The sequence below is a fragment of the Micromonospora sp. DT201 genome (assembly GCF_049841575.1).
Lineage (GTDB): Bacteria > Actinomycetota > Actinomycetes > Mycobacteriales > Micromonosporaceae > Micromonospora.
Genome location: NZ_JBNCKP010000004.1, coordinates 288649 through 482055, shown reverse-complemented (window position 1 = coordinate 482055; position 193407 = coordinate 288649). Strand labels below are relative to the sequence as shown.

The window sequence follows — 193407 nt, the reverse complement described above, 5'->3', positions numbered from 1 at the left end:
GACCCGGGGACCGGGGTCATTCCGGGCTGGCCCATCCGCTGGCACCCTCGTGGAGGCGGTAGCCGGGTGGTCGTTCGTGGGGACTGCAACGACCGGGCGGGGGCCGGCATTCCAACCCCGGGTCGCGGGGTGGCCGCGCCGTGGTCCTGCGATCGTCAGGGTATGTAACGACCCCGACCCGGCCTTGATTCCGGGCGACGGATGCCGCCGCTCACAGGTCAGAGCACCCCAGACCGGAGAAGTCACCCACGGATGCGGCAGGGCCAGGCCCGACTACCCCAGTCCGGACAAATCACTCATGCATGGCCAGATTAGACCTCACCTCGGCCGCCCCGGGCGGTGATCCACTCCATATCGCCGATGTTGGGGCATCCGGGGTGCGGGTTACCCCCATGTCGGCGATGTCGTGTCGATCATGATTCTGACGACCGTGTCGGGACTCCACATATTTGGGCAAATGCGACTTGGCTCCGTACCGGACGCTTTCACGGCCCGGGCCCCCAGCCCACGGTGCACCCACGCTGGTCGGCGCGGCACTGACACGGCCGGCGCCCTTGCACTCGGCGGGCGCCCGTGTCCGGGCTCGACTACGACATCCCCCCTTGAAGGGTGACCTGTCGCAGCTGAGACTTTGTGAGCGGCTACGGGAGGTCCCGGAGGGACATGGGTGCGGAGAGCCGCCAGCACGCGCTGGCGCCCGTCGGAGTGTTCCGACGGGCGCCAGCTTCAGGTGCGATCCGGGCACTGCCCAGTGGTGTGCGGGTTAGTGCGCAGCCCCGCCGAGGCGCTGGCGGCGACGCCAGGCCAGGGTCAGCAGCAGCATCACCGCTCCGGCACCGACCAGGCCACCGCCGAGCTTCATGGGTGTGCCGAGGCTGTCACCGGTGACGGGCAGCGGCTGCTTCTTGTGCAGCACCCGCAGCTCCGTGGAGGCCGTACGGTCGGACTCCCGGCCCGTGGCGGTGAAGGTCAGCTGACCCGTCACCGACGGCTTGTAGCTCTTGGTGAAGCGACCCTGGCCGTCGGTGTACGCCGTGAAGTTCAGCGGCGCGCTCGCCTGGTAGGCCACCGGGGCCATGGCCACGGTGCTGCCATCGCTGCGGCGAGCCGGAGCCTGACCGCCGGCCGGAGCAGCGAACGGGGCCACCGTCACCGCGATGTCGACAGTCTCGTTCGGGCCGAAACCGACACCGGTCAGGATGACGGTCTCACCGATGTAGATCGTCGGCCGGTTGACGGTGAGCGACGGGCCGACCGGCGTGTACGGCGGCGGCTGAGGCGGGTCGGTGGTCGCGCTGGGCGCCGGCTGCGGCTGTGCCGCCCCCGCTGCCGTCGGCACGGCCACCACGGCCAGGCCGACCGTGAGCGCCATGATGATGCGGGAAAGCCGCATGATTGGTTCCCTCCTACTGGTCACAGCTTGGTGCGGAATGAACTTGGGTGGTCCAGGGGTTGGCGGTGGGGGTCAGCCACAGCTCGGCCTGCCCGACGCCGGTCTTGGCCGTCAACACGGTTGCCTCCAGCACCTTCTCGGCGCCGGGGCCGACGTCGACGCTGGTGGTCGCCACCTGACGGCGACGTTCGGTGCCGCTGCCAAGCGCCGTCTCGACCCCGTCGATCCGGGCCTCGACCACCGCGCCACCAGCCGGGCTGAAGATCGACACCAAGGTGCGAGCGGTGTACGGGTCGCCAGCCAGACCGAGGCCGAGAACGGATTCGCTAAGTCCGGACTTCGGCGCCATCGAGCGCAGAGTCACCCGCAGCCGGAGCTCGCGGCGGCCGTCAGGCCGGCATTCGCCGACTGTCAGGTTCGCCGTCGGCCGCAGGTAGTAGCCGAGCTTCGCGCCGCTGCCGTCGTTGAAGAACACGCCGACCGTTGGCACGGTGTCCTGTTCCGGAAGTGACCCGGCCATCCGACTTTCGCCGAATGTCCGCTGTTCCTCAGGTCGGGCACTCCAGAACAATATCCGGCGTTCAGTGATAGCACGGTCAAATGCGGACAACAACACACGCGGGTTGACATTCTTCTTGAAGAAGGCGTCGAACACCGAAGCGGCCGACGACGCGAAGAACTCGTCCTGCTGCTTGACGTTCAGCCGCTGGTAGCTGTCGTTGAGCAGGGTCTGCACGACCTTTTCGCTGGCAAGCGGGACACCGCCGGGCACCAGCACCGGGCCCGTCGCCTTGAGCAGGTAGGACAGCACCACCGGGTCGACGGCAAGCACTCCGTCGACAGTGGTGCCCGTTGAGCGGCGGAACATCTCGCGGTAGAGCGCTGCGGCGGACGGGAAGTGCGGCGACAGATTGACGTCGGCGGGATAGATGCCGGGCAGGTCGGTCCAGAGCGCCCGGATCTCGTTGGGCACCTTCAGCGCCGGGGTGAACCGGCCGAGCGAGGCACTGCTGCCCTGCTTGCCCATCTTCACCGCGCCGTTCTCAGCCTCCAACATGGCGTACGCACCGAACATGCCTCCGGTGGCGCGCAGCTCGGCGAGGTTCTGTGAGACCAGCAGGTACCTTCGCGGTCCGTTCACGCCGAGCAGTGGCGGCAGCAGGCGAGCTCCCTGGTCGGCGGCCGCAGTCAGGCTGGCCAATCGGTCGATCTCGGCGCGCAGGTCGGTCAACGCCTGCCGGATCTGGCTGACCAGGCTGTCGGCCGGCACCGCTGCCAGGTCTCGGCGCGTACGCTGCACCGACTCGTCCACCCGGGTCAGCTCGGCGGAGACAGCGGTGAGCCGAGCGAGATCCACCCGGCCGCCGGCCGGCACCAGGCTGGTCAGATCCGTCCGAAGCAGAGTCGGGAACGCCTGCCGGGCCAGCTCGTCGATGGCGACAGAGATCCGCCGGACTGCGTCGAGATCGTCGCCGGCGAGCGGCGTACGCCGACCGAGCCCCCAGGTTGGATCGGCGGTTGCCGCCCGGGCCGCCCCGGACTGCTCCTGTAGTGCGGCGAGCGTCCGCAGGGCACGGTCGGTGTCCCCACCGACCACCTGGGCGCTCAACTCCCGGGCCAGGCCGGCGGCGTTGAGCAGGTGAGCACGGGCCTGCCAGCCGCGGAAGCCGATCCACCCGCCGGTCGCCAGCAGCAGCGAGCCGACCACCAGGGCGCCGAGGAGTGCCCGTCGCAATCGGGCACGCCGTCTGCGCCGGGACCGGCTCCGTCGCCGGGTCGGCCGTTCGCTCTCCGTCACACCACACTCCCGTTCGCGGAGCCAGACAGAAGGTCGATTCCCTGACGTTCTTAGCACGTCTCGGGGAACTTCATACCGTTATTGCGCTTGTCGTCCTTTAAGCGAGTTTCCTTCGCGGCTCGGCGGTGGGTTCTTCGACACGCCCCGCCGCCTCATGCAGCAGCCGCTCGATCCGGTCCACCCCGGCGGGGAGCGACATCTCCCGCAGGTACGCCGCCCGCCCTCGGCGGCCCATTTCGGTGCGTGCCGGCGGAGGAATGGTGGCGGCCAACCAGAACCGATCGGCCAGCGCCGCCCAGTCCTCAGGTGGACAGGACAGCCCCGCCCTGGCCCGTTCGACCAGCTCAGCCGTGTCCCCGCCGGCCGACGCGACCACCGGTGCGGCACAGGAGAGAGCGGCCTGGAGTTTGCCGGGCACCATGCCGCGCAGCTCCGGAAGATCGCGCAACATGATCAGCTGATAGTCGGCGGCGGCGTACAACTCGGGCATGTCGACCGGCGACCGTCGCTCCACGAAGCGAACGTTGTCCGCACCCAACTCGGCGGCAAGCCCTCGGACCCGCCGCTCGGCCGCGCCCGAACCGACCAGGACCAGATCCATCGTCCGATCCAGCGCCGCCGCCGCACGGACCGCGGTTTCCAACCCTTGCCGTGAGCCGATGGTGCCGGCGTGCATCACCACGCACCGACCATCGCGGCGGACCAACTGGCGGGCGGCCGCACCGGGCGTCGCCGGGTAGAAGATCCGCTCGTCGGTCCAGTTCAGCACCAGCCGAACCCGGGCCGGTTCGGCGCCGGCGGCGACAACCAGATCCCGCATCGACGGCGCGGCGACGGCGATCCGCGCGGCAGCCCGGTAGATCCGGGTCATCGCGCTGCCCATCCGCGCCACCCAGCGGCCCTCGGCCGCCTCGTCGGTGCCGTCGCGGGTCCAGACGTCCTGGACGTGCAGCACCGCCGGCACCTGCCCGAGCAGCCGGAGCACCCCGGCGGCGGCGAACGTCGTGGCTGGGAGTTGAAAGACGTACAGCGCGTCCACGCCGCTGAAAAACCGGCGCGCGGTGAGCGTCGCGCTGCCGGCGAACGAGAGGTAGCTGGCCATCCGGGCTCCGGTGGACGTGGCACCCGCGGGATAGCGCGGCACCCGTCGGACGGTCAGCCGTTCGCTGTGCGTCTCGTGGTGCCAACGCTGCCGCCAGCCGGGATAGACGTGCCCGCCGGGGTAGTCCGGAAAACCGGTGAGCACCCGAACCTCGTGCCCCCGCGCGGCCAACTCCTCGGCGAGGCTGCCGGGGATGAACGCAGGCTCGGGCGGAAAGTGGTAGGACAGGATGCCGATCTTCACTGGTACGCCCCCATCCACTGCGGATCGGCGTCGGCCGGCGCGGCACCCTGACCGACGGGTGGACGGCCCGCGTACGATGCCGACAACCCCTCCCTGCGCGGCCGCTGGCGCCGACGCACCGTCCTCGCGGTGCTGCGGTCACCCGCGTCCGCACCGATGAGAGGGGCACCGATGGCTGATCGCGTGTTGTTCGTCTGCCACGCCAACCTGTGCCGGTCAGCGATGGCCGAGCATCTGGCCCGGCGGCTGCTGGCCGACCGGCCCGTCACCGTGGCCAGCGCCGGCACCGACGCGATCGACGGGCTGGCCATGCATCCGTACGCGATGGAGGTCGTGGCCGAGAGCGGCGCGGACGCGGCGGCGTTCCGGACGCGAGGGTTGCGGCCGGAGTACCTGGTGGATGCGACGCTGGTGCTGACCGCGACAAGGCGCCAGCGCTCGATCTGCACCGCGCTGGCCCCGAGTGCCCTGCACCGGACGTTCACCCTGCACCAGTTCGGCCGGCTGGCCGCGGCGGCCGAGGTGCCCGCCGAGTCGGCCGACGACCCGTTGCGGGCGGCGATCGCCGCCGCCGCCCAGGCCCGGGGACGGCTGCAACCCGCCGCCCCGGACGAGGACGACCTTCGGGACCCGATCGGCGGCACGGCCGCCGACTTCCGACGCTGCGCCGAGGAGATCGAACGGTCGCTGCGACCCCTCGCCGCACTCATCGGGGCAGCCGGGTGAGTTCCTGGGTGTGGTCGGCGACGCCGTTGACCCCGGTGGTGGTCCCGCTGTGCCGGCCGGCCGTCGCCCGTTCGGTCGGCGCCGACCCCTTGGAAATCGAGGTGACCACCCGGTAGGCCTCGTACTGATACGCCTCGGCCTTGGCCACCTTGGCCATGTTGAGCACGCAGCCGAGGAGCCGAACGGACACCGAGTGCAGCGAGCGGGCCGCCGCGGCCACCTGACTCCGCGAGGTACGGCCCTGCTGGGTCACCAGCAACGCACCGTCGGCCTGCACGGCCACGACCACGCCGTCGGTCACCGCGAGCAGCGGTGCGGTGTCGATGATCACGATGTCCGCCGACTCCCGCAGCGCCAGCAGCAGGTCCGACATCGCCTTGGAACCGAGCAGCTCGCTCGGGTTCGGCGGGGCGGAACCGCTCGGTAGCACCAGCATCGACTTGTCGCCCCAGCGCTGCACGACGTCGCCGACCTTCACGTCGCCGACGAGCACGTCGGTGAGGCCGACTCCGGCGTCCAGGCCCAGGTACTCGTCGACCTTCGGGCGGCGCAGGTCCGCATCGACGAGCAGCACACGCCAACCCGCCTCGGCCAGCGCGATGGCCAGGTTGCAGGAGAGCGTGGTCTTGCCCTCGCCCTGCAGGGCGCTGGTCACGGCGATGACCCGGGCCGGCTCGTGGACATCCACGAAACGCAGGTTGGTACGCAGTTTGCGGACCGCCTCGGCGCGCGCCGAGGTCGCGGCGTCGCCGATGATGAGCGGCTTGGCGCGGGCGCTGCTCTCGAACGGGATCTCGCCGAGGAGCGGGCTGCCGGTGGCTCGTTGCAGGCCGGCGGCATCACGCAGCCGGACGTCGGCGACGCCGCGCAGGATCGCCAGCCCGACGCCGAGCACCAGGCCGATCATGCCGCCGAGGGTGAGGTTGCGCGCCGGCTGCGGCGAGACCGGGTTGGCGCTGACCCGTGGACCGCTGACGATCTCGATCTTGAGTGGGGCCTTGCCCTCCGGTGTCGTCTCGACCTTCTCTACCAGTTCGACGAACTTCGTGGCGAGACTTTCCGTCACCCGCAACGCCCGGGTCTGGTCAGTGTCGTTGATCGACGCGCGCAGCAGGACGGTGCCGGTCTCGGTGGAGGTGCTGACCCGGCTTCGCACCTCGTCCGCGGTGAGGCCGACCGGCGTGTCGGCCACCACGCTCTGCGCCAGCCGGTCGCTGGTGAGCAGGTCGGCGTACGACTTGACGCGCTGTTGGAGGAAGAGCCCGCCCTGGTAGGCGTCGCTGACGCCCGAGTTGGGGGTGGTGACGAAGAAGGTCACCGAGGCGACGTACCGGGGTTTGGCCCTTACGGTCAGGAACGCCGAGACGCCCAGGAGCACCATGACCGTGACCAGCACGACCCACCAGTGCCGACGCACATGGCGCAGATGGCGGAGCAGTTCCATCAGGAGCGCCTCCGCGTCGGTCCGGTTACGCCAAAAAACTTCACGAAAACCCCCAAGGTCGTCTGTCAACTCGTGAAACCATTAAAGCGGTTCATACGGCTTATGTCCGGAGTTAGGTACTTTCTGCCTCCGACACATGCGCCCGCATAACCAACCGGACAAACGGGCATTCGGCAGCGGCGACGCCCGGGAAAAGTCGGCGGCCGACCAACTCCGCGGTCGCGGCCGCACACGAACCCGGATAGGGTCGGCAACGGTGTGCCGGGAAGTCTGGTCGGCGAGTCGATTCCTGCCGTCCTGATTCCCGAGGTGAACCCCGCAAATGACCTCCCCCCCATCCGAGCGGCGACCGACGGCTCGGCTGTTCTCGCGATCGACCTGGCCCGAGGCCCGGCACCTGGCCGATGTGCTGCGAACCGAGACGGTCGGGGGCGCATTGCTGCTGTTCGGTGCCGTGCTGGCGCTGATCTGGGCCAATTCGCCCTGGTCCGACTCGTACACCCGGCTTGGCACCTGGGTGCCCTGGCCCGGTGGCGCGCCCTGGCACCTCGACCTGGACGTGGCCACCTGGGCGGCGGACGGCCTCCTGGCCATCTTCTTCTTCGTGGTGGGCCTGGAGCTCAAGCGGGAGTTCGTCGCCGGTGAGCTACGCGACCCGCGCAGGGCGGTGCTGCCCGTGGTGGCCGCCCTCGGCGGCATGCTGCTGCCGGCGCTGATCTACGCGGCGGTCGTCCTGAGCGCCGGCGGGGCGGGTCTGCGCGGCTGGGCCATTCCGACCGCCACCGACATCGCCTTCGCGCTCGCCGTGCTCGCCCTGGTCAGCTCACACCTACCCCAGGGCCTACGCGCGTTCCTGCTCACCCTCGCCGTGGTCGACGACCTGTTCGCCATCACCATCATCGCGGTCTTCTACACCGCCGACTTCCAACCCGTTGCGCTGATCGCGGCGCTGGCGCCGATCGGGCTCTTCGCGTTGCTCGTGCAGCGCGGCCGTACCTGGTGGTGGGCACTGATCCCACTCGCGATCGCCGCCTGGGCACTCGTGCACGCCTCGGGTGTGCACGCCACCGTCGCCGGTGTCCTGCTCGGCTTCACGGTCCCGGTGCTGGCCCGCCGACGGGCGGTGGGTGGCGGCCAAGCGGCCACCAGCGGTACGGGAGCGGACGAGGGCGGGCTCGCCGCGCGCCTGGAGCACCGTTGGCGGCCGGTGTCGGCAGGTATCGCGGTGCCGATCTTCGCTCTGTTCGCCGCCGGGGTCACCCTGCGCGGCACCGACCTGGGTGGCCTGCTGACCGACCCGGTGGTGATCGCCATCGTCGCCGGACTGGTGCTCGGCAAGAGCCTCGGTATCTTCGGCTCGACGTACCTGCTGGCCCGCTTCACCCGCGCCGAGTTGGACGACGACATCACCTGGTCGGACCTGCGGGGGATCGCCCTGCTGGCCGGCGTCGGATTCACCGTGTCGCTGCTCATCGGCGACCTGGCCTTCGGCACCGGCAGCACGGCCGACGATCGGGTCAAGGTTGCTGTGCTGCTCGGGTCGCTGATCTCCGCCGGGCTGGCCGCCACGGTGCTCGTCCGCCGCAACGCCGCGTACCGCCAGGTGGCGGAGCGGGAGCGGCTGGACGTCGACGGCGACGGCGTACCCGACGTCTACCAGCGGCCAGCCGACCGCTGAACACACGGGCCGGCGCACGGCTGGGCCGCGCGGCCCAGGTGGCGGTCCCCGTCGTGGCGCCCGGCTCCGCTCAGTGGCGGCGCTCGGCGGGCGGCAGGTCCTCGGTCTCCTCCACCAACGCCTCGGACGCCGGTGCGGTGAGGTCGTCGCCCGGCACCGCCACCGCCTCGGCACGATCCTGCTCGTCGGGTTTTCCACGGGGCGGCGGTTCGGGGGCGGTGGGGTCGCCGGCAAAGCCGTACTCGTTCGGTTCGTCGTGCCGGCTCATGTGGTTATCCTCCCGCTTTCCCCGGTTTCGCCTCTTACCGCCAACGGTAGGGGGTGATCCTCTGCGGCGCAGGGCGCTGGGGATTGTCGCCGCGACCACGACGGCGGGACGCTCAGTGCCGCTCCGAGCAGTTGCCGCAGGGCGATGATCGCCACCGCGCCGGCCAGGCCGTTCCAGCCCGGATCGCCGGCGAGCCGGAGCAGGCCGGCCGCGGTCAACAGGTCCAGCAGCAGCCGGATGGCCGTCCGGAGCGCCGCGGTGGTGAGCGCGGTGACCACACCGGTGACCAGGGCCAGGGCGGTGACCGCCGTGACCAGGGCGGCCATCACGTCCCACGCCTCCCCTCGGCCACCTGCCGCTGCTCCTGACGAATCTCCCGGCCCAGGAAGTAGTTCAACGCCGTCCGGATCGTGGCGATCGCGGCCAGTTGGCCGATCTGGTTGAACGACGGGGACACCGCGGTTCGCAACACGTCGGCCGCCAACTGGAATTCGAGACCGAGAGTCAGGAATCGGCCCAGCGAGAGCCGGATCGGGGTGAAAACTGCGGCGGTGCGGTGTCGTAGCCCTTCGACCACGAACCGCACCGCCGCCCAGACCGCGCCAACGAAGATCACCAGAGCGCCGGCCACCTCCACCACGGCAACCAGCACCTGGTCGCCGTGGCGCAACAGCTCGGCCGGCTCCACTCCGGGCCGTTACCCGCCCTCGGAGCAGCTAGTCGGCACTCAGGTCAGCTCGTTCACCGCCTCCAGGATCAGCCAGAGACCGGAGATGGCGAACAGGATCGCGGCCCCGTACTTGATGGCCTTCTCCGGCAGCCGGCGCCCCAGCATCCGGCCGACCAGGATGGCCAACGCGTCGGCGGCCACCATGCCGATGGTGGAGCCGAGCCAGGTGCCGAACCAGCCGTACTTGGTGGCGAGCGTGATCGTGGCGAGCATCGTCTTGTCGCCCAACTCGGCCAGGAAGAACGCCACCGACACCGCCACGATCGCGGTCTTGCTGGTCCTCTCCGCCTTGCGCTTCTCCTCCTCGGTGAGCTTGTCCCCGCGCAGGGTCCACGCACCGAAACCGAGGAACGCCACGCCGGCGACCAGGGAGATCCATTCGGTGGGCAGCACCGCACCGAGACCCACGCCGATGGCGACCGACGCCAGGTGCACCACCGCCGTGGCGACGGTGATGCCGATCAGCACCGGGATCGGCTTGAACCGCGTGGCGAAGGTCAACGCCATCAACTGGGACTTGTCCCCCAGCTCGGCGACGAAGATGACGCCGAAGCTGACGACCAGCGCGGCGAAAAATCCCTCCATGACATCCTTCCCGTTCAACGCCGGGAGGAGGAACAGGGGCGCCCTCGACCCGGCTGCAACAGCCTGAGTCGAAGGTCTCGCCCGCCCCGGAAACCGGGGCCGCGTGGCCGGGTGCAGAACGCACCAGTATGTCGACCACGACATTGGGGGCTACTCCCCTTCGCGCGACCAGCCTAACCGATCACCGCCGGCCCGGTCGGGGGTGGGTGGAAAGGCTCACCGTGCCCGGGCCAGAGTGACCCCGAAAAGCCCGTCCACGTCGGTCCAGAACTCCGTCGTGCCGAAGCCGGCCGTGGTCAGCTCCGCGGCGATCCGATCCGGGTGGAACTTCGCCGAGACCTCGGTACGAAGCTCCTCCCCCTCGGCGAAGTCGACGGTCACGCCCAGCACCCGCACCCGCACGCGCATCTGCCGGGTCGCCCGTAACCGCATCTCGATCCACTCCTGGGCCGGGTCCCAGACAGCGACGTGCTCGAACGCCCCCGCGTCGAAGTCGGCGCCCAACTCCCGATTGACCACGTGCAACACATTGCGGTTGAACTCGGCGGTGACCCCGGCCGCATCGTCGTACGCCGGCACGATCACCGACGGGTCCTTTACCAGGTCGGTGCCGAGCAGCAGCCAGTCGCCAACCTCCAGCGCACCGCGCATCGCCGTCAGGAACTCGGCCCGCTCGGCGGGCAGCAGGTTGCCGATGGTGCCACCGAGGAACACCACGAGCCGGCGGCCCCCGGTGGGCAGCCGGTCCAGTTGCCGGGTGAAGTCACCCACGATGCCCCGGACCCGCAGGCTCGGATAATCGGCGGCGATCTGGGCGGTGGACCCCAGCAGCGCGCTGACCGACACGTCGAGCGGGACGAACGTGCCCAGACCGCCCCGCCGGGCGAAGGCGTCCAATAGCAGCCGAGTCTTGTCCGACGAGCCGGAGCCCAACTCGATCACGGTCTTGGCCTCGGTCAGCGCCGCGATGTCCCGAGCGTGCTCGGCCAACACAGCCCGCTCGGCCCGGGTCGGGTAGTACTCCGGAAGTCGGGTGATCTCCTCGAACAGCTCGCTACCCCGGGCGTCGTAGAACCACTTCGGCGGCAGCCACTTCTGCCCGGCGCTCAGCCCAGCCCGGACGTCGTCGCGCAGGCCGCGCTCCAGGTCGCTCTCGTCGAGGTAGATCTCCAGCGGTTCCGCCGTCATCGGTTCGCCTCTCTACTCGATCAACCGTTGCGTACCCGACCGGTGCGGCTCACCGGATCGGCAGTGGACGTACCCGAACCTCACCCGCGGCGGCGACGACGAGGTGCCCCTCCGGCACCGACCGCCACCCGGGATCGTCGTCGTGTGGCTCCGAGGCGATCAGCACCGCACCCGGTGTCTCGCGTACCGCCAATGCGTGCCCGGCCACGCTGGCCACCGCCCGGCGCCCGTCGGTGATCAGCAGGTTGAGCCGAGACCCAGGGGCGGCCGCGGCGACGTCGACCACCGTCCGCCCGACCGCCTCGGCCGGGTCCTCGCCAGCGCGCAGCCGATGCCGAACCAGTGCCCAGAGCAACGCCGAGTCAGTGGCGGCGTCCAAGGTCAGCAGATCCCGCACCGGCAGGCCGGCGGCGAGTGGCACCACCGCGTCCGGCCAGCCACGGACCACACCGTTGTGGCTGAACAGCCACCGCCCCTCGGCGAACGGCGCGGCGGCGCCGTCGAGCACCGCCATCCCGACGGTGGCCGAGCGCACCGCCGCGAGCAGCGCGCCGGTGCGGGTCACCGCCGCGAGCTCAGCGATGGTCGGATCGCTCCAGATCGGCTGCGCCCGCCGGTAGCGCACCGGCTCACCCTCGCCCGGATACCAACCAACCCCGAACCCGTCGGCGTTGATCGTGCCGCCGCCGCGCATGTCGCGGGGAGCCCAGGACTGCCGCACCAGCGAGTGCGCAGGGTCGAACAGAACCTCGGCCAGGGTGACCGGCGGGCCCAGGTAGGCCAGGTGGCGACACATCAGCGCACCTCGCCCGCCGGGCCGTCGGCCGCGCGGTGGCTCACCGGTACGACTCCTCCGGTCCGGCGTCGCGGGCGCAGCGGAAACCGCTGAAGATCTGCCGGCGAATCGGATAGTCCCAATTGCGGAAGGTGCCCCGGCAGGCCGAACGGTCGGTGCCGAACGAGCCACCGCGCAGCACCCGGTAGTCGTCGCCGAAGAAGACCGCCGAGTATTCGCGGTAGGGAAACGCGGTGAAACCGGGATGCCCCTTGAACGTCGTCGACGTCCACTCCCACACGTCACCGATGAGCTGGTGCACACCCAACGGCGAAACACCAGCTGGGTACGCGCCCACCGGCGCCGGCCGCAGATGGCGTTGATCGAGGTTGGCGTGGGCCTCGGTCGGCTCGCCATCCCCCCAGGGGTAACGGCGGGACCGCCCCGTCACCGGGTCCCAACGGGCCGCCTTCTCCCACTCCGCCTCGGTCGGCAGCCGCTTGCCGGCCCACGCCGCGTACGCCTGCGCCTCGTACCAGCACACGTGCACCACCGGCTCGTCGGCGCGGACCCGGCTCCACGTGCCGAAGCGCCGGTACGACCATTCGTCGCCGTCGCGGCGCCAGTGCAGCGGCGCGCTGAGCTGCTCCCGAAGCCGATGTGCCCAACCGGCCGGACTCCACCAGCGCTGATCGGTGTAGCCGCCGTCGCCAATGAAGGCTGCGTACTGCCCATTGGTGACCGGGGCGGCGTCGATGACGTACGCCGGCAGGTCGACGCGGTGCGCGGGGCGTTCGTTGTCCAGAGCCCACGGGTCGGTGTCGGTGCCCATCATGAAATCGCCGGCCGGCACCAGCACCTCCCCGCCGACCCGGGCGGAGGGCTCAGGCGGCGGCGGGGCGTGCAGCACCGCCGACCCCGAGCGCAGCTGGTGGGTGGCGAGCATGGTCTCGTCGTGCTGCTGCTCGTGCTGCACGATCATGCCGAAGGCGAACCCATCGGCGACCAGCGGCCGCTCGGTGAAAGCCACCGCGTCGAGCAGGTCGTGCACCTTGTCCCGAACGGTGCCCAGGTAGGCGCGCGCCTCGGCGGGCGGCAGCAGCGGCAACGTCGGGCGATCCCGTCGCGGCTGCTTGAACGCGTCGTAAAGCTCGTCGATGTCGCACCGAATCGGCTCGCGGCCCCCGACGTCGCGGACCAGCCAGAGCTCCTCCTGGTTGCCCACATGGGCGAGGTCCCAGACCAGCGGCGACATCAGCGGTGAATGTTGGCGCATCAGGTCGGCGTCGTCGACCACCTCGGTCAGCAGCATCGTGCGGGAGCGGGCCCGAGCCAACTCCCCCGCGATCCGCGCACGCAACTGCTCCCCGTCGGCGTGTCCCGTCGTGCTCACGGTCACTGATTCGCCCTCCGATCGCGACTGCGGGGCTCGCAACCCCGGCTCACTCCTCGCGCTCACTGATTCGCCCTCCGATCGCGACTGCGGGGCTCGCAACCCCGGCTCACTCCTCGCGCTCACCGTCACCGCCTCTCTGCGGCGGTCAGCCGCCGTCGTATACCCCGCTGGATCTCGTCGTGGATGCTGGCCGGCAGGTCCAACCGGGGCAGCGTGGCCAGGGCCAGGTCGAGCAGCGCCGCCGCGGCGCCAGCCAGCGCCCGGTCGGCCAGGCCATGCCGGGCTGCGGCCGACCAGCGGTGCGCCACCGGCGCGGCGATCGCGTACGCCCCGCGCACCGTTACCGGATCAGTGAAGAGGGCGGTCAGCACCGCCAGCGGGAGCCGCCAGTCCCGGTCGGGTTGGGCGTCCAGGTAGCGCAACTCCAGGTAGCCGCGCGGCCGCACGGGGGGAAAGAGGGTGCTGACGTGGTAGTCGAGGTCATCGGTCGTCGGCGGGTGGGGCAGCGCACCGTCGAGCCAGTCGGCGAACGTCACGCCGACGGGCGGGGCCCAGTCGGGGCCCTGCCGTCGCAGGCAGAGCAGCGGTGCGGCGAGCACGTACCGGATCCAGGTGTCGGTCGGGTCCTCGTCGACACAGCCGGGCGTCCAGACCGGGCGGGTGCGGGCCGGGTCGATGGCCAGCCAGGCGGCCATCCGCGCGGAGGCCCACCCGGTGCGCCGTCCGGCGTGCCGGCTGGCCGAGGCGAACACCGCGAGCAGCGGGGGGCCGACCGCGTGGGCGGCTGCCCAGCGTGCCGCGACCTGGTCCGGCTCACCGGCGTCGAGGCAGACCTGCAGGCCGGCGGTGCTGTACATCATCGTGCGGCCCGCCGGACCGTGTCGGTCGAAGGAACCGCGCATGGCCTGGTAACGGGGAGTTTCCAGCACCGGGCGGGGCCGTCGGTGTGGGTCGATTCCGCTGCGGCCGAGGATCAACCCGGCGGCGGCCAGCAGGTCGGTGACCTGGGCGATATCTGCCTCGGTGGCCTGAATCAGCACGGTGACCGAGGGACGGGGCGGGGTGGAGATCTCCAACTGGCCACCCGGCTCCAGGGTGACCATGCCGCCGTGTCGCAGCGGCTCAGCCGGGCTTGTGGCATCCAGCGTGGTGGGGCTGTGCCGCCCCAGCGCCGCCCGCAGCCGCGTCAGGTCGACGGGACGGGCAGGATCGGCGGCGTCGTGCACTGTCCATTCCAGTTCGACGCCGGTGAGTGCCGGTGGGCCGGTCTTGAAGCAGATCCGGGCGAGGTGCCGCCCTGCGGCTGCGGACTCATGCAGGATGGCGCTGCGGTCCAACTCGGGCGACGTCACCAACGGTCGGGCCCCCTCTCCGTGTGCCGGCTGCGGGACACGGTGCCACCGTAAACTCACCCACCGACACCGTCGGGGGGCGTGCGCGGCGCCACCAAGCTCTGTCTAACAGACGAACTTTCCCCCACAGGGCGGAACGAACCGCCCCAGTCGTCGACCGCTTACTCGCGGGTGGGGTGGCCCGTCGGCGGGGGTGGTGGCTCGGGCTTAGCCGCATCGGACGGCCTGACCTCGGGCACCAGCCGCTGGCAGTACGCCTCGACCTCTTCGGCGCCGCCGGCGGCGATCACCAGCCTCTCGAAGGCCGGCGTCCGCAACGCCGTCTCCCGTTGTTCGGGTTTCTTGGCCTGCCAGGCGCGACACAATCCGTGCAGTTGGCCCTCGGGCGGGGTGTGTGCCGGCGGGGTTCCAGGAGGCGGCATGCCAGGAGACGGTGGGCCAGGAGACAGTGGGCCATGCGACGGCGTGCCGGGCGACGGCGTGCCATGGGACTCCGACCGTCTGGGCTCGCCGGACGTGGGCGCCCTCTCGTCGGGGGTCGGTGACGTGCCCGACGGCGCCGGTGGGACCGGGTCCGGCGCCCAGTCCCGGGTGGTGACCGCGGCGAAGGCCGCGCCCGCCGTGGCGGTGGCGGCCACCGCGCCGATCCAGGCGACCGCGCCAGTGGTCAGGCGGCGACGGCCCTGCCGGTGTGGCGCGGACGACGCCGGGTTGGCCCGGGCGGCCCGGAACGCGGCCAGCGCGGCCTCCTCGCCGGCCAACTCTCCGGGCCGGATCGGGCCGGCGGCTGCGGCGAGCAACCCGGCCACCGGCTCGGCTGAGGGCATGGTCGGGGAAGGCACACGGACCTGGGGTGACGTCGCGTCCCCTTCGACAGGCGCGGTGCGGTGCGCCTGATCCGACGCCGTGTCCAGGTTGGCGCGGGCCGAGTCGAGCAGCCGTTCGGTCTCGGCATGGTCGGCCCGCCGGAACGGGTTCATCCAGAATCCCCTCACGTCAGCCGTCCGCCGGCTCAGCGCGCGATGCCCGCAGGGATGCGCCGCTGCCCGGGCGCGGCGGCGGCACGCCCTCGCCCCCGATGGACGGCTCGGCCGGGGTCTGCCGCTCCAGCAGGGCTGCGAGCCGTCGCAAACCCCGGTGGGTGGCGGTCCGAACGGCACCGGCCCGACGGCCCAGCACCCGACCGGCGGATTCCGCGTCCAAACCGATCACGGCCCTCAGCAGGACTGCCTCGGCCTCGCGGGGAGGCAGGGTGGCGATCAGTGCCAGGGCGGTCTCGGTGCCGATCGTCTCGCTGGCGCCCTCGGCCGTGTCCGCGTCGCTGGCCAGGTCGACGAGCGCCTGCACCGGGACGGGCAGGGACGGTCGGCGGCGCAGCCGACGCAGGTGATCCATCGCCCGGTTGCGGGCGATCGTGACAATCCAGGCGCGGAACTCGCCACCGGTGAAGCTGGGCAGGTCACGGGAGATCTGCAGCCAGGCCTCGGAGGCGACGTCCTCGGCGTCCGCGCCGACAAGTGCGGTCAGATACCGCAGCAGGCCCGGCTGGAGGCTGCGGTACAGGAAGCGGAACGCGTCCTCGTCGCCCGCCTGTGCTGCGCTGACCGCCTCCGACAGCTCGCCGGTCATCCGCGATGCCCAGCGCACGCCGGCCCGATCGGCCGCGCTGAGGCAGACCACACGGTACGAGTCGTCCGTCCGATCAGCACCCGCACCGCCCTCCGCCGATCCGATCCTGCCCGCGACCGAGGTCGTCAGGTCGCGATGCCTGGTGGGTCAACGCCAGGGTGGTCGGCTCGGCGCGCACTGCCGGCCGAGGTCGCCGGGCGGCACCGAGCCGGACTAACGCTAGGACCGACCCAACGGCGCGACAAGTCGGCGCGTTGTCACGGAAGAGTGACGATTCTCAACCCTGCGGGACGGCATGTTGTCGTCACGGCCCGTAATCAGGGGGCGGAATCCGCACCCGAAAGCGCTCTATTGCCGCGCCGCCGACCGCCCGTACGTCGAAATATGTCGGATTTCCTCACAGCACGTCGTCACGCCGTCACAAAAAAGCTGCGTCCACACAGGTCAGGCTGGATGAACGGTCCGTATCACTCGTTCGGCCGACCGGGCGTGACGCGCCGACTCGCACCGCTCTGGGTACGGTATTGCCGTGTTGTCATCGGAGGTCGTGCTCAGCGGTCGCTACCGCTTGGACGAACGTGTCGCCACCGGCGGTATGGGCGACGTCTGGCGTGCCTCGGACCTGATCCTCGGCCGGCAGGTCGCGGTCAAGGTCCTGCTGCCAGCACTGGTCTCCGACCCCGACTTCATCGCCCGGTTCCGGGCCGAGGCCCGGATCATGGCGGCGCTGCGGCACCCCGGCATCGTGCAGGTCTTCGACTGCGGAGCGGACGACCTGCCCGACGGCGGTCGGGCGGACTACCTGGTCATGGAGTTCGTCGACGGCGAGCCGTTGTCCAAGAGGATCGAGGCGGCCGGCCGACTCGACGTGGCCGAGACGATGTCGATCGTGGCCCAGGCGGCCGCGGCACTGAACGCGGCGCACCGCGGCGGCATCGTGCACCGCGACGTCAAGCCCAGCAACCTGCTGGTGCACGAGGACGGCACGGTTGTCCTGGTCGACTTCGGCGTGGCGCGTTCCACCGACATCACCAGCATCACCAGCACCAACGCGGTGCCCGGGACCGCCCTCTACATGGCACCCGAGCAGGCCGCCGGCCGGCCGGTCAGCGGTGCCACCGACATCTACGCGCTGGGCGCGGTCACCTACTGCTGTCTCACGGGTAGCCCGCCGTTCACCGGCGACAACCCGCTCCAGGTTGCCGTCCGGCACCTCGACGACGAACCGCCGGAGTTGCCGCACGAGATCCCGGAGGCGGTCCGTGCCCTGGTGTCCCGGGCCTTGGCGAAGGATCCGCTGGATCGGTTCACCAGCGGAGCGGCGATGGCCGAGGCCGCTCGGACCGCGGTCACCGGCGGCGAGCCCCCGACAGCGATGGCAGTGGCCGTCTCGCTGCGTGACGCCGGGCCGGCCACCGGCACCGACGTGCCGACCGGCGCGGCGGTCGCGAGTGAGGCCCGGGCCGGGCGTCGGCGGCGGCGTGGGCCGCTGGTTGGCGCGGGGGTGGCCGTGCTGGTGGCGCTGGTCGGGCTCGGCGCGGCGCTGGGCGCGGGGCGCGATGCCGGCGACGATCCGGCGGTCAAACTGCCGACGACCTCGCCGACGGTGGCGCCGACCGGCCCGCTGGACCTGCCGGCGGCGAACGAGCAGCCCACCAGCGCCGAGACGGGCCGGCCTGACCGGTCGCCCCCTCCCGGCAACTCCCCGTCGGCCCCGGTCTCCACCACGGCGAGCCCGAAGCCCAGCCAGACAAGCAGCCCGCCGACGCCGACACCGACGCCGACGGTGAGCACTCCGCCGACCACTGCCCCGACGGATGATCCGACCACCCCGCCACCCTCGACCACGCCGACCACGCCGGAGACCACGCCGTCCGATCCGGTCGAACCGGAGGCCGGCTGAGCGCGACGGCTGCACCCGCTGGTAGTCCCACCAGCACCGATATCCCCAAAACGGACTTGTGGCACCGAAAGCGCCTCTAGGCTCTCAGCAGGCTATATCTACCATCTGCTGCGGGAGCCTGGGTGAGCGCTGAGAAGCTGGTCGTGATCGGTCAGGGGTACGTCGGACTGCCGCTGGCAATGCGCGCCGTCGAGGCAGGGCTGGACGTCGTCGGCCTCGACGTGGACGCCGATCGGGTGAAGCGTCTCGCCTCCGGCGAGTCGTTCGTCGAGGACATCAGGACCGACCGCCTGGGCCGGGCGTTGGGAAGCGGTCGGTACAACCCCAGCACGGAGTACACCGATGCCGAAGGCTTCGACATCTGCGTCATCACCGTCCCGACCCCGCTGCGCGACGGCACCCCCGACCTGAGCTTCGTCGAGCAGGCCGGCGTCGGAATCGGCCCATACGTACGCCCGGGCTGCACGGTGATCCTGGAATCGACCACGTACCCCGGCACCACCGAGGAGTTGCTGCGCCCTCTGTTGGAGTCGGCGAGCGGGCTGCGCAGTCCCGGCGACTTCCATCTCGGCTACAGCCCGGAGCGGATCGACCCGGGCAACCCGACGTGGCGGCTGGAGAACACCCCGAAGGTGGTCTCCGGCGTGGACCCGGCGTCGCTGGTCAAGGTCGACGAGTTCTACAGGCGCCTCGTGGAGCGCACCGTGCCGGTGGACTCCACCCGCGTCGCCGAGCTGACCAAGCTGATCGAAAACACCTTCCGCCAGGTCAACATCGCGCTGATCAACGAGCTGACGATGCTCTCGCACCACCTCGACATCGACGTCTGGCAGGCGATCGACGCCGCCGAGACCAAGCCGTTCGGTTTTCTGCCGTTCCGGCCCGGGCCCGGCGTTGGCGGGCACTGTCTGCCGATCGACCCGTGCTACCTGTCGTGGCAGGTCAAGCGCCGTCTCGGTCGGCAGTTCCGCTTCATCGAGCTGGCCAACGACATCAACCACGAGATGCCCGAGCACGTCACGCAGCGGATCATGGCGGGGCTGAACCGGAACGGCCGCGCGGTCAGTGGTGCCCGGCTGCTGCTGCTCGGGCTGGCGTACAAGAAGAACACCGGCGACATGCGGGACTCCCCCGCGGTCGACGTGGCCCGCCGGTTGCAGGCCCTCGGCGCGGAGGTCCACGCGGTCGAGCCGTTCGCCGAGGCGCACCAGATCCCGGCCGGGGTCACCGTGGTCGGGCTCAGCGAGCAGGAGGTGCGGGCGGCGGACGCGGTGGTGGTGGTCACCGACCACGACAGCTTCGACTACGACCTCGTGGTTCAGCACGCCCAGTACGTCTTCGACACCCGCAACCGGTGCGTCGGTCCAGTGGTCGAACGCCTGTAGACCCGGCACCGCTGGCCGGTCCCGCCGCCGGGGAAGACGGCGGGGCCGGCCGGCGGATGTCCGTCCGTTCGCCTGGGCGGCGGCACGACGGGTCACTGGTCGGCGAGCGCCTCGACGACCGGGCGGGACAGTGCCCGGCGGGCCGGCAGTACCGAGGCCAGCAGGGCGGCCAGCACCGCGACGCCGAGGACCAGCCCGAGCTGGCCGAGCGGCAGCACCACGTGGAAGTTGTCGTCGAAGCGGGCCAGCAGAGCCATCGCGGAGGCGCTGACGCCGGTGCCCAGCCCGACCCCGAGCACCGCACCGACTAGCGCCATCAGCCCCGCCTCCACGGCGAGCACCGCCCGCATCCGCGCTCGGGTGAGCCCGACCGCCCGCAGTACGGCGTTCTCTCTGGTGCGCTCGACCACCGACAGGCTCAGCGTGTTCGCGACGCCGACCAGGGCGATCACCACGGCGAGGCCGAGCAGCGCGGTGACGAGGGCGAGCACCATGTCCACCGTGCCGGTGAGCATCTTCTTGTACGCGCCCTGGTCCATCAGGTTCACGGTCGGGTAGCTGCCCAGCACCGCCTCGATCGCGTCCCGAGCGCGCTCGGCGCTCACCCCGGTGGCGGGGTTGATCTCGGCCAGGAAGCCTCGCTGACCGGGAAAGAGCGCGGTGAAGTCCGCGTCGGCCATGTCGATGACGTGGCCGGCGGGCGCACCGTTGCCGGGCGTGTCGTCGGTGACGACGGCGGCCACCCGGAACGACCGGCCCCCGACGGTCACCGAGGAGCCGACCTGCCAGCCGCGTGCCTGCGCCAACTCCCGGTGCACCAGCACCTGCCCCGGCCCGACCTGATCGGCGGCGCCGGCCAGCACCCCGCTCAACGTCCGGCCGACCAACGCCGGGTCGGCGGCGCGGATCTCGATGTCGGCGGCGACCGTGCTGCGCTGCTCGTGCACCACACCCAACTCGGGGCGGGCGGCCAGCTCACCGACGAGCGCGGCAGGCAGCTCCTGACCGATTCCGACGACCACGAAGTCCGTCCCGATCTGGGCATCCACGCTGTGTTCGATGCCGACCTTGGTGCTGCGGCCGCCGACCATGAAAGCCGACACGAGTCCGATCCCGATCACCAGGGCGGTGGCGGTCGAGGCGACCCGCTGCGGATTGCGGACCGCGTTGGCCACCGCCAGCGCACCGATCGTCGGAAGCAACCGACGTGCCGGCCAACCGAACACCCGGGCCAGCGCCGGGACGAGCACCGGCCCGAACAGCACGATCCCGAAGAAGGTCAGCACCCCGCCGAGGGCCACCAGCAGCAGCTGACCGGCGCTGGCGGCGCCAACCAGCGCGGCGACACCGACGGCCAGCACCACCGCGCCGAAGGTCAGCCGAACCCGACCAGCACCCTGGCTCTGCTGCACCGCGGCGTCGGTGAGGGCGGCCACCGGAGCGACCCGTGTCCCCCGCCAGGCCGGGAGCAGGGCGGCGCATACGGTGAGCGCGGTGCCCAGCAGCAGGCCGGTCAGCACTGTCGAACCGGTCACGGTCAGGCCGCCGCTGACCGGTACGTCCAGTCGGGACATCAACAGTCGCATCCCGCCGGCGAGGGCCACCCCGAGCAGCACGCCGAGCGCGGAGGCGACCAGCCCCAGCACCGCCGACTCCAGCAGAGCGGCCCGGAAGACCTGCCCCCGGGTGGCGCCGATCAGGCGCAGGAGCGCGGTCCGCCGGGTGCGCTGTGCCAGCACGATCGCGAAGGTGTTGGCGATCACGAAGCCGGCCACCACCACGGCCACCCCCACGAAGATCAACAGCAGCATCCGGAACTGGGCCACGTTGCGGACCGCGTCCTCCACGGCCTCGTCGAGGATCTGCTGGCGACCCTTCACGGTGAATTTGCCACCAGCCACGGCGCGTAGCTCATCGGCCAGCGCCGTGACGGAGGCCCCCGGTCGGGCCGCCACCATGATGCGGCCATAGCCCCGCTCGCCGGTGAGGGCCAACGCGTCCGGTCCGACCAGGCCGACGAACGGGCCGCCGACGTCGCGGACGGTGCCAGCCACGTCGACGGTGCCGACCAGGGTGTACGAGCGGGCCGCGCCGCCGGTGCTGCCGACGCGGACCGGAGCGCCGAGCGTGAAACCCTCCTCGGCCACCGTCGGCGCGTCGAGCACCACCTCCCCGGCACGGTCGGGCAACCGGCCGGCGACCACGTCGTACGAGCGCAGAGCGTCCTCGGTGGGGATCGCGACGAGCATGGTGTAGCCCAGCACCGGGCGACCGTCGGTGCCGAGGAGCCCCGCGGTGTTGGTCAGCTCCCCGGCTGCGGCGGCCACCCCGTCGACCGCGCGCACCCGGTCGATCAGGTTCGGGGGCAACAACTCACGGCCGGTCGAGTAGACACCCAGGTCGGTGTGCCGGTCGAAGGTGCCGGCCCGCTCGTACGCCCCGGCGCTCATCCCGTCGACGAAGATCATGGTGCCGGCGACGAACGCGACACCGAGCACGACGGCCAGCGCGGACAGCAGCATGCGCAGCGCTTCGGCGCGCAACGAGCGCAGGGTCAGGCGGATCAATGCGGGGCTCCCGGTGCAGGTGGCGGATCGAACCCCTCCGACGCTATGGCCGGAGTTGGTCGGTCGATCTCCACCTGAGCGCTCGACCTGTGTGCGCCCCGAGTCGCGGTGCCCCCGCCGACCGCTACGCCCCAGGTCGTACGCGGACTCATCCGCCGGGTGTCACCAGCCCACTTTCGTACGCCAGGACCACCGCTTGGACGCGGTCGCGCAGCTGGAGCTTCGCCAGGATCCGCCCGACGTGGGTCTTCACCGTCGCCTCGGCCACATGCACCTGGGCGGCGATCTCCGCGTTGGACAGCCCCTGTGCGACCAACAGCAGCACCTCGTGTTCCCGTTCGGTGAGTTGGGTGAGGCGAGGGTCTGCGATCGGGACGGCGAGTTGCCCGGCGAACCGGTCCAGCAGCCGCCGGGTGATCGACGGGGCCACGACCGAGTCGCCCTGGGCCACCACCCGGATCGCGGCGAGCAACTCCTCCGGCGGGACGTTCTTGAGCAGGAACCCACTCGCCCCGGCCTGCAGGGCCGCGAACGCGTCGGCCTCGGTGTCGAACGTGGTCAGCACCAGCACCCGGGGCGTGCCCGTGGGCCGGTCGGCGCAGAGCCGGCGGGTCGCCTCCACCCCGTCCATGGTCGGCATCCGAATGTCCATCACGACCACGTCGGCCTCGGTGCGGGCGAGCACCCGCAGGGCGTCCGCGCCGTCGATCGCCTCCCCAACCACCTCCAGGTCGGGCTGGGAGTCCAGCACCATCCGAAACCCGGCGCGCACCAGCGCCTGGTCGTCCACGATCACCACCCGGACCGTCATGCCGCGATCACCTCCGTAGCCGGGTCCGACGGTAGCGGCAGCCGGACCTCGACCTGCCAGCCCCCGGCCGGCCGAGGCCCGGCGGTGAGGCTGCCGTCGTACACCGTCACCCGCTCCCGCATGCCGAGCAGACCGTGACCGCCAGACGGTGCCGGGCTGACCAGCGGGCGGCCCCGACCGTCGTCGCGGACCCGGACCACGATGGCCTCGGCGGTGTACGCCAGGACGACCTCGACGACGGCGTCGACGCCGGCGTGCTTGAGCGCGTTGGTCAGCGCCTCCTGCACCACCCGGTAGACGGTCAACTCCAACCCTGGGGGCAGGGTCGGCGGTTCACCGGTGACGGCGCTGCGGACGCACAGCCCGGCGTCGGCGAACCGGGACAGAAGATCGGGCAACTCGGCCAGGGCCAGCCGTCGGTGCTCCGGGTCGGCGGCCACCGCGAGCCCGTCCCCGCCGGACGGCCCGGCGTCGCGCAGGACGCCGACCAGCCGACGCATCTCCTCCAGTGCGGCCCGGCCGGTGTCCGCGACCACCTTCACGGCGGTACGCGCCTGGGCGGGGTCACGGTCGAGCATGAACCGGGCGCCGTCGGCCTGGACGATCATCACCGCCATGCTGTGGGCGACCACGTCGTGCAGCTCACGAGCGATCCGGGTGCGTTCCTCGGCGACCGCCGCCCGGGACTCGGCTTCCCGCTCGCGTTCCAGGGTCGTTGCCCGTTCCTCCAGGCTGAGCACGTAGAGCCGCCGGGTCCGCACGTTCAGCGCGACCAGCCACACCGCGCCGGTGACCAGCGCGTACCACAGCGCGCTCACCCACCAGAAGATGACGCCCGGGGTCTGCACGGCGGCGAGCACCACGCCCACGGCGGCGACCGCGCCGGCGAGCACCCCAACGCGCAGCCGCTCGCCATACTTCACCACGCTGTAGAGCGCGATCAGGACGGCGACGTCGAAGGGCAGTGGACCCCACTGGGCGATCACCTGCACCAGGCTGAGCGCCGCGACCGCCACGGTCACCGCACCCGGGTGTGCGCGGCGGAACAGCAGCGCCCCGGCCATCCCCACAGCGACCAGCGCGGCCGCCCAGCCGCCCGCCAGGTTGGCCGAGCCAGCCAGGCCGATGAGGGCCACCACGGCGGAGACGGCCACGTCGAAGGCGACGGCGCGCAGCGGGCGACCGAACATCGTGCGTCTCACGGTCACCCAGCGTACGTGCCGCAGGGCGCGCTCAGCGGGCGAGGACCTCGCGCATTCGCTCGATCTCGACGGTCTGCTCGGTGGCGACCGAGGTGGCGAATTCGTTGAGCGTCAGGTCGGAACCGACCGTGATTAGGTTGGTGGCCAGTTCGATGGCGCCCTCGTGGTGTGCGGTCATCATCTGGACGAAGAGCCGGTCGAAGTCCGCGCCACGGGTTGCGGCGAGCTGCCGCATCGCCTCGGGTGACTGCATGCCGCGCATGGTGCCGTGATCGTGTCCCTGGACCTCGGCCGGGAGGCCGCGGGTCTGCAACCAACCACGCATCATGCCCATCTCCGGCCCCTGGCTGGCCCGGATGCGCTCGGCGAGGGCGCGGATGTCGGGGTCGACGGCACGGTCTCCTGCGAGCTCCGCCATCGCGAGGGCCTGCGCGTGGTGCGGGATCATCATCCGGACGAACCAGACGTCCATCGAGTTGTGCGGGGCGGGGCCTGCGTCGCGGACCTCGTGGGCCGCGCGGGTGGCCGCCGACTCACCCGGGCGGCCAGGCGCGATGACGGTCAGGTCGGTGGGTACGGGGCTGGCCGTCGGCGTCACGGCGGGCAGGGTGGTGGCGGGCGCGGAGACCGACTGCGCGGCGCCTGTCGTGGCGTCGACGCCGGCGCGGCTCACGATGAAAGCGACAAGCGGAAGCACGAGCGCCAGTGTGACGATCGCCAGGGTGCGTGCGCGCCGGTTGGTCATGGGCCACTCCCTGAGGTCGAGGTCACCGCGATGCTATCCATTGACGAACGCACTTTGGTGTGACCCGGGTCACATCGACGACCTTCGTCGGAAGGTAAGGTGTCGACCATCATCTTCCCCTTGCGAAGGGCCTCGCCGATGATCAGACTCCACAAGCCACGGTTACGACAACTCCGCACCGTGGCGCTCGCCACGACCGGCCTCCTCGTCGCCAGCGCGCTCGTCGCCCCGGCGAGCAACGCCCAGGTGGTGCCGCAGGCGGCTCCCGCCGCCAACACGATCCCCGGTGTCGACGAGATCGTGAGCAGCCCCAACCTGCGCCAGATCGCCAACGTTCCCAAGGTCGCGCCACTGGACGCGATCAACAGTGACATCGCCTTCCAGGGCAAGTACGCGTTCGCCGGCAACTACAACGGCTTCGTCATCTACGACATCTCGCGGCCCAGCGCGCCGACGGTCAAGGCCCGGGTGCTCTGCCCGGGGTCGCAGAACGACATCTCCGTCCACGGCGACCTGCTGTTCCTCTCCACCGACTCGTCCCGCAGCGACGACTCCTGCAACAGCACCGCGCAGGGCGCGGACGTGAAGGGGTCCTGGGAGGGCATCAAGGTCTTCGACATCAAGGACAAGGCCAACCCGCGGTACATCAAGTCCGTCGAGACGGCCTGCGGCTCGCACACCCACACCCTGGTGCCGGGCAAGGACCGCAAGGCCGTCTACCTGTACGTCTCGTCGTACAGCCCGCGGGCCGAATTCCCGGACTGCCAGCCGCCGCACGACTCCATCTCGATCATCAAGGTGCCGCTGAAGAAGCCGACCGACGCGGCCGTGGTCGCGACGCCCAACCTCTTCCCGGATGGCGGCTTCCCCGGCAGCACGACGGGCTCGGCGACCACCGGATGTCACGACATCACCGCCTACCCGTCGAAGGACCTGGCCGCTGGCGCCTGCATGGGTGACGGCGTCCTGCTCGACATCAAGAACCGGGAGGCGCCCCGGGTCATCAACCGAATCCGGGACGAGGTCAACTTCGCGTTCTGGCACTCGGCCACCTTCAACAACTCCGGCACCAAGGTGATCTTCACCGACGAGCTGGGTGGTGGCGGGGCGGCGACCTGCAACGAGGCCATCGGACCCAACCGGGGCGCGGACGCCATCTACGACATCAGCGGCCGCGGTGATGCCCGGAAGATGACCTTCCGCAGCTACTACAAGATCCCCCGGATGAACGCCGACACCGAGAACTGCGTGGCGCACAACGGCTCGCTGGTCCCGGTGCTCGGTCGGGACATCATGGTCCAGGCGTGGTATCAGGGCGGCATCTCGGTCTGGGACTTCACCGACTCGGCCCACCCGAAGGAGATCGCCTTCTGGGAGCGCGGCCCGCTCTCGACCGACTCGCTCGTCGGCGGCGGCACCTGGTCCGCGTATTACTACAACGGCCACATCTACTCCAACGACATGGTGAAGGGCCTGGACGTCCTGGAGCTGAACGACTGGCGGACCTGGACGGCCAAGCTGACCCGTTACAACGAACTGAACGTGCAGACCCAACCCAGCTACCTGGGCTGGTAGGCACCACGCACCACGCACCACGCCAGGCCCGGTCCCCGCTCTCCGGGGGCCGGGCCTGGCCACGTCCGAGCGGGCGGCTTTCGTGCCCGCTCGCACGCTCGGCCCGCCCCCCGGGACAACCCTGAGCGTGTCCTTTGCTCTGCTTCCCCCCAGGCAACACCCAACGTCCGGATAGCGGACACCTGGTGTTGCCTGGGGTGAAGCAGAGCAAAGGGGCTGAACAAGAGGTGCGCCGGGACTACTTCGTGCGGTCCGCCGGCCGTTCGGGGGCGGCCCCGGTGGGGTCGGTCACGAGGTCGGGGGCTGGCGGTCGGCCGGTCGGACGCTATGCGAACGTGGTCAGACGTGAGGTCTCCCGCCGGCGCGCCGCCCGCCCCGCCCGAGCCGACCGTGCGCTGGCGCCCCCACCCGCTCGACCTGGTGGCGGTCGCCCTCGCGGTGGTCGGCGCGGGCTGCGCGCTGAGCGGGCTGCTGTCCCGTGCGGAGACCACCGCCACCCTGCACCGGATCCTGCCGCTGCTGCTCTTCCTCGGCACCGTGATCGTGCTCGCCGAACTGACCGCCGTGGCCGGCGTCTTCGACGTCCTGGCCAGCCGGCTGGCCATCGCCTCCCGGGGCAGGTGGGTGGCACTGTTCCTGCTCTGCGGCGGCCTCGCCACACTGACCACGCTGGTGCTCAACCTCGACACCACCGCCGTGCTGCTCACCCCGGTGCTGCTCGCGTTGGCCCGCACCCTGCGCGTCCCGGCTGCCCCGCTCGCGGTCACCACGGTCTGGTTGGCGAACACCGCCAGCCTGCTGCTGCCAGTGTCGAACCTGACCAACCTGCTGGCCGCCGACCGGGTCGGGCTGACACCGCTGGCCTACGCCGAGCGGATGGCGCTGCCGCAGATCGCCGCGGTGGCGGTCACCATGGCACTGCTCTGGTACGCGTGGTGGCGACGGGACCGGCCGGCCGGCGGGCGCTTCGTCCCGCCGGCCCAGCACGTGCCGGCCGACCCGGTGCTGCACCGCGCCGCGCTCGCCGGCTGCCTGCTCTTCGTCGCCGGCATCCTCGCCGGAGTGGAGATCGGCCTTGCCTCCACCGCCGCGCTCGTGCTGGTGCTGATCGGCTTCGTCGTCCGCTCCCCCGCCACGCTGCGTCCGGCGTTGGTGCCACTGCGGCTGCTGCTCTTCGTCACCGGCCTGTTCCTTGTGGTGCAGACCCTCGGTCAGCACGGGCTGGACGACCTGGTCGGCAACCTCCTCGGCGCCGACGGCGGGGCAGGCGGTGCGATCCGCGCCGGCGGGACCGGGGCACTGCTGGCCAACGCGGTGAACAACCTGCCGGCCTACCTGGCCAGCGAGTCGGTGCTGCCGGCCGGCGACGTGACCCGCCTGCTGGCTGTGCTGATCGGCACCAACGTCGGCCCGCTGGCCGCACCCTGGGCGTCGCTGGCCACCCTGCTGTGGTTCGAACGGTGCCGGGCGGCCGGGGTGACCGTGCCGTTCACCCGGTTCGTGCTGACCAGCACCCTGCTCGCGGTCACCGGCACGCTCGCCGCGGTCGGCGCGCTGCTGCTGGTGAGCTGACCGGAGCAGTTTCGGCCGCCGAGCCAGCCCGGCCCTGAGGGTGTCGACCGCGCGGTCCTGGCCAGCAGGCTCCTGACCTGCCGAAATGTGGTATACCAGAAATCGCCAAATGTCCATATATGCGAGCTGATCTCGGATTCATCCCCCACCCCAGAGGCAGGCTGGATGTCACTGTCGTACCGTCACCGCGCACGTGTGGGACCGGCACTCGCCCCCGTCGGGGCCCTACCGTGACCGTCTCCCCCGGCCTCGCCGTGCGCTGCCTCGCCCTCGACGCCCTGGCCGCGTCCACCAGCGACGTCCTACGCCGACACGGCGTCGAGAGCATGCTGCTCAAGGGCGCCGGCCTGGCCCGCCGGCTCGGCACCGATCGGCTCTACGCCGACGTGGACCTGCTCGTCGCACCGGACACCGTCACTGCCGCGCAGGACGCTCTCCACGCCGCCGGTTACCGACCGAAGCTGCCTCCGGACCTGCACGACATCGCGGCCACCTGGCACGAGCAGCCCTGGCGCGCCCCCGGGCCACTGCCGCTGACCATGGAGTTGCACCGCGGCTTCGCCGGGGTCGGCGACTACGAGGAGCTGTGGCGGTCGCTGCGCGCCGCGGCGGACCACTTCGACCTGGCTGGTGGGCGTGTCCTCGTGCCGGACGAGGCCGGCACCGCCCTGATCGCTGCCCTGCATGCCGCCAGTCCGGCCGGTTTCGGCAAGCCAGCTCGGGACCTGGCCAACGCGTTGGCGGCGTTTCCCCCGGGCACCTGGGAGGCAGCCGGCCGGCTCGCCGCGCGGTGCGACGCGGTGCCGGCGTTCACCGTCGGGCTCGGGGTGCTGCCCGCCGGCGTGGCGGTCGCGGCCCGGCTCGGATTGTCGTCCACGCGCGGCCCGTCGTCGGCATGGCTCGCCGCCCGCCTGGCCAGTCCCACCGCCGTCGGTCTGGCGCACCTGGCGGACGTGTCCGGGCCAGGGCAACGCCTGCGCGTTCTGTCCCGGCTGGTGCTGCCGTTACCGGTACACCTGCGGGAGTTCGACGCACGGGCGCACCGCGGCCGGCTGGGCCTGCTGTGGGCGTACGCCCGGCGCATCGGCCGACACGTCCGGTTGCTGCCCCGGGTGCTGCGGGAGCTGCGGACCGCGCGGCAGCGGCAGCATGGCTGACCCGGTACGCGCGCTGCGCGCTCTGGCCCGAGTCATCCGCCGGCACGGGCCGCTCGGCTTGGCCGTGGTGGCGTGGACGCTGCTGGCCTGCCGGCGGGTGCGCCGCCAGCTCGCCCGGGGTGGGCTCGACGCGGTACGCCTGCCCGCGCCGCCGCCCGGCGGCACCGACACTCTGGTCCGGCGCGCGCTGGGCCGGGGCGGCGGCAACTGCCTGGAGAGCGCGCTGGTGCTGCAGCGCTGGTTCGCCCGGCGGCGGGTGGCGCGGACCGTGGTGATCGGGGTCAGTGCGCCGGGGGCCGGGTTCCACGCCCATGCCTGGCTCGACGGCGACCCGGACCCGCACCAGCACGAGTTGGCGGAGATCCTGCGCCACCCCGTCCCGAACTCCTGGCTGCTCTGACCACCCGCAGGCGTAACCGAACTGCCCTCTGGGCGGTTCTCGACGTCGTGCGACGTTTCGGCCTTCAAAGACATCTAAAGCACCGGATGACCGTTTATGCTGGTAAAACACCGAACGACTAGGGAGAACCCATGACATCGAACCGCGAGCCGGACACAGCCCAGACCGCCGCTGCGGACTACCGGCCGCCGACCATCCAGCGCCTGGGCACCCTCGCCGAGTTGACCAAGGGCGGCACCGTAGGTCCCGACGACGGCCTGGGTGGCGGCGGCGACGGTTCACTCTGATCCGTCGACGCCCGACATCGTGGGAGGACCGCCGATGCTCACGGTCCGCCGGGCACAGCGTCGGTTCGGGCGCCGGGTGATCTTCAGTGACCTGGACCTCGACGTCCCGGTCGGTGCCCGAGTGTTCCTGGGCGGCAGCAACGGCTCCGGTAAGACCACGCTGCTGCGGTGCCTGTCCGGCACGCTGGCCCTCAGCGCCGGACAGGCCACCGTCGGCGGCCACCCGGTCGGCTCACTGCCCGCCCGAGGCCTGACCGGCGTCTGCCTCGCCCCGGAGCAGGGCCTGTACGAGAAACTGTCGGCGCGGGAGAACGTGGCCCTCGTCGCCCGACTCCGGCTGCCACGGCAGGCCGTCCGCCCGGCCGTCGCCCGGGTCGAAGCCGAGTTGGACCTGACCGGCTACGCCACCGTCCCCATCGAACGATGTTCGGCGGGAATGCGGGCCCGGGTCAGCATCGCGCGGGCCCTCGTCGCCGAACCGGCGCTGCTGCTGCTCGACGAACCGGGCCGGTCCCTCGACGAGAGGTCCCGGCTCCTGCTGTGGCAGGCACTCGATCGGCGTCCCGAGCTGACCTGCGTGATCGCGTCGCACCTCGCCGACGACCGCAGCCGGTGCCAGTCCGTGCTGACCCTCGCGACCACGCAATGACGACACCGACCACAGCGGCCACGCCGTGACGGCGACCACCGTCCCATCAGTCGGTCGTCGGGCCGCTGGCGCCAGTCCAGTCGGGATGGTCCTCGCCCTGGTCCGCCGCGATCTCGGCGATCCACGGCAGTTCCGGCTGCCGCTGCTGTTGGACCTCGCTTTCGGGGTGGTGAACCTGGTCGTCTTCCTGTTCATCTCCCGGGCGCTGACCCCGTCCTCCGGCACCGACCTCACCCACTCGCCGAGCTACTTCGACTTCGTGGCGGTCGGCATCACCTTCCTGCTCGTCCTGCAGGCCGCCACCACGCAACTGACCAGCCGGGTGATCCGGGAACAGCGCAGCGGGACGCTGGAGTTGTTGGCCGCCCAACCCGTGCCGGTCACCGCGCTGACCATCGGGACCGCCGGCTACCCGTTCCTGTTCGCCCTGCTGCGCTCCTGCGTCTACCTGGCGATCCTCGGCACCGTGCTCGGCCTGCGCACCGATCGGGCCGACTGGTGGGGGGTCGCGGTGATGCTGGTCGCCGGCACCGCGTCGTTGCTGGGCATCGGCATCGCGCTGGCGGCGTTCACTGTCGCTGTCGGCCATGGCGACGCCGCCGCCCGACTCTTCGTCGTCGGGCTCACCTTCGTGTCCGGCACGTACTTCCCGGTCTCCGGGCTCCCCGGCCCGCTGCCGGAGCTGACCGCGGTGCTGCCCAGCCGGATCGCCCTGGACGGCCTACGGGCCGCGCTGGCCGGCGGCGACTGGGCCGGGTCGGCCGGCACGCTGCTCGGTGCCACCGCGTTACTGCTGCCGGTGTCGAGTTGGGCCTTCGCGCGGGCGCTGCGGTTCGCCGCCGGTCGCGGCACCCTGAAACGCGATTGAGGTACGACATGCTCCGTCCGACCCCGTTCGACCTTGCCACCGGCACGCTGCTCGGTATCGCTCCACCGCCGCCGCGTCGGCCCGTGCCGGCCGGTATACCGGACCCGCTGGGCGCGCTCGACGCCGCCGTGCTGGCCGGCTTGTCCCGGCCGCCGTGCGTGGTCAGCTTCTCGGGCGGGTTGGACTCGTCGTTGATTCTGGCGGTGGCCGTCCGGGCAGCCCGCCGGGAAGGGCTGCCGGACCCGGTCCCGGTCACCTGGCGGTTCACCGGGGCCCCACGCGCCGACGAGTCGGACTGGCAGGAACGGGTGATCCGGGCTCTGGGGATCGGTGGATCGTGGCAGATCCTGCGGGCCGACGACGACCTGGACCTGGTCGGGCCGGTGGCCCGCCGGCTGCTGCACCGCCACGGGGTGGTCCATCCGGTCAACCTGCACCTGCACCTGCCCATCGCCGAGCTGGCCGCCGGCGGGTCACTGCTCACCGGCGCCGGCGGCGACCAGATCCTGGCCGGGTGGCGTCGCCCGCCGGCTGCCTCGTTGCGCGACCGCCTGTGGTGGCTGCGGCACGCCGCGCGTACCCGTCAAGGGCCTGCGGCGATGTTTCCCTGGCTGCGCCCGGCGGTGGCCCGGGAGGCGCGCCGGGCGGTCCGCGCAGAGCTTCGGGCCGAGCCGCGCCAGCTGCGGCACCGGATGGCCTGGCACACGCGGCGTCGGGACGTGCGGATGACCTGTTCGGCGCTGGCCGCGCTGGCCGCCGAGCACCAGGCCACCGCGATTCAGCCGCTGCTCGACGAGGGATTTCTGGCCGCGCTGGCGCTGCTGGCCGGCGACCGCCGAAACATCGGCCGGGACCAGCTGCTCACGGAGATCGTCCGGGGAGCCCTGCCGGCCGAGGTCACCGCGCCACGCCGCAAGGCCCGTTTTCTCGAGGTGTTCTTCCGGACGCCGACCCGGGAGTTCGTCCGCTCCTGGGACGGCTCCGGCGCCGACCCGCAGCTGGTGGACCCGGACGGTCTGCGCCGGCTCTGGTCGCACTGGCCGATCCCCGGCGGCACCGCGAGCCTGGTCCAACAGCTCTGGCTGGCCGCCAACCCGGCCGGGCCGACCGGCACCGCCGGCCGACCGGAGCGTTCCGACATCGACGTGGAGGTCAAGTCGTGACACCGCATGAGGACGTACACCGGGTCGACCCGGACCGGGTGGCCTGGCGGGTGGCCGGCGACGAGGTGGTCGTCCTGGACACCGCCAACTCGGTCTACTTCGGGCTGGATTCGGCGGGCGCGCTGCTCTGGCAACGACTGGTGGCGGGTGCCACCAGCACCGAGTTGGTCACCGCGCTGGAGGAGACCGCCGCGGTGGACCGGGAACGGGCCCGAGCCGACGTGGCGGCCTTCCTGAAGGATCTACGCGGGCACGGGCTGCTGCTTCAACGGCCCTGACCGGAGCCCACGGCCCTGCTCGCGGCGATGGTGTCCGCGAGCAGTCGGTGGGTGTCGTCGAGCGCAGCCCAGTCGCGCGGCCGGGTCAGGTCCCACGCCGGCAGGGCGGCGATCGACAGCAGCGCCGTCGGGTCGGAGCGCAGCTGACCGAAGGACCGTTGCCCGGCGAGCCGGGCCAGCAGGGTGGTGCCGGGCAGCCGGGTCAGGGTGACCGCGTCGCCCCAGCGCAGGAAGAGCCAGCCGCCCAGTGGGACGTGGGGCTGGATCGGGGGCAGCCCGACGCGCAGCCGGTCGCCGGACCGGACCGGCCAGGTGGGCAGCGCCGCGCCCGGAACGGGCTGCCGCAGGTCGACGCAGCGGGGGCCGGCGAACGCTTCGGTGCCGTCGACGACCAGGATGTCGTCGGTCAGGATCGGCACGCCCCGGGCGGCCAGGGCGGCGAGCAAGCTGCTCTTGCCAGCGGTACGCGGGCCGAGCACCGCCCAGGCCCGCCCGGCGAGCACGAAGGCTCCGCTGTGGAAGGTTTCCCGGCCGACCCACCGGTTGACTGTCGTCGCCACCGGAGCGAGGTACGGGTGGGCCAGCACGTCCGGGGTAAGCGCGGGGCCGTAGAAGGTGGCAGTGCCCGCCAGCCGGTCGAGGGCGAGGGTCCGCCCGTCGGCGAGGACCCGGGTGCCCTGTCGGTTGTCGAGCGGCACCGGCGGCGGTGGCGGTGCGTCGAGTTGGCGGACCTGCACGGTGGGCCACCCGAGAGCGGCGCCCTCGGCCGGCAGCAACTCGGACACCTTGTCCAGCCCGTGCACCCGCAGCCCGTAGACACCTCGTCCGGGTGTCGACATGTTCTCCCCGCTCATCGACTGCTCAACGATCATGGACAGCGCACGGTGCGGGTGGCGCTCGTGGTGACGCGCCACCCGCACCCTCAAGCGACGAGCGTCAGCGGAACGTGCCGCTGTCGACTGTCAACTTCTGCGACTCCTTAAGCCGCTTGGCGTCTGCCGCGCGCTGCTTGGTCGCCTTGGTGCCCTTCGCCGACGCCGCGACGGTGGGGACCACTCCTCCGCCGATCGCGTCCACGTCGTACGCCACCCACCACGATCCGGGTGTGTCGACCGCGAAGCTCAACGCGATGTTGATCGACGCACCCGGCGCCAGGCCACCCAGGTCGATGGGGATCGTCAGGGTGGTGCCCAGCCCTCCACCCGGCGGGCTGGTAGCCGGCGAATCCATGGCCAGATTGCGCACCAGCAACGTTCGACCATCACTGATGGTGATCGAGGTGGTCGCGTTGGGCGGGTTGATCAACCGCAGGTTGGAGTGCACCGCCGGCGACGGTCCACCGGGGTACGGCGCACCGTTCTCCGCGCTCACTGAGGTGATCCGAATCCGCGCCTGGGTGATCGGTGCGGACGACCTGTTGGTCAGCGTCCGCCGGATCACCAGGCTGTTCGGGGTGCGGACCCGGTTGGGCACGTCCGACACGGCCACGTTCGGGTCGAACAGTGTCGACTGCACCGCGGCGTTCTGCTGGTAGGTGCCGAGGGTGTTCTGCGGGGACGGACTGCCGAGTGTGGACGGAACCCCGTTGATCGGGCCGAGCACGGTGGCGACCAGCCGGAAGTCGGCGACGTTGTTGGCGGTGTCCTTCAGGTTGCCGGCGATTCTGAGCCGGTTCCAGGCGTGGTGGACGAACGGCGGGCTGGTGAAGGCGGGCAGTGGTGGGCCTTCGGAGAAGCCCGGTGTCGATCCCGCCCGGTCGGTGACCGTGTTCGCCGCGTCCGGTGCGACCACCCGGAACCCGCCCTGGCCGAGGCTGGGGACGATGAGGTCGGGTTGGATGTTGTACAGGGAGTAGTTGGCTGCCGCGATCAGGTAGCCCCGTCGGGGCGGCAGCGGCCGCGCCGAGCCCGGAATGGTGATGGACAACCCACCCGGCGCCTCGACCTTGAAGCCGGCAATCGGCAGGTTGATCGCACTGCTGTTGACGATCGAGACGAACTGGTCGGTGAGACCGTTGATGCCGGACTGCGCGAACTGGTCGATGGCCACCTGACGGGGCACTGCCGAGACCTCGATGACGACCTCGTTGGACACCGCCTCGCCCAACGGGCCGGACCCGTCGTACTGCGCCCGGAACTGGTTGTGGCCGAAGGCCGGTACGTAGATCTGGAAACTGGCCACGTTGAGGGTCAGCGGGAAGGTGCCGAGCGGGGTCTCCACCCCGTTGGGCAACTCGTCGATGAGGGTGACGCTGCCCTCGGCGACGCCCGGGCCGACGATGACCTGGAATTGCACCGCGGCGCCGAAGGGGGCGGCGTTCGTGGACGCGGTCAGGGTGGCCACGCTCTCGGGCTGGATCAGGATCCGGATCGCCCGGGTGGCACTCTGGCCGTTGGCGTCGGTCACCTTGACCGTGGACGGGAACGGGCCGACCTGAGTCGGCCGGCCGGACACCAGGCCGGTAGCCGGATCGAGGGTGAGCCCGGGCGGCATTGCGCCGGAAGCCAGGCTCCAGACGAACGGTGCAGTACCACCGACCACGTTGAGCTGCTCGGCGTAGGGCGCGTCCACCTCACCCAGCGGCGGCGGGGGGAAGGTCAGTGTCGGCGCCTGGTTGACGACGAGCACGATCAGGCGTGTGCCGGTCTGTCCGTTGGCGTCGTTGACGCGGATCACCACCGGGTAATCCCCGGGGGTGGTCGGTACGCCCGAGATGCCGTTGGTGAGCGGGTTGAGCAGCATCCCCGGTGGCAGGCTGCCCGAGGCGATCGACCAGACGAACGGCGGCACACCGTGGGTGATGTTCAGGGTGGCCACGTAGGCGATGCCGACGGTCGCCTCGGTCGGGTGCTCGAACAGCAGCGTCGGCGACACGTTCGCGATCACCAGATCGGACAGGGGCGACTCAGGGCCGGTGCCCTCGGCGGTGCGGGCGGCCACCGTGAACCGGTAGGCGGTGGTGGGGATCAGCCCGGTGACGGTGTTGGTGGTGGACGCTCCGAAGGTCTGTGCGGGGTGACGCACGCCGCCGACCCAGGGAGTGACGATGTAGTTGGTGATCGGTGAGCCGCCGTTGGGGCCGGGGGTCCAACTCAGCAGGACGGTGGCCGTGTCGGCGGTGACCGCGATGATGGTGGGTGCGCTCGGCAGAGCCATGATCTTGGCGCCTGCGGAGGGCTTGCTGGCCGGACCGGTGCCCTCGGAGTTCTTCGCGGCAACCGTAAAGGTGTAGGTGCCCTTGGCGGTCAGACCCTCGATCTTCTGGGTGGTCTTCGACTCGTCGAAGGTGACAGTCTTCGCCTTCTTACCGTTGCGGTAGGCGGTGACCAGGTAGCCGGTGAGGGCGGCGCCGTGGTCAGCCGGCGCCTTCCACTTCACTGTCGCCGTGCCGGCACGCCAGGACGCGGTCGGCTTGGCCGGTGCGGCCGGTGGCTGAGCCGGGGCGGCCGCCTGGGCGACGCGCTCCATCGTGACGGCCGGCGCTGTCACCGGCGCGATCGCGGGTGTGGGGGCACGACTCGGGGCGCGAGCCGAGGCCGCCGTGGGCGCGACCAGCAGGCTCATGATCAGCGCCAGGATTGCGGCGCATGCCGTGACGGCCCGTGGTCGGGCACGGAGCACTGGGGACATGAATGTTTTCTCCCTCTTCCGGGGATGAGGACCACAGCGGATGGAGGAAGGAGACGGGCGACCGGCTGATGAGTCCTCGGCGGCCACGCGCCTGATGCCCCCGGCCGCAGGGCGACTGGCGGAAATCCGACCGCCGCTCACGGAATGGCTTTCACGTATTGAGCGACGATTCTCTATCTACATTTACCAGTTATCCCAGGTCAACGGGCATATGGGGAGGTGGGAATTTCTTCCCGTGGGCGGCGGCTGTCCGGAACCCGACTGCGGCCGAGCGACGGTCAGCGGCGGGCGGGGCGCGGGCCGACCAGCCGGCGGACCACCGGCGCGGCATTCCACTTTGCCGCACCGACCAGGTCGCGGGCGTGCTCCAGGATGGTGTAGTCAGGCCGGTCCATCCCGTCGGCGATGGCCCGGTCCAGGTCGTTGCCACACCGGCTCAGCACGGTGTCGAAGTCCCGGCGCACCGGCTCCTGCAGGTCGTAGCCGAACGAGCGGTGCAGCCGCGCGAACAGCGGCTTGTACAGCCGGACCCGCTCGTGCAACCCCGACGAGTACGACATCGGGTGCTTCGGGCGGCGCAGGATGTAGTCGGGCAGCACATCGGCGAAAGCCCGCCGGACGATCCACTTCTCCTGCCCGTGGCGCACCTTCAGGTCCAGCGGCAGCCGCATCGCCAGCTCCACCACGCTCAGGTCGAGGAAGGGCACTCGGGCCTCCACCCCGTACGCCATTGCGGCCCGGTCGACCCGCTGCAACTCCGTACGGCACAGGTTGCGGATCCGGTGCAGGAACAGTCGGCGGGCCGCAGCCGGGGCGACCTGGCGATACATGGGGTACCCGCCGAACAGTTCGTCCGAGCCGTCGCCGGTCAGCACCACCTTGATGCCGAGGTCACGCAGTCGCCGGAAGATCGGCACCGAGACGACCGCGTTGATGATGTCGCCGTACTCGGTCAGCTCGGAGATCCGGATGGCCTCGCGCACGTCGGCGAGCCGGATGTCGCGCGGGCGCAGCTCGACCACGACGTGCGGCACGTCGAGGTCGGCGGCGAGCCGCCGGGCGTACGCGACGTCGGGGCTGTCCGCGGCACCGACCGTCACCGCGACGCAGTCCGGGTGGATGTCGCGGACCTGCCGCAGGGTCACCGAGCTGTCCAGCCCACCGGAGAGCACCACCCCGACGGTCAGGTCGGTCTCCACCCGCATCCGGATGGCGTCGCTCAACGCGGCACGGACGAGCAGGGCGGCCTCGTCCGGGTCGTCGATGACCGGCAGGCCCTCGCCGATGGTGAGCAGGTCGACGTACGGGCGCAGGCGCACGTGCCCGTCCGTCTCCGCCCAGCCGTGGTGCCCGGGTGGGACCTCGGCGATCGGGGCGCCGTGCCCGACGAGCGCCTTGACCTCGGAGGCGAGCTGCAGGCAGCCGGGCCGACGGGACCAGTAGAGCGGCTTGACCCCGAGGGGGTCGCGAGCCAGGTACGCGCGGCCGGTGGCCCGCTCGACGACTGCGAACGCGTACTCACCGCGGAGCCGGGTCACCGCGGCCTCGCCCCACTGCTGGAACGCGGCGAGCAGCACCTCGGTGTCGCTCTCGGTGCGAAACGCCTGACCCAGGCGGGTCAGTTGCGCCCGCAGCTCGCGGTAGTTGAAGATCTCGCCGTTGAAGCAGAGCAGCCAGCGCTCGTCGGTCGAGGTCCACGGCTGCACCGCCCGATCCCGGTCGACGACCCGTAGCCGGCGGGTGCCGGCGAGCAGCCCGCTCTCGGATCGGGTTTCGGTGACCTCACCGCGAGGGGCCAGAACGGCGAGCATCCGCCGGAAGGTCGCCGGGTCGGCCTCGGGGCCGATGCTCAACGCGATGCCGCACACCGACTCAGACCCCCATCTCGGCCTCGTACGCCCGGCGTAGGCGACGCCGGGCGGTGGGCGCGAGGCACAGGTGCCAGGCCTGCCCCTCGTCGATCACGTTGATGTCGCCGGTCTCCTGCCGGGCCAGCAACAGCTCCGCCAGCGCCTCCCGCGCGCCGAAACGCTCGAACCAGCTCAGCTCGACGTCGACGGAGTAGCCGAGGCAGTGCCCGCTGGGCAGCATCGCGGCGTAGCCCAAACGGCGCAGCCGGTACTGGTGTTCGGTACTGCGGACCAGGCTGGTCACCCACAGCGGCGGGGTGTTCGGTGGCGCGGCGGCGGCGAACTCCCGCGCGAGGTCGTTGAGCAGCGCCACCACCTCCCGGCGCGCACGACGGAACAGCAGCCCGGCGGTCTGCGGGGTAGCGTCTGGCCGCAGCCGACGTCGGAGCCCGCGGGCGGCGCGGCCCAGCATGGTGGCGGGCTGCTCCTGGTAGCGGAAACGCAACAGGTCGCGGCGGCGCAACCACTCCAGATCGACGAGGTCGGCGCTGCCGTTGACCTGGTCGTCGGTGACGAACGTCGGAGCGTCCTGCCACCACAGCACGTCGATGCGGGAGAGCAGGTAGATCCGCACCAGCGCGGTGAGGTCACGCGCTGAGGTGCGCTCGTTCGGTTGGTAGCGGGCCATCTCCAGCAGCAGCGTCTCGCGCGCCCCGATCAGCCCTTGCGGGGTGGCGTCGAGGACGGCGGCGAGCGCTGGCTCCCGCAGCCGCTCGTCGATGAGCACCTGGCGGGCCCGGGTGCTGGCCGCGTCGGCCAGGGCGCCGACCTCGACCAGCAACTCCGCGACGGCAGCCCGGTAGGCGGCCAGGTCGGGCTCGGCGGCGGACAGCCGGCGGGGGGCGGTGCCGGAGGGCCGGCGGCGGGCCGGCGCGGTGGGCGAGGCGGGTTGCTGTCCCGGGCTACGACTGGGCACTCGCATGACGGGGGTCCCTTCTCCGGTCGCGGCACTGGGTGTTCGCCCTAAAACACACCGTAATCAGCCGGAGGGGAACGGACCGAACAATCCTCCGATTCACCCCGAAGGGAGCCGGACCTCAGGTTTCCGCGCCGCCCGCCGGCACCAGCCCCTGCACCTCGGCGTACGACGGCAGCCCGTCCAGCACAGCGGGCCGGGGCCCGTCCGGCACAGCGAGCCCGCCGGCGCGTACGTCGTCGGCGACCGCGACCACGGCGGCCAGCGCGGCCCGGAACAGCAGGGAGCCGGTGCTGACCCGGGCCACCCCGGCGCGGCCCAGGTCGTCCAACCCTGGACCACCCGGCTGGTACAGCGCGTTCAGCGGAGCGTCGATCTCTCGGGTGAGCACGCGCAGCGTCGCCAGGTCGACGGTGCCGGGCACGAAGATCCCGTCGGCGCCGGCCGCCTGGTAGGCACGGGCACGGGCGAGGGTCTGCGGCATCGGGTCGTCCACCCCGAGCCACCAGGTGTCGGTGCGGGCGTTGACGAACAGGTCCGGCACCGCCGCCTTCACCGCGGCGACCTTGTCGGCGGTGTCCTCGAGGTCGGAGAGGGTGCCGTCGGCGCGCCCGTCCTCCAGGTTGACCCCGACCACACCAAGCCCGGCCAGCTCCGCCACGTATTCCGCCACGGCCGCCGGATCAGCGCTGAAGCCGGCTTCGACGTCCACGCTGAGCAGCACCGGCAGCGTGCGGAGCCGGCGCGCCAGGGCCAGGGTCTCGGCGGCGGTGGCCCCGGTGCCGTCGGGTCGACCGGCGGCTGCGGCGACCCCGAGGCTGGTGGTGCCGATCGCCCGGTGGCCGCGCGCGGCGAGCGCCGCCGCCGAGGCGTAATCCCAGGCGTTGGGCAGCAGCAGCGGTCGGTTGCTGTGGTGCAGGGCGCGAAACTCCACGCAACTGGTGGTCATCGGACGCTCACCTCCAGGTTCGTCGGAACACGCAGGGTCGGGTGCGGCTCGTGGCACAGCGGGGCCCGAGTGCGGTGGCAGCGTTCGCGCAGCACGTCGAGCACCCCGGTGGCGAGGGCAAGGGCGTGCCGGTCGCCGGGGCAGCCGCGCTCCCCCGCCCCGAAGGTCAGCAGACCAGCACCCGGTCGACCGGGCCGGAACGCCGCCGGCTCGGCGAACACCTGCGGGTCACGGTTGGCCGCGTCGAAGCGCAGGAGCACCGGGCTGCTCGCCGGCAGTTCCCGCCCACCCAGTCGCACCGCGGTTGCGGTGACCCTCCGGGTCGCCCGTACCGGCGGATCGAGCCGCAGCACCTCGGCCAACATCTCCGCCGTCCCCGCCCCACCTGGCGGGTCGCCCCCAGGTAGGCGGCCATGCGGAGGCAGCAGATGGTGCGCGGCGGCACCGATCAGGCCGGCGGTCGCGTCGCATGCCTGGACCAGCAGTCCGATCAGGTTCGCGCGTACCTCCGGTGCGTCCGGCGGCGCCACCGCCAGCAGCGTCGCCACCGCCCGGTCGGCCTGCCGGGTCAGGGCCAGGTCAACCCCCGGGTGGTACGCCGCAGCGACGACCGCGACCGCCGTCCCGGCGGCTGCCGGGTCGGCGAAACCGAGGCGCCCGGCCAGCACCCGCAGCGGCACCAGCCGGGCTACGTCACGCATCACGTCGAGGCGGCCACCGGCCTGGTCCAGAACGGCGACGGTCGACCGGGCCGCCTCGTCTCGCAGCTCGTCCGGGTCCAGCGCGCCCAACGCGTCAACCACGATCGCCCGGCGCTCGCCGTGCCGTTGCGGCGTGCTGAACCGGCTGACCGAGGCCCGCAGCCAGGCGAGCGTGCCGTACGGACCGCTCTCGACCGCCGGCACCTCGAACGCCGGATGGGTCAGCGCCGCCCGTACGTCGGCGTGCCGCGTCACCCACCAACCGCGCCCCGCTTCGAACGAGGGTGGGCCGCACGCCGGTGTTCCCGCAGGGGGCGCAATGTCAGGCCAGGTCTCAGTCACCGCCCGACCGTAGAACCCGAACCCTTCGCCCCCCACCGAACAATCCCGCCCCACCTCGCCAAGATCGCGCTCGATCCTGGATCGCAACACTGTTGCGTTCAGCGCGGGGGTCGGTGTGGCGATCCTGCGGCCAACGCGGCGGGTGATGACCCGTGTGCATGTGTGCGCGTGTGCGTGTGTGCGTCGCTGGCGGGGTGGCAGGGGTGCTTGGGTTTCCCTTTGCTCTGCTTCAACGGAGGCAACACTTACGCGGCAGAAGTGTTGCCTCCGTTGAAGCAGAGCAAAGGGGGCGAGGCGTGGGTGGTGCCCCCTCGTCGGGCATCGAAGGCTGCACCGCGCGCCACGATCGGCGCCTGGCCGGGCGCTGAGACGAGGTCTTCACGGGTTGCTACGCCGACCCGGGCCTTAAACACGCAACGGTGTTGTCCTGGATCGGGGTCAGGCTCGCCCGCTGGCGGGTGCCGGGGGCGGGCTGGGCGCGAGGGTCTGTTCGGAGACGTCCAGGGTTTCGGCGAGGGCGGCACGGCCGGTCGAGGTGAGTCGGACCGCGCGACCCGTGCCCGGCGTGATCCAGCCCAGGTCGGTGAAGCGGCGGCACAGCGCCGCGCCGAGCGCTCCAGCCAGGTGCGGCCGGCGCTCGGTCCAATCCAGGCAGTCACGGACCACCGGGCGTCGAGCGGTGCGCAGCACGTGCACCGGTACGCCCAATTCGGCGGCCCACGCCCACCCCTCGGACGTCAGCGTCAAGCCGCCGGACCGGTCCAGCCGTCCATCGGCCAGCAGCGCGTCGTACACCAGCACGCCCAACCGCCCGGCCAGGTGGTCGTAGCAGGTCCGGGCGTACGCCAGGGCGGTGCTCGCGTTGGCCGCGCGCAGCGACCCGGCCGGCGCGGGTGGAGCCGGGGCGTGCCCGGCCAGGTCCTCGATCAGCTGGGCCACCGACGGCCCGGCCAGCCGTAGGTAGCGGTGGCGGCCCTGCCGCTCCTCGACCAGCAGGCCGCCCCGGACCAGCCGGGTGAGGTGGTCGCTCGCCGTCGACGGCGCGACGCCGGCACGCCGGGCCAGTTCGCCAGCGGTCCAGGCTCGGCCGTCGAGCAGCGCGACGCAGATGCCGGCTCGGGTGCCGTCGGCCAGCAGTGCCGCCAACTCAGCAATGCCTCGGCCCTCGGTGCCACCACTCATGGCCCCATCATCGCCCCGACGCCCGGCGCACCGACCATCCGGGCCAGGTGCGAGGCCGATGGGCGGGACCCACCACGTCGGACGCGTCTGCGTCCGGTGACGCCCTTGCCCACTGCCTTACGCTGAAGGGGCCACGGCGCCGCCACGGCAAGTCGAGGCCTTAGCGCTCGCACCCTGGGCGGATAGAAGTAGCCGCATGATCTGGACGAGGTTCAGAAGCGACCGCACCCCTCGCCGACTCCGTGCCGTGTCCAACCTGCAGTTTCCTGCCAGCGTGCGTGAGCATCTACGAAATCAGCATCCCCAGCTCAACGACGACGACATCGTTCTCGTCGAAAACGCGACCCGGCAGTGGTTCCGGCTCGTCGCCCGCCACACCAGTGCGAAACTGTCGATGCCGTCGGTGGTCGTGGACGATCTGTGGCAGGCACTGACCCTGCACACGCAGGACTACGCCGCTTTCTGCGACGCCGCGTTCGGGCGCCGCGTGCAGCACGAGCCGAGGTCTGCGACGAACGGCGCCACGACCACCGCCATTCGCAGCTCCCAACTGCTCGCCACGCTGGGCTATGGCCGCCGGGACGAGGGTGGTGGCCCGACCGACCTTCCCCTGCTGTTCCGGGTGGACCAGGAGCTCCGCATCCGAGATGGCAACCGCTACCTGGCCGACTGCGGAGGCCGGGGCGAGTGCTTCCCGGTCCCCGGCCGGGTCTGCCTGCAACATCTCGCAGGGCCGGGTAAGCGATCCAAGCCGCGCGGCATTCGCGGCGATCTGCCCTTCAATGACGGCCGATACGGTTACGCCGGTGGTGCGGGCGGCACCGGCGGCGGCGAGTTTGGTGGCGGAGGCGAGGGCGGCGGTGGCGACGGCGGTGGCGGAGGCGGCAGCAACTGAGGCCCCGACGACGCCGCGGCGGCGCTAGCGGAGCCGACCGAGCCGGCTCACCGTCCGGTCCGTGCCGTCGTAGCTGCGGGCGGCGGCGAAATCACCTGTCGGGCGCTGCCCACCGGCGACGGCACGGGCCATCCGCAGATCCGCGTCGCGGAACCGCAGCGCCAGACTCAGGTGCGGCACCCACGCCCCCGGGGCGTGCCAGGGACGGTGCCCGTCGGCGTCGGCGAGAACGTCCCAGACGGCGGCGTGCAACGAGGTCAGTGCCGGCGTTGGTCGTACGAGCCAGACCAACGGGGCGCTGCCGTCGAGGACGACAACGCGATCGAGTGTGACCGGCAACGGCAGCGCGGCGTCGAACAGCTCGGCCAGGCGGTGCTCGGCCCCGGGCGGAAAATCGTCCACCGCGGCGAGGGTGAGATGCGGCCGGTTGGTCGGATGGATGTTGCGGGCCAAGCTGGGCAGCCCAGCGGCCGCCAACCGGCCCCAGACCGCCCGGACCGCGGTTTCCAACCCAGGCGAGCAGACCAGTTCCACCGTACGCACGGGCCCACGCTAGCCGGGCGGTCCGTGTCATCTCGACAGATCGGGACCGGGCGCGCTCGTCTCGGGGGGCTGGTCGAGCACCTGCACCGGGCGTTCGAAGAATGTCTCGAGCACCACGGTGGTCTGGGTGCTGGTGACTCCGTCGATCTCGAAGATCTTGCGCAGCACCGCCTGCAGGTCCTCGGTGGTCGCCGTGCGGATCTTCACCAGTAGCGAGGACACGCCGGCGACGATGTGTGCTTCCTGGATGCCGGGTATTGCCGCGAGCGCCTCGCGGGTGTCGCCCATCCGCCGCCTGGGACGGCGTGCACTGCTTCGACCCCGACGGCACCCTCATCGGCAAGCTCCTGCTGCCCGAATCGGTCGCCAACCTCACCTTTGGCGGGCCGAAACGCAACCACCTGTTCATCACCGCCGGCGGTTCGGTGTACACGCTGCGAGTCACTTTCAACGGCGCCCGCTACCCGCAGGCCACCAGTGGCCAGGAGAGATGAGGGAGAGAATCCGTCTCAGAGCCAGCCGTTGTCCCGGGCGGTGCGTACCGCTTCGGCCCGGTCGGCCGCGCCGAGCTTCTGCACGGCGGCGGAGAGGTGGTTGCGCACGGTGCCGGTGGACAGGTGCACCCGACGGGCGATCACCGCGACCGGGGCACCGACCTCGGCCAGCCGTAGCGTCTCCAACTCCCGAGGGGTCAGTGGGCACGGGGGCAGGGTCAGCGCGTCAGCGGCCAGCGACGGGTCGACGTAGCGGCCTCCGGCGTGCACCCGGCGGATCACGTCCGCGAGCGCACTCCCCGGCGAACCCTTGGGCAGGAACCCTCGGGCGCCAGCGGTCAGTGCCTGGCGCAGGTGCCCGGGGCGGCCGTGCCCGGTCAGCACGACCACCGCGCATTCCGGTCGGGCCCGGGTCAGCTCAGCGGCCACCCCGATGCCGTCCAAGCCGGGCATCTCCAGGTCCACCACGGCCACGTCCGGGCGGTGCGCCAGTGCCGCGGTGACCGCCGAGGGCCCGTCGGCGGCCTGGGCCACCACGTCGATGTCGGGTTCGAGGCCGAGCAGTGCGGCGACGGCGACCCGGATCAGGTCCTCGTCGTCGGCGAGCAGGACGCGGATCACGACGGCACCGGCACGGTGGCCTCGAGGGTGAACACGGTGTCCTCCCGGCGTACCCGCAACTCGCCCCCGGCTGCGGCGAGCCGGTCGGCCAACCCGCGCAGGCCGTGGCTGTGCGCGTCCGGGGCACGGTCGTCGGCCCCGTCGTTGGCCACTGTCATCCTGGCCACGTCGTCCTCCCGTTCGATGCGGATCCGGCACCAGTCGGCCCGGCTGTGTCGCAGCACGTTGGTGCCCGCCTCGCGCAGCACCGCCGCCAGTTCGGTGGCGACGGGCTGCGGCAGGTCCGGTGGCGGCGGCAGGACCGTGCACCGTACCCCGCAGGAGCGCAGCACCCCCACCACCGCGGCGAGCTGTTCGTCGAGGTCGACGGCCCGGTAGCCGTGCACGGTCTCCCGTACCTCGATCAGCGCGGACGCGGCCAGCCGTTGCACCTCGGCGGCCTCCCGAGCGGTCCGTTCCGGGTCGACCGGGGCGAGCCGGGCGGCAAGTTCGGCCTTCAACGCGATCACCGTGAGGCTGTGCCCCAGCACGTCGTGCACGTCACGGGCGAAGCGCAGCCGTTCCTCGACGGCGGCCAGCCGGGCCTGAGCGGCCTGACCCTGCCGGGCGTCTACCAGGAGCCCCCAGAACCAGACCTGGAACCCGTTCACGGCGGCGACGGCCACCCCGATCCCACCAGTGACGGCGACGTGGCGCGGGACGGAACCGCCGGTCCACCAGGCGACCGCCACCGCCACCACCAGGACACCGGCCGCCAACGCCAACGCAGCCCGCAGCCGCACCAGCAGCAGCGGCGCCATGCCGATCAGTGCCGCACCGAGCCAGGCCCAGGTCGGCCACCTGCCAGCCGCCACCGGAGCCACCAGCGGAACGGTCAGCACCGCCGCTCCGGCGAGGCCCAGCTGAGCGCGCCGCCGCCAGCGCGGGTCGAGCCACGGCGTCACGGCCGCGTACAGCACAACCGTCTGGGCGATCGTGAACGCGAGGATGCCGACCGCGCCGAGCGCCACCCGGCCCGGATCGGGCTCACGGGTCAGGCCGAGCGCCGGTAGCAGGACGCTCGCCCAGACGCCGGTGGCCAGCGAAAAGAGCGTTGCCTGCCGAGCCCGGTGCAGCCGGCGGTCCGCCCGCGGAGTCACCGCCTCGCTCGCCACGCACCGATCCTAGGGCTGCCCGGCACCCGGCCCACCGTCGCCAACCATCACGGTTTGACCGTGCGACCCGCACGGTTTTCCCGTGACGAACGGGTCTGCCCGCCGCGCCGGGGACACCGGCAGGGTCGAGGCATGGAGAAGACACGGATGTACGCGGACAACATCGCTGCCGTACCGCCGCCCGGGCCGCTGCCGACCGACCAGCCGGCACCCTCGGGCGCGGCGTTCCCCAACCCCGCGCGCCCCGACACGGGCCCCTCGGACGCGGCACCGACCGGCGGCACGCGGCGGCTGCTGCGGCACCTCGGCGAGATGGCGCTGGCGATGGTCGCCGGGATGCTGCTGCTCGGAGGGCTGTGGGACGCGGCCGGTGCCGCGTTGGGGCTGGCCGGGCCACTGAGCCGGCCGGACGTTGCCGCGCTGGTGATGGCCACGAACATGACCATCGGAATGACAGTGTGGATGCGCTACCGGGCACATCACTGGCGTGGGGTCGGTGCGATGGCCGCCGCGATGTACGTCCCGTTCCTGTTGCTGCTCGTACCGTTGTGGGCCGGGCTGCTGGACGCGGACGCGCTGCTGCTCGGCGGTCATCTGCTGATGGTTCCCGCGATGGTGCTGGTGGCGGTGCGCCACCGGCACGACCCGCCGGTGGCGGTACGCCGGCACCCGGCCGTGGTGGCGCTCGCGCACCGCTGGCCGACCGGGCTGGCGGTGCTGATGACCGTGGAGCTGTGGGTAGATCCGAGAGTGTTCAGCCCGTGGACGATGCTGGTGCTGCCCGGCGGCTATCTGGTGATCGGCATGGCCCGCCGTACGCTGCGTCGGCGGAGGGTGCTCGCCACCCAGCTCGGCGGGCTCGCCGTCTGGGTCGCCCTGACGTTGGTCGCGGTCACGGTCGGCGGGCGGGCCGCCGCCTGGTTGGTGGCGCTCGGTTGGCTGGCGCATGCCGGATGGGACCTGATGGACCACCGCACCGCCAAGGTGGTGCCGCGCGGCTACGCCGAGTGGTGCGCAGTGTTCGACGCGGCGCTGGCCGGCACGATGATCCTTGCCATCCTGACCACCGACGCCTGACCGAACCACCCGTCGGCCCCAGGTCGACATGATCTGCACAAGTTCCGGGAAACTGCTGCCTCAGGCGTCGCGGAGGCACCACTTTCCCTGAAGTTGTGCAGATCATGAGCCGGCACGCAAAGGCTCCTGCACCCGTGCGCGGGTGCGCGTGACGGTTCTTGTGCCGGTCGGCGCAGCGGCCCGGACGGCGTAATGAAAGGCTTGGCACATGAGTTCCGCACCTGCACAGCACGACGCACCGACCGACGCACCGACCGACGCCGCCCCCGCCGACGCCAATGAGGTGTACGCCTTCACCGAGCTCGGGCTGCGTCCCGAGTTGCTGGGCGCGCTGTCCGCCCTCGGCTACGAGGAGCCGACCCCCATCCAGCGGGAGGCGATTCCACCACTGTTGGAGGGTCGGGACCTGCTGGGTCAGGCGGCCACCGGCACCGGCAAGACGGCGGCGTTCGCGCTGCCGCTGCTGAACCTCATGACGGCACACCGCAAGGGCGGCGACCCGGTGGCGCTGGTGCTGGTGCCGACGCGGGAGCTGGCGGTGCAGGTCTCCGAGGCGTTCCACCGCTACGGCAAGGACCTGGGCGCGCGGGTGCTGCCGATCTACGGTGGCCAGCCGATCGGGCGGCAGCTGCGGGCACTGGACTCGGGCGTCGACGTGGTGGTGGCCACCCCCGGGCGGGCCCTCGACCACATCGCCCGGGGCACCCTGCGCCTCGGCGGGCTGGCGACGGTGGTGCTCGACGAGGCCGACGAGATGCTCGACATGGGCTTCGCCGAGGACATCGAGGCGATCCTGGAGCACGCTCCGGCAGAGCGTCAGACGGTGCTCTTCTCGGCCACCATGCCGTCTCGGATCGACGGGATGGCCCGGCAGCACCTGCGGGAGCCGGTCCGGATCGAGATCGGCCGGGAGCAGCCGGTCGCCGGTGAGGCACCCCGGGTGCGGCAGAGCGCCTACATCGTGACCCGGGCGCACAAACCGGCCGCGCTGGGTCGGGTGTTGGACGTGGAGTCGCCCACGGCGGCGATCGTGTTCTGCCGCAGCCGGGAGGAGGTCGACCGGCTGACCGAGACGATGAACGGTCGGGGTTACCGCTCCGAGGCGCTGCACGGCGGTATGAGCCAGGAGCAGCGCGACCGGGTGATGAGCCGACTCCGGGCGGGCACCGCCGATCTGCTGGTGGCCACGGATGTGGCGGCGCGTGGTCTGGACGTCGAGCAGCTCACCCACGTCGTCAACTACGACGTTCCGTCGGCCCCGGAGTCGTACGTGCACCGGATCGGCCGGGTGGGCCGGGCCGGGCGTGAGGGCGTGGCGATCACCCTCGCCGAGCCGCGTGAGCACCGGATGCTCAAGACCATCGAACGGGTGACCGGCCAGCGGATCACCATCGACAAGATCCCCACCGTGGCCGACATGCGTACCCGCCGGCTGGAGCTGACCCAGGCGGCGCTGCGGGAGAGCCTGCTGGAGGACGACCTCGACCCGTTCCGGGTGATCGTGGAGACGCTGACCGACGAGTTCGACCTGATGGAGGTCGCCCTCGCCGCCGTGAAGCTGGCCCACGAGGTGACGTCGCCGGGCTCCGACGACGAGGAGGAGATCCCGCAGGTGCCGGTGCGCGGGCCCCGCGAGGGTCGACCGGAGAGCGGCGGCCGGGGCGGCGACCGGCGTGGCGGGGGCCGGCCGCGTTCGGGCGGCGGCAACACCGTCCAGGTCTTCGTCGGCCTGGGCCGGCGTGCGGGGGTGCGCCCGCAGGACCTGGTCGGCGCGATCACCGGGGAGACCGGGATCCGCGGCCGAGACATCGGCTCGATCGAGATCGCTGACCGGTTCTCGCTGGTGGAGGTGCCGCAGGGGGTGGCCGACGAGGTGATCTCCGGGTTGCGCCAGAGCACGATCAAGGGCCGCAAGGCCACCGTGCGTCGGGACCGCGGGGGCGACGAGCGCTGAGCACGCTGCCGGCGACCGCCGTGGTACGACGGTCGCCGGCGTGTCAGTTCAGAAGGAGTACGGGCCGAAGCGGCCCCACGCGACCACGGCGGCGAGGACGAGCAGCACCGCGCAGAAGATCGCGCCCTGGATCTCCACCCGCCGAGCGGCCTCCGTGTCCCGCTTCTTCAGGTCGCGCAGGTGCACCAGGATGGCACCGATCATGACGATGACCAGCCCGACCGCGGCGAGGGGGGTCAGCACGGTGGCGATGCCGGTGAGCGGAGGCAGCACCAGCCCGATGGCGGCCAGCAACTCGACGGCGCCGAGCGCCTTGACCTGGGTCGGCGGAACCGGGTCCACCCAGGCCATCCGGTCGCGCAGCTTCTCCTTGGGCTGGGTCAGTTTGGTGACGCCGGCGCCGGCGAAGGCGACGGCGAGCAGGATCTGCATGATCCAGAGCACCAGGTTCACGGTTGTTCCTCCAGGGGCCGCCTCACGGCGGAGAGGTAGTTGAGGGTTCAAGCGAGACAGTAGACCTCTGTCCGCGTACCCGAAGGACCCCCGCCGTCTTCAAAGACGGCGGGGGTCCTGCGTGCTCAGAGCGTCAGACCGTGAAGAGCGCCGGCCCGTCCAGCGCCTCGACCTCGGCTGGCCGCAACGCCAGGGCGAGCACGTCGGCCACGTCGGCCAGGGTGTGCACGGTCAGCGCCTCGCGCACCTCGGTCGGCAGGTCGTCCAGGTCGGGCTCGTTACGCGCCGGGATGATCACCTCAGTGAGACCGGCCCGGTGCGCGGCGAGCAGCTTCTGCTTCACCCCGCCGATCGGCAGCACCCGACCGGAGAGCGTCACCTCGCCGGTCATCCCGAACTCGGGGCGGACCGGTCGGCCGGTGACCAGCGACGCCAGGGCCGTGACCATGGTGATGCCGGCGCTCGGGCCGTCCTTGGGCACCGCGCCCGCCGGGACGTGCAGGTGGATCCGCCGTCCGGCCAGGGCGTTCGGGTCGATGCCGAGCCGACGCCCGTTGGAGCGCAGGTAGGAGAGCGCGATGTGCGCCGACTCCTTCATCACGTCACCGAGTTGACCGGTCAGGGTCAGCCCCGGCTCACCCTCCATGCTTGTCGCTTCGATGAAGAGCACATCCCCACCGGCGCCCGTGACGGCGAGGCCGGTCGCCACGCCAGGCACCGCGGTGCGCTCGGCCGATTCCGGAGTGAACTTCGGCCGTCCGAGGTAGCCCGTGAGGTTGTCGGTGTCGACGCGTACCGGGGTCGGATCGGTCGCCAGCGTCACCGCCACCTTGCGCAGGATCTTGGCCAGGGCACGCTCGAGCTGCCGGACTCCAGCCTCCCGGGTGTACTCCCCCGCGATCAGCGCGAGAGCCTCGTCGGCGACGCTGACCTCCTCGACGGTCAGACCGGCCCGCTCCCGCTGCCGAGGCAGCAGGTGGTCGCGGGCGATGGCGACCTTCTCGTCCTCGGTGTAGCCGTCCAGGGTGACCAGCTCCATCCGGTCCAGCAGCGGGCCGGGGATGGACTCCACCACGTTGGCGGTGGCCAGGAACAGCACGTCGGACAGGTCGAGGTCGACCTCCAGGTAGTGATCCCGGAAGGTGTGGTTCTGGGCCGGGTCGAGCACCTCCAGCAGGGCGGCGGCGGGGTCGCCGGCGTAGCCGGCGGAGACCTTGTCCACCTCGTCGAGGAGCACGACCGGGTTCATCGAGCCGGCCTCGCGCAGCGCGCGGACGATCCGGCCGGGCAGCGCGCCCACGTAGGTGCGCCGGTGACCGCGGATCTCCGCCTCGTCGCGGACGCCACCGAGCGACACCCGGACGAAGTTGCGCCCGAGCGCCCGCGCCACGGACTCGCCGAGGCTGGTCTTGCCCACTCCGGGAGGACCGGCGAGGGCGAGGACCGCGCCGGAGCCGCGACCGCCGACCACACCAAGGTTGCGCTCGGCCCGCCGGTTGCGCACGGCCAGGTACTCCAGGATGCGGTCCTTCACGTCGGCCAACCCGGCGTGATCGGCGTCGAGCACCGCCCGGGCCACGGCCAGGTCGGTGTTGTCCTGGGTACGCGTGCCCCACGGCATTTCCAGCACGGTGTCCAGCCAGGTGCGGATCCAGCCCGCCTCCGGGGAGGCGTCACTGGCCCGCTCCAGCTTGCCGACCTCGCGCATGGCCGCCTCGCGGACCTTGTCAGGAAGCTCGGCGGCCTCGACGCGGGACCGGTAGTCGGCCGAGCCGTCCGGCTCGTCCTCGCCCAGTTCCTTACGGATCGCGGCGAGCTGCTGGCGCAGCAGGAACTCCCGCTGTGACTTCTCCAGCCCCTCGCGGACGTCACTGTTGATCTGCTCGGTGACCTCCTGCTCGGCCAGGTAGTCCTTCACCCAGCCGACCAGCAACTCCAACCGGGCGGTGACGTCCGGCGCGGCGAGCAGTTCGGTCTTCTGGTCCAGTGTCAGCCAGGGCGCGTAGCCGGCCGAGTCGGCCAGCTCGGACAGGTCGGTCATCCGCTCCACCGCGTCGATGACCTGCCAGGCACCCCGCTGCTGCAGCACGGAGGTCACCAGGGCGCGGTACTCGCGGGCGAGTTCGCGGGCGCGGCCGGCGGGAGCGGGTTCGTCGAGTTCGGTCGCCTCGACCCAGAGTGCGGCGCCCGGGCCGGGCACGCCGGAGCCGATCCGGGCCCGGGACAGGCCACGGATGACGGCGGCGGGCTCACCCTCGGGCAGCCGGCCGACCTTCTCGATGGTGGCGACGACGCCGACCGGGCCGTACTCGCCGTCGATACGCGGCACGGCCAGCAGCTTGCGGTCACCGGTCGCCCGCGCCGCGTCGATCGCGGCCTGGGTGGTCGGGTCGAGGGTCACCGGGATGACCATGCCGGGCAGCAGCACGGCGTCGGTCAGGGGAAGTACCGGAAGAGTTGCCATCGAACACCTGCTATCGCGTTGAGTTGAGCGTGTCTGGCTCAAGTAACAAAGCGTTCCCCTTGTTCCGATCTGTGACTCAGGTCACTGCCCATCCCCTCTTCGCCCGCGGCCTGGAGCTGCTCCTCCCGATCGCCACCGAAGGCCGTCGGCTGCTCCGGGCGGTGGCCACCGGCCGCACGACCGTCGACATCGCCGAAGAACTGCACGTCCCGGAGTTGACGGTGAAACGGATGACCGCCGCGTTGCTGCGCGGACTGCGCGTGTTCAACCGGGCGGAGGCGGCCGCCGTCGCCGGTCACGCCGGTCTCCTCGGTGATTGAAGCCCCGCCATCGCACCGATTCGCGGTTTTGCTTCGTAACGGAATCGCGACGCGCCGAATGAATGGGACGCATATTGTTGCGGATTACCGGGTTGATAGGTCAGACTTTGGGCACATCCCGCCGCACACAGGGAGTAATCGGCAATGGCGAGAAAAGTAATCACGGTCCTGACCGACGACCTCGACGGCGGCAAGGCCGACCGGACGGTCGAGTTCAGTCTCGATGGCGTGGCCTACACGATCGACGTCTCGGACGAAAATGCCGGCGTCCTGCGCAAGGCACTGGATCCGTACATCAATGCGGGTCGGCGGATCGGGCGCGGCCCGGTGGACAGCACCCGATCAGTCCGGCGGCCGGGGCGACCCACCGGCGCCGGAATGGATCGGGAGCAGAACCGGGCCATCCGGGAATGGGCCATCAAGAACGGCTTCAAGATTTCCGAGCGGGGCCGGATCCCGGTTGAGGTCGTTGAGGCGTACAAGACGCGCTGACACCCGAGTTGACGACGGGGTCACGCCGGAAACGGCGTGACCCCGTCGGTTTGTCCGGGCACGAAACGATGCGGCGGCCGGTCACCCAGGGGATGTCGCCCCGGGTGGCCGGCCGCCACTTGTCGAGTCGTATCAGTTGACGTCGATACGTACCGAGTCGAACGCGGGAGTCTGGTTGGCCCGCTCCATCATCGGCAAGCGGTGCGAGCCGTCACCGGCCCAGACGGAGCACTGCGCGGTACCCGCCTCCGGCAGGCCTGGAATCTGAATCGTCACCTCGTCAGGCTGGGCACCACCGCGGCCGTCCTCGGTCGCGACGAAGAACGCGGGCACCTCCTGCGGCTCCGGCGGGGTGGTCAGGCTGTCCAACATCCGGCAGGCGGTGTGGAAGTGCCCCCGGACCAGGCCCTGGGCGTTGAGCAGCGAGCTCTCCACGTAGTAGCCACCCTGGCCGGCGGCCAGGAAGCGGTCCCGGACCAGGTTGCGGGTGCTGACCCGCAACGTGAACGCCTGGTTGCGGCCGACCTGGTCGGGGAACTGGGTGATCAGCAGGGACGGGTTGTTGGCGGCGGCGCCGACTTCACCGAACTCGGTGCTCACGCAGCGGTTGCCGATCTGGAAACCGTCGTGCGGCTGGAGTCGACTCTCGTCGCAGTCGTTGGCGAGCACGCCGAGTCCGGCACCGGGGGCGTTGCCACCATTGTTGCCACCGTTGTTGTTGCCACCGCCGTTGTTGCCACCGGTGTTGCCGCCACCGTTGTTGCCGCCACCGTTGTTGCCACCGTTGTTGCCGCCCGTGTTGCCGGTCGGCTGCACCTGGCAATCGGCGAGTTGCGCGAGACCCTGCGGCCGCGGCCCGACCCGGTCGATCGCGCTCGTGATCCGGTCCAGCACCGCGCGCCGCTTATCCCTCAACGGCTGCAGGATCGCGCTACGAATGAACGCCTCACCCTTGTTGCCCTCGGCCGCCAGCCGGCGGTCCGCCTCGGCGATCTGCGACTGCAACTGGGCGAGATTGCGATCCACCTCGGCCCGCGCCCGGGCCGGCACCTGCGGCAGCTTGGCCGTCACGTCCGGGCAGGCAATGGCCGTGCCGGTCCCCACTGTGCCGTCCTTGCCGTCCTCGCACTCGGGGATCGTTTGCTGTCCGTCACCCCAGTGATTGCGCACCCACCGACCGTTCTGCCAGGTCCGGCTGGTCGAGCTGCCAGTCGGCGCGGTCGAGCCCGGGCTCGGTTCCACGCACTGCCCAGCAGCCGGACGTGGCTTATTTGTCCGCCGGTCCTGGGCCGACGAAATCTGGGTCACGGCGACGACTCCGCCGAAGACCACGAGCGTGCCGACAACGGCCAGCAGACGCTTGCTCCGCGCGTTGCCGGATGACCGGCGCGCCCGTGTGGACCTGCGCATCGAATTGCTCTCCTTCTCGATCCGGTAGTGGATTCCTGCCCTCGGCGGACCGACGTCTGTGAGATGGCACGCCACGGCGGCAACCACCGTGACCTACCCGGTAATGCGTCGATGGCCGACGATGCCCTTTCCGCACCGTCTCCCGCGTCCGGTCGACGCGGATGGGGAGATCCTGTTCATTCGCGCAGGAGTACGGGACGGCGACCGGGAAGGTTCAACCGGCGCACAGGAAATTGCCGCGACCCGACACGGAGCCGGTGCGGAGCAGGAGTCAGCAGGTGAAACTGGTGCCAGTCAGTCGGCGCAGAGGTGGTCGAAGGCGAATCCGCCCACCAGTTCGTGACGGCGCCGACTCAGCGCGACGATCTGCGCGGTCAACTCGGTGCGCGGCAGCAGGTCCGTGAACGCGTTCGCACGCAGCCGCTCCCCCACGGCGACCGTGGCGAGATCCTCGGCCAGTCGGGCCGCGTCGATGCCACACGAAAAGCGGTGCTCGGTCACGGAGACCCGCTCGACGAGGCACGCGTCGGGGCGAACCTGCACCCAACTCCACCCCTGCGCCGGCCCGTCCGACCAGCGCACATGCAGCCCGCGCACGATCGGGTCGGCCACCCGCCCGGCCACGTACGCCTCGACCGTCGCCGCCCGGGTCAGCGCGCCGAGGTCGTTGACCGGCCCGGTGCGGCCGTCCGGCAGCCGGCCGAGGATGTCCCGGAAGCCCACCGGGTCCGGTTCGTCACCGGCGGCGGTCATCCCGGCACCGCCTGCGGCGTAGGCGCGCGCGTCGATGACGTACTCCACGAGGCGTCGGCCGTGCTCGGCCGCCCGCAGCGTCGGCGATCCGATCCGCAGCACGGGCAGCCCGACGGCTGCGCTCACCGCGTCCTTCAGTCGCTCGTCGCGCTGCTCTGTCGAGCCGGCGGACGCGACCGGGCCGATCTCCACGGCGACGATCGCCCGGCCGGTGTCGGCGGCGCAGACCACGAAGTCGAAGCTGGCGCGGCTGGCGGAACTCCACTGGCTGCCGGTGACACCGGGCGGGCGACCCTGCACCAGATCACTGAGCCGGCGCGCTGGATAGACCCGGTGGCCGGCGCGGCTGAGCGTCGTGTCGCGTCCGCCGTCGGCGGGCACCGCCCGCAGCCAGCCGCGGTCGTCGCTGCCGATGCTCGTCATCTGCCTGATCCATCCGCCGGTCGGTCGAGCCGGGCCGAGTCTAGGTGGTCGATCATGGCCCACCGACTTAGGATGTGACCGGGATCACAGCCGTGCGACGTTCCAGTCATGGCTCCCGGGTGTATCCAGCGACCGCCGGTACCGAACCGGCGGGAGGTGACCATGTCGCGACAGCAGTTCGGCTTCCTCGCCGGTTTCCTCGCCGTGGCGGTCTGGGCGCTCGCCAGCGCCGGCGTGGCCGCCCTCGCCGTGCTCGCCGGCCTGCTCGGCTGGCTGGTGGTCCGGGTTCTCGACGGCGACCTCGCGGTGACCGGCCTCGGCGACCGCCACGCCGAAAATCGGCGACGCCGATGACCAGCCGCCCGGCCGCGCAGACGAGCCCCAACACCGACCCGGCCACCGGGTCGGAACGCCACCCGGCCGACGCCGCGGACGTCGCGCGGATCGCGGTCCAGGCGGCCGGCCTGGTACCGGGCGTGTCCGTCGTCCGTCCGGCGGCGGTCCGCCTGGGCGACCGGTCCGTCGGACTCGACCTGCACCTGATCACCTGGTACGGGCACAGCGTGCCAACCATCGCCGAGACGGTCCGGGCGGTGGTCGCCGACCGGGTGGCCGCCACCACCGGGCTCAGCGTGGCGGTGGTGACTGTCACCGTGGACGATCTACTCGTCCCCGGTGTCGACGTCTCCGCAGCCCCGGCGGCCGTCCTGCCGGAGGACGACTGAGATGCGCAGCGTCAACCGGGTCGCCTCGCTGCTGCTGGCCACCGCACTGCTCGTCGGCGGAGCACTGACGGCCGTCCAGGCACTGTTGCTCGCCCTGCACCGCCCGGCACCCCTCGACACCACCGGCTGGTTCGACGCTCTGAGCGGCACCCGGTGGCGCGAACCGAGTGTCCGGGCGGTGGCCGGCGGGGCCGTCCTGCTGGGCCTGGCCATCCTGGTCGCCCAGTTGCGCCCCTGGACGCCGGTGCGGTTGCGCACCGACGAACGCGACGGCTGGTACCTGCACCGGCGCTGCGTGGAGCAACGTCTGGCCGACGCCGCCAGCGCCGTGCCGGGCGTACGCCGCGCCCGGGTCCGGGTCCGGCGACGCGGCGGCCAGTGGCGCCCCCAGGTACGCGCGACCGGCGACCCGGCAGCCCGGGCGGAGATCGAGTACGCGGTGCACCAGGAGTTGCACCGGCTCACCGCGCTACGCCCCGGCCGGATCGACGTCCGACTACATCCGCAAAGGCGGCCGGCATGACCAACGCCGGGCACCGCCTACTGTGGACCATCATCGCGCTGCTGCTGGTGGCGGGCGGCGCAGCGGCGTTGGCGGCCGGCTTCGGCACCCTACCCGGCACCGATCCCGGCGCGGTGCTGCTCAACGCCGGGCTGCTGGACCGGTGGCGGATGGCCGCGCCGTGGAGCACGCTGGCCGCAGCGGTCACCGGGGCGCTCGTCGCCCTGGCCGGGCAGCGCCTACTCGCCCGGGAGCTACAGCGACCCGCTGGCACGCTGCGCGGCACCCTGAGCCACCCTGGGCGCCGACCGGGCCGCACCCGGCTGGCCGCCGACGTCCTCGCCGACGCGCTGGAACGCGACCTGACCGGCAACCCCGGTGTACGCCGCGCCCGCGTGGTGCTCACCGGAGAGCCGCCACACCCCGATGTGTGGATCCGGGTGGACCTGACGGCCGACGCGCCGGCCGCGGGCGTACGCGAGCACGTCCGCGCGGCGGTCCGCCGATTCGCGGCGACGACGGACTGCCAGCCGGCGCACCTCGACGTCACCGCCCGCATCGAGCCGGCCCGCCCCTGATTGCTCAGCTGCTGGTTCGAGGATGACGGGCGGCGAGGATGCTGGCACCGATGGAGACCGCCAGGGTCGACACCACCACCGCGAGGGTCAGCCAGACCGGCAGCTTGCCCACCGGTGTCTCGGCCAGGATGAGCTTCAACCCCGCGAAGGCCAGCAGCAACGCCAGTCCGTACCGCAGGTAACCGAAGTGTCGCAGCAGGCCGGCGAGGCAGAAGTAGAGGCTGCGCAGCCCCAGTACGGCGAACGCGGTGGCCGACCAGACCAGGAACGTGTTGTCGGTGATGGCGAGGATCGCCGCCACCGAGTCGATGGCGAAGACCACGTCGGTGGCCTCGATGGCGACGAGCGCCACCAGCAGCAGCGTCGCCACACGCCGGCCTTCCACCCGGGCAGTGAACCGGTCGCGGTGGTAGCGGGGGTCGGTGGGCACCAGTCGACGGAACAGCCGGACCACCACGTTGCGTTCCGGATCGACGTCCGGCTCCCCGCGTACGGCCAGGCGCCAGCCCGTCCAGATCAGGAAGGCGCCGAGCACGAACCCGGCCCAGGCGAGCCGATGCAGCAGCTCGGCGCCGGCAAAGATGAACAGCAGGCGGAAGAGCAGCGCCCCCACGACACCCCAGAACAACACCTTGTGCTGGTAGCCCGGCGGCACCTGAAAGTAGCCAAAGAGCAGGGCGAAGACGAACACGTTGTCCACCGAGAGCGCCTTCTCCAGCAGGTAGCCGGAGAAGTACGCGATAGCCGGGTCGCCACCGAGGCTCCACCACACGACCAACCCGAACAGCAGCCCCGCACCGATCCAGACGGCGCTCCACAACAGCGCCTCGCGCAGCTCGATGACGTGGTTGTCCCGGTGCAGGAGCACATCCACGGCGAGCAGCACCGCGATCACCGCGCCGACGGCAGCCCAGGCCCACAGCGGGACCGTGACCGTCGCCTCAGCCACCGACGCCCTCCGCATCGACCACGGTGCGCCGCCCGCTACCCCGCTGGTCGGCCGTTTCCGAGCCTAGGCGAACGGCCGACCCGACGTCGTCGGTCCAGCGAAGTCACCCACCCGCCAGTGCAGCCGCGTGCAGGCGTCGCTGTACGCGCGCGCGGCCTCCCGCCTCGCCGATCTTGCGGTTTCTGCCCCGACGAAAGGTGCAATCTTCCGCAGATCGGCGACCCAAAGTGCAAGATCGGCGAGTTGGGTGGCGGTGCGGGTGGCGGGTCCGCCGCACATCGGTGAGGTGCGATCCGGCAGGATCGACGGTGACCGGACACATCAGCCAACACGGCAGGAGATCCCCGCATGAACCAGGCAGCAGGCGCCCGATCGGGCAAGCCCGAGGTGGGTCCGATCGAGGGTGCACCGCCGGCCGACCTCGTGATCGAGGACGTCACCGTGGGAGATGGCCCGCAGGCCGAGCCGGGCCAGTTGGCCAGCGTGCACTACGTCGGCGTATCCCACTCCACCGGAGGCGAGTTCGACTCGTCCTGGAACCGAGGCGAGGCGTTCGAGTTCGCGCTCGGCGGCGGTCAGGTCATCGCCGGCTGGGACCAGGGCGTCGTCGGCATGCGCGTCGGCGGCCGCCGCCGCCTCACCATCCCGCCGCACCTCGGGTACGGCGACCGCGGCGCGGCCGGCGTCATCAAGCCGGGCGAGACCCTGATCTTCATCGTCGACCTGCTCGGCGTGCGCTGACCGATTCTCGGGGGGTCGCCGGCCCACGCCGGCGGCCCCGCACCGCACCCGAGTAGGCGAGTCCAGTTTGGCCTCAGCAGGCCTCGGGCCGGTGCCGTTCGACCTCATTCGCGCGGGTGCCGTTCGGCCTCAGCGGGGCTCGGGCGTGCCGTTCGGCCTCAGCAGGGCTCACGCTGGGGCCGGTTAGCCACAGCGGGCTTAGGCGAGTGCCGGTTAGCCACAGCGGGCTCAGGCGGGTGCCCGGTCGAACGGGCTCTGGGGCCAGGTCAGGCAGCCAACTGCAGGTGCGCTGTCGCGGTCACCGGGCGACGCGCGGCCTCGACCACCTGGGTCGGCTGCAGAATAGGCATCACCCGGTGCAGCCCGGTAGCACGCAGCACCCGCGCCACCACCGGGCTCGGGTCGACCAGGACGAGTTCGCCGCCGCGGGCCCGGACGCGCAGATGCGCGGCGAGCAACGCACGGACACCGGCGGCGGAGAGCAGCCGCAGCTCGGACAGATCCAGTTGGAGCACCGGACGAGCCGGCGCGGACCACAACGCGGACCGGAACGCGCCCACAGTGGCGATGTCGACCTCGCCGGTCACCCGCACGAGGACCACCTGATCACCCACGCTGACCTGCACGCCGAGCCGGTCGCTGTGCTCTCCCATGCCCAGAAATCTAGCCGCCACCACCGACAGTTTCGCCCCTCGGCGGAGTGATTCCGGGTACGCCCAGGGTCATACCCCGAGGTACCCCTCATCCCCCTCGGGGCGCAGGCCAGGGGCGGAGGCCAGGGGCGGCGGCCAGGGGCGGCGGCCAGGGGCGGCGGCCGGAGGCGGAGGCCGGGGGCTGGAAGCCGGAGGCGGAGGCCAGGGGCTGGAAGCCGAGGGCGGAGGCCGAGGGCTGAAAGCCAGGGGCGGAGGCCAGGGGTGGCGGCCCGGGCTGGAAGCCAGCGGTGGTGGCCGCGGCGACGCCTGCTCGGACGGTGATCCACTCCAGATCGCCGATGTTGGGGTATCCAGGCCAACGGAACACCCCAATGTCGGCGACCTGGAGTGGATCATGGATTTTGGCGCGCCGCCAGAACGACGATTCGGAAACGGCCCGCCCCGGCGGTGGAGAATAGGCCGATGCTGATCCCTCGGCCCCGGCCGCCCCGGCTGATCCGTCCCGTCCGCGAGCCGGCAACCGTCCCTCCCCCGCTGGCCGGGGCGTGGGCGCCCACCGACTGCCGGCTCGACCGAGTCGAGTTGCTACCCCTCCCCGAGGGTGCCGTTGGGCCCGAGGACGTGCTGGTCGACGGCACCGGCCGGGTGATCAGTGGTGACGAGGACGGCCGGCTCTGGTGGTGGCCGGTCGACGCGCCGGCCGGCACCCGACCCCGGTTGCTGGGCGAGACCGGGGGCCGGCCGCTCGGCATCGAGTTGGACCCGTCCGGTGAGGCGCTGATCGTGTGCGACGCGTACCGCGGGTTGCTGCGGGTCACGCCCGACGGCGCGGTACGCGAACTGACCGGGACGGCACCCCCGGTCCACCTGGCCAACAACGCGACGGTGGGCCGGGACGGCACCATCTATTTCACCGACAGCTCCGACCGGTTCCCCGTCTCGCACTGGAAGCGGGACCTGCTGGAGCACCGCCCCAACGGTCGGGTGCTGGCCCATTATCCGAGCAGCGGCCGCACCGAGGTGGTGGCCGAGGGGTTCTACTTTCCCAACGGCATCGCGCTGACCCCGGACGAGTCGGCGCTGATGTTGGTGGAGACCACCACCCACCGCCTGCTCCGCGTCGAGCTGAGCGGTGGCGTCCGGGTTCTCGCCGACCTGCCCGCGTACCCGGACAATCTCGCCGCCGTGGGCGACGGCACGTACTGGATCGCCCTGCCCAGCCCACGGGTGCCGATCGCGGAGCGGCTGCTGCCGCACCCTCGCCTGCGCCAGATCGCCGCGTTGCTGCCCGACGCGATGCAGCCGCAGCCACGCCGTTACGGGCTTGTCGCGCTGGTCGACGGCACGGGCGCGGTCCGCCGTACGCTGCACGGCCCGAGCGGGCATTACTGGATGATCACCGGGGTACGCCAGCACGGCGATCAACTCTGGCTGAGCAGCCTGATCGGGCGCGGAGTGGCACGCGTACCGCTGGACTGAACGCCCGGTGCCACGGGCGTCGAACCGATCGGTGGCAGCTCAGCCGGGCGGCGCTCGGCGTGTCGAGTCGCCCAGCTGCCAGCGATCGGTTCGGTGCTAGCCAGGAGCCGGCCCGCCGCGGTGGCGGGCCGGCTCCGAAGGCCAGACTCAGCGGCCGCTGACCGAGGGCGCCGGGGCGGGCGACCCACCGGCCACCGCACCCGGGTGCGCCGGGGCGACCGGGGCGGGCTTGAGCCCGGGTGGCACCGGCAGGGCGCTGCCCCGGGCGAACTCGTCCCAGCTCACGTTCCACGCGGTCCAGCCGTTGCCCGGCTGCAACTCCACCTCGGTGCCCTTGACGGTGATCAGGTCACCGACCTGCGTCACCCCCATCAACCAGTCTGCGGCGGTGGCGGAGACGTTCGCGCAGCCGTGCGAGACGTTGGTGTTGCCCTGGTCTCCCTCCGACCAGGGGGCGGAATGGATGAACTCGCCACCCCAGGTGTAGCGCTGGGCGTCGTCGACGTCGACCACGTAGCCACCGTTCGGCTCACCCCGGGTGTCGAAGGTGGTCCGCTCGTGCTTCTCCATGATCACCATCTTGCCGCTGGAGCTCGGCGTGCTCGGCTTGCCCAGGCTGACCGGGATCCGGCGGATCTGCTTGCCGTCACGCAGCACCGTCATCTGCTTGGTGGCGTTGTCGATCTCCAGCGAGAGCTGACGTCCGATCTTGGAGGTCGCGGTCCGCTCGGCGTCGCCGACCCGATCCTTACCGATCGGCAGACCCTCCAGGCCGGCCCGGACGCTGATCGTGGTCCCCGGCTTCCAGAAATCGGGTGCCCGGTAATAGACCTGACTGCCATCCTCGATCCACGACCAGGTGCCCGGCTGCGGCGGATTCGTCTTCACGAACAACCGCCGCTGGACATCCGCTCTGGCCTCTTTCGGAATTGCCGGGTCGAACGCCACGGTTACCGGCATCGCCGTGCCGTACGTCCGATTACCGACGAAATAGAGGGTGCTGGTGATCTGCGGTTTGGTCGATTTGGCCATCGTGGTGAACGTGGTGGTGCGAGTAGTGGTGGCACCCGAGTCACCGGTCGCGGTCACCTCGGCGGTGTACGTCCGTCGCGGTTGCAGCGGCACGGTCGGCACCCAACCCGAGCCGTCCTCACGCGGCTCGGCGTTGACCTGCTTGCCCTTGTCGTCGGTGAGGCGTACACCGATAACTCGTCCACCCTTGACCACAGTGCCCACCTCGGCGCTGACCGGGACGTCCCGGGCCTTGTCCCCCGGCGTCACGGCGAGCTCCGGGCTGGCGACGTGGTCCTTGGCCGGACCAGCCGCCGACTCCCGGTCGGCGGTGCACCCACCCAGGACGAGTGGTGCGGCTGCGATGGTTACCGCCAACAGCGTCAATCGCCGCCTAGACGTCATGTTCAGTCCCCCCGTTTTCGACTTCCCTCTGCCACATTCTCGCCTCTTCGACAGGTGCGTCCACGGCATTCGGAAATAATCGGCGGCGCATTTACCGACGCATTTTCCGGCAATGTTCCGCTTGGCGGAACAGGGGTTGAAGCGACCTCTCTCACGTCCTCTGCTCCGCTTCGGCGGACGCGACACCGCCTGTCCAGATACCGGCTGTCTGGTGGTGCCTGAGCCGAAGCAGGGCAAAGGAGGCGTACCGGGGGTCGTCTCGGCGAAGGGCGCACCCGGCCCGCCGAGCGCGGAGGTAGTAGGTCGCGCCGGGCGGCGGCGCACGCCGGGGGCTGGCTTTTGTCGACTGGAGCGAAACTTCTGCCGAACATGACGAAGCTTTGCCTTCATCCAAGGGCACGGGTAAGGTCACGATCTAGATAGAGGGTTGCCCATTCGTCGATCAGCTGCCGCCGCCCCTGCCGGGTCGCCGCGTTCCGCTCCCGAGGGGGCAGAGCCGCACCCGAGCGCCGTCCTCACCGTCCAGCCGGAGCCCGCCTCCGGCCGGTTCGGCGCGCCCGGGCGACGGCAGCCAGGTCGACCTCCGCCGACGGCGTACCTGCCGTCAGGAAGGGACCACCACCATGGATCAACAGATAAACCGACCGGAGCCGACACTGGCGTCCGAGCCGGTCAGCCGGCGCGGAGTGCTGCGCGCCGCGACCGTCTCCGCCGCCGCCGTCGGCGCCGCCGGCCTGCTCGCGAGCCCGGCCACCGCCGCGCCTGCCGGGCAGTCCCACCCAAGGCGCCGGGTGCCGGTCGACCGGATCAGCATCCAGCTCTACACGCTGCGCGATCAGCTCACCGCCGACCTGCCCGGCACTCTGGACGCGCTGCGCCGGATCGGCTACCGGCGCGTGGAGCACGCCGGTTTCGTCGGACGCACCGCCGCGCAGTTCCGGGCCGCGCTCGACGAGGCCGGGCTGCGCTCCACCTCCGGGCACACCGGCATCCCGCAGCCCTTCGACGACGCCACCTGGGAGCGCGCCCTCGCCGACGCGAACGTCCTGGGCAGCAAGAAGATCGTCCACCCGTACTTCGGTCGGGACGCCAACGGCCAGGCGATCCGGGACCCCGCCGTCTACCGCGCCCTGGCCCGGGACCTGAACCGCGCCGGTCGGCTCGCCGAGCGTGCGGGGCTCGACTTCGGCTACCACAACCACCAGCTCGAGTTCACGCCGCTGACCGGCGGGTCGACCGGGTTCGACATCCTCACCACGCAGACCGACCCCCGGCTCGTCCACTTCGAGCTCGACCTCTACTGGACCTGGCGGGGCGCACACGACCCGATCGACGTGATCCAGGCCAACCGCGGCCGGATCCGCCAGGTGCACGTCAAGGACCTCGACGTCGAGGGGGGTTTCGCCGACCTCGGGGACGGTCTCATCGACTTCGGTCGGATCTTCGCCCACGAGCGGGAGGCCGGCATCGAGGAGTACATCGTGGAGCGCGACGACGCGGGCACCTCGCCACGCTCCCCCGCCGACGCCCTGGACACCGCCCGGGTCGGCTTCGACCTTCTCGCTTCACTCCGGTACTGAAAACCACCTCGGGGGACGACCTGATGAAAAGGACCGCATTCGTGTCCGCCCTGCTGCTGGTGACGGCCGGTCTGGCCGTACCACCGTCGGCAGCGGCCGCAGCGCCGGCCGCGCCGCCGGACAGCAGCTTCCAGAAAGTGACACTGAACGACTTCCCGGGCGAGCCGATGAGCCTCGCCGTCCTGCCCGACCTGCGGGTGCTGCACACCTCCCGCACCGGCGAGGTCCGCATCCACGACCCGCGCACCGGGCTGAACACCCTCGCCGCCGACATCCCCGTGTACGAGCACGACGAGGAAGGGTTGCAGGGGGTCGCGATCGACCCGGACTTCGCCCAGAACAAGTGGGTCTACCTCTACTACTCGCCGCCGATGGACACGCCGGTGGACGACCCGGCGACCCCCGGCGTCAACGAGGGGGACGCGCCGGAGACCGGCACCGAGGCGGACTGGCAGCGGTTCAAGGGCGCGCTGCGGCTGTCCCGGTTCAAGCTGGACGGGATGAAGCTCAACCTCGCCAGCGAGCAGCAGATCATCGACGTGCCGACCGACCGGGGCATCTGCTGCCACGTCGGCGGCCAGATCGACTTCGACAGCGTGGGCAACCTGTACCTGTCGACCGGTGACGACACCAACCCGTTCGCCTCCGACGGCTACATCCCGATCGACGAGCGGGCCGACCGCCACCCGGCGTTCGACGCCCAGCGCAGCGCGGCCAACACCAACGACCTGCGCGGCAAGCTGCTGCGCATCAAGGTGAAAGCCGGTGGCGGTTACACGGTGCCGGCCGGCAACCTGTTCAAGCCGGGCACGGCGCAGACCCGCCCGGAGATCTACGCGATGGGGCTGCGCAACGCGTTCCGGTTCGCCGTCGACCGGCGCACCGACAACGTGTACGTGGGCGACTACTCCCCGGACGCCTCCAACCCGAACCCGGAGCGCGGCCCGGCCGGGCACGGCCGGTGGATGCTCGTCGACAAGCCGGCGAACTACGGCTGGCCGTACTGCGTGACACCGACGATCGCCTACCGCGACTACGACTTCGCCACCGGCGAGTCGGGGCCGAAGTTCAACTGCAAGCGCCCGGTCAACGACTCACCGCACAACACCGGTAAGCGCGTGCTGCCGCCGGTCGAGCAGCCGCAGGTCTGGTACGCGGCCGCCCCTTCGGCCGAGTTCCCGCAGCTGGGCACCGGCGGCATCGCTCCGATGGGCGGCCCGGCGTACGACTACGACGGGACCAGCACGTCGCGTACCCGCTGGCCGGCGTACTACGACGGGGTGCCGCTGTTCTACGAGTGGACCCGGGACTACATCAAGGAGTTCCGCCTCGACTCCGACGGCGACGTGACGGACATCCGTCCGGTGGCGCCGTCGCTGGTGGTGGACAACCCGATGGACATGGAGTTCGGCCCGGACGGCGCGCTCTACGTACTGGAGTACGGTGACGGCTACTTCGCCCAGAACCCGGATGCTCAGCTGTCCCGGATCGACTTCGTCCGGGGCAACCGGACGCCGATCCCGAAGATCAGCGGTACGCCGACCGTTGGGCAGGCCCCGCTGACCGTCGCGTTCTCCAGCGCCGGCACCACCGACCCGGACGGTGACAAGCTCAGCTACGCGTGGGACTTCAACGCGGACGGTTCGGTGGACAGCACCGCTCCGAACGCGACCTGGACGTTCCCGGAGAACGGCTCGTACACGCCGACGCTGAAGGTGACCGACCGCACCGGACGGTCCGCCTCGGCATCCCTGCCGCTGGTGGTCGGGCCGACCGCGCCGGTGGTCGAGTTCGTCACCCCGGAGGCCGGGCAGCCGTTCCAGTTCGGGCAGACCGTCGCGTACGAGGTGAAGGTCACCGACGACCTGCCGGTGGACTGCTCCAAGGTGAAGGTCACCTACGTGCTCGGGCACGACGAGCACGGGCACCCTCTCTCCACCTCGACGGGTTGCTCCGGGACCATTCCCACCTTCCTCGACGGTGGGCACAGCGGTGCGGACAACCTGACCGCCGTGTTCGTCGCGGAGTACACCGACGCGGGCACACCCGCGCAGTCGGGCTCGGCCACGGTCGTGCTGGACCCGACCCCGGTGGCCGGCCTGGCCGGCTGACCACCTCACGATGACAGCGGCGGCGGCCGGGCCACTCCGGTCGCCGCCGCTCGTCGTCCAGTCGCTGTGGGGCGCCGGCCGCCGCTCAGCTCCAGTCGCTGTCGACGTGGTTGTCACGCCAGCGTCCGCCCACCGGCGGGGTGTCCAGCCGCATCCCGTCGTCGACGTTGCCGGCGAGGTCGTTGTCCTCGACCCGGCAGTCCACACAACTGCCCCGCTCGGTGACCCACAGCCCATGCGTCTGAGCCTGGTCCTCGTGGCTGTCCCAGATCCGATTGCCCCGGATGGTGGCCGAGTCGAACGGCGCGTCGATGGTGATACCGGCCCGCCGCTGCGGTGCGGCAGACAGCTCGTATCCGCACCCCGGTGGCGGGACGTCCCCGCTCCACGCGCTCAACGCGTCCGGGCGGACCGGGGCGAGGGTGAGTTCGTCGCCGGTGTTCGAGGCCACCATGGCAACAGCTCGCCCGACCCGCAGGACCTTGCCCCGGTGCCCGTCGTGCGGCCAGTTGGCCGACCGGTCCACCAGGCACCGCTCGCCGTAGTGGACGGCATCACCGGCACCGCCGGCGCCCTGGGCGCACTGCCGCCCGTTGTTGCGGATCCGGTTGTTGAGCAGCACCGCGTCGGTCATCTGGTGATCGATCCGGACCGCGTCGAGCCCGTTGGCCCAGAACTCGTTGCTCTCGATCACGATGTCGCGGATCGAGCCCTGGTAGCCGCGCCCGAGGTCGAGCGCGTGATAGCCGTACCGGCCGTTGCCGCTGATCCGGTTGCCCCGGACGGTGTACGGGCCGGGGCTGTTGCCGATGCGGACGCCGTCGCGCATGTTGCCGTCGATGACACAGTCGGTGAGCAGCCCTCCCCGGCCGGCCACGGACGAGGTGCCCTGCGCCGACACGTCGAAGCCGGTCTCCAGGTTGCCGCTCATCGTGCAGGCGGAGACGATCAGACCGTCGGCACCCCAGTCGGAGATGCCGAACCGGTTGCCCTCACTGTGGCAGCCGACGATGCGGAAGCCGCGCGGCTGTTGCCAGTAGCTCTTCTGCAACTCAAGGAAGATCCCGTTGGTGCCGTTGGCCAGGGCGGTGCAGTTGGCGATGGTCAGCCGCTCCACCGTGCCCCAGCCGCCGATGCCGACCCCGATGCCGGCGCCGCCGATCTGCTCGCCGTTGTCCAGTCGGCCGCAGCCGACCACCACCACCCCGTCGATGAGCGAGTCCTGGAGGAAGTCGCAGCCCAGCCCGGTGGCCGCGGTGTGGTGGATGTAGAGGTTGCGGAACACGCCCCGCACGACGTACTGGAGGCCGAGCCCCTTGGCCAGGTAGTTGTACTCGGCCATCGCCACACCCGAGCCGTCGATCTGGAAGTCGGAGAAGGTGCAGTCGGCGATGTGCCGGTCCCGGTCGGCACCGTGCTGCACGGTCGTCCAGAAGGCCAACGGTGTCGGGTCGGCCCGGTTGCCCTCGTTGCTGAGCATGAACCGGGTCGCCGCCGGGCCGGCCCCGATCAGTGACACACCGCTGCGCCACACCGTGCCCGCGTCGCGGATCGAGTAGATGCCCGGCGGGCAGTAGATGACCCGGGCCCGCCCGTCTGCGGCGTAGCCGGCGCCGAGCCGGTCCACGAGGGCGGCCAGCGCCGGCTGGTCGTTCGTCGCGCCGTCGCCGGTCAGCCCGTATTCCAGGGCGTCGCAGTAGAGGGGCGCGCCGGCCGAGGCGGGCCGTCGTACCCGGACCGAGTTGAGCAGCATCTCGTTCGCCACGGGCCGGCTCCCTTCGACGCGTCTGGTGCGCTCCGGCGCGGCCGACTTCCCGATGACGCCGCCGGGAAACCCCGGCACCGGTCACCCCGCCGGGAAACCCCGGCACCGGTCACCCCGCCGGGAAACCGGCCCGACGACGCCGCCGGGAAACCCCGGACGTGCGCCGGCCCCGGCGCCGCACAGGCGACGCCGGGGCCGGGGGTACGCCGTCAGACGGCGGCGATCAGCAGCGCGGGGCGCTCCACGCAGTCGGCGACGTGCCGCAGGAAGCCGCCGGCCACTCCACCGTCGCAGACCCGGTGGTCGAAGGTGAGGCTGAGCTGGGTCACCTTGCGGACGGCGAGTTGCCCGTCGACCACCCACGGCTTGTCCACGATCCGCCCGATCCCGAGCAGAGCCGCCTCGGGGTGGTTGATGATCGGCGTGGAGCCGTCGACACCGAACACCCCGTAGTTGTTGAGCGTGAACGTGCCGCCGGTCAGCCGGGCCGGCGGCAGGCTGCCCGCCCGCGCGGCGGCGGTGGTCGCCGCCAGTTCGGCTGCCAACTCCGCGGTGGTGAGCCGTTGGGCGTCGCGCAGCACCGGCACCAGCAGACCCCGGTCGGTCTGGGCGGCGATGCCGAGGTGCACCCCGGCGGACTGGACGATCCGCTGACCCTCGGTGTCCACCCGGGCGTTGAGCTGCGGGAACCGGCGCAGACCGCTGAGGCAGATCCGGGCCAGCAGCGCCAGGATGCTCACGGGCGCGTCGGGCGTCGCCGCGTTGATCGCGGCCCGGGTCTCCAGCAGCCCAGTGGCGTCCACGTCGACCCAGATGGTCACCTCCGGGATCTCCCGCCGGCTGCGGGAGAGCTTGTCGGCGATCGCCTTGCGGACGCCGGTGAGCGGGACGATCACGTCGCCGTCCCCGGTCGGGGCTGGCGCGACGTGCGGGTCCGGAACGGCGGCGAGCCGGGCGGCGGGCACCGTCAGCACCGCCTCCACGTCGGCGCGGCGGATCACCCCACCGGGCCCGCTGCCACGCACCGAGCCCAGGTCGACGCCGCGCTCCCGGGCCAGCCGCCGCACGATCGGCGAGATGACCAGGGCACTCGGTGACCGCACCGGGTCGCCGGACCCGGTGGCCCCACCGGAAGCACCGCCGGCAACCGCGCCGGTGCCGCCCGTCGAGCTGGGCACACCGGCCGGGCTGGGCACACCGGCCGGGCTGGGCACGCCGGCCGGAGGGGCATCGGTCGGTTCGGGGGCCAGCACCAGGCGGGGTCGACGCCGACGCCGGGTGGCATTGCCGTGCCCGGTGCCGTACCCGATCAGCACGTTGCCGGAGCCGGCCCGCTCCTCCTCGCGGTAGGTGGCGTGCCCGGCAGGCTCGTCGCCACCGTCCAGCGGCGCGATGGTGATCAACGGCTGGCCGACCGGGCGTACCTCACCGGCCGCGCCGTGCAGGGTGACGACCCGGCCGGCGTACGGGCAGGGAACGTCGACGACCGCCTTGGCGGTCTCCACCTCGACCACGCTCTGGTCGACAGTGACCACGTCGCCCACGGCGACCCGCCACTCGACGATCTCGGCCTCGCTCAGCCCCTCGCCCAGATCGGGTAGGAGGAAGACCTGCGTCCGTTCGACCGTGGTCATGCCGCGCTGCCCTGCGCCGCCCAGCGCGCGTCCGGCTGGTCGTCCCACTGCAACCGGGCCACCGCGTCGAGCACCCGGTCCACGCCGGGCAGGTGGGTGTGCTCCAGCATCGGCGCCGGGTACGGGATGTCCAGCCCGGCGACCCGCAGCACCGGGGCGTGCAGGGCGTGGAAGCAGCGTTCCTGCACCCGGGCGGCGATCTCCGCGCCGACCCCGGCGAAGCCGGGCGCCTCCTGGATCACCACGCACCGACCGGTGCGCCGAACCGAGGCGGTGATGGTGGCGTCGTCGAACGGCACGATGGTGCGCACGTCGACCACCTCCAGGTCCCAGCCCTCCTCGCGGGCGGCCTCGGCGGCCTCCAGCGCGACCGGCACCGCCGGCCCGTACGCCACCAGGGTGGCGTCGCGTCCCGGACGGCGTACGACGGCCCGGCCGAACGGCTCGGTGCGGGCCGGAAGCTGCGCCTCGTCGCTGGCGAAGTAGAGCTTCTTGGGCTCCATGAAGACCACCGGGTCGGGGTCGTCGATCGCCTCGCGCAGCAGCGAGTACGCGTCCTCGACGGTCGCCGGGGTGACCACCTTCAATCCGGGGGTGTGCGCGTAGTACGCCTCGGACGAGTCGCAGTGGTGCTCGACCCCGCCGATCCCGCCGGCGTACGGCACTCGGATGACGATCGGCACGCTCAGCGCGCCCCGGGTCCGGTTGCGCAGCTTCGCCACGTGCGAGGCGATCTGCTCGAACGCCGGGTACGCGAACGCGTCGAACTGCATCTCGACCACCGGCCGCAGCCCGGACATGGCCAGACCGACGGCGAAGCCGACGATGCCGGCCTCGGCGAGGGGCGTGTCGAAGCAGCGGTTTTCGCCAAAACGGGCCTGCAGGCCGTCGGTGATCCGGAAGACGCCGCCGAGTTGGCCGACGTCTTCTCCGAAGACGACGACTCGATCGTCGGCGGCAAGGGCGTCGGCCAGCGCGGCGTTGAGCGCCTTGGCCATGGTGGTGGCCATCAGGCGTCACCCTCCTCGTCGCGAGCGGCGGCCAACTCGGCGCGGACCTGCTCGCGCTGTTCGATCAGCTGCGGGGTGGGCTGGGCGTAGACGTGGTCGAAGAGGCTCAGCGGGTCGACGGTGGGCTGCTCGTTCATCCGGGTCCGCAGGTCCGCCGCGTACGCCTCGGCCTGCTCGGCGACCTCGGCGACCGCCGCGTCGTCGAGCACCCCGCGGGCACGCAGGTAGGTCTCCAACCGGGCGATCGGGTCCCGGTCACGCCAGGCGTCGACCTCGGCGCCGTCGCGGTAGCGGCTGGCGTCGTCGGCGTTGGTGTGCGCTTCCATCCGGTAGGTGTGCGCCTCGACCAGGAACGGCCCGTTGCCGGCCCGGGCGTGGGCGACCGCGCGGGTGAGCACGGCGAGCACCGCCACCGGGTCGTTGCCGTCGACCTGCTCGCTGGGCACGCCGTAGCCGACGCCCTTGTAGGCAAGCGACGGCGCGGCGGTCTGCCGCGACAGCGGGACGCTGATGGCGTAGCGGTTGTTCTGCACGAAGTAGACCACCGGCGCCTTGAACACGGCGGCGAAGTTGATCCCCTCGTGGAAGTCGCCCTCGCTGGTCGCGCCGTCACCGATGAAGGCCAGCGCCACGGTGTCGCGACCCTGGTACGCCTCGCCGTGCGCCAGCCCGGCGGCGTGCACGCACTGCGTGGCGAGCGGGGTGCACTGCGGTGCGGTCCGTACCTCGGTCGGGTCGTAGCCGCAGTGCCAGTCGCCGCGCAGCAGGGTGAGCACCTCGACCGGGTCGATGCCCCGGGCAACCAAAGCCATCGATTCACGGTAGGTGGGGAAGACCCAGTCGCTGTCGCGGACCGCGAGGACCGCGCCGACCTGGCACGCCTCCTGGCCCCGTGAGGACGGGTAGACGGCGAGACGGCCCTGTTTGGTCAGGGCGGTCGCCTGGGTGTCGAACCGGCGGCCGAGCACCATCCGGCGGTACAGCTCGCGCAGCACCTCGACGGGTGGCTCCGGATAGTCGGTGCGGGCGGGCAGCGGGGTGCCGCTCTTGTCGAGCAGGCGGACCGGCTCGGCGTCCGGCAGCAGCGGGCGCGCCGGGTCGGGCGGGGTGGCCGCTCGACGGGTGCGCGGGGATGCCCTGCGGACCGCCTGGGGAGTGGTCGTCACGGCGGAACCTCCTGGGACGTGTGGTGAGCCTATGCTTCCGCTAGTCGGATGATTGACTCAAGATCCACGCGAAAGGCGGGACGGTTGGCATGCTGAGGACTCATCTGTGAGCCAGGAGACCCCCGACGAAGCAGGCCGGGCAGCGGGATCGGGACGATCGGCCCGAGCCCTCGACGAGGTGGACCGGCGGATCCTCGACGAGCTGGTCCGTGACGGTCGAACGTCGGTACGCACCCTCGCCGACCGGATCCACATCTCCCGCACCAACGCGTACGCGCGGGTGGAGCGGTTGCTGCGCGACGGCGTGATCACCGGGTTCCGGGCCGAGGTCGCGCCCGAGGCGGCCGGGCTGGGCACCTCGGCGTACATGGCGTTGACGATCGAACAGAACACCTGGCGGGAGGTGTCGGCCGAGCTGGCCCGGGTCCGCTACGTCGAGCACGTCGCGTTACTCAGCGGCGAGCACGACGTGTTGGCCCTGGTCCGGGCTCCGGACAACGCCGCCCTGCGGGACGTCGTACTGGACCGGGTGCAGCGCATCGCCGGGGTGCTGTCGACGCGTTCCTGGCTCGTCTTCGAGGAGTTCGGCGGGACGCAGAGCCCCTGGCAATAGGCCCTGGCCGGTCACCGTTCGGGCGGGGCTTCCAGACCTTCCCGGTCGGCCAACTCCAGCAGCGGCTCCAGCGAGTGCCGCTCGCTGTCCAGGCCGGCGTGCGGGTCGCCGCGCTCGGCGAAGCGGGCCGGCACGGACAACACGTCGAAGTCCTCCGGTCGGGCGTCGTCCAGCTCGGCCCACTCCAATGGCGCCGACACCAGGGCTTTGGGCGTCGGCCGGATCGAGTACGCCGAGGCCATCGTGTGATCGCGGGACATCTGGTTGTAGTCGACGAAGACCGGCCGGTCCCGCTGGTCGCGCCACCAGGTGGTGGTGACCAGCTCCGGCAGCCGGCGCTGCATCTCCCGGCCCAACGCGAGCACCGCCCGCCGGCAGTCGCCGAAGCTCCACCGTGGCTCGATCGACAGGTAGACGTGCAGGCCCCGCCCGCCGGTGGTCTTCGGGTAGCCGGTCAGGCCCAGCTCGGCGAGGAACGCGCGCACCTCCCGGGCGACCGGCACCACCTGCTCGAAGCCCACGCCGGGCATCGGGTCGAGGTCGATGCGCAGCTGGTCGGGGCGTTCCACGTCGGCGGCGCTGACCGGCCACGGGTGGAAACGCAGGGTGCCCAGGTTGGCCGCCCAGATCACCACGGCCAACTCGCTCGGTGCGACCTCGTCGGCGGTGCGACCGCTGGGGAAGGTGATGTGTGCGGTGCGCACCCACTCGGGCGCGCCCGCCGGCAGCCGCTTCTGATAGAACGCGTCGCCCCGGTTGGTCTGCCGGGTGGCGATCGTCGCCCCTTCGAAGACGCCGCGTGGCCAGCGTTCCAGCATCGTCGGCCGGTCCCGCAACGCGCGCAGGATCCCGTCACCCACCGCGAGGAAGTAGCGGACCACGTCCAGCTTGGTCAGCCCACGCTCCGGGAAGTACGGCTTGTCGGGGCTGGAGACACGGACCAGCCGCTCCCCCACCTGGATTTCCTCCGCCGCCGTCGCCACGCCCCACACCGTACGACGCGCAGGGGCGTCTGCGCCGCACTTGGCGCGCGACGAGCACGCGCCAGGGGGGTGACGCAGAGCCAGGATGATCGACTAAAGTGTGCGAAATCAACACTAGCCGGTGGGGCCTACGTGATCATCCTTCGTGCACTGTCGCGTCGTGGGCCAATGGTGCTGGTGCTGGCGCTGGCGCTGGTGCTCCTCGCCGCGGGCCCGGTCGCCGCTCCCTCATTGCACCCGGCACCAGCCGAGGCCGCACCCACCGCCGTACCGGACGACTATCAGTTCGCGCAGGGGTTCTCCACCATTCAGGGAGCGAGCCAGTGGTCCTACCTGCAGTGGGACGGCACCTCCTACACGCCGATGGTGTGGGAGCCCGCGCGGAATTGGTGGCGGGGCAACTGCGAGTTCTGCGTCATCAGTAGCACGGGGCTGCACCCGGACACCAACGACGCGGTCATCGCCTGGACGGCGCCACGGGGTGGCACCGTCACGGTGCGCGGCACCATGGATCACCAGTCCTACATCGACCCCGACATCACGAACGTCGACGGGGTCCGGACCTTCGTGCGCAAACGCAGCGGCAGCACGACGAGCAAGGTGTGGCCGTCAGCCGACTACCAGCAGGTGCGACCTGGGTTCATGGCGCAGCACGTGTTTACGACCTTCGTCAACGCCGGCGATGTCCTGCTGTTCCACGCGAGCCAAGGTGGCACGGGGTCTTACGACAGGCTCTCGTGGAATCCGCGGATCAGCTACGACTATGAGCCGAAGTTCACTCTCGACCAGGCCGAGTTGGTGATGAGTCCTGCCGACTTCGATCGGATCGGTGAGCCCACCGCTCTGGATGCCAGCCTGTCCGTGGTGCCCAATGGCAACCAGTTCGACTTTTATCACTCCTCCTATTTTGGCCAGAAGGTGCAGAAGTTCCGCGGCGACCTCGCCCGTCCCGCCCAGGTGAAGGTGTACGCCGACTCGACGGCCAACCGGTTCCGCAATCCGCACGGCCTCGACGGGCGGTGGTGGATCGCGAGCATGTACCGGACGCCGGAGGGCCACCTGCTCGCGTTCTGTCACATCGAAAATGCTGACCCGCAGACGTCTGGTTGGTGGGCCGGAGGGCTGGCGTACTCCACGGACAACGGGGAGCACTTCACATTGCTGGGTAAGACGCTTGCGGCCCGGGACAAGGCACCCGACGGTTCGACCGGCAACATCGGGGGGATGCCGTATGTGCTCAAGGACGGCTACTTCCACGTCTACTTCACCGAGTTCGGCATGCCGGTCGTCGCCCGCGCCTCGGTCGCCACTGTGATCGACGCCGCCAAGCGCGGCACGGTCAGCCCGTGGACCAAGTACTACAACGGCACCTGGAGCGAGCCCGGCATGCATGGGCGGGCCACCGAGGTCGTCGGTGCCAGCCCGACCAACAACTACGACAGCCATGGCGCTGCCGCCTACAGCACCTACCTCGGGAAGTACCTGCTCACCGGTAGCAGTGGGGGCCAAGGTCAGGGCATCTTCCTCGCGATCGGCGACGATCCAGCCCGATTCGACACGCCGTCGTCGATGCTGAGCAGCAACGCGAACAAGAAGCCCACTCTTCAGCCGTACGAGACGATCGTCGGCGCGGACGGCTCGACCAACGGCGTCGTGGGGCGGGAATTCTACGTCTATTACGGCTATTTCTTCCGCTGGCCGCACAACGGGGTCAGCGTCAGCAAGGACCTGCGCTGGTTGTACCGGCAGAAGGTGACCCTCAACGCCGCGGGGTTTGACCGCAACACCGTCAGCCTGAGCACCGACGCCAGCAAGAAGCAGGACGAGAACGGGCTGCGCTACCAGGAGTACGACGGCACCAGGTACACCGACATGCGATGGGTGGACACCGACCAACGCTGGCACGGCACCGCGACCTTCTCCCTGCTGGACTCGATCAACTGGTACCCGGACGGCAACCGCGACTCGGTAAAAGTGTGGAAGGCGCCACGCGCCGGCACGATCCGCATCGGCGCTGGCCTCGATGGCATCCGCACCAGCGGTGGCCCCGGAGCGGACGGCGTCCGCGTGAAGATCGTCAAGAACAAGACGCCGGTCTGGCCGGCCACCGGCTACGAGCTGGTCGGACCAGCAAGCACCCTGCCCTTCCAGCCGGTGGACGTGACGGTCGCTGCCGGCGACCGCATAGCCTTCCACGTCGGCCAGAACGGCTCCTCAGCCTACGACGCCACCACGTGGTTGCCGACGTTGACCTACACCGGCAGCAGTCGGATCACTTGGTCCGGTAGCGGTGACTTCGGCAGCAAACAGGGCGCGAGCCAGTGGAGGTACGAGGAGTACGACGGCGTCGACTACACACCGATGACCTGGGACGCCACACATCAGCGCTGGCAGGGCACGGGATCGCACCTGCAGATCGGCTCGGTCTCGCAACACGCCGACGGCAACCGCGAGTCGGTCCGAGCCTGGGTCGCTCCACGGGCCGGCACGGTTCGGATCACGTCGGCGCTCGGTGACCTTCACATCGACAACGGTCCGGACGCCGATGGCGTGCTGGTCCGGCTTACCCGCAACTCGGTGAACGTCTGGCCCGCCACCGGAAGACAGAAGGTGGGCCCCGCGGCCAAGGTCCCGTTCCCGCCGATCGAGCTGACCGTGGCCGCTGGCGACACACTGCGCTTCCACCAGCACCAGAACGGAACGGCCTCCTTTGACACGACCATCTGGGTGCCGAAGATCAGCTACCGGCCATGAGACCGCGCCGGCTCCTGCCAATTGGCGCGCGGCGATTCGCCGAGGCGGTCAGGACGGCTACCGGCCGGAGACCAGCGTGGCGGGCTGCTGCGGCAACTCCTGGGTCGGGCCACCGACCTGCGCCGGCGGTGTCCCGGGCGGCTCCTCGGCCACCGCGGTCTGCTCGTCGACCGGCACCCGCTGCGACGACCGACGGGCCACGAAGCCCGGCGTCCAGTCCTTCAACCGCAGCGCCGGCCGCTCGACAAGCTTCCAGGAGAGGAACGCGGCGGCGAAGGCGACAGCGACCGACATCGCGGCGAACGGCACGTACCCCCAGCGGCTCCAACCAAGGCTCGTCATCACCTGCTGGAAGACGAACCCATAGATGTAGATGCCGTACGAGTAGTCGTTCTTGCGACCCACCCAGTGCAACTGACGCGGCATCCGCACCGACAGCCAGACCAGCAGGTACGCGAACGCCGGCAGCCCGATGGCGAAGAAGCCACCGAAGAGCAGCGACAACCCGAGCGCCACCGCCGAGCCGATGCCCAGCGCGTCGTTGATCGGCACCCGCTCCCGGTAGAGGTCCATGGTCGCGCCGAAGGCGAAGAGGAAGCCCAGGTAGACGATGTAGTAGAAGGTCATCCCGCCGACCAGGGGCGAGTTGAAGCTCCAACTCGCCGTCGACATCGGGCCACTGAAGTGCCCGGAGCTCACCCAGTCGTGCACGATGTTCAGGTAGAGCGCGACGGTCAGGAACAGCACGAACCGGCGGGCGTTGCGCAGCACCGCGGTCACCGCCAGCACGCCCACCACGACGTAGCAGAACATCTCGTACTTGAGCGACCACAGGGCGCCGTTGAAGACGCTGTAGTTGACCTTCTCCCCCCACGGGGTGGTCTCCGTGAACAGGTCCCGGACGCCGTACTGACGGACGCCGGTCCACCAGTTGGCCTGCAGGTAGGCCAGCGGGCCGCCCCGGTCCCAGGGGTTGTCGAAGAAGCCGCCGATGGTGCCGTGTTCGCGCAGCGCGACCAGCGGGGCGATCACCAGCGCGCTGATCAGCAGACAGACCCAGAGCCCGGGGAAGATGCGCAGGGCCCGGTGCCAGGCGTAGCGGATCAAACCGGTACGACGGGCGCTGCGGGTGATCAGCAAGCCGGAGAGCACGAAGAAGCCGTAGACGGCCATGGTGCCGACGTTGGTCTGCCGACCGGTCAGGTAGTAGCCGAGGTCGTGGGCACCGAAGCCGAGCGGCTTGGAGTGCGAGAGCACGACGCCGACGGCGAGGCAGAGCCGGATCAGCCCGATGCCGTTGCTGCGGCCGGAGAGCAGGTCGGCAAGCGTGCCACGGGACCGGACCAGGGCGGGGGTAGTCATGAGGTCAGGACCCTCTCGGCCATCAGGCGGGCACCTCGGCGCCGGCGTGCTCCCACAACTGCTTCATCTCGGTGTGTAGATCATCGCTCGGCGACCAGCCGAGCACCTCAGCTGCCAGCCCGACGTCGAGCCGCTGCCAGTTGGTCTCGGCGGGGCCGGTGTGCTCGGCCTCGACCAGGTCGGTCGGCACCTCACTCACGTCGATGAGGAGTCGGACCATATCACGCGCACTGGAGGCCACCCCCCGCCCGATGTTGATCACGCGGCCGGCCGCGTCGGGGCGGGTCGTGGCCAGCAGCACGGCGGCGACCACGTCGCTGATGCCGATGAAGTCGCGTCGGGAACCGAGCGGTGCCAACTCCAGCCGCGCCCGCTCATCGGCCCGCTGGGCGTCGCGCAGCCGGCTCGCGACCACCCCGAGCAGGCTGTGCCCGGGCTGGCCCGCGCCGATGACGTTGCCCACCCGCAGCGTGACGCCCTCGATCCGGCCCTGTCGGTCCGCCTCGGTGATCGCCGCAGTGCAGCGCAGCTTGAACTCGCCGTACGGCATCACCGGCGCGGGGGTCATCTGCTCGGACATCGAGGTGTCGACCGGGACCAGCCCGTACTCGTGCACACTGCCGATCTGGACCACCCGGGCCCGCCGGGGCAGTCGGCCCGCGGCCTCCGTGAGCCGCTCGACCAGGGTGACGTTGACCGCGAGCATCTGCGCCTCGCTCAGCCCCCACATCCCGCCCGCCGCGTTGATCACCACGTCCGGGTCGAGGTCACGCAGCACCGCGGTGATCTCGTCGACGTCGGCGGCGGCCAGGTCCAGTGCGCGGACCACGACGCCCGGGCCGATGGTCTTCGGGTTGCGTGCGATGGCGACCACGGCGTGGCCCTGATCAGCAAGCGCGCGGCAGATGGGGCGGCCGAGGAAGCCGGTGCCGCCGAGCACCACCACCCGCAGTGCGTGACCTGCGTCCTCCGCCGGGCGTCGTGGTGTGACGATCATGGCTTCCTCCTGGCTCTCGTCGTTCATCGGCCCGGCCCGAACGCATGCCGGGACAGGCTGCGTACGCCGGCCATCTTGCCCGAGAGGACCGCCGTCGGCAGCATGGTGATGGCGTGCAGCCGGGACGAGGTGTATCGGCGGGCCGCCCGGGCCGCCCGGGGCCAGCCCTGCTCGTCCATCCGCCGGGCGACATCGATGAAGTACGCCCGCGCCTCGGTGAACCGGGAACCGTTGACGGCGTCGGCAGCGGATTTGCTGACCGCGTGCCGCCGGTACTGGAAGCACAGCGTGTTGTCGATCGCCATTTGCTCACCGCGCTGGATCAGGTCGATCACCAGAGCCAGATCCTGAATAACCTGGAACTCGTCGCGGAAGTCGACGGCCTTGAGCGCGTCCGTCCGCCAGCAGATCGACGGGAAGTAGAACCAGCAGCCGCGCAGCAGGCTGGCCGCCAGGTCCTCACCTCCCATCAGCTCGCGGGAGTCGATCCGGGGGGCGTACAGACGCCGCTTGGCCTCGTCGACGATCGTGTTGACCACCGTGCCCTCGGCGTCGATGACCTCGACCCCCGGCTGGACCATGCCGACGCCCGGGTACTGCTCGATCACCGATCGCACGGTGGCGATGTAGTTGGGGTGCATGATGTCGTCCGTGCCCATGATCACCAGGTACTCGTGCTCGGCGAGACCGACGCACTTGCGGTAGTTGGCGGTGATCCCAAGATTGCGCTCATTGCGCTGGTAGTTGACCCGCTCATCGTCGATGCCGGCGAACCACTCGGGCACCCCCGGCGCGGTGCCGTCGTCGACCACGGTGAGGCGCCACCCAGGGTCACTCTGCGCCATCACGCTGCGCACCGCCGCCTGCATGAGGGGCACACTTCCGTAGTACGGCAGCATAATGTCGACAATCATTGGGTCGGCAGGCCTCACTGTGCGTGGTGGAAAAGCTCGACAGGCGCGGCCACATTATCAGGCTCGCCCCCGCGATCGACCATCGCCGAACCGGCCGGGCGGCCACCTCCACCGCGCCGACGACGGTCCGACGCCGACCGCGGCGAGCGCTATCATCGTCGCGCCCGTAGCTCCCCGCCCCCGGATCGGACGCCAATGTCAGACCGCGCCGTCGCCACAGACGCGCATCCCGCGCAGACCGACGCGGGGAGTCCGCCCCGGTCCGCCGACGGGCCGGCCCGTCAGGCGGTCGTCCTCGCCCGCCGGCTGGCGCTCAGCGTCTGGTTCTGGCCGACCGCGTTCGCCGCGCTCGCCGTCGGGTGGCGCCTCGGCAGCCCGGAGATGTGGCACGACGAGTTGGTCACCATCAACGTGGCGGCCCGCTCCACCGGGCAGATCCGGGGCATGCTGGCGAACGTCGACGCCGTGCACGGTGCCTACTACCTGTTCATGCACGGCTGGACGATGCTGGTCGGCACCGGCCCCGCCGCAGTGCGACTGCCGTCGGCGCTGGCCATGATCCTCGCCACTGCCTGCGTGGCGCTGGTGGGGCGGCGGCTCTTCGACCAGACGACGGGTGTCGCCGCCGGGTTCGTCTTCGCCGTGGTGCCGACGGTCACCCGGTTCGGGCAGGAAACCCGCTCGTACGCCTTCGTCGTCCTCGCCGCGGCGGCGGCCACCCTGTTCCTACTCCGCGCACTGGAGCGGCCGGGGTTGTTGCGCTGGGCGGCGTACGCGCTCGCGGTGGCCGGCATCGGCCTGACGAACGTGGTGGCGCTGACCCTGCTGCTCGGGCACGGGACTGCCGTTCTGATCCACTGCTGGCGGGAGCGCCGCTGGTGGTCGCTGGCCTGGTTCGCGCTGGGTGCCGCCGGCGGGGTGGCGATCGCGACGCCGGTGATCCTGCGGGGCATGCGGCAGGCCGGACGGCAGATCAGCTGGATCCCGGACATCCCGCCCTGGACGGTCTGGGAGCAGGCATACGGCTCGACGCTGCTCGCCGTCGCGGTCACCGCGCTGGCCGCGGTGGGCGTGCTCACCCACCTGCGCCGCGACGTCGCCCGGACGGTGAGCGCGGCGCTGGTCGCCGTGCTGCCGGTGCCGGTGATCCTGGTGGCCTCGACCAACGACGTCAACTACTTCTTCTCCAAGTACCTGCTGTTCCTGCTGCCGGCGTGGGCTGTGCTCGCCGGTACCGGGATCGCCGTGTTGCGCCGCGCCCCACTGGTGGCGGCGGCGCTCGTGGTCGTCGCCGCCCTGTCCGTGCCCGGTCAGCTCGCGCTGCGCGGGGAGTACTCGCACGGCTGGTACACCTACCCGCAGGCACGGGCGTTCAAGCCGCTGTCCTACTCCGAGGCGGCACGGATCGTCGAGGCCGGCTACCAGCCTGGTGACGGCCTCGTCGCCGGCGGCGCCTGGTGGTGGATGCACGAACCCGGGGTGCGCTACTACCTCCCGGCGGACATCGCGCCGCGCAACGTCTTCGAGCAGCGGTCCGCGGCACAGCGCAACGAGCTGTTCGGGGCGGCGTGTGCCGACCCGGCGAGCTGTCTGCGGGACGAGCCGCGCATCTGGGTGCTGCTGCCGACGATCACCGACGCGCCGCTGACCGGGCTGCCGAAGAAGCAGGCCGCCGTGCTCACCGAGCGTTACCAGGTTGTTCAGGTGACCCACGCGACGGGGATCACCGTCGCCCTGCTGCAACGGCGCGGCTAAGCGGGTGCGGTTACCGCCGCCGACGCCCGGGTAGGGGATCGGCATGGCGGAACTGGCGACGCTCTGGATCATCCGGCACGGTGAGAGCACCGCGAACGTGGCGGCGACGCACGCCGAGGCGTCCGGCGAAGAGCTGATCGGGCTCAGTCACCGCGACGCCGACGTGCCGCTCTCCCCCACCGGCGAGGAGCAGGCCCGGGCCACCGGCCGTTGGCTGACCGGATTGCCCCCGGACCGCCGACCGGACGTGGCGGTGGTGTCGCCGTACCTGCGGGCAGTCTCCACCGCCGAGTTGGCGCTGCACGGCACCGGGGTGCCAGTGAGCCGGGACGAGCGGCTCCGCGACCGGGAGCTGGGCATCCTCGACGGCCTGACCGGGCACGGGGTGCGCCGACGGTATCCCGACGAGGCCGAACGCCGGGCCCGACTCGGCAAGTTCTACTACCGGCCGCCGGGTGGAGAGTCCTGGACCGACGTGGCGCTGCGGCTACGGACACTCCTCGGCGACCTGCGCCGGGACCACGAGGGCCAGCGTGTCCTGCTCTTTGGCCATGACGCGCTGGTCTTCCTGCTGCGCTACCTGGTGGAAGGGCTGACCGAGTCGGACCTGATGGCGCTGACCCGCGAGCACGTGATCGCCAACTGCTCGATCACCGACTGGTCCGCCGCCGAGCAGGATCAACTGATGCTGGGCGGATTCAACGAGGTTGGCCACCTGCAGCGGCAGGGCGCCCAGCCGACCAGGGAGGACGAGATCCATGCCGAACCGGTCTGAGGTGAAGGTGATCACGCCGGGGCTGCTACGGGACTGGGCGCTTCCGGTGCCGATCGGTGGCAAGGAGAGCCGGGGCACCGTGCTGGTGGTCGGCGGGTCACGCTTCACCCCCGGTGCGGTGCTGCTCGCCGGGGTGGCCGCGCTGCGCGCCGGTGCCGGGGTGCTCCAGCTCGCCGCCGCCGAGTCCACCGCCGCCACGCTGAGCATCCAGGTGCCCGAGGCACTGGTGGTCGGGCTGCCGGAGACCCCCGACGGCGCGGTCGCCGCAGACCGGAACGGCCAGCTCGACGAGTTGGTCGCTCAGGCCGACGTGGTGGCTGTCGGGCCCGGGCTGAAGGCGATCGACGAGACCAACCGATTGCTGAGCCTGGTCCTGGACGCTGCCCGGCCGCAGACGTCGCTGGTGCTCGACGCGTACGCCCTCGGTGCGCTCAGCCACGCACCGGACCTGCTGGTCGGCTCGGGCCGGCCCGTGGTGCTCACCCCGAACGTCACCGAGGCCAGGCACCTGCTCGGGCGCGACCCGGGCGACGACCTGGACGCCGAGGCGGCCGAGTTGGCCGTCCGGTACGAGGCGGTCGTCTCGCTCTACGGGCACGTGGCCGCCCCGGACGGGCGTGGTTGGCGGGAGGAGAGTGGCGACGCCGGGCTGGGCACCTCCGGCAGCGGGGATGTGCTCGCCGGGTTGCTGGCGGGGCTGTTGTCGCGCGGCGCGGACCCGGCACAGGCCGCCTGCTGGGGCTCGTTCGCGCACGCGGTGAGCGGCCAACGTCTGGTCCCCCGGTACGGCCGAATCGGCTTCCTCGCCCGGGAGCTGCTCGACGAGATCCCCGGAACGCTGGCCACCGCCTGAGCGGCTGATATCCACTGTTTCCGCATTTGACCTGCTGGGTACCGGATTCACACCAGACGAGATCAGGGAGGTCATACCCGTGTCGACCGATGCCATCGTCCTGCTCAAAGAGGACCACAAGGAGATGCGCCGCCTGTTCAAGGCCTTCCAGGATGCCGAGGAGGGGCCGGCGAGCCAGCGGCAGAAGCATGGATGCCACCGATGAACGCTTCAACGCCAAGACGACGGTGCTGATCGAGAACGTCACCCACCACGTCGAGGAGGAAGAGGAGGAGTGGTTCCCCAAGGTCCGCGACGCCCTGGGTCGCAAGCAGTTGCAGGAGATCGGCGAGAGGATGATCGCGCTACGGGCGGACGCCCCGCGCACCCCCACCGCTCCGAAGGCGATCAAGAAGGCGATCGACGCGGTGACCGCCTGATCACCCTTCAACTCGTTACCGGCAGCGGTAACCGCTCCCCACCGTGTGCCCGACGTCGACCGCCCAACCCTCCGGTCGCCGGTGTACGGAGGTCCGCCCGGGACGGCCCCGGCCAGCCCGGTAGGATCACACCGGGCCGTTACTGGCGCGTTGGGATGGACAACCATCGGGGAGCGGCCCCGTCACGAGGACGTTTGCCGAGCGCCTGGGCCTTCCCGCACGTCTGTTGGAGGTCGCATGTCGCGCAACGCCGAGTCCACCGCATTCCGTAGTGCCCTTGAGGTGATCCGGGCTGTCGAGCCACGGGTGGCCGACGCCATCGGCGCCGAGCTGACCGACCAGCGGGAGTCGCTCAAGCTCATCGCCAGCGAAAACTACGCCTCCCCGGCGACGCTCCTGGCCATGGGCAACTGGTTCAGTGACAAGTACGCCGAGGGCACCGTCGGGCGCCGCTTCTACGCCGGCTGCCAGAACGTCGACACCGTCGAGGCACTCGCCGCCGAGCACGCCCGGGAGCTGTTCGGTGCCGCGCACGCGTACGTGCAGCCGCACTCGGGCATCGACGCCAACCTGGTCGCGTTCTGGGCGGTGCTGGCCGACCGGGTGGAGTCCCCCGCGCTGAAGAAGGCCCAGGTCCGCCAGGTCAACGATCTCACCGAGGCCGACTGGTTCGCCCTGCGGCGGGAGCTGGGCAACCAGCGGATGCTCGGCATGTCGCTGGACGCTGGCGGCCACCTCACCCACGGCTTCCGGCCGAACATCTCCGGCAAGATGTTCGACCAGCGCAGCTACGGCACCGACCCGACGACCGGCCTGATCGACTACGACCGGGTGGCCGAGGTGGCCCGCGAGTTCAAGCCGCTGATCCTGGTCGGCGGCTACTCGGCGTACCCCCGGAAGGTGAACTTCCGGATCCTGCGGGAGATCGCCGACTCGGTCGGCGCCACCTTCATGGTCGACATGGCGCACTTCGCCGGCCTGGTCGCGGGCAAGGTGTTCACTGGCGACTTCGACCCGGTGCCGCACGCGCACATCGTCACCACGACCACCCACAAGTCGCTGCGCGGCCCGCGCGGCGGCATGGTGCTCTGCCAGCCGGAGCTGGCCGACCAGGTGGACCGGGGCTGCCCGATGGTGCTCGGTGGCCCGCTGCCGCACGTGATGGCCGCCAAGGCGGTCGCCCTCGCGGAGGCCCGCCGCCCCGACTTCGCCGACTACGCCCAGCGGATCGTCGACAACGCGCAGGCCCTCGCCGAAGGGCTGCTGCGCCGGGGCGCGAAGCTGGTCACCGGCGGCACCGACAACCACCTGGTGCTGATCGACGTGTCCGGCTACGGGCTCACCGGCCGGCAGGCCGAGCAGGCGCTGCTCGACTCGGGCATCGTCACCAACCGCAACTCGGTCCCGCAGGACCCGAACGGGGCCTGGTACACGTCGGGCATCCGGATCGGCACCCCGGCACTGACCACCCGCGGCCTGGGCACCGCCGAGATGGACCAGACCGCGGAGCTGATCCACACCGTGCTGGCCCAGACCACCGCCGGCGCCAACGCCGACGGCACGGCCTCGAAGGCCAAGTACGTCCTCGACCCCGACCTGGCCGACAAGATCGCCCGCCAGGCCACCGATCTGCTGGCCCCGCACCCGCTCTACCCGGCCATCGACCTGGCCTGACAGCTCGTCCGGGCGGCTCACGGACACCGAGGCGCCGGGATCACTGGGCGTAACGCCGCCGGTGGCACTCGCCTGAATGAGCGATATACCGCTGAGTCATAGTTATGACTCAGCGGTATATCGCTCTTCGAGTCAGCTGCGCACCTCAGGCCAGGGGACGCTTGAGGTGGTAGCGGTGGACTTCGGTGCTGCCCTGGACGTTGTTCACGTCTTCGGCGGCGGAGACCAACTCCCACCCCTCCCGGCCGGCGATATTGAGGTGCGCGATGGCGGTGTCACCGAAGGCCGTGATGTCCTTGCGTGACCCGTCCGGGGCGTACCAGACGAACGAGACATGGAAATTGCGGCCCTGTCCCTGATAGCGGCGGACGAGCAGGGCGTACTCCCAGGCAACCATGTGGCCCATTATGACCGTCCACCCAGGACGGCGGTACGCAGGCCGTCGCGCATTGCCAGCCGGTGAACGCGGTGTGTCAACCCACGAGTTGAACCGGTCGTTGCTCAGCCCATCTCGACCGTGCGCAGGTCTCCCGCCGCCGCCGGGTCGGGGCAGCCGGCCAGGGTCAGCGCGTCGGTCAGCTCGGCGGCGAGCAGGGCCAGCGCGTCCCGGGCCGCGCTCTGACCACCGACGGCCAGCGCCCAGAGCAGCGGCCTGCCGACCAGAACCCCGGCCGCCCCCAGCGCGAGCGCCCGCAGCACGTCGGTGCCGCTCCGGATGCCGCTGTCCAGCAGCACCTGGCACCGGTCGCCGACCGCGTCGACGACCTCCGGCAGCATGGTGATGCTGGCGGGCGCCCCGTCGAGTTGCCGGCCGCCGTGGTTGGAGACGACCACCGCGTCCGCGCCGATCCGCACCGCCTCGACCGCGTCACGCGGGTCCAGCACGCCCTTGACCACGAGTGGCAGGTCGACCTGCTCCCGCAACCAGGCAAGGTCCGCCCAGCGCAGCGCCGGCGCGAACGACGTGGCGACCGCGGACACTCCCGGTGCGCCAGCGTGCGCCAGGGCACCGCGGCCGTCCGGCAGATTCGCGGCGACCACGTCGGCCGGCAGCCGGAACTCGTTGCGAAGATCCCGGGGGTGTCGGCCGAGCACCGGGACGTCCACGGTGAGCACCAGTGCCCGGCAACCCGCAGCGACGACCCGGTCCAGTAGGTCACGGACCAGGGCACGCTCACGCAGCCAGTACAGCTGGAACCAGACCTCCGCGCCCGCACCGGTGACCTGTTCGATCGGGGTGCTGCCCAGCGTGCTGGCCACGTAGGGCACGCCGGCTGCACCGGCAGCCGCCGCGAGGGCCAGCTCCCCGTCCGGGTGCACCAGTCGCTGGTACGCCAGGGGCGCCACCCCGACCGGCATCGCGTACGGGCGGCCGAGCAGTTGGGTGCGGAGGTCGACGGTGCCCACCCCGCGCAGCACCCGGGGCAGTACCGCGATCCGATCCAGCTCGCGACGGTTGGCAGTCAGGGTCACCTCGGCCGCGCTGCCGCCGGCGGCGTAGTCCCAGACATCGGGTGGCAGCACCACCCGGGCCCGTTCGGCGTAGTCGGCGAGCGACACCGTCGGTCGATCGGTCAGCATCGGCTCAACCACCTCGCACCCCTGTGCCCACCCTCGGGCCGTCCGCTGGCGGTTTCCACGCCGACAATGGTTTAGAAACCTAGCCCCGCCGACGATGAGCGTCAATCGAGGTGATCAAGGGGCGCGAATTCGGTTGCGGGGCACCAGGCAGCCCCCGCAGGCTCGAACGGATGAGCGTGCAGCCTCTCCCCGACATACCCGACACCAACGACGCGGTGGCCGACCGGATCGACGTGACCCTGGTGCGGCGCCTGGTGGCCGAGCAGTTCCCGCGGTGGGCGCACCTGCCGGTCCGCCCCGTCGAGGTCGGTGGCTGGGACAACCGCACCTTCCACCTGGGCGACGCGATGAGCGCGCGGCTGCCCAGCGGCGCGGGGTACGCCCTCCAGGTCGCCAAGGAGCAGCGCTGGCTGCCGGTGCTCGGCCCGCGGCTGCCCTTGGAGGTGCCGACGCCGCTGGCGCACGGACGGGCCGACGGCGGCTACCCGTACCCGTGGTCGGTCTACCGCTGGATCGGCGGGCGAACCGCCCGCGCCGAGCGGATCGACGACCTGACCCGGTTCGGCACCGATCTCGCCGCCTTCCTGCGCGCCCTACGGGAGGTCGACACCACCGACGCCCCGACTGCCGGCGAGCACAGCGCCTGGCGGGGCGGCCCACTGTCCACCTACGACGCGGAGACACGGGCCGCGATCGAAAGGCACCGTGACCGGCTACCCGTCGACGCGGTGACGAACATCTGGCACGCCGCCCTCGACGCCACCTTCTCCGGGCCGCCGGTCTGGTTCCACGGCGACGTCGCGTACGGCAATCTGCTGGTCCGCGACGGCCGGCTCGCCGCCGTCATCGACTTCGGTTGCTGCGGCGTCGGCGATCCCGCCTGCGACGTCGTGATCGCCTGGACCCTGCTGCACGGCCCCAGCCGCGCGGCATTCCGCGAGGCGGTCGGCCTCGACGGGGCCACCTGGGCCCGGGGACGCGGCTGGGCGCTGTGGAAGGCGCTGATCACCCTGGACAATCCGGAGCCGGCCAAGGCCGCCGAGGGCCGGCACGTGCTCGGCGAGCTGCTCGCCGAGCAGACCGTGGCCCGCTGAGCCAGGAGTAGTTCGTCGCGAATTCGCCTGGTCGCCGCACGGTCGTCGGCGCCGCCGGTTAGCGTCAGCCCCCGCCACGTGCCCGCTCTGCCCGCGCCCCCAGGAGGCCGCCGCGCATGACGACGTCACCCACCCACCCCCTCACCGCCACCGTCACCGCCGTCCACCGGATCGGCGACAGCGCGCCGCACAGCGCGTTCACCGACCTCGTCCGGCACGCCGGAAGCTGGTTCTGTGCCTTCCGCGAGGCCCGGACCCACCTCTCCGACGACGGGGTGATCCGGGTGCTGACCTCAGACGACGGCCGATCCTGGCGGTCGGCGGCGGAGGTGCGGTGGGCCGGTGTCGACCTACGCGACCCGCACTTCGTTCCGCGACCCGACGGACGACTGCAAATCCTGGCGGCGGCGGCCACCGGGGAGACCAGCAAGACGTTCCAGACGGTGACCTGGATTTCCGCGGACGGGTACGACTGGGGCGACCCGACCCCGGTCGGCGAGGCGGGCGTCTGGGTGTGGCGTGCGGCCTGGCACGACGACGCGATGTACGGCGTCGGCTACGCCACCCGTGATCCCCGGTTCGCCCGGCTCTACCGCAGTGCCGACGGCGTCGACCTTGAGCCGTGGGTGCCAACGCTGTTCGAGGGCGGCTACCCCAACGAGTCGGGGCTGGTCTTCGACCCGGACGGCACCGCGTTCTGCCTGCTGCGCCGCGACGGAGACGACGCCTGCGCGCAGCTCGGCCGTTCGGTGCCGCCGTACCGGGACTGGGCCTGGACCGACCTGGGCGTCCAGGTTGGCGGGCCGACGCTGCTGCGGCTGCCCGACGGGCGGCTGCTCGCCGGGGTGCGGCTGCTCGACGGCGAGGTACGCACCGCGATCTGCGCCGTAGACCCCGAGCGCGGTGGACTCACCGAACTGGTCGCGCTGCCCTCCGGCGGCGACACCAGCTACCCCGGCCTGGTCTGGCACGACGGTCTGCTGTGGGTCAGCTACTACTCCTCCCACGAGGGGCGCACCTGCGTCTACCTGGCTGAGGTCAGCCTGACCTGAGTGGGGGTCTGGGCGTGGATGTGGAAACGCAGTGAGCGGGCGTCGGTGAAGCACTCCCGCATCGGGCGCACCAGATCCCGATGCTCGGGGGTGCGTTCCCAGGCCTCGAAGTCGGCCAGGCTCGCCCACTCGCTGGTGATCAACCACTGCTCCGGGTCGGTCGACGAACGGCACACCTGGTCGACCAGATGCCCCGGCACCCCGTCGGCGACCAGGTGCCGCACCTCCTCGTACGCGGCGAGGAACTGTTCGGTACGGGGCACGGGCACCCGCACCAGGAACACCACCCGGGCTCGCTGTTCGCTCACGGCGTCTCTCCCCTCATCGGCACCGCCCCGCGCAGGACCAGCGCACTGTTGAACCCGTCGAAGCCCCGCGCACAGACCAGCGCGAGTCTGCTGCGCGGCTGGCGGTGCTCGCGCAGGAAGTCCAGCTCGCACCCCTCGGCGACCTCGTTCGGCCCGGCGGACGCGGGCAGCGTGTCGTGCGCGAAGGCGAGCAGCGCGGTGGCCACGTCCAACGCCGACCCGCCCTGGTACGCCCGCCCGGTCAGCGGCTTCTGCGTGGTCACCGGAGGCGGCCGGTCGGCGAACACGGCGCGCAACGCCTCGGCCTCGCTGCGGTCATAACGGCGTACGCCGAGGGCGTCGGGTAGCACCACGTCGATCCCGGCCGCCGCGACGCCGGCCCGATCCAGGGCCAGCCGCATCGCCCGCGCGTACTGGACCGGGTCGCCGGCGCTTTCGGCTGTGGTGTGCGCGGCGTCGTGGGTGGAGCCCCAACCGCTCACCTCGCCGTAGACGCGGGCACCCCGGGCCAGCGCGTGCCCCAACTCCTCCACCACGAACACCGCGCCCCCCTCGGCCGGCAGGTAGCCGCTGGCCGTGGCGTCGAACGGCCGGTACGCCCGCTCCGGGTCGGAGACGTCGCTGAGCAGCCCGGAGCGCAGCTGGCACGCCAGCGCGTACGGGCTGAGCGGGCATTCGGTGGCACCGGCGATGACCACAGGTGTGCCCCGGCGTACCGCCCGGGCGGCGTGGGCGAGGCTGTCCAGCCCGCCGGCCGCCTCCGCGACCAGCACCCCACTCGGGCCCTTGAACTGGTGGTGGATGGAGAGCTGCCCGACGCTGGCCGCGTAGAACCAGGCGATCGACTGGTACGCCCCGACCGTCCGCGACGACCCACCCCAGAGCCGTTGCAACTCCCGTTGGCCGAACAGGTTGCCCCCGGACGAGCTGGCCAGGGTCACCGCGTAGCCGTACGGGTCGGGGGCCTGATCGGGCAGGCCCGCGTCGGCCAACGCCAGCCGGGTGGCGGCGAAGCCGAGGTGCGTCCAACGGTCGGTCTGCACCAACTGCCGACTGTCGGCGTAGGAGTCGGCGGTGAAGCCGGGCACTTCCCCGCCGTGGCGGGTCGGGTAGCCGGACGGGTCGAACAACGTGATCGGCCCGGTCCGGCGGGTGCCGGCCAACACCGTGCGCCAGTGCGCGTCCGCGCCGATGCCGCTCGGTGCGACCACACCGATGCCGGTCACCACCGCCCGGGCGGTGGTGCCGCCGGCACTGCCCCGGGTGGCGCTCACGCCGCCACCGTCCCGGGCAGCCGGCGGAACACCATGGCCGACTGGAAGCCGCCGAACCCGCTGCCCACCGACAGCGCAACGTTTACCGGGACCTCCCGCGCCTCGTTCGGTACGTAGTCCAGGTCGCACTCCGGGTCCCTGGTGCTCCAGTTCGCCGTCGGCGGCACCACACCGAACTCGATGGCCAGTGCGCACGCGGCCATCTCGATCGAGCCGATCGCGCCGAGCGAGTGCCCGACCATCGACTTGATCGAGCTGATCGGCACCCGGTAGGCGGCCTGGCCCAGTGCCCGTTTGAACGCGGCCGTCTCGTGCCGGTCGTTCTGCCGGGTCCCCGACCCGTGTGCGCTGATGTAGGAGACCTGCTCGGGAAGGATCCGGCCCTGCTTGAGCGCATCGGTGACGGCGAGGCTCATCTCCAGGCCATCCGGGCGCAGCCCGGTCATGTGGTAGCCGTTGCTGCGGCTGGCATAGCCGGCCACCTCGCAATAGATGTGCGCGCCCCGCCGGCGGGCATGCCCCGCCTCCTCCAACACCAGCACCGCCCCACCCTCGGCCAGCACGAACCCGTGCCGGTCGGCGTCGAACGGGCGGGAGGCGTGCGCCGGGTCGTCGTTGTCGGGGCTGGTCGCCTTGATCGCGTCGAACGAGGCGACAGTGACCGGCGAGATCGGCGAGTCGGCCGCGCCGGCCAGCATCACGTCCGCCTCACCGTCCACGATCATCTGATGGGCGTAGCCGATGGCGTCGATGCCGGAGGTGCAACCGGTGGACACCACCTGCGCCGGGCCGTGCAGCCCGTGCCGGCAGGCCACGTCGGCCGCGAGGCTGCTGGGCACCAGCGCCTGATAGAGGTACGGGCCACCGCGCGCCGCGTCGACCAGCCAGCGCCGGCCGTGGTCGCTGACGGCGACGTACTGCTGCTCCAGCGCCATCGTGCCGCCCACGGCGGTGCCGAGCACCACCCCCGCCCGGTCCCGCTCGGCGTCGGTGAGCACCAGCTGAGCGTCGGCGACCGCCTCGGCGGAGCAGGCCAGCGCGAACTGCACGTACCGGTCGGCCCGGCGTCGCTCGGCCTCGGTGAGGCCCGCGGCGATCGGGTCGAAGTCGCACTCCGCGGCGATCTGTGAGCGGAACGCCGACGGGTCGAAGAAGCTGATCCGCCGGGTGGCGGTCCGTCCCTCGGTGATGGTCTTCCAGAACCGGTCCCGGCTGGCGCCGCCGGGGGCAACCACGCCGACCCCGGTCACCACCGTGCGGCGCCCAGTCATGGTGTCACCTCTGTTCGCGACTGCGGGGCTCGCAACCCCGGCTCACTCCTCGCGCTCATGACGCCACCCCCATTCGCGACTGCGGGGCTCGCAACCCCGGCTCACTCCTCGCGCTCATGACCCACCGCGCTGTTCGACGAGTTCGGTGTCGACGTGCCCCAGCTCGGGGCGGGGGGCGAGCGGGCCCAGGTGGAAGACCACCTCGGCCGGCTCGACGCCGGTGTTGCGCAGGCGGTGCCGTACGTTCACCGGGACGAAAAGCGCCTCACCGGTGGCCAGGAGTGTCGGCTGGTCGTCCAGGTCGACGGTGATCGCGCCGCGCACCACGTACAGGAACTCCTCGCTGTACGGGTGGTAGTGCTCGGCGATCCGCTCCCCGGGCGCGAGGGCGGCCACCCCGAGGAAGCCCGAGGTGCTGCCGACGGTGCGGGGGCCGAGCAGCACCCGCAGCTCACCGCCGCGTCGCCGGTCGACGGGTACGTCTCCGGCGGCGATCGGCCGGGTGCTCAGGTCACTCATCGTCGGCCTCCGTCGACTCGTCGCTGGCCGCCTCGTCGGCGCGCTGCCGGGCGGTCCGCTCCACCCGGTCCTTGATCACCGCGAGTTGGATGGCGCTGTTGGTGTTGATCCGCTCGGTCATCGCGGCGTTGTCGACTGGCGCGGTCGGCTTCATCGCGAAGTCCTGCGTCCACGTCATCCGGGTGCCGCCGGCCTCTTCGGTGTAGCGCCAGTGGATTCGCATGTACTCGAACGGCCCGGTCTCCACCCGGTGCGCCCGAACCTGCCTGCTCACCGGGTCGGCGGTGCGTTCGCTGACCCAGCTCCAGGACACCCCGTTCTCGTCGGGGTACATGGTGAGCCGGAACCGCACGGTGTGCCCCTCCCGGTGCAGGATGTCCACCACGGCGTACTCGGTGAACAACTCGGTCCAGTTCGCCACGTCGTTGGTGACCTCCCAGACCAGCTCCAGGGGCGCGTCGATGACCACGCCGTTCTCGGTGTGCCCGGGCGGGTCGGCGCGGCGGGTGACCAGGTCGGCCACTGCCGGGATGCTCAGCTGCCCGGCCTGTTCGGGGATGCTCACCTGCCAGCGGTCGGCGACGACCGCAGATAGCTCCAGCAGGGCGAGTGAGTCCATGCCCAACTCTTCCAGCGACGCGGCGGGCGCCCTGGCCGCCGCGTCGGCGTCCAGCCCGCAGCGCGCCACCAGGATGTCGGTGATCTCGGCGGTCATCGGGCGACCATGAGTGACGGTCATCGGGTCCTCCTGTGGGTTACGTCGGGCTCCGCGGCGGACGCGGGGCGCGGTGTAGGGGTGGCCGTCGGCCGATGCGCGGGCGCGGCGAGCAGACGGTCGACCAGGCCGGTGGTGTAGCGGCCCTTGCGGAATGCGGCGTCGTCGAGCACCCGCCGGACGAACGGGATGGTGGTGTGTACGCCCGGCCCGGCGATGTCGAACTCGCCCAGAGCGCGCTCCAGACGGTTGAGGGCCAGCTCGCGGTCCGGCGCCCAGACGATCACCTTGGCCAGGAGGGAGTCGTACCAGGGGCCGACCAGGTAGCCGGTGCTGGCGTGGGTGTCCACCCTGGTGAACGGGCCGCCAGGTGGGGTGAAACGCTCCAAGCGCCCGGGTGTCGGGGCGAAGTCGCGCTCGGGGTCCTCGGTGTTGACCCGGCACTCCACCGCGACGCCGTGCAGGCGGATCTCCTCCTGCCGCCAGCGCAGCGGCACTCCCGCGGCGATGTGCAGTTGCTCGTGCACCAGGTCGATCCCGGTGACCATCTCGGTGACCGGATGCTCCACCTGGATCCGGCAGTTGATCTCCAGGAAGTGGAACTTTTCCTCGGCGTCGACCAGGAACTCCAGCGTGCCGGCACCGACGAAGCCGACCTGGAGCGCACCCCGCAGCGCCGTCTCGGCGATGGTGTCGAGGACGGCGGCGGGCAGCGCCGGGGCGGGTGCCTCCTCGACCAGCTTCTGGTGCCGGCGTTGCACCGAGCAGTCCCGGGTGCCCAGGTGCACCCCGTTTCCGTGGGAGTCGCAGAGCACCTGCACCTCGACGTGTCGCGCCTCGGTGAGGTAGCGCTCGACGTACACCCGGTCGTCGCCGAAGGCGGCCTGGGCCGCGGCCCGGGTGCGGGTGTACGCCCGGCGCAGCTCATCCGGGGTGTGCACCACTGTCATCCCCCGGCCGCCGCCCCCGGCGGTGGCCTTCACGATCACCGGGTAACCGACGGCCTCGGCCACCTCTGCCGCCGCGTCGGCGTTCGGCACCGGCGCGACGCTGCCCGGCGACAGCGGTAGCCCGGCACGGCTCATCAGTGCCCGTGCCGAGGACTTGTCGGCCAACGCGGCCATCACCGCCGGTGGCGGGCCGATGAAGGTCAGCCCGTTGTCCGCGCAGATCTCGGCGAAGTCGGCGTCCTCGGAGAGGAAGCCGTAGCCGGGGTGCACGGCCTGCGCTCCCACCTGCCGGGCCGCCTCCACGATCGCCGCGGCGTTGAGGTAGCTGCGCCGGCTCGACGCGGGCCCGATCCGGACGGCCTGGTCGGCGAGGCGCACCACTGCCGAGTCGGCGTCGGCGGCGGAGTAGACCACCGCCGTTCGCACGCCGAGCTCCTTGCATGCGCGCAGCACCCGCAGCGCGATCTCGCCCCGGTTGGCGATCAGCACGGTCTCGAACATGATCAACCACCCTGCGCTGTCATGCCGGGTCCAGCTCGACCAGTGGCTGGTCGTACTCGACCGGGTGGCCGTCCTCGACGAGGATCGCGACCACCCGGCCGGCGCGGTCGGCGGTCACTTCGTTCATCAGCTTCATCGCCTCGACGATGGCGACCGGCTGGCCCGGGCGGACCAGGTCGCCCACCGCGACGAAGGGCCTCGCGCCGGGCTCCGCCGCACGGTAGAAGGTGCCGACGATGGGTGCCCGCACCGCGGCGCGCCTGGGCACCGGCGGCCAGGTCAGCGCCGCTGGTGGGCCGGCTGCCGGCGGCGGCGCCGCCTCGGCCAGCTCAGGGGGTACGTCCGCTCGGGCCGGGTCTTCGGGGTGCCACTCGACCTCGAGCACCGCCGGCCCGCTGCGCAGCCGGATCCGGCGCACCGGCCCCGCCAACTCGGCGATCAGGTGCTGCGCCTGCCGGCGCAACCCGGCCAGCGCCTCCTCGCCGCCCACCCCGCCGTCGTGGGTCGCCTCGACGGTCGTCAACGCCCCGTCGCCGGTGGTCACCGGGCACCCGCCCGGACACCGGCGCGCGTCGAGCCGAACCGCCGGAAGCGCTGCCGGCGCAGGCGGACCAGCATGGCGGGCGGCACGTCCAGCAGCGGCAGCAGATTGGTCAGCAAGGCGGCGCGCAACCGTTGGGCGGCCTCCGCCGGGTCGTCGTGCGCGGCGGTCGACGGCTCCGACACGACCTCGTCGACCACGCCGAGCCGGCACAGGTCGGGCGCGGTCAGTCGCAGCGCGCGGGCGGCCTGCGGCGCCGCGGACCGGTCCGGCCAGAGGATGGCCGCACAGCCCTCCGGGCTGATCACCGAGTAGACGGCGTTCTCCAGCATCAGCACCCGGTCGGCGACGGCCAGCGCCAGTGCGCCACCGCTGCCACCCTCTCCAGTGATCACCGCGAGCACGGGGGTGGGCAATACGGTGAGGGTGAGGATGTTCTCCGCGATGGCCGCCGCCTGGCCCTGCTCCTCGGCGCTCACCCCCGGGTCGGCGCCGGGGGTGTCCACGAGAGTGACCACGGGCAGGCCGAGCCGGGCCGCGAGGCGCATCAGCCGCAGCGCCTTGCGATGCCCGGCCGGGCTGGCCATTCCGAAGTTGCGGGCCACCAACTCGGCGGTGGTGTGCCCCTTCTGATGGCCGATGACCATCACGTGCCGGTCGGCCAGCCGTGCCACACCGCCCACGATGGCCGGGCAGTCTCCGCCGAGCCGATCGCCGTGCAGTTCCACGAACCCGTCGAAGACCGAGTCGAGGTAGTCCAGTGTGGTGGGTCGACCGGGGTGTCGCGCCATCCGGACGGTGTCCCACGCGTCGCGTACCGGCGGGGTGCCGCCCTGTCCTGGCGTGGTCGACGGCGTCCCGGCGGCATCTCCGTCGGCCGGCGGGTCCGCCGGGGCCGCGCCGTCGTCGGTGAGACGCTCGCGCAGTGCTGCCGGCTCCTGCCGGGGTACGGGCGGGCGGGTCGGACGGCCGGCGCGGGTCGGACGGGTGGCGGCGAGCAGCGCCCCCAACTGTCCCCGCAGCGACCGGCGTTGCACCACCATGTCGACCTGCCCGTGTCGGAGCAGGACGTCGGCGGTCTGGAAGCCCTCCGGCAGCGCCCGGCCGGTGACCTGGCGGATCACCCGGGGGCCGGCGAAGCCCATCCGCGCGCCGCTCTCGGCAAGCACCAGATCGGTGTTGGTGGCGAACGACGCGGCCACCCCGCCGTAGGTCGGGTCGGTGAGGACGCTCACGGTGAGCAGACCCGCCTCACGCAGCGCGGCGATGGCCTGGCTGACGGTGGCCATCTGCATCAACGACAGCGTGCCCTCCTGCATCCGCGCCCCGCCGGAGGCGGTGATCAGGATGAGCGGGATGCGGTCGTCCAGAGCCCGTTCGGCGGCCCGGGTGATCAGCTCGCCCACCGCGCAGCCCAGGCTGCCGCCGAGGAAGCGGAAGTCCATCACCGCCAACACGGCCGGGTGCCCGCCAATGGTGGCCATGGCGCAGACGACCGCCTCGGCCAGGCCGGTGCTGGCCCGCGCGGCGCTGAGCCGGTGCGGGTACGGCAGCACGTCGACGAAGTCGATCGGGTCGGCCTCGGGCAGTTGGTCGGGCAGTAGGCGCAGCGATCCCGGGTCGACAAGTAGGCGCAGGCGTTCCGGAGCACCGAGTCGGGCGTGCTCCCCACACTCCGGGCAGACGTCCAGATTGCGGCGTAACCGTTTGCGGTAGAGCAGGCTTGCGCAGCCGGCGCAGCGGGACCAGAGCTGTTCCTCGCGCGGCACGGTGGCCGTCACGACCGCCGCCGGGTGTCCGGTGCGTCGAACCGGTAGAAGCACTGCGCCATCGCGTCGCGCGGTGAGCGCCAGGTCGACAGGTACGGCGACACGTACGGGCGCAGGCGGTCGCTGACCCGGATGAACTCGGGGTGCCCACGGGCACCCTCCACAGCGCTCTCGGCCGGCTGCTCGGTCTCGAGCAGGTGCACATACAGGTCGTGCAGCCGGTACAGCGAGCGGTGCCGGACGCCGACCAGGCGCGGCAACTCCGTCGCGTCCGACTCGGCGAAGATCTCGGCGACCCGCTCCTCGGCGGTCGGATCCACCTTCGCGACGATCAGCGATCGATCCATGCTGGGCCTCCCCCACAGCGTCCGGGCGGCGACGGGTGAACCCCGTACGCGCTGGACGACTTCCGCAACGATGCGGCAATCCTCGTCACGGCGGCGTCACCGCGCAGGCCCAACCAGCGACGCTTGATGGTGACGCTGCGTTGACGCAACCTGTGTATTAGCTATGTGTCCCCGCACCTCGAAGCGGCGGGCCGAACAGGTGTTTAGGCAGTTCAGAACCGATCTCAGGTTGACTGTCGCCAATAGAAGGTCCACGGTGGCGTTGACTCACCGTGATCGCTATTGATAATCTTCACCGTGGCCAGCCCGGCCGCCTCGACGGGCGGGACCGCGCCCGCCAGCCGTGGGCCGCGCCCCACCGGTGGGGTCGACAGTGGCGTCACGGGCAACCATTCCGGGACACAGCAGACAGTCGGGACGAGCGTTCCGCAGGGGGTGGCGCCGTGACCGCTGATCCGTCCGTGCCGACCGCCGGCGACCCGCCCGAGGAGGGCGTCTCGCTCCACCTGCTCGGCGGCTTCCGACTGCTACGCGAGGCGGTGCCGGTCGTGGTGCCGCGCGGGCTGCAACGGGTGATCGCGCTGATCGGGCTGCGCCCCGGCGCCACCCGCAGCCAACTCGCGGGGCTGCTCTGGCCCGACACCTCGGAGGAACGGGCGCTGTCCTCCCTGCGCACCGCACTGTGGCGACTTCGGCAGGACCCGTGCTGCCCGATGTCCATCGCCAGCGACACCGTACGGCTCGACCCGGCCGTCCGACTCGACGTGGACGACCTGGTCGGCACCGCGGCCCGGGTCCGCGACGGCGACGACCCGCGCACCGCCGCCGGGGCGCTCGCCGCCGGTCGACACGACCTCCTGCCCGGCTGGTACGACGACTGGGTGCTGCTGGACCGGGAGAAACTGCGCCAGCTCCGCCTGCACATGCTGGAACAGGTCGCCGGGCAACACCTGACCGCCGGGCGGCACGGCGAGGCCCTCGAAGCCGCGTTGGAGGCGATGGCCGCCGAGCCGTTGCGGGAGACGCCCCACCGGCTGGTGGTCCGCATCCACCTGGCCGAGGGCAACGCCTTCGAAGCCGTGCACGCCTTCTACGTCTACCGGGACCTGCTGCGCAGGGAGTTACGCCTGGAGCCGAGCCCCGCGATGAGCGCCCTGCTCGACGACACGCTCGCCCCGATCCGCCAGGCCACGAGGAAAGCCGTCACCGATCGCCCGTCACCGGCCGGCCGGCGTACGTGACGGTGACGTGACAGGCGCTGCGGCACGGTGGGCGCACAGAGCACGTGGCGTCGATCCGAGGGTCGCGAAGCCACCGGCGGAAGGGGAACCCATGAGTCGCCTACTGATCGTCAGCCGGATCATCCCGGGCGCGGAGGGGCGGGTCGCGCAGATCTTCGCCGAATCCGACGCCACCGAACTTCCTGGTCTGACCGGCGTCACGCACCGGTCCCTGTACTGCCTGCACGACCTGTACGTCCACGTCCTGGAGACCTCGGACGACGTCGACCCGGACGCGCTCGCGGCCGCCCGCAACCATCCGCTCTTCGAGCAGGTCAACGAGCGGCTCTCCGCCCACACGTCGCCGTACCTGCCGACCTGGCGTTCCCCCCGGGACGCGATCGCCGGCTGCTTCTACCGGTGGGACGCCACCCCCGCGCCCGCAGCGCACCCGGCCGGCTGACATGGCCGCCGCGCCACCGCACGTCCTCATCATCGGCGCCGGCACGGGCGGGCTGTGTCTGGCGCACGGCCTGCGCCGTGCCGGGATCAGCGTCGCCGTCTACGAACGGCACCGCAACCGCGCCGAGGGGCTGCTCGGCTACCGGGTCGGCATCGGTCCAACCGGTAGCCGAGCTCTGCGGGAGTGCCTGCCCCCGGAGTTGTTCGCCACCTTCCTGGCCACCTGCGCGCAGCCGCCGCACTACTTCAACGTGGTCACCCAGGGGCTACGCCAGACTGCCTCGTTCGCACTGCGGCCGACCGCCGACCCGGTGCACACCGAACATTCGGTGGCCCGGATGGTGCTGCGCCAGGTGCTGCTGACCGGGCTCGACGACGTGGTGCACTTCGACAAGACCTGCACCCGCTATGAGCAGCGCGACGACGGCACGGTCACCGCGTACTTCGCCGACGGCACCAGCGCCACCGGCGATCTGCTGGTGGCGGCGGACGGCACCCAATCGGCGGTGCGCCGCCAGTATCTGCCGCACGCCGTCACCCGCGACGCCGGCACGATCAACATCGCCACCCGGATCCCGTTGACCGCGCACACCCGCGGCCTCGTTCCGGAGCGGGTCCGGCAGGGCATCTCGCTGATCTTCGGGGTCGGCGGGATCATGGGTGTGCTGCACGTCATGGAGTTCAAGTGGGACAGCGAGCGGAGGATCAAACCCGGCGTCAGCGACGCCGACGCTGCCCTGCTGCGGGAGTGGCCCGGCCTGCGCCACGACACCACCAGCGACAACATCAACCTGATCATCTGGAGCACGGCCCGCCGGTTCCCGCCCGACGTGATGGAGCGCCGCGGCGAGGACGTGTTGCGGGTCGCCCTGGACCTCACCTCCAACTGGCACTCGAATCTCAAGGAGCTGCTGACCCGCGCGGAGCCGGCCAGTGCCCTACCGATCAAAGTGTCCACGTCCGAGCCGGTGCCCCCCTGGAAGAGCAGCACCGTCACCATGCTCGGCGACGCCATCCACACCATGACCCCTGGTCGCGGGTTGGGCGCGAACACCGCGCTGCGCGACGCCCGCCTGCTCTGCGAGCAGCTCAGCCGCGCCGTCGCCGGCGACAAGACGCTGCTGCAGGCGGTGGCAGACTACGAGGCCGCGATGGTGCCGTACGGCTTCGCCCGGGTCGCCGATTCGCTCAACCGCAGCGGCACCAACGGCGACGATCGGATGTACCGGCCGGTGGTGGGTCGACTCGCGCTGGCCGGCGCCCGTGGCTACTTCGGAGTGACCAGCCGGGTGCCGCGGCTTCGTCGCCGGTTCGTCGACGACTTCCACACCTACGAGGGCGACCAGGACTGAGGGCGGCTTCCTCTCGAGATCAACTGACTGTCTTTCGGCGCGGATCATGCCGGTAATGCACTCGCGGGTGAGGCCATAGGACGGCTCGGGCAGTCTGCCGCTGGGTGTTGAGGCAAGTACGATCCGTGCCATCGTCGAGATGAGCCCTGCAGGAGTCGTTGATGATCACCGATGAGACCCTCGCTCGCATCAATGAAGGGGTGCAGTTGCATCATCAGCAGGGCCAGCGTGAGGCTGCTCGAGACTTGTTCGCGCAGATCTGGGATGAGATCGGCGGTGAGCGAGGCGATCCGTTGCATGTTTGCGTTCTGGCGCACTCGATGGCCGACGTACAGGACGACGTGCACCAGGAGCTGGTCTGGGACGAGCGGGCGCTGGCAGCGGCCGGCTTGCTCACCGATGACCGGGTTGCGCAGGCTGGAGTGCCTATGTCGGTGGCAGCTTTGTATCCGTCGTTGCATCTCAACCTGGGTGAGTGTTACCGAAAGCTCGGCGATCTCGGCCGTGCCCGCGAGTGCCTCCAGCGTGCGCAGGCGGGGATCGACGCGCTTGGCGATGACGCGTACGCGCAGCTGATCAAGGTCGGTCTGGATCGGCTAACGCAGGAGCTGACCTCCAAGTAGGCGCGCGCTGCCGAAGAGGACCTCTGTTCTAACCCTGGCTTGGGCGGTGGGCGCAGCCGGCGGCCGGCGGTGACCGTCGGTCACCTCCGTCAGGGCGGATGCGGTGTTGAGCGATATACCTCAGAGTCATATTCAACCTCTGAGGCATATCGCTCAACAACACCTCGACATGGCAGACAGCCAAAACGGATGGCGAGCGCTCTCGGCGTTGCCTTTCGCCGTCAGGCACGACGCTGCGTCACTGGGCAGACACCCCCTGACGTGGGGTGTCTCATCCGAAACGCCATCGACCGATCCTCTCTGTCATCGGAAATACGCGTGTGCGAAGCTGCGGCGAGTTTTTCTCGCGACTTATCCGACGACATGAGAGGGAGGTTCGCCGTGGCGTGGTCTATCGGACACTCGCTGATAGTGGTGCTGGCACTGGTGCTGGGTCTGGCCGCCGGGTGGCTGCTGCGCGGCCGGCGGGGCGCACAGGGCAGTGGGCAAGGCCGGTCGATCGTGGACGGTGATCCCGTCGCTGGCCTGGCCGTGATCTCCACGCCGACGCCGGCGGCCACCACCGACGAGGCCCAGCCCGCGGCCGCCGTCGACCCGGCCCCGACCGCAGTCGCCGACGAGCCGGTGCCGGTGGACACGGTCAGCGCGCCGGCCGCGGTGACCGCACCGATCGACCCCACCCCGGCGGAGACCCCGAGCAGCGTCGACCCAGCCGATATGGCACTGACCGACGCCCCGCCGCCGGTCCCCGCCGCCGAGCCGGTCGACGCGACCGAACTGCACGAGCCCGCCGTGGAATCGACCCCCGCGCCGGTCGCGGTCGAGGAGCAGCCCGCTCCGGCGGCCGTGGTCTCCCCCCGCCTGCCCGCCGACGACCTCCCGACCGACGACGCCCCGCAGTCGGACGCAACCCCGACCGACGACGCCCCGGCCGAGGCCACCGCCGACGACGCGCCGCTCGACGCCATCCCGGCCGAGGCCACCGCCGCCGACGACGCGCCGCTCGACGCCACCCCGGCTGACACCACGCCGGCCGACGACGCGCCGATCGAGGTCACGGCCTTCGACCCGCTGCCGGTTCAGCCGCAGGTGAGCGCCGAGTCGGTGGACGCCGACGCCGAGCCGACGCGGCCGGCGGTGGCGACGCCTCCGGTCCGGACCGCCAGCGCGACCCCGCCGGTGCGTACGGCCGCCGACACCATCGGCGGCGTGGACGCCGACCCGACGGGCCCGGCCGACGACTTCCGCCGGATCCAGGGGATCGGGCCGAAGATGGCGGCCGCGTTGCAGGACGCCGGTGTGCGCACGTACGGCCAGCTCGGTGAGCTGGACGAGCCGGCGCTGCGCGACCTGATCCGGGCCGCCGGCCTGCGCGCCGCACCCGGGCTGGCCAGCTGGCCGCAGCAGGCCCGCGTGCTCGCCGGTGCCGCCGACGAGATGGCCGCGGTGCTGCCGGGCGGCAACCAGGCCTGACGCCTGACATCGAGCCCCCGGTGGCCGTCCAACGCGACGGCAGGCCGGGGGCTCGGCCGTTGGCGCGGAAGATCCTCGGGCGCGGAGGCGCAGATGATCGACTCGGCCGGGGGAAGACGCGACGAATCCGGCGTCCCACAATCGGTCGATCGTTACCGTCGGTTGAGGTGGGCCGGTCGGGTCCGTCGTGTCGACCCGTACCGCAGGAGCAGCCCGTGCACCTCCCCGCGCCGGAGCCCGGGTCCCCGCAGACCCGGCGCCCTCCGGTGCGTGACCCGGAGGCCCCGCGCAGGGTGACCCTCCTCGAACTCTTCTTCGACCTGGTCTACGTGGTCGCGCTGGCGCTCATCTCCAGGGGTTTGGTGCACCAGCTCGACTGGCACCGGGCCGGGCAGGCACTGATCATGCTGGCGGCCGTCTGGTGGACGTGGGTGATCACCACCCTGGTCACCGACCTGTACGACCCGGAACGAACCGAGATCAAGCTGCTGATCAGCGCCGTGATGTTCGGCGCGCTGCTGATGACCACGGCGATCCCGGCGGCGTTCGACGACCGAGGGATCGTCTTCGCCGGCACCTACGTGGCGATCCACCTCGGGCGCGGGCTGTTCCTGATGCCGGCCGTACGCCGAGAACCGCAGACCCAGCGCCGGGCGGCTCGCATCTTCATCTGGTTCGCCGTGTCCGCGATCCCGTGGATCATCGGCGCGTTCGTCAGCGACGACGCACGGTTGGTGTGCTGGGCCATCGCGCTCGCCATCGACTACATCGGTTTCCGGCTCGCGTACCCGGTGCCCGGGCTCGGTGTGGTGCCCGAACAGCAGCGCAACGTCGCGGCGGAGCACCTCTCCGAGCGTTACCAGCAGTTCTTCATCATCGCCCTCGGCGACGCCATCCTGACCATCGGCAGCATGTTCAGCACGGCGCACAGCGAGGCGGAGAACCTCGCCGTGCTCGCGGTGGCGTTTCTGACCACCCTGCTGCTCTGGCGGATCTACGTGCACAAGTCCGGCCAGCTGTTGCCGGTGGCCATCAAGGAGTCGGGTTCGCCGAACAAGTTCCTGTTCACCGCGCCGTACACCCACCTGCTGATGGTCGCCGGGGTGGTGACCACGGCCGCCGGGTTCGACCTCGTACTGCACGAACCGACGGGGCGGACCCCACCGGCCTGGGCGGCGGTGATCCTCGGTGGCCCGGCACTCTTCCTGGCCGGCCGGGCCTCCTTCGAGTACGAGGTGTTCAGCCGGGTGTCGCTGTCCCGCCCCGGCGGTGTGCTGGCGCTCCTGACCATCGCGCCGGCCGTGCTGTTTCTGGCGCCGATGTTCGCCTCCCTCGGTGCCCTCCTGGTGCTGTTCGGCGTGGCCTACGCGGACTTCCGGCGTAGCTACGGGAAGCCACCGGAGGCCCCGGCCCCACCGCGCTGAAACGGTCGGTGCGCCCGCTCAGTGTGGAGTCGGCCCGGCCAGCAGTCGGCCGGCGTCCGGAACGTACGGCTCGACACCCAGCTTGGTGAGCAGTTGGTGCACGGTAGCGGTGGCCGCGGTCAGCACTGGACGGCCGAGCCGGGCCTCCACCTGCGGCACCGCCGCCAGCGACGGCAGCTGCACGCAGGCGGAGAGGACCACCGCGTCCACGTCGGTCACGTCCAGCCGATCGGCCAACTCCACGAGCTGAGACGTGGGGATGCGCCCCACCGCCACGTTGTCCGGCTCGCTCAGACTCACCGCCTCGGTCACGTGCACACCGTGCGCGGCGAGGTAGGCGGCGACGGTCGCGGTCAACGGCGGCAGGTACGGCGCGATCAGCGCCACCCGGCGGGCACCCATCGCACGCAGCCCGGCGACCAACGCGCCCGCACTGGTCACCACCGGCATCTCGTGCCCAGCACGAACGGCCGCACGGCCAAGCCGCCGCTCGGCCCGCTCGTGCGCGCCGACGCCCTCGCACATCACCGCCACCAGGCAGGCGTACGCGAGCACGTCGCAGCGGGCGTCGGCCAACTCGGCGGCGCACCGGAGAGCGGAGCGGTTCATCCGGGCCAACTCGTCGGTGGTCACCTGACGCAGTCGTACCCGGCTGGCGTGTGTGGTGAAGCGAACCGTCGGGTCGACGGTCTCGCGCCGGCGCAGCATCGCCGGGATCTCGGTCTCCATGGTGGTGTTCGAACTGGGCACCACGAGGCCGATGCGGTAGCTGCTCACACCAGCGCCCCGGCGTACCTCCGGACCTGCAACCGCTGCCCAGCGGTAGCGCCGAGGCGCACCTGCAGGCCGAGCGGCGCGGCGGCGCGGCGTACGTCGTCCAGGTGCAGCGACCCGTGCCGGTCCACGCTGAGCACCGGCGGCTCCTCGAGCTCACCCTCCGGTGCGTGGAAGGAGAGCAGGGTGACCGAGGTGGTGAGGTAGCCCGGGTATGCGGCGCGGGCCGCCGCCTCGTCGGTGTGGGCGAGCACCACCAGGTCGTCGAGGTGGGCGAAATCGGCGGCGAGGGCCTGGGCCTTCCAGTGCGCCGGTTCCTCGGTGGCGCCGGTGAGATGCCGGGACCGGTTCGCTGAGGTGATGTAGAGGTGATCCGATCCGGTCTCGGCGAGTGCCCGCTCGAAGAAGGCGTTGGACGGGCAGGTCAGGCCGGGCGCGATCACCTGGGTGGTCCGAACCCCTTGGTCGACGTGGGTGAGGTGCTCGGGCAGCGGCTCCGCGGCCGGTCCGCGGAAGCCGAACGGCCCGGCACCGTAGAGGGCGTCCATCAGCGCCCGCACCCGGCCCACCGGCAACCGCGGCGAGATCCGCGTCCAGTCGAACATCCCCGGGATCCGGCCGATCGCGGTGGTGATGCTGCCGACCTGGTGGACCGGACGGCCCTTGGCCAGGTTGACCCGGCGGACGGTGTCCGCGTCGGGACGCGTGACGATGACGTAGAAGTTGGCGAACGCCGCCGCGACGACCGCACCGCCGGCCAACGCGCGGGCGGCGACCGCGACGTCGTCGGGGCGGTCGATGTAGAGGGGCGGTGTCGGGGCGTCCATGGGTCCTCCTCGGCGGGGCCGTGAAGGCAGTTCTACGTCCGCCGGCACGTACGACGACGGGGTCCGTCGTCGATCCGATAGCCGCCCGGCGTTACCCGGTGCTGGCGGCCGATGCCTGGGGGTACTCAACGGCGGACGACACCGGCCGGACGGAGGACCCAACGCGGTCTCGGCGCGCTGCCGTTAGCCGCGCGACCCGATTGGGTACAACGCCTGCACCTCACATCCACCACATACCCCCAGGAGGCAGCGATGCGCGGCACCTCGATACTCGGAGTCATCGTCGTGATCTGGCTGGTGATCGGCGCGATCGCCGCTGGCCAGCGCGGCTACTACAGCGGTGACGACACCAACTGCGCCGAGGCCGGCACCATCCTGGTCACCATCGTGGCCGGGCCGTTGAACTACATCGGCGCCAACCCCAAGGTCGACTGCAAGCTGCCCGAGCCGTCCAAGTAGGACCCGCACGCACACCGGCCCGTGCCCGAGTCAGGGGGCACGGGCCGCTGCACGTCGGCCTGGTTGTCGGTGACCGTGTTAGTGCTGTTCGTGCGCCGCACAACCCCTACGGCATCCTAGGAGGCTGGATTGCACGCCTCGGCGGCGTTTGTCGGTGCCGGGGTCGGGAACCGACCCGGCGTCAGCTGGCGGACGGAATCGGGAGCGTGGCATGCAGATCGGCTACAAGCTGGCCTCGGAGGGCTACGGCCCGCAGGAGATCATCCGGCAGGCAGTCCAGGCTGAGCAGGCTGGTTTCGACTTCGTCGAGATGAGCGACCACTACCACCCCTGGCTGGACGCGCAGGGACACTCGTCCTTCACCTGGAGCGTGCTCGGTGCCATCGCGGCCAGGACCAGCACCCTGCGCCTGGCCACCGGCGTCACCTGCCCGACCGTCCGCTACCACCCGGCGATCATCGCGCAGGCCGCAGCGACCATGGCGCTGATCTCCGACGGGCGATTCACCCTCGGGGTGGGGGCCGGCGAGCGACTCAACGAGCACGTGGTCGGGCAGGGCTTCCCCAGTGTCCGGGGCCGGCACGAGCGGCTTCGCGAGGCGTTGGAGATCATCCGACTGCTCTGGCAGGGTGGCTACCAGTCGTACGAGGGTCGGCACCTGCAACTGGAGGACGCCCGAGTCTTCGACCTACCGGGCACCCCGCCGGTGATCGCCGTAGCGGCCAGTGGCGAGGCGTCAGCCCGTCTTGCCGCCGAGTTGGGCGACGGGCTGTTCGCCACCGACCCGGAGGCGTCGATCGTCGAGCACTACCGACGCGCCCACGGGTCAGGCCCGCGCTACGCCGAGGTGCCGTTGGCCTGGGCCAGCGACGAGCAACAGGCGGTGCAGGCGGTGTTGCAGACCAGTCGGTGGATGGTCACCGGCTGGAAAGTGATGAGCGAGCTGCCGAACCCGGTCAACTTCGACGCCGCCAGCGCGTACGTCGAGGAGAAGCACATCCGCGAACTCTTCGCCATCGGCCCCGACCCGGAGCCGCACGTCGCCAAGGTCCGGGCGTACGCCGAGGCGGGCTTCGACCACATCGTCCTGCAGAACGCCGGCCCCGACCCGGACGGCTTCCTCAACTTCTTCGCCGCGGACCTCTCCGGCCGCCTACGCGCGATGGGCTGAGCCAAGCGCGGCGAGCCGCCCCGACTGATCGTCGGGGCGGCTGGCTGCGCGCTCGGGATGGGTGCGCGGTCCTGTTCAGCGGAAGCAGTGCGCGATCGGCACCAGGCTGCCCTCGCAGTTGGTCGGCTCGTTCTCGACGACCACGCTCTCGTCGTCGATCTTGACCTGGGCGTGCACGGCGGAGATGCCACCAGGCTTCACCGTCGACGCGTTGTGGGTGACCTTGCTGGTGTAGATCGCCACCGAGCCCGCGTTCGCGTAGATGCCGCCGCCGCTGGACGCGGCGCCGACCGCCTCGTTGCGGGTCACGTCGCTGCCGCGTACCAGCAGGTTCGCCTTCTCGGCGTAGATGCCGGCGCCGAGGCCGTGGGTGGTGTTGCCGTCGACCACGCTGTCGTCGAGCGGCGTCAGGCCCTTCACGGTCGAGATGCCGCCACCGTTGACGGTGGACGTGTTGCCGCGGATGGTCATCTTGCGCATCACCAGCACCGCGTCGGAGTTCGCGGCACCGCCACCGATCTGCGCGGTGTTGTTCAGCAACTCGGTGTCGACGACCTTCGTCCGGGCCGAGAAGCTGGCCAGCCCGCCGCCCTGACCGGCGCTGTTCTGAGTGAAGGAGACGCTCTCCACGTCGGCCGCACCACGGTAGTTGCCGAGCCCGCCGCCGTACGCGTTGGCGCTGTTGCGTTGGAACTCGGAACGCTTCAGCGTCAGCACACCACCGTTGAGCAGGCCCCCGCCCTTGCCCGCGGCGCCGGCGGCGCTGTTGCCGATGAACGTGGAATCGGTGACCACCATGTTGCCGTCGTTGAAGATGCCCCCACCGCCCCCCTCGGGTGACAGCGAGGTGCTCTGGGTGACGGTGACCCGTTCCACCACGGCGGTGGCACCGTGCACCACGTGCACGCTGCCACCCTCGATGGCCGAGCGGCCGTTGTGCAGTTCCACATCGCGCAGCGTCAACTCGCCGCCGTCGCGGACGGTGAAGAAACGGAACGCGGCGGCCTGGGCGTCCCGGGCGATGGTGGCGCCCGCGCCGTCGATCGTGATGGCCTGATAGATCACCGGCAGGCCTGCGGTGTCGTCGGCCGGGTTGTGCGGCGGCGCGTCGGCGTCACCCGGGGTCTCCGCGGCGTCGGCGGCTTCCCGCGCGTCCCGGATCCCCCCGTCGTACTGGTCGGTCTCGTGGAACGCCTCGGTGAGGACGTAGCGGCACTTGGGGGCGAGCCGTAGCTCCCCGCCGCCCTCGGCGTTGGCCGTCACCAGGGCCGCCACGAGCTTCGCCGCGTCGCAGGGCACCGACACCACGCCACGTTTGCCGGTGCCCGGGGTGCCCGTGGCCGGGTCGGCCCCGTCCCGGTCGCGTTCCGCCTCACCCTGCTCGCCGGCACGGCGGTCGTCGTCACTTCCGGCCGTCGCGGACAAGTGGCCCAGACCTGGGAGGGAGAGGGCACGGTCGGCGGCAGCGGCCACGCCGGCCGCTCCGGCCGCTCCCACGACCAGGCTCCCCGCCAGGAAGCCGCTGGCTATGAACCACCGGGGCCGCCGCCTGGGTCGGATCTCGCGGTCTCCTTTTCGGTACGAGGACATCAAAGGTGCCTGCCTTCCTGCCTGCCTGACGTGACCGCGCGCCGATCCGGGCGCGGGGGGCTCGACGTGCCGCCGGCCACCAAACGTCACGATAGGTCCGCAATACGGACAGGAAGGCGTGAACGTGAATAGTGCCCCTATTCATCTTTTCTGTCGGTCAGGCGGGGCACCAGGTCACCCGCCGACGTGAATGCCGGGACGACGCAACGGGTCCGGCTCGGTCCGACGGATGATCTCGCGTACCACCGGCGGGGTGTCACCGCGACCGAGGATCAGATAGCGCGCCAGGTGCGCGATCGGGCTCCCCTCCGACCACTCGAAGTGCGCGTGCGGCCGAACCCCGGTGGCGTCACGCAGGGCCAGCAGGATCGCGGCGATCGCGTTGGGCGCGGCCGGGCTGCTGGCCCGCAACACCCGGAAGCCACCCACCTCGATCCCGTGCACACGCAGCACCTGACTGAACTCCGACGGGTCAACCACGTCGATCTCCAGGAACAGCACGTCCGCGGCCCCGGGCACCGGATTCATCCCCCGCTGCGCCCGTTCCTTGACCGTGTACTCCTTCACCGACCCGCTCTGCCTCTTGTTCGCGATCAGGTGCAGTTGCCCGTCGTGGGCCAGCGACTCGGTGATGAAGTGCCGGGCCCGCTCGTCGAACTCGATCCGCTCCGCGCGCAGCTCGGTGGTCCGGGTGACCCGGGAGATCAACGAGACCACGATGATGCCGAGGATGAACAGCGCGGAGATGGTGATCCCGTCCGGCTGCTCGATGACGTTCTCCAGCAGCGCGTACAGCAGCACCAGGGTGAGCACGGTGAACCCGATCGCAAAGGCGCGGTGGCGGCGGCGGGCCGAGGAGATCGTCACCGCCACCGCCCCGGAGACCATCATCGCCAGGATGCCTGTCGCATACGCTCCGGCCTGCGCGTTGACGTCGGCCCGGAAGGCGATCGTGATGGCGACGCTGACGACGGTGTAGACGATCACCACCGGACGCACCGCCCGGGCCCACTCCGGTGCCATGCCGTACGAGGGCAGGTAGCGCGGCACGATGTTGATCAGCCCGGCCATCGCCGAGGCGCCGGCGAACCAGAGGATGAGCACGCTGCTCACGTCGTAGACGCTGCCGAACACCTCCCCCAGGTAGGTGTGTGCCAAAAACGCCAGCGCCCGCCCGTTCGCGCCGCCGCCCGGCCGGAACTCCTCAGGCGGAATGAGCGCCGTGGTCACGAAGGTCGTCGAGATCAGGTACACCGACATGATCAGCGCGGCGGTGGTGAGCAGGCGGCGCGTGTTGCGGATCCGGGCGGCGAGCCGGGCCTGCTTGTCCGGCCCGTCGGCCTTGACCAGGGGCATCATGCTGACCCCGGTCTCGAAGCCGGAAAGCCCCAGCACCAGCAGCGGGAACGCCAGCACGGCGGTGAGCAGCACCTGGCCCGGTCCGCCGCCGGTCGAGGTCACCGCGGCCGTCCAGCTCGACACGATGCCAGGGTCGTCGACGATGCGGGTCACCGCGACCACGACGATCACCGCGTTGAGCACCAGGAAGACCGCGACGAGCGGGATGGCCACCACCACCGCCTCGCGGAAGCCGAGCAGGAACACCCCGCCGAGGATGAGCAGCAGCACCACGGTGGCCACGACCGGGACCTGAGGGCCGTGCAGGGCGTCCGGCAGGTACGGGTTCTCCATCAGGTGCACGGTGGCGTCGGCCGAGGAGAGGGTGATCGTGATGATCCAGGAGGTGGCCACGAAGCCGAGCAGCACGAGTACGAAGATCTTGCCCCGCCAGAACGGCAGCAGCCGCTCCAGCATCGCCACCGACCCCTGCCCGTGCGGGCTCTCGTGGGCCACCCGCCGGTACATCGGCAACATGCCGAACAGGGTGAGCACGACGATCAACAGGGTTGCCAGTGGGGAGAGCGCACCGGCCGCCACCGCCGCGATGCCCGGCAGGTACGACAGCGTGGAGAAGTAGTCGACGCCGGTCAGGCACATCACCTGCCACCAGGCGTGCCTGCGGTTCTGCCCCTCCGTCGTCTCCGGGCCGGGTGGTTGCACCTGGTGTTGGAAGAGCCACCGGCGCAGTGGGCTGGCTGGTGGCGCAGACCGGGCCGGGGTGGCCACGCGTTCGGGCACCACGACACCCTGCCGGCCGCCCCGGTGCGGGCGGGCCGGATCGCGGGCCGCCCGCAGTGCCGGGTCCGGCCCGGTCGGCGCGTGGCGGCGTCCGCCCCAGCGTCGTGGTTTCGCCCGGTGCTCGTCACCCATCGCCAGTCCCACCCTCACAGGTCCTGATCCGACGGTAGGCGCTAGCTCGGGGCCAGGCCGGCGGAACCGGGCAGGTGGGTGACTCGCTCAGGACCGGTCCTTACGCCGCGAGCAGCCGGGCCAGTGCGGGCGGATCGGCGACGGTCACCGTGGCCGCCGGGTGTCGGGGCCGCCCGCCCGGCACCAGGGCCGGCACCGGCACGCCGAAGCGCAGGCAGATCCCGCCCGCCGTGCTGCTGCCGAAACTCGCACCGCCGTCGGCCATTGACAGGTGCGGCCCGATCACCCGCCACCAGCGGTACGGGCCGCTCAGCTCAACGCCAGTCACGTTCGCCCGGTCGGTCCGCAGCCGCCACGGCCCGTACCGGATCAACAGGTCCCGGTCGCTGACGGCGACCCAGGCCGTCGCCGGGCGGACCCCCAGCAGCGCCAACGCGGGGCGGAACGCCGGATCGAAGCGGAACGGGAACCGCGTCGCGACGCCGGTCACCGCGCACCGGGCCGGGCGGGGGGTCGCGGCACCGGGCCACCCGGCCGCAGGGGGCCGGGTCGCGCGGGCCGGGGACGGGCGGCGGGCCGGCGCCGGGCCAGGACGGTCATGGCGCGGGCGTACCCGGTACGAGCCCGCCGACACCCCCGGGATCCGCCACCGCTGGCAGGAACCCGACGCCGCTCCCCCACCGCCGGCCGGCACCCCCCGCGCCGGCCGACGGTGGCAGACGGTCGACACCCCCCGGAGCCGACCGGCTGTACCCCCTGGGCCGGCCGGGTCTTCGGCGGCCCACGCGGGGTGGGCGGAACTGGTGGGACGCGCCCCCGCGCTCCGCCGCCCCCCACGGGGCGGAGCGCGGGGACCCCCCGTCCCGGCTACTGCAGGAACGCCCCCAGGGGCGAAAGCAGCAGCCGGCCGAGCGCAGCGGCGTTGTCGTCCAACCGCGTGCGCTCACACTCGCGGGCGTCCGGATCGTGCCGGCACCGCCAGATCTTCTGCGCGTTACGCCAAGCGACATCGCGGCTGTACTCGACCAGTTCCCCCTGGTACCAGTCGTCGATGTCACCGTTGAGCATGTCGATGAGTAGCTGCCACCGCTCCAGATAGCCGCGGCGCAGGCCAGGGATCTTGTCCGCGAAGATCGCGTTGATCTCGAGGTAGTCGTGGTGCTGGTCGCTGCCGTCGACCGGCTCCGACTCCAGGTGGTCGAACGTCGTCACCAACGCGAACGGCAGGTCGAAGTTGATGTGCGCGTTGACCCCGGCCGCCGCCGAGGGCAGCGGGCGGGCGTCCGGCCCACTTATCCGCTCGAAAAGGCACGACCATGCCTTCGGAGTGCCCGGGCTGGAGTCGGTCCACAGACGCATCGCGTCGAAATACCGCGCGGCGAACTCCACGTCGAGCCGAGAGAGAAAGGCCGGGTCGACGAAACGGTCGTCGTACAACCCGTCCAGCACACAGGTGGTGATGGTCAGGTAGAGCCTGTTGAAGTCGGCCAGCGGACAACTGTCCTCCAACGGAGGCAGCCGCACCAGCATGTCCTGGAGCTTGGTGAGGTGATCGACCACGGCAGGCACGTCCGCGGGATGGTCGGCGAGCAGGTCGACGATGTCCCGGTGCACGGGCCCCCAGACCGGTTCGGTCATCTCTCCTCCACGATGGTCGGCGGCATCCCCCGTGCCGTCGTCGACGCGGCTCAGCCTTTCAGCCGACACCCGGTCGCCGGATCAGTAGAACGACGTATCCCGGCGCGCACACGCGTACGTGGACGGAGCGGTCGGTCAGCCCCGGACGTTGCGCAACTGGATCGCGCTGGCCTGAACACGGGTACGGACCTGGAGTTTGTCGAAGATGTGCGACACGTGCACCCCGATGGTCCGCTCGCTGATGAACAGCCGCTGCCCGATCTCCTTGTTGGTCAGCCCTTCCGCGACGAGCACGAGCACTTCCCGCTCCCGTGCGGTCAGCGCCGCCAACTCGTCGTCGGACGCCTCGGCCGGCGCGCTCCGCGTGCCGCTGGTCGTCTCGCGCTCCTCCAGCGACACCCGGGCCCGCCCGGCCAGCTCGCGGATCTCCGAGGTCAACGGCACCGCGCCCAACCCCTGCGCCACCCGGTACGCCTCACGCAACAGCTTGCCGGCGGTGGCCACCCGGCTGCGGCGAGCCAGCAGCGCCTCGGCCTGCCGCATCCGCGAGTACGCCGCCGGATAGGGGTGATGACGTCGATCCCACTCGGTGACCGAGGCGGCCCACAGCTCCGGGTCGCTGCGGTCGAGTCGGCTCACCTCGGCGGCGCAGAGTGCCAGGAATGCCTCCACCACCGAGCGCACCGGACGGGCCGCGCCGGCGCTCTTGCGGGCCACCCGGTCAGCCACGTCCCGCAGCCGGCGTACCGCCGTCGGGTCCACGGCCACGGTGCGGCTGGCGTGCGCCTCAGCCTCGGCGCGCAGGCCGTGCCAGACCAGCGCGGACAGGATCGTCACGTCGTCGGAACGGCTCTCGGTGAGGCCGCGTTGCACCGCCAACCGCGCCACATCGTGGCGGCCCTCCCACATGGCCAGCCCGGAGCGCAGGGTGAGCAGCGGAATGACGTGCCGCGCCCCGCCGCCGGCGAGCAGGGTCGCCACCGCGTCGAGGTCCCGATCGGCGGCCTCGATGTCGCCGTAGCCCACCGAGAGCCGGCACCGGGCGAGCAGCAGCTCGACGGCGTCCGCACCGGACGGTCGGTGCCGCAGGGCGGTGGCGACCACCTTCTCCGCCTCGGCCCACTGGCCCACCCGGAACAGCCCGTTGATGGCGATGGCAAGCAGCCGCGTCCCCCAGGTGCGGCCCAGCCCGAGCTCGGCCACCCGTTCGGCGCCACGTCGGGCGACCACCACGCCCTCTTCGAGGATGTTCAGTGGACCGGTCAGCAGCTCCGCCAGGTGCAGGTACGCGCAGGCCACGTCCTCGGGCTGACCGGCGCGCTCGGCGGTGTCGAGGGCGTCGCGCATGACCGCCAGGCCGGCGTCCGGGTCCTCCAGGTAGGCGTCGCTGAAGCCGAGCGCCGAGCTGGCCAGCACCACCTCGGTGGCGGAACCCTCCACGTTGGCGGCCAGCGCCAGCGCCTCTCGTGCCCGCTGGCCGGCGTCGGCGTACCGACCCAGGTGCAGCAGCAGCTCGGCCAGGCGCGCGGCGGCGGCAGCCCGGTCACGCGGGGAGCAGTCCGCCGCCTCCAGCGCCCGCTGGTATTCCTCCTCGGCAAGCGCCGAGCGACCGGCGGCGGCCAGGTAGCGAGCCCGGCGGATGTGCAGCGCACAGCTCGGCTCGCCGCCGCGCAGCGCGGCCACCTCTTCCAGCAGTGCCAGCGCGCGGGCGTGCTCCCCACAGTGGTGGGCCGCCTCGGCTGCGTTCTCGAGCAGTTCGACGCGGTCCACCGCCAGCGGGCCCGGGTCGGCGGCCAGTTGCAGCGCCGCCGACCAGTGCCGGTGTGCCTCGGCGTAACCGTGCAGCCGCTCGGCTTCCTGTGCGGCGGCCACCGCCGACGGCAACGCCCGCGCCGGCTCACCGGCCAACCGCCAGTGGTGTGCCAGCCGGGCCTGGTGCAGCTCACCCGGCACCGCGGTCAGCGCCTCGGCGTAGCGGCGATGCAGCCCGGAACGCTCGGCCGGCAGCAGCTCGTGCGCCAGCACCTCCGCCACCAGCCGGTGCCGCAGCCGGTAGCCGTCGTCGGCACCGACCAGCAGCCGGTGTGCCACCGCGGCGCGGGCCGCGTCGATCAGCTCGTCCTCCGGCAACCGCAGCACCTGCGCCAGCAGCCAGTGCTGCACCGGCTCGACGCCGGTAGCCACCGCGTGCACCACCGCGTGCGCGTGTTGAGGCAGCGCGTCGACCCGGTCGAGGAAGATCTCCCGCAGCGTCTCGGACAGACCGTCGCGGCCGTCGCGCAGATCGCGGGCCAGCTCCTCGATGACGAACGGGTTGCCGCCGCTGCGCTGCCACACCTGCTCGGCCGCGTCGGCGGACAGGGTCCGGCCGACCACGGCGGCGGCGAGCTTCTCGGTGTCGGCCCGGCCCAGCGGCGCCAGGTCGAGCACCCGCACCGTCCGCAGGCGACGCAGCTCGGTGAGCACCCGGCGCAGCGGGTGCGCGCCCTGCAACGACTCGGCGCGCACGGCCGCCAGCACGGAGAGCTGAAGGTCGCCGAGCCCAGCCAACAGGTACAGCAGCAGCTGCCGGGTGCTCCGGTCGACCCATTGCAGGTCATCGAGGATCAACACCAGTGGTCTGCCCTCGGCGATCAGGTGCAGCCCACGGCTGACCCGCTCCAGCAACGCGCCCGCGCCGTCCGGGCCGGCGGTCTCGTCGGCGAACATCTGCAACAGCCCACGCACCGCCGAGGAGGTGCGTACGTGCGAGGTGGACATTTCGGCGTCAAAGCGGCGCAGTGCCTGCAGCAGCGGGTGCAACGGGGACGCGTCGCCGATGTCCAGGCAGCTGCCGGTGAGCACCACGGCACCCTGCTCACGCAGCCGGTCGCCGATCTCGCCCAACAGCCGGGTCTTGCCCACACCGCTCTCACCGGTCAGGAAGACGGCGGCGGTCTGCCCGTGTGCGGCGTCACCGAGCAGCGCGGTCCGAACCGTCTGCACCAGCTCGGCCCGGCCCACGAGCGGTGCGGTGTCCACATCGCTGGCCATGGCACGCAGCCTAATCACAAGCCCCCGAACCGTTCTACGGCCATTCGTCGCTTGTGGTACTCCTCGCGTCGACTTTGCGACTAAAGGTTGCGAGTGGCCGACATACGTCGTTCTGCAGATCCCCCGTCGGCCCAGGAATGCCAATCTCCGGAGGTCAGCAGACATGAGCGGGCAGAAGGGTCGGTGCGACACCCATGACCACGAGCATCATCGTCGGCGACACGCAGCGGACCACGACACCGCAGTGGCCGGTGCCGGAGGAGCGACGCACCGTCACCGTGCTCTTCGCCGACATCGTCGGCTCCACGGCGTTGGTGGACCGGCTCGACCCGGAGGACGTCCGAGCATTGCAGCGGGTCTACTTCGACACCGTCGCCGGCGTGCTGCACCGCTGGCAGGGGGTGGTCGAGAAGTACGTCGGCGACGCGGTCATGGCGCTCTTCGGCGCCCGGCACTCCGACGGCTTCGACGCGTACCGGGCGGTGCGCGCCGGACTTGAGATCCAGGCCGCTCTGGACCGCCGGTCCATCGTTGGGGACATCAACCTGCGGGTTCGCGTCGGCGTCGCCACCGGCGAGGTCGTCGTCGACCTGGGCGGTGCGGTCAGCGGCGGGCACGGCGTGGCCAGCGGCGCGGTGATCACCACCGCGGCGCGCCTGCAGGAGTACGCGCCACCCGGCGCGGTCGCACTCTGCGCGGCCACCGCCCGAGCCACCGCCGGCCTCATCACCCAGCGTCAGCTGACACCGGTACCGGTCGCAGGTCGGGTGCCGCCGATGCCGGTCTGGCACGCCGTCGGTCCGGTACGCCCTGGCGCCGACCAGCACGACGGCCCGCTGATCGGTCGCCGCCGCGAGCTGGCCGCCATCGGCGACCAACTGAGCTGGGCCATCCGCGAGCGAGACCCGCGCTGGGTCTCCCTGGTCGGCCCCACCGGCAGTGGCCGCAGCCGCCTGCTGCACGAGTTGACCCATGGGCTGACCACGGTGGACGGGGTGCCGGTGCGCTGGTGTGTGGCGACCTGCCAGCCGTACCCCGATCAGGTCTTGGCACCGGTCGCCGAGCTGCTCCGCGACGTCGCCGGGGTGCGGCACGGCGACGGCGCGGCGGTGGTCCACGACCGGTTGGTCGCCGCCCTGACGCCGCTGTTTCCGCCGACCCGGGTCGCGACGGCGGTCCCGGCGCTACAGCGTTTGCTGAGCATCCCGGACGGCTCGGCCGCGGCGCTGGCAGGCGCGGCGATCTGCCGGGAGGTCCTGCTGCGCCTGGCCGCGCACCGGCCGCTGATCATCGCGGTGGACGACGTGGACCGGGCGGGGCCGGCGGTGAGTCGGTTCCTGCATGCGCTGTTCAACGCGGCGACGGCGCGCGGACTGCCGCTGGCCATCCTCACCCTGCACCAACCGCAGTGGACCGACACCCGCCCCGGCCCGGCCCGACGGGTGACGATCGGCCCGCTGGCCACCGTGCAGTCCGGGCGGCTGCTGCGCTACCTGCTGACCCGGGCCGGTCAACCGGTGGCCCTGGTCGACCGGCTGCTGCCGCTGGTGGGTGGCCGGCCCGGGCACGCGGCAATGTACGTGGCGTCGATCATGGATGGCGCCGACCTGGTGGCGCTCCCGCTGCCCGAGGCGGTCCGCCGGGCTGTCGGCGCCGAGTTGGACCACCTCGACGGTGAGCGACGAGCGGTCCTGATGGTCGCCGGCATCCTCGGCGGCGTGATCTCCGGCGCGACAGTCGACCGGGCACTCGGCTGGGCTCCCGGCCGCTCCGCACCGGCACTACGCGGGTTGGTCACCGCCGGGCTGCTGCTCTCCCACCGCATCGACGGGTACGCGTTCGCCGCGCCCGCGCTGCGCCAGGTCGCCGCCGATCGACTGCCCCGCGCGTTGCGGGGCCTTTTCGCCCGCCGGGCCGCCGAACCCCCGCGCCTCGACACCGTTCAGCCGGACACCGTCCAGCCGGACGCCGTCCTGCCGGACCGTGCTGCCGTCGACCCCGTCGGTGCGGTCGTCAGTGCCTCGACCGCGCGGTCCACCGACGTCGTACGCCTCGATGCCGTTCGCTCCCAGGCCGGCCGCCTCGACGGCGTCTTCGTGGCGCTGGCTCCAACGCCGCGATCCGGCCCGCCGCGCCGACGCGTCCCCACCCCGACGACGGCGACTCCGCCAGCCGCGCTGACTCAAGGAACCAACCGTCCGCCGGGATCCAGCCGGCTCCGAGCTGTCGCGTCGGCCGGTGACGTGCCGCCGACCCCGGTCGCAGTGGTGACCCAGGCCGCAGTGGTGTCCACGGCGCGGGCCAATGCAGGCGGTCACTGGCCCTCGGACGTCGACCGGTCCCCGGTGGCGATCCGTGCAGTGCCTGCCGTGCCAGGGGCAGCCGGACCGGGCGCGCGTGCCGGTGTCGGCGCTCCGCCCGGACCGGTGCGCGCCGCACCTCGCCCGCCGTCGACCCGTCGGCCGCAGAACCTGGCCGCCTCTGCCTGAGGGTCCGCCCCTTGATCGTTGGCAGCTGAGCAATCCGACACGCCGAGCGCCGCCCTGCTGAGCTGCCACCGATCGCCGCGACCTCTACGGCACCGACGCCGACGCCAGCAGCGCCGCGGTCGGCAAGGCGAGCAGGCCGTCCGCGCCACGATAGGCGGCGGTCAGCTCGTCGTACGCGGCACGGATGCGGGCGATCATGTCCGGCGGCTGGGCCTCCATCAGCAGACCTGGCTTGCTGATGCCGTTGGCAGGGCCGCTCCACCACGCCTCGGGGTCGGTGCGATGCACCCAGGTGATCGTGTCGCAGCGCACGTCGGTGAGCCCGGCGACGTCGAGCAAACCCGCAAACCCCTCGGGAGTACGCGGGAAGTCCCTGTCCGCGTCCACGCTCGGCGTAGCGGTGGGACGTTCGACCCCTGCGGCATCGAGGATGTCACCCCAGAGCCGCTGGGCCTCGGGCGGTGGGTAGGGCCAGATCGTCACCGCGATCCGACCTGCCGGCCGAACGACCCGTCGGAGTTCGCTGATCGCGGCCAGCGGATCGCCCACATGATTGATCACGAAGTTCGCGACGGCCGCGTCGAAGCGCCCAGAGGGGAACGGCAGATGTGGCAGCGCAGCGAGGCGGACCTCTTCGGCGGACGGGAGCCGGCTGCGCGCCAGCTCGACCATGGTGGGCTCGGCGTCGACGGCGACCACGGTGGCGCCGCGAGCGCACGCCAACCTGGCGACGGTCCCGGAACCAGTGCCGGCATCGAGTACTCGCCTGCCGGCGCCGACCCGAGCGGCGTCCAACAACGATGGTGCGGGATGGGCGCAGAGCGCGGCGAAGCTGCGGTCGTACGACGCCGCCCGCCCGGCCCAGCGCGACCGTTCATGATCATCGAAGGCTGTCGTCGTCATCGCCACCACCCAGTCGAAGATCTTGAGTAACGCGCCACGATATCGGACGAGAGGTGTCGTACGGTCGCGACCTGGCGGGCAGCTAAGCCCCCACCATCGTCCGTGCCTCCGCCGAAAGACCGGCGATGACGAACCCCTCGGACGGGCCGCGCCAGTCCGAGCGGCTGAGGGTCAGGTTGACCTGTTCCAACCGCCTGCCCTCGGCTGCTCGGGTGGTCGTTCCGTTAAGGCGGTAACCGAGCGCGCGGGAGACGCCAAGCGACGCACGGTTGGTCGTCCAGGCAGCGGTGTCCGCGCGCTCGGCGCCCAGGCCGGCGAAGGCGAGATGCAGCACGGCCTCACGCATGGCCGTGCCGTGCCCGGCACCCTGATACTGCCGACCCACCCAGGACCCAGTCGAGACCGTCCGCGTCAGCGCGAAATCCTGGGCACCGATCTCCTGCACACCCACGATGTCGCTGCCGACTTTCGCGGCAAGGAGAATATTCCACCGGTCGGGCCGCCAGTCGGCGAAGGCCGCCCAGTAATAGCGCAGGAACCGGCGTTCGGCCTCCGGAGGGTCGACATCCTCCCAGCCGCCTACCGGTGTACGGGGCAGGTACTGGTTCTGCGGATCGTAGATCCCCTGTGCGGCCAGACGGGCGACGTGGACAAGCGCCTCCCCATCGGGGACGAACAGTTCCACGGCCGGTGTCTGGACCCGCATCCCGAGGACCGGCCACATGGCGACGAGCGACATGGGCTCATCGTTGCGGATGACCCGAGCTTGCGTCGCCCGGTGAGGCCGCCGATCGAAACGCTCAGCGGTCGGTGAGAAAATCGAGGACCCGCTTCCAGGTCGCCGCAGCGGCGTCCGGGGCGTACTCGTCGAGGTCCGGGTCGGTGAACAGGTGGCCCACGCCGGGGTAGCGGAACACCGTCAGGTCGGCACCCGCGTCGGTCAACGCCTGCTGCCACTCGTCGATCTCGTCCGGCGCGTCGTACGGGTCCGGGTCGGCGAGGTGCAGCTGGACCGGCAACCCGGGCCGGACCGCGTCTGGCGCGCCGCCAGTGCCGTGCAGCAGGAGCAGGCCGGCCGAGTCGGGGCGCTCGGCCAGCAGCGCCCCAGCCACCCCCGCGCCCATCGAGAAGCCGGCGAGCACCGTCTCCGGTGGCAGGTCGCGCAGCACCGCCCGGGCCCGGTCGAGCACCACCTCCTGGCCGATCTTGTCGAGCAGCGTAAAGCCCTCCTCGACCGAGTCGGTGGCCGGGACGCCGTACAGGTCGGGGGTGGTGACCCGGTGGCCGGCGGCGCGGAGCCGGTCGGCGGTGGCGCGCACGGCGGGCCGCAGCCCGTACACCGAATGGAACAGCACGACGTGTCGCATCACGTCATCCTGCCGCAGCCGACCGTCCGTCCGGTGTGGCCACGCGGGGGCGAACGTCAGACCAGCGCCGCCAGCCGGGCGACGAGGTCGGCCGGTGGCGGCATCGCGGCCATCTCGCGGCTGACCTGCCCGGCAGCGGTGCGGAGGCGGTCGTCGGTGAGAAGCTGGGTCAGCGCCTGCGCGGTGATGTCCCGGGGGCGCAGCGCCAGACCAGCCCCCCGGCGGGCCACCAGCTCGGCGTTGTGCCGCCGGTCCCCCGGACCCGTCGTGGCCAGCTGGGGAAGCCCGACCGCGAGGGCGCCGAGGGCGCTGCCCGCGCCGCCGTGGTGGACCAGCGCCGCGCTCGCCGGCAACGCCTCGTCGAGTGGGATCCAGTCAACCACCCGCACGTTGGGGGGCAACGAACGAGCCGACCGCTCGTCGGGTCGGACCAGCACGATCTCGGCGTCCACCTGGGCCGCGGCGGCCACCACGGCGGGCATCGGCCCCCGGTCACCGGGGCCGGTCAGGGTGCTGCGGGTGACCAGGATCCGGGGCCGGTCACCCGGCTCACGCAGCCAGCCCGGCAACTCGCCGCCGCCGACGTAGGAGGAGTAGCGCATCGGCCAGCCGTCCTGCGTGGCCACGCTGGGCGGGGCCACGGCCAGGGCGGCGGCCGGCGGCGGCAACTCCGTCAGCCCGTGCCGACGCAGCGCGGGACCGAGTCGGGCGGTGGTGGCGCGCACCAGCTCCCGGCCGTCAAAGAGGGAGTTCTCCTGGCGGGCCGCTGGCACGCCCAGCCGGGCCGCGGCCACCGCCCCGGCGACCGCGAACGGCTCGTGCAGCACCAGATCCGGGCGCCACTCGGTGGCCAGCGCGACCACCGGGTCGGTGAGCTGGTCGTTGAGCGCGCCGAAGAGCAGGCCGGCGCCCCGGGTGCCGGCGGTGCCGGCCATCTCGGCACGGGCGATCAGCGGATGCCGGGCAAGGACCCGCCGCGCGATCCGGCCGAAGTCGAAGCCCGGCGCGATGTCGTGCACCGACAGGCCGGCCTTGGCGGCGGCCAGACCACCACCACCGGTGGCCAGCAGCACGTCGTGGCCGGAGTCGCGCAGCGCGGCCGCGAGCGGCACCAACGGAAAGACGTGCCCGACCAGCGGAGCGGAGACCACCAGCACTCGCATGGACCGAATCCTATGCCGACGGCGACGACATCGGGTGCCCCGATGATCGCTGGCAGGTGAGCGACTCGACACACCGAGCACCGCCCTGCTGAGCTGCCACCGATCCGGGTCGGCCAGCCGTTCAGCCAGCGCGGCGCTGGTCGACGATGCGGCGCATCTTGCCCACCGACCGCTCCACCGCGTCCGGGGCGAGGACGTCGACCGCCACGCTCACGCCGATGGTGTTCTTCACCAGCTCGACAAGTGTCGCGCCGGCCCGCTCGGCGGCGTCCACGGCGACCCCGGCCCGCTGCTCCACCCGGACCGTGAGGCTGTCCAACCGGCCCTGCCGATCGAGGACGCACTGGAAGTGCGGCGACAGTTGCGGGGTCCGCAGGATCAGCTCCTCGATCTGGGTGGGGAAGATGTTCACCCCACGCACGATCATCATGTCGTCGGTCCGGCCGGTGATCTTCTCGATCCGGCGCATCGGACGGGCGGTGCCGGGCAGCAGCCGGGTCAGGTCCCGGGTGCGGTAGCGCACGACCGGCATCGCCTCCTTGGTCAGCGACGTCAACACCAGCTCACCCTGCTCGCCGTCGGGCAGCACCGCCCCGCTGACCGGGTCTATGATCTCCGGGTAGAAGTGGTCCTCCCAGAGGTGCAGCCCGTCCTTGGTCTCGACGCACTCGGTGGCCACGCCGGGGCCCATCACCTCGGAGAGCCCGTAGATGTCCACCGCGTGGATGTCCAGCTGCTGCTCCATCTCCCGGCGCATGTCCTCGGTCCACGGCTCCGCGCCGAAGATGCCCACCCGCAGCGAGGTGTTGCGGGGGTCGACGCCCTGGCGGTGCATCTCATCCACGATTGCCAGCATGTAGCTGGGCGTGACCATGATGACCTCGGGTTCGAAGTCGCGGATCAGCATGACCTGACGCTCGGTCATGCCGCCGGAGACCGGGATGACCGTGCACCCCAGCTCCTCGGCCCCGTAGTGCGCGCCCAGACCGCCGGTGAAGAGCCCATAGCCGTACGCGACGTGCACCCGGTCACCCGGACGGCCGCCGGAGGCGCGGATCGACCGGGCCATCAGTCCCGCCCAGGTGCGTAGGTCGTCGCGGGTGTAGCCGACCACGGTCGGCCGGCCAGTGGTGCCGGAGGAGGCATGCAGCCGGGCAACCTGCTCCCGGGGGACGGCGAACATGCCGAACGGGTAGTTGTCCCTCAGCTCCGCCTTGCCGGTGAACGGGAAGCGGGCCAGGTCGTCGAGGTCCCGACAGTCGTCGGGGTGCACACCGGCGGCGTCAAACGCGCGGCGGTAGTGCGGCACCTTGTCGTACGCGTGCCGCAACGACCAGCGCAGCCGTTCGCGTTGCAGGGCGCGCAGCTCGTCGACGCCGGCGCGCTCGATCGGCTCCAACTCCTCCGGACGAGGGGTGCGGTCCTGCATCGCTTGCCTCCTTGGCACGGCGGTCCCGGTGGGGGCTGCGGGTACCGTACGCCCGCCGTCACCCCTGCTGTCGGGCCGGCCTGCGGGCTGCGCGGCGAGTTGCGCACCCACAGCCCGGAGTGGAACCCGCCGACCTCCTGGCACCTGGCCGCCCTCACCGCTGCCGGCTTCACCCAGGTCGGCACGGTGTGGCAGGGCGGCCCCGACGCCATCGCGGCGGTGCGCTGAAGCCGCCGTCGCCGGCACTACGCTAGGGACCCGTGCCAGAGCCGCTCGAGCCACGTACCGACCCCGACGTCGACCTGCGCGTCCCCGCTGACCGGGGCGAGCTGCCAGCGCGCCCCGCGACGATTCTCGCCACGATCGCCGCCGGCGGGGTGCTCGGCGCGCTGGCCCGGGCCGGCCTGCAACACGCCGCCCCGCACCCGCCAACGGGTTTCCCGTGGGCGACATTCGGCATCAACCTGTCCGGTTGCCTGCTGATCGGCGTGCTGATGGCGGTGCTCGGGCACCTCGGCGGTGGCCACCCACTGGCTCGGCCATTCCTCGGGGTCGGGGTACTGGGTGGCTTCACCACCTTCTCCACCTACGCGGTGGACGTCCAGCAGGCATTTGTCGCGGGCGCCCCGGGCATCGCGCTGGCGTACCTGGCCACGACGGTGCTCGGGGCACTTGTCGCCGTCGGGCTGGGCGACGCCGCCACCGCCGGACTGCTTCGGCGGAGGACAGCCCGATGACCGTCCTGCTCATCGTCCTGGGCTCGGCCGTCGGCGCGCCACTGCGCTATCTCACCGACCGGGCGGTGCAGTCCCGGCACGACTCGGCGTTTCCCTGGGGCACGCTCACCGTCAACGTGGTCGGGTCGCTGCTGCTCGGCGTACTCGTCGGGTTGCCGGCCGGTCCGGCGGTCAGCGCGTTGCTCGGCACCGGGTTCTGTGGGGCGCTGACCACCTACTCCACGTTCAGCTACGAGACGCTGCGGCTGGCCAAGGGCGGTAACCGGCTTCTCGCGCTGGCCAACGTCCTGATCAGCGTCGCCGCCGGGCTCGCCGCGGCCACCGTCGGCTACGCCCTGGCCGGCGTCCTGGCGGGCTGACCGCACACAAGATACTGAAGGTATATACGCGAGGTATACCCTCAGGGTAGTCTCCTGGCATGAGCGTGCCACTGACACTTCTCGGCCTCCTCGAACGGGAGCCCAGCCACGGATACGACCTGAAGCGCGACTACGACGCCTTCTTCGGCCGCGGCAAGCCGCTGCCCTTCGGCCAGGTCTACTCCACCCTCAGCCGACTGGCCCGCGACGGCAAGGTGGTGATCAGCGACGTCGCCCCCGGGTCCGGCCCCGACCGCAAGCGCTACATCATCACCGACCTGGGCGCGACCGAGGTCGAGCAGTGGTTGGTCGATCCGGTCGAGCCGGAGCCGCACCTGCAGACGGTGCTCTTCGCCAAGGTCGTGCTCGCGCTGATGCTGGACCGCCCCGCCGCCGAATACCTCGACACCCAGCGCAGCGCGCACCTGCAACGGATGCGCGACCTCACCGAGATCAAGCGCGCCGGCAGCCTGGTCGACGCGTTGCTCGCCGACCACGGCCTCTACCACCTGGAGGCGGACCTTCGGTGGATTGAGATGACCAGCGCCCGGCTGGACGCCCTGCGGAAGGAGGTGCGGCCATGAGCGTCGTGATCGAAGCACGCGACGTGACGTTCTCCTTCGGCCAGACGCCCGCACTGCGCGGTGCCAGCGTCGCCGTGGACGCGGGCGAGATCCTCGCCATCATGGGCCCCAGCGGCTCGGGCAAGTCCACCCTGCTGCACTGTCTGGCCGGCATCCTCGTGCCCGACTCCGGCGAGATCCTCTTCGACGGGGCCCGGGTCGACACTATGGCCGAGACCCAGCGCAGCAGTCTGCGCCGCGACCGCTTCGGCTTCGTGTTCCAGTTCGGCCAGCTCGTCCCCGAACTCACCGCGGTGGAAAACGTTGCCCTGCCGCTGTTGCTCAGCGGTGTGCGCCGGACGCAGGCGCTGCGCAGGGCGCACGCCTGGTTCGAACGCCTCGGCCTCGACGGCATGGAGCAGCGCCGGTCGGGTGAACTGTCCGGCGGGCAGGCGCAACGTGTCGCCCTCGCCCGCGGCCTGGTCGCCGAGCCGCAGGTCCTCTTCGCCGACGAGCCCACCGGCGCGCTCGACTCACTCACCGGCGAGCAGGTCATGGACCTGCTGGTCGGCGCCGCCCGCGACCAGGGCACCACAGTCATCCTGGTCACCCACGAGCCAAGGATCGCGGCGTACGCCGACCGTGAGGTCATGGTCCGCGACGGGCACGTGAACGCGCCGGACCGGATCGCATCATGATCGGCTTTGGGCTTCGCCTCGCCGTGGCCGGCGGCCGTGAGGCGCTCACCCGCCTGGTCATCATCGCCGCCGCCGTGGCGGTCGGCGCCGGGCTCCTGCTGACCACTCTCGCCGGGGTCAATGCCGTCAACGCGCAACTCACCCGGTACGCGTCGATGTACCCCAACGCATCGGCCGGGGACGCCGACCCCCTGTGGTGGTCGACCCGGCAGGACTACTTCCACGGTAGGCAGATCATCCGGATCGACGTCGCCGCGACCGGTCCGAGCGCGCCCGCCCCGGTCGGTGTCCCGACCATTCCGGGGCCGGGTGAGTACTACGCCTCGCCCGCGATGCGCGATCTGCTGGCCAGCCACCCGGCCGACCAGTTGGGCGACCGCTACCCGGGGCGTGACCTCGGCACCGTCGGGCCGGCCGCGTTGACCTCGCCGGACACCCTGCTCGTCGTCGCGGGCGGCACCCCCGACGAGGTCGCCAAACTGCCGGCCGCGAAGCAGGTCACCAGCGTCGGCGACACCCCCGCCCTCCCTGAGACCACCGTCAACCTCATCCTGGGTGTGATCGCCGGCGGGTTGCTCTTCCCGGTGCTGATCTTCATTGGCACCGCCACCCGGCTCAGCGCCGCCCGCCGGGAGCAGCGCTTCGCCGCGATGCGCCTGGTCGGCGCGACACCCCGGCAGATCGCGATCGTCGCCGCGGTCGAGGCGACCGCCGCCGCCGTCGCCGGCACCGCCGTCGGCTTCGGCCTGTTCTACGCCTTCCGCGATCCGCTCGCGGGCATCCCGTTCACCGGCATGCCGTTCTTCCCCAGTGACATGTCCCTGGGCGTGCTGGACACCCTGCTCGTGGCGCTCGGCGTGCCGGCCGGCGCGGCGCTGGCGGCCCAGGTCTCGCTGCGCCGCGTACGGATCTCGCCGTTGGGCGTCACCCGGCGGGTCACCCCACGCGCGCCGCGCGCGTACCGGCTGATCCCGATGGCGCTCGGCGTCGGCGTGCTGTTCTTCGCCATCGGCTCCAAGCCGGAAACGTCCGACGGCCAGACTGCGGTGTTCCTGCCCGGCCTGCTGCTCATCATGGCCGGGCTGGTCCTCGCCGGCCCGTGGCTGACGATGGTCGGCGCCCGCGTCCTGGCCCGGTACGCCAACCGCCCGGCCACGCTCATCGCCGCGCGCCGGCTCGCCGACAACCCGAAGGCCGGCTTCCGGGCGATCAGCGGCATCATGCTCGCGCTCTTCGTGACCAGCGTGGCCGTCGGCGTGATCACGACGATCGTCGCGAACCGCGGCCCGGCGCCGGTCGGCTCGACCGATGCGGGCACGGTGAACACCGTCTTCGACGAGAAGGTGCCGTCGGTGCCCGACACCCTGTTCGCCGAGCTGGACGCGATCGCCGGCGTACGGTCCACGACCGCCATCCGCGAGAACCCGGTGGTGACCGACTCCAGCGAGGTCGGGGTGATCGCGTGCACCGACCTGCCGAGCACGTACGGCCGGTGCGCCGAGGGCGCGAACGTCATCGAGGTACCGGTGGGCCTCAGCCGCTGGCGAGAATCAGCGTCGCCCGCGACGGTCTGGCCCGCCGCGTCGCTCACCCTCGACGAACTCCAGCGGCTTCCGGTGGTGTCGGTGGTCGTCGGCACGGACGGCTCCACCACCGCCATCGAGCACACCCGCACGGTGCTGGAGGTCGCCTTCCCGACCTTCTGGGTGGGGCCGAACGTGCCCGGCGACTTCGAGTCGGACTTCGCCGACACGCTGCGCGGCTGGGAGCAACTGGCGAACGTCGTCATCATCGCCAGCCTCGCCCTCGGCGGGTGCAGCCTCGCGGTCAGCGTGATCGGCGGTCTCACCGAGCGCAAACGACCGTTCAGCCTGTTGCGCCTGAGCGGGGCGCCGGTGCAGGTCCTGCGCCGGGTGGTCACGCTGGAGAGCGCCGTACCGATGCTCGCCGTCGCCGCGGTCGCCATCGGGATGGGCCTCCTCGCCGCGCACCTGTTCCTTCAGGCGCAGATGGACTACACGCTCATCGCACCGGAGCCACGCTTCTACGTGATCGTCGTCGTCGGATTGGCAGCCTGCCTCGGCATCATCGCCTCCACCCTGCCCCTGCTGGAGCGCATCACCGGCCCGGAGACCGCCCGCAGCGAGTAGTCGTCAGTCCGTAGGCCCGGTGGTAGCAACGGCGACCACCGGGCCGAGGACGAAGACGGCGGGCGGGCGGATGTCCTCCCGGGCGGCGATCGCGCCGATCTCGTCCAGCCGGGCGGGCACCGACCGCTGGTGGGGTTGCCCGGCGTCCTGCACGGCGAGCACGGGAGTCTCCGGGGCGCGGCCATGCTCGATCAGCGCAGCCGCGATCTTGGCGATGGTGTCGACGGCCATCAGTAGCACGACGGTGCCCCGGGCTCGGGCCAGCGCCGCCCAGTCGACAAGCGAGTCGGGGTGCCCGGGCGGCAGGTGCCCGGAGACCACTGTGACGTCGTGCGCCACGCCCCGGTGTGTCACCGGCACACCGGCGAGGGCTGGCGCGGCGAAGGCGCTGCTCACCCCGGGGACCACCGTCACCGGCACACCGGCCGCCAGGCAGGCCTGCACCTCCTCGTGACCGCGTCCGAAGACGTACGGGTCGCCGCCCTTGAGCCGGACCACCCGACGGCCGGCGCGGGCGTGCGACACCAGAGCCTCGTTGATCGCCTCCTGGGCCATCGACAGGCCACGGGGCACCTTCGCGGCGTCGACCACCAACACATCGGGGCGCAGCCCGGCCAGCAACCCCTGCGGGGCGAGCCGGTCGGCCACCACGACGTCCGCGGCGTCGAGCAGCGCCTTTGCCCGTACCGTGATCAGGTCGTCGGGTCCCGGCCCGCCGCCGACCACGGCGACCGAGCCGTGGCCGTGGTGGTCGTGCCCGTGGTGGTCGTGGCCGTGGTGGTCGTGGCCGTGGTGGTGGCCCACCGGGTCGTCGGGGTGGTCGTGCGGGCGTTGCGGGCGGCCCACCTTGTCGGCGAAGCCGGGCATCAGCACCCGGTACGCGCAGGTGTCGCAGTTCATCCGGATGTCCCCGCCCAGCGCCTCGGCGTAGCGCTCCAGCACCAGATCGGCCAGCTCGTCGCAGTCGCCGATCAGGTCGGCCACGCGCACATCCAGCTCAGGGTGGGCGGCGGCGAACTCCGCCGACTGGGCCACGATCCGGTCGGGCAGCACCCCGGCGAACAGGAAGTACGGAGCGACGACGATCCGCCGCGCGCCGAGCCGGCGCAGCCGCTCCAGCACCGCCGGCACGGACGGAGACGCGAGGGAGACGAACCCCGGTTCGACGCCGGCGTAGCCGCGCCCCTCCCACAGCAGGCGGGCAACCTTGGCCACCTCGGCGTTGGCGTCCGGGTCGGTGGACCCCCGACCGATCAGCGCGACCCACGTGTCGGCCCGGTCCGCCGTTGCAGCCCGGTCGGCACCAGACAGCGCCGCGTCGGCCCGGCCCGCACCAGACAGTGCCGTGTCGGCCCGGCCGGCACCAGCCAGCGCCGCGTCGATGCGCTGTTCAAGGACGTCATGCAGCAGCGGGTGCGGGCCGAGCGGGCGGCCGTAGCGGTAGGTCAGCCCGGGGTGACGCTCCTGCTCCCGCGCCATCGCGGCGGGAATGTCGCCCTTGCCGTGCCCGGCGGCGGTGAGCACCAACGGCAACGCCACAAGCGCCCGGTGCCCGCGCGCGACGAGCGCGCCGACCGCGTCGGTGAGCGGTGGGCGGGACAGCTCGATGAAGCCGCCTTCGACGTCACCGACGGCACGGCCGTCACCGACATCACCGACGGCACGGCCGTCACCGACGTCACCGCGACGACGGACCCGCTCCACCAGCGCGGCGAACTGGTCGACCCCGGCCGCGCTGCGCGTACCGTGCCCGACGATGACCAACCCGGTCATGACTTCTCCTCGACGTAGAGCAGGGCGTTGAGGGCGGCTGCGGCGACCGCCGAGCCGCCCTTCTCGCCCACGTTGGACACCCCGGGCAGGCCGCTGGCCCGCAGTGCCGCCTTCGATTCGGCGGCACCCACGAAGCCGACCGGCAGGCCGACGACCAGCGCGGGCGCGGCGTCCAGGGTGAGTAGTTCGACAAGCGCGGTCGGCGCGCAGCCGACCACCCAGACCGCGCCCGGGCCGACCCGGTCGAGCGCGATCCGCACGGCCGCCGCCGAGCGGGTGATCCCGGCCGAGCGGCCCAGCTCGGCGGCGGCCGGCTCGGCGACCGGGCAGACCAGCTCCAGGCCGGCCCGGGTGATGCCGGCGGCGACCATCGCCACGTCGGTGACCACCGGCGCGCCGGCGCGCAACGCGGCCAGCCCCGATTCCAGGGCCGCCTCGTCGCAGACCAACTCCTCGACGTACGCGAGGTCGGCGCTGGCGTGCACCACCCGCTCGGTCACCGCCCGACTCAGCGGCGGCAGGTGCGACAGGTCGACCCGCTCCCGCAGGATGCGGTACGACTCGACCTCGATCGGGTGCACCACCCGGCTCATCGGGTTCCTCCAGAAGGGTCGGGCTCGGCGACGCGGGTCGCGTCAGTGGCATCGTCGACGCGGGTCGCGTCAGGGGCATCGGCGACGCGGATCGCGTCGACCGGGCAGATCTCCAGGCATTCCAGGCATCCGGTGCAGCGGTCGGCGCGGACCGTCAGGCCGCCAGCGACCGGCCGGATCGCGTGCGTGGGGCAGGTGAGCAGGCAGGCGCCGCAGCCCTGACAGGCGCCGATGGTCACGATCGCCACCGGTACCCCCGGGGTGTGACCATCCGACCGGCGACCAACCTCGTGTCGCTGCTGCCGACCACCACGACGCTGTACATGTCGACCACGGCCGGGTCGAGAGTGGACAGGGTCGCCAGGTGCACGCGCTCGCCAGGACGACTGGCGTTGCGCACCACACCGACCGGGGTGTCCGGTGGTCGGTGCGCGGCGAGGATGCCGAGCGCCTTGCCGAGTTGCCAGTCACGCGCCCGGCTACGCGGGTTGTAGAACAGCGTCACGAAGTCACCCTCGGCAGCTGCGGTCACCCGCCGCTCGATGACGTCCCAAGGGGTGTGCAGGTCGGACAGGCTCAGGTAGGCGTGGTCGTGGCCGAGCGGGGCGCCGAGCAGCGCGCCGGCGGCCAGCGCCGCGGTCACTCCGGGCACGCCCACCACGTCGATCCGCTCGTCGGCGTACTCCAGGGCGGGGCTGGCCATCGCGTACACCCCGGCGTCGCCGGATCCGATCAGCGCGACTGCCTGGCCGGCGACGGCCTCGGCGACGGCGGCGCGGGCCCGTGCCTCCTCCGCGCCCAGCCCGCTGGAGAGCACCCGGGTGCCCGGGCGGAGCACGTCACGGACCTGGTCGAGGTACTGGTCGAGGCCGACCACCACGGCGGCGCGCCGCAGCTCGGCGACCGCGCGGGGGGTGCGCAGGTCGGCGGCGCCCGGCCCGAGCCCCACGACGGCCAGCCGGCCGCGCGGCGCGTGCCTGGCGACCGCCACGGTGGCCATCGCCGTCGCGGTCTTTCCCACCAGCAGCGTGGCGTCGCCCGGACGGCCCGCCGGGCCGAGCAGGGCCGCGGCCTCCGACACGCTCGGTGTGCCGACCGCAGCGCGGACCACCTCGCTGGGGTGCGGCACGTCGACCGCTGCCAGCTGCGTCGCCGGCCAGGTCACCAGGGGTACGCCGATCGCGTCGGCGGTGCTCAGGATGCCCGCCTCATCGGCCTTGACGTCGGCGCTGGCCAGGCAGCGCAGGCTCGCCGGGCTGAGGCCGGCCTCGGCCAGCACACGGTGCAGCAGTTCCGCCACCTCGGCGGCGGGTACGCCCCGACTCGCGCCGACGCCGGCGACCAGCGACGGGGGCCGGAGCACGGCGGTCCGCTCGTCCAGCGGCACCACCCGGTCGGTGACCAGCAGCCGGTAACCGACGCCGTGCTCGGCGCCGCTGTCGGCAGCGGGCTCGGCGGCGGGCTCGGCGGCGGGCTGTGGGTGGACGTTCGGGGGCAGGGCGGGCAACGGCCAGGGGGCATCGGTGATCAGCTGGACAGTCTCGCCGTCCAGGATGGCCCGGGACACCGCGGCGACCGCGCCCTCGATGGGCCAGCCGAGGGTGTCCAGCCCCGGCAGGCCGACCGCGTCGGTGGCGGTGGTGATCACCGGTCGGGCGTCCAGCAGTGCGCCGACCTGCTCGGCGAGCTTGTTTCCGCCGCCGGCATGCCCGCCGAGCAGTGCCACAGCATGTTGTGCCGCCTCGTCGACGACCACCACGGCCGGGTCGCTGTGCTTGTCGCCGAGCAGCGGCGCGAGGATCCGCACCACGGCGCCGGTGGCCAGGAACGCGACCACGGCGTCACACTCCGCCCAGGCGGTCCGCAGCGCGTCGGCCACGGTCTCCCCCTCGATCAGCCGGGCATGCGGCCAGGCGGCGGCGACGCTGTGCGCGTGCCGTCGGCCGGCGGCGGTGGCCGCCACCAGACCGATGCGAGTGTGCGGGTTCTGGTCGTTCACGGGCGCTCCCCGGTGAGGACGACCACCGGGTTGGTGGCCGCGAGACGGATCGACCCACCGGGCAGGTCGGCGAGGCGGGCGGCGGAGAGCTGACTGCCCTCGACCGTGTAGCCGGCGGTGCGCAGGAGGCCCACGGCCGGTGCGACCCGGTCCAGCGCGGCCAGGGTGAGCACCACCCGCTCGGGCTGGCGGGCCACCACGGCGGCGAGGACGTCGGCACCGCCACCGCCGACGAACACCGCGTCCGGCTCGGGCAGGCCGACCAGCGCCTGCGGGGCTCGTCCGGTGACGAGCCGGACGGTCACGGCGTGCGCGGTCGCGTTGGCCTGGATGGTCGCGCCGGCTCCGGGGTCCTGTTCGACGGCGAGCACGGCCGCGCCGAGCAGCGCACACTCGATGCCGACCGAGCCGCTGCCCGCACCGACGTCCCACACCAGCCGACCCAGCCGGGGGCGCAGTCGGGCGACGACGAGGGCACGCACCTCCGATTTGGTGATCATGGAGTCGCGGTGGGCGTACCGGGTCTCCGGCAAGGCCCATCCACCGGCCGGCGCGGCAGCCGGCTGATTGTCGGACCGCATCCCGCCGGGCGCGACCCAAGGTGCTGGTGCGGGTTCGGCGGGGTCAGGGGTGGCGAGGCTGAGCAGGACGTGCGGGTCGGACCAGGTTTCGGCGGCGGCCTGCTCGGGGGTCACCTCGCGGATCCGTTCGGCGTCGGTGCCCAGGTGCTCGGCGACCAGCAGGCGGCGGGGCCAGCCGATCAGGCCGGCGCCCAACTCGGCCGCACCCGCGCCGGGTGCGGTGAGCACCGCGACCAACGGCAGCGCCCGGCAGGCGTTCAGGGCCGGTCGAGGGTCACGCCCGTGCGCGGTGACCACGGCGGCGCCGTCCCAGGGCAGCCCCGCACGGGCGAAGGCGGCAGCCACACTGGACACCGCCGGCACCACCCGCAGCGGCAGCCCGGCCGCGCGCAGTCGCCGGACGATGCCGAAGAACCCGGGATCCCCGCTGGCCAGCACCACGGCCGGCACCCCGGCGGCGACGGCCTCGGCCAGCCGGTGCAGGGCGGAGGCGAGCGGCCCGAGGGCGACGGTGTCGGCACCGGCCGGTACGGGCACCGCGGCCAGGTGCCGGGCGGCCCCGACCACCAGTCCGGCGGTGGCCAGCACCGGCGCGAGAGCGGGGTGCGGCGGGGCGCCCGCGGCATCCAGACCGACCACGGTCACCGGGGACGGCACCCGGGTCACCGGGTCCACGCCGGTCATCGCGGCCACCGGCCGGACGAGGCGACGACATGCGCTCCGGCGAAGTCGACCATCGCCACGTCCACGGTGACCGTCGGTCCGGCGAAGCGTCGCAGCACCTGGCGTACCCGCTGGCAGAGCAGGTCGCCGGCCGGGGCGAGCAGTCCGGCGGCCTCCCACAGCTCGTACGCGTGCCGCCCGGTGTTCGCCTCGGTCACGGCGGCGACGAGCGCCGGGTCGCCACCGGCCTCGGCGGTCACCGCGCCGAGCAGGGACAGGTCCACCTTGGAACGGGTGTAGTGGGTCATCAGCACACCGGCGGCGAGTTTGGCCAGTTTGCCGGCCATTCCGACGAAGACCACCCCGGTCATCGCGTCGCCCACGGCGGCTGTCACCGCGGCACCGGTGAAGTCGCCGACCTCGACGAAGCAGACCTCGGGCAGGTCGGGCAGCAGCGCGCGGGCCGCCCGTTCGGTTCGCCCACCGGTGCAGAGCACCACGGTCTGCTCGCCCTGGGCGGCCATCACGTGCACGGCCTGTACGACGCTGGCCCGCCAGGACGCGGTGGAGAAGGGTCGGACGATCCCGGTGGTGCCGAGAATCGAGATCCCGCCCAGGATGCCGAGCCGTCGGTTGGTGGTCTTGCGGGCCATGATCTCGCCTCGGGGCACGCTGATCACCACGCGGACGCCGACTTCGGTGAGGTCGACCACCTCGGCCACCGCCTCGCCGATCATCCGACGCGGGGTGTCGTTGATCGCCGGGCCACCGACCGTGAGCCCGAGGCCGGGCTTGGTGACCGTGCCGACACCGGCACCACCGGCGAGCCGCAGCCCGGGGACGTCGGTCCAGTCCACGGTGGCGGTCAGCTCGGCGCCGTGGGTGACGTCCGGGTCGTCCCCGGCGTCCTTGACCACCACCGCCTCGGCCCGCAGCGGTGGGGTGCCGGTCAGCTCGCACCGTGCCACCGGGAAGCGCACCCGCCGCCCTGCGGGCAGACCGATCTCGACCTCCGGCTGGGTCTCCCCGGTGACCAGGGCGGTGATCGCGGCCTTCGCCGCCGCCGTCGCGCAGGCGCCTGTCGTCCAGCCGGTACGCAGTGCGGTGGGCCGGACCTTCGCGGTACGCGGCAGGTCCGGCTCGCGCAGCGGCGGCTCGGCGTACGTCATGGTGTGTGCCCCGGTGTGGCTGTCCCCCCGCTACGGGCACCAGCCTGGCGGCGCAGCTCGGCACGGGCGGCCGGCTCGGCCCGCCGGAAGGTGTGGAAGTGCCCGGGGTGGTAGAGGTGCGAACGGGTGCCTTCGGCTGCGAGGGCCGGCCCGACCAGGAACAGGGTGTGTTTCCACAGCTTGTGCTGCTTGACCGTCGCCTCCAGGGTGCCGACCGTGCAGCGCACCACAAGCTCGTCCGGCCAGGTCGCCTGGTACGCCACCACGGCCGGGGTGTCCTCCGGGTAGCCGCCGGCCAGCAGCTCGGCCTGCACCTGCCCGGAGCGGGCGGCGGAGAGGAACAGCGCCATGGTGGTGCCGTGCCGGGCGAAGTCGCGGACCCGCTCGCCGGGCGGCATCGGGGTCTTGCCGCCTTCGAGGCGGGTGAGGATCACCGACTGGGCGACCTCGGGCACGGTCAGCTCCCGCCCGACGATTGCCGCGACGGCGGTGAACGAGGAGACCCCGGGGACGATCTCGACGGCCAGGTCGAGCGCCCGGCACAGGTCCAGTTGCTCCTGCACCGCGCCCCACAGAGCGGGGTCACCGGAGTGGATCCGGGCGACGGTCAGGCCCTGCTCGGCGGCCCGCTCGTAGAGCGGCAGCACGCCCTCGATGGGCAGCTGTGACGAGTCGATGATCTCCGCGCCGGGGCGGGCGTGCGTGAGCACGTCGGCGTGCACCAGGCTGGCCGCCCAGATCACGATGTCCGCCTCGGCGATCACCCGGGCGGCCCGCAGGGTCAGCAGGTCCGCGGCACCGGGGCCGGCACCGACGAACCACACCTTGCCGTGGCTGGTCACAGTTTTCCTCCTCGGTGGTCGCGGCGGGCCGGGACCAGCAGCGTCGACAGGTACGGCAGGTCGTGCTCGGCGTCGTCGACCGGGCCGATTCGTTCACCGGGCAGCCCCAGGCTGCTCCCGAGCACCGCGTCGGAGAGCCGCCCCTGTCGGCGCAGCTCGGCGAGCAGCCCCGGGTGCCGCCGCCACCCCTTGTAGACGACCACGGTGCCCGGCCCGGCGAGCGCGTCGGCGAACAGCGTCAGGCCGGCGGTGGCCGGCAGCAGGGTCAGCGGCTCGCGTCCCTCACAGAGCGGGGTGCCGCTGCGCGCCGCCAGCTCCTGCATCGCGGTGACTCCGGGCACGGTCGCCACCCGCACCCCCGGGCGCAGCGCCCGGACGCTCTGCGCCAGGTAGCCGAATGTGGAGTAGACGTTGGGGTCGCCAATGGTCGCGAACGCCAAGGACCGCGCGCCCGCGTCGATCGCCTCGACCACCACCCGGGCCGCGTCGTCCCAGGCCGCCGCGCGGCGGGCAGTCACCCCACCCCGGTCGTCCAGGGCGAACGGCAGCCGGCGCAGCCGGTCCGCCGCGACGTAGGACCGCACGGTCCGCTCGGCCCGCCCGGCGTCCGCGCCCGGCGGGATGGGACCGGCGGTCGCGGTGGGTTCGGCCCGGTCCGCCATCACGGGTACGAAGACCACGTCGGCCTCGCCCAGGACCCGCACCGCCTTGACGGTGAGCAGTTCCGGGTCGCCCGGGCCGACACCCACCCCGGTCAGCGTGACGTCGGTCGACCCGGAGTGCGCTGCGGCGGCCCGCCGATCGTCGGCGCTCATCGGCACGCCTCGACCAGCCGGCGGGCCGCGTCGGGGTGACCGGCCCAGTGGGTGTGCAGGTAGGACGCGTGCACTCGACCGGCGACGAAGCCGTGCTCCGCGTCGTTCCAGCGCCACGCCGGCGCCTCGCCGTGCTGCGGGTCGGTGGTCGTGCGGTGGAACTCGTGGCCGCGTACGCCCTCGCCGGCTCGAGCCACCGGGGAGTCGGTGACGGACACCGCCTCGCGGTAGCCGAGGGTGAGCCGGCCGCTCATCCGGGCGGTGAGGTCCAGCCGGCCGCACATCGGTACGCCGTCCAGGGACCGACCGAGGTAGAGCAGCCCGGCGCACTCGGCCACGATCGGCCCGTCGAAGTCGGCCAGTTCGGCGCGGAGCGCGGCGTTGCCGGCGAGCGCTTCGGCGTACGCCTCGGGGAAGCCGCCGCCGATCACCACCGCGCGGGTGCCGGTGGGCAGTGCCGGGTCGCGCAGCGGGTCGACGGTGACGACGTCCGCGCCGGCTGCGGCGAGCAGTTCGGCGGTCTCCGCGTACGAGAAGGTGAAAGCCGGACCACCGGCGAGCGCGACCAGTGGCCGCCCGGCGTCGGCTGGGCCGCCGACGGCGGTGACCGGGTCCCACGCCGGGGTGGTCAGCGGTGGGGCGGTGCGGGCCAGGTCGAGCACCGCGTCGAGGTCCACGGTGGCCTCGACCAGTTCGGCGAGCGCGGTGACGATGGCGAGGGACTCGGGTGCCCGCTCGGCGACCGGCACCAACCCGAGGTGTCGGGCCGGCGCGGCGACCTCGGCGGCACGGGTGACGGCCCCGAGCACCGGCACCCCCACCTCGGCGAGGGCGTCGCGCAGCAGCGTCTCGTGTCGGGGCGAGCCGACCCGGTTGAGGATCACGCCGCCGATGCGTACGGCCGGGTCGAACGCGGCCATGCCCAGCGTCAACGCGGCCGCCGAGCGACCCTGCGCGGTGGTGTCCAGCACCAGCAGCACGGGTGCCTCGATGAGCCGGGCGACGTGCGCGGTGGAGGCGTAGTCGCGGCGGCCGACCGCGCCGTCGTGCAGCCCCATGACACCCTCCACCACGGCGATGTCGGCGGGCGTCGGGACGCTCGCGCCGTGCCGCAGCAGCGGGGCGATCCGCTCGGCCCCGACGAGGAACGGGTCGAGGTTGCGGCCCGCTCGGCCGGCGGCGAGCGCGTGGTAGCCGGGGTCGATGTAGTCCGGGCCGACCTTGTGCGGGCTGACCGTCAGGCCGCGACGGCGCAGCGCGGCGAGCAGCCCGGTGGCCACTGTCGTTTTGCCGTGGCCACTGGCCGGCGCGGCGACGACCACCCGAGGCAGCGGCCACGGACCGGCGGGGACGTTCACCACTCGATGCCCTTCTGGCCCTTCTGGCCGGCGTCCATCGGGTGCTTGACCTTGGTCAGCTCGGCCACCAGGTCGGCGGCGGCGACCAGGCGCGGGTCGGCGTCCCGGCCGGTGATCACGACGTGCTGGAAGCCGGGCCGGTCGGCCAGTGTGGCGACCACCTCGTCGACGTCCACCCAGCCCCATTTCATCGGGTAGGTGAACTCGTCCAGCACGTACAACCCGTAGCGCTCGGCGGCCAGGTCCCGCTGGATCTGCCGCCAGCCCTCCAGGGCGTCGGCGGCGTGGTCGGCGTCGCCGCCGCGCTGGATCCACGACCAGCCCTCGCCCATCTTGTGCCAGGCGACCGGTGCGCCCTGGCCGGTGCGCTCGTGCACCTCGCCGAGTGCCCGGAAGGCGTTCTCCTCCCCCACTCGCCACTTGGCGCTCTTGACGAACTGGAACACCCCGACCGGCAGCCCGGCCGTCCAGGCCCGCAACGCCAACCCGAAGGCCGCGGTCGACTTCCCCTTCATCTGACCGGTATGGACCATCAGTAGTGGCCGATGCCGCCGCTGTCGGGTGGTCAACCCGTCGGCAGGCACGGTGCTCGGCTGTCCCTGTGGCATCAGCAATCTCCCCTGCTAGTCACGCCCACGCCCGTTCCTCCCGCGATCTTGCAGTTTCGGTCTGCCATAAGTGCGTTACGCCCCTTATGCCGCGACAGAAAGTGCAAGATCGCGGGAGTTGGGGTGGGGGTGGGGGTGGGTTAGGGCTGATAGGGGGTGTAGGGGGGCAGTTAGCTGGGTTGCTAGGCGGCTTGCCAGGTTCAGGCGTACCGGGCCGGATTCGCAGTCGACGACCACGCAGGACGCTCCGGTTGCCGCCAGGACCGCTGCCGCTGCCGCCGAACGATCCAGCGGGCGGGTGCCAGCGGTGGCCCGGCCGTCGGTGACGATGAGGACCAGGGGGCGGCGCAACGGGTCACGCAACCGCTCCACCCGCAGCAGGTCGGCGGCCGCGAGCAACCCCTCGGCCAGCGGCGTACGCCCACCGGTGGGCAACTCGGCCAGCCGCGTCGAGGCGGCCAACACCGACGAGGTGGCCGGCAGCAACGTCCGGGCACCGGCCCCCCGGAAGGCGATCACGGCGACCTTGTCCCGCCGCTGGTACGCGTCGGTGAGCAGAGCGAGCACCGCGTCCTTCACGGCGGTCATCCGCTGCCGGGCGCCCATCGAGCCGCTCGCGTCGACCACGAACAGCACCAGGTTGCCCTCGCGCCCTTCCCGAACCGCCTCGCGCACATCGTCCGGGCGCAACCGCAGGGGGCCGGTCAGCCACCCTCGCGACACCTGGTGCGGCGCGGCGGCGCGGACCGTCGCCGGCAGGTGCAACGCCCCGACCCGGCCGGTCGGCACCCGGGCCCCGGTGGTGCGCCCCCGCCCGGTGCGAGCACGGGAGCGCCGGCCGGGCACCCCGTCGCCCACCCCGGGCGCGGTGAGCACCCGCGCCTTCAACCCACCCCGGGGTACGGCCACCGGCTGAGCTTCCCCGCCGCTGCCCCGTCCACGGGTCGGATCGTCGTCGTCGCCTCGTGCAGTCCCTTCCCGACCACCACGCGCCCCCGCGTGCTGACCGTGCCCGCCCTGGTCGTCCGTCGGCCACCCGCTGTCGGCAGCCCCATTCGGCCCCTCGGTACGCCCAGCGCTGTCATCGGCCGCCGAGTGCCCGGCCGAACCGGGTTCACCCTGGTCGACCCCGTCGCCGCTGCCGTCGAAGCCGCTCCCGTCACCGCCCTGTGAACCACTACCGCCGGCCGGGCCGCTGCCGCCAGCCGGACCACCACCGCCAGCCGGACCGGAGCCGTCGGGGCCACGGTCGTCCGGGCCACCGCCGTTGGGGTCGCCGCCGTCCGGGCCGTGATCGTCCGGGTCGTCGGGGTGGGCGTCCTGGGCGCGCTGCAACGCCTCGTCGAGGCGCTTCTCATCCAGCCCAGGAGTGTCGAACGGGTCGCGGCGTCGCCGGTGCGGCAGGGCCAGCCGGGCGGCTACCCGGACGTCGTCGATGGTGACCCGGTCCCGCCCGTGCCAGGCGGCGTGCGCGAGGGCGGTACGGGCGGTGACGATGTCGGCGCGCATACCGTCCACGTCGAACGCGGCACACACCTCGGCGATCTGCCGCAACGCGGCGTCCGGGAGTCGTACCCCGGGAAGCCGGCGGCGGGCGGCGGCCACCTGGTCGGCGATCTCCGCGTCGGCGTCGGCCCAGCGGGCGGCGAAGCCGGCCGGGTCGGCGTCGGCGGCGAGCCGGCGACGGACCACCTCGACCCGGACCTCCGGGTCACGGCTGGCGCCCACCTCGACGGTGAGCCCGAACCGGTCGAGCAGCTGCGGGCGCAGCTCCCCCTCCTCCGGGTTCATCGTGCCCACCAGCAGGAACCGGGCGGCATGACTTACCGAGACGCCCTCCCGCTCGACGTGGCTACGGCCCATCGCCGCCGCGTCGAGCAGCAGGTCGACGAGGTGGTCGTGCAGCAGGTTGACCTCGTCGACATAGAGGACACCCCGGTGCGCGGCAGCGAGCAGCCCCGGTTCGAAGGCGCGCACCCCCTCGCCGAGGGCCTTCTCCAGGTCCAGTGAGCCGACCACCCGGTCCTCGGCGGCACCGACCGGCAGCTCCACCAGTCGGGCCGGGCGGCTCTCGGCAGCGGCGCCGACGGGGTGCGGGCCATCCGGGCAGGCCCGGTCGGGATCGGCCGGGTCACAGGCGAAGCGGCAGCCGGCGACGCGGCGCACCGGGGGCAGCAACGCGGCGAGGGCTCGCACCGCTGTGGACTTGGCGGTCCCCTTCTCACCACGGACCAACACCCCGCCGATCGCCGGGGAGACCGCGTTGAGCAGCAACGCCAGTCGCATGTCGGCCATGCCGAGCACGGCACTGAACGGATACGTGGTCACCGTGCCTCCTTGGATCGCGACTGCGGGGCTCGCAAACCCGGCTCACTCCTCGCGCTCACGCCCGGTCCTCCAGGTCACCCTCGCTGGCCAGGTACGTGTCGCGGAGCCGGTCGAGGGTGGCGGGCTCCGGTTTGGCCCACAGCCCCCGGTCTGCGGCCTCCAACAGCCGCTCGGTGATGCCGCGCAGCGCCCACGGGTTGGACTGCTCCAGGAACTCCCGGGTGGTGTCGTCGAAGAGGTACGCGGCGGCCAGGTGCTCGTACATCCAGTCGTCGACCACGCCGGCGGTGGCGTCGTAGCCGAACAGGTAGTCCACGGTGGCCGCCAACTCGAACGCGCCCTTGTAGCCGTGCCGGCGCATCGCGGCGATCCACTTCGGGTTGACCACCCGGGCGCGGAACACCCGCCGGGTCTCCTCACCGAGGGTGCGGGTCCGCACGTCGTGCGGCATCGCCGAGTCACCCACGTACGCCTGCGGTGACGTGCCGGTGAGGTGGCGGACCATCGCCACCATCCCGCCGTGGTACTGGAAGTAGTCGTCGGAGTCGACGATGTCGTGCTCGCGGGTGTCCTGGTTCTTCACCGCCACGGCGATCCGGGCGAAGGAGCGTTCCATGTCGGCGCGCGCCTCCCGCCCGTCCAGGCCCTGGCCGTAGGCGTAGCCGCCCCACACCGCGTACACCTCGGCCAGGTCGGCATCGCTGCGCCAGGTCCGGGCGTCGATCAGGGGCAGCAGGCCCGCGCCGTACGCCCCGGGCTTCGACCCGAAGATCCGGGCGGTGGCCCGCCGCTCGTCGCCGTGCTCGGCGAGGTCGGCGGCGACGTGCGCCCGCAGGTAGTTCTCCTCGTCCGGTTCGTCCAGGGCGGCGACCTGTCGGACGGCGTCGTCGAGCAGGGCCACGACATGCGGGAACGCGTCGCGGAAGAACCCGGAGATGCGCACGGTGACGTCGACGCGGGGCCGGCCCAGCTCGGCGGTCGACACCACCTCGATGCCGGTGACCCGCCGGGACCGGTCGTCCCAGACCGGCCGGCAGCCCAGCAACGCGAGCACCTCGGCGATGTCGTCGCCCTGGGTCCGCATGGCGCTGGTGCCCCACACGGTCAACCCCACCGAGCGGGGGTACGCCCCGGTGTCGGCGAGGTGCCGGGCCAGCAGGGAGTCGGCGAGGGCCACCCCGACGTCCCAGGCGTTGCGGCTGGGGATGGCCTTGGGGTCGACGGAGTAGAAGTTACGGCCGGTGGGCAGCACGTTGACCAGGCCACGGGTGGGTGAGCCGGACGGGCCGGGTGGCACGAACCGGCCGTCGAGCGCGCGGAGGGAGTTGGTCAACTCGTCGGTGGTCCGGTCCAGTCGGGGCACCAGCTCGGTGGCGGCGAAGTGCAGCACCGCGGCGACGTCCGGGATCGGCTGGCCGGTCACCTCCTCGACCACCGTGTCGACGGCGTCGGCGTCCCAGCCGAGCGTCTCCATGCCGATGACCAACCGCCGGGCGAGGGCCTCGATCAGGTCGACGGCGTCGGCGGCGGTGACGGCCGGCCCGTCCACCACGTCGGTCAACGCCGTCGGCAGCGCCAGTCGTTGTCCCGGTGACGCGAGCAGCGCCTGCTCATCGAGGGAGTACGCGACGGCGAGGGCCTGCCGCAGACCGGGCAGGGCACGCGCTCCGCCCCAGATCTGGGGGGCGCGCAACACCGCGAGGACCAGGTTGACCCTCGGCTCACCGGTGGGCGCGTCGGCGAGGATGTGCAGCCCGTCGCGGATCTGCACGTCCTTGACCTCGCAGAGGTACCCGTCGAGGTGCAGCACGAAGTCGTCGAAGTCGTCCGCGTCGGGCATCGCCTCGGCGTGCAGGTCGTGGTGCAGTTCGGCGGCGCGCACCAGGTCCCAGATCTGCGCCCGCACGGTGGGCACCTTGGCCGGGTCGAGGGCCTGCACGGTGGCGTACTCGTCGAGTAGTTGCTCCAGCTTGGCCAGGTCGCCGTAGGTTTCGGCGCGGGCCATCGGCGGTACCAGGTGGTCGATCACCACGGCGTGCGCCCGCCGCTTGGCCTGGGTGCCCTCGCCGGGGTCGTTGACGATGAACGGGTAGATCAGCGGCAGGTCACCGAGGACCGCGTCGGGTGCGCAGTCGGCGGCCAGGCCGAGGCCCTTGCCGGGCAGCCATTCCAGGGTGCCGTGCTTACCCAGGTGCACCACGGCGTCCGCGCCGAAGCCGCCGTCCGCGACGGGAGCGGCCAACCAGCGGTACGCGGCCAGATAGTGGTGGCTCGGCGGCAGGTCCGGGTCGTGGTAGATCGCGATCGGGTTCTCCCCGAAGCCGCGCGGCGGCTGGATCAGCAGCACCACGTTGCCGAAGCGCAGCCCGGCGAGCACGATGTCCCCGCTCTCGGTGTAGAGCTCACCGGGTGGCTCACCCCAGTGCTCCCGCATCCGCTCGCGCAGCTCGGCCGGGACCTGGTCGAACCAGCGCCGGTAGGTCTGCCCCGGAATCCGGGCCTCGGCGCCGGCCAACTGTTCCGGGGTGAGCCATTCCACGTCGTGACCACCGGCGGCGATCAACGCGTGGATCAACGCGTCCCCGTCGGTGGGTGGCGGCGCGTCGCCCAGGTCATAGCCGTCCTCGGCCAGCGCGGCAAACATCCGGACCGCCGAGACCGGGGTGTCCAGCCCGACGGCGTTGCCGACCCGGGAGTGCTTGGTGGGGTACGAGCTGAGCACCACGGCGACCCGCTTGTCGGGGTTGGGCAGGTACCGCAGCCGGGCGTGGCGCACCGCGATCCCGGCGACCCGGGCGGCCCGCTCGGGGTCGGCGGCGTAGACCGAGAGACCGTCCGAGTCGATCTGCTTGAACGAGAACGGCACGGTGATGATCCGGCCGTCGAACTCGGGGATGGCCACCTGCATCGCCGCGTCCAACGGGGACAGCCCAGCGTCGCTTCCGGCCCACTGCGCCTGGGTGCTGGTCAGGCAGAGTGCCTGGATGATCGGCACCTCCAGGGAGGCCAGGGCGCCGACGTCCCAGGCGTCCTCGTCGCCGCCTCCGGAGGCGTCCGCGGCGACCGCGCCGCCGGCCGCGAGCACGGTGACCAGCAGCGCGTCGCAGCGGGTGAAGAGTTCGAGCGGACCGGCGTTCGCGGTCAGCCCGCGCAGCGAGCCGCAGAAGATCGGCAGCGGGTTGCCGCCGGCTTTGTGGACCGCGTCGGCGAGCACGTCGACGAAATCGGTGTTGCCAGCGAGGGCGTGCGCCCGGTAGAAGACGATCCCCACGGTCGGCTGCTCCGGAATGGTGGGGTACTCGCGGTGGACGCCGTACGCCGGAGTCGGTGCGGGTGGGGCGAACCCCTCGCCGGTGAGCAGCACCGTGTCGGACAGGAACCGGGCCATCTGCCCAAGGTTGTCCGGCCCGCCCTCGACCAGGTACGCCAGCGCCTGGGTGACGACCCCGGACGGCACGGTGGAGATGGCCATCAGCTCCGCGTCGGGTAGCGCCTCGCCGCCGAGCACGACCGTCGGGACGCCGCTGGCGAGTACCGCGGCGAGGCCGTCCGGCCACGCCTGCCGACCCCCAAGGAGGCGTACGACGACGAGGGCGACCCCGTCGAGCAGGGCGGGCACCTCGTCGGCGGTGACCCGCGCGGGGTTGGCCAGCCGGTAGTCGGCGCCGCTGGCGCGGGCGGCCAGCAGGTCGGTGTCGGCGGTGGAGAGCAACAGGATGCGCACGGCGGGCTCCGGGAGGTGACGCCCTGGCCACCACGGGGGTGACCTGGACGATGCGAGTGGGTGCGGCGTCAGCCGGTACGACAGCCGGGCGGCCGGCTCACCGACGCGGGCGTCGGGGCCGTTCAGCGCCGGGCGCGCAGCTCAGCGGGACCGGTGGCGGACAACCTGGGGCGCGCCGAAGCGACCGGCCCGGAGAACGCGGGCGCGGTCGGTCACGGGCGCGGTGCAGCGCTGACTGTGCGGGCCATGACGGTGTCCGTCGATGAATGAGACGCCGTGCGTCATCGGGTCCTCCTCGGGTGTCCACGCCCTGGGGTACGTCCCGACGGCCGAAGTATCCTGGCTTCCGGATCGACGCTCTCCCCCGGCCTTCCAACCGCAGACACACGGCCGTGACTCACGAGGGGGGATCGCTCCCCGGTGACAGTGGCGGGACCGCGTCGGAATTGCACCGACTTCCTTCACTGCCGTCAGGCCGCGAATGCTGCCACACCGCTGCGCCGCCGGTCAACGCCGACCCCCGCACCACCGAGCAAGACACATTCATCGATGACTGGTGATTGGTTCGCTCGCAAAACCGGCCCGCGTAAGACCCCGGGTCCATGTGGCGCACCCTTTGCTCTGCTTCAGCGGAGGCAACAGTGGCGACACCTTTTCGTTGCCTCCGTGGAAGCAGAGCAAAGGGTGCGTACACGTACCTTGGCCTGCGCCGATCGCCTGACGGGGCGGTGACAGGCGGCCCGGTCACCTAGGATCGACGATCGCCGGGACCAGCGTCCGCGATCAATGTCGGGGGTCGATCACCATCGTCGCCATGCAGTTCCGCCACCTCGCCGGCCGGGTCTGGCTCTGTCCGGGCAATCCCGACCCGGAGGCGGTCCAGGCCGGTGTCGCCGTCGTCGCCGACGAACGCGGCAGTGTGATGATCGACGCCGGGCAGAGCCCTGCGCACGCCCGCGAGATCCAGGCCGCGCTGACTGCCGCCGGGCTACCCCAGCCGCGATGGCTCGTCTACACCCACCACCACTGGGACCATGTCTGGGGCGCCTGCGCCTGGCAAGGGGTCGAGATCGTCGGGCACGAAACGGCCGTGATGCTCCTTCGCGCCGAGGCCGCCCGACCGTGGAGTCACCACTATCTGGACGAGCAGGTACGCGCCAATCCCCGCCTCGGCCCGAGCTTCCGGGCCCGGGCACGCGCGGTGGACTCCTGGGAGGATCTCGTCGTCCTGCCGCCGACCCGGACCTTCACCGACGTGGACGAGTTGCCGGTCGGGGTTCGGCTACGCCACGTCGGCGGCGGGCACGCGCCGGACTCGACAGTCGTGCTGGTGCCCGACTCGGGCGTCATGCTGCTGGGTGACTGCTTCTACCCGCCACCGGCGCACCTGCGCCGACCCGAGGACGGCCTCGACCTGGGCCTGGTCCGGCGACTGCTCGACGACGACTACCACTGGTACGTCTCCAGCCACGCCGAGCCGACGACACTCGAGCAGGCCCGCTCTGCCGTCGACGCGGCCTGAGCAGGCGAGGCTCAGCGGGCGTGGCGTTCCGGGTGTGCTCGGTTCCACACCCGCATCCGCTCCGGGTAACCGGTGCGCGCCGCCTCGTACAGCGGCACCGCGTGCTTGCGGGCGATGGCCCCCGCCGCGCGTGGCGTGCCGGTACGGCGACGGATCCACTCGCCGTCGTGGGCGATCGCCACCACGGTGGTGTCCGTCGCGGTGGTCTCCGGCTCCAGGTAGAACTCGACCCCGCGCCGAGAGGCGACGAACGTCTCCAGCGCGGCGAGATCGTCCCGGGTCGCCTCCCGGTCCAGCTTCGTCGGGGTCGCCTCGGCACCCCGTGACCGGCGGTTGAACCAGCTCATGCCCAGCCCCTCTCCTCGACGCCCCTCCAGTGCAGCACCGGTTCCTGGCAATACGCTGCACGCCGGGTGGGAGACGGCTGACCCGATTTCGTCACCCGAGGCTGGAACCCGCAGAGCGTGAGCGGTGTCATGGGTGTGACCGGAACGGAGGTTCCCCTGGACGACGACGCACTCGTCACCCGCGCTCGGGCAGGTGACCTGGAGGCGTACGACCTCCTGGTCGCCCGACACACCGCGTCCGCGTACCGGACGGCGGTGCTGCTTGGCGCGGGCTCGGACTCCGAGGACGTCACCCAGGAGGCGTTCGTGAAGGCGTACCGCAAGCTGTCCCGTTACCGGGGCGAGTCGTCGTTCCGGTCCTGGCTGCTCGCGATCGTCGCCAACGAGACCCGCAACCTGCACCGGTCCCGTGGGCGGCGCGACGGTCTCGTCCTGCGGGCCGCCGTGGCGAACCCGACGTCGGAGATCGCCGAGGACGGGGCCGTCAGCGCGGTCCTCGCCGGGGAGCGCCGCACCGCGCTGGTCGAGGCCCTGCGTCAACTGCCGGTACGCGATCGCGAGGTGATCGTCTGCCGGTTCTTCCTTGACCTCAGCGAGGAGGAGACGGTGGCGGCGCTGGGCTGGCCCCGAGGCACGGTGAAGTCGCGCACGTCCCGGGCCCTGGCGAAGCTTCGCGGCCTCCTCGACCGGGAGGAGGTCCGGTATGGGTGACCTCGAACGGGAACTGCGCGACCTGTCCGCCTGGTTGGAGACACCCGACCCGCCCGACGTGAGCGCACGCGTGCGCGTACGGCTCAGCAGGCCGGCACGCCCGTGGCGTCGGCTCGCTGCGGCGGCGCTCGTCGCCGTCGTCGTGGCGGTGGTGCCGCCGACCCGTGCGGCCGTCGCGGACGCCGTCACGGAGCTGCTGCGCTTCGCCGGTGTCAGCATCGCCACCACGCCCACCCGGACGTTGCCCGGTGACACTCCCTCGCCGTTGCCCAGTCAGCGGTCCGTTGCCCTGGACGAGGCCCAACGGTCGGTACGGTTCCCGGTCCGCCTGCCGGCGAAGCTGGGTCCGCCCGAGCGCGTGCTGGTCGCCGACCCCGATCCGACGGGCAACTACCGGGTGGCGACGCTGCTCTACGACGGGGGCGCGCTGCGCGTCGACGCGTTCGACGGCCACCTCAATCTGGCCTTCCACAAGAAGGCCAGCCCGCCCGGGGTGGAGTGGGTCCAGGTCAACGGGGACTTCGCCGTGTGGGTCGACCACCCGCACGTGCTGTCGTACGTGGACCGTGCCGGACAGGTCCGCGAAGAGACCGCCAGGCTCGCCGCCTCGACCCTGATCTGGGAGGACGACGACGTGAGCTACCGACTTGAGGGCGCCCTCTCCCAGGCTGAGGCGATCGAGGTCGCCCAGTCGCTGCGTTAGGGAACCGGGCGGGCCCGGTCGGTGTCGTGAAGGTACGACGAGTCGTCGACGCCCGGCCTGCTCCAGTCCGGGGTCGCGGCCCGCGTACCGGGAGGGGCGAGATGGGTGCATGGGGCAGGTTGATGCTGGCGTCGTCGGTGGTCCTGCTGGCGGGGTGCACGACCACGACCAGTGGCGGGTCGTCCGCGCCGGCCGGCGCTACCGCCACCACGGCGAGCGCTGCGTCCGGCTGTAACTCTCGAGTCGAGACGGGGTCGCTACCCGACTGGGCGGACGCCGGTTTCCACGGGGACGCCCGGATACCGCACGTCTTCGGCGCCAAAGGTGACATCGTGGCGGCGCTGTTCGCCCATCCGTTGAGGCTGGACCGGAAGGACGGGTCGAACAACAAGATCCTGTGGGTGGCACAGGCCTCCACGACCTCACCCGACCCGACGGCACCGGCGACCCTGGTGATCACCGCGACGTTGGACGGCACCGACACCCGCGTGACCCGGGAGGTCGCCGGCGGCCCAGGTCCGTCGATCATCGACATGCCCCAGGCCGGTTGCTGGCACCTGGACCTGCGTTGGTCCGGGCACACCGACGCAATGGACCTGGTCTACGCCCCATGAGCTGCTGCGACGCCGCCCGGTCCGAGCCGACGTGCTCGGGTCGTGCGGCACCCGCCTGGTACTCCAGCTGTAGATCGTGATCTTCATCGTGGTTCGACCCGGGCGAACCAGCCTGCGATCCGGCCCATCAGCTCAGCAAGCGCCGCCCGCCAACGCCCCCCGGGCGGGAGACCACGGCGCGGTGCTCCCGCCCAAGGGGAATGACTCACAGCCCGGCGCCCCCGGTCGCGTCGATGACCCGGCCGGTCACCCAGCGCGCGTCATTGGAGGCGAGGAAGGCCACGATGTCGGCCACGTCTGCTGGCTGCCCGACGCGGCCAAGGGCGGCAAGGGATGCCGCATGTGCCTCGGCCTGCGGATTGCCCCGAAGCCAGGCCGCATTGACATCCGTATCGACGATCCCGGGGGCCACCGAGTTGGCCGTGATGCCCCGAGGGCCCAGTTCCTTGGCGAGGTTGAGGGTGAAGGTGTCCAGTGCGCCCTTGGTGGCGCCGTAGGCGATGATCTCCGGCATGGCCAGGCTGGCCGCACCGCTGGAGATGTTGATGATCCGGCCCCCGTCACGCAGACGCGACAGCCCCTGCTGCACGATGAAGAACGGCGCACGCACGTTCACGGCGAAGACCTCGTCGAAGCCGTCCTCGGTCAACGAGGCAAGCGCCGCGCTGCGTCCTATGCCAGCGTTGTTGACGATGATGTCAAGCTTCCCGTCCGGCGTGTGGTCCTTGCCCGCAGCGTCGAAGGCGGCCCACAGGCGCGTCGCGTCGCCGTGCCGTCCCAGCTCCGCGCGCAGCGCGAAGGCCAGCCCTCCGTTCTTCCGGATGCGCTCGACGGTCTCGCTTGCCGCCGTCTCATCGCGGGCGTAGGCGACGCCGACGGCGGCGCCGTCCCGGGCGAGTCGTTCCGCGATGGCCCGGCCGATACCTCGGCTGCCGCCGGTGACCAGCGCAACCTTGCCCTCAAGTGCTCCTGTTGCCATGGCTGTTGTCCGCCTCTACATTTTTTGAGTGATGACTCAAGAATGAACGTAGCACACGTTCTTGAGTGCTCGCTCTATAATTAAGGGCATGAGTGGACCAGGCGTGAAGCGAGGACGGCCGCCGGCGTTCGACCGCACGACAGCCCTGACGGCCGCCACCCGACTGTTCTGGGAGCACGGCTACGAGGCCACCTCCATCGGCGAGCTGACTCGGGCAATGGGCATCAAACCCGGCAGCCTGTATGCGGCGTTCGGGGACAAAAAGTCCCTGTTCAAAGAGGTCGTCCACACCTACGGACGCTCTCCCGTCGGTGCGTTCATCGGTACCGCCCTGGAAGAGGAGCCCACAGCCCACGGCGCGTTCCGCCGCATCCTTTGCGAGGCGGCAGCCGTCTACCCCGACCCCTCCCACCCGGCCGGCTGTCTGACCATCAGCGCCGCCACCAACGTCACCGTCCAAGACGCCGAGGTCGCGGCATTCCTGCGCGACCTGCGCAACACGAACCTGGCCGCCTTCGAAACACGCCTGACGACCGCACAGCAGCAAGGCGAACTGCCGGCCGCAGCCAACCCTCGCGCGCTGGCCGCGTACTTTGCCGCAGTCATCCAGGGCATGTCACAGCGTGCCCGGGATGGCGCAACAACCACGGAGCTCACCGAAACGGCAGAACTGGCACTGGACGCCTGGCCCCAAGCGCAAGACTGAGCGCCTGGCGGCAAGATCACGATCCACAGCTGGAGCACTACGCTGCCGTGCGTGCTGAAGGACATGCGGCCGGCGGCGGCCCGCAACAACGCCGAATGGTGCGACATCGTCTGCGGCAGCCACGGGCTGGCCGGCCGTACCGACGCCGACGCCTGGTCGGTCCCCCGGCGCTCCCCGCCGTGGTACCCGGACGCGGTCACCTTGCGGCCAGGCGTCGACGCCGAGACCCTGCTGGGCCGGATCGACGCGGGTCCCGGCGCGTCGGTGAAGGACAGCTTCGCCGACCTCGACCTGTCCGGGTACGGATTCCGGGTGCTCTTCGACGCCCAGTGGATCCACCGCCCTCCGGCGAGACCACCGGTCGGCGAACCGCTCGACCCGGTCACCACACCCGAGGAGCTGGCGGCCTGGGCGGCGGCACACGGCGGCGGGGAGCTGTTCCGCTCGGCGCTCCTGGCCGACCCACGGGTACGGGTGCTCGCCCGCCACGACGACCAGGGTGCGCTCACCGGCGGCGCGATACTCGGCGGCGAGGACGGCCGGTACGGCGTCTCCAACCTGTTCACCCGCACCAACGACCCGCTGGACATCTGGCAGGGAATCTGCGCCACCGTGCCCGCAGCACAACTGGTCGGCTACGAATCCACCCCCGACCTGCCCCCAGCCCTGCAAGCAGGCTTCATCCCAACAGGCCCCCTCCGAGTCTGGCTAAACACCTAACCTCCACCCGGTTCCCACCCGAGCCCCGTTGATCATGAGGTTATTGCCCCGACACGCCGAACGGGATGGCAATAACCTCATGATCAACGGGGCGGGGGCGGGGGGTGGGTGGGGTCAGGACAGGTTGGTTAGGTCTTCGGGGGTTAGGCGTAGGGCTCCGGCCGCTATGTTCTGCTCCAGGTGTTCCGGGTTCGCGGTGCCGGGGATGGCCAGTACGTGTAGGCCCTGGTGCAGCGTCCAGGCGAGGCGTACCTGCTGCGGGGTGACGCCGTGGGCGCGGGCCACCGCCTCGACGGCCTCGGTCTGCGCGGCGCTCGCGCCCGCCTCCCGACCGGTGCCGGCCACCGCGAAGAACGGCACGTAGGCGATGCCCCGCTCGCCGCAGACCCGGACGAACTCGTCCTGCTCCCGGTAGGCGTCCACCCCGTAGTTGTTCTGCACGCAGACCACCGGCGCGATGCCCGCCACCTCGTCCAACTGTTCGGGACGCGCGTTGGAGAGCCCGAGGTGTCGGATCAGCCCGGCGGCGCGCAGCTCGGCGAGGGCGCCGAACCGGTCGACCAGCGGCACCGCGCCGGGTCCCCGGCCGAGGCGCAGGTTCACCACGTCGAGCTGGTCACGGCCGAGCCGACGGAGGTTCTCCTCCACCTGGGCGCGCAACTGCGCCGGGGTGAGCGCCTCGGTGAAGCCGGCCACCGGGTCGTACCCGAAGCCGACCTTGGTGGCGATCACCAGATCCTCCGGGTACGGGGCGAGCGCCGCGCGGATCAGCTCGGTCGCGTAGCGGGCCGGGCCGGTGCCGACCCGCAGGGTGCCGCCGGGTGAGACGTAGAACGCGGCGGTGTCGATGTGGTTGACGCCCAGCTCCACGGCACGGCGCAGCAGGGCGACGGCCCGGTCGCGGTCGGGGTTCGCGGTGATCCGCATGGAGCCGAAGCCCATCCGGTGCACGGTCCGGTCGCCCAGGGTCCAGCTACCCGCCGCGGCTGCGGTGATCTCGTCGGTTGGCATCGGGCGACCATAGCCAGCACGGGTACGCGGCGCAGTCGGCCGCGCACCCGATACCGCTCGACGGCGGCGTGGGTTAGTTTTTGTGTGCTGACGGAGCCGTCTCGACGGCGTGCGGCGGGCGCAGCACCCGCACCAGCAGCAGGGTCGGCAGCAGCAGCAAAGGCACCACCAGCAGCGCGCGCAGGGTGCCGACCTCGTCGCCGATCAGGCCCAGCAACGGCGGCCCACCCAGGAACGCGGTGTAGCCGATCACCGCGACCACGCTGACCCGCACCGGCGCGTGTGCCTCCTCGTCGGCCGCCGCGCTCATCCCGACCGGGAAGCCCAGCGACGCGCCGAGGCCCCACAGCGCGACGCCGACGATGGCCACCGGTCCCGACCCGGCCAGCACGGCCAGGCCGGCCCCGACGACGGCGAGCCCGATGGTGCCGGTGAGCACCGGCACCCGACCCCATCGGTCCAGCGCGATGGTGCCGGCGGTGCGCCCGACGGTCATGCCCACCACGAAGACACCGAAGACGGCCGCGCCGGCGGCCTCGCTCAGGTCCCGTCCGTCGATGAACGCGACAGCCAGCCAGTCGTTGGCGGCACCCTCGGTGAACGCCGCCACCAGCACGAACAACCCGATCAGCAGGGTGCGCGGCTCCCGCCAGGCGGCGAGCTGCGCCCGGCGACGGGCAGCCGGGGTGGCGTCCGCCGGGTCGCCGCTGTGATCGCTGCCCACGGGCAGGAACGTCCGGGAGGCGAGTACGGTGCCGGTCAACACGACCACCGCCACCGTCACGAGATGTGTGCCGACTGGCACGTCGAAGCGGGCTGCCAAGGCGCCCAACCCCGCGCCGGCCACCGACCCGAGGCTCCACCCCGCGTGGAAACGGGGCATGATCGTGCGACGCAGCCGTCGTTCCACCGCCGCGCCCTCGACGTTCATCGCCACGTCGCAGGCGCCGGAGCCGTAGCCGAACGTGGCCAGTCCCAGCGCGACGACGCCGAACGACCCGGTCATCGTGGCGCCCAGCCCCGCCACGGTCAGACCGACCGCGACCAGCACGGTCGCGAGAGTCACCGTGCGGGCCGCGCCGAGTCGTTGGGCGAGCAGGCCGGAGGTGGGCATGGCGAGCAGCGCGCCGATGCTCATCGCCAGCAGGAGCAGCCCGAGCCGGCCGGCGGAGAGGTCCAACGCCTCACGGACCGCCGGCACCCGGGAGAACCAGCTACCGACGGCCAGCCCGTTGAGAGTGAAGGTGACAGCGACGCCGTTGCGGGCGAGCAGCACGGCCCGGGAAGGCGGCGGTGTGGTGTCCGGGGCAACGGGTCGACTGGTGGGGGCGCTCACGGAGGCAGGTCCTCTTTCTCGGGGTGTTCTCTCGGGACGATCGCACACCTGAGAGCGCTACCACCACAAGCCGATACGCCCCTTACCGACGCTGGGCCGGCCGGGGCATGATGTGAGCAGGCGTTTGTCCGACCGGACGGTCCGCCGCAGGAGGCGACGATGACGACAGCGGCACACCGACCGGCCACCCTGGAGGACGTCGCGCGGGTCGCCGGGGTGTCCCGGTCCACCGCGTCGAGGGTGATCGCCGGCACCGGGTTCGCGTCGCCGGCCGCCCGGCAACAGGTCACCGCCGCCGTCGACCAGCTCGGTTACGTCCCCAACCCGGCAGCCCGGGCGTTGGTCCGCGGCGGCGGCGTGCGGCTGGTCGTGGCCGCCCTGGGGACCAGCGCGGCGGTGCTGGAAGACCCGTACGTTCACCAGGTGGTCGGCTCGGCCGCCCGGGTCTGCACGGCCGCCGGTGTCGGGGTGGCGCTGCACTGGCTGCCCCTGGGCGACCCACGCAGCCTCAACCAGCTCGGCGGGGATCGCTCCGTCTGCGGGGTGATTCTGGTCAACACCACCGAGGACATGCTGGACGCGGTGCCCCGGTCGCTACGCGGCCGGGTGGTCTCGATCGGCATCGGCTCGCCGACGGTGCCGTCGTTCGACGTCGACAACGCCGCCGGCGCCGACGCGGTGCTGCGCCACCTGTACGCCACGGGTCGTCGCCGCTTCGCCATGGTGACCGGTCCCCGGTGGCTGCCCTGCGCGCAACGCCCCGTGGAGACGTACCGTCGGCTCATGCGCCACGCTGGCCTGCCGGAGCGGGAGCTGCCCGGGGACTTCACAGCGGCGCGCGGGCGGGTGACCGCCGGCGAGGCTCTGCGCCGCTGGCCGGACGTCGACGCGATCTACGCGATCAGCGACGACACCGCGCTCGGGGTGATGGCGGGCCTGCGGGACGCCGGCGTGCGCGTACCGGCCGACGTCGCGGTCGCCGGCTTCGACGACATCCCGCTGGCCGGCATGACCGACCCCGCGCTGACCACCGCGAGCCACCCGGTGGGGCGGATCGCCGTCGCCGCGGCCACGGCACTGCTGGACGGGCGTCCCGCCGCGCCGGCGACTCTGTTCCCGTCCGTCCTGGTGGCCCGCGCCAGCGCCTGAGCCCGACGGTCAGCGGGTCGCGGCCGTTCCCACCCCTGGTGCGCGCGTCAAGATCAAGGGGTGGCAGGGTGGAACACACCAGGGAACTGGACACGGTTCCGCCGCCCTAGTGCCAGGCCCGGAAACGGGGACACGAATGATGAGGACCACGGTGCAACTGTCCAAGGTGCTGACCGCGATCACGCTGGCATTGACCGCAACCCTGGTGACCAGCGGCTGCGGGCTCGGGTCGAAGCCGGATCAGGGCCAGGCCGCTGCCGGCGAAAAGGCCACCGGCGGCGGTGCGCCGGGAAAGCCCGACGAGCGGGCACCGGTCGTCGCGACGGTGGAGACGCAGGTCAGCCACGCGGGCCACGTCGTGCCGCTCAAAGTCGAGCTGTTTGGGCCGCGTCGGGACGAAGGGTTCGTGACGGTGAACGTCCGACTGACGAACCTGACGCCGGAAGGCCAGGGCAACTCGTCGGGTTGGCAGATCGACAACACCTTCGCCGGGCAGACCAGAAGCGTCGACAACAAGCAGGCCTTCTCCGGCCTGTACCTGCTGGACCGGAAGAACCACAAGCAGTACCTGGTGGCGCGGAACGCCAATGAGGAGTTTCTCGCCTCGACAAACTTGGAAGCGGTGTTCGTGAAGCCGCAGCAGACGGCCGACCTCTTCGCCACGTTCGGGGCTCCACCGGCGGACGTGACGGCCGTCGACCTGACCATCCCGCAGATCCCGGTGTTCGAGAATGTTCCGCTCGGTTAGCCGTCCACGCGGGCCGGTCGCCGTCACGATCGTCGCCGGTCTGCTGCTCAGTTGCCCCGCGCCGGCGTCGGCGGCACCCGTCGACATGGTCGGCCCACCGGTGCAGGTGGTGGACGGGCCACGGCTGGGAGCCGACGACGGGAAGGTGACAGCTCCGGTGCTCGACGTGGTGGCACCGGCGCTGGACGTCTTCGTCATCACCGGCAGCGTCGAGGGTGACAGCACCGAGGCCGAGAGCTCCAACCGGGTCGAGTTGATCCTCGGCGCCGACGTGCTGTTCGCGTTCGGCAAGGCTGACCTGTCTCCGGCCGCGCAGCAGCGGCTGACACAGGTCGCCGAACGAATCCGGCAGCAGGCCAAGGGCGTGGTCCGGATCGACGGGCATACGGACGGGATCGGCAACCCGACCGACAACCAGGAACTGTCGAGGCGGCGTGCCGAAACCGTCCGGGCCGCGCTCGACGCGATGCTGGCCGGCGTTCCGGTGACCATGCAGGCCGCCGGTCACGGCGAGGACGAGCCGATCGCTGTGGAGACCACCCCGGACGGCAAGGACAACCCGGCCGGCCGGGCGAAGAACCGCCGGGTCGAGATCCGCTTCGACAAATAGCGCGGTACGCCAGCTGAGCCACCGCGCGATTAACCCTCGGCGGGCCGGGTAACCGCGTCGGGCATTCCGTCGACCGCGAGGGGTGATGAGCCGTGTCCGACTCCTCCCCGTCGCACTGGGACCCAGCGCAGGGTCCTCGGCAGGGCCGGCTGGCCACCCGCCGCCACCGGCCGGTGGCGCCGGCGCCCACCGGGCTCGTGCCGATGACCGGCCCCGACGGTGAGCGGCTGGCGATGGCGTACGCCCCGACGCCCGCGACCGACGGCTCGGCGTACCGGTTGGTGTTGCTCCTGCACGGGGCGGGCGGCTCGGCGCGGCACGGGCTGGACCTGCTGCTACCCGTCGCGGACGCGCATCACCTGCTGCTGGTCGCCCCACAGTCGTCGGCGGCCAGCTGGGACCTGATCGCTGGCGGCTTCGGGGCGGACGTGGCGCGAATCGATGGGCTGCTCGCGGCTGCCTTCGACGGCTACCCCGTGCACGACGTGACGCTCGGCGGTTTCTCCGACGGCGCTTCGTACGCGCTGTCGCTGGGCTTGGCCAACGGGGGCCTGATCGACGCGGTGCTGGCCTTCTCCCCCGGTTTCGCCGCGCCACCGGTGACGCACGGCCGTCCACGGATCTTCGTGTCGCACGGCGTGGACGACCGGGTGCTGCCCATCGACATGTGCAGCCGCAGGCTCGTCCCACACCTGCACGGCCTCGGCTACGACGTCACCTACGAGGAGTTCCAAGGCGGCCACGACCTCCCCACGTCAATCCGCGATTCCGCCACCACCTGGCTGACCACCCCACCCCCGCCCTGAGAGACCCACCCCACCCAGCCCTGCCACGCCCAACCCAGCTGGGCACCGCTCCCACCGTGATCATTTGATGAAAAGTAGGTGCCAGGAGCATCTCTGACCTACTTTTCATCAAATGATCACGGCATACCGTGCCGGTGTCGGCGAGGCGTGGCCGCGGCTCGCCGCAGCAGGTGACGGTGACGGTGCAGCCCGTAGTCGTCGCGGTGCGCCGAGGACCACTCAGCAGCACCGGAGCGTGGGAGACGTCAGACTGCGGGTAGGCCCAGTGCTTCGTCGACGCGGGCGAGTACGGCGACATCGTCCTCGGGGTTCACGCCACGGAGCAGGTCGATGGCCGTGGCACGAATCTGGCCGATGATCATGGCCAGTGGGAGGGTCTGCGTGGAGCCGAAGAGCTGCCCGGCGGCGTGCACGGAAGCCAGGGCGGCTTCGTCGGCCCGGGTGGCGTGCCGATCGGCAGCCTCGTCGTGCCCGTCCAGGTCGGCGGCGAGGGCGGCACCGGCCTGCCGGACCGCCTCCGCCAGCGACCGCAAGGCGGCACCCAGCTCGGGCGGCGCAGCTGGACCACGCACCTCGGACGGCGGCACCGGACCACGCACCTCGGACGGCGGCACCGGACCACGCACCTCGGACGGCGGCACCGGGGCACGCACCTCGGACGGCGGCGCCGGAGCACGCACCTCAGACGGCGGCGCCGCGAGGTGTAGCCGGCTGAGTGTCACGCCGGCGCGGGCCAGCACCCGGACGTTGCGGACCGCATAGTCGATCTGTCGGATCGACTCGTCCACCGACCTCAGTCGACCGATGTGCTGGCGCCGTCGGACGTTGAGCCGCAGCGCCTCACCGGCGGCCAGCACCCCGTCGCGCAGCCCGTTGACCCGGGCGTCCATCCCCCGGGCCTGCCTGAGCGCGGCGACAGCTGCGGCCTCGTCGCGATGGTCCAGCGCGTCGGCGATCTCACCCAGCAGCCCAGCCAGTTCGTCGAAGGTCCGTCGTACCTCGGCGACCAGCGGTGCCAGCGGGTGCCGGGCGTCGACCAACAGACTGGCCGCGAGGGCGACCGCGCCGCCGATCAGCGCGTCGACGAAGCGGAACGGCACCAGCGTCCCGTCTGGCGGTGCGACCACCACCAGGTAGAGCGCGGAGACCGCGGCCTGCACCAGCGTCACGCCGGTGGCGCCGAAGGCCACCGCGAGCAGGACGGTGAGCAGAATGACGGTGAAGACCGTCCAGGTGCTGCCGGGGCCGAGCGCCTGCACCACCAGGTCCGCGACGAGCACCCCGGCGGCGACCCCGAGAACGACCTCGACGGCCCGGCGGATGCGCTGACCCCGGGCCTGACCGAGAACGATCAGCGCTGCGGCTGGCGCGAAGAAGGGCTGCGGGTGCCCGAGCAACCGGGTGGCCAGCAGCCAGGCCACGGTCGCGGCCGCGGTCGCCTCCAGCACCGGCCGCCAGCCGTGCCGCAGCCGCCCGCCGGCGGTCCGCAGCCCGCTGAACCACACCATCGCCACCCTCCCTAACACGCGCTGGCCGGTCTACCGCGACCCGGCCCACGGCACCACGCCGCCACGCCGCCACCCGCGACGCCCCTGGGCGATCGTCTCCCATCACACGAAGGACCTGCTCACCGGGGCTACTCAGTGCCCTGGAAAGCCCGCTCCCCCACCGCCACCAGTCGCGCGTGGTCAGCGGCGCTACCGAGCATGCCGCGTAGGCCGGCGGCGTAAGCGGTCGCGGCGTTTACTCCGAGCCGGGCGGCGAGCGCGTACTCGTCGGCCAGGGTGATGTCGAAGATGGCCGGGTCGTCGGTGGACACCGAGCAGGCAACCCCGCCGTCGGTCAGCACGGTCAACGGATGCGGGTGGTCCGGCCGGGCCACCCGGAGGCGCAGGTTGGAGGTGGGCGTCACGTCCAACACGATGCCCCGCTCAGCCAACTCGGCGACCAGCTCGGGATCGTCCACGGCCCGCACACCGTGCCGGATCCGAACCGCGCCCATCGCCAGCACCTCGCGGACCGCCTCCGGCCCGGCCGCCTCACCCGCGTGCGGCACGAACGGCAGACCGCCGTCGCGGGCCAGGTCCACCACCCGGGTGTACGGGATGGTCGGATGCCGCCCCTCGGCACCGGACAGCCCGAAACCGACCACGCCCCGCCCGGCGAAGCGGGTGGCGATGCGGGCCGCCGCCTCGGTGAAGCCGATGTCGTGACCTCGACACACCTGCGGGGTCAACCCGATCGAGACCCCGTACGACTCGCGGGCCTCGGCCGCAGCGTCCACCAGGACGGCGAGCACGTTCGCCCAGCCGGCCAACCCGATCCGTTCATCGGCGTCCACGATCGGTTCCAGGTGGACCGCCCCGTCGCGGGCGGCCTCGGCGGCGTAGGCCAGCAACGCCCGCCGGTAGTCCTGCGGTGTCCGCAGCACCGCCGTCATCGCGTTCCAGGTGGCGATGAAGTCGTACAGGTCGTCGAACGTTCCGGGCGTCTCGGCCGGCACCGGGAGGCGATGGCCGCGGGCCAGTGCGGCGAGCAACGCCGGGCGGACCGTTCCCTCCAGGTGGACATGCAGTTCGATCTTCGGGGTGTGGCGCTGAGCCGGCGTCATCGCGGTCCTTATGGGGATCGCCGAATGGGGCATTCAGCCTGCCCCACCCCGGCCCGGGGCGACTTCCCCCACACGAGGGATCATCGCCGGGGAAACCGTGCTCGGCCCAAAACTCCAGAGTAGTCAATTGCGCCGTGGATGACCCCGGTCAAATACGACAGTACGTCGGTACAATCGGCGACTGCGTTGTGACCGATCGCTGACTGCTCATGGTGAATTGGATCACACACACTGATCCCATGAACAGGAGAGTCAACCGCGGTAAGGCACTCCGCGTCGCGGTGTGTCTCCTTCTCCTCGCCGCACTGAGCAGCTGCATGCAACTCAACATGGGGCTCACCGTCAACGCCGACGACACGGTCGACGGGCAGCTGCTGCTGACAGCCGAGAAATCCCTGCTGAGCTCACGAAACAAGAACATCCAGGTGGCGTTCGCGGAGCTGCGACAGGAGATTCCCGCCCTGCCGCAGGGCGAGGAGACCGGCTACGCCGACGACAAACTCTTCGGCACCCAGATCAGTTATCACAAGGCGCCGCTGGCAGGTTTCGACACGGAGAGCGTGAAACTTGTGCGGGACGGCAATCTGTACCGTTTCACATTGCCGCTCGACCCGTCGAAATATGGCGGGAAGGTTGCGCAGCAGAATCCGCAACAGCAGCAGGCATTCCTCACGCTGATGTCGTTCGAGATCTCGGTGACGTTTCCGGGTCGCGTGATCGACAGCAACGGCGCCGTCAACGGTCGGTCGGTCAGCTGGAAGGTGGACCCCAACCAGACCAAGCCGGCCGAGCTGCGGGCGGTCGCCGAGGCGCCACCTCGACCGTCCGCCTCGCCGGCCGCCGCGGAAAGCGATGAAGGCGGGCTCGGATGGCCGCTGGTCGTCGGCGGCGCGCTCCTCCTGCTGCTGCTCGCCGCGGTGGGCGTACTCCTGTGGTTGCGCCGCCGGCACCCCGCGGCGCCGGCTGCGCCCGGCCCGACCCTGCCCGGCCCACCCGCCGGCAACCCGGGGCCCGGCTGATCCACCTGGTGGCCGGCTCAGCCGGCCACGCCCGGCCCCGGCCGCCCCCGAGACGACGGCGACCGGCCACGGTGCTCCCAGCCGGGAGCGCCGAACCTCACCACACCACCACATCCCGGTCGCACCATCGCAGAAAAGGGGGATCGCCATGAACGATCTCTTCACCTGGGCAGCCCTGGGGACCATCGCCGGCGCGAGCGCCGCCACCCTGCTCGCCACCAACGTCATCGGCGGGCTGATCGGCCCGAGCGGCGACAAGCTCCGCAAGTGGATCGCCATCGTCATCGCGCTCCTGCTGTCCTACCTCACCGCGGCGTTCGCGGACGAGGTAGGCGGCGAGAAGTGGATCATCGCGTTCTTCAACGCGCTCGTCATCTTCTCGGCCGCGCTCGGCGTCAGCCAGTTCCCGCCCGGCAACCGGCAGGCGACGCCGACCCAGCTCGCGAGCGGTCGCGAGCCCAAAATCTTCCGCTCCTGGGTCTGAGGCGGTGACGTCATGGTCTTCGGAATCCTCAGCGCGGCGATCCAGGTCATCCTCGGCGCCCTGTTCGGCTTCCTCGCCGGCGGCCCGATCGGCCTGCTGATCGGTGCCGTCGTGGGCCTGCTGATCGGCGCGGTCTTCGGCTGGGCGGTGACGTCCGCCGGGGTGTACGCACCCGACGCCCGCGGCATCTTCCTCTTCGTCGTCGACCACACCTGGAGCCTGCTCAACACGGTCGTCGGCGCCATCTATCTGGCCGTGCACCTGATCTTCGGACACTCGCTGGACCGGCCCACCTCGTCCGGCAGCGGCCGGGTCAGCGTGCTGGAGGGGGTCTCGCCCCGCTACGCCACCACCATCGGCACCGTCTGCGCCGGCTCCAGCTCCGGCATCCAGCGACACGAGGACGTGCACATCTTCCAGGGTCGCCTGCTCGGCCCGCTCTACATCCCGCTGGTGCTGGCGAACTACGTGCTGTTCACCATCGCCCCGGTGTGGCTGCTCTACCACGACCACACCAACGCGCCGATCAACCGGTTCACCCGGTACTTCGAGATCGGCGTCTACCCGCACGTGTGGAACGAGGCCATCGCGTACCGGATCCAGGGGACGCCGCCGCGATGACCACCGACGGGCGCGGGCCGATCGAGACGGCCACCGCCGAGCTCGCCGCCTGGCTGACCAGCGCGGCGGGGGAACCCGTCCCGATCGGCCCGCCCCGCGCGTCCGGCGACGCCGCCGGGCTCACCCTGTGGCCGCTGGAGCTGCGCCCGGCCCAGCAGACCCGCTCCAGCGGCGCGGTCCGCGAACCGTACCGGTTCACGGTTCGCTATCTACTCTGCGTGACCGGGCCGGCCGGGATCCCCCGGCTGGACCGGGTGCTCACCGCCGCGACGAGCGACGGCAGCTACCCGGTCGTCCTGGAGGCCGGTGACGCACCACTGTGGACGGCGTTCGGCGCGGATCCCCGCCCGGCGCTGCTGATCGACGTACCCGCACAGGTGGACCACCCGACCCCGGCCGCGCCGCCGGTGCTGCAACCGCTGCGGCTGCGGCAACTCGAGGTACGCGCCCTCACCGGCCGGGTGGTCGGTCCGGAGGACCAACCCCTGGCGGCGATGCGTGTCGAACTGCCCGGCACCGGGTCCGCCACCCGCACCGACCCCGAGGGCCGGTTCCTGATCGTCGGCGTCCCGCACGACCCCGAGCACCCGGGCCCGGTCCGGCTTCGGCTGACCGGGCGTGGGCTCGTCCTCACCGCCGACGTCGACCCCGCCGAGCCCGACATCGTCATCGTCTGCGCGCCACCGACCCACTGACGCCCACCCGCACAGGAGGACCGATGCCCAGCTACTTCTCCCCCGGCATCTATGTCGAGGAGGTCCCCAGCGGCGCCCGACCGATCGGCCCGGCGAGCACCAGCATCGCCGCCTTCGTCGGCGTCGCCCCGGACCGCTCCGCCCAACTGGGCAGGGCGGTGCCGGTCAACAACTGGACTGAATTCCTGCGGCTCTTCGCTGGCGGGGAGCGGGTGGAGAGCACCCCGCTGGCCCGGGCGGTCTTCGGCTTCCTCGACAACGGGGGCGCCCGCTGCTGGGTGGTCAACGTCGGCGACGGCGGCGCGATCACCGGCACCGGACAGCGCCGCGGCGGCCTGCAACTGCTGGAGGCCGTCGACGAGATCTCCATCATCGCCGCGCCCGGCTTCCACGACGTGGTGTCCCACGAGGCGCTGCTCAGCATGGCCGAGCGCACCCGCACCATGGTCGCGATCTGCGATCCGGCGCCGGACATCGACGACATCTCCGCGCTCACCCGCGTCGCCACACCATCCTCCGGCAAACCCCCGAAGCCCGCCGAGGGTACGGGCGGCGGCTCGGCCGGTCCCGGCGGCGGCTCGGCCCAGCCGGGTGGCTCGGGCGGGCACGAGGGGGCCGCGTACCGGCCCCGGCAGTCCGAGTTCGGCGCCTTCTACTACCCCTGGCTGAAGGTGCGCGACCCGATCAGCGGCGAGTTGGAACTCACCCCGCCGAGCGGGCACCTGGCCGGCATCTGGGCCCGCACCGACGCCCTGCGCGGGGTGCACAAGGCACCGGCCAACGAACCCGTACGCGGTGCCGTCGACCTGGGCTACCTGGTCACCCGACCGGAACACGACGTGCTCAACCCCAAGGGCGTCAACGTGATCCGCTACTTCGCCGGCGAGGGCATCCGCGTGTGGGGCGCCCGTACGCTCGCCGCCGAGGCCAGCGAGTGGCGCTACCTCAACGTACGGCGACTCAGCATCGCCATCGAGCAGGCCATCGCCAATGGCACCCGGTGGATGGTCTTCGAACCCAACGACTTCACCCTCTGGCGCTCGATCCGGCGCGACATCGGGGCGTTCCTCACCCGGGTGTGGCGCGACGGGGCACTGCTCGGGCGCAGCCCCGAGGAGGCGTTCTTCGTCAAGTGCGACGAGGAGACCAACCCGGTGGACGTCCGCGACGCGGGCATGGTGATCGCCCACATCGGCATCGCCGTCGTCAAGCCCGCCGAATTCGTGGTGTTCAAGCTGAGCCAGTGGGCCGGCGGCACCGAGACCGAGACGATCGGAGGCTGACATGCCCACCACAGCCACCCCACAGCCCGGCGCCCCGGTCGACCCGTACCGGGCGTACAACTTCCGGCTGCTCATCAACGGCGTCACCAACGGCCACTTCACCGAGATGACCGGGTTGGAGGTGAACATCCCCGGGCAGCCGTACCGGGAGCACGGCCTGGGCCGGATGCGGATGGTGCCCGGCCAGGCCGAGTACGAGCCGGTGACGCTGCACTTCGGCCTCACCGCCTCCCGCGAGCTGTGGGACTGGGTGAACGCCACCGCGCAGGGCACCCTCAACCGTCGCAACGTCTCCGTGGTGCTGCTCGACTCGGTGGGGACCGCCGAGGTGCTGCGGTGGAACCTCATCGACGCCTGGCCCACCCGATGGCGTGGCGCGCACCTCAACACGCTCAGCCACGAGATCGCCATCGCCTCGTTGACCCTGCGCTACGAGGGCCTGGAGCTGGAGACCGGCGGTGCCACCGCGCCAGCACCCGCGTAGCTGGCTGGCCGGCCGCCTGCGCTCGGCGGCCGGGGCGGTGCAGCGCCTCGCCGGGCGGGTCGAGCCCGCCGGACAACTTCCGCCGTCGGAGGAGCCCACGGCTGCACCACGGCGCTTCGGGGAACCCCCGCAGCACTGGTTGGACCTGGTCAGCGCACACGCGCCCGGCCTGCTGCACGACCTGGACTTCGACATGTCCCCGGTCGGCTCCGAGGACGCAAGCGCCCGCGACGACCGGCCGGGCGAGACGGCTTCGATCGGTCGGCTGGGAGGTGATGGTGCGGCTCCCGCCCCGGCTGGCGCGTTGGCCAGCAGACCCAGCGCGAGCGGCGGTGCCGCGGCTGTCCGGCGCGGCGGCCCGGGTACGAGCGGGTTCGCGACGCCGGACGGGTCCCGCCCACCGGGCGGGACCGGGCGTTCGGGTCGCACGCCAGCGGCAGGTGACGGACCGCCCAGCACAGCCGGCTCATTCGGCGGCGGCGGGGCACGAGCGTCCGGGCCCGACACACCGGCGGGTCCGTCCGGGTTGGACGCACCGGAGCGACCGGCGGGATCGGTCCGACCGGGTGCTTGGGGCGATACCGCAGGAGTTGGCGGGAACGGTCCGCCCCGGGCCGGCCAACCCGATCAGCCTGTCCACCCGCTGATCCGCCCCGCGATCCCGGGTCCGCTCGCCTCCCCCGGCGACCACCACGAACACCGGACCGACGACCTCGAACCCACGCCACGCGCTCCGCGCTCACCTCTCGATCCGCGACGCCCGCCCGCCACCACCGGTGACGTCCTCGCCGACCGGCTGTCGGCTGCTCACGACGGACTTCGGAGCGACCAGGACGGATCGGCAGACGACCAGACCCGGCGCAGGGCGAGCCACCCCAGGTTCGCGGGCGGCCACCCCAGGTTCGCGGACGGCCAACCCAGGTTCGCGGACGGCCAACCCGGGTTCGCGGACGGCCAACCCGGGTTCGCGGACGGCCAACCCGGGTTCGCGGACGGCCAGGGTGACGCAGTCGGGACACGGCCTTCGGGGCCGGGCAACGCGGCGGCGCGGCGGGCACCGGCCTGGCCGGACCTGGACGCGGTCGATCGAGTGACGACCTGGACCGGTTCGGCCGGTGCGACGGTCGCAGGTGACGCCGAGGGCACGACGAACGACCGGCGTCGCGACCTGGACCACACCGCGGGCGATTGGCCCTGGCTGACCCTCCCCGACGAACCGGCACGCCCCCGGCAACAGCAGTGGCGATCGGCCGGGCAGCGGGTCGACGAGATGGATGCGGTCGGCGGCGGAGCGTGGGCCGGTGCATGGGGTCCCGGCCCAGCCGCAGGCAGACGGTCGGCGAGCACCGGGCCGTGGTCGTCCGCGATCGAGGCGAGAGTCACCGACCCGTGGCCGGCGCTGCCCGACGACGCGACGCTGTGGACCGTGCCGGGTGACGCGTTGAACGATGCCGAGCTGGCCCGGTTGGATCGGGAACAGGCGGGCGACTGATGGAACGCGTCGCCTTCCTCATCGACTCCTCCGGCGAGCGGGTGGACTGTCTGCTCAACCCGGAGACCGTGCAGGTGACCCGACTCGCCGGCGTACGCCCCCGGGGTGCGTCCGGCGGGCAGCTCACCGGGTCCGGGCTGGCCGACGATCCGTTGGTCTTCACCGGCGGCGGCCGGACCGAGCTGGTTCTCGACCTGCTCTTCGACGTCGACTTCGTCCAGGCGCAGGTCCGTCCGGCCGACGTGCGGGTGCTCACACGTCCCCTCTGGATGCTGGCGGAGAACTCGACCGCCGAGCATGGTTGGCTGCGTCCGCCGCTGGTCCGGTTGGTCTGGGGCAAGACCTGGAACGTGCCCGGCGTGATCATCGCAGTGGCGGAGCGGTTCGACGCGTTCACCGGCACCGGCTCACCTCGACGCTCCTGGCTGCGGCTGAAGCTGGTCCGGGCTGCCGAGACGGCCGATCAGGCCGAGGCCGGCTTCGCCGAGGAGTTGGCCGCGGCGAGCACCCCGACCGCCGCTCCGGGCAGCGCGGTCATCGCCGCCGGCGACGGCGCGGCAGAGCCGGGTCGTTCCGGTGTGCGCTTCGACCTGCTGGCCAACGACGCGCTCGGCTCGCCGCTGCGTTGGCGCCTGCTGGCCGAACACAACCGGATCACCGATCCGCTGGCGGTGCCACCCGGCACCACCCTGGCAGTCCCACCATCCGCCGCCACCCGCGCCGGCAGCAGCCCGGGTAGCGCATCGACCTTCGCTGGTGCGGTGGCCGGGATGGCGCGAACAGTGGCCGGCGCGGTGAGCGCAGGAGCGTCGTTCGTGGGCGCCTCGATCGCCGGCAGCACCGGGCCAGGCACCACCGGACCGGTCAACCCAGGCAGCACCGGACCAGGCAACCCCGGGGGTACGCCGTGACCAGCGTCGCGCCCCGGGCGCTGATCGTCCTGCTCGACGGGGCCGAGTTGGCCGGTGCGGCCCGTCAGCGGGTTCGCTCACTGCGGGTGGCAGCGCGACTCGACCAGCCCACGCAGGCAGAGCTGGTGCTCACCACCGCCGCCGGGGCCGGCGCGTTCGACCCGGCGGTGCGCCCCGGCACGGCGCTCGACGTCCGGCTGGCCGACCATGCCGACGCCCTGTTCGGCGGGGAGATCACCGCAGTGGAGGTCGAGTACGCCTCCGATGGGGCGGCGGTGCTGCGGCTGCGGGCGTACGACCCGCTGCATCGGCTGCGTAAGCGACAGGGGTTGCGGGTCTTCACCTCGGTGACCGCCGTCGAGCTGGCCCGGGAGCTGTGCGGCGAGGTGGGGCTAACGGTGACCGCCGAGGTCGACGGCCCACGGCTGGAGCGGCTGTTGCAGCACCGGCACAGCGATCTGGAGCTGCTGCGCGAGGTGGCCGGCCGGGCCGGGCTGCACCTGGCCGCCGACGGCAGTGGCGTCCGGCTGATCACTCTGGCCGGCTACGGAGAACCGGTCGCGCTGACCCTCGGCGCGGGTGTGCACACCCTGCGGCTGTCGACCAACGCCGATCAGGCCAGCGGTGCCAGCGCGGCACTGGGCTGGCACCCGCAGCGGGCCGAGGTGATCAGTCAGCAGGCCGACGAGGCGCGCTGCGGCCGGCCTGCCGGCGACCGCCCGGACCCGGCCGACGTGGGTGCCGACGGGGTACGCACCGCCGTCGACCAGCCCGGCCGCAGCGACGACGAGTTGGCGGCGCTGGCCCAGGCGCGACTGGACACCCGCGCGGCGGCGCTGGTCACCGCCGAGGGGGTGGCCGAGGGCGATCCGGCACTGCGGCCGGGCCGGCGGGTCGACCTGAGTGGTGTGCCGGACCCGGTCGCCGGGGCGTACGTGCTGACCGAGGTGGTGCACACCGTGGACGGCAACGGGCATCTGACGCGCTTCTCCACGGTGCCGCCAGCCACCCCGGCAGCCTCGACCGGCGGCGCGGTGGTCACCCTCGGCACCGTCACCGACGTCGCCGACCCGGATGGGCTGGGCCGGGTCCGTCTGACCCTGCCCGCGTACGGGGACCTGGACGCAGGTTGGCTCGCCGTGCTCTGCCCCGGTGCCGGACGAGGCAAGGGTCTGGTGGCACTCCCCGATCCGGACGACACAGTCCTGGTGGTGCTGCCCGGCGGCGAGCCGGCCTCGGGCATCGTGCTCGGTTCGCTGTTCGGCGCGGTCGAGCCGTACGACGCGGGCATCGACGACGGAAAGGCGCGGCGCTGGACGCTGCGCACCGCCGGCGGGCAGTCGATCGTCGTCGACGACGTGCAGCGCAGCCTGCGGCTCGCCACCGAGGATGGCAGCTTTCTGGAACTGACCCCCGATCTGGCCACTCTGCACGCGGCGTCCGACCTGGTGATCTCCGCACCCGGCCGGGCCATGGTGGTGCGCGCCCGCAGCGTGGACTTCCTGCACGCGGAGTCGACCGAGGATTCGACGACTGCGGCGCGGCAGGCCCGTTCGCTCGCCCGCGCCCACCACGAAGGAGGCGGCTGATGCGCTGGATCCACCGTGACTCCGTGATCACCTGCGATCACGACGGCCGGGTCGAGAACCGACCCTCGCGGCAGTGGGTGACCGTCACCGGTGTGCCCGTGCTGGTGGACGACGACCCGGAGGGCCGCACGATCGTCGCCTGCCCGAACTACGGCCCGACCATCAAGCCGTGCACGACGACACTGACCGTCCGCGTCGGCTACAGCGACTGGGTCCGCGTCGACGGCCACCAGGTGGTGCTGTCGCACCTGGAGGGGTTCACGAACGGCACTCCGCCGGGGCTGGTCAAGCACACGGTGCGTGATCCGCGCCAGCAGTTCCTGGGGTCGGACCGATGAGGGCCTTCCGCTTCGTCGGCGCCGGCTTCGACGCCGGCCGTACCGGCGGCCTGGCGCTCACCGCGGCCGGTGGGCTGGCGATGACCGAGGGCGACGAGAGCGTACGGCAGGCGCTGTTCCTGCTCTTGTCGACAACGCCGGGCGAGCGGCTGATGCGACCCGGGTACGGCTCCCGACTGCACCGGCTCGTCTTCGCACCCAACGACGACACCACGGCTGGCCTGGCCATCCACTACGTCCGGCAGGCCATCGCCCGCTGGGAGCCGCGCGTCGAGGTGATCGACGTGGACGCCGGGCCAGACCCGGACGACGCGTGGCGGCTGGTGATCCGGTTGGACTACCGGGTGCGGGCCAGCCTGACGCCCGGGCAACTGGTCTTTTCCGTGGACCTGCTCCCGGCCGACGAGCCCGCGCAGGGAGGAGCGTCATGACGCTGCCCGTGCCACACCTGGACGATCGCGGGTTCCTCGACCTGGTCACCGAGGCTCGGGATCGGATCCGGCAGTCCTGCCCGGCGTGGACCGACGTGTCGGCGCACGATCCCGGCATGGCGCTGGTGGAGGCGTTCGCGCACCTGACCGAGGTGATGATCTACCGGCTGAACCAGTTGCCGGAGAAGGCGTACGTCTCGTTCCTGAACCTGCTCGGGGTTGCCCGGCACGCGCCCACCGCGGCCTGGGCGGACGTCCGGTTCACCCGCACCGGCACCGACAGCGCCGCGGTGCGGATCCCGGCCGGTCTGCGGGTCGCGGCGGCCCGAGGCGCGGATCCCCGGCCGGTCGTGTTCGTCACCACCGAGCCGGCCCTGTTGCCCGAGGGCGAGGCGTCGGTGACGGTCCGGATGCATCACTGTGAACCGGTCGAGGCGGAGCTGCTCGGCATGGGCACCGGCCAGCCCGGTCAGATGCTGCGGGCCGCCCACGCTCCGCTGGCGCACACGGCCGAGCCGTTGGATCTGCTGCTCGGGGTGGAGGTGCCGGCCGGCACCGTCGAGTTGGGCGCGGCGGCCCGCGAGCACGACGGCCGCACGTTCGAGATCTGGCGGCCGGTGGACAGCTTCGCCGGCCTCGGCCCGCAGGCCAAGGCGTACCTGGTCGATCGCTGCTCCGGCACCGTCACCTTCGCCCCGGCCCTCGACCTGCGACCGCCCGCCGGCGCGGTCCAGGACACGCCCGGCGATGCCGAACCGGCCGCGGCGGGTGCCCTGACGGCGGTGACGGTGGCGGCGGTGCCGCCGGCCGGGCGGCAGGTCCGCCTCTGGTACCGGGCCGGCGGTGGGCCCACCGGCAACGTGGCGGCGGGCACGCTCACCAGCCTGCGTGACCCACTACCCGGGGTACGCGTCGACAACCCCGCGCCGGCGGCCGGCGGCCGGGAGATGGAGGCGCTGGAGTCGGTGCTGCTGCGCGGTCCGTACGAGTTCTTCGCCCAGCAGCGGGCGGTCACCGCCCGCGACTTCGAGGTTCTCGCCACCAGCTCCGGTGCGGTGGCGCGGGCACGGGCGTTCACCCGCGCCGCTGTGTACAGCTTCGCCCGGCCGGGCGAGGTCGAGGTGGTGCTGGTGCCGTACGTGCCACCGACGGCCCGCCCCGGCGGCCAACTGCCGGTGGCGGTGCTGCGCGAGCACGAGGTGCCCGAGGCGCGGCGCCGGGTGGAGGCGGACCTGGAGGAACGCCGGATGGTCGGCATCCGGTCCCGGGCGACCTGGGCACGGTTCAAGGCGGTGTCGGTACGCGCCCGGGTGGTGGTTCGCCGGGAGGAGGATGTGGACGCGGTCCGGCGCCGGATCCACGACCGGCTGCACCAGACGTTGAGCCCGCTGCCGACCGCGCTCAACCCGACCGGCTGGCCGTTCGGCGAACCACTGCGGGCATCCAACGTGTACCGACTGCTGGAGCAGGCGGAGCCGGGTGTGCGCTACGTCGAGTCGGTCCGGTTCGTGGTCGACGAGGCACCCGACGCCGGCGTACGCGCCCTCGCCGTCGACCAGTACCAGCCGCACACCTGGTACGCCGGGCGCGACCCGGTGCTGTTCCGTTCCAGCAACGGCGGTGCGGGTTGGGAGCCGGCCGGCCGCTTCGACGATGAGACGGTGTTGCGGGTTGCGCCCGCGCCCGCTCCGGTGCGGCCGGGCATCGTGGCGCGTCCCGGCTCGGTGGCGGTGGTGACGCTGCGCGCCTCCGGCGGCTCCCGGGTGCACCTGAGCACCGACCTGGGCGAGACGTGGTCGCTGCTGACCGACCTGGATTCGCGGATCTCCGACGTGGCCTGGCTGGACCGCGACGGCGCGGGCGCGCTGCTGGTGGCCACCGACACCGGCCTGTACGAGGTGTCGCTGCTACCCGGGGCGGTCCCGTTGCAGATCCTGGTCGACCCGTCCGACGCCGACCGGGGGTTCTACGCGGTGCGCGCGTTCGTCTCGGAGCGGGGTGCGCCGGGCGTGGCAGTCGCCGCGCAGGCCAGCTTCGGGGTGTACCTGTCGACCGCCGGCGGTCGACCCGGCAGCTTCACCCACGTCGGTCTCTCCAACGTGGACAACCGGGTTCTCGCCGTGCAGTACGACGGCCCGGCCACCCTGCTGTGGAGTGGCGCGGGCGAGCCGGACCCGAGGAAGCCCGGCCAGGGCTGTCACCGCACCAGGCTGTTCGAATCCGACGTGAAGTGGCAGTCGGTGCAGGCCGGCTGGATCGGCGGCACCTGCCGAGATCTCGCATTCGCCGGGTCGCAGGCGGTGGCGGCCACGCAGAGCGGCGGGGTGTTGCGGCTGGACACCCTCGCCGCCCAGCCACAGTGGCAGTCGGTGTCGGTCAACTGCGGTCTGCCGCTACGGGACCGGACCCGCTTCGAACCGGTCGACGCCATCGCCGTGAGCGGGGGCGCCGTCGGCAGCCACACGACCGGTAGCACCGTCGCCGCGGAGCGGCTGATCCTGGCCGGCGGTCAGCGCGGCGTGCACCGCAGCGCCGACGCCGTCGACTGGACGCCCAGCGCCAACCAGGCCACCGCCGACGTGGTGACCGTCCCGGATACCTGGCTGCTCTGCTCCGGCGAGCACGACATCGAGGTGGTGCGCCAGGATGCGACGCTCGGCGATTGAACGGCTGCTGCCCGCCGCCTATCAGCGGGCCTGCGTGCCCGGCAGCGTGCTCTGGGCGCTGCTCGACGTGATGGAAGGGCTGCACGCCCCGGACGAGGCGATCCTCGCCGAGGTGGACGCCCTGTTCGACCCGTACCGGGCACCGGACGGGCTGGTCGTGCAGTTGACCCGCTGGGTGGCGATGGACCATGTGGTGGCCTCGCCCCGGCGGGACGCCCCGCTGCCGCTGCCGGTGGGCCGGCTGCGCGACCTGGTGGCCAACGCCGCGCTGTTGGCCCGCTGGCGTGGCACCCCGTACGGGATGCGAAGAGCTCTCGAGGTGGCTACGGGGTTGAGTGGTTTCGCTCTGGACGAGCCCGACGAGCAGCCATTTCACGTCGTGGTGCGGGTGCCGGCCGCCGCCGCCAGCCAACTCGCCGTGATCACCCGAATCGTCGAGGCGGAGAAACCCGCCTCGACCACCGTCGAGATCGTCCTGGAAGAGGAGTCGTCATGACCACCGAGTGGGCGGTCGTCGCCGCCGCCGAGCAGTTCACCCTCGATCCGCGCAACAGCGGCGAGCTGACCTTCACCGTCTCCAACCCGGGCAACGCACCGGACACGGTGGTGTTCGACGTGGCACCCGGTGACGGGTCCCAGCGGGCGTGGTTCACCGTCGCCGAGCCGCAGCGGGTGGTACCCGGGCAGGGCTCGGTGTCCTTCCTGGTCAAACTCGCCGTGCCGGCGGGCACCCCACCACGGCGCTACGACATGACCGGGTTCGCGTACTCGGCGAACACCGCACCGGAGGAGAGCTCCCGATCCAGCGGTCGAGTCACGTACGAGGTGCGGGCGGTCGCGCCGCCACGGCGTACCCCGTGGTTGTGGATCGCCGCCGCGGCGGCGTTGGTGCTGGTGGTGGTGACCGTGGGGGTGGTGCTGGTGACCCGCGACGGCGAGCCGGCTCCCGGCGAGCCCCGAGTGGTCACCGTCGAGGCGGAGAGCCTGGTGGACGGCGCGGTCGTCACGTCGCCGCAGAAGACCAAGGCGGCCGTGGGCGCACAGCCCAACTGCTGCGGGGTTACCTGGTCCGGGGACAAGCAACTCTTCTTCACCGGCCTGGCCATCGGCGATCAGGTCACCGTGACGGTGCAGATCCCTGCGGACGGCACGTGGCGTTTCGCCGCCGTTCGCACGACCTCGTTCGACTACGCCAACACCGTCTTCACCATCGACGGCAACCAGGTCGGCGGCACGTTCCTCGGCTTCACGCCGAAGGTGCAGAAGACCGAGTTCCTGGACGTCGGTCTCGTCCAGCTCGCCAAGGGCCCGCACCGGATCACCCTGCTGGTGGTGGGCAAGACGCAGGGCACCAACAGCTACTTCGCGGGCGTCGACGAGATCCGGTTCACCGAGATCGTGGCGCAGGCCGTGGCGCGATGAGTGGCCGGCAGAAGGCGCTGCTCGGGCTGCTCGCCGTCGGGCTGGTGGCGCTGTTCGTGGTCGCGGTCGGCGCGGGCCGCGACGACCCGGGTGATCCGGGAGCCCGGCACGGGTTCGTCGACCGGCTGGGGGCGCTGGGCGGCGAGCGTTCGGCGGTGGACCCGGCGACGGTCAGCGCCGACTGCGCCGATCAGACAGGCCGGTTGGTGTTCTCCGGCAGCTGCGTGGTGCGGATCGCCGACCCAGGCGGGCTGCGCACCCTGGTGCTGCGCAGCGCGTCGCGGTTCACGGTCGTCGCGGCGGCGCCCGGCGACGCCGAGCTCACCATCCGCGACGAGGTCGAGCCGGCGTCCGACGGCACCGGCGCGGTGGCGAAGGTCGCCGTGGACCAGGCCGCCGAGGTGGGCCTGACCTGCCCCGGCCTGGGCGGCTGCACGGTTTTCGTGGCCGAGTCCTGAGCTGAGGGGAAGGTGCCGTCGTGGGTGACCTGCGTAAGCCGTTTCTGCTGCTGGCCATGCTCGCCATCGTCCTGGCGATCGGCGTGGAGCTGGGTGCCGGGCTGCTGCTGGGCGGCGCGGACGCCGGCGCGGCGCTGGCCGACAGCGCCGGCGCACTGGATGTCGACCTCGACGACGCGTCCGGGGTCAGCGAGCCGTCCGGCCGGGGCACCGGCTACCTGGCGTTGATCGACGCGGTGGCGGTCTGGAGCACCGGGCTGTTCTGCCTGGGGATGCTGCTACCCGAGCGCGTCCAGGGTCGCGTGCAGGGCGTCGCCAGCCTGATCTTCTCGATCATCCTGATCATCGTTGGGCTGGTCGCGCTGATCGTCGCGTTCGTGGAACTCATGATCATGGTGTCGCTGTTTTTGGCCGTCCCGTTCGGCACGCTGGCGTACCTGGCGCTGTGGGGGTTCTTCCCGGTCGGCGAGGCGGCGGTGCTGCTCGGGCTGGTGCTGCTGCTCAAGCTGGTGTGGGCCGGGCTGCTGGTGGCGGCGCAGCCGCGCTTCCTGCAGAACAAGGGTCTCGTCCTGCTGATCCTCACCACTCTGCTCTGCACGGTCGTGCTGGAGTTCCTGCACAACCTGGTCCCGGTGATCCTGGTCAGCATCGTCGACGACGTGGCGGCGCTGATCTTCGCGGTGATCGCGATCATCTGGGGACTGGTGCTGCTGATCGGGTCGATCCCGGCGATCGTCAAGGCCATCCGGGTAACGGCCGCCCTACCCGCCCGGGCCGGGACGCCCGCACCTCGCTGAACCCCGGTGATCATGAGGTTATTGCCATCCCGGGCGGCGTGTCGGGCAATAACCTCATGATCGACGCGTGGCTTGGCAGGGAGTCAGTCCACCTTGGTTAGGAGGGGTTTGCCTTTTTCTACTACGTAGGTGGCTAGCTCGACTGCTATTCCGTTGCCTACGTTGCGGGCCTGGTGGTGGACGCCGTAGGGCACGGTCAGTGCGTCACCGACATTGCACACCACCGGTGGTTGACCTTCGAGCGTGTATTCCAGAGTGCCCTGCAGCACGCAGATGATCTCTTCGCCGGGGTGGAAGTGCTTGAACGGCGGTGAGTCCGGCGTGAATTCCACACGACTCTGGATGACCTCGCGTCCGGGAATGCTGAGATCGTGTTTCTGCAGATCGACACGCCACAACCCCGGCGCTCCCTCGACCGCTGTCGGACTGATGCCCTTGGGTCGATCTTGCCCGCTCATCACGGCCTCCTATGAGCCGTCGCGCGACGGCACCCGCTCCCTTGATGCATCCGCTCGAGGATATGGGGCCGCAGACCCGTCCGGGGCAGAAGTGGCCGACATGGAGGCACCCGACGCGGCTGCCTGCCCTCGGTCAATGGTGAGCAGATTCCCACCACGCCAGATTGGCGGCTGCGTGGGCGACCGGTTCGATGATTTCCCACACCTCTGCGATGGACCCGTCGGCGATACGCAAAACGTCGACGACCACGATCTCCGGTCCCCCGTCGGGGAGCCGACGCCGCGAGTGCACCACGACATGGTCACTGTCGGCCACCAGATGCAGGATTTCGACCTGCATGCCGGCGGTCGGGCCCAGCGCGGCACGGACAGCGGCGAGCCATTCCGCTTTGCTGGAGGTTGTCGAATCCGGCCGGTGGTGGATGAAATCCTCGCGGAGGCACGAGGCGAGCGTATCGACGTCGCCCGTCTCGACCAGCCCCGCCAGGGCGCGTTGGACGATGCTCTTGTTCTCAGTGGTCATGCCACAAGTGTTTCCCCAGCCCGTGCGGCTGTCGATGAACTCGCACTTCATGGCGTTCGGCGCGACGATGAGTACGCTCATGATCGTGTATACGGTCGGGGAACTCCTGCGGCAATGGCGGCAACGCCGGGGGCTCAGCCAACTCGACCTGGCGATCGCCGCGGACGTTTCGGCTCGGCACGTCAGCCTGGTCGAGACCGGCAAGTCCAGGCCAAGCGCGGACATGATCCTCCGGCTCGCCGATCAGCTCCATGTGCCGCTGCGTGACCGCAATCGGCTGTTGCTCGCCGCCGGCTTCGCACCCCGCTACGCGGAGCGTCCGCTCGACGACCCCGCCCTGTCGGCTGCCCTCGACTCGGTCCGCAGGGTCCTCCAGGCGCACGAACCGTACCCGGCACTGGTCTTCGACCGTCGGTGGAACATCGTGCTGACCAACCGCGCGCTCGACCCGTTCCTCGCGCAGGTCGCGCCCGATCTGTTGCGACCACCGGTGAACCTGGTGCGGCTGGGTCTGGACCCGCGTGGGTTCGCTCCCCTGGTCGTCAACCTGGCGGACGTGCGTGCGGTGTTCCGCAGCCGGATCTCGCGCCAGCTCGCCGCCGCGCCCGACGCGGAGCTCACCGCACCCTACGAGGAACTGCTGCTGCCCGAGGACCCGACGGGCCAACGGGTCGACGCCGACGTGGTGATCCCGATGATCCTCCGGATCGACGGACGAGAGCTGCGGTTGTTCTCCACCATCACCACCTTCGGGACCCCGATGGACATCACGATCGAAGAGATCGCGATCGAGTCCTACTACCCGGCAGATCCGGAGAGCGCCGCCTACTTCACGAAGCAGTAGCACCGTCCGGCCGCCTGGCGTACGCGCTGGCTGCCAGGGCAGCGGCGGCGGCGCGGTCCAGCACACCGTCGGCGACGACCACCGTGTGCCGGCCCCGCCGCGTCGTGCCGGCCGCGATGGTGACCGGCCGCTCGAACGCGAACGCCACCCCCACACCCGGATACATCCCGGCCCGCACGAACCACCGGTCGCCGTCGCCGAGACCACTGAAGACCAGGGTGTACGCCCGACCGTCCGGCCCGGTGCCGGCGAGGGCGACCCACGGCTCGGCGGAGCCGTTGACCGCCTCCTCCTCCGTCGCCGAGGCGGTGAAAGCCGACGCGGGCTCGGCCGAAACCGCCCGCCAGAAGAACCCGCCGTAGCCGGCACGGTCGGGGCGGCCGTTGGTCGTCGGGCTACCCAGCCGCACGTCCTGCCCGGCCGGGGCGCTCAACGTGTAGTCGATCTCCAGCCGCCAGACCGGCACGTCGCCGGTCAGCGGAGCGGCGGTGAGCTGGCGGTGTTCGGTGAGCAGCACCGACCCGTGCGGGTCGCGCCACTCAAGCCGATGGGCCAGCCGGTCGGCGGACCGCTCGACCCAGCCGGTGTGCGCGATCCGCCCGTGGTCGTCACGCCAGGTGTAGCCGACGTCGCGGACGTAGGTGCGCCCTCCCCAGAGGTTGCTGCCGTTGACGTCCTGCACAGCCAGGGAGGCGCCGAGGTGCCAGACATGATCGGCGGGCAACGCGTCGGTGACGACCGTGCCACCCAGGGTGCGTACCGGGTGCAGGTACGGCCGCGGCCCGTGCCGGGCGTCCACCGCCGGGTCGACCACGTACCGGGCCACCTCCGTCCCGTCGACCACCAGCCGCGCCGACTCCTGCTCGGTGCTCATGGCCGCTCCGCGTGGGCAGAGACCGGCCGACGGCCGGCGGGGCCAGCAGGGGCCGGCCGGCGGCCGGCAGGGCTGACAGAGACCGGCCGACGGCCGGCAGGGCTGACAGAGACCGGCCGACGGCCGGCAGGGCTGGCGGGGGCCGGCCGGCGGCCGGCAGGGCTGGCGGGGGCCGGCCGGCGGCCGGCGACGGCGTGCAGGGCGGCCACGGTGTAACCGGCGAGGATCGGCAGCGCGACCGGGGTGACCAGGACGGCGAGCAGCCCGCCCAGCGCGGTGACCCCGGCGAGCGCCGCCCAGCGGGCGGGCGCGTCGAGGCAGGCGCGGGCGGCGGACCGGGCTGCCGCCCTCCACCGCCCGCCCCCGTTGCCACCCACCTCGACGAGGACCAGCCCGGCGTACCCGATCAGGCCGGCCGCGATCAGTGCGGTCACCAGCAGCGCCGGCGGGCCGCCCGGCACCCGACCGGTAGCCAGCGCCGCCAGGTCGGCGGCGAGCAGCCCGGCCACGGCGAGCGCGAGCAGGCTGACCGGCACTCCGGGGAGCACCGAACGGCCGAACCGGCGCAGGGTGGCCCGCGCCGGCGGCCAGGTGCCGGTACGCGTCCAGTCGTGCACCGCCGCGCTGGCCGTGCCGGCCGCCGCCGCCGCGGTCAGCAGGGGTGCTGCCGCCAGCGTCAGCAGGATGCCGAGCAGCGCCAGGTCGGCGGCGTCGCGGGCGACGTCGCGCCAGTCCCGCTGTCCGCCGGTGTCCGCCGGTTCAGCCCTTGATACCACTGGTGTTGATCCCTTCGACGAGCATCCGCTGGAACGCGACGAAGAACAGGAAGACCGGCAGCAGCGACAGCACCGACATGGCGAACATCGGCCCGACGGCGCTCTGGCTGGTCGAGTCGATGAACAGGGTCAACGCGACCGGGACGGTGTAGTCCTCCAGTTGGGACAGGAAGACCAGTTGGCGGAAGAAGTCGTTCCAGGTCCAGATGAACGAGAAGATCGCGGTGGTGACCAGCGCGGGGCGGCTCAGCGGCAGGATGATGTGCCGGAAGATTCCGTACGGGCCGGCGCCGTCGATCCGGGCCGCCTCGTCCAGCTCACGGGGGACGCCCCGCATGAACTGCACCATCAGGAAGACGAAGAACGCCTCGGTGGCCAGGAACTGCGGGATGAGCAGCGGCAGGTACGGCCATTCGCCGCCGACCAGCCCCAACGTCCGGAACAGGATGTACTGCGGCACGATCAGCACGTGTTGGGGCAGCAGCAGGGTGCCGATCATGACAACGAACCACACCCCGCGCATCCGGAACCGCAGCCGGGCGAAGGCGTACGCGGCCAGCAGGCAGGAGAGGCCGTTGCCGACCACGGCGAGCAGGCTGACCATGGCGCTGTTGAGGAAGAACCTGCCGAAGCTGACGTCGAAGTTGGACCACCCGGCGGTGTAGTTGCCCGGGGTGAACCGCTCGGGCAGCAACCCGACGTTGTTGACGATCTCCTCCTGGGATTTCACCGAGGTGCCGATCATCCAGATCAGCGGGTAGAGCACGACGGCGACGATCGCCACCAGGATCAGCAGCCGCAGCACTGGCCGGCCACCGGGTCGGCGGCGGGTGGTCGGCGCTGCTGCGGTCGGCGCGTCGGCCGTCGGGGTCACCGTCACCATTACCGGTCCTCCCCGTCGGAGTAGTGCACCCAGAACCGCCCGGTGCTGAAGAAGATCGCGGTGATCACCGCGATGGCGAGCAGGAACACCCAGGCCATCGCCGACGCGTAGCCCATCTCAAGGTCGGTGAAGCCGGTGATGTAGAGGTTCAGCGTGTACATCAGGGTGGAGTCGACCGGGCCTCCGGTGCCGTTGCTGAGCACGAACGCGGCGGTGAAGCCCTGGAACCCGTTGATCGTCTCCAGCACCAGGTTGAAGAAGATGACCGGGGAGAGCATCGGCAGGGTGACGTTGCGGAACTGGCGGATCCTGCCGGCCCCGTCGACCGACGCCGCCTCGTACAGCTCGGTGGGCACCTGCTTCAGCCCGGCCAGGAAGATCACCATCGGGGCGCCGAACTGCCAGATGGCCAGCACCATCAGCGTTTCGAGGGCCCAGTCCGGGTCGTTGACCCACGGTTTGCCCTGGATGCCGACGAGGCTGAGCAGCGAGTTGAACGCGCCGTCGCGGTTGAACATGTTGACCCAGACGATGGCCAGCGCGACGCTGCCGCCGAGCAGCGACGGCAGGTAGAACAGCCCGCGGAACAGCCCGACCCCGCGCCAGGCACGGTTGAGCAGCAGCGCCACGCCGAGCGCCGCCGCCAACTTCAGGGGTACGGCGATCAGCGCGAAGGTCAGGGTGACTCGCACCGCGTGCCAGTACGACGGGTCGGCGGTGAACATCCGTTCGTAGTTGGCCAGCCCCACCCACTCCACCTCGGAGAAGGGGGTGAGGATGTCGTAGTTGGTGAAGCTCAGGTAGAGCGACAGCAACATGGGCACCGCCGTGACGCCCATCAGGCCGATGAGCCACGGCGACAGGAAGACGTACCCCGCCAGACCTTCGATGTGCCGCAAGCGCGCGGGCCAACGCCTCTCGGTGTGGACCCGTTCGGTTCCGGGGCCAGGTCGGGTCGGGTCGGGCGCCGTGGTCAACGCCACGAACGGCTCCTCTCCTCGCGTTGGGTCTGTGTCGAAGTCCCTGGCCGGCCGGGGACTTCGACACAGACCGGGGGCGGTCAAGCGATGGCGGACCTGCACGCCTCGACGAACTGGGCGGCGGCCTCGGCGGGGGTGGCCCGGCCGTACTGCGCGTTCTCGGCTGCCTTGATCAACTCGGATCGCACCTTGCTGTGCCCCTTGATCGGCACCTGCGGCGACGTGCCGAACTTCTGGGTCAGCTCCGCCTCGACGGCGATCGACTGCTTCATGGCCGGGTCGGTGGTGTCGTCGCTGACCACCCGGCGCAGGTCCTGGTTGGACGGCAGGCCACGGTCGGTGCCGAGCAGCTTGACCGCCTCCAGGTCGTTGTTCAGGAAGTTGATCACGTCGACCGCGACGTCCTTGTTCTTGCTGCCCTTGAACACCGACCAGTACATCGAGGCCCGGGCCCACTGCGCGCTGGGATCACCGGGGTAGGCGATCACGCCCAGCTCGTCCTTGGTGTTCTTCTTCAGGTCCGGCATCTGGTTGGCCCAGACCCAGGAGGTCGCCGACTTACCGGTGACCACCAACTGCTTGGTGATGTCGCTGGAGTTGCCCTCGTGGATGACGTCGGCGGTCGGGGTGGCCTTACGGTCCCGGGCGCCCTTCCACAGGTCGAACCACTTGGTCACGTCCTCGGCGGTGAAGCCCAACTCCTTGCCCTGGTAGAGGTCCTTGCCCTGTTGGCGCAGCCAGACCCAGAACGCCTTGTAGTCGGCGCTCGGGTCCTGTGTGCCGGGCACCTTCGTCTTGGCGGTGACCTGCTCGGCCCAGGCGATGTGCTGCTCCCAGGTCATCCCGGTGGTCGGCTCGGGCAGGTTGTGCTTGGTCAGCAGCGTCTTGTTGTAGACCAGACCCTGGGTGTTCTCCCCGGAGGCCAGGCCGGCGAGCTTGCCGTCGACCACGCCGTACTGCCAGAGGCTCTCGGGAAACTTGGAGGTGTCCAGCTTGCCGGACTTCTGGTAGGAGGTCAGGTCGAGCGTGGTGCTGCGGGCCGCGTACTCGGCCAGGTAGTTGTCGTCGATCTGGAACAGGTCCGGTGGGTTGCCGCCGGCGGTGAGCGTGGCCAGCTTGTCGAAGTAGCCCTGATTGGCCTGCCAGGTCTTCTCGAAGGTCACGTTCGGGTGCTTCTTGGTGTAAAGAGCCAGCGCGTCCTCGGTCAGTTTGGCGCGGGCGTCACCGCCCCACCAGTAGATGGAGAGCTTGACCGGCGCGTTCGGGTCGGCGGCACCGCCGTCGTCGTCTCCGCAGGCAGCGGCCCCGAACATCAGCGGCGCGGCGACCGTCACGGCGAGCAGGCCGCGCAGCAGGCGCCGCCGAGGCAGCGCGGTACGGTGATTGCGCCCGACAGGCGCGTTGGTGGTGGGGTGCGTTGCGGGGTGCATGTGCGCTCACTCCTCGGTATTAGGAGGCGACGGCGTCACTGGTGGCCGCGGTCGGGATGCCCGGGCCCGCAGGGCAATGCGGGTCCGGGCCAGGCGGTGCGGCCAGGGGACGTGCCGGTCGGGCGTGCGGGCCCGGGCCGGTCGAGTCGCGGATGACCAGGTCGGTCTGGAGCATTACCTGTGCGGTGGTACGACGGATGCCGAGCGCCGCGCCAGCTCCGGGCCCTCGCGCGCCGCGCGGTGACTCGGTGTCCTGTTGCAGCAGCATGTCGACGGCCGTCCGGCCGGCGGCCCCGGTGGGCGTGGCCACCGTCGTCAGTTTGGGGCGGGTGAGCCGGCTCAGCGCGATGTCGTCGACGCCGACGACGCTCACCTCCTGCGGCACCCGGACCCCGAGCGCGTCCAGCCCCTCGATGAGGCCGATCGCCATCAGGTCGTTGTAGGCGAGCACGGCCGACACGCCGCTGCGCCGCACCTGCTCGGCGATGGCGGAGCCGCCGGTCTCGGTGGGCGCGTTCGGGCCGAGCAGGGTAAGCTCCGCGCCGCCGGTTCGGGCAGCCGTGCTGGCGGCTCGGCGCATCTCCCGGTTGGTCCACGAGCTGCGCGGACCGCCGAGCAGCGCGATGCTGCGGTGGCCCAAGCCGATCAGGTGCTCGATCGCCACCCGGGCCCCCTGCCCGACGTCCATCAGCACGCAGGGCAGGCCGGTCACCTGGCGGTTCACCACCACCAGAGGCACTTCACGGCTGAGCTGCTCGATCAGGCTGTTGCTCATCCGAGGGCTGCACAACAACACCCCGTCCACCTGCTTGGCCAGCGCGTGGACCAACTCCTCCTCGGTGGTGGGGTCCTCATTGGTGTCGGCCACGAAGACGTGGTAATCGCGGTGCCGGGCCTGACTCTCGGCCGCCTTGATCAGCGGAGGGAAGAACGGGTTCGCGATGTCCGCGATGATCAGCCCGATGTTGTGCGTACGCCCGGTGATCAGTGCCCGGGCGGCCCGGTTCGGCCGGTAGCCCAGATCTTCCGCGCACGCGAGCACACGGACCCGGGTCTCCGGGTTGACCAGGTGCGGAGCGGAGAAGGTGCGGGACACGGTGGAGATGTGCACACCGGACGCCCGGGCGACGTCCCGGATGGTGACTGGCACGGCGACCCCTTCGTCCGATGTGGCGGCGGTCACGTGGGTGTGGCTCATTAATGCAAACGGTTGCTCCAGTGTCAACGGTCAATGGTTGCGGCTTTATCACCCTTGGTGATCTGCCGCTTCGAAAACACTGACATTTACCGTTGATTGCGTCACCGTCGTTGACGCGATCGGATCGATCGTGATTACTTCACTGCAAACCTTTGCAGGATCACCGGGGAGGCGACCGAATGTCATCGAGAGCCGACGGCCGAATCCGGTACGCCGTCGTGGGCACCGGCGCGCGGGCGGAGATGTTCGTCCGGGCCCTGGTGCTCGACCACGCCGACACCACCGAGCTGGTCGCCTTCGCCGACGTCAACCAGGCACGGATGGACGCGCACAACCGTTGGCTGTCCGAGCTGGGCCACCGTCCGGTGCCCACGTACCCGGCCGCTGACTTCGCGGCCATGCTGGACTCCGAACGCGTCGACGTCGTCCTGGTCACCAGCGTGGACGTCACCCACGACGAGTACGTGGTGGCCGCGCTTCGTGCCGGCCGGGAGGTCGTCACCGAGAAGCCGATGACCGTGGACGCGGCGCGCTGCCGGCGGATCCTGGACACGGTGTCCGAGACCGGCGGCCGGGTGACTGTCGCGTTCAACTACCGCTACAACCCGTTGCACGAACAGGTCCACCGCCTGCTCGCCGAGGGCGCGGTCGGTGAGATCGGCTCGGTGCACTTCGAGTGGCTGCTCGACGTCCGCCACGGCGCCGACTACTTCCGCCGCTGGCACCGTGACAAGGCCACCTCCGGTGGGCTGATGGTGCACAAGGCCAGCCACCACTTCGACCTGGTCAACTGGTGGTTGGCCGCCACCCCCGTCGAGGTGTACGCGGCCGGCCGGCTCTTCTTCTACGGCGAGGAGGGTCGCCGGCACGGCTACGCCCGCGACTACGACCGGGCACACGGCTCCCCCGCCGCGATCGACGACCCGTTCGCGCTGCGACTCGACGCGCACCCCCGACTGCGCGAGCTGTACCTTGACGCCGAGGCCGAGGACGGCTACCAGCGCGACCGCAACGTCTTCGCCCCAGGGGCGAGCATCGAGGACGACATGGCGGTGCTGGCCCGCTACTCCAGCGGCGCCACGATGACGTACCACCTCACCGCCTACGCACCCTGGGAGGGTTACCGGGTGATGGTCAACGGCAGCCGGGGCCGGCTGGAGTTGGAGGTCACCGAGAACGACTTCGTCGACCGGGGCACCGCCGGCGCGGTCAAGGGCGCCGCCCTGCACGGCACCGAGGCGCCGGCCGAGGGCGGCGGTGCGACGCTCACCCTGCGCCCGTTCTGGGCCCCACCCCAGCAGATCCCGGTCGCGGATCGGACCCGACACGGGCACGGGGGCGCGGACGCCCGGATGACCGCTGTGCTCTTCGGTGGCCAACCCGACCCGCTGGACCGCGCCGCGACCGCCGACGACGGCGCGTTGGCCCTGCTCACCGGCCTGGCCGCCAACCGGTCCTTCGAGACCGGCCAACCGGTCCGGGTCGCCGACCTGCTCACCCCCCGCTGACCCAGGAGACGAGGAGCCTTTCCCCGTGCCGACGTTCGACCACACCGACCTGCTCCTGCCGCCCGAACCCGGCCAACGCGCGCTGGCCCGGGAGCTGTACGCGCTGGCCGCGGAGCAACCCATCATCTCGCCGCACGGGCACGTCGACCCGGCCCTGCTCGCCGAGGACCGACCGTTCCCCGACCCGGCGCAGCTGCTCATCGTGCCCGACCACTACCTGACGAGGATGCTGCTCAGTCAGGGCGTACCCCCGGCGGACCTGGGCGTGCCCACCCGCGACGGCAGCCCGGTGGAGACCGACGGCCGGGTGATCTGGCGGCGCTTCGCCGCGCACTGGTACCTGTTCCGGGGCACCCCGTCGCGGCTCTGGTTGGAGCAGACCTTCCGCACCGTGTTCGGGGTGCACACCCCGTTCGGCCCGGCCACCGCCGACAGCCTCTACGACGAGATCGCGGCCCGGCTCGCCGAGCCGGACTTCCGGCCCCGGGCGCTGTTCGAGCGGTTCGGCATCGAGGTGCTCGCGACCACCGAGTCGCCACTGAACGACCTGGGCCAGCACGCCAAGCTGGCCGCCGACGGCTGGGGCGGGCCGGGCGGTCGGGTCGTCACCACGTTCCGTCCGGACGACGTGGTGGACATGGAGTTCGAGGGCTGGTCGACAAACGTGGATCGGCTCGGCGAGTTGGCCGGCGAGGACACCGGCACGTACGCCGGCTACCTGGCCGCGCTGCGGGCCCGGCGCGCCGCGTTCATCGCCGCCGGCGCGACGTCCTCCGACCACGGCCACCCCACCGCGCGCACACTGGACCTGGCACCGGCCGAGGCCGAGCGGCTGTACGACCGGGGCCGGCGAGGCGAGGCCGATGCCGCCGACGCGGAGGCGTTCCGCGCGCACATGCTTGTCGAGTTCGCCCGGATGTCGCTCGACGACGGCCTGGTCATGCAGTTGCACCCCGGCGCGGTGCGCAACCACAACCGTTGGCTGCACGCCCGGCACGGCCGCGACGTCGGCGGCGACATCCCGCAGGCCACCGAGTACGTGCACGCGCTCGCCCCACTGCTGGAGCGCTACGGCAACGATCCGCGCCTGCGCGTGGTGCTCTACACCCTCGACGAGGACACCTTCACCCGTGAGCTGGCGCCCCTGGCCGGCGGGTACGCCGCACTGCTGCTCGGCGCGCCCTGGTGGTTCCTGGACTCCCCCGAGGTGCTGCGCCGGTTCCGGGAGACGGTCACCGAGAGCGCCGGCTTCTACAACACCACCGGGTTCGTCGACGACACCCGGGCGTTCTGCTCGATCCCGGTCCGCCACGACGTGGCCCGCCGGGTGGACGCAGGCTTCCTGGCCCGGCTGGTCGCCGAGCACCGCCTGCCGATGGACGAGGCGGCCGAGACCATCGTCGACCTGGCGTACCGGCTGCCCAAGCGCGTCTTCAACTTCGAGCGGAACGGCCGGTGAGCGCGAGGAGTGCAGCGCAGCGGAGCCCCGCAGTCGCGAACGAAAGGCAGGCTCAGTGAGCGCGAGGAGTGCAGCGCAGCGGAGCCCCGCAGTCGCGAACGAAAGGCAGGCTCAGTGAGCGTCACCATCACCTCCGTCGACGTGCACGACGTGCGGTTTCCGACCGCCGCTCGGGGCGACGGATCCGACGCGATCAACCGGGGCGACTACTCGGCGACGTACGTGCAGCTGGGCACCGACGCCGGGCCGGTCGGCGCGGGGTTCACCTTCACCAACGGTCGGGGCAACGAGATCACCTGCGCGGCGGTCCGCGCGCTGGCCCACCACGTACGAGGGCGCACGGTCGAGGAGATCACCGCCGAGCCGGTGGCGTTCTGGCGCTCGCTCAGCGCCGACGTGCAACTGCGCTGGCTGGGCCCTGAGAAGGGCGTCATCCACATGGCGACCGGCGCACTCGTCAACGCGGTCTGGGACCTGCGGGCCACCCTGGCCGGCAAGCCGATGTGGCGGTTCCTCGCCGAGCTGCCCACCGACGACCTCGTCGCCAGCATCGACTTCCGGCACATCACCGACGCGCTCACGCCGGACGAGGCAGCGGCCATCCTCGACAAGGGACGCGACGGCCTGGCCGACCGGTTGACCACGCTGGTTCGGGACGGCTTCCCGTCGTACACCACCTCAGTCGGCTGGCTCGGCTACCCCGACGACAAGGTGCGGGCGTTGACCCGGGCGGCGTACGACGACGGCTGGCGCGCGATGAAGATGAAGGTCGGCGGCCCGCTCGCCGACGACCTGCGTCGGGCCCGGATCATCCGGGAGGAGATCGGCCCGGACGCGCTGCTGATGATGGACGCCAACCAGGTCTGGGACGTCGACGAAGCGATCACCGCGATGGCCACGCTGGCCGAGGTGGATCCGTACTGGATCGAGGAGCCGACCCACGCCGACGACATTCTCGGGCACGCGCGGATCGCCCGCGCGGTGACCGAGCTGACCGACGGCCGGTGCCGGGTGGCGACCGGTGAGGTGGCGGCCAACCGGGTGATCTTCAAGCAGCTCCTGCAGGCCGAGGCGATCGGTGTGATGCAGATCGACGCGTGCCGTGTCGGTGGTGTCAACGAGGTGCTCGCCGAGCTGCTGCTGGCGGCGAAGTTCGGGGTGCCGGTCTGCCCGCACGCCGGTGGAGTCGGCCTCTGCGAGTACGTCCAACACCTGGCCATCTTCGACTACCTGCGGGTGGGCACCGGCCTGGACGGTCGGATGATCGAGTACGTCGACCACCTGCACGAGCACTTCGTCGACCCGGTGCGCACCCGCGGCGGCCGCTACCTGCTGCCCGACCGGCCCGGCTACAGCGCCACCATGAAACCGGCGTCGATCGCCGAGTTCCGCTTCCCGGACGGCCCGGCATGGCGGTGACCGTCAACGCCTCCCGGCTCGGCCTGGGCATGCTGCGCCGGTTGCCCGCCGAGGCCCGTCCGCTGGTCCGGCCGGGCACCGTGCCGACCGGCATCGTGCACCTGGGGCTGGGCGCGTTCCACCGAGCGCACCAGGCCGTCTACACCGAGGCGGCGATCGGCGCGGCCGGCGGCGACTGGGGCATCCTCGCCGTCGCCCCCCGCAGCACCGCCATGGTCGAGGCGCTCACCGCCCAGGACAACCTGTTCAGCGTCAGCACCCTCTCCGCCGCCGGCAACTCCACCCGCGTGGTGGGCGCCCTGAGCGGCGTACGGCACGCGCCCAGCGACCCGGACGCCGTGGTGGCGCTGCTCGCTGACCCGGCGGTACGCGTCGTGACGCTGACCGTCACCGAGAAGGCGTACCAACTCGACCCGGTGACCGGCCAGTTGTCGCCCGACGCGGCGCTCGCCGCGGACCTGGCCGGCGGTCGCCCGCCGAGCACGGTGCCGGGGCTGCTGCTACGCGGGCTGGCCGCCCGGGCCGCCGCGGACGCCGGGCCGGTGGCCCTGGTCAGCTGCGACAACCTGCCGGCCAACGGCCGACGACTGCGCGGCATGCTCGACCAGACGGTGAGCTGTGCCGTCGGGGTGCCCGGTCTGGTCGAGTGGGTCACCGGCAACGTCACCTGCCCGGGCACCATGGTGGATCGGATCGTGCCGGCCAGCACCGCGGAGACGATCGAAACGGCTCGCCGGGCGCTCGGCGTGACCGACCTGGCCGCCGTGGCCGCGGAGCCGTACGCGCAGTGGGTCATCGAGGACGACTTTCCCGGCGGCCGGCCGGGCTGGGAGCACGCCGGGGCGGTGCTCACCGGCGACGCCGGCCCGTGGGAACGGTTGAAGCTGCGCACCCTCAACGGCGTGCACTCGGCCGTCGCGTACCTCGGCGCGCTGGCCGGTCGGGAGACGATCGCCGACGCGTTGGAGATCCCGCACCTGGCCGACGTGCTGCGCAGGCTGATCACCGAGGACGTCGCGGCCAGCTTCACCCCGCCGGACGGCGTTCGGGTGGTCGACTACGGCGAGCAGGTCCTCGCCCGGTTCAGCAACCCGGCGATCCGGCACCGCACCCTGCAGGTAGCGATGGACGGCTCACAGAAGCTGCCGCAGCGCGTCCTGCACACCATCGTCGACCTACGTGCGGCCGGCCGGTCCGCGCGCTGGGGCGCGCTGGTCGTGGCGTCCTGGTTGCGCTTCGCGCTGGGGTACGCCGACGACGGCCGGCAGTTGCCGTTCCAGGACCCACTGGCCGGGCCGATCCGCGCCGCGCTTGTCGCCGGCGCGCAGAGCCCGGAGGGCGCAGTCGACGCCGTCTTCGCGCTGCGGGAGGTCATCCCGGTCGAGGTGGCCGAGGACGACGATGTCCGCGCCGACGTGATCGCCTGGCTGACCGCGCTGCAACGGCACGGCGTCGAGGCCACATTGGCCGGTGCCCGATGACCGGGCTGAGATTGGCCGGTGCCCGATGACCGGGCTGAGGTTGGCTGGTGCCCGATGACCGGGCTGAGGTTGGCTGGTGCCCGATGACCGGGCTGAGGTTGGCTGGTGTGGGGTGGGTGGGGTGACGCTGCCCCGGGTGGCGGTGATCGGGGCGAACGGGCACGGCCGGTGGCACCGGCGCGTGATCGCGCCGCTGCACGCCGCCGGTCGGTTACGGCTGGTCGCCCTGGTCGACGTCCGGCCGGTGGAGGACGATCCGGCGGCGCCGGTGCCGCCCGGCGTCGGGGTCTTCACCGACCATCGGGCGATGCTCGCCGCCACCCGGCCGGAGGTGGTGGTGATCTGCACCCCGCCGCACACCCACCTGGCGATCGCCCGCGACGCTCTGGCCACCGGTGCGGACCTGCTGGTGGAGAAGCCGCCGGTGCTGTCGCTGGCCGAGCACGAGGAGCTGACCTGGGCCCTCACCGCCGCCGGCCGGGTGGCCCAGGTCGGCTTCCAGTCGCTCGGCTCGGCGGCCCTCACCGCGCTGACCGACGCGCTTGCCGCAGGCCGGCTCGGCACGGTCACCGGCATCTCCACAGTCGCCGCGTGGCAACGGCCGGACGACTACTACGCCCGCTCCCCCTGGGCGGGTCGCCGGAGTCTGGACGGCCGGCCGATGCTCGACGGCGCTCTGGCCAACCCGTTCGCGCACGCGGTGATGCAGTGCCTGGCGGTCGCTGAGGCGCTCGGCGGGGCGACGCCCTGGCCGGTCGTGATCGAGGTGGAACGCTACCGGGTCCGGCCGATCGAGGTGGAGGACACCGCCGTCCTGCGGGTCCTGTTCCGCGCCGGCCCGCCGGTGTTGGCGGCGGTGACCCTGGCTGCGGAGGAGTTCGTGGCGGGCGAGGTGGTGGTGACCGGTACGGCGGGACGGGCGGTGCTGGAGTATCCGACCGACCGGCTGCGGCTGCCCGGGGACGTGGTCACGCGCCGGGTCCCGGGGCGACAAGGGCTGCTGGAGAACCTGCTCGCGCACCGGGTCGACCCGTCGGGGGTGCCGCTTATCGCCCCGCTGGCCCGTACCGCGCCGTTCACCGCACTGCTGGACGCGTTGCGGGCCGCGCCGGAGCCTCGGCTGCTCGACGGCGACCTGGTGACCGCGGTGGGTGACGGTGGGCAGCGGGTCCGCCACCTGCGGGGCGTGGTCGACGTGCTGCGTCGGGCGGCCGAGCGGGGGGCGCTCCCCAGCGAGCTGGCGGTGCCGTGGGCGGCCGCCGCGTACCGCGCCGAGGTGGCGGGCTAGGGGGCGACGGCAACCGGAGCCTGGACTTCTGCGGGCCGCTCGGTGGGGACGACTTCCAGTACGCGCTCGTCAGGGTTGGCGGATCAGATCCAGCGACACCGCCCACAACGTCGTTGCGGTGTCCGGGTCGAGGGCCCACTGCTTGACGCCGTGACTGTGCTCGAACAACTCCGCGTCGTCGGCGACGGTGTACGCCTCGCGTCCGTCGTCGAGATAGTGACCGCCGCTGTGGGCGAACTCGGGGGCGACCGCCGCGATGAGTGTGGTGGCGGCACCCTGCTGGACGGTCTTGTAGGCGAAGGCTCCGGCAGCCTCGGCCGCCGCCAGGTAGTCCTTCTGCTCGGGTGTGAAATCTCGTTGCAGTCCGGTGGAGACGCCACCGGGATTGACGGTGTTCGCGACGATGCCGTCGGCGGCCCAGCGGCGGGTGGCTTCGACCGCGAAGAGTGAGCTGGCGGTCTTGGACTGTGCGTAGGAGGCCTGCGGGTCGTAGGCGCGTCGCTCGAAGTGGATGTCGTCGAAGACGACCGGCGAGTTCATGTGTGCCGTTGAACTGACCACGACGATGCGGGCCTCGCCGCGCTCGCGCGCGCCGGCGGCGAGGGCTTCGTGCAGGCCCAGGCTCAGGGCGAAGTGGCCGAGGTGGTTGACCACGAACTGGTGTTCCCAGCCTTCGGGGGTGCGGTGCAGCTTGCTGAGGAAGACGCCGGCGTTGTTGATCAGCAGGTGCAGCGGCCCGGTCCAGTGGTCGACGAATTCAGCGATGGAGGACCGGTCGAGGAGGTCGAGCGCCTGCACGTGGACGGTGTGGTTACCGGTGGTCTCGGTGATGTCCTGGGCGGTTCTCGTGCCGGCGGCGATGTCGCGAACCGCCAGCGTGACCTCGGCACCCGCCCGCGCGAGTGAGCGTGCCGTCTCCACGCCGATCCCCGACGAGGCGCCGGTGACGACGGCGCGGACGCCCGTGAGGTCGACCCCGCTCACGACGTCGTCGGCGGTGCTGTGGGCGTCGAAACGGGTCGTGATCAGTGGACGAGGGGTCGTCATGGCGTCTCCTGAGAAGGTCGAGCGGTCGCAGCCGAGGTCAAGCGTCGTCGGCACTATGGTTACTATACAGACTCTGCATATGTTGTTTAGTAAGTGTAGCTGTTGCTAGAGTGGCGCCATGAGCGTCTCGCGGGCGGCCGAGGTGGCCGGAGAGCAGAGCGAGGGTGGCCGCCGAAAGCACGTCCTGAAGGTCGCTCTGCACACCTTCGCGCGCTACGGATACCGGAAGACGTCGATGGATGATGTCGCCCGCGCCGCGGACATCTCCCGGCCCGGCCTGTATTTTCTGTTCTCTTCCAAGGAAAATTTGTTCCGCGACGCTGTCATCGACGCGCTCGACGGTGACCTTGACATCGCGGGCCGGGTGCTACGGGACACTGAGCGCCCACTGCGGGACCGGCTGATCGAAGCCTTCGACCTGTGGACCGGTCGCTACATCGGCTCCATGGCGACCGAGCTGGCTGTCTTGATCGACACCAGTCCGGCCCTCCTGGGGCCCATCGTCGCGGCCTATCCTCAGCGCTTCGCCGAGATGCTGACGCACGCTCTCGAAGATGCCCTGCCCCCCAGGCGCAGAGGATTGGCCGAGGACATGGCCCGGACCCTGCGCAGCACCGCCGCCGGCATCAAGTACGAGGCGACCACCCGGGCTGAGTTCGGCGAGCGCATGACGATCGCCATCGACCTCTTCCTGCCCGCACTGCGGACAGACAAGCGCTGATCAACTCGACCACTCAGCCATTGCCCGTGGCGTTCGCCGCCGAATCTCGTGGTCGGGTCGGCGACGAACGGGCTCATCGATGTGGAGAAGATCCGCTATAAGTGACGCATGGACTTCCCGCCGCACCTGGGCAGCATGCCGATGCACGCGATCACCGAGATCCACGGCGAACCGGGCCTGCTGGAGCGCTTCCGGTTGGAGGTCCTACGGTTCGACGACACCGCCCGGGAGCGGCTGACCGCCGCCCTCGACCTCGCCGCCGAGCTGCACCGCGACGACCGACGCGTCCGCGAGCCGTACCTCAATCACCTGCTGCGGGTGGCGATCCGGTTGATGCACCACTACCAGATCCGGGACGTGGACGTGATCGTCGCCGGCCTGCTGCACGACGCGGTCGAGGACCACCCCTCCGAGCTGGCCGACGGTGACCCGGGGGCCGACCCGACCGAGGCGGCGCTGGCCGCGCTCGCCGCGCGTTTCGGCCCGCGAGTGGCCACCCTGGTCGCCGCCGTCACCAACCCGGAGTACGACCCCGAGCGGGACCGCAACGCGCAGTACCGGGAGCACCTGGCGGTCAGCCTGGACCGGGAGCCCTGGGCCCGAGTGATCAAGGTGTCGGACTTCACCGACAACGGCGTGGGGGTGATCCACACGGTCGGGCCGAAGGTCGTGTCGTCGGCCCGGAAGTACCGACCGCTGGTGCCGCTCTTTCGGGACCTGATCGGCCGGCCGGACACCCCACTGTCGCCGGCCGTGAAGCGGCACATCTTCGACCAGCTCGCCTTGGCCGAGGAGCGGTTCAGCGCCATCCTGGACCAGCCCGCCCCGAACTGACCCGTCCCCGGATCACCCGACCGGGTTCCGTGACAAGTTCTCAGATCTGCGGGGAAGCCGCGGGCATTACGGTTGGTTTCGCGCCTAATGAGAGGAAATACCCCTCTCGGTTCGTCTTTCAGGCGTGTCACCAATCGAGAGGATTCTGACCATGCGCGACCTTTCCCGTCGTGATCTGCTCAGGGCGACGGCCGTCGGCGCCGGAGCGGTCGCTATCCCGAGCATGATCGCCGGTAGCTCGGCAATCGCGGCCGACGGTCCGGGTTGGCCCTCCGACACGAAGTTCCCGCCGGCACAGCTGACCGGCCGTATCGTCCGCCCGCAGAGCCCCAACTACCCGGAGGCCAGCCTCGGCTGGGACGAGCTGTTCGTGCACTATCCGCTGGTCATCGTCTTCGCACAGGAGACCCAGGACGTGGTCAACGCCCTCACCTGGGCGCGGCAGCACGACGTCGCGCTGCGGGTGCGCAGTGGCCGACACAACCTGGAAGGCTGGTCGAACGTCGACAACGGCATCGTGATCGACGTCAGCGAGCTGAAGGACGTCCACATCGACACCGCAGCCCGCACGGCGAAGGTCGGCGCGGGGCTCACCCAGTCGGAGGCGGTGACCGCCCTCGGGGAGCACGACCTCGCGGCGACGACCGGCACGGAGGGGACCGTGGGCCTCTCCGGCGCGACCCTCGGCGGCGGCTTCGGCTTCCTCACCCGCTACATCGGGATGGCCTGCGACAACCTGATCGGCGCGGAGATCGTCGTCGCGGCGGGCGCTGACGGGGCGAAGGTGCTCGAGGTGGACCCGTGGAACTACCCGGACCTGCTCTGGGCGCTGCGTGGAGCGGGCAACGGCAACTTCGGGATCGTCACCTCGCTGACCTACAAGGTCGCCCCGCTCACCAGCGTCGCCTACCTGCAGGTGACCTGGCCCGGTCTCGGCGACCTGCACGAGGTCTTCGACGCCTGGCAGCGTGTCGGACCGTTCACCGACCCCCGCCTCGGCACCCAGGTCGAGGTCCACCCGGATGAGATCCTGCTGTTCGCGGTGCTCGCGGAGGGGTCGGAGGCAGAGGCCAGGAAGCTGCTGGCGCCGATCCTGTCGATCGGCAACCCCACGGTCACCGTGCAGATCGGCGGCTGGGGCGACGTCTACGCCGACTTCCAGATCCCGAACGAGGACGAGCCGGCGAAATGGAAGTTCTTCTCCCAGTTCACCCGCGAGCCGTTCCCGGAGAAGGCGGTCAGTATCGTCCGTGAGTTCATGGAGAAGTCGCCGTCACCGGACAGCAACTTCTTCACCCAGGCCTTCGGCAGGGGGGCGCAACGACAGGAGCCGTTCGGTGGCGCGGCCTTCCCGCACCGCGACGCGCTCTTCTACTCCGAGCCCGGCGTCGGCTGGGGCACCCGCGGCGAACCCGACAGTGACGACGCCGTCACCCCGATCGCCCAGACCTGGATCGCCGAGTTCAGCCAGGCCCTGCGGCCCTACGTGGACGGCGCCTACGTCAACGTGCCGAACATCGGCATGGCCGAGTGGGAGAAGGCCTACTGGGGACGCAACTTCCCCCGGCTGCGCAAGATCAAGGCGAAGTACGACCCGCACAACGTCTTCCAGTACGAGCAGAGCATCCCACCCGCGACGCACTGACCCGGGATGCCCGGCGGTGCGGGTGACACCAACCCGCACCGTCGGGCCGCCAACTCGAGATTGCGATATACCTCCGAGTCGTATTCATACCTCTGAGGTATATCGCTCATCGAAGGAACTACCTCCGGCGACCGTCACCCACGGTGAGATGCCGCCCCCACCGCCGCCGACGACGGGCTCGAATCACCGATCAGGAGGGCACCGCCTCGTCGAGGATGACGCGCAACGGGTGCGGGGCGCTGGTGGCGAGGTCGCCGAGCACGGCGAGCAGCAGACCGTACTGATCGGACGGCTCGTCGACGAGCAGCTGACCGGCATCGGTGATCAGCAGGGTGAGCGGACCGGCGTCGAGCCGGTCCCGGAGCACGTCGAAGAGGGCGTCCCAGGTCTCCCCCAGGTACGCCGGCAGGGTCAGCACGGCGTCGAGCGCGGCGAACAACCCGGCCCTGGTCCGCGTCATCGCTCCGGCCAACACCACCGCGCCGGGTACGTAGACGCCGCCGTCGTGGCGGACGATCAGCCAATCGGGCACCCGACCCGCGTGCTCGTCGACCATCACGCTCAGAGCCGATAGAAGTCGGTGTAGTGGTTGGGCGAGAACCAGGTGACCCCGGTGCTGCGGTTCACCACGATCCGGTACGCGTCCCGGGCGGCGCCCTGGGTGCGCGGGTAGACGTCGTACTCGTAGTAGGTGGCGTTGGTGGGCAGTTGACCCTCGTAGTTGTAGAACTGGCCGCCGGCGAAGTTGGACTTCCCGCCGCTCCAGGAGTACCAGCCGCGGCTGGTCGGGAACCCCTTGGCGGACCAGCCCGAACGGGCCGTGCGGGCGTCCGCGCAGCGGCTCATGGTGCAGGAGCTGTAGACCGCCGCCGAGGCCGGGTCGGTCAACCGAGGGGAGACCACGGACGGGCCGACCAGCGCGGCGGCGACCATGGCGAGGAGTAGGGCGAGGGTCGTGGTACGCCGGCGGATCGCGCCGAGCGTGGCCAGCGGGGACACGAGGGTGGACACAGGCTGCCTCCAGAACATCCGATCCATCGATCCGCGTGATTGTCGGACCGGACCCAGTCTCACCGCTGCCGGTCGGCGACAACACCCCTCGACACCCCAACTGCTCCACAATGCTGGGTTAACCCAGAATGATCATCTGTCTCGGCGCGCCCGATCGGGCGGCAGCAGGCGACGGCGCGGTGTCGGTGTCGGGTGCGCAGGTGACGGCGTGGCGACGGGCAAATCGGTCACCGGTTGTTAGCGTGAAACGCGGAT

General features: G+C 71.7%; 181 protein-coding genes, 3 pseudogenes and 2 riboswitches. Of the genes and pseudogenes, 88 read left to right on the top strand and 96 right to left on the bottom strand.

Going from position 1 to position 193407, the window contains the following annotated elements; genetic code table 11:
- Positions 1 to 763: 763 nt before the first annotated feature.
- The 3 genes from ACLQ28_RS11710 to ACLQ28_RS11700 all read right to left on the bottom strand — a co-directional run bounded on the left by ACLQ28_RS11710 (position 764) and on the right by ACLQ28_RS11700 (position 4536).
- Positions 764 to 1393 (bottom strand): hypothetical protein, encoded by a 630-nt coding sequence (locus ACLQ28_RS11710; RefSeq protein ID WP_425686247.1) that lies wholly within the window; start codon positions 1391 to 1393, stop codon positions 764 to 766.
- 13 nt (positions 1394 to 1406) lie between these two features.
- Positions 1407 to 3128, bottom strand: coding sequence for a DUF4012 domain-containing protein (locus tag ACLQ28_RS11705; protein WP_425686246.1), 1722 nt, complete (start codon positions 3126 to 3128; stop codon positions 1407 to 1409).
- A gap of 160 nt (positions 3129 to 3288) precedes the next feature.
- Positions 3289 to 4536, bottom strand: coding sequence for a glycosyltransferase family 4 protein (locus tag ACLQ28_RS11700; protein WP_425686245.1), 1248 nt, complete (start codon positions 4534 to 4536; stop codon positions 3289 to 3291).
- 171 nt (positions 4537 to 4707) lie between these two features.
- On the opposite strand from ACLQ28_RS11700, the gene ACLQ28_RS11695 reads away from it, so the two are divergent.
- Positions 4708 to 5262, top strand: coding sequence for a low molecular weight phosphatase family protein (locus ACLQ28_RS11695; protein WP_425686244.1), 555 nt, complete (start codon positions 4708 to 4710; stop codon positions 5260 to 5262).
- Here the strand turns inward: ACLQ28_RS11695 and ACLQ28_RS11690 are convergent.
- Positions 5243 to 6706, bottom strand: coding sequence for a polysaccharide biosynthesis tyrosine autokinase (locus ACLQ28_RS11690; protein WP_425686243.1), 1464 nt, complete (start codon positions 6704 to 6706; stop codon positions 5243 to 5245). The genes ACLQ28_RS11695 and ACLQ28_RS11690 overlap by 20 nt on opposite strands.
- A 322-nt stretch (positions 6707 to 7028) precedes the next feature.
- Between ACLQ28_RS11690 and nhaA the strand changes: the two genes are divergently transcribed.
- Positions 7029 to 8384 carry a Na+/H+ antiporter NhaA gene (gene nhaA, locus ACLQ28_RS11685; protein ID WP_425686242.1) on the top strand — a complete coding sequence of 452 codons (1356 nt, stop codon included), beginning with the start codon at positions 7029 to 7031 and terminating at the stop codon, positions 8382 to 8384.
- Positions 8385 to 8454: 70 nt separating this feature from the next.
- Here nhaA and ACLQ28_RS11680 read toward each other — a convergent pair whose 3' ends face one another.
- The 10 genes from ACLQ28_RS11680 to ACLQ28_RS11635 all read right to left on the bottom strand — a co-directional run bounded on the left by ACLQ28_RS11680 (position 8455) and on the right by ACLQ28_RS11635 (position 16307).
- Positions 8455 to 8652 carry a hypothetical protein gene (locus ACLQ28_RS11680; RefSeq protein WP_425686241.1) on the bottom strand — a complete coding sequence of 66 codons (198 nt, stop codon included), beginning with the start codon at positions 8650 to 8652 and terminating at the stop codon, positions 8455 to 8457.
- A complete protein-coding gene (locus ACLQ28_RS11675; RefSeq protein WP_425686240.1) occupies positions 8649 to 8978 on the bottom strand; it encodes a hypothetical protein in 330 nt (109 codons plus the stop codon). The genes ACLQ28_RS11680 and ACLQ28_RS11675 overlap by 4 nt, the downstream gene beginning before the upstream one ends.
- Positions 8978 to 9340: a DUF1622 domain-containing protein gene (locus ACLQ28_RS11670; protein WP_425686239.1), complete on the bottom strand. Its 363-nt coding sequence runs from the start codon at positions 9338 to 9340 to the stop codon at positions 8978 to 8980. Before ACLQ28_RS11670 ends, ACLQ28_RS11675 begins: the two co-directional genes overlap by 1 nt.
- Positions 9341 to 9379: 39 nt before the next feature.
- Entirely contained in the window at positions 9380 to 9967 is a 588-nt protein-coding gene (locus tag ACLQ28_RS11665) for a TMEM165/GDT1 family protein (RefSeq protein ID WP_425686238.1), read from the bottom strand.
- Between the two features lie 216 nt (positions 9968 to 10183).
- Positions 10184 to 11155, bottom strand: a complete 972-nt coding sequence (egtD, locus tag ACLQ28_RS11660; protein WP_425686237.1) for an L-histidine N(alpha)-methyltransferase — start codon at positions 11153 to 11155, stop codon at positions 10184 to 10186.
- Positions 11156 to 11204: 49 nt separating this feature from the next.
- A complete protein-coding gene (gene egtC / locus ACLQ28_RS11655) occupies positions 11205 to 11951 on the bottom strand; it encodes an ergothioneine biosynthesis protein EgtC (protein ID WP_425686236.1) in 747 nt (248 codons plus the stop codon).
- A gap of 40 nt (positions 11952 to 11991) precedes the next feature.
- Positions 11992 to 13323: an ergothioneine biosynthesis protein EgtB gene (egtB, locus tag ACLQ28_RS11650; RefSeq protein WP_425686235.1), complete on the bottom strand. Its 1332-nt coding sequence runs from the start codon at positions 13321 to 13323 to the stop codon at positions 11992 to 11994.
- A 128-nt stretch (positions 13324 to 13451) separates the two neighbouring features.
- Positions 13452 to 14681, bottom strand: a complete 1230-nt coding sequence (gene egtA / locus ACLQ28_RS11645) for an ergothioneine biosynthesis glutamate--cysteine ligase EgtA (RefSeq protein WP_425686234.1) — start codon at positions 14679 to 14681, stop codon at positions 13452 to 13454.
- A 158-nt stretch (positions 14682 to 14839) separates the two neighbouring features.
- Positions 14840 to 15658, bottom strand: coding sequence for a hypothetical protein (locus ACLQ28_RS11640; RefSeq protein ID WP_425686233.1), 819 nt, complete (start codon positions 15656 to 15658; stop codon positions 14840 to 14842).
- Positions 15659 to 15674: 16 nt separating this feature from the next.
- Complete coding sequence (locus ACLQ28_RS11635; protein WP_425686232.1) at positions 15675 to 16307, bottom strand: RNA polymerase sigma factor; 633 nt, start codon at positions 16305 to 16307, stop codon at positions 15675 to 15677.
- Positions 16308 to 16836: 529 nt separating this feature from the next.
- Here ACLQ28_RS11635 and ACLQ28_RS11630 point away from each other — a divergent pair.
- Complete coding sequence (locus ACLQ28_RS11630; RefSeq protein ID WP_425686231.1) at positions 16837 to 18210, top strand: serine/threonine-protein kinase; 1374 nt, start codon at positions 16837 to 16839, stop codon at positions 18208 to 18210.
- A 122-nt stretch (positions 18211 to 18332) separates the two neighbouring features.
- Positions 18333 to 19595: a nucleotide sugar dehydrogenase gene (locus tag ACLQ28_RS11625; RefSeq protein ID WP_425686230.1), complete on the top strand. Its 1263-nt coding sequence runs from the start codon at positions 18333 to 18335 to the stop codon at positions 19593 to 19595.
- Between the two features lie 92 nt (positions 19596 to 19687).
- Here the strand turns inward: ACLQ28_RS11625 and ACLQ28_RS11620 are convergent, their stop codons facing one another.
- The 4 genes from ACLQ28_RS11620 to ACLQ28_RS11605 form a co-directional block, all read right to left on the bottom strand.
- Positions 19688 to 22162 carry an ABC transporter permease gene (locus ACLQ28_RS11620; RefSeq protein ID WP_425686229.1) on the bottom strand — a complete coding sequence of 825 codons (2475 nt, stop codon included), beginning with the start codon at positions 22160 to 22162 and terminating at the stop codon, positions 19688 to 19690.
- Between the two features lie 148 nt (positions 22163 to 22310).
- Positions 22311 to 22973, bottom strand: a complete 663-nt coding sequence (locus tag ACLQ28_RS11615) for a response regulator (protein ID WP_425686228.1) — start codon at positions 22971 to 22973, stop codon at positions 22311 to 22313.
- Entirely contained in the window at positions 22970 to 24181 is a 1212-nt protein-coding gene (locus tag ACLQ28_RS11610; protein ID WP_425686227.1) for a sensor histidine kinase, read from the bottom strand. Before ACLQ28_RS11610 ends, ACLQ28_RS11615 begins: the two co-directional genes overlap by 4 nt.
- A gap of 25 nt (positions 24182 to 24206) precedes the next feature.
- Positions 24207 to 24920 (bottom strand): DUF305 domain-containing protein, encoded by a 714-nt coding sequence (locus tag ACLQ28_RS11605; RefSeq protein WP_425686226.1) that lies wholly within the window; start codon positions 24918 to 24920, stop codon positions 24207 to 24209.
- Positions 24921 to 25058: 138 nt separating this feature from the next.
- Between ACLQ28_RS11605 and ACLQ28_RS11600 the strand changes: the two genes are divergently transcribed.
- The 9 genes from ACLQ28_RS11600 to ACLQ28_RS11560 all read left to right on the top strand — a co-directional run bounded on the left by ACLQ28_RS11600 (position 25059) and on the right by ACLQ28_RS11560 (position 32869).
- Positions 25059 to 26495 carry an LVIVD repeat-containing protein gene (locus tag ACLQ28_RS11600; protein WP_425686225.1) on the top strand — a complete coding sequence of 479 codons (1437 nt, stop codon included), beginning with the start codon at positions 25059 to 25061 and terminating at the stop codon, positions 26493 to 26495.
- Positions 26496 to 26840: 345 nt separating this feature from the next.
- A complete protein-coding gene (locus ACLQ28_RS11595) occupies positions 26841 to 28067 on the top strand; it encodes an SLC13 family permease (protein ID WP_425686224.1) in 1227 nt (408 codons plus the stop codon).
- A 230-nt stretch (positions 28068 to 28297) separates the two neighbouring features.
- The gene (locus ACLQ28_RS11590; protein WP_425686223.1) at positions 28298 to 29224 is read left to right on the top strand and encodes a nucleotidyltransferase family protein; all 927 of its coding nucleotides are present in this window, start codon (positions 28298 to 28300) and stop codon (positions 29222 to 29224) included.
- On the top strand, positions 29217 to 29624 hold the full coding sequence (locus ACLQ28_RS11585) for a lasso peptide biosynthesis protein (RefSeq protein WP_425686222.1): 408 nt from the start codon (positions 29217 to 29219) through the stop codon (positions 29622 to 29624). Before ACLQ28_RS11590 ends, ACLQ28_RS11585 begins: the two co-directional genes overlap by 8 nt.
- A 131-nt stretch (positions 29625 to 29755) precedes the next feature.
- Complete coding sequence (locus ACLQ28_RS11580; RefSeq protein WP_184187525.1) at positions 29756 to 29911, top strand: lasso RiPP family leader peptide-containing protein; 156 nt, start codon at positions 29756 to 29758, stop codon at positions 29909 to 29911.
- Between the two features lie 34 nt (positions 29912 to 29945).
- Positions 29946 to 30560 (top strand): ABC transporter ATP-binding protein, encoded by a 615-nt coding sequence (locus ACLQ28_RS11575; RefSeq protein WP_425686221.1) that lies wholly within the window; start codon positions 29946 to 29948, stop codon positions 30558 to 30560.
- Positions 30561 to 30645: 85 nt separating this feature from the next.
- Positions 30646 to 31428 (top strand): ABC transporter permease, encoded by a 783-nt coding sequence (locus ACLQ28_RS11570; protein ID WP_425686220.1) that lies wholly within the window; start codon positions 30646 to 30648, stop codon positions 31426 to 31428.
- A gap of 8 nt (positions 31429 to 31436) precedes the next feature.
- Positions 31437 to 32591, top strand: coding sequence for an asparagine synthase-related protein (locus tag ACLQ28_RS11565; RefSeq protein WP_425686219.1), 1155 nt, complete (start codon positions 31437 to 31439; stop codon positions 32589 to 32591).
- Entirely contained in the window at positions 32588 to 32869 is a 282-nt protein-coding gene (locus ACLQ28_RS11560) for a PqqD family protein (RefSeq protein WP_425686218.1), read from the top strand. Before ACLQ28_RS11565 ends, ACLQ28_RS11560 begins: the two co-directional genes overlap by 4 nt.
- Here the strand turns inward: ACLQ28_RS11560 and ACLQ28_RS11555 are convergent.
- The 7 genes from ACLQ28_RS11555 to ACLQ28_RS11525 form a co-directional block, all read right to left on the bottom strand.
- Positions 32857 to 33741 carry a hypothetical protein gene (locus tag ACLQ28_RS11555; protein ID WP_425686217.1) on the bottom strand — a complete coding sequence of 295 codons (885 nt, stop codon included), beginning with the start codon at positions 33739 to 33741 and terminating at the stop codon, positions 32857 to 32859. The genes ACLQ28_RS11560 and ACLQ28_RS11555 overlap by 13 nt on opposite strands.
- 64 nt (positions 33742 to 33805) lie before the next feature.
- Positions 33806 to 36499 carry a fibronectin type III domain-containing protein gene (locus tag ACLQ28_RS11550; RefSeq protein ID WP_425686216.1) on the bottom strand — a complete coding sequence of 898 codons (2694 nt, stop codon included), beginning with the start codon at positions 36497 to 36499 and terminating at the stop codon, positions 33806 to 33808.
- A gap of 278 nt (positions 36500 to 36777) precedes the next feature.
- On the bottom strand, positions 36778 to 38367 hold the full coding sequence (locus ACLQ28_RS11545; protein WP_425686215.1) for an asparagine synthetase B family protein: 1590 nt from the start codon (positions 38365 to 38367) through the stop codon (positions 36778 to 36780).
- 4 nt (positions 38368 to 38371) lie between these two features.
- Positions 38372 to 39331: a DUF5715 family protein gene (locus ACLQ28_RS11540; protein WP_425686214.1), complete on the bottom strand. Its 960-nt coding sequence runs from the start codon at positions 39329 to 39331 to the stop codon at positions 38372 to 38374.
- Between the two features lie 115 nt (positions 39332 to 39446).
- Positions 39447 to 40274, bottom strand: coding sequence for an isocitrate lyase/PEP mutase family protein (locus ACLQ28_RS11535; protein WP_425686213.1), 828 nt, complete (start codon positions 40272 to 40274; stop codon positions 39447 to 39449).
- Positions 40271 to 41230: a cytochrome P450 gene (locus ACLQ28_RS11530; protein ID WP_425686212.1), complete on the bottom strand. Its 960-nt coding sequence runs from the start codon at positions 41228 to 41230 to the stop codon at positions 40271 to 40273. Before ACLQ28_RS11530 ends, ACLQ28_RS11535 begins: the two co-directional genes overlap by 4 nt.
- A gap of 525 nt (positions 41231 to 41755) precedes the next feature.
- Positions 41756 to 42499: an ArsR/SmtB family transcription factor gene (locus tag ACLQ28_RS11525; protein WP_425686211.1), complete on the bottom strand. Its 744-nt coding sequence runs from the start codon at positions 42497 to 42499 to the stop codon at positions 41756 to 41758.
- A 247-nt stretch (positions 42500 to 42746) separates the two neighbouring features.
- On the opposite strand from ACLQ28_RS11525, the gene ACLQ28_RS11520 reads away from it, so the two are divergent.
- Positions 42747 to 43394, top strand: coding sequence for a hypothetical protein (locus ACLQ28_RS11520; protein ID WP_425686210.1), 648 nt, complete (start codon positions 42747 to 42749; stop codon positions 43392 to 43394).
- 24 nt (positions 43395 to 43418) lie between these two features.
- On the opposite strand, the gene ACLQ28_RS11515 is transcribed toward ACLQ28_RS11520, so the two are convergent.
- Positions 43419 to 43937, bottom strand: a complete 519-nt coding sequence (locus ACLQ28_RS11515) for a 2'-5' RNA ligase family protein (RefSeq protein ID WP_425686209.1) — start codon at positions 43935 to 43937, stop codon at positions 43419 to 43421.
- A gap of 27 nt (positions 43938 to 43964) precedes the next feature.
- Positions 43965 to 44225, bottom strand: a pseudogene (locus tag ACLQ28_RS11510) (Lrp/AsnC ligand binding domain-containing protein); the annotation flags it as partial.
- Here ACLQ28_RS11510 and ACLQ28_RS11505 point away from each other — a divergent pair.
- Positions 44225 to 44431 (top strand): annotated as a pseudogene (locus tag ACLQ28_RS11505) (SMP-30/gluconolactonase/LRE family protein); the annotation flags it as partial. The pseudogenes ACLQ28_RS11510 and ACLQ28_RS11505 sit on opposite strands and share 1 nt — an antisense overlap.
- A gap of 15 nt (positions 44432 to 44446) precedes the next feature.
- Here ACLQ28_RS11505 and ACLQ28_RS11500 read toward each other — a convergent pair.
- Both ACLQ28_RS11500 and ACLQ28_RS11495 read right to left on the bottom strand, forming a co-directional pair.
- Positions 44447 to 45052, bottom strand: a complete 606-nt coding sequence (locus ACLQ28_RS11500) for a response regulator transcription factor (RefSeq protein ID WP_425686208.1) — start codon at positions 45050 to 45052, stop codon at positions 44447 to 44449.
- Positions 45049 to 46206 (bottom strand): histidine kinase, encoded by a 1158-nt coding sequence (locus ACLQ28_RS11495; RefSeq protein WP_425686207.1) that lies wholly within the window; start codon positions 46204 to 46206, stop codon positions 45049 to 45051. Before ACLQ28_RS11495 ends, ACLQ28_RS11500 begins: the two co-directional genes overlap by 4 nt.
- Positions 46207 to 46338: 132 nt before the next feature.
- Here ACLQ28_RS11495 and ACLQ28_RS11490 point away from each other — a divergent pair, with 132 nt between their 5' ends.
- Together ACLQ28_RS11490 and ACLQ28_RS11485 are read left to right on the top strand one after the other, a co-directional pair.
- Complete coding sequence (locus ACLQ28_RS11490; protein WP_425686206.1) at positions 46339 to 47283, top strand: hypothetical protein; 945 nt, start codon at positions 46339 to 46341, stop codon at positions 47281 to 47283.
- 208 nt (positions 47284 to 47491) lie between these two features.
- Complete coding sequence (locus tag ACLQ28_RS11485) at positions 47492 to 49237, top strand: DEAD/DEAH box helicase (RefSeq protein ID WP_425686205.1); 1746 nt, start codon at positions 47492 to 47494, stop codon at positions 49235 to 49237.
- Between the two features lie 48 nt (positions 49238 to 49285).
- On the opposite strand, the gene ACLQ28_RS11480 is transcribed toward ACLQ28_RS11485, so the two are convergent.
- Both ACLQ28_RS11480 and lon read right to left on the bottom strand, forming a co-directional pair.
- The gene (locus ACLQ28_RS11480; RefSeq protein WP_425686204.1) at positions 49286 to 49690 is read right to left on the bottom strand and encodes a DoxX family protein; all 405 of its coding nucleotides are present in this window, start codon (positions 49688 to 49690) and stop codon (positions 49286 to 49288) included.
- 133 nt (positions 49691 to 49823) lie between these two features.
- Positions 49824 to 52154, bottom strand: a complete 2331-nt coding sequence (lon, locus tag ACLQ28_RS11475; RefSeq protein WP_425686203.1) for an endopeptidase La — start codon at positions 52152 to 52154, stop codon at positions 49824 to 49826.
- A gap of 71 nt (positions 52155 to 52225) precedes the next feature.
- Here lon and ACLQ28_RS11470 point away from each other — a divergent pair, with 71 nt between their 5' ends.
- Both ACLQ28_RS11470 and ACLQ28_RS11465 read left to right on the top strand, forming a co-directional pair.
- Entirely contained in the window at positions 52226 to 52474 is a 249-nt protein-coding gene (locus ACLQ28_RS11470) for a LuxR C-terminal-related transcriptional regulator (protein WP_425686202.1), read from the top strand.
- A gap of 144 nt (positions 52475 to 52618) precedes the next feature.
- A complete protein-coding gene (locus ACLQ28_RS11465) occupies positions 52619 to 52966 on the top strand; it encodes a histone-like nucleoid-structuring protein Lsr2 (RefSeq protein WP_425686201.1) in 348 nt (115 codons plus the stop codon).
- A gap of 132 nt (positions 52967 to 53098) precedes the next feature.
- On the opposite strand, the gene ACLQ28_RS11460 is transcribed toward ACLQ28_RS11465, so the two are convergent.
- Entirely contained in the window at positions 53099 to 54376 is a 1278-nt protein-coding gene (locus ACLQ28_RS11460) for a hypothetical protein (protein WP_425686200.1), read from the bottom strand.
- A 294-nt stretch (positions 54377 to 54670) separates the two neighbouring features.
- On the bottom strand, positions 54671 to 55552 hold the full coding sequence (locus ACLQ28_RS11455; RefSeq protein ID WP_425686199.1) for a DUF2726 domain-containing protein: 882 nt from the start codon (positions 55550 to 55552) through the stop codon (positions 54671 to 54673).
- Positions 55553 to 55714: 162 nt separating this feature from the next.
- Between ACLQ28_RS11455 and ACLQ28_RS11450 the strand changes: the two genes are divergently transcribed.
- Genes ACLQ28_RS11450 through ACLQ28_RS11435 form a run of 4 tightly spaced genes read left to right on the top strand, consistent with a single transcriptional unit; the run spans position 55715 to position 57357 of the window.
- Entirely contained in the window at positions 55715 to 55906 is a 192-nt protein-coding gene (locus ACLQ28_RS11450) for a hypothetical protein (protein ID WP_425686198.1), read from the top strand.
- On the top strand, positions 55903 to 56277 hold the full coding sequence (locus tag ACLQ28_RS11445; protein WP_425686197.1) for an Asp23/Gls24 family envelope stress response protein: 375 nt from the start codon (positions 55903 to 55905) through the stop codon (positions 56275 to 56277). Before ACLQ28_RS11450 ends, ACLQ28_RS11445 begins: the two co-directional genes overlap by 4 nt.
- A gap of 1 nt (position 56278) precedes the next feature.
- Entirely contained in the window at positions 56279 to 56800 is a 522-nt protein-coding gene (locus ACLQ28_RS11440) for a DUF6286 domain-containing protein (protein WP_425686196.1), read from the top strand.
- Positions 56797 to 57357 (top strand): hypothetical protein, encoded by a 561-nt coding sequence (locus tag ACLQ28_RS11435; protein ID WP_425686195.1) that lies wholly within the window; start codon positions 56797 to 56799, stop codon positions 57355 to 57357. Before ACLQ28_RS11440 ends, ACLQ28_RS11435 begins: the two co-directional genes overlap by 4 nt.
- A 4-nt stretch (positions 57358 to 57361) precedes the next feature.
- On the opposite strand, the gene ACLQ28_RS11430 is transcribed toward ACLQ28_RS11435, so the two are convergent.
- The gene (locus ACLQ28_RS11430; protein WP_425686194.1) at positions 57362 to 58321 is read right to left on the bottom strand and encodes a TerC/Alx family metal homeostasis membrane protein; all 960 of its coding nucleotides are present in this window, start codon (positions 58319 to 58321) and stop codon (positions 57362 to 57364) included.
- Positions 58322 to 58654: 333 nt separating this feature from the next.
- On the opposite strand from ACLQ28_RS11430, the gene ACLQ28_RS11425 reads away from it, so the two are divergent.
- A complete protein-coding gene (locus tag ACLQ28_RS11425; protein WP_425686193.1) occupies positions 58655 to 59047 on the top strand; it encodes an FKBP-type peptidyl-prolyl cis-trans isomerase in 393 nt (130 codons plus the stop codon).
- A gap of 266 nt (positions 59048 to 59313) precedes the next feature.
- On the opposite strand, the gene ACLQ28_RS11420 is transcribed toward ACLQ28_RS11425, so the two are convergent.
- The gene (locus ACLQ28_RS11420; protein WP_425686192.1) at positions 59314 to 59700 is read right to left on the bottom strand and encodes an STAS domain-containing protein; all 387 of its coding nucleotides are present in this window, start codon (positions 59698 to 59700) and stop codon (positions 59314 to 59316) included.
- Positions 59701 to 60162: 462 nt separating this feature from the next.
- Between ACLQ28_RS11420 and ACLQ28_RS11415 the strand changes: the two genes are divergently transcribed.
- Positions 60163 to 61179: an SMP-30/gluconolactonase/LRE family protein gene (locus ACLQ28_RS11415; RefSeq protein WP_425686191.1), complete on the top strand. Its 1017-nt coding sequence runs from the start codon at positions 60163 to 60165 to the stop codon at positions 61177 to 61179.
- Positions 61180 to 61326: 147 nt separating this feature from the next.
- On the opposite strand, the gene ACLQ28_RS11410 is transcribed toward ACLQ28_RS11415, so the two are convergent.
- Positions 61327 to 62595, bottom strand: a complete 1269-nt coding sequence (locus tag ACLQ28_RS11410; RefSeq protein ID WP_425686190.1) for an Ig-like domain-containing protein — start codon at positions 62593 to 62595, stop codon at positions 61327 to 61329.
- Between the two features lie 623 nt (positions 62596 to 63218).
- On the opposite strand from ACLQ28_RS11410, the gene ACLQ28_RS11405 reads away from it, so the two are divergent.
- On the top strand, positions 63219 to 64175 hold the full coding sequence (locus tag ACLQ28_RS11405; protein ID WP_425686189.1) for a sugar phosphate isomerase/epimerase family protein: 957 nt from the start codon (positions 63219 to 63221) through the stop codon (positions 64173 to 64175).
- Positions 64176 to 64198: 23 nt separating this feature from the next.
- Positions 64199 to 66286, top strand: a complete 2088-nt coding sequence (locus ACLQ28_RS11400; RefSeq protein ID WP_425686188.1) for a PQQ-dependent sugar dehydrogenase — start codon at positions 64199 to 64201, stop codon at positions 66284 to 66286.
- An 85-nt stretch (positions 66287 to 66371) separates the two neighbouring features.
- Here the strand turns inward: ACLQ28_RS11400 and ACLQ28_RS11395 are convergent, their stop codons facing one another.
- From ACLQ28_RS11395 to pdhA, 4 genes are all read right to left on the bottom strand, one after another.
- Positions 66372 to 68051 (bottom strand): right-handed parallel beta-helix repeat-containing protein, encoded by a 1680-nt coding sequence (locus tag ACLQ28_RS11395; RefSeq protein ID WP_425686187.1) that lies wholly within the window; start codon positions 68049 to 68051, stop codon positions 66372 to 66374.
- Positions 68052 to 68260: 209 nt separating this feature from the next.
- Positions 68261 to 69685, bottom strand: a complete 1425-nt coding sequence (locus ACLQ28_RS11390; protein ID WP_425686186.1) for a dihydrolipoamide acetyltransferase family protein — start codon at positions 69683 to 69685, stop codon at positions 68261 to 68263.
- Positions 69682 to 70698, bottom strand: a complete 1017-nt coding sequence (locus tag ACLQ28_RS11385) for an alpha-ketoacid dehydrogenase subunit beta (RefSeq protein ID WP_425686263.1) — start codon at positions 70696 to 70698, stop codon at positions 69682 to 69684. Before ACLQ28_RS11385 ends, ACLQ28_RS11390 begins: the two co-directional genes overlap by 4 nt.
- Positions 70695 to 71861: a pyruvate dehydrogenase (acetyl-transferring) E1 component subunit alpha gene (pdhA, locus tag ACLQ28_RS11380; RefSeq protein WP_425686185.1), complete on the bottom strand. Its 1167-nt coding sequence runs from the start codon at positions 71859 to 71861 to the stop codon at positions 70695 to 70697. The genes ACLQ28_RS11385 and pdhA overlap by 4 nt, the downstream gene beginning before the upstream one ends.
- A 106-nt stretch (positions 71862 to 71967) precedes the next feature.
- On the opposite strand from pdhA, the gene ACLQ28_RS11375 reads away from it, so the two are divergent.
- Positions 71968 to 72474, top strand: coding sequence for an Lrp/AsnC family transcriptional regulator (locus ACLQ28_RS11375; RefSeq protein WP_425686184.1), 507 nt, complete (start codon positions 71968 to 71970; stop codon positions 72472 to 72474).
- A gap of 11 nt (positions 72475 to 72485) precedes the next feature.
- Here the strand turns inward: ACLQ28_RS11375 and ACLQ28_RS11370 are convergent, their stop codons facing one another.
- On the bottom strand, positions 72486 to 73457 hold the full coding sequence (locus tag ACLQ28_RS11370) for a DNA polymerase domain-containing protein (protein WP_425686183.1): 972 nt from the start codon (positions 73455 to 73457) through the stop codon (positions 72486 to 72488).
- Between the two features lie 132 nt (positions 73458 to 73589).
- On the opposite strand from ACLQ28_RS11370, the gene ACLQ28_RS11365 reads away from it, so the two are divergent.
- Complete coding sequence (locus ACLQ28_RS11365; RefSeq protein WP_425686182.1) at positions 73590 to 76211, top strand: hypothetical protein; 2622 nt, start codon at positions 73590 to 73592, stop codon at positions 76209 to 76211.
- 57 nt (positions 76212 to 76268) lie between these two features.
- Here the strand turns inward: ACLQ28_RS11365 and ACLQ28_RS11360 are convergent, their stop codons facing one another.
- From ACLQ28_RS11360 to ACLQ28_RS11350, 3 genes are read right to left on the bottom strand one after another with little or no spacing between them, the layout of a single operon-like run.
- Positions 76269 to 77573: an acyltransferase family protein gene (locus tag ACLQ28_RS11360; RefSeq protein WP_425686181.1), complete on the bottom strand. Its 1305-nt coding sequence runs from the start codon at positions 77571 to 77573 to the stop codon at positions 76269 to 76271.
- A 22-nt stretch (positions 77574 to 77595) separates the two neighbouring features.
- Positions 77596 to 78570, bottom strand: coding sequence for an NAD-dependent epimerase/dehydratase family protein (locus tag ACLQ28_RS11355; RefSeq protein WP_425686180.1), 975 nt, complete (start codon positions 78568 to 78570; stop codon positions 77596 to 77598).
- A 23-nt stretch (positions 78571 to 78593) separates the two neighbouring features.
- Positions 78594 to 79484 carry a glycosyltransferase family 2 protein gene (locus ACLQ28_RS11350; protein WP_425686179.1) on the bottom strand — a complete coding sequence of 297 codons (891 nt, stop codon included), beginning with the start codon at positions 79482 to 79484 and terminating at the stop codon, positions 78594 to 78596.
- Between the two features lie 195 nt (positions 79485 to 79679).
- Between ACLQ28_RS11350 and ACLQ28_RS11345 the strand changes: the two genes are divergently transcribed.
- The 6 genes from ACLQ28_RS11345 to ACLQ28_RS11320 all read left to right on the top strand — a co-directional run bounded on the left by ACLQ28_RS11345 (position 79680) and on the right by ACLQ28_RS11320 (position 84960).
- Entirely contained in the window at positions 79680 to 81239 is a 1560-nt protein-coding gene (locus tag ACLQ28_RS11345) for a glycosyltransferase family 39 protein (RefSeq protein WP_425686178.1), read from the top strand.
- Positions 81240 to 81282: 43 nt separating this feature from the next.
- Complete coding sequence (locus tag ACLQ28_RS11340; RefSeq protein ID WP_425686177.1) at positions 81283 to 82014, top strand: histidine phosphatase family protein; 732 nt, start codon at positions 81283 to 81285, stop codon at positions 82012 to 82014.
- Entirely contained in the window at positions 81998 to 82867 is an 870-nt protein-coding gene (locus ACLQ28_RS11335) for an NAD(P)H-hydrate dehydratase (protein ID WP_425686176.1), read from the top strand. The genes ACLQ28_RS11340 and ACLQ28_RS11335 overlap by 17 nt, the downstream gene beginning before the upstream one ends.
- Positions 82868 to 82946: 79 nt before the next feature.
- Positions 82947 to 83072: a hypothetical protein gene (locus tag ACLQ28_RS11330; protein ID WP_425686175.1), complete on the top strand. Its 126-nt coding sequence runs from the start codon at positions 82947 to 82949 to the stop codon at positions 83070 to 83072.
- Positions 83056 to 83286 carry a hypothetical protein gene (locus ACLQ28_RS11325; protein ID WP_425686174.1) on the top strand — a complete coding sequence of 77 codons (231 nt, stop codon included), beginning with the start codon at positions 83056 to 83058 and terminating at the stop codon, positions 83284 to 83286. Before ACLQ28_RS11330 ends, ACLQ28_RS11325 begins: the two co-directional genes overlap by 17 nt.
- Before the next feature lie 128 nt (positions 83287 to 83414).
- Positions 83415 to 83504: riboswitch (ZMP/ZTP riboswitch) on the top strand.
- 19 nt (positions 83505 to 83523) lie between these two features.
- Positions 83524 to 84960 carry a glycine hydroxymethyltransferase gene (locus ACLQ28_RS11320; protein ID WP_425686173.1) on the top strand — a complete coding sequence of 479 codons (1437 nt, stop codon included), beginning with the start codon at positions 83524 to 83526 and terminating at the stop codon, positions 84958 to 84960.
- Between the two features lie 145 nt (positions 84961 to 85105).
- On the opposite strand, the gene ACLQ28_RS11315 is transcribed toward ACLQ28_RS11320, so the two are convergent.
- On the bottom strand, positions 85106 to 85366 hold the full coding sequence (locus tag ACLQ28_RS11315; RefSeq protein WP_425686172.1) for a hypothetical protein: 261 nt from the start codon (positions 85364 to 85366) through the stop codon (positions 85106 to 85108).
- Positions 85367 to 85461: 95 nt separating this feature from the next.
- Positions 85462 to 86541 (bottom strand): alpha-hydroxy acid oxidase, encoded by a 1080-nt coding sequence (locus ACLQ28_RS11310; RefSeq protein ID WP_425686171.1) that lies wholly within the window; start codon positions 86539 to 86541, stop codon positions 85462 to 85464.
- 170 nt (positions 86542 to 86711) lie between these two features.
- On the opposite strand from ACLQ28_RS11310, the gene ACLQ28_RS11305 reads away from it, so the two are divergent.
- Both ACLQ28_RS11305 and ACLQ28_RS11300 read left to right on the top strand, forming a co-directional pair.
- Positions 86712 to 87635 carry an aminoglycoside phosphotransferase family protein gene (locus tag ACLQ28_RS11305; protein WP_425686170.1) on the top strand — a complete coding sequence of 308 codons (924 nt, stop codon included), beginning with the start codon at positions 86712 to 86714 and terminating at the stop codon, positions 87633 to 87635.
- Positions 87636 to 87751: 116 nt separating this feature from the next.
- Positions 87752 to 88687 (top strand): exo-alpha-sialidase, encoded by a 936-nt coding sequence (locus ACLQ28_RS11300; protein ID WP_425686169.1) that lies wholly within the window; start codon positions 87752 to 87754, stop codon positions 88685 to 88687.
- Here the strand turns inward: ACLQ28_RS11300 and ACLQ28_RS11295 are convergent.
- The 9 genes from ACLQ28_RS11295 to ACLQ28_RS11255 form a co-directional block, all read right to left on the bottom strand.
- Entirely contained in the window at positions 88660 to 88995 is a 336-nt protein-coding gene (locus tag ACLQ28_RS11295) for an antibiotic biosynthesis monooxygenase family protein (protein ID WP_425686168.1), read from the bottom strand. The two genes, ACLQ28_RS11300 and ACLQ28_RS11295, sit on opposite strands and share 28 nt — an antisense overlap.
- The gene (locus tag ACLQ28_RS11290; protein ID WP_425686167.1) at positions 88992 to 90269 is read right to left on the bottom strand and encodes a beta-ketoacyl synthase N-terminal-like domain-containing protein; all 1278 of its coding nucleotides are present in this window, start codon (positions 90267 to 90269) and stop codon (positions 88992 to 88994) included. The genes ACLQ28_RS11295 and ACLQ28_RS11290 overlap by 4 nt, the downstream gene beginning before the upstream one ends.
- On the bottom strand, positions 90266 to 91540 hold the full coding sequence (locus ACLQ28_RS11285) for a beta-ketoacyl-[acyl-carrier-protein] synthase family protein (RefSeq protein WP_425686166.1): 1275 nt from the start codon (positions 91538 to 91540) through the stop codon (positions 90266 to 90268). Before ACLQ28_RS11285 ends, ACLQ28_RS11290 begins: the two co-directional genes overlap by 4 nt.
- A 114-nt stretch (positions 91541 to 91654) precedes the next feature.
- Positions 91655 to 92059 (bottom strand): cupin domain-containing protein, encoded by a 405-nt coding sequence (locus ACLQ28_RS11280; RefSeq protein ID WP_425686165.1) that lies wholly within the window; start codon positions 92057 to 92059, stop codon positions 91655 to 91657.
- Positions 92052 to 92798 carry an SRPBCC family protein gene (locus ACLQ28_RS11275; protein ID WP_425686164.1) on the bottom strand — a complete coding sequence of 249 codons (747 nt, stop codon included), beginning with the start codon at positions 92796 to 92798 and terminating at the stop codon, positions 92052 to 92054. The genes ACLQ28_RS11280 and ACLQ28_RS11275 overlap by 8 nt, the downstream gene beginning before the upstream one ends.
- Positions 92795 to 94225 carry an acetyl-CoA carboxylase biotin carboxylase subunit gene (locus tag ACLQ28_RS11270; RefSeq protein ID WP_425686163.1) on the bottom strand — a complete coding sequence of 477 codons (1431 nt, stop codon included), beginning with the start codon at positions 94223 to 94225 and terminating at the stop codon, positions 92795 to 92797. Before ACLQ28_RS11270 ends, ACLQ28_RS11275 begins: the two co-directional genes overlap by 4 nt.
- A gap of 19 nt (positions 94226 to 94244) precedes the next feature.
- Positions 94245 to 94748, bottom strand: coding sequence for an acetyl-CoA carboxylase biotin carboxyl carrier protein (locus ACLQ28_RS11265; protein WP_425686262.1), 504 nt, complete (start codon positions 94746 to 94748; stop codon positions 94245 to 94247).
- Between the two features lie 17 nt (positions 94749 to 94765).
- Positions 94766 to 96547, bottom strand: coding sequence for an acetyl-CoA carboxylase carboxyltransferase subunit alpha (locus ACLQ28_RS11260; protein ID WP_425686162.1), 1782 nt, complete (start codon positions 96545 to 96547; stop codon positions 94766 to 94768).
- The gene (locus tag ACLQ28_RS11255; RefSeq protein ID WP_425686161.1) at positions 96544 to 96882 is read right to left on the bottom strand and encodes a TcmI family type II polyketide cyclase; all 339 of its coding nucleotides are present in this window, start codon (positions 96880 to 96882) and stop codon (positions 96544 to 96546) included. The genes ACLQ28_RS11260 and ACLQ28_RS11255 overlap by 4 nt, the downstream gene beginning before the upstream one ends.
- A gap of 443 nt (positions 96883 to 97325) precedes the next feature.
- Here ACLQ28_RS11255 and ACLQ28_RS11250 point away from each other — a divergent pair, with 443 nt between their 5' ends.
- The 6 genes from ACLQ28_RS11250 to ACLQ28_RS11225 all read left to right on the top strand — a co-directional run bounded on the left by ACLQ28_RS11250 (position 97326) and on the right by ACLQ28_RS11225 (position 103436).
- Positions 97326 to 98123: an AfsR/SARP family transcriptional regulator gene (locus ACLQ28_RS11250; RefSeq protein ID WP_425686160.1), complete on the top strand. Its 798-nt coding sequence runs from the start codon at positions 97326 to 97328 to the stop codon at positions 98121 to 98123.
- Between the two features lie 91 nt (positions 98124 to 98214).
- Positions 98215 to 98565 carry a TcmI family type II polyketide cyclase gene (locus tag ACLQ28_RS11245; protein WP_425686159.1) on the top strand — a complete coding sequence of 117 codons (351 nt, stop codon included), beginning with the start codon at positions 98215 to 98217 and terminating at the stop codon, positions 98563 to 98565.
- A 1-nt stretch (position 98566) separates the two neighbouring features.
- Positions 98567 to 99916, top strand: a complete 1350-nt coding sequence (locus tag ACLQ28_RS11240; protein WP_425686158.1) for an FAD-dependent oxidoreductase — start codon at positions 98567 to 98569, stop codon at positions 99914 to 99916.
- Positions 99917 to 100077: 161 nt separating this feature from the next.
- Complete coding sequence (locus ACLQ28_RS11235; protein ID WP_425686157.1) at positions 100078 to 100539, top strand: tetratricopeptide repeat protein; 462 nt, start codon at positions 100078 to 100080, stop codon at positions 100537 to 100539.
- A gap of 381 nt (positions 100540 to 100920) precedes the next feature.
- Positions 100921 to 102012, top strand: coding sequence for a helix-hairpin-helix domain-containing protein (locus ACLQ28_RS11230; protein WP_425686156.1), 1092 nt, complete (start codon positions 100921 to 100923; stop codon positions 102010 to 102012).
- 215 nt (positions 102013 to 102227) lie between these two features.
- Positions 102228 to 103436, top strand: a complete 1209-nt coding sequence (locus tag ACLQ28_RS11225) for a low temperature requirement protein A (protein ID WP_425686155.1) — start codon at positions 102228 to 102230, stop codon at positions 103434 to 103436.
- A gap of 18 nt (positions 103437 to 103454) precedes the next feature.
- Here the strand turns inward: ACLQ28_RS11225 and ACLQ28_RS11220 are convergent, their stop codons facing one another.
- Together ACLQ28_RS11220 and ACLQ28_RS11215 are read right to left on the bottom strand one after the other, a co-directional pair.
- Positions 103455 to 104213: a maleate cis-trans isomerase family protein gene (locus ACLQ28_RS11220; RefSeq protein WP_425686154.1), complete on the bottom strand. Its 759-nt coding sequence runs from the start codon at positions 104211 to 104213 to the stop codon at positions 103455 to 103457.
- On the bottom strand, positions 104210 to 105037 hold the full coding sequence (locus ACLQ28_RS11215; protein ID WP_425686153.1) for a hypothetical protein: 828 nt from the start codon (positions 105035 to 105037) through the stop codon (positions 104210 to 104212). The genes ACLQ28_RS11220 and ACLQ28_RS11215 overlap by 4 nt, the downstream gene beginning before the upstream one ends.
- 252 nt (positions 105038 to 105289) lie before the next feature.
- On the opposite strand from ACLQ28_RS11215, the gene ACLQ28_RS11210 reads away from it, so the two are divergent.
- Complete coding sequence (locus tag ACLQ28_RS11210) at positions 105290 to 105496, top strand: hypothetical protein (RefSeq protein WP_030327576.1); 207 nt, start codon at positions 105290 to 105292, stop codon at positions 105494 to 105496.
- A gap of 211 nt (positions 105497 to 105707) precedes the next feature.
- The gene (locus ACLQ28_RS11205) at positions 105708 to 106667 is read left to right on the top strand and encodes a TIGR03557 family F420-dependent LLM class oxidoreductase (RefSeq protein ID WP_425686152.1); all 960 of its coding nucleotides are present in this window, start codon (positions 105708 to 105710) and stop codon (positions 106665 to 106667) included.
- Between the two features lie 75 nt (positions 106668 to 106742).
- Here ACLQ28_RS11205 and ACLQ28_RS11200 read toward each other — a convergent pair whose 3' ends face one another.
- From ACLQ28_RS11200 to ACLQ28_RS11180, 5 genes are all read right to left on the bottom strand, one after another.
- Complete coding sequence (locus ACLQ28_RS11200) at positions 106743 to 108257, bottom strand: hypothetical protein (protein WP_425686151.1); 1515 nt, start codon at positions 108255 to 108257, stop codon at positions 106743 to 106745.
- 174 nt (positions 108258 to 108431) lie between these two features.
- Complete coding sequence (locus ACLQ28_RS11195) at positions 108432 to 110528, bottom strand: amino acid transporter (RefSeq protein ID WP_425686150.1); 2097 nt, start codon at positions 110526 to 110528, stop codon at positions 108432 to 108434.
- 100 nt (positions 110529 to 110628) lie between these two features.
- Positions 110629 to 111018 carry a hypothetical protein gene (locus ACLQ28_RS11190; RefSeq protein ID WP_425686149.1) on the bottom strand — a complete coding sequence of 130 codons (390 nt, stop codon included), beginning with the start codon at positions 111016 to 111018 and terminating at the stop codon, positions 110629 to 110631.
- A gap of 377 nt (positions 111019 to 111395) precedes the next feature.
- Entirely contained in the window at positions 111396 to 112166 is a 771-nt protein-coding gene (locus tag ACLQ28_RS11185; protein ID WP_425686148.1) for a DUF5995 family protein, read from the bottom strand.
- Between the two features lie 135 nt (positions 112167 to 112301).
- Positions 112302 to 115199, bottom strand: a complete 2898-nt coding sequence (locus ACLQ28_RS11180) for a helix-turn-helix transcriptional regulator (RefSeq protein ID WP_425686147.1) — start codon at positions 115197 to 115199, stop codon at positions 112302 to 112304.
- Between the two features lie 194 nt (positions 115200 to 115393).
- On the opposite strand from ACLQ28_RS11180, the gene ACLQ28_RS11175 reads away from it, so the two are divergent.
- Entirely contained in the window at positions 115394 to 117688 is a 2295-nt protein-coding gene (locus ACLQ28_RS11175) for an adenylate/guanylate cyclase domain-containing protein (RefSeq protein WP_425686146.1), read from the top strand.
- 84 nt (positions 117689 to 117772) lie between these two features.
- On the opposite strand, the gene ACLQ28_RS11170 is transcribed toward ACLQ28_RS11175, so the two are convergent.
- The 5 genes from ACLQ28_RS11170 to paaK all read right to left on the bottom strand — a co-directional run bounded on the left by ACLQ28_RS11170 (position 117773) and on the right by paaK (position 122550).
- Positions 117773 to 118591 (bottom strand): class I SAM-dependent methyltransferase, encoded by an 819-nt coding sequence (locus ACLQ28_RS11170; RefSeq protein WP_425686145.1) that lies wholly within the window; start codon positions 118589 to 118591, stop codon positions 117773 to 117775.
- An 82-nt stretch (positions 118592 to 118673) separates the two neighbouring features.
- Complete coding sequence (locus ACLQ28_RS11165) at positions 118674 to 119330, bottom strand: GNAT family N-acetyltransferase (RefSeq protein WP_425686144.1); 657 nt, start codon at positions 119328 to 119330, stop codon at positions 118674 to 118676.
- A 61-nt stretch (positions 119331 to 119391) separates the two neighbouring features.
- Positions 119392 to 119958, bottom strand: a complete 567-nt coding sequence (locus ACLQ28_RS11160) for a dienelactone hydrolase family protein (protein ID WP_425686143.1) — start codon at positions 119956 to 119958, stop codon at positions 119392 to 119394.
- Between the two features lie 56 nt (positions 119959 to 120014).
- Complete coding sequence (locus ACLQ28_RS11155) at positions 120015 to 121121, bottom strand: nucleotide disphospho-sugar-binding domain-containing protein (protein WP_425686142.1); 1107 nt, start codon at positions 121119 to 121121, stop codon at positions 120015 to 120017.
- A gap of 121 nt (positions 121122 to 121242) precedes the next feature.
- Complete coding sequence (gene paaK, locus ACLQ28_RS11150; RefSeq protein WP_425686141.1) at positions 121243 to 122550, bottom strand: phenylacetate--CoA ligase PaaK; 1308 nt, start codon at positions 122548 to 122550, stop codon at positions 121243 to 121245.
- Positions 122551 to 122553: 3 nt separating this feature from the next.
- Here paaK and ACLQ28_RS11145 point away from each other — a divergent pair, with 3 nt between their 5' ends.
- Genes ACLQ28_RS11145 through ACLQ28_RS11120 form a run of 6 tightly spaced genes read left to right on the top strand, consistent with a single transcriptional unit; the run spans position 122554 to position 127057 of the window.
- Positions 122554 to 122778, top strand: a complete 225-nt coding sequence (locus tag ACLQ28_RS11145) for a hypothetical protein (protein WP_425686140.1) — start codon at positions 122554 to 122556, stop codon at positions 122776 to 122778.
- A 32-nt stretch (positions 122779 to 122810) separates the two neighbouring features.
- A complete protein-coding gene (locus ACLQ28_RS11140) occupies positions 122811 to 123287 on the top strand; it encodes a fluoride efflux transporter FluC (RefSeq protein ID WP_425686139.1) in 477 nt (158 codons plus the stop codon).
- Complete coding sequence (gene crcB, locus ACLQ28_RS11135; RefSeq protein ID WP_425686138.1) at positions 123284 to 123646, top strand: fluoride efflux transporter CrcB; 363 nt, start codon at positions 123284 to 123286, stop codon at positions 123644 to 123646. The genes ACLQ28_RS11140 and crcB overlap by 4 nt, the downstream gene beginning before the upstream one ends.
- 59 nt (positions 123647 to 123705) lie before the next feature.
- Complete coding sequence (locus ACLQ28_RS11130) at positions 123706 to 124230, top strand: PadR family transcriptional regulator (RefSeq protein WP_425686137.1); 525 nt, start codon at positions 123706 to 123708, stop codon at positions 124228 to 124230.
- Positions 124227 to 124907, top strand: a complete 681-nt coding sequence (locus tag ACLQ28_RS11125) for an ABC transporter ATP-binding protein (RefSeq protein ID WP_425686136.1) — start codon at positions 124227 to 124229, stop codon at positions 124905 to 124907. The genes ACLQ28_RS11130 and ACLQ28_RS11125 overlap by 4 nt, the downstream gene beginning before the upstream one ends.
- Positions 124904 to 127057, top strand: coding sequence for an FtsX-like permease family protein (locus ACLQ28_RS11120; RefSeq protein WP_425686135.1), 2154 nt, complete (start codon positions 124904 to 124906; stop codon positions 127055 to 127057). The genes ACLQ28_RS11125 and ACLQ28_RS11120 overlap by 4 nt, the downstream gene beginning before the upstream one ends.
- 3 nt (positions 127058 to 127060) lie before the next feature.
- Here the strand turns inward: ACLQ28_RS11120 and cobA are convergent, their stop codons facing one another.
- The 12 genes and pseudogenes from cobA to cobN all read right to left on the bottom strand — a co-directional run bounded on the left by cobA (position 127061) and on the right by cobN (position 143510).
- A complete protein-coding gene (gene cobA / locus ACLQ28_RS11115) occupies positions 127061 to 128830 on the bottom strand; it encodes a uroporphyrinogen-III C-methyltransferase (RefSeq protein WP_425686134.1) in 1770 nt (589 codons plus the stop codon).
- Positions 128827 to 129423, bottom strand: coding sequence for a precorrin-8X methylmutase (locus tag ACLQ28_RS11110; protein ID WP_425686133.1), 597 nt, complete (start codon positions 129421 to 129423; stop codon positions 128827 to 128829). The genes cobA and ACLQ28_RS11110 overlap by 4 nt, the downstream gene beginning before the upstream one ends.
- Positions 129420 to 129671 carry a DUF362 domain-containing protein gene (locus ACLQ28_RS11105; protein WP_425686132.1) on the bottom strand — a complete coding sequence of 84 codons (252 nt, stop codon included), beginning with the start codon at positions 129669 to 129671 and terminating at the stop codon, positions 129420 to 129422. The genes ACLQ28_RS11110 and ACLQ28_RS11105 overlap by 4 nt, the downstream gene beginning before the upstream one ends.
- Positions 129659 to 131422, bottom strand: a complete 1764-nt coding sequence (gene cobJ / locus ACLQ28_RS11100; RefSeq protein ID WP_425686131.1) for a precorrin-3B C(17)-methyltransferase — start codon at positions 131420 to 131422, stop codon at positions 129659 to 129661. Before cobJ ends, ACLQ28_RS11105 begins: the two co-directional genes overlap by 13 nt.
- Entirely contained in the window at positions 131419 to 132687 is a 1269-nt protein-coding gene (gene cbiE / locus ACLQ28_RS11095; protein WP_425686130.1) for a precorrin-6y C5,15-methyltransferase (decarboxylating) subunit CbiE, read from the bottom strand. The genes cobJ and cbiE overlap by 4 nt, the downstream gene beginning before the upstream one ends.
- Complete coding sequence (locus ACLQ28_RS11090; protein ID WP_425686129.1) at positions 132684 to 133835, bottom strand: cobalt-precorrin-5B (C(1))-methyltransferase; 1152 nt, start codon at positions 133833 to 133835, stop codon at positions 132684 to 132686. Before ACLQ28_RS11090 ends, cbiE begins: the two co-directional genes overlap by 4 nt.
- The gene (cobM, locus tag ACLQ28_RS11085; RefSeq protein WP_425686128.1) at positions 133832 to 134677 is read right to left on the bottom strand and encodes a precorrin-4 C(11)-methyltransferase; all 846 of its coding nucleotides are present in this window, start codon (positions 134675 to 134677) and stop codon (positions 133832 to 133834) included. The genes ACLQ28_RS11090 and cobM overlap by 4 nt, the downstream gene beginning before the upstream one ends.
- Positions 134674 to 135492, bottom strand: coding sequence for a precorrin-2 C(20)-methyltransferase (gene cobI, locus ACLQ28_RS11080; RefSeq protein WP_425686127.1), 819 nt, complete (start codon positions 135490 to 135492; stop codon positions 134674 to 134676). The genes cobM and cobI overlap by 4 nt, the downstream gene beginning before the upstream one ends.
- Entirely contained in the window at positions 135489 to 136850 is a 1362-nt protein-coding gene (locus ACLQ28_RS11075) for a cobyrinate a,c-diamide synthase (protein WP_425686261.1), read from the bottom strand. Before ACLQ28_RS11075 ends, cobI begins: the two co-directional genes overlap by 4 nt.
- The gene (gene cobO, locus ACLQ28_RS11070; protein ID WP_425686126.1) at positions 136847 to 137458 is read right to left on the bottom strand and encodes a cob(I)yrinic acid a,c-diamide adenosyltransferase; all 612 of its coding nucleotides are present in this window, start codon (positions 137456 to 137458) and stop codon (positions 136847 to 136849) included. Before cobO ends, ACLQ28_RS11075 begins: the two co-directional genes overlap by 4 nt.
- Before the next feature lie 84 nt (positions 137459 to 137542).
- Positions 137543 to 139845 (bottom strand): annotated as a pseudogene (locus ACLQ28_RS11065) (magnesium chelatase subunit D family protein).
- Positions 139842 to 143510, bottom strand: coding sequence for a cobaltochelatase subunit CobN (gene cobN, locus ACLQ28_RS11060; protein ID WP_425686125.1), 3669 nt, complete (start codon positions 143508 to 143510; stop codon positions 139842 to 139844). Before cobN ends, ACLQ28_RS11065 begins: the two are co-directional and overlap by 4 nt.
- Before the next feature lie 310 nt (positions 143511 to 143820).
- Positions 143821 to 143997, bottom strand: a riboswitch (cobalamin riboswitch).
- 327 nt (positions 143998 to 144324) lie between these two features.
- Between cobN and ACLQ28_RS11055 the strand changes: the two genes are divergently transcribed.
- Positions 144325 to 145032: an MBL fold metallo-hydrolase gene (locus ACLQ28_RS11055; protein WP_425686124.1), complete on the top strand. Its 708-nt coding sequence runs from the start codon at positions 144325 to 144327 to the stop codon at positions 145030 to 145032.
- Positions 145033 to 145043: 11 nt separating this feature from the next.
- Here the strand turns inward: ACLQ28_RS11055 and ACLQ28_RS11050 are convergent, their stop codons facing one another.
- Positions 145044 to 145379: a hypothetical protein gene (locus ACLQ28_RS11050; protein WP_425686123.1), complete on the bottom strand. Its 336-nt coding sequence runs from the start codon at positions 145377 to 145379 to the stop codon at positions 145044 to 145046.
- A gap of 135 nt (positions 145380 to 145514) precedes the next feature.
- On the opposite strand from ACLQ28_RS11050, the gene ACLQ28_RS11045 reads away from it, so the two are divergent.
- The 4 genes from ACLQ28_RS11045 to ACLQ28_RS11030 all read left to right on the top strand — a co-directional run bounded on the left by ACLQ28_RS11045 (position 145515) and on the right by ACLQ28_RS11030 (position 147407).
- A complete protein-coding gene (locus ACLQ28_RS11045; protein ID WP_425686122.1) occupies positions 145515 to 146090 on the top strand; it encodes an RNA polymerase sigma factor in 576 nt (191 codons plus the stop codon).
- Positions 146083 to 146793: a hypothetical protein gene (locus tag ACLQ28_RS11040; RefSeq protein ID WP_425686121.1), complete on the top strand. Its 711-nt coding sequence runs from the start codon at positions 146083 to 146085 to the stop codon at positions 146791 to 146793. The genes ACLQ28_RS11045 and ACLQ28_RS11040 overlap by 8 nt, the downstream gene beginning before the upstream one ends.
- A gap of 109 nt (positions 146794 to 146902) precedes the next feature.
- A complete protein-coding gene (locus ACLQ28_RS11035; RefSeq protein ID WP_425686120.1) occupies positions 146903 to 147028 on the top strand; it encodes a hypothetical protein in 126 nt (41 codons plus the stop codon).
- Positions 147029 to 147125: 97 nt separating this feature from the next.
- Complete coding sequence (locus tag ACLQ28_RS11030; protein ID WP_425686119.1) at positions 147126 to 147407, top strand: hypothetical protein; 282 nt, start codon at positions 147126 to 147128, stop codon at positions 147405 to 147407.
- A gap of 205 nt (positions 147408 to 147612) precedes the next feature.
- On the opposite strand, the gene ACLQ28_RS11025 is transcribed toward ACLQ28_RS11030, so the two are convergent.
- Positions 147613 to 148386, bottom strand: a complete 774-nt coding sequence (locus ACLQ28_RS11025) for an SDR family oxidoreductase (protein ID WP_363725703.1) — start codon at positions 148384 to 148386, stop codon at positions 147613 to 147615.
- 88 nt (positions 148387 to 148474) lie between these two features.
- Between ACLQ28_RS11025 and ACLQ28_RS11020 the strand changes: the two genes are divergently transcribed.
- Complete coding sequence (locus tag ACLQ28_RS11020; protein WP_425686118.1) at positions 148475 to 149092, top strand: TetR/AcrR family transcriptional regulator; 618 nt, start codon at positions 148475 to 148477, stop codon at positions 149090 to 149092.
- Between the two features lie 51 nt (positions 149093 to 149143).
- Positions 149144 to 149812 (top strand): hypothetical protein, encoded by a 669-nt coding sequence (locus ACLQ28_RS11015; protein ID WP_425686117.1) that lies wholly within the window; start codon positions 149144 to 149146, stop codon positions 149810 to 149812.
- Between the two features lie 114 nt (positions 149813 to 149926).
- Here ACLQ28_RS11015 and ACLQ28_RS11010 read toward each other — a convergent pair whose 3' ends face one another.
- Together ACLQ28_RS11010 and ACLQ28_RS11005 are read right to left on the bottom strand one after the other, a co-directional pair.
- Positions 149927 to 150823, bottom strand: a complete 897-nt coding sequence (locus ACLQ28_RS11010; RefSeq protein WP_425686116.1) for an aldo/keto reductase — start codon at positions 150821 to 150823, stop codon at positions 149927 to 149929.
- A 73-nt stretch (positions 150824 to 150896) separates the two neighbouring features.
- Positions 150897 to 152159 carry an MFS transporter gene (locus ACLQ28_RS11005; RefSeq protein ID WP_425686115.1) on the bottom strand — a complete coding sequence of 421 codons (1263 nt, stop codon included), beginning with the start codon at positions 152157 to 152159 and terminating at the stop codon, positions 150897 to 150899.
- A 159-nt stretch (positions 152160 to 152318) separates the two neighbouring features.
- On the opposite strand from ACLQ28_RS11005, the gene ACLQ28_RS11000 reads away from it, so the two are divergent.
- The 4 genes from ACLQ28_RS11000 to ACLQ28_RS10985 all read left to right on the top strand — a co-directional run bounded on the left by ACLQ28_RS11000 (position 152319) and on the right by ACLQ28_RS10985 (position 155472).
- Positions 152319 to 153308, top strand: coding sequence for a LacI family DNA-binding transcriptional regulator (locus ACLQ28_RS11000; protein WP_425686114.1), 990 nt, complete (start codon positions 152319 to 152321; stop codon positions 153306 to 153308).
- Positions 153309 to 153447: 139 nt separating this feature from the next.
- Positions 153448 to 154056: a hypothetical protein gene (locus ACLQ28_RS10995; protein WP_425686113.1), complete on the top strand. Its 609-nt coding sequence runs from the start codon at positions 153448 to 153450 to the stop codon at positions 154054 to 154056.
- The gene (locus tag ACLQ28_RS10990; protein ID WP_425686112.1) at positions 154040 to 154666 is read left to right on the top strand and encodes an OmpA family protein; all 627 of its coding nucleotides are present in this window, start codon (positions 154040 to 154042) and stop codon (positions 154664 to 154666) included. Before ACLQ28_RS10995 ends, ACLQ28_RS10990 begins: the two co-directional genes overlap by 17 nt.
- Before the next feature lie 92 nt (positions 154667 to 154758).
- Positions 154759 to 155472 (top strand): alpha/beta hydrolase, encoded by a 714-nt coding sequence (locus ACLQ28_RS10985; RefSeq protein ID WP_425686111.1) that lies wholly within the window; start codon positions 154759 to 154761, stop codon positions 155470 to 155472.
- Positions 155473 to 155717: 245 nt separating this feature from the next.
- Here the strand turns inward: ACLQ28_RS10985 and ACLQ28_RS10980 are convergent, their stop codons facing one another.
- Positions 155718 to 156980, bottom strand: a complete 1263-nt coding sequence (locus ACLQ28_RS10980) for an FUSC family protein (RefSeq protein WP_425686110.1) — start codon at positions 156978 to 156980, stop codon at positions 155718 to 155720.
- A gap of 128 nt (positions 156981 to 157108) precedes the next feature.
- On the bottom strand, positions 157109 to 158083 hold the full coding sequence (locus ACLQ28_RS10975) for an adenosine deaminase family protein (RefSeq protein WP_425686109.1): 975 nt from the start codon (positions 158081 to 158083) through the stop codon (positions 157109 to 157111).
- A gap of 329 nt (positions 158084 to 158412) precedes the next feature.
- Between ACLQ28_RS10975 and ACLQ28_RS10970 the strand changes: the two genes are divergently transcribed.
- From ACLQ28_RS10970 to ACLQ28_RS10895, 16 genes are all read left to right on the top strand, one after another.
- Positions 158413 to 159102: an LppM family (lipo)protein gene (locus ACLQ28_RS10970; RefSeq protein ID WP_425686108.1), complete on the top strand. Its 690-nt coding sequence runs from the start codon at positions 158413 to 158415 to the stop codon at positions 159100 to 159102.
- A gap of 148 nt (positions 159103 to 159250) precedes the next feature.
- Positions 159251 to 159586 carry a hypothetical protein gene (locus tag ACLQ28_RS10965; protein ID WP_110568237.1) on the top strand — a complete coding sequence of 112 codons (336 nt, stop codon included), beginning with the start codon at positions 159251 to 159253 and terminating at the stop codon, positions 159584 to 159586.
- Positions 159587 to 159598: 12 nt separating this feature from the next.
- Complete coding sequence (locus tag ACLQ28_RS10960; protein ID WP_425686107.1) at positions 159599 to 160207, top strand: glycine zipper family protein; 609 nt, start codon at positions 159599 to 159601, stop codon at positions 160205 to 160207.
- Positions 160204 to 160902, top strand: coding sequence for a carboxypeptidase-like regulatory domain-containing protein (locus ACLQ28_RS10955; protein ID WP_425686106.1), 699 nt, complete (start codon positions 160204 to 160206; stop codon positions 160900 to 160902). Before ACLQ28_RS10960 ends, ACLQ28_RS10955 begins: the two co-directional genes overlap by 4 nt.
- A gap of 23 nt (positions 160903 to 160925) precedes the next feature.
- Complete coding sequence (locus ACLQ28_RS10950; protein WP_425686105.1) at positions 160926 to 162185, top strand: phage tail sheath family protein; 1260 nt, start codon at positions 160926 to 160928, stop codon at positions 162183 to 162185.
- Position 162186: 1 nt separating this feature from the next.
- Entirely contained in the window at positions 162187 to 162669 is a 483-nt protein-coding gene (locus ACLQ28_RS10945; RefSeq protein WP_179779319.1) for a phage tail protein, read from the top strand.
- Entirely contained in the window at positions 162644 to 164161 is a 1518-nt protein-coding gene (locus ACLQ28_RS10940) for a hypothetical protein (protein ID WP_425686104.1), read from the top strand. The genes ACLQ28_RS10945 and ACLQ28_RS10940 overlap by 26 nt, the downstream gene beginning before the upstream one ends.
- Positions 164161 to 165072, top strand: coding sequence for a hypothetical protein (locus tag ACLQ28_RS10935; RefSeq protein ID WP_425686103.1), 912 nt, complete (start codon positions 164161 to 164163; stop codon positions 165070 to 165072). The genes ACLQ28_RS10940 and ACLQ28_RS10935 overlap by 1 nt, the downstream gene beginning before the upstream one ends.
- The gene (locus tag ACLQ28_RS10930) at positions 165069 to 166661 is read left to right on the top strand and encodes a contractile injection system protein, VgrG/Pvc8 family (RefSeq protein WP_425686102.1); all 1593 of its coding nucleotides are present in this window, start codon (positions 165069 to 165071) and stop codon (positions 166659 to 166661) included. Before ACLQ28_RS10935 ends, ACLQ28_RS10930 begins: the two co-directional genes overlap by 4 nt.
- Entirely contained in the window at positions 166661 to 166999 is a 339-nt protein-coding gene (locus tag ACLQ28_RS10925) for a hypothetical protein (RefSeq protein ID WP_425686101.1), read from the top strand. Before ACLQ28_RS10930 ends, ACLQ28_RS10925 begins: the two co-directional genes overlap by 1 nt.
- A complete protein-coding gene (locus ACLQ28_RS10920; protein WP_425686100.1) occupies positions 166996 to 167430 on the top strand; it encodes a GPW/gp25 family protein in 435 nt (144 codons plus the stop codon). Before ACLQ28_RS10925 ends, ACLQ28_RS10920 begins: the two co-directional genes overlap by 4 nt.
- Positions 167427 to 170096 carry a putative baseplate assembly protein gene (locus ACLQ28_RS10915; RefSeq protein WP_425686099.1) on the top strand — a complete coding sequence of 890 codons (2670 nt, stop codon included), beginning with the start codon at positions 167427 to 167429 and terminating at the stop codon, positions 170094 to 170096. The genes ACLQ28_RS10920 and ACLQ28_RS10915 overlap by 4 nt, the downstream gene beginning before the upstream one ends.
- Positions 170077 to 170592: a phage tail protein gene (locus ACLQ28_RS10910; RefSeq protein WP_425686098.1), complete on the top strand. Its 516-nt coding sequence runs from the start codon at positions 170077 to 170079 to the stop codon at positions 170590 to 170592. Before ACLQ28_RS10915 ends, ACLQ28_RS10910 begins: the two co-directional genes overlap by 20 nt.
- On the top strand, positions 170589 to 171518 hold the full coding sequence (locus tag ACLQ28_RS10905) for a hypothetical protein (RefSeq protein ID WP_425686097.1): 930 nt from the start codon (positions 170589 to 170591) through the stop codon (positions 171516 to 171518). Before ACLQ28_RS10910 ends, ACLQ28_RS10905 begins: the two co-directional genes overlap by 4 nt.
- Positions 171515 to 171976, top strand: a complete 462-nt coding sequence (locus tag ACLQ28_RS10900) for a hypothetical protein (RefSeq protein WP_425686096.1) — start codon at positions 171515 to 171517, stop codon at positions 171974 to 171976. Before ACLQ28_RS10905 ends, ACLQ28_RS10900 begins: the two co-directional genes overlap by 4 nt.
- A 20-nt stretch (positions 171977 to 171996) precedes the next feature.
- Complete coding sequence (locus ACLQ28_RS10895; RefSeq protein WP_425686095.1) at positions 171997 to 172773, top strand: hypothetical protein; 777 nt, start codon at positions 171997 to 171999, stop codon at positions 172771 to 172773.
- An 83-nt stretch (positions 172774 to 172856) separates the two neighbouring features.
- Here the strand turns inward: ACLQ28_RS10895 and ACLQ28_RS10890 are convergent, their stop codons facing one another.
- Complete coding sequence (locus ACLQ28_RS10890) at positions 172857 to 173231, bottom strand: cupin domain-containing protein (protein WP_425686094.1); 375 nt, start codon at positions 173229 to 173231, stop codon at positions 172857 to 172859.
- A 133-nt stretch (positions 173232 to 173364) separates the two neighbouring features.
- A complete protein-coding gene (locus ACLQ28_RS10885) occupies positions 173365 to 173835 on the bottom strand; it encodes a nuclear transport factor 2 family protein (protein WP_425686093.1) in 471 nt (156 codons plus the stop codon).
- Here ACLQ28_RS10885 and ACLQ28_RS10880 point away from each other — a divergent pair.
- Positions 173834 to 174598 (top strand): helix-turn-helix domain-containing protein, encoded by a 765-nt coding sequence (locus ACLQ28_RS10880; protein ID WP_425686092.1) that lies wholly within the window; start codon positions 173834 to 173836, stop codon positions 174596 to 174598. The genes ACLQ28_RS10885 and ACLQ28_RS10880 overlap by 2 nt on opposite strands.
- On the opposite strand, the gene ACLQ28_RS10875 is transcribed toward ACLQ28_RS10880, so the two are convergent.
- The 6 genes from ACLQ28_RS10875 to ACLQ28_RS10850 form a co-directional block, all read right to left on the bottom strand.
- Entirely contained in the window at positions 174585 to 175472 is an 888-nt protein-coding gene (locus ACLQ28_RS10875; RefSeq protein ID WP_425686091.1) for a PmoA family protein, read from the bottom strand. The two genes, ACLQ28_RS10880 and ACLQ28_RS10875, sit on opposite strands and share 14 nt — an antisense overlap.
- Positions 175469 to 176248: a hypothetical protein gene (locus ACLQ28_RS10870; protein ID WP_425686090.1), complete on the bottom strand. Its 780-nt coding sequence runs from the start codon at positions 176246 to 176248 to the stop codon at positions 175469 to 175471. The genes ACLQ28_RS10875 and ACLQ28_RS10870 overlap by 4 nt, the downstream gene beginning before the upstream one ends.
- The gene (locus ACLQ28_RS10865) at positions 176232 to 177131 is read right to left on the bottom strand and encodes a carbohydrate ABC transporter permease (RefSeq protein ID WP_425686089.1); all 900 of its coding nucleotides are present in this window, start codon (positions 177129 to 177131) and stop codon (positions 176232 to 176234) included. Before ACLQ28_RS10865 ends, ACLQ28_RS10870 begins: the two co-directional genes overlap by 17 nt.
- On the bottom strand, positions 177131 to 178114 hold the full coding sequence (locus ACLQ28_RS10860) for a carbohydrate ABC transporter permease (RefSeq protein WP_425686088.1): 984 nt from the start codon (positions 178112 to 178114) through the stop codon (positions 177131 to 177133). Before ACLQ28_RS10860 ends, ACLQ28_RS10865 begins: the two co-directional genes overlap by 1 nt.
- 77 nt (positions 178115 to 178191) lie before the next feature.
- A complete protein-coding gene (locus ACLQ28_RS10855; RefSeq protein ID WP_425686087.1) occupies positions 178192 to 179541 on the bottom strand; it encodes an ABC transporter substrate-binding protein in 1350 nt (449 codons plus the stop codon).
- 19 nt (positions 179542 to 179560) lie between these two features.
- Positions 179561 to 180691, bottom strand: coding sequence for a LacI family DNA-binding transcriptional regulator (locus ACLQ28_RS10850; RefSeq protein ID WP_425686260.1), 1131 nt, complete (start codon positions 180689 to 180691; stop codon positions 179561 to 179563).
- A gap of 227 nt (positions 180692 to 180918) precedes the next feature.
- Between ACLQ28_RS10850 and ACLQ28_RS10845 the strand changes: the two genes are divergently transcribed.
- The 5 genes from ACLQ28_RS10845 (at position 180919) to ACLQ28_RS10825 (ending at position 187894) form a co-directional block, all read left to right on the top strand.
- Positions 180919 to 182247, top strand: a complete 1329-nt coding sequence (locus ACLQ28_RS10845) for a Gfo/Idh/MocA family protein (protein ID WP_425686086.1) — start codon at positions 180919 to 180921, stop codon at positions 182245 to 182247.
- A 25-nt stretch (positions 182248 to 182272) separates the two neighbouring features.
- A complete protein-coding gene (gene uxaC / locus ACLQ28_RS10840) occupies positions 182273 to 183706 on the top strand; it encodes a glucuronate isomerase (RefSeq protein ID WP_425686085.1) in 1434 nt (477 codons plus the stop codon).
- A gap of 114 nt (positions 183707 to 183820) precedes the next feature.
- Positions 183821 to 185125 (top strand): enolase C-terminal domain-like protein, encoded by a 1305-nt coding sequence (locus tag ACLQ28_RS10835; RefSeq protein WP_425686084.1) that lies wholly within the window; start codon positions 183821 to 183823, stop codon positions 185123 to 185125.
- The gene (locus ACLQ28_RS10830; RefSeq protein WP_425686083.1) at positions 185116 to 186606 is read left to right on the top strand and encodes a mannitol dehydrogenase family protein; all 1491 of its coding nucleotides are present in this window, start codon (positions 185116 to 185118) and stop codon (positions 186604 to 186606) included. Before ACLQ28_RS10835 ends, ACLQ28_RS10830 begins: the two co-directional genes overlap by 10 nt.
- A gap of 76 nt (positions 186607 to 186682) precedes the next feature.
- Positions 186683 to 187894, top strand: coding sequence for a Gfo/Idh/MocA family protein (locus ACLQ28_RS10825; RefSeq protein WP_425686082.1), 1212 nt, complete (start codon positions 186683 to 186685; stop codon positions 187892 to 187894).
- Between the two features lie 69 nt (positions 187895 to 187963).
- Here ACLQ28_RS10825 and ACLQ28_RS10820 read toward each other — a convergent pair whose 3' ends face one another.
- The gene (locus ACLQ28_RS10820; RefSeq protein ID WP_425686081.1) at positions 187964 to 188941 is read right to left on the bottom strand and encodes an SDR family NAD(P)-dependent oxidoreductase; all 978 of its coding nucleotides are present in this window, start codon (positions 188939 to 188941) and stop codon (positions 187964 to 187966) included.
- A 118-nt stretch (positions 188942 to 189059) separates the two neighbouring features.
- Here ACLQ28_RS10820 and ACLQ28_RS10815 point away from each other — a divergent pair, with 118 nt between their 5' ends.
- The 3 genes from ACLQ28_RS10815 to ACLQ28_RS10805 all read left to right on the top strand — a co-directional run bounded on the left by ACLQ28_RS10815 (position 189060) and on the right by ACLQ28_RS10805 (position 192141).
- On the top strand, positions 189060 to 189662 hold the full coding sequence (locus ACLQ28_RS10815) for a TetR/AcrR family transcriptional regulator (RefSeq protein ID WP_425686080.1): 603 nt from the start codon (positions 189060 to 189062) through the stop codon (positions 189660 to 189662).
- Positions 189663 to 189770: 108 nt separating this feature from the next.
- Positions 189771 to 190496 carry an HD domain-containing protein gene (locus ACLQ28_RS10810; RefSeq protein WP_425686079.1) on the top strand — a complete coding sequence of 242 codons (726 nt, stop codon included), beginning with the start codon at positions 189771 to 189773 and terminating at the stop codon, positions 190494 to 190496.
- Positions 190497 to 190647: 151 nt separating this feature from the next.
- Positions 190648 to 192141, top strand: coding sequence for an FAD-binding oxidoreductase (locus ACLQ28_RS10805; protein ID WP_425686078.1), 1494 nt, complete (start codon positions 190648 to 190650; stop codon positions 192139 to 192141).
- Between the two features lie 190 nt (positions 192142 to 192331).
- Here the strand turns inward: ACLQ28_RS10805 and ACLQ28_RS10800 are convergent, their stop codons facing one another.
- Positions 192332 to 192697 (bottom strand): barstar family protein, encoded by a 366-nt coding sequence (locus ACLQ28_RS10800; RefSeq protein ID WP_425686259.1) that lies wholly within the window; start codon positions 192695 to 192697, stop codon positions 192332 to 192334.
- Between the two features lie 5 nt (positions 192698 to 192702).
- Positions 192703 to 193152, bottom strand: a complete 450-nt coding sequence (locus ACLQ28_RS10795) for a ribonuclease domain-containing protein (RefSeq protein ID WP_244166133.1) — start codon at positions 193150 to 193152, stop codon at positions 192703 to 192705.
- Positions 193153 to 193407: the final 255 nt, after the last annotated feature.

Bases quoted from the DNA above. Each gene is read 5' to 3' on its own strand.
- ACLQ28_RS11300 (WP_425686169.1), top strand. From the start codon at position 87,752: ATGACGACGTCACCCACCCACCCCCTCACCGCCACCGTCACCGCCGTC.
- ACLQ28_RS11450 (WP_425686198.1), top strand. From the start codon at position 55,715: ATGTCGCGACAGCAGTTCGGCTTCCTCGCCGGTTTCCTCGCCGTGGCG.
- ACLQ28_RS11455 (WP_425686199.1), bottom strand. From the start codon at position 55,552: ATGACGAGCATCGGCAGCGACGACCGCGGCTGGCTGCGGGCGGTGCCC.
- ACLQ28_RS11090 (WP_425686129.1), bottom strand. From the start codon at position 133,835: ATGACGTACGCCGAGCCGCCGCTGCGCGAGCCGGACCTGCCGCGTACC.
- ACLQ28_RS11410 (WP_425686190.1), bottom strand. From the start codon at position 62,595: ATGACGTCTAGGCGGCGATTGACGCTGTTGGCGGTAACCATCGCAGCC.
- ACLQ28_RS11415 (WP_425686191.1), top strand. From the start codon at position 60,163: ATGCTGATCCCTCGGCCCCGGCCGCCCCGGCTGATCCGTCCCGTCCGC.
- ACLQ28_RS11665 (WP_425686238.1), bottom strand. From the start codon at position 9,967: ATGGAGGGATTTTTCGCCGCGCTGGTCGTCAGCTTCGGCGTCATCTTC.
- ACLQ28_RS11605 (WP_425686226.1), bottom strand. From the start codon at position 24,920: ATGACCAACCGGCGCGCACGCACCCTGGCGATCGTCACACTGGCGCTC.
- ACLQ28_RS11695 (WP_425686244.1), top strand. From the start codon at position 4,708: ATGGCTGATCGCGTGTTGTTCGTCTGCCACGCCAACCTGTGCCGGTCA.
- ACLQ28_RS11035 (WP_425686120.1), top strand. From the start codon at position 146,903: ATGGGGCAGGTTGATGCTGGCGTCGTCGGTGGTCCTGCTGGCGGGGTG.
- ACLQ28_RS10800 (WP_425686259.1), bottom strand. From the start codon at position 192,697: ATGGTCGACGAGCACGCGGGTCGGGTGCCCGATTGGCTGATCGTCCGC.
- ACLQ28_RS11315 (WP_425686172.1), bottom strand. From the start codon at position 85,366: ATGGGCCACATGGTTGCCTGGGAGTACGCCCTGCTCGTCCGCCGCTAT.
- lon (WP_425686203.1), bottom strand. From the start codon at position 52,154: ATGGCAACTCTTCCGGTACTTCCCCTGACCGACGCCGTGCTGCTGCCC.
- ACLQ28_RS11285 (WP_425686166.1), bottom strand. From the start codon at position 91,540: ATGACTGGGCGCCGCACGGTGGTGACCGGGGTCGGCGTGGTTGCCCCC.
- crcB (WP_425686138.1), top strand. From the start codon at position 123,284: ATGACCGTCCTGCTCATCGTCCTGGGCTCGGCCGTCGGCGCGCCACTG.
- ACLQ28_RS11210 (WP_030327576.1), top strand. From the start codon at position 105,290: ATGCGCGGCACCTCGATACTCGGAGTCATCGTCGTGATCTGGCTGGTG.
- ACLQ28_RS11575 (WP_425686221.1), top strand. From the start codon at position 29,946: ATGCTCACGGTCCGCCGGGCACAGCGTCGGTTCGGGCGCCGGGTGATC.
- ACLQ28_RS11440 (WP_425686196.1), top strand. From the start codon at position 56,279: ATGCGCAGCGTCAACCGGGTCGCCTCGCTGCTGCTGGCCACCGCACTG.
- ACLQ28_RS10975 (WP_425686109.1), bottom strand. From the start codon at position 158,083: ATGACGCCGGCTCAGCGCCACACCCCGAAGATCGAACTGCATGTCCAC.
- ACLQ28_RS11025 (WP_363725703.1), bottom strand. From the start codon at position 148,386: ATGGCAACAGGAGCACTTGAGGGCAAGGTTGCGCTGGTCACCGGCGGC.
- ACLQ28_RS11585 (WP_425686222.1), top strand. From the start codon at position 29,217: ATGGCTGACCCGGTACGCGCGCTGCGCGCTCTGGCCCGAGTCATCCGC.
- ACLQ28_RS11350 (WP_425686179.1), bottom strand. From the start codon at position 79,484: ATGATTGTCGACATTATGCTGCCGTACTACGGAAGTGTGCCCCTCATG.
- ACLQ28_RS11195 (WP_425686150.1), bottom strand. From the start codon at position 110,528: ATGGGTGACGAGCACCGGGCGAAACCACGACGCTGGGGCGGACGCCGC.
- ACLQ28_RS11570 (WP_425686220.1), top strand. From the start codon at position 30,646: ATGGTCCTCGCCCTGGTCCGCCGCGATCTCGGCGATCCACGGCAGTTC.
- ACLQ28_RS11200 (WP_425686151.1), bottom strand. From the start codon at position 108,257: ATGTCCTCGTACCGAAAAGGAGACCGCGAGATCCGACCCAGGCGGCGG.
- ACLQ28_RS10920 (WP_425686100.1), top strand. From the start codon at position 166,996: ATGAGGGCCTTCCGCTTCGTCGGCGCCGGCTTCGACGCCGGCCGTACC.
- ACLQ28_RS11420 (WP_425686192.1), bottom strand. From the start codon at position 59,700: ATGGGAGAGCACAGCGACCGGCTCGGCGTGCAGGTCAGCGTGGGTGAT.
- ACLQ28_RS10820 (WP_425686081.1), bottom strand. From the start codon at position 188,941: ATGACGACCCCTCGTCCACTGATCACGACCCGTTTCGACGCCCACAGC.
- cobA (WP_425686134.1), bottom strand. From the start codon at position 128,830: ATGACCGGGTTGGTCATCGTCGGGCACGGTACGCGCAGCGCGGCCGGG.
- ACLQ28_RS10955 (WP_425686106.1), top strand. From the start codon at position 160,204: ATGACCACCGACGGGCGCGGGCCGATCGAGACGGCCACCGCCGAGCTC.
- ACLQ28_RS10950 (WP_425686105.1), top strand. From the start codon at position 160,926: ATGCCCAGCTACTTCTCCCCCGGCATCTATGTCGAGGAGGTCCCCAGC.
- ACLQ28_RS10970 (WP_425686108.1), top strand. From the start codon at position 158,413: ATGGGGCTCACCGTCAACGCCGACGACACGGTCGACGGGCAGCTGCTG.
- ACLQ28_RS11690 (WP_425686243.1), bottom strand. From the start codon at position 6,706: ATGGAACTGCTCCGCCATCTGCGCCATGTGCGTCGGCACTGGTGGGTC.
- ACLQ28_RS10945 (WP_179779319.1), top strand. From the start codon at position 162,187: ATGCCCACCACAGCCACCCCACAGCCCGGCGCCCCGGTCGACCCGTAC.
- ACLQ28_RS10915 (WP_425686099.1), top strand. From the start codon at position 167,427: ATGACGCTGCCCGTGCCACACCTGGACGATCGCGGGTTCCTCGACCTG.
- ACLQ28_RS11245 (WP_425686159.1), top strand. From the start codon at position 98,215: ATGAGTCGCCTACTGATCGTCAGCCGGATCATCCCGGGCGCGGAGGGG.
- cbiE (WP_425686130.1), bottom strand. From the start codon at position 132,687: ATGACCGGCGTGGACCCGGTGACCCGGGTGCCGTCCCCGGTGACCGTG.
- ACLQ28_RS11120 (WP_425686135.1), top strand. From the start codon at position 124,904: ATGATCGGCTTTGGGCTTCGCCTCGCCGTGGCCGGCGGCCGTGAGGCG.
- ACLQ28_RS11325 (WP_425686174.1), top strand. From the start codon at position 83,056: ATGGATGCCACCGATGAACGCTTCAACGCCAAGACGACGGTGCTGATC.
- ACLQ28_RS11540 (WP_425686214.1), bottom strand. From the start codon at position 39,331: ATGCGAGTGCCCAGTCGTAGCCCGGGACAGCAACCCGCCTCGCCCACC.
- nhaA (WP_425686242.1), top strand. From the start codon at position 7,029: ATGACCTCCCCCCCATCCGAGCGGCGACCGACGGCTCGGCTGTTCTCG.
- ACLQ28_RS11155 (WP_425686142.1), bottom strand. From the start codon at position 121,121: ATGCGAGTGCTGGTGGTCTCCGCTCCGCTGGTCGGGCACGTCTTTCCG.
- ACLQ28_RS11435 (WP_425686195.1), top strand. From the start codon at position 56,797: ATGACCAACGCCGGGCACCGCCTACTGTGGACCATCATCGCGCTGCTG.
- ACLQ28_RS11360 (WP_425686181.1), bottom strand. From the start codon at position 77,573: ATGACTACCCCCGCCCTGGTCCGGTCCCGTGGCACGCTTGCCGACCTG.
- ACLQ28_RS11235 (WP_425686157.1), top strand. From the start codon at position 100,078: ATGATCACCGATGAGACCCTCGCTCGCATCAATGAAGGGGTGCAGTTG.
- ACLQ28_RS10805 (WP_425686078.1), top strand. From the start codon at position 190,648: ATGCGCGACCTTTCCCGTCGTGATCTGCTCAGGGCGACGGCCGTCGGC.
- ACLQ28_RS11405 (WP_425686189.1), top strand. From the start codon at position 63,219: ATGGATCAACAGATAAACCGACCGGAGCCGACACTGGCGTCCGAGCCG.
- ACLQ28_RS11390 (WP_425686186.1), bottom strand. From the start codon at position 69,685: ATGACCACGGTCGAACGGACGCAGGTCTTCCTCCTACCCGATCTGGGC.
- ACLQ28_RS10965 (WP_110568237.1), top strand. From the start codon at position 159,251: ATGAACGATCTCTTCACCTGGGCAGCCCTGGGGACCATCGCCGGCGCG.
- ACLQ28_RS11275 (WP_425686164.1), bottom strand. From the start codon at position 92,798: ATGACCGTCACTCATGGTCGCCCGATGACCGCCGAGATCACCGACATC.
- ACLQ28_RS10890 (WP_425686094.1), bottom strand. From the start codon at position 173,231: ATGAGCGGGCAAGATCGACCCAAGGGCATCAGTCCGACAGCGGTCGAG.
- ACLQ28_RS11335 (WP_425686176.1), top strand. From the start codon at position 81,998: ATGCCGAACCGGTCTGAGGTGAAGGTGATCACGCCGGGGCTGCTACGG.
- egtC (WP_425686236.1), bottom strand. From the start codon at position 11,951: ATGTGTCGCCACCTGGCCTACCTGGGCCCGCCGGTCACCCTGGCCGAG.
- ACLQ28_RS11175 (WP_425686146.1), top strand. From the start codon at position 115,394: ATGACCACGAGCATCATCGTCGGCGACACGCAGCGGACCACGACACCG.
- ACLQ28_RS10875 (WP_425686091.1), bottom strand. From the start codon at position 175,472: ATGAGCACCGAGCAGGAGTCGGCGCGGCTGGTGGTCGACGGGACGGAG.
- ACLQ28_RS11310 (WP_425686171.1), bottom strand. From the start codon at position 86,541: ATGCTGACCGATCGACCGACGGTGTCGCTCGCCGACTACGCCGAACGG.
- ACLQ28_RS11465 (WP_425686201.1), top strand. From the start codon at position 52,619: ATGGCGAGAAAAGTAATCACGGTCCTGACCGACGACCTCGACGGCGGC.
- ACLQ28_RS11525 (WP_425686211.1), bottom strand. From the start codon at position 42,499: ATGAGTGGTGGCACCGAGGGCCGAGGCATTGCTGAGTTGGCGGCACTG.
- ACLQ28_RS11320 (WP_425686173.1), top strand. From the start codon at position 83,524: ATGTCGCGCAACGCCGAGTCCACCGCATTCCGTAGTGCCCTTGAGGTG.
- ACLQ28_RS11340 (WP_425686177.1), top strand. From the start codon at position 81,283: ATGGCGGAACTGGCGACGCTCTGGATCATCCGGCACGGTGAGAGCACC.
- ACLQ28_RS10960 (WP_425686107.1), top strand. From the start codon at position 159,599: ATGGTCTTCGGAATCCTCAGCGCGGCGATCCAGGTCATCCTCGGCGCC.
- egtD (WP_425686237.1), bottom strand. From the start codon at position 11,155: ATGACGGCGGAACCGCTGGAGATCTACCTCGACGAGAGCGACCTGGAG.
- ACLQ28_RS11020 (WP_425686118.1), top strand. From the start codon at position 148,475: ATGAGTGGACCAGGCGTGAAGCGAGGACGGCCGCCGGCGTTCGACCGC.
- ACLQ28_RS11000 (WP_425686114.1), top strand. From the start codon at position 152,319: ATGACGACAGCGGCACACCGACCGGCCACCCTGGAGGACGTCGCGCGG.
- paaK (WP_425686141.1), bottom strand. From the start codon at position 122,550: ATGCAGGACCGCACCCCTCGTCCGGAGGAGTTGGAGCCGATCGAGCGC.
- ACLQ28_RS10810 (WP_425686079.1), top strand. From the start codon at position 189,771: ATGGACTTCCCGCCGCACCTGGGCAGCATGCCGATGCACGCGATCACC.
- ACLQ28_RS11400 (WP_425686188.1), top strand. From the start codon at position 64,199: ATGAAAAGGACCGCATTCGTGTCCGCCCTGCTGCTGGTGACGGCCGGT.
- ACLQ28_RS10925 (WP_425686101.1), top strand. From the start codon at position 166,661: ATGCGCTGGATCCACCGTGACTCCGTGATCACCTGCGATCACGACGGC.
- ACLQ28_RS11535 (WP_425686213.1), bottom strand. From the start codon at position 40,274: ATGACCACCAGTTGCGTGGAGTTTCGCGCCCTGCACCACAGCAACCGA.
- ACLQ28_RS11185 (WP_425686148.1), bottom strand. From the start codon at position 112,166: ATGACCGAACCGGTCTGGGGGCCCGTGCACCGGGACATCGTCGACCTG.
- ACLQ28_RS10815 (WP_425686080.1), top strand. From the start codon at position 189,060: ATGAGCGTCTCGCGGGCGGCCGAGGTGGCCGGAGAGCAGAGCGAGGGT.
- ACLQ28_RS11180 (WP_425686147.1), bottom strand. From the start codon at position 115,199: ATGGCCAGCGATGTGGACACCGCACCGCTCGTGGGCCGGGCCGAGCTG.
- ACLQ28_RS11055 (WP_425686124.1), top strand. From the start codon at position 144,325: ATGCAGTTCCGCCACCTCGCCGGCCGGGTCTGGCTCTGTCCGGGCAAT.
- ACLQ28_RS10830 (WP_425686083.1), top strand. From the start codon at position 185,116: ATGGCGGTGACCGTCAACGCCTCCCGGCTCGGCCTGGGCATGCTGCGC.
- ACLQ28_RS10865 (WP_425686089.1), bottom strand. From the start codon at position 177,131: ATGGTGACGGTGACCCCGACGGCCGACGCGCCGACCGCAGCAGCGCCG.
- ACLQ28_RS11165 (WP_425686144.1), bottom strand. From the start codon at position 119,330: ATGTCGCTCGTCGCCATGTGGCCGGTCCTCGGGATGCGGGTCCAGACA.
- ACLQ28_RS11490 (WP_425686206.1), top strand. From the start codon at position 46,339: ATGGAGAAGACACGGATGTACGCGGACAACATCGCTGCCGTACCGCCG.
- ACLQ28_RS11680 (WP_425686241.1), bottom strand. From the start codon at position 8,652: ATGAGCCGGCACGACGAACCGAACGAGTACGGCTTTGCCGGCGACCCC.
- ACLQ28_RS11425 (WP_425686193.1), top strand. From the start codon at position 58,655: ATGAACCAGGCAGCAGGCGCCCGATCGGGCAAGCCCGAGGTGGGTCCG.
- ACLQ28_RS10880 (WP_425686092.1), top strand. From the start codon at position 173,834: ATGATCGTGTATACGGTCGGGGAACTCCTGCGGCAATGGCGGCAACGC.
- ACLQ28_RS10885 (WP_425686093.1), bottom strand. From the start codon at position 173,835: ATGAGCGTACTCATCGTCGCGCCGAACGCCATGAAGTGCGAGTTCATC.
- ACLQ28_RS10990 (WP_425686112.1), top strand. From the start codon at position 154,040: ATGTTCCGCTCGGTTAGCCGTCCACGCGGGCCGGTCGCCGTCACGATC.
- cobO (WP_425686126.1), bottom strand. From the start codon at position 137,458: ATGCCACAGGGACAGCCGAGCACCGTGCCTGCCGACGGGTTGACCACC.
- ACLQ28_RS10995 (WP_425686113.1), top strand. From the start codon at position 153,448: ATGAGGACCACGGTGCAACTGTCCAAGGTGCTGACCGCGATCACGCTG.
- ACLQ28_RS11550 (WP_425686216.1), bottom strand. From the start codon at position 36,499: ATGTCCCCAGTGCTCCGTGCCCGACCACGGGCCGTCACGGCATGCGCC.
- ACLQ28_RS11355 (WP_425686180.1), bottom strand. From the start codon at position 78,570: ATGATCGTCACACCACGACGCCCGGCGGAGGACGCAGGTCACGCACTG.
- ACLQ28_RS11305 (WP_425686170.1), top strand. From the start codon at position 86,712: ATGAGCGTGCAGCCTCTCCCCGACATACCCGACACCAACGACGCGGTG.
- ACLQ28_RS10980 (WP_425686110.1), bottom strand. From the start codon at position 156,980: ATGGTGTGGTTCAGCGGGCTGCGGACCGCCGGCGGGCGGCTGCGGCAC.
- ACLQ28_RS11240 (WP_425686158.1), top strand. From the start codon at position 98,567: ATGGCCGCCGCGCCACCGCACGTCCTCATCATCGGCGCCGGCACGGGC.
- ACLQ28_RS11125 (WP_425686136.1), top strand. From the start codon at position 124,227: ATGAGCGTCGTGATCGAAGCACGCGACGTGACGTTCTCCTTCGGCCAG.
- ACLQ28_RS11215 (WP_425686153.1), bottom strand. From the start codon at position 105,037: ATGGACGCCCCGACACCGCCCCTCTACATCGACCGCCCCGACGACGTC.
- ACLQ28_RS11050 (WP_425686123.1), bottom strand. From the start codon at position 145,379: ATGAGCTGGTTCAACCGCCGGTCACGGGGTGCCGAGGCGACCCCGACG.
- cobI (WP_425686127.1), bottom strand. From the start codon at position 135,492: ATGAGCGCCGACGATCGGCGGGCCGCCGCAGCGCACTCCGGGTCGACC.
- ACLQ28_RS10855 (WP_425686087.1), bottom strand. From the start codon at position 179,541: ATGCACCCCGCAACGCACCCCACCACCAACGCGCCTGTCGGGCGCAAT.
- ACLQ28_RS11160 (WP_425686143.1), bottom strand. From the start codon at position 119,958: ATGCGACACGTCGTGCTGTTCCATTCGGTGTACGGGCTGCGGCCCGCC.
- ACLQ28_RS11460 (WP_425686200.1), bottom strand. From the start codon at position 54,376: ATGCGCAGGTCCACACGGGCGCGCCGGTCATCCGGCAACGCGCGGAGC.
- ACLQ28_RS11040 (WP_425686121.1), top strand. From the start codon at position 146,083: ATGGGTGACCTCGAACGGGAACTGCGCGACCTGTCCGCCTGGTTGGAG.
- ACLQ28_RS11280 (WP_425686165.1), bottom strand. From the start codon at position 92,059: ATGAGTGACCTGAGCACCCGGCCGATCGCCGCCGGAGACGTACCCGTC.
- ACLQ28_RS11430 (WP_425686194.1), bottom strand. From the start codon at position 58,321: ATGCGGAGGGCGTCGGTGGCTGAGGCGACGGTCACGGTCCCGCTGTGG.
- ACLQ28_RS10910 (WP_425686098.1), top strand. From the start codon at position 170,077: ATGCGACGCTCGGCGATTGAACGGCTGCTGCCCGCCGCCTATCAGCGG.
- ACLQ28_RS11345 (WP_425686178.1), top strand. From the start codon at position 79,680: ATGTCAGACCGCGCCGTCGCCACAGACGCGCATCCCGCGCAGACCGAC.
- ACLQ28_RS11615 (WP_425686228.1), bottom strand. From the start codon at position 22,973: ATGACGGTCCGGGTGGTGATCGTGGACGACCAGGCGCTGGTGCGCGCC.
- ACLQ28_RS11710 (WP_425686247.1), bottom strand. From the start codon at position 1,393: ATGCGGCTTTCCCGCATCATCATGGCGCTCACGGTCGGCCTGGCCGTG.
- ACLQ28_RS11445 (WP_425686197.1), top strand. From the start codon at position 55,903: ATGACCAGCCGCCCGGCCGCGCAGACGAGCCCCAACACCGACCCGGCC.
- ACLQ28_RS11110 (WP_425686133.1), bottom strand. From the start codon at position 129,423: ATGAGCCGGGTGGTGCACCCGATCGAGGTCGAGTCGTACCGCATCCTG.
- ACLQ28_RS10900 (WP_425686096.1), top strand. From the start codon at position 171,515: ATGAGTGGCCGGCAGAAGGCGCTGCTCGGGCTGCTCGCCGTCGGGCTG.
- ACLQ28_RS11270 (WP_425686163.1), bottom strand. From the start codon at position 94,225: ATGTTCGAGACCGTGCTGATCGCCAACCGGGGCGAGATCGCGCTGCGG.
- ACLQ28_RS11635 (WP_425686232.1), bottom strand. From the start codon at position 16,307: ATGACCGGCGAGCTGTCGGAGGCGGTCAGCGCAGCACAGGCGGGCGAC.
- ACLQ28_RS11675 (WP_425686240.1), bottom strand. From the start codon at position 8,978: ATGGCCGCCCTGGTCACGGCGGTCACCGCCCTGGCCCTGGTCACCGGT.
- ACLQ28_RS11555 (WP_425686217.1), bottom strand. From the start codon at position 33,741: ATGATCGTTGAGCAGTCGATGAGCGGGGAGAACATGTCGACACCCGGA.
- ACLQ28_RS11170 (WP_425686145.1), bottom strand. From the start codon at position 118,591: ATGACGACGACAGCCTTCGATGATCATGAACGGTCGCGCTGGGCCGGG.
- ACLQ28_RS11600 (WP_425686225.1), top strand. From the start codon at position 25,059: ATGATCAGACTCCACAAGCCACGGTTACGACAACTCCGCACCGTGGCG.
- ACLQ28_RS10905 (WP_425686097.1), top strand. From the start codon at position 170,589: ATGACCACCGAGTGGGCGGTCGTCGCCGCCGCCGAGCAGTTCACCCTC.
- ACLQ28_RS11255 (WP_425686161.1), bottom strand. From the start codon at position 96,882: ATGGATCGATCGCTGATCGTCGCGAAGGTGGATCCGACCGCCGAGGAG.
- ACLQ28_RS11010 (WP_425686116.1), bottom strand. From the start codon at position 150,823: ATGCCAACCGACGAGATCACCGCAGCCGCGGCGGGTAGCTGGACCCTG.
- ACLQ28_RS11580 (WP_184187525.1), top strand. From the start codon at position 29,756: ATGACATCGAACCGCGAGCCGGACACAGCCCAGACCGCCGCTGCGGAC.
- ACLQ28_RS11640 (WP_425686233.1), bottom strand. From the start codon at position 15,658: ATGAACCCGTTCCGGCGGGCCGACCATGCCGAGACCGAACGGCTGCTC.
- ACLQ28_RS11130 (WP_425686137.1), top strand. From the start codon at position 123,706: ATGAGCGTGCCACTGACACTTCTCGGCCTCCTCGAACGGGAGCCCAGC.
- ACLQ28_RS10935 (WP_425686103.1), top strand. From the start codon at position 164,161: ATGGAACGCGTCGCCTTCCTCATCGACTCCTCCGGCGAGCGGGTGGAC.
- ACLQ28_RS10845 (WP_425686086.1), top strand. From the start codon at position 180,919: ATGTCATCGAGAGCCGACGGCCGAATCCGGTACGCCGTCGTGGGCACC.
- ACLQ28_RS11485 (WP_425686205.1), top strand. From the start codon at position 47,492: ATGAGTTCCGCACCTGCACAGCACGACGCACCGACCGACGCACCGACC.
- ACLQ28_RS11205 (WP_425686152.1), top strand. From the start codon at position 105,708: ATGCAGATCGGCTACAAGCTGGCCTCGGAGGGCTACGGCCCGCAGGAG.
- ACLQ28_RS11565 (WP_425686219.1), top strand. From the start codon at position 31,437: ATGCTCCGTCCGACCCCGTTCGACCTTGCCACCGGCACGCTGCTCGGT.